Below are 230,686 nucleotides of genomic sequence, written 5' to 3'. Positions count from 1 at the left end.
CGCCCGGCTTGTCGATGAACAGACGCACCAAGCCGCCCCGGCCAAACTCGAGATCGACTAGCTCATACCCTAATCCGGGCAGGGTGCTTTCTATCAGTCGCTGCAAATCCATCACCTCGTCGCAGAAATAAAAAATGGGCTATGAAGCCCATCCTAGAATCTAGAATTTGAAATCACATTGATTTTAGCAACTTATGAGCAGAAACGGAATGGTTATCGCATTTGCGATTTCGCCACTATTTAACCAAGCATGCGCTTGACCGGCTTGGCGATGACCATATGCTTCGAGTACAGTTGAAGTTTGAACCATGCAAATATGTCCGTTTTACCCCGACCGGGGCGACGAGCGGTTTGCATCACACCCCCTAAACAAAGCAATATCTGCATACATTGCAGCTATGAATGCGGGCTCCGCACTCCCCTGATGCGCGAAGTCCCCTGACGTAAGGCGGGGCACCCCGACCCCTTGGAGACACGAGATGGAAAGAATCTGGCTGAAGCAGTATCAGGAAGGCGTCCCACATGATGTCGACCTCAATGAGTATCAATCCGTCGCCGATGTTTTCATTCAGGCGGCAGCAAAATTTGCATCACGTCCGGCCTTTACCAATATGGGGAAGGTGCTGAGCTATGCTGAAGTCGATCGTCTTTCCATCCAGTTTGCTGCGTTTCTGCAACACGATCTGGGATTGAAAAAGGGTGATCGTGTCGCGGTGATGATGCCTAATCTGCTGCAATATCCCATTGCGATCTTCGGGATTTTGCGCGCAGGACTGGTGGTCGTGAATACCAATCCACTTTACACCCCGCGCGAACTTGAACACCAACTGAAGGATTCCGGCGCATCGGCCATCCTGATTCTGGCCAATTTTGCCCATGTCCTGCAGGAAGTGATCGGCAAGACGCCGGTCAAGCACGTGATTACCACCGAGATTGGCGATCTGCTCGGTTTCCCCAAGCGCCTGATCGTCAATTCGGTTGTGAAATACGTGAAGAAGATGGTGCCCGCGTATTCGCTGCCCGGCGCAATCAGCTTTAACGATGCGTTATCACGTGGCACAAGCAAGAAGGTCACGCCTGTCACACTGGGTCACGACGATATTGCTTTCCTGCAATATACCGGCGGCACTACAGGCGTCTCCAAAGGTGCAATGCTGACCCATCGCAACATTATTGCCAACATGCAGCAGGCACATGCCTGGCTGAAGCCGCTGGTACGCGAAGGCGAAGAAATCATCGTCACCGCCCTGCCGCTGTATCACATCTTCTGCCTGACCGCGAACTGCATGGTCTTCAGCAAGATTGGCGGCCTGAACGTGCTCATAACCAATCCGCGCGACATTCCGGGGTTTGTGAAGGAACTGTCTCAGCACCGCATTACCTGTATGACCGGCGTTAACACGTTGTTCAATGCCCTGAATAACAATGCCGACTTCGCCAAGCTGGATTTCAGCACCTGGAAGCTGGCACTGGGCGGTGGCATGGCCGTGCAGAAGGCCGTGGCCGACAAGTGGAAAGACATCACCAGAGCGCCACTGATCGAAGCATACGGCCTCACTGAAACCTCTCCGGCCGTCTGTATCAATCCGATGTCGCTGACCGAATATAATGGCGCCATTGGTCTCCCCATCCCCTCGACAGACATTCAGATTCGCGATAGCGAAGGTAATGAAGTCGGCATCGATCAACCGGGTGAATTGTGGGTGAAAGGCCCGCAGGTCATGGCTGGCTACTGGCAGCGCCCAGAAGAAACCGCCAAGGTCATCGACAAGGATGGATGGCTGGCCACGGGCGACATGGCCATCATCCATCCCGATGGCTATGTGAAGCTGGTGGACCGCAAAAAGGACATGGTGCTGGTATCGGGCTTCAATGTGTACCCGAACGAAGTGGAAGATGTGGTCGCAATGCATGCCTCCGTCCTGGAAGTGGCATGTATCGGCGTACCGGATGACAAGTCCGGTGAAGCTGTGAAGATTTTTGTGGTCGCCAAGCCCGGCAAGGAAATCAGCAAGGATGAACTGCTGGAGCACTGCCGCAAGAATCTGACCGCGTACAAGGTGCCGCGCCACGTCGAATTCCGCACCGAACTGCCGAAGACCAATGTAGGCAAGATCCTGCGCCGTGCCCTGCGTGACGAGACGGTCAGCAAGCAGCCCGCCTGATCGATCCAAACCCGATGACCCGCCCACTGGGCGGGTTTTTTATTACGCCAGCATGTTAGACTTGGCGCACTCTCATTTGCAGCATCTGACGACCATGTTTCTTCTGCCTTTTTTCAAACTGATGGCCGAGCGTCGCGCCAGTGATCTGTTTATCACCGCCGGCGCCCCTATTCAGATCAAGATCGAAGGGGTGCTACATCCCATCAATCGCCAGGTACTGACCCCGGAGCATGTCGACAAACTGGCAGATGAGCTGATGTCACCCGAACAGAAGCGCACCTTCCAGAGCGAATGGGAGATGAACTTCGGGATTCCGATTGCCGATGTGGGTAATTTCCGGGTCAATATCTTCAGGCAACGCGGTCAGACCGCCATGGTCGTGCGCTATATCCGTTCGGTTTCTCCGGGTATCGAGGCGTTACGCCTGCCACCGGCACTGAGCCAGCTGATCATGGAAAAGCGCGGCCTGATTTTTATTGTCGGCGCAACGGGTTCTGGCAAGTCATCCACCATGACGGCCATGCTGGAGCATCGAAATAGCACGGCTTCCGGCCATATTCTGACCATCGAAGATCCGGTTGAATACGTCTTTCCGCATCGCAAGTGCATTGTCAGTCAGCGTGAAGTCGGCATTGATACGCACAGCTTTTCCGATGCCCTAAAGAACGCCATGCGTGAAGCACCCGATGTGCTGATGATTGGCGAAATCCGCGACAAGATGACCATGCAGCATGCGCTGACCTATGCGCAGGCTGGTCACCTGTGCATTTCGACACTCCATGCGAACAACAGCTATCACATGCTGAATCGCATCATTAATTTCTTCCCGCATGAAGCGCGCGAAAGCCTGCTGGCTGACTTGGCTGCTGCGCTGAAAGCCGTCATTTCGCAGCGACTGGTACGTAACAGCCAGGGCAATCTAGTGCCCGCAGTTGAGGTGCTGGTGAATTCAACGCGGATTGCCGAACTCATTCGCTCCGGCAAGATCGAAGATATCCGTGAGGCCATGGAGCAAAGTCTGAGCACAGGCTCGCAAACCTTCGAACAATCGCTGTACCGCCTCTATCGCGCTGGTGAAATTACCTACGAGGAAGCCCTAGCAAACGCGGATTCATCCTCCAACTTTGCGTGGCTGGTGAACAATGCGCAAACACTGGAAGAACAGGAAGCGGCCAAGCTGGCACAGCGCCAGCAGGTAGCATCCCCCGCTCCTTCAGTAAATGGCCCTGACACCGTATTTAACTTCATACTCGACGTGGAATAACGAGCAACACATGATTACGCTGTACGGCATACCCAACTGTGACACCGTCAAAAAAGCCCGCACCTGGCTCAGCGAACAGCAAATTGACTTTGTCTTTCACGATTTCAAGAAGCAGGGACTGCCGCAAGACGCTGCTCGACTCTGGCTAGACACGCTGGGACGTGATGTGGTCATCAATCGTCAGGGTACGACGTGGCGCAAGCTGACTGCGGAGCAACAGGCTGCGATCACCTCGGATGAGGCCGCGCTGGCCTTGATCACCGAGTTGCCTTCGCTGATTAAGCGTCCCGTGCTGTCGGCTGGTGAATTGCTGCTGATTGGCTTCAAGCCGGAACACTACGCCCAGCATCTTCCCGCCTTGCAGCAGGCAGCCACACGCTGATCCGGATTTACACAGGAAATAACTATGTCACGCATCATTCTGGTCACCGGAGCCAGCTCCGGATTTGGTCTGGCGATTGCCAGACGTAGCGCACAGGATGGCCACCGCGTCATCGCAGCGGCACGTCGTCTAGATCGACTAGAGACGCTTGCAGCTGAATTCCCCGGCCAGATTCTGTCGCGCGAGCTCGATGTACGCGATCGCGTCTCGATCAATGCATTGCTCGCAGACTTGCCTGAAGGCTGGTCAGACATTGATGTGCTGGTAAACAATGCCGGTCTGGCTCTGGGTCTGGAGCCTGCACATGCTGCGCATCTGGCTGACTGGGATCAGATGATCGAGACCAACTGCACCGGCCTTGTGTCCATGACCCGTGCGGTATTGCCGGGCATGGTTGATCGCAATCGCGGGCATGTGATCAATATCGGCTCGATTGCGGGTAGCTATCCCTATCCGGGCGGCAATGTGTACGGCGCCACCAAGGCCTTTGTGCAGCAATTTACGCTGAATCTGAAAGCTGATTTGCTGGGCACTGCCGTGCGGGTGAGTAATATCGAACCGGGCCTGTGCGGCGGCAGCGAATTCTCCAATGTGCGCTTCAAGGGTGATGACGCCAAGGCAGCATCGGTCTACACCGGTACCGAGCCACTGATGCCGGAAGACATTGCCGACACGGTAGCCTGGCTGATCAGTCGCCCTGCTCATGTGAATATCAACACCATCGAACTGATGCCGACCTGTCAGGCGCCGGGGCCGCTGGCAATCAAGCGTCAGGGATGACCCCTACACAAGAAAAAAACGCCAGCATTCAAGCGCTGGCGTTTTTTGTTGCTCCTCGCATTAAGCAACCGTCGCAATCACAGGGGCGTGATCGCTCGGTCGCTCGTTCTTGCGCGGGCCTTTATCAATTTCACAGGCAGAGCACGTATCTGCAAGCGGCTTGCTCAAGAGCACATGATCGATACGTAATCCCGCATTGCGCCGGAAGCCTGCCGCACGATAATCCCACCAGCTGAATGCAGCAGCTTCCTGCTCGAACAGGCGAAAGCTGTCTGTCAGACCCAGATCAAGCAACTGCTGGAAGCGTGCGCGCTCGGGGCCGCTGACCAGTACTGTATCCTGCCATTTTACCGGGTCGTGCACGTCGCGATCATCTGGGGCGATATTGAAGTCGCCAACCAGTGCCAGTTTGGGGTGTCGCGTCAGCTCGTCGCGCACAAAGGCAATCAGGGCATCCAGCCAGGCCAGCTTATAGGGGTATTTTTCCGAGTCGAGCGCTTCACCGTTTACCACATAGGCACCGATCACGCGGACGCCATCCACCGTCGCGGTAATCACACGGCGCTGCGGGTCTTCGAAGCCCGGAATATTGAATACCACATCGGAAATGGGCGCACGCGACACCATGGCTACGCCGTTGTAAGTTTTCTGTCCGGTGAATGCCACATGGAATCCTGCCGCTTCAATATCAGCCTTGGGGAAGACATGGTCTTCCATTTTAGTTTCCTGAATGGCCAGTACTGTCAACTCGGGACGGGAGTCCAGCCATTCCAATACCTGTGGAAGGCGTACCTTGAGCGAGTTGACGTTCCATGTTGCAATTTGCATTCACAATTACCTATGAGGGTGAGCTTATACGCTTGAGCGATTAAGTGCGGGCTATTGCCCCTGACCTTTTTTGGCTTGTCCGGATGCAGGCGCAACAGCTGCTGGCCCTGCCTTGATGGTTGGGTCAACCGTGTGCGGATAGCCTGCTTGATCAAGCGTTGCTCGCCACTGATCAGGATCGAATCCGCGCAAAACAGTACTGCCAACCTGCAGCACCGGCACAACGCGATCCGGCACTACCTGTGCAAACGCAGTCTGATCAGCCTGGCTAGCCTGCGGATTGCGGAAAGCGTACTGAATGCCATTCTTCAGCAGGAACGCTTTACCGCTCTCACACAACGGCCCGCAATCCGGCGTAGCCCACATAACTACCGGATGTTTACGCATTGCCTCTCGAACCAGAAAATTACCGCCACTGGTGTCGATCACATTCTGTTTGATATCGGTACGCTTGGCTGCGCCAGGCGGTGGTCGATCGGTATATACCTTACTGCCATTGGCATCGGTGTATTGGTAAATCTCCCCAGCAAGGGCTGGCATTACAAGCAGTAACAATGCGATGTGGCGCATTAAGCTGGCTCCAAAATATTCCGATGTCATTTAATCGCACGCAGGCGGGTTTGTCCATTATACGTTTTTTAGCTGATCAACAAGCAAACACGCGCAATCCGCGCGCCATGCGATAATGTGCGCCATGTCACTACCGCGCTTTCACCTCATTGGTCCGGGCCGACTCGGACAAACGCTCACCCGACTGCTACATGCACGCGGACTGGTTGAGATATACGGCATTGCCGGCCGCACACCTACGGCTGCGGAGACAGCCATACATTGGATTGGTGCCGGACACGCAGCCACAATCTCTGCGCTCCCGCCTGCCAATCTCGTATTACTGGCCACTCAGGATGACAAACTGGTGGATGCATGCACCGCGCTGGCCTGCAGTGCAGCCATTCAGCCCGGCACGGTTGTCTTTCACGCCAGCGGATCTGCATCCTCCGATCTGCTCGCGCCACTACGCGCTAAAGGCGCACTTATTGCAAGCGCACATCCGCTCATGAGCTTTACTACGCCGGAAGTGGCCATTCAGCAGTTTTCGGGCTGCTATTGCGCACTTGAGGGCGATGAAGCCGCATTATCCGTACTTGAACCGCTCCTGACTGCGCTCGGCGCACACTGCTTCCGCATACGCAGCGAGGACAAGCTGCTTTATCACGGCGCAGCTGTTCTGGCATGCAATCATCTCGTGTCGTTGATGGAAACCGCCCTGCAAACGATGTCTGCGGCTGGCGTGCCACGCGATCAGGCATGGCCGGCTCTGCGACCGCTCATTCAGGCCACGCTCGACAATATTGACCGCCATGCGCCGGTTCAATCCACGCTCGCCCCCGCGCTTACCGGCCCGATTGCGCGCGGTGATGCGGCACTGGTGCAGCGTCAGTATCGCGCCATTGTCCATCAATCACCTGATGCCGGACGGGTGTATGCAGCCCTTGGGATGATAGGCACAACGCTCTCAGGTGCGCCGGCAACCGCACTCGACAGCATCCGTCAGACCCTTGCTCCGCCGGAGTGGGGCATGCATACGCTCGGCTATGTGGAAAGCTGCTTCAAGGAGAAGTTCGCGATTCCGCGCCAGCCCGGACTCACGCCCTCGGCAACCGCAGTGCTACGGCTGAAAGCGCCGTTTGATACGCCCGATGCCGTGCGTGGTCTGGAGCAATTCAGTCATTTGTGGGTGATGTTTGCATTTCATGCCACGGCGGATGCCGGCTGGCGGCCAACCGTGCGGCCACCCAAGCTGGGCGGCAATACGCGCGTGGGCGTGTTTGCCACCCGCGCCACACATCGCCCCAATCCGATGGGCATGTCGGTGGTCAAACTGGTGAAAGTGGACACCCGCAATGGTGTGGCTATCCATATCGAAGGCGGCGATTTGCTGGATGGCACGCCCATTCTCGATATCAAACCGTATCTAGGCTATGCCGATGCAATTGCCGACGCACGCGATGGTTATGCGGATCGCGGCGAGACGCCCATGGCAGTCGAATTTGCGCCCGATGCCGAATCTGCCCTTGCCACGCATGCCCGCAAGTATCCGAAGCTACGCCAGCTGATCATCGAAGTGCTGGCGCAAGATCCTCGCCCCGGCTACGCCGACGATACTGATCGGCTCTATGGCATGGTGCTCTATCAGCTGAATATCCGCTGGCAATGCCGGGATGGGATAGCGCTTGTCACCGAGGTGAGCCCGGCATGAACTTCGAGCGCATCCCAAAATCCCGCCGCGATCAACTCGCCAAGCTGCACATTCACAGTGGTTTCGATCTGGTGCTTCATCTTCCCCTGCGTTACGAGGACGAAACACGGCTCTACCCCATTGCAGAGGCGCCAATGGGCATACCGGTGCAGGTGGAAGGCACAGTCACCAGCTCGGAGGTGACGTTCCGCCCGCGCAAGCAGCTGGTGGCGCGCATTCAGGAAGCCAATGACGAGTTAATTGTCCGCCTGCTGAATTTCTATCCCAGCCAGCAACAGCAGCTGGCAACGGGCAAGCGCGTGCGCCTGCTGGGTGAAATCAGACGGGGTTTTCTTGGCGATGAGATGGTGCACCCCAAGATCCGGGTCGTCACCGATACCAGTTCGCTGTCGGAAACCCTAACACCCGTATATGGCGTGGTGAATGGGCTCAATCAGGCCACTATTCGCCGTCTGGTCATGAATGCGCTGGAACAATGTCCGCTCACCGATACCCTGCCGCAGGGCATCCTTGACCATCACAATCTGATGGGCTTTGCCGATGCGGTGAAATGTCTTCATGCGCCACCGCCGGATGTGCGCTTATCCGCCTTATCCGACCGAACCCATCCTGCATGGGAACGCATGAAATTTGATGAGCTATTGGCACAGCAGCTCTCCATGCGTCTGGCCTACCAGCGTCGTCGAGAGCACCAGGCGCCCGTGATTCAGGCCACCGGCAAGCTGGCCGAACCCTTGCTGGCACGCCTGCCCTTCAAGCTGACAGGCGCTCAGAGCAAGGTACTCAAGCAGATACGCAGCGATCTGGCCTCCAGTCATCCCATGCAGCGTCTTCTGCAGGGTGACGTGGGTAGTGGCAAGACCATTGTGTCGGCGCTCGCCGCACTCGATGCAATCGAGGCCGGCTATCAGGTTGCCTTGATGGCGCCGACTGAAATTCTGGCGGAACAGCACTGGAAAAAGTTCAGCGAATGGCTGTCTCCCCTTGGTCTGGAAATTGTCTGGCTGGCCGGCTCGCTCAAAGCCAAGGACAAGGCGCATGCCGTCGAACGTGTTGCCGGGGGCCATGCCGCCATTGCGGTGGGTACGCATGCTTTGTTCCAGGAAACGGTACAGTTCGAGCGCCTGGGTCTGGTTATCGTGGACGAGCAACACCGCTTTGGCGTGCACCAGCGTCTGGCGCTACGCAGCAAGGGCGCATCGCCGCATCTATTGATGATGTCGGCCACGCCGATCCCGCGCACGCTCGCCATGAGCTATTACGCTGATCTGGATGTCAGCGTGATTGACGAACTGCCACCCGGCCGTACACCCATCCGCACGCATCTGATCAATGATGCACGTCGCGATGAGATGGTGGCGCGCGTTAAACATGTAGTGGAGAGCGGCAGACAGGCTTACTGGGTGTGCCCGCTGATTGAGGAATCAGAAACCCTTCAGCTTCAGACGGCGGTGGATACATGGGAGCAGCTCTCGGGCATGTTGGCGCCGATTCCGGTGGGACTGGTGCACGGACGCCTGAAACCTGCCGAGAAGGCCGCGGTGATGGCCGCATTCGCATCGGGCGAACTATCGGTGCTAGTGGCCACCACGGTGATTGAAGTCGGTGTGGATGTCCCCAATGCGACCCTGATGGTGATCGAGCATGCCGAGCGCATGGGGCTGGCACAATTGCATCAGTTACGCGGACGCGTGGGGCGCGGTGGTGGCGAATCGCATTGTGTCCTGCTGTTCACCACGCCACTGGGCGAGGTAGCCAAGGCACGGCTAAAGGTGATCTACGAATCCACTGATGGCTTTGTGATTGCGAGAGAAGACTTGCGTATCCGTGGCCCGGGGGAGTTTCTGGGCGCGCGGCAGTCGGGCGTCCCGATGCTGCGATTTGCCGATCTGGAGCAGGACGTGGATTTGCTGGATGCGGCACGCGATCTGGCTGAAGAACTGATCCGCAATGCCCCCGGCGTCGCCGACCAGCATCTGAATCGCTGGCTTGCAGGTCGTGAGGCGCTGCTCAGGAGTTAAGCTCAGAAATCGAGCGCACCCTGCTCGGCCGCCTTGTCGATACGCGCAGCGATGTCACCATCCGCCATGCGCAACGAAATAGCATCACCGGATTTCAGATCAGACACGCCCCGAATCACCTTGCCCTTGCGATCGTGGATAATGGCATAGCCGCGCTGCAGGACAGCATCTGGATTCAATCCAGCCAGCCGGCTTTCGGCGTGGGTCACCCGCGTATTCAGGCGTGCCAGCATGTGCGCGTGCGCCCGTATCAGGCGCTGCTGCATTTGCGTCAGCATGGGCAGGCTATCCGCCGGATGCGGCCTGCACGCTTGATGCCGATATTTAAGCGACGCAAACCGCCAGCGCTGCTGTTCCAGCGTCACCATCATGCGCCGCTCCAGTCTCGCCTGCGCCCCCTTCAATCGCTCCCGCTGCAGCATCAGCCGCTGCCGTGGTGAAATCAGCCGGCGCGCCAGCCCATCCACGCGTTGCATGCGCTCGCCCAATCTACGGCTCATGGCAATGCTCATGCGTCGCTTGAGCGCATCCAGTTGCGATTGCAGCTGCAGCTGAGCGGGTGCCACCAGTGTTGCGGCTGCGGTTGGCGTTGGCGCACGTACATCCGCTACGAAATCGGTGATGGTCGTATCCGTTTCGTGCCCGACACCAGATACGACGGGTATCGAACAGCGAGCAATGGCACGCGCCACGATTTCCTCATTGAACGACCATAAATCCTCAATGCTGCCGCCACCGCGCACAACTAACAGCACATCAACTTCTGCCCGACTAGCCGCGCAATCAATCATGGCTGCGATCTTCTCAGCCGCCCCAGCACCCTGTACCGGCACCGGATACAGAACCACCCGAACATAAGGCGCACGCGCACGCAGCACACTCAGCACATCCTGCAGCGCCGCAGCCTGTGGACTGGTCACGATGCCAATGGTCCGCGACATTCCCGGCAGCGGCCGCTTGCGCGCAGCATCGAACAAGCCTTCCTGCGCTAACGCCAATCGCAGCTTTTCATAGGCTTCAAACAATGCGCCCACTCCGGCAGGACGCATCGCTTCGATGAGCAGCTGATAATCACCGCGTGCTTCGTACAAACTAATTTGCGCACGCGCCTCTACTTTCAACCCCTCTTTGGGGCGAAATGGCAACAGTGCGGCTCGCGTCCGAAACATCACTGAACGCACCTGTGCCTGCGCATCCTTGAGCGTGAAGTACAAGTGTCCACTTGCTGCAACGGTTAGATTGGAAATTTCCCCGCCTATCCACATTTGCGGCAGCGAAGATTCGAGCAACAGCCTCGCTTGTCGATTTAATTCGGAAACCGAAACCACACGGTCAAGGCTTGACAAAGTCATAACAATTCTCTCCGACCGCATTTCATCCACATCCGCAAGAATATATCCAAATCGGCCGCAAACTACCATGCCTGCCACACAAGAAAATGCTTATGTATATGTTTTTAAACATCTTTTTTGGCATGCGTAAAAAAACAGCAACTCAACAGAAATCCAGTCATATCGGGGGTTTGGCGTGTTTACACACCGTTGCCCACAAAGTTATCCACAACTTCGGTGAACAAGTCCACAAACCCTCGTAGCGCAAGGATTTTGTAAATCAAGTGAACTTTGATGAAAGGTCAATTGTCTGCTTGCAGGTCCCGTCTCGCACGGGCTAAAGTTACGCGAAATTTGAACCCTTTCAGCAGGAACACTTATCCATGCTCGCCATTCTCCAAGCCGCAGGCTGGCCAATTTATGCCATTCTCATCGCATCCATTCTTGCAGTTGCCGTCATCATCGAGCGTATTTTCAGCCTTCGCCGCTCGCAAGTCATGCCTGATGGGCTCCTCGCAGTTGCGGTTCAGGAATACAAGCAAAGCGGTGTGACTGCCGATATGCTGTCCCGCCTGCAGTCCAACTCCCCGCTTGGCCGTGTTCTGGCTGCCGGCCTGAAAAACGTGAAGAGCTCCCGCGAAATCATGAAAGAGTCGATCGAGGAATCGGGTCGTCAGGTGGCGCATGATCTAGAGCGTTTCATGACTACGCTGGGCACGCTGGCCACCTCTGCACCGCTGCTGGGTCTCTTAGGTACGGTGATCGGGATGATCGAAATTTTCGGTTCACAATCGGCCACAGGCTCTAACCCCGCAGCACTGGCACATGGTATTTCGGTTGCGCTGTACAACACCGCCTTCGGCATTATCGTGGCCATTCCTTCACACATTTTCTACCGTCACTTCCGCGGCCTGGTGGACGGCTATCTAGTGGAGATGGAGCAGCAGGCCATCAAGCTGGTTGAAGTGGTTCACGGCGATCGTACCTGAGGAGCACCACATGAACTTTCGCCGCGGACGCCACCGTGAAGAACCGGAAATGAACCTTATCCCGTTGATTGACGTGATGCTGGTGATTCTGATCTTTCTGATGGCAACAACCACTTACTCGAAGTTTGCCGATCTCAAGATCAATCTGCCTACTGCCAATGCTGAAAAAGACAAACAGCAAAAAACGCAGCAGATCGATATTGCCGTTACCGCGTCCGGTCAGTATGCCATCAACAACAAACGCATCAGCTTTGGCGGCGTTGAGGCGCTGGCAAACGAGCTTCGTACTGCAGCTCAGGGAATCGATAACCCGCTGATCGTGATTAATGCCGATGGCTCGTCCAGCCACCAGTCGGTCGTCAACATCATGGAAGCGGCACGACTGGCAGGTTACGCCCGCCTCACCTTTACGACGCAAACCCCGCAATAATGCGCATTGAGTCTCACTGGCAGCGGCACACTCTGTGGCCGCTGCTGCCTTTTTCAGCATTGTTCGCGTTGCTTTCGGGCGTCCGCCGTTTTGGATTTCGCCTCGGATGGCTCAAGTCGACCCGGCTCCCTGTTCCAGTCATCGTTGTCGGCAACATTACCGCAGGTGGCGCAGGCAAGACCCCTGCTACCCTCTGGCTGGCCGCCATACTCAAGGCGCGAGGATGCCGTCCGGGCATCATTAGCCGTGGCTACGGTGGCAGTGAGGCAGGTCCGATTGCCGTCCCGACACACGCAGATCCCGCACGATTTGGGGATGAACCGAGCCTGATTGCCGCGCGCAGCATTTGCCCGATCTGGATTGGACGCAGGCGTGCCGACGCCGGCCATGCATTGCTGGCGGCACACCCTGATGTAAATGTATTGATCTGCGACGACGGCTTGCAGCATTACGCACTCGACCGCGACATTGAAGTACTGGTCATTGATGGCCAGCGCGGGTTTGGCAATGGCTGGCGATTGCCTGCAGGGCCGCTCAGAGAGTCCGTCTCACGCGGCGCCCGTTGCGATGTATGGATTGTAAATGGTTCGGATCAAACCGGCCTGCCTGCCCATCCATATACCTATTCGATGCATCTTGCACCGCAGCATGTTTATCGTTTGGGTCAACCTGATGACAGCCGCCCGTTGAGCGAATTTGCCGGGCAGCAGGTACACGCCGTTGCTGGCATCGGGCATCCGCCGCGCTTTTTTACGACACTTGTACACGCTGGCCTGAGCGTCATCGAACACCCCTTCCCTGACCACCACGCCTATACGCCGCAGGATATTGCTGCACTGACGGATGCACCGGTATTAGTGACCGAGAAAGATGCCGTCAAGCTAGCCGGACTGAATCTGCCTGCAGGTGTTAGAATATGGGTGGTGCCGGTGGATGCTCACATCGATCCGGCACTTGCCGATCTGATTGATCATCGGCTCAGGTAATTCCTCTGCTCAACGTCACGAGATGTCCATGGACGCCAAACTGCTTGAAATTCTTGTCTGCCCCATTTGCAAGGGCCCGCTCCATCATCATCGCGCCAGCAATGAACTGATCTGCAAGGGTGACCGAGTCGCCTTCCCGGTTCGTGATGGTATTCCAGTTATGCTGGAAAACGAAGCCCGCGAACTCGGCCCAGAAGAAGCGTTTCCGGCGTGAGTGCGCCCTATATTGCCCTGATTCCGGCACGTCTGGCCTCCAGCCGTTTTCCGGAAAAGATGCTGGCCGATCTTGCAGGCAAGCCTCTGATCGTCCGTACGGCCGAACGCGCCAGCCTCAGTCAGGCCTGTGCCGTTTACGTGGCCGCCGATGATTCGCGTATTGCTGCTCCGGTAGAAGCGCACGGATTCAAGGTTCTGATGACCCGCGTCGACCATCAATCCGGCACCGAGCGTCTGGCCGAAGCAGCCGATCTGCTGGGTCTGCCGGATGAAGCCGTGATCGTGAATGTTCAGGGAGATGAACCGCTGATTGATCCTGCCCTGATCGATGCTGTTGCACAAATGTTGCAGTGCAACGAAAATCTGGTCATGGCCAGTGCCTGCCATGCGATTTCTACCACGGATGACCTGTTTAATCCCAATGTCGTCAAGGTTGTGCTTGACCACGCCGCCAACGCGCTCTACTTTAGTCGTGCACCCATTCCATGGGCGCGGGATGCGTTTGCCGGACAAGACAGTCCTCCGCCGCAAAGCGCATTACCGGCAGCACTCCCCGTGATGCGCCATATTGGTATTTATGGCTACCGGGCCGGATTTCTCAGGCAATACCAGCGTCTGTCCCCCTGCGCCATGGAGCAGTTTGAAGCACTGGAACAACTACGCGTGCTCTGGCACGGTTACAAGATCGGCATGGCTGTTGTCGAACACGCTCCCGAAGCGGGCGTGGACACCCCGGCCGATCTGGATCGCACCCGCGCACGCTGGCAAGCCCTGTACGGTTGAGGCATACGTCTCCCGCAGGGCTACACAACACTCAACCTTAAAGTGAAAGATCCCCGATGCGATTGATTCTTCTGGGCGCTCCCGGCGCAGGCAAAGGCACTCAGGCCAACTTCATCAAAGAAAAGTTCGGCATTCCGCAGATTTCCACTGGCGACATGCTGCGCGCAGCCGTCAAGGCAGGCACCCCGCTGGGTCTCGAAGCCAAGGCCATCATGGATGCCGGCGGTCTGGTCCGTGACGACATCATCATCGGACTGGTGAAGGAACGCATCGCTGAAGCTGATTGCAAAAACGGCTTCCTGTTTGATGGTTTCCCGCGCACGATCCCGCAAGCTGAAGCCATGCGCGAAGCTGGTGTCACCATCGACTATGTGGTCGAAATTGACGTACCGGACGAAGTCATTCTGGAACGCATGGCCGGTCGCCGCTTCCATATTGCATCTGGCCGCAGCTACCACGTGAAGTACAATCCGCCGAAGGTGGAGGGCAAGGATGACCAGACCGGCGAAGATCTGGTTCAGCGCGACGATGACCGCGAAGAAACCGTGAAGAAGCGCCTGCAGGTATATCACGAACAAACCGAAGTACTGGTGGGCTACTACTCCAAGCAAGCAGCCTCTGGCGATGCTACTGCCCCGAAGTATGTGAAGGTGGCTGGCGTTGGCGAGATGGATGCCATCCGCAGTGAAGTCTTCAAGGCGCTGGATGCCTGATCAGGATTGATCGCAACGCAATCGGCCGTACCCATCAAGGGCGGCCGATTTTTTTTGGCCATTCATCCAGTTAAAGTATCCTGTTTTACGTCGTGTGAAGACCGCACTCACCCACGTAAGTACGGCCATTTCACGCGAATCAATCAGGCCGGTTTAGGATCATTAATTGCCAGACTTACTGCTATCTGCGCAATCACCAATATACCGGTCTATAAAAGACTGGAAACGCGCCGCCCAATCCAAGCGATTTTCAAGCTTAGACCATCCGTGTCCTTCACCGGCATACACTTTCCACTCAACCGTATTGCCTTTTTTCTGAAGTAGATCGCGAATACGCTGACCATGAATCAGCGGCACCCGAATATCATCAGAACCATACGCCATGAGTACGGGGGCTTTGATTTTATCTGCATTTTCAAGCACGGAAGCTTTCCGCATGTAATCCTGATCCTTATCGGGATCGCCATGCATATCTTTCAGGCTATATTTTGCAAATGCACTGCCCGCGGTATCGCCCCACGTAACGGAGTACAACAGGCTGATATCGGTCACGCCGACAAAGTTCACCGCGCATTTATACAGATCCGGCGTCTTGGCGACACCATACATTGCCGCATAGCCACCATAGCTGGCACCCATGATGCAGATACGCGCCGGATCGACAATGCCATCATCAACCAATTGCTGGATGCCATCGGTAATATCATCCTGCATCGTCAATCCCCATTGTTTCCAGCCAGAACGGAATAGCTTCCAGCCAAAACCGGTACTCATCCGGAACTGGGGTTGAAAGACGGCATATCCTGCAGTTGCAAGTTGCTGAACGATTGGATCATATCCCCAGGTATCTCTGACATCTGGGCCGCCATGAATATAGGCCACGAGCGGCAGCTTCTTCGCCCCACCGGGTGGGAGTGTGAGATACGCCGGAATATCCAATCCATCTCTGGCCTTGTAGGCGTATGCACGCGCATGCCCCATGGCGTCGGGATGAATATCGGGGCTTGAGTCAAAAAGCTGCTCCAGCCGCAGCTTTTCGACATCCATAAAATAGACTCTGCCCATATCAGTTTCAGCCTGGCTGTAAACAATTGCGCGTTTGCCAGCGACCTGAATATAATTAATTCGTCCGGGTAGGACAGCATCAATTTGCGCCTGCAAATTTGCCCGTTCCTCATCGAAATAATACATCTCGGGCATCAGCGCATTCACCAGCACGGCAATGACTTTGCCTTGCTGATCGGTAATCAAGCCGCCCTCGACATCCGCTTGAGGATGTGCAATTAACAGCTCCCCCGGCTTTCCATGCTCAAAATCCCATTTATAAATGGCATTTTTATCTTCGTCGGTTCGACCGGTTACGTAGAGTGTTTGATTATCAGCATCAAATCTTAGCGGAGAAAATCCAGCCTCTCCATAAAGATAAGATGTCATCACACGCCATTTTGCATCATTATGTTCACGATAATAGACGGTGGTACGAACCTGCTTGGCGGCATCGTCATTATCGAATGACACCGCAACCCGCACCTGATTATTTCCATCCACAATCCAGCCTTGAACGTGGCCGGGACTGACAAAGGACAGCAATTTTTTCCGACCGTTGGTGGTATCCAGCAGATAAACATCCGTCCCACCAAACCCATCATCGCTATTTCGTTCGTTATATTCGACCAGGATATCATTCGATCCATCGCCCACCCGCCTAAGCAAAGTCATCGGCCGATAGATCGCATTTTCTGCAATCGCTTGCTGTACCGTCATGCCTAATCTGCGGAATCCTGTCCCATCGGCATTCACCGCAAATAATCCGCCACCATGATTTTCCGACCATACAACTTTGGTATCGGAAATGGAGAATACCAGCCGGTTGTTATTGATCCAGTAAGGATCGACGATATCCCACTCCTTACTGGCAGAGGCGATTTTGACTGATTTGTGATCGAGATCGAGCACCACCAGTGCCATGCGACCATCTATGCGTTTAAGGATCGCCAGTTTGCTGCCATCCGGTGACAAAACAGGGGACTGATAGGCTGGAGCAGCATAGAGTGTTTCCAAGGTCGGTGGGGACAGTTTCTCATTTGCACTGGCTCCCCATAGAGTCATGGGAAGCAAAAGCAAAACGGCAAAGCATCCACACAAGGCAGTGACGAGACGATTTGTCCTCAATTTATTCTCCTTCGCAATACGAGGATGAGTGCGCACTTGCACGGGTCATCCCCTTTGAGATCACAGCGCAATGCATGGCTTACATTACCTGCCCGGGAATGCATCCATCACGCGCTGGCTCGCGTCTGGTAACAGGGAGTCTACTGTAATTAGGTCTGTCATTCCCCGCATCCAGGTTAATTGACGCTTGGCGAGCTGACGTGTGGCATAAATGCCCTGATCACGCATGTCCTGATAACTCAGATCGCCATCCAGATACTGCCAGGTCTGGCGATAACCCACACAGCGCATGGAGGGCAGATTGAGATCCAGCGCGTATTGCCTGCGCAGCGATTCGACTTCATCCAGTAGTCCATGTGACAACATCTGATCGAACCGTTTCTCAATTCGTCCGTGTAGCACTGCACGATCGGAAGGCACCAGTGCGATTTTGTGCAACTGCCAGGGAAATTCGTGCGGCTTTTGTTCGGCCAGCCAGGCAGACATGGGTTTGCCGGTTGCCAGCACGATCTCCAGCGCACGCTGTACCCGCTGCGAATCGCCGGGTTGCAGGCGCGCAGCCGTTGGGGGGTCAAGCTCGGCTAAACGGGCATGCATCGCGGGCCAGCCCAGTTCAGCGGCTTCGGCATCGAGCTTTGCGCGCAATACCGGATCGGCCTGCGGCAGATCATGCAATCCATGCTGTAGGGCATTGAAATAGAGCATGGTGCCACCGACCAGTAACGGAATCTTATCGCGTGCATGACAGTCTCGGATCAGCCGCTCGGCATCACTGGCGAACTGCGCCGCCGAATAGGCCTCGGTCGGGTCGATGATATCGATGAGGTGATGCGGTGCGCGCGCAAGGGTCTCGGCATCCGGTTTGGCTGTGCCGATATTCATATCGCGGAAAACGAGAGCAGAATCGACCGAAATCAGCTCGACCGGAAAGCGTTCAAGCAATTCGATGGCCAGATCGGTTTTACCGCTGGCGGTCGGCCCCATGAGAAAGACAACAGGCAGGCTCGACATCTTACTGGCCTCTCATGAACATTTTGTCGAGATCATTCATCCCGAGGCGGAACCACGTGGGGCGGCCATGATTGCATTGCCCACTGCGCTCGGTGACTTCCATTTCACGTAACAGTGCATTCATTTCCGGCAGGGTGAGTGTACGATTGGCGCGTACGGCACCATGACAAGCCATAGTTGCCAGCAGGCTGTCGCGGTGATCGGTGAGCACTCGGCTGGCGCCCACTTCGCGGATATCCAGCAACACTGCGCGCGCTAATCCAACCGGATCGGCATCTTTCAGCATTAGAGGAAGTGCCCGAATGGCCAGCTGGTTGGGTCCCATCGCCGCCAGTTCAAACCCGATCTTTGCCAGCAGCTCACCCGACTGCTCTACCGTTGCCACATCCAGTGTATCTGCCGGAAAGGCCAGCGGCAGCAGCAAAGGCTGAACGGGCATGGCTTCGCCATCCAGTGCCAGCTTGAGCCTTTCGTAGACGATGCGTTCGTGCGCCGCATGCATATCGACCACAATCAGGCCGTCGCGCGCCTGCGACAGTACGTATACGCCGTGCAGCTGCGCCAGCGCAAAACCCAGCGGCGGGAAGCCGTCTTCATCGGCCACCATGACGGCTGCCGTGTTACTAGGCATAACAGCTTGAAAGACAGGTACAGATTCCGCAACGATGCCTGCACTTGCCGGTTCACGCTTGATATCGCCGAACAGTCGCTCGTAAAACTGCCCGCTACTTGATGGCGCGACTGCAGGCGATGCAAAGTTCATGCGGGTTTGCTGAAAAGCAGGTGGCTGAGGGCGGGCAAATGCTGGCTGCTCACCGCCTGAGGCAGGTATCACGCCCTCGGATTCGATTGCGTGGGCGTCCTGTTCACGCCCCGCACGTGTCGAGGCGAGGGTTTTGTGCAATGCATGGAACATGAAACGATGCACTGCCTGCGATTCGCGGAAGCGCACTTCGATCTTGGTGGGGTGCACGTTGACATCCACCATCTCGGGCGGCATCTCCAGCGATATCACATAGCAAGGATGACGTTCAAGATGCAGCACGTCGCGATAGGCTTCGCGCACGGCATGTACCACCACCTTGTCGCGCACAAAGCGGCCATTGATAAAGCAGAATTGCGCATCGCGACCGGCGCGCGACACGGTGGGCGACCCGGCAAACCCCTGTACACGCAACGGCCCGGCAGTTTCGTCAATCGTCAGCATGGATGCTGAAAAATCATCGCCCAGCAATTGGGTCACTCGCTCCCCCAGATCGCCAGCCCGCAAGCGCCAGATGACGCGTCCATTGTGGGTCAGCGTCATGCTCACATCGGGGCGCGATAGTGCCATGCGCCGGAAGACATCTTCACAATGCCCGTATTCCGTAGTCGCTGACTTCAGGAATTTTCGACGGGCGGGTACGTTGAAATACAGATCCCGCACTTCTACCACCGTCCCCGCCATTAGCGCCGCGGGCTCAGCCTCGCCAATGCGGCCGTTATCGGCCTCTACCCGCCAGGCCTTGTCAGCGCCGCGCACCCGACTACTGAGAATCAGCTGGGAGACAGACGCAATACTGGCCAGCCCTTCACCACGGAATCCCAGTGAACGGACTTGTTCGAGATCCTGTAAAGACGCGATTTTGCTTGTGGCATGCCGGGACAGCGCCAGCACCAGATCGCTTTTATCGATGCCGCCACCGTCATCACTCACCCGGATGAGTTTGCTTCCCCCTTCGGCGAGGTCTACGCTAATGGTACTGGCGCCCGCATCCAGGCTGTTCTCCATCATTTCCTTGAGCGCAGACGCAGGGCGCTCGACCACTTCACCAGCGGCAATCTGGTTGATCAGGTGATCGGGCAATAACTGGATAGCAGGCATGGACGCAATCGGGGAAAGTCGGCAAGCCAGCAGTATATCAGCTGGCACTTCGCCATCAGCACAGCAGTGCTGTACAAATCAGTCGACCGCGACCGGATGGAAACACACGCATGGCACTGAATGGCAAAATCACTTTTGTGGTGATTGACGATGACAAGCTCATTCGCACGCTTGTGCAGGGCATTCTGAAGGATATGGGCATCGACATGCTCGCATCCTGCGAAACGGCCGAAGCAGGCTTACATGACGTTCGCACACGTGAGCCGGATCTGGTCATTCTGGATATCAATCTGCCCGGTGCCGATGGCCTGAGCGTATTGAAAGAGTTGAAATCGGGCAGTCGGCCACCCAAGGTCATCATGATGACGGCTGAAGCAACCATCAGCCGTGTACAGGAAGCCCTCAAACATCAGGCTGACGGCTTTATCGTCAAACCCTTTACCGCCGGCAAACTCGAGAGCGTGATTGCCGCGGCTGTACGCTCGCTCAATACCGACTGAACATAACCTAGCGAAACGCTTGCTGCATCAGGATGCGTTTAACTGGAGCCACACGGTTGGTGAGGCTCAGACCAACATTGCGCAGCTTGCCCACAAATGCATGCTGATGCCCGAACAGTTTCTGCAAGCCATCGCACACAGACTGCATTAGCAGCACGTCTTCCTTGCGCTCGCGCGCAAAACGCGCCAGTGCCATACGGTCACCCGGATCACGTCCGGGCAATCTACCCAGCACATCAGCCAGCACGCGTGCATCGCCAAAGCCCAGATTCACACCCTGCCCTGCCAGCGGGTGTATGGTATGCGCCGCATCGCCAATCAGTACCATACGGTCGTCAAACACCTTCTCTGCGCGCCCCAGAGCCAGTGGGAATGCCGCTGCAGTCGTCAGCGTACGGAAGGCGCCGAGGCTATTGCCGCCAGCACGCGCGACCTTATCCGCCAGCGCCTCGGGCGACAGAGCCAGCAGCTCATCCTTGAGCGCATCACCACATGACCACACGATCGAAATACGATTGCCCGGCAAGGGCAGCCACGCGAGAATGCCATCTTCACGGAACCACTGACGGGCGATGCCTTGATGCGGTTGTGCACATTCAAAGTTCGCCACCACACCATTCTGATGATAAGGCCAGCGCTTGAAACCGATACCCGCCGTTTCCCGCACCCAGGAACGTGCTCCATCAGCGCCCACCAGTAATTTGCTACGCAGCGTACGGCCATCCGCCAGCGCCACGTCCACGCCATGCTGATCGACGGTATAACTGGCAACTGTCGTGCCGGTCAGGCAAGTGACGCGCTCCTGAATCGCCGACCAGATCGACCATTGCAGGCTGCGGTTTTCACACAGTACGGCCAGTTCATCCTTGCCGATTTCTGCTGCATCGAAGCGGATACGTCCACCGGCATCGCCCCGCACGTCCATCGCCCGGATCGGCCCGGCACGATCTGCGCCCAGTGACCAGCCACCGTTTGACTCGATGAACGCACGGCTACCGGGGCTGATCGCATACACACGCGGATCCCATTCATCGGCAGCAGTCGACGGCGCTTCCGGCACCTGACGTTCCAGCAAGGCCACACGCCAGCGCTGACTCAGGGCAAGCGCCGCACTGGCACCCACCAGTCCGCCGCCGATCACGATGATGTCGAATTCTGTTTGATGAGTCATATGCGCTTCAGTCTGCAGGCGTGCGGTCAAAATAATGAATGCGGAAATGAATCTGCCTAGATGGAACCAAAGACCATGCGGCCGGCAAAGGCACGGCGCAATGGCTTGACGTTATCCAGCGCGACAAATCCGAGCGCGCGGGCATGACGCAATGGCGCGCTATCCAGCCCGAACAGCCGGATCAGGTTATCGGTAAAGCCAATAGTCATCATGCTGTCGCGTTTGCGCAAGCGGGCGTATTCGGCCAGCATGGCAGACTGCCCCAGCTGATCGGGACGGGTGGTACGGATCACGCGGGCCAGTGTCTGCGCATCACGTAATCCCAGATTCAGACCCTGCCCCGCCACCGGATGCAGGGTTTGCGAAGCATTGCCTACCACGGCCACACGCCGCGCTGTAACCTGTTCGGCCCAGCGCAGCTTGAGCGGAAACTGTGCACGCTCGCCAACCGACTCAATGCGGCCAATCCGATCGCCAATACGCGCTTGCAGCGCTGCGATGAAATCCGCATCCGGCAGATTGAATACATCCAGCTCATCCTCGGCCGGACGGGTCCACACCACTGCGTATTGTCCGTCGCGGCTGCTGCCACGCGGCAAAAAGGCAATCGGGCCATCATGCGCAAAGCGTTCCCATGCCACATAGCCATGGGGCTGCGAGGTGGTGATATCGGCCAGCACGGCGGTCTGATGGTAGTCCTCGACACGCTGCTGAATCCCCAGCCCGGCGAGCAGATTGCCGCCTTCTGCCAGCACAGCCATCCCGGCGGTGACCGTATGATTTGACTCGCCTCGCTGGATTGACGCGACAGCGTAACCATCCAGACTCTGCAAGGCCTCGACTTTTGCACCGGTCAGATAGTGAATAGACGTCTGCACGCGCAGGCGCTGGTCAATCGCCGTCGCCAGCACGCCATAGGGCATCACTTCGCCCAGCTCAGGCAGTTCCAGCTCGCTGCAATCCAGCTTCACGCGGCCAAAGGCCTGCTCTTGCGAGACATGCACAGTGCGGATCGCAGTTCCAGCGTCGCCCAGTTGTACACCCAGTTGGTCGTAACACTGGCGGGTGGCATAGGCAATCGCCAGTGCACGCGGATCACGAGCCGGCTCGGCGCGCGCTTCCACTACGGCGATCGACAAACCGGCATCCGCCAGCAGCAAGGCCAGGGCGCCGCCTACCGGGCCACCACCTACGATCAACAGATCAACATGCGAGGGAAGTTCGGATACCAGCATGCTTGCCATTCATTTCAATCAGGTTATCAGTGCGTTGCCGGCTATTTCACCGCAACAGCTTTGTATATTGCGACTTTACAGCGGTCCCAACGCCATCAGCGCTTCAATCTCATCCACCGCCTTGGGCACACCCTCGGTCAGGTTGATATAGCCGCCGTCGGTGACCACCAGATCGTCTTCGATACGGATGCCGATGTCGACAAAGTGGGCGGGGACATTGTCCGCCGGACGGAAATACAGGCCCGGTTCCACCGTCAGCGCCATGCCCGGACGCAGGATAACGGACTCACCTTGCTCGGTATATTCACCGGCATCATGTACATCCAGCCCCAGCCAGTGGCCGGTGCCGTGCATGTAAAACTGACGGAATGCCTTTTGCTCGATCAGGCCATCCACCTCGCCCTTGAGCACGCCCAGATCCACCAACCCTTGTGTCAGTACACGCACGGCAGCGTCATGGTAGGCGATTCGCCGCGCACCGGGTTTGATCTGTGTAAAACTTGCCTGCATCGCTGTCAGCACTAGTTGATATACATCGCGCTGCGGGCCAGTGAATTTGCCGTTGACCGGAAAGGTACGGGTAATGTCGGCCGCGTAGCCCTGTAACTCGCACCCTGCATCGATTAGCAGCAACTCACCATCGTTCAGACGCTGATCATTGGCGCCGTAGTGCAGGCAGGTGGCGTTCTTGCCGCCCGCCACAATCGAATTGTATGCGGGAGCTCGACTACCATGGCGATAGAAGTGATACAGCAGCTCCGCTTCGACCTCGTACTCCATCATGCCCGGGCGCGTATTTCGCATCGCCCGGATATGCGCATCAGCAGAAATACGGCCAGCTTCACGCATGATGGCGATTTCGTGCTCGTCCTTGATCAGGCGCATGGCCGCAGTCAGGGTGCGCACATCGACAAACACGCTGGCCAGTGCATCGGAGCGCGCCTGCTGACGGGCAGTGGCCACAGCCTTATATATCCGCTGATCAAAGCCAGCGTCTGCCCCTACCGGAAAAAACACCTGTGGCCGTCCAGCCAGCAGTGCGGGCAAGTCCCGATCGAAATCACTGATCAAGCGCGCTTCATCGACACCAAAGACCTCTCGCGCAGCATCCGGGCCGTAAATGAAGCCTTCCCAGATTTCCATCTCGACATTTTTAGCCTGACAAAACAGGATGCTGCGTGGCGTATCACCACCCACCATCACCAGAATGGCATTTGGCTCGGGGAATCCGCACAGATAGTGGAAATCCGAATCAAAGCGATAGGCATAGTCTGCATCCCCATTGCGAACCTTGGTGCTGGCTGTGGGCACAATGGCAAAGCCATCGCCCAGCTGGCTGATCAGGCGGGCGCGACGGGCTGCATAGCGGGTGGTGTCGATGAGGTTCATGATTTCACTCAGGTCACAGGCGATGATCAGGAGCCGAATGGCTCCGGATGCGTATCCTTGAAATCACGCAATTCCATCCGGGCACGGTCAAGGTTGTCTTCCAGCTCGTAAAGGCTGCGCGCAGCATCATCGCGGTCACGACGGATGCGCTTGCGATCTTCTTCCTTATCGGCCTTGACGATCAGGTCATCCAGACGGCGAATTTCGGCACGACGACTATGCAATATTTCTTCTGCTCGGGAGACCTTGTTTTCGAGACTGCGGCGTTCGCGACCAATGTTGTACTGTTCGACAAAGGACTGGTTTACGCTGGCCGGACAGACATTCTCATACTCGCGACCGGCGCGGCCTTCACGATAGCCATTGGCGGGCGTGCAGTAAGATTGCAGGCCATGCTGACGACCAGCGAAATACACCTGCGCGTTCGGCACAACGCCATACTTGCTGCAAGCTTCGGTGTGTTGCTGGATGCGCTCCGGCTCGCCATTGCGGCCATCTGCATCGCCAATACCGTACCAGTCACCATTTTTGCACTGGCCTTCGCTCAGACTGGCGCAGCCGCTCATCAGGGCAGCTGCAAGGGTCAGCATCAGATATTTTTTCATGTTTGCCTCCATTTAATTCTTATCAATCAATTGACTGGATGATCTCATCATCCTGCTACCACCTGAATCGGTACTGAATCACCGATATATGCACCGCTTATACTTGAAAGCGAAAACACTGGTGGATCTTGCGATTGCGGAAATCGTCCGGTACGGATTGTGCACTGATGTCCTTGCACTTGGGTACCAGCTTATCATCCAGCTTGAAGCCGCGCAGATTATTGGAGAAATACAGCACGCCGCCCGGCGACAGAATTTCCAGACACTGATTCACCAGTTTCACATGATCACGCTGCACATCGAGAATATCCTGCATCTTTGCCGAATTGGAGAAGCTCGGCGGGTCCATCACGATGAGATCAAATCGCTCGTATGTGCGCACGGCATCGGCCAGATAGCGGAACACATCTGCCCGCACACGGGTATGCTTGGCCTCGGCCATGCCATTCAACTCGAAATTGCGCTTGGCCCAATCGAGGTAGGTATTAGAGAGATCCACTGTGACGGTTTCATCTGCGCCGCCCGTGGCCGCATAGACGCTAAAGCTGCCGGTATAGGAAAACAGGTTCAGCACACGCTTGCCTGCCGCCTCTTCGCCCACGCGTTTACGGGTATTACGATGATCGAGAAAGAGGCCAGTATCGAGATAGGCGTGCAAGTTCACCCAGAAGCGGCGGCCGTTTTCCTCGACGACAAAATCGTTTCCCGTTTCGCCGGTCTTTTCATACTGCGATTCGCCTCGCTGACGGCGACGCATCTTGAAGGCGAAATCGGCGGGTTCATGTCCGAGCACATCGGTGATGACCGCACGTACATCCGCCGCCCATGCGGCATGTTCTTCATCGGTTTGCTGCCAGCCTGTCTCGAACTCGGCTACGTGCACGCGATCGCCGTACAGATCAATGGCGACAGGATATTGCAGCACATCGCGATCGTAGATGCGGAAACAGGTAATGCCCTGCTTGCGCGCCCATTTGGCGGTGTGTTTGTAGGACTTGGCAAGCCGGTTGCGGAATTCTTCGATGGCAGACATGCGGTATTCAATCGGGGCGGAATACCGCATTTTAGCTGAAGGCGGGGTGATTCGGCTGAATCAATCCTGCTTCAGCGTCATCTCGATAAACCGGCGATGCACCGGTGCGGGCACATAGTTGCGCAGCACGGCTTCCCAGCCCTGCGGCCCGACCAAGCCCTTGACCATGGTGGAGCTGACTTCGGCGAATTCGCGCGGCGGCATCAGGAAAACGGTGTCGATGGAGGTGACGAGGTCGGCGTTGATGTAGCGCATGGTACGCTCGTATTCATAATCGCTGGCGGTACGGATGCCGCGTAGGATGTAGTTCGCGCCTACCGACTGGGCGTAGTGCACGAGGAATTGGTGCTCGAAGCTGGCCAGCTTGAGATTGGGCAGATGCTGGGTACACTCCTTCAGCATCTCGATGCGTTCTTCCACGCTGAAGGTGCAACGCTTGTCCGGATTCACGCCAATCGCCACGATGATCTCGTCAAACAGGCGATAGCCCTGCTCGATCATCCACAGGTGACCATTGGTCAGCGGATCAAAACTCCCCGCATAGACAACACGCTTCATGCACCCTCTCCCCTTCAAATAGTAGAGGCATTGTAACAGCGATGGCGCACCGCACCATCACAGTGCGATGACAGCCATCCGTGCACCGCGATTATTTGGCGATTTGCCACACCAGACGCGCAGCCAGTTTCGCTGTGCGGGAATCGATGTCCATATCAGGGTTCAGCTCGGCGATATCAGCCAGCTTCAGTTTGCCGGTAGCCTTGATGGTCTGGATCAATGACTCCACAACAGTTGGCTCCACGCCCAGCGCAGCCGGTGCCGATACACCCGGCGCCCAGGCGCCCGGAAGCACATCAAGGCACACCGTCAGATACAGCCAATCGACCTTGCTGGCAAATTGTTCGACAGCCGATTGCAGATCACTCAGACGATCGCGGGTACATTCATTGTCCAGATGCCATTCCACCCCCAGCTCACGCGCACGATGAAACAGTGCTTCGGTGTTCCCGGTTTCGGCAATGCCGAACACCAGATAGTGGAAGGGATTACCATCGGCCTGAGTGGCTTCGGCGATCTGGCGGAAGGGTGTACCCGATGAAGGCAGGATGGAGCCGCGCAGATCAAAGTGCGCATCGAAGTTTATGATGCCGATGCGCGGTTCGCGACCAAACAGATTCACGTGCTGCGCCGCAAATGCGGCCAGACCCTGGTGGCTGCCAAAAGCAATCTCATGCCCGCCGCCCAGCACGATGGGGAAATGTCCGGCATCCAGCAAACCGGCCACACGCGCCGACAGTTCGGCCTGAGCCGCTTCCAGCGCATCGCCTTCGCACACCACATCGCCCGCTTCCCATGCTGGCTGGCTGTGATGCCATGCCAGACCAGCCAGTGCCTTGCGAATCGCTGTCGGGCCATGTTTGGCACCGGGGCGACCCTGATTGCGCTGCACGCCCGCATCGCAGGCAAAGCCCAGAATCGCCACGCCGGGTGCGGCTTCCGGGTGGATGGCACTGATGCGCTCGTGCCAGCGACGTGCCAGCGCGCCTTCATCAGCGTCGATCCGGCCGGTCCAGAGGGACATGTTGATGGGGTGGTTCATGATCGCTCCTGATTTATTGGTTGCCACTCTGCCAGCTGCGCACCAGCGGCGCCGCCCCCAGCCAGTAGCACAGCTCGGCTGGACGACTAATCTGCCACAGGGCGAGGTCAGCACGCTTGCCGACTTCGAGGGAACCGGTTTGATCAGCTATACCCAGCGCCTTGGCCGCATTCAAAGTTACGCCCTTGAGCGCTTCCTGCGGCGTGAGGCGGAACAGGGTGCAGGCCATGTTCAGCGTGGCCAGCAGCGAGGTCACTGGCGCAGTACCGGGATTGCAGTCGGTTGAAACGGCCATCGGCACACCGGCTGCGCGCAGTGCGGCGATCGGCGGGACCTTTGTTTCGCGCAGGCAATAAAAGGCAGCAGGCAGGAGGACGGCAACCGTGCCCGAGGCTTTCATGGCTGCGATGTCGGTTTCATTCAGCCATTCGATGTGGTCAGCTGACAAGCCGCCAAATCGCGCCACGAGGCCGCTACCGCCCTGATCGCTCAGTTGTTCGGCATGCAGTTTCACCGGCAGGCCCAGAGACTTGGCGGCAGTGAACAGCTTTTCGGTTTGCGCGGGGCTGAAGCCGATGGTTTCGCAGAACGCATCCACGGCATCGATCAGCCCTTCGCTGTTCAGTACCCCCATCCATTCGATGCAGGCGTCGATATAGGCATCGGCCCGGCCATCGAATTCCGGCGGCAATGCGTGCGCAGCCAGATAGGTGGTGCGCACGGTGATGCCACGCGCCAACGCCAGTCGGCGTGCCACGCGCAGCATCTTGCGCTCATTCTCCAGATCGAGCCCGTAACCGGACTTGATCTCAACCGTTGTGACGCCATCGGCCAGCAGTCGATCTAGCCGGCCAAGCGCACTGATAAACAGCTGATCCTCGCTGGCCTCGCGGGTTGCACGCACTGTCGAGCGAATGCCTCCGCCCATGCGGGCGATGTCCTCGTAGGTCGCACCGTTGAGGCGCATCTCCCACTCATGCGCACGATTACCGCCAAACACCAGATGGGTATGGCAATCAATCAGCCCGGGCGTGAGCCAGCCGCCCCTGCCATCGATCCGTTCAACCGGACCGATGTCGGCAGGCAGATCGACCTGCGGCCCGAGCCAGGCAATGCGCCCGGCACGGACCAGCAGGGCCGCATCCATGATCTCGCCGTAGCCTTCGCCTGTCATGGTGGCGAGGTGGATGTTGTGGATCAGGCTGTCCATCGCTTACTTCACCATCGGCAGGTTGAGGCCCTTATCCTTGGCATGCTGGATGGCGATATCGTATCCAGCATCGGCATGACGCATCACGCCAGTACCCGGATCGTTCCACAGCACGCGCTCCAGACGCTTGGCGGCGGCATCGGTACCATCACAGACGATCACCACGCCGCTATGCTGGCTGTAGCCCATGCCTACACCACCACCGTGGTGCAGCGAGACCCAGGTCGCGCCACCAGCCGTATTCAGCAAGGCATTGAGCAGCGGCCAGTCGGAGACGGCATCCGAGCCATCCTGCATCGATTCGGTTTCGCGATTCGGCGAAGCCACCGAGCCAGAATCGAGATGGTCGCGACCGATGACGATCGGCGCCTTCAGCTCGCCGTTCTTCACCATTTCGTTGAAAGCCAGCGCCAGACGATGGCGATCACCCAGACCGACCCAGCAAATACGCGCCGGCAGACCCTGGAAGGCAATGCGTTCGCGGGCCATATCCAGCCAGTTGTGCAGGTGCGGATCGTCCGGAATCAGTTCCTTCACCTTCTGGTCGGTCTTGTAGATGTCTTCCGGATCACCCGAGAGCGCCACCCAGCGGAACGGGCCGATGCCCTTGCAGAACAGCGGGCGGATATAGGCCGGCACAAAGCCCGGGAAATCGAATGCGTTCTGTACGCCCTGATCGAAGGCGACCTGGCGGATGTTGTTGCCGTAATCCAGTGTGGCAGCACCACGCGCCTGCAGATCGAGCATGGCTTGTACATGCACGGCCATGGAAGGCTTGGACGCAGCGGAAACGGATTCCGGATTGCTCTTCTGTGCTTCACGCCATTGCGCCACGGTCCAGCCTTGCGGCAGGTAGCCGTGCACCGGATCATGTGCGGAGGTTTGATCGGTCACCACGTCCGGGGTGATATTGCGCTTCACCAGTTCCGGGAAGATGTCGGCCGCGTTGCCCAGCAGGCCAATGGACACTGGCTTACCCGCAGCTTTGGCTTCTTCCAGCATCGCCAGTGCTTCGTCCAGCGTGTAGGCCTTCTTGTCGACATAGCGGGTACGCAGGCGGAAATCGATACGGGTTTCGTCACATTCCACGGCGATCATCGAGAATCCGGCCATGGTCGCAGCCAGCGGCTGTGCGCCACCCATCCCACCCAGACCACCGGTCAGAATCCAGCGGCCACCAGGCTTGCCATCGAAATGCTGATTGGCGACTGCGTAGAAGGTCTCATAGGTACCTTGCACAATGCCTTGCGTGCCGATGTAAATCCACGAGCCAGCCGTCATCTGGCCGTACATCATCAGGCCCTTTTTATCGAGCTCGTTGAAGTGTTCCCAGTTCGCCCAAGCCGGTACCAGATTGGAATTGGCCAGCAACACGCGCGGTGCATCAGCATGCGTGCGGAACACGCCCACCGGCTTGCCCGACTGAATCAGCAGGGTCTCGTCGTCGTTCAGGGTTTTCAGGGTATCAAGAATCTTGTCGTAACATTCCCAATTACGCGCTGCGCGGCCAATACCGCCATACACCACCAGCGATTGCGGATGCTCGGCCACTTCGGCGTCCAGATTGTTCTGGATCATGCGGTAGGCGGCTTCGGTCAGCCAGCTCTTGCAGGTGAGTTCGGTGCCACGCGGGGCGCGGATGACGCGGCTGGCGTCGAAACGGGGGTCGGTCATGTTGAAATTCCTTTGATTGTCTTTTACATGCTGCCGGCAAACTGGTAGCGCTGAGCCGGGTGATACAGCACGGCTACCGTGGCCACTTTTCCGGCTGAAAACGTGCGCCGGCTGAGTATCAAACAGGGTTCGTTCTTATCCATCTGCAGGCGGGCGCGAATCACGCGGTCCGGCATGCGGGCCTCGATGCGGTATTCCGCTGCGGAAAGCGGCGCCACGCGTACGAGGTATTCATTCGGCGTCAGGCGGGCAAAATTTTGCGCAAGATAATCCGGCGCGACATCCGGGCGCACCCAACGTTCTTCCAGCTGGATGGGCTGGCCGTTTTCCAGATGCAGGATGACAGAGTGGAAAACCTTGGTTCGCTCTTCCACCTGCATCTCGCGGGCAATCACGGCATCGGCTTTGACTTCGCCAAGCGACAGCACCTGCGCTTCGTGATCATTGCCACGGGCGCGGATTTCGTCGGCGATGCTGCGGATTTCCACCAACGTGGATGCATGCTTGGTTGCGGACACGTAGGTACCGGAACCTTGCGTACGTGTCAGCACGCCTTCGGCGGCCAGTTCGCGGATGGCGCGATTCACCGTCATCCGCGCCACATCAAAGCGGCGGGCCAGCTCGTTTTCCGAAGGCACCAGATCACCCGCACGCAGGCGACCGGACTCGATCTCCTCCAGTACGTAGCGCTTGATTTCCAGATAAGCTGGCATGCTCATGCGTGTGTTTCCTCTTGCCTGTGATTGCTTGCCCGATGCCCGCGCTTACGCGACTTGCGACGCGAAACGGAATGGTGCCAGTGCCGAGAAGCGGCCTGCACGCACGCGATCGGCTACCGCCACGATATCCGGAGCAAAGTAACGATCTTCGGCGTAGTACGGTACCTCTTCGCGGATGATGGCGAAGGCTTGTTCCAGCGTGGTGCTCGACTTCAGCGGACGGCGGAAATCCACGCCTTGCGCAGCAGCCAGCAATTCAATCGCCAGAATATTGCAGACGTTTTCGGCGATGTCGCCCAGCTTGCGTGCGGCAAAGGTCGCCATGGAGACATGGTCTTCCTGATTGGCAGACGTTGGCAGGCTATCGACCGAGGCCGGATGTGCGTAGGTCTTGTTTTCGCTGGCCAGCGCAGCGGCGGTGACGTGAGCGATCATGAAACCGGAATTCACACCGCCGTTGTTGACGAGGAACGCAGGCAGGCCATTGGACAGCGTCGCATCAATCAAGAGACCCACGCGGCGCTCGGAAATGGCACCGATTTCGCTGGCGGCAATCGCCAGCAAGTCAGCGGCCATGGCCACCGGTTCGGCGTGGAAATTACCGCCCGACAGCACTTCCTGCGTATCGGAAAACACCAGCGGATTGTCGCTCACGCCATTGGATTCGGTCAGCAGCACGCTGGCGGCGTGACGGATATTATCGAGGCTGGCGCCCATGACTTGCGGCTGGCAGCGCAGGCAGTACGGATCCTGCACCTTGGCGCAGTTGGTATGCGAATTGCGGATATCGCTGCCATCCAGCAGGGTACGCACAGCAGCCGCAGCATCGATCTGACCGGCATGACCGCGCAGAGCATGAATACGATGATCAAACGGCGTACTGGAGCCAGCAGCAGCATCCACCGACAGCGCACCGGATACCAGCGCGGTGTTGTACAGGTCTTCAATCTTGAACAGATTGTGCAGCGCCAGCGCGGTGGAGGCTTGCGTGCCATTCAACAGCGCAAGCCCTTCCTTGGCGGCCAGCTTGAGCGGTGCTACACCAGCATGCGCCAGACCTTCAGCGGCGGGTGCACGTCGACCATCGATAAATACATCGCCCACACCCAGCAGCACAGCCGCCATATGCGACAGCGGTGCCAGATCGCCCGAGGCGCCGACCGAACCCTTGACAGGAATCACCGGCAGGACATTGGCATTGAACAGGGTCACCATATTATCGATGACCACCTTGCGCACGCCGGAAAAGCCACGGCCCAGACTGGACAGCTTCAGTACCATCAGGAGGCGCACAACCGGCGCACTCATTGGCTCGCCCACGCCTACGGCATGGCTCAGCACCAGATTGGTTTGCAGCTGTTCGAGCTGATCGTTAGGAATGCGGGTATGGGCCAGCAGGCCAAAACCGGTGTTGATACCATAGGCGGCCTTGTCGCGTGCCACAATAGCTTCGATGGTTTTGGCGCTGGCCTCGATCGCCGGGAAGGCGGCTGGATCAAGGACTAGCTTGATCTCACCCGCATCCACGCGGCGCAGTTGTGCGAGCGTCAGTGCGCCCGGTGTCAGTGTCAGGGTATTGTTGTTCAGGCTGCTCATGGGGTCTCCGATATTGCTTGGGTACTTGGCAATAAAGTTGACTATACAAGCAACAACCTGTCTAGACAAGATGAGCGTGACGGATGGACTATTTCTTGGTTGTCGGTGCCGCCAATTTGGCCTTGATGGCCGTGGTATCCACGCCAATGGATGGCGACGCCAGTGCACCTCTGAAGCTGATCGGAATCAGTGTTCCCTTGAGCGCATCCAGCTTGGCGACACCGCTGCCGCCAGCAGGCGATACATTCAACAGGTAATCCACCTCACCCTTGGCCAGATCCAGCTGACCGGAACCATCCACCGTCAGCAAGGGGGCGGTCATGCGCAAATTGGTGGTATTAGCGATACCATCCTTGATGTTGAATGCTGCATTCAGCTCGGAAAATTTGGTGCGCCGACCGACATCGGCCTTGATTGGTTCGCCCGTCAGCTTGGCCAGATTGAGACTGACGCCACGCAGGAAGTCGGTGATGTCAAAACCGGTAAAGGTGCCATGACTCAACTTAAACGTCGCATTACCTGCCAGTTTGCGTCGCGCCTCGTTGAGGCTGCCCGCTGCGGTATTCAGTTCGATATCGATATCGCCACGTCCCGCCACGCCATTCAGTCCAACGGTGTCGCTGAGCAATGCCTCCACTTCCATACCACTCAGTTTCTGTTTGAGCATGGCTCGGGATTCGCCACCGCCTGAATCTACAACCAGACGCCCCCCCATGCGTCCGCCATAGATATCGGCGGCAAGCGGGTCGAGCGTCAGCTTGCGGTCGCTGGCTTCGAAATGCGTATTGAGATTGAACATGCGGAAGCGGCCGACATCCAGTTCGTCGAGGCGCACATCGCCTCGGGCATGCAGCTTATCCAGCCAGCGCCAGTCAATCGGCTTGCTGGCAAGATCCGTCATGACCGCAGGCGAAACGGCAGGCACTGGCGCGCCGGGTGTGGCCGGTGCAGCTTGCAGATAGGGTGTCAGATCCAATCTAGCCAGACTGATGCCCAGCGCATAGCGCGTATCGACAAAATTCTCCAGCGATACCTTGGCTGTCAAAGGCGACTGATCCAGCGTGCCCGAACTATCGAAATCCACGCGTTCGCGATCCAGATCAATGGCAAGACGGCCATTCAGCCCTACCTTGATCGCCCCGCCAGGCAGATTGACATGACGATAGCTACCACCCAGCGTAAAGCCCTCCAGCGTCGCTTTGTGCCAGCTATCGAGGCGCAATGGGGATTGCACGTCCAGCGTGGCATTTTGCAGGTTATCCATCAGGCGCAGTTTGATCGCTGCCCGATCTGCCACCAGATTGCCCGAACCTGCCTCAGCGGCAAGCTTTTCAACATCCAGATCCGCCGCCATTTCGCGATCGGTTCCCTTGATGGAAATCTGTCCTTGCAACACGCCAGTAGACAGGCCGGTGACAGCCGCCAGCATTTCCGGTGTCGTAAATCCCGCTCGCCAAAGTTGATCACCGTGTTTGACGTTGAACTGAGCCTTCACATCGTGCAGCGCTGTTCTGATCGGCGCGACGGCCGTCGCGGTCAGATTGCCCTTCAAGTCCAGATGCGCATCGCGCCATTCAGGGGTATTGGCGTTGATCGACAGCCCGAATCCCTTCATGTCTGCAGTAAGACGGCTGCGATTAAAGCGTAATCCGCTCTGCACTTTCAGCGCCCCGGCCCAGCCCGGCGCTTCAACTCTGCCCTCAATATCTACCCGGCCATCGTCGCTTTCCGGCTGAATGACATGCATCTCGACGCGTGTGAAATGCATGGGTTGCAGGCCTTGATCATGCCAGTCGAGTGCAGAATCCACGAGATCAATCCGGTTGAGCTGCCAAACTAGGCGATCGGTTTGCGGTTGATGAGTCAGCAAGTCTTCGAAGCTAAGCCGACCATCAGGCATGACCGCAACGGTGGCCTTCAACCCTTCGACGCGCGCATCAACCGGTTTCACACGGCCTTCCAGCAATGCCGCCCAGTCCAGCGAGAAGCGAGCTGAACGGAACCGTGCAAATTCCCGTTTGCCATCTGCTTCCAGCATATGCACCTCTTCCAGTGTCACCGCCGGGCGAGGCAATAAGGCTAGCCGCACCGCCCCGATCTCCAGTTTGCGTCCTAGCGAATCGGCTGTATCTCGCTCAATGCGGTCGCATAGCATGGAAAAATTGAACAGGGGCAAAGCCGCCACCAGTGCAAGACTGGTTGCGACTCCATATACGGTGCGCCTGACGCGCGTGGGCAGTTCCTTGATCGGCATGGCGGCGATTATTGCAGATGCGGACGGAATGCCCAATAGGAGACAGTTCTTATATACAAAGCAGACGCTCGTTTCATACCAGTTACACAACAGGCTATCATGATGGACATCCGAACAAGGAGCCTTACATGTCTGACTCAAGCACCCTGCTGCCCGCCGATCTGCACCACACCCTGATCAAGGTGCGCGGCTACCATCTTGACCTTTACGGCCACGTCAACAACGCGCGCTATCTGGAGTTTCTGGAAGAGGCTCGCTGGGGATTTACCGAAGCGGGTGGGCAGCTTGAATGGTTTGCCAAAAGCGGTCTGGCCTTTGTGATCGTCAACATCAACATCAACTACCGCCGCTCCGCAGTGATGAACGACGAACTCGATATCGCCACCGCCATGTATAAGGCAGGCCGTCGCAGTGCCGTGATTCGCCAGCGCATTTTCCTGAAAGGGACGGATACGGTGGTGGCGGATGCCGATGTCACCTTCGTGGTTTTTGATCCCAAAGCCAATACTGCTGTCGCCATGGAAGGTGAATTGCTGGACATGTTCCGCAAGCTACCGCACTGGCCGGAAGAGACACCCGCAGCCTGATCAACGCGGGCGGGACGGACGCAGCGACACACGCCGCCAGGCCCGGTACGCCTGTTTCAGCACCTTCACATGCTGGCTGGACACGGGTGCATACCGCGCCGCCAGCCATGCATGGATCAAGGCAGCGTGAGCTGCCTGTGCCGCAGGATTTATCTCATTGAGCATCGCCAGCACGCTCAGCGGAGCCGTGGCCTCAGAGACAGTCATACCCGCTCGGCGCATCCGGCGCCTGACCTTGACCCAGATTTTGTCAGCGGAATCGAGCGACTTACCGCTGCGCGGCCACATGATCCAGCCCGCAACAATGCCCATGACGGTAAATCCGCCAATGACCAGATTGCGCAACACATCATCTACCCCACTACCCAGCCCGAGTTTCTCCAGCACAGCACGCTGTCGTGCCTGATCAAATCCGACAATCCATTCGCTCCAGCTTCGATTCAGTGTCGCGATGCCATTACCGATACTACGCAGCCAGGCAGCCTGATCGCGCAGCATAAAAGGCAATTCGGATTGGGGTACGGCGGCCTGCAAGCCACGCTGAATACGTGCCGGGGCAACCGTAAAAGTTGGATCGACACGTCGCCAGCCTTCACCCTCCAGCCAGACTTCCGCCCAGGCATGCGCATCGGACTGGCGCACCACCACAGCATGCCCTTCAACCTGCCCGCCCTGATAACCGCCCACCACACGTGCAGGCACACCCGCTGCGCGCATCAGCCACACATAGGCACCGGCAAAGTGTTCACAAAAGCCTGCCTTGCCGTCAAACAGAAAGGCATCCACCGCTGAAGATGGGTAAAGCGGCGGTTCCAGCGTGTAACGCAGTCCTTGCAGAGCCAGCAAGCGAAGTCCTTCGTCAACACGGGATGTATCAGGAAGATTCTTCAGACGCATGGCAAGCGCATTGGTGCGGGGATTCAAGCCTTGCGGCAGACGCAAATTATTGGCGCGAACCTGCGGAACGATACGCGTGGCACGATAGTTCAGCGCAGCATCCAGCTCATAGCGAATGGCCGTATTGACCGGCACACTCTGCCGTAATTGCCACAGCGGAGTTAGCGTCGTACCTGCTGGCACGCTACTTGGCGCATCCAGCGCAGGCACCCAGCCGCTACTACCGGGTTCAAGCCGCATTGTGTAATGCTGCGTTTGTCCGATTGCCTCTGGTAGCGCCGGTGATTCGTGCTCATGTGCTTCGCGAAACCAGGTAGTGCCGTCATAAAACTCCAGAACCGGCCCGCGCCAATACAGCATGCTCTCATCAGGCACCTTGCCCTGAAAGTCGCTTCGAAAGGCCACAGATGTATCCTGAACCATACTGGAAAAGCTACCCGGCGACATCTGGTCCCCTAGCCCGCTGCGCGATTGATGTCGATCTGCGGGCAGTTTCCACAACGGACCATCCAGACGGGGAAAGACCAGATACAGAAGCACAAGCAAGGGGGCGCCCTGCAGCGCCATCGTCAGAATGGTTTTAAGTAACGGCCCCAGCTGCATTTGCCAGTTACCGCGGCTATCCTGCTGATGCCAGGCCAGTTGCAGCACCATCAGCAGCAATACGACGGCAAACAGCACTACCGCCGGAACGAAGCCGGTTTCGTAGAGCAAATGCGTGGCGACTAGAAAATAGCCGAGAAAAATCAGCAGCAGTACATCGCGCCGACCACGCGCCTCCATGGCTTTGATCGCACTGAGTCCGCACAGCAAGGCCACACAGCCATCGCGCCCCGGTACCCCGCGCGCGCTGGCAAACACGCCCCCCAGCAACACCACGCCAATCGAGATCAGCAACCAGCGCGGGGGCGCCCACCTGCCGCTTTTTACCATCCAGCCGCGCCACGCAAATAGCGCCAGCGCGGTAAACATGGGCCACTCGGGTAACCGGATAACATGCCATAGCACCAGCCCAGCCAGCACCAGCAACAAGGCGGGAAAGCGTGGGCGATCCAGCTCCAGTGAGCCGCTCATTCAGCCGACTCCCCATTCAGTCCGAACAGAGCCAGCTGGCGCAAGCAGGCATCGACATGATGCGGCCCTGCATCGGGTAGCATGGGTTGAGCATTGAGATTCAGGGCAAATCGCCGTCCACTGGCGGCTGCCTGCAACACCCAGGCACACAGGCGAGATAATGCGGCCTCGCCACTCAAGCCGGTTTGATCAGACGAAAAGATGCTGACACCGGCTGATTCGCCTTCAAAGCACTTCACCAGCAGCGCCTCACCACTGGCAGATGCACGCCACGCAACATGTCGCGGCGAATCACCCCGTGCAAATGTCCGCAAGCCAGCAAAGTCATCCTGCCCCCAGCCACTGGCCAGACCGCCACCTTGCGCATCGGGCAATCGTGCCGGCAATGCAGGCGCGGGGCGCTCAGGTGCGGGCCACACTAGCGCGGTCACGGCAAAGCGGGCATAGCTCCACGCCCGGCACAGCCCCAGCGGCCAGACGCTATCCAGCATCAGGCGAGGCATGGACATCGGGCCACGGTGGGTCGCCGGAATATCAAAACTCACCTGCACACGGCCATTGGCTGGCACGTCCACATAATGCGTCACCGACTCCATCACCAGCCGCACCTGCCTGCGTGCAACAGGAAGATGATTCACCAGCACAACCGAAAATCCGACCGTCTCGCCGGCAAAGCCATCACGATGCGGACCCGCCACCAGCTCCAGCCCCAGCAGTACGCGCACCGTATGAAAGGTGGACACCAGCGACACGGACGCCAGTAGAAACACCAGCGCATACACCAGCGACAGTCCGTAATTGCCCGCACATACAAACAGCACCAGCAACAACACCAGCCAGCCGAGCCCCAATTTGTTGGCAAAGAAATAGAGATGATGAACATCGACTCGGACACTGGTTTGCGAGGCGGGATGCTGCTTGGCCAGCCAGCGCGCCCAGCGTGCCCGGACCCGCGAAGTCAGCCAGCGCATCACGGAATGGCGACCTCGGCCAGCAGTCTGGCCACCTGTGCCACATCCTGCCGACCGGCACTGGATGACTGCAATCGATGCGATGCGACTGCCACAAAAACGGCCTGCACATCATCAGGTGCGGCAAAGGTGCGGCCGCTCACCAGTGCATGTGCTCTGGCCGCCTGAATCAAACCCAGTGCCGCGCGCGGCGACAATCCGTTCACCCAGTCGGCGCGCTCTCGTGTGGCTTGCACCAGTGCCTGTACATAGTCCACCAGCGCGATAGATACATGGACCGCCTTCACCGCCTGACGCAACTCGCGCATCGCTTCATCCGATACCGCAGCCTGCATACGCGCCAGCATGTCGCGGCGGCTTTCGCCCATCAGCATGGCGCGTTCCGCCACCGGATCGGGGTAGCCCAGCGACAGTCGCATCAGAAAGCGATCCAGCTGACTTTCGGGCAAGGCAAATGTGCCGGTTTGCTGCATGGGATTCTGTGTGGCGATTACGAAGAACGGTTCGGGTAGCACGTATGTTTCGCCATCCAGCGTCACTTGTCCCTCTTCCATCGCTTCGAGCAAGGCTGACTGCGTGCGCGGGGTAGCCCGGTTGATTTCATCTGCCAGCACAATCTGACTGAATACCGGGCCGGGATGAAAGCGGAATTCGCCGCGCTCGCGCTCGTAGATGGACACGCCAATCAAATCTGCCGGCAACATATCGCTGGTAAATTGAATACGCTGGAATCGCAGCCCCAGACTAGTGGCCAGCGCATGCGCCAATGTGGTTTTCCCGACACCGGGCACATCTTCAAGCAAGAGGTGGCCATCAGCCAGCAAACAACACACCGCCAGCCTGATCGTATCGGTTTTTCCGAGTATGACCTGATCGAGCTGATTCAGTAGAGAAGCAATCAAGGAACGGGTTTCAGACATCTGTTTGTCATCTGTACGGTTGCGCAAAATCAATACGGCCTACGGCCCCCGTTCCCATAATGACCCGACAGCACTACACTTGTCACCAAGGCTGTGTACCCGTACAAAAATAGTGCGCCCTGACGGCGCCGACGGAAGGAGCAACATTGCTGGGCTGGATCACACGCAAGGTGCGTCAAAGCACCGCCACGGCTTACCTTACCCATCCGGATTGCGCCCTGCATGATATGGGCAGCCATCATCCGGAGGCACCCGCCCGGCTGGCCGCCATTCAGGATAGGCTGATGTCGGCCGGGGTATGGGATTTTCTCGATCATCACGAAGCCCCGCTGGCAACGCCGGAACAGCTGGCCCGCGTACATGCGCCCAGCTATATCGAGCATCTGGAAAACACCTCGCCCGCACACGGCATTGCCCACGTCGACCCCGATACCGCGATGACGCCACATACGCTACGAGCCGCCCTGCGCGGTGCCGGTGCGGTGTGCAAGGCGGTCGAGCTGGTGATGGATGGACAGGCCCGCAATGCGTTCTGCGCCACACGTCCGCCCGGCCATCACGCCGAGTCCAAGCGTGCGATGGGCTTCTGCTTTTTCAATAATGTCGCCGTGGGTGCAGCTTGGGCACTGAAGCTCGGTGCGCAGCGCGTGGCAATTGCCGATTTCGACGTCCATCATGGCAATGGCACCGAAGAGATTTTCCACGATAACGACCGCGTGCTGATGGTGTCCACCTTCCAGCATCCCTTCTACCCCTATAGCGGCGACGTGCCGATGGGGCCGAATATGGTGAACGTGCCGCTCAAGCGCGCCTGCCGCAGCGAGGGATTCCGCAATGCGGTCACCGAACAGTGGATACCGGCGCTGGATGCATTCAAGCCCGATCTGATTCTGATTTCGGCAGGCTTCGACGCGCATATCGAAGACGATATGGGCTCGATCGGGCTGGTCGAGGATGATTACGCGTGGGTCACCCGACAGCTGATGGACGTGGCTGACCGCCATGGCAATGGCCGCGTGGTGTCGACGCTGGAGGGCGGGTACGACCTTTCATCGCTCTCGCGCAGCGTGACGGCGCACATCAAGGAGCTGTCCGGACTCTAAGTCGATTTGGCTCCGCCAAGGTCTTGCGCTAGCCTGTAATCATGCCATTCATGCAAGATCATCATGCGCCGTCTGCTGTTCCTGCTGCCATTTTTCTGTGCGATACCTGCGCAGGCCGTATCGTCCCATTTCGTTGATGTGGTCGAGCAGGGATTGCTGTGCCATTCGGAATGGTCGACCGAATACTGGATCAGCTATATGAACCAGAACCTGAATGCCCCGTTGCGTGACTGGGGACAGGCACGCTGGTGGCAAAGTGGCGGCGCCACATTAGGCGGTGTGCCGTCAATCGAGGTATTTGTAAACCGGCCGGACGCCAAGGCCTATATGATTGGCGCTCTGTTCTCGCAGGAACTGAAGCAGGTCAAAGACACCATCGAGAAAAACCAGAAAATCCGCTTTAAGGAAGTAAAAGGCGTGGATGGCGTACGCTGGATTACGCCCGAGGCCAGCGTACTGGTGGCCGTCGCCAGCCCCACCCCGCAGACCAAATGGTATTGTGCGCGGTGGATGCTGGGAAATCGGCCTTAATTGATCCCCAGCCGCTCCATCCGGTAGCGCAATGAACGGAAGGTTACACCCAGCACTTTGGCCGCCTGGGTGCGATTAAACCGAGTACGCTCCAGCGCCTGCAGAATTGCATCCTTTTCTACAGCATCGAGGTATTCCTGCAGCGGAACCTGACCACCCGCAGCGCTCTCGATTCCCAGCTCTGTTGCATCGACATTGCGCAGCTGCAAATCATCCGGCTGGATGCTCTTGCCATCACAGAGTGCCAGCGCCCGCTCCAGAATATTTTCCAGTTCGCGTACATTGCCCGGAAAATCGTAAGCATCAAGCGCCCGTCGGGCAGCTTCGCTGAATTGCGGTGTAGCCATGCCATTCTGTGCCGCCAACCGCGCCAGCAACGCCACTGCAATCGGCTGGATATCTTCACGGCGCTCGCGCAGGGCGGGCATGTGCAGCTCGATCACATTCAGACGGTAATATAAATCCTGACGGAAGCGCCCTTCCTCCACACAGCGCCCCAGATTCTGGTGCGTGGCACAGATGATGCGCACATCCACCGGAATTTCCTTGGTATCCCCTACGCGGCGCACGCGTTTTTCCTGAATCACGCGCAGCAGCTTGACCTGCATGGGCAGCGGCAAATCTGCCACCTCATCGAGAAACAGGGTGCCACCATCCGCCGCTTGAAAGAAGCCGTCGCGATCCGCATCCGCGCCAGTAAACGCGCCTTTGCGGTAGCCAAAGAATTCGCTTTCCATCAGATTTTCGGGAATCGCGCCGCAGTTCACCGGCACAAAAGGCTTGTCTGTCCGGTTGGATTTTTCGTGGATCAAGCGGGCTGCCCGTTCCTTGCCCGAGCCCGACTCACCCGTCACATAGACGGGTGCCTGGCTGCGTGCCAGCCGCTCGATCAAGTCCAGTGCGGCCTGCATGGCGCTCGATTCACCCAGGAAAGGACGATCACCAGCCTCGGGCACATGGACAGGTACCGCATCGGTTCGCAAGGCTGAGCGCACCAGGGTGCGCAACTGATCGAGCGATACCGGCTTGGTGAGGTAGTCAAACGCCCCGGCCTTCAGCACTTCAACCGCATTGTCGAGACTGCCAAACGCAGTAATGACGGCAACCGGCACATCCAGCCCGCTGCGCTGGATATGCTGAACCACGTCAAGCCCATTGCCGTTACCCAGCTTCATATCTGTCAGACACAGATCAATGCCGCCCTCATCCAGACGGATCATGGCCGAGGGGGCATCCAGCGCACTCTCGACATCCAAGCCCATTTTCAGGATGGTCAGCTCCATCAGCTCGCGCAGATCGGGCTCATCGTCCACAATCAGGACGCGCGGAACGGTTCGGATTCGTTTACTCATGAATAGTCAGTACCAAAATGAATTCGGAAACAGGCGCCACTACTTTGCGGCACATATTCCAATGTAGCTTCGTTTGCCGCACACAGCTCCCGCGCAATATACAGCCCCAGTCCGGTACCCTTGGCATCGGTGGTGAAAAACGGCTCGAACAATTGCGGAATCAGGTCGGATGGCACACCGGCGCCATCGTCGATCACATCCAGCATCCAACCCGATTCGGACGACGTCACCACGATGCGCACGCTACCCTCAAGGCGATGCGAATAACGCCAGGCATTGCGACAGAGATTCCACATCACCTGCTGCAATTGCTGAGGATCAAAAGACATTTGTGCCAGCACGGGACATTCAAGCGCAATCGACACGTCGATATGTTCAAATTCGCGAAACTCAGCCAGAAAGCGTTCCAGCCAGTCATGCAGAATCACACGCACTGGCGTACGGCGATCGCGGCGACTGAGATCGAGTACAGAACGCACCAGCCCATCCAGTCGTGCCACGTTTTCCTGAATGATGCGCGTCAGTCTGCGCGTAGCGGCGTCGGCATCATCTTCGCCCAGCAACTGCGCCGCGTGACTAATCGCGCTGAGCGGATTGCGGATTTCATGCGCGATATTGGCCGTCAGGCGCCCCATGGCCGCTAATTTGATCTGCTCCGCTTCGCGGTGAATTTTGCCGATATCTTCCAGAAATACGATCAGTCCGGCGCCTTGCCCCACCGGCACAAAACGCGGTCGAACGGTTTGTCGAGTGGAAGGCACGGGCGTGATGGCCAGGGTGGAATCACCACGCTGCCATCCTTCAAGTGCCTCAATGACGGTGGGTGCAACGCGTCTGAGTGGAATGCCATTTGCCAGCATGCCGGGGCCGAGTAAGCGTTCAGCCTGCTGATTAAACTGGCGAATGACATGTTCGCTATCCACCACCAACACACCATCCGACACATCCTGAATCACAAATTGGTTAATTTCGGCCAGATTAGCGAGATCATGTCCGCGCTTTTCGGCGAGTATCTGCGACTCGGTTGCATACTGGGCAAGGCGATAAGCCAGTGTGGCCATAGCCATACATGCCAGCGCCAGCATCCCCACCTGAAAGAAATCGCTGCTTGGCGCATCTTGAAATATCACCCGGTAGCCCTGCTCAAGCAGTAAGGCAATGGCCGCCACGGATGCATTGAAAACAGCCGTTCGCCCTCGACTAATGATGGCTGCAGCTGCCAGCAAGGGCGGTAACAGCAGGCCGATCCCGGTATGGATGCCACCTGCCAGATGCATCAGCATGACGACAAACAGCGTATCTACGCTCATCTGGACGGTCAGCAACAGCTGGAACTGCACCATGCGTCGCCTTAAAGTAGCGGCCGCCATGACAGAAAACACAAGGTAAAGGATGCAGATGCTGGTAAACGTCCGTTCCAGATGCAGATTGCGCAGCACTTCCTTACTGACAAACAAGGAAGTAAACAGTAATCCGAGCCCCAGCAAAATCCGGAATACGTTTAATAATGCGGCCGAACGCCAGAATGAATCGGCAGCGGCACTGCGAGATTGCTCGCGAGTTTCCAGAAAATTCATGCGCGATCAAATAAGCCCGAATCAGGTAAAGCAGCAACTTTAACAGTTTGCCACCATGTTATGCTCACACCATGAATCAAATCCTGCTCCCGCTTTGCCTCGCTGCCACATGGCTGATTTGGGGCTCGACTTATCTAGGCATTCGTTTTGCACTGGAAAGCTTTCCGCCGTTTATGCTGTCTGGCATCCGTCACGTGATTGCGGGTGTCCTCATGCTGCTATTCATGCGCATGCGCAACATCCCGTTTCCAAACTGGAAGCAAACAGTCAATGCAGCCTTCATCGGCCTGTTGATGCTGACCGTGGGCAATGCGCTGGTGTGCGTCGCGGAAAAGAAAGTGGCATCGGGAGCGGCCGCGCTGATTGTGGCCGCGACGCCGATTCTAACCGTCATCGTGAATCTGTTTTTCCAGGTGCGCGCCAAAAGGCTCGAATGGATGGGGCTGATTGTGGGACTTGGCGGCCTGATTCTGATCAATTACGACCAGAGCCTGCAGGCCGAACCCTTTGCCACGATGCTGATATTTATCGCCTGCCTATCATGGGCGCTTGCAGGTGCCTTGATGCCTAGGCTGGATATGCCCTCGGGCGTAGCCAGCTCGACCGTACAAATGCTGGCCGGCGGCTTGAGTGCGCTGATCATCAGCGGGATACAGGGCGAACAGATTGGCACCGTGACGACTGCCGCCATCGGCGCGCTGGCCTGGCTAACCATCTGTGGCTCCATGGTCGCGTATAGCGCCTATGTCTGGCTGCTGAAACATGCTCGACCGGCACTGGCGACCAGTTGCTGCTATGTCAATCCGGTCGTTGCACTCCTACTTGGCAATCTGCTTGCTCAGGAAGTGCTCACCCCACAGCTCATCGGCGGGGCGGGCATCACGCTAGCCGGCGTGGCGCTGATGGGGCTGGCGGCGCGCCGGGGCAGTTAACATGGATTGCCCAAGCGATCAGAACTTGATCTCCAGCCGTGCCGTCCAGGACGCATAAGACCGCGCACGTGTCTTCGCTGTCTGTTGCGCAACCTGATTGCTAGTCAGATAGTCCTGCCCTAGCAAATTGGCACCGGAGACATGCAACTGTACCGATGGACTCATGCGCCACAGTGCATACAGATCGAATACCCGCTTGGCACTCTGGGTATAAACCTGTTGATCGGTCTGATTCACACTAAAGTCGGGTGTCCAGTTGTAATTGCCGCCCAGCGTAATGGGCAGGCTGCGCAAGCGGTAATCCAGTCCGAGATTCGCCGTGGCGGATGGTTGCTGGTCGATCCGGTTGTACGGCCCGCTTACCCCTTCCACGCTCGACTGAAACAGGCTCACATTGCTGCGCACATCCAGCGGGATCGCCGTCTCCAGTATCTCTTCGAGACGGAATTTAGCCTCTAGCTCGATGCCGCGCGTCACCGCCGTGCCGACATTCTGCTTCTGGTTCACCCAGCGCCATGCGGGATCGCCCGGAATGTCCTGCTGCAGGCTGCGCACACTGCGCATCAAGTTCTGGATGGTGCGATTAAACACGCTGATGCTCAGCAATCCGCCGGTATCGAAATAGTGCTCGAAGGCAACATCGACACCTGTCGCTAACTCTGGCTTGAGATCGGGATTACCCATTGAGTCAGGCGAGGTGGGCGAATTATTGAGGCTATACGATGGCCTGGCGATCAAGTCTGCCAGCGCCGGTGATCGATAGCTGCGGGTCAGGCTGGCACGCACCTGATCCTTGGGATGTCCCGGGATACGCCATACCGCATGCAACAGGGGACTCCACACACTGCTCTGATTGCTGACCTGTGTGCCGTTACGATCACTTTCAGTCTGGATACCTTCCCAGCGCAATCCGGCGTAGGCCGACCACTGCGGATTGATATTCCATTCATCCTGCGCAAACAGGGCCACACGGCTGGTGCGTGCGTCAAGATTGTCGCCAGAATCAGGAAACAGTGTCTGGCCATCCACCACTTGATGGCGTGTTTGCTCACGCCGGGCAAACTCCAGATCCCAGCCCGCAGCCAGCTGATGCGATTCACCCAGTGGCTGCGTATATTTTCCACCCGTACTCAGGCTGGTTTCCCGCGTATCGCTATGATCGCTTTGCGTTCGCAAGGGCGTACCGTGCAGATCGAACTGACTGCGGAAGCTGTCACTGCCCATGTCGCTCAGCCCTACACTCAGACGTACCTGCAACTTGGCATCGTCTGCCATTTTGTGTTGCCATGTCGTAAAGGTACGCGCCATCGTCGTCCGGCTAACCGTTTGCGATTCGGCACGCGCAAAGGCATTTGGCTGCACAGGGCCGTATAGTCCGGTTTCATCGCCCTGCCCGATATGATCGACATGATTACTCATGAAGAAAGGCTGAATGTTCAGGGTATCTCCCCCCTCCAGCTTCCAGGTCAGTCGCGGGGTGAAATGAATGCCTTCGCTGCGTCCGCGCGGTTCATCGTGCTGTTGATAGGCAAACGGTTCACCCGTCAGTCGGTCGACACCCTGTGTTGTGACCAAGGTGTCATTGGCCTGATTGTTCCGCATGATGGTGGCCGACAGGCTATAGCTGAATGCGCCGTGGTGATCATCCTTCTGAATGACGGCATTCGACGACATATGACCCAGTTCTGCGGTAGCCGAAAGCTTGATCGAACTGTCCGACTTACGAAAATCTTCTCGCAGAATGATGTTGATGCTGCCAGCAATCGCACGGGTGCTGTGTTCGGCTACGGGTGCGCGATATACCTCGATCCGTTCGATCTGATCGGGGGACAGCGAATCCATTGAAAAGCCACGCGGCGCCGGTTCGCCATTGATCATGATATGGGTATAGCCATTGCCCATCCCGCGCATGCGAATATCGCCACCGCGACCGGGGCGGCCGGATACTGTTACGCCGGGCAGACGCTTGAGCATCTCGCCTACACTGTTATCGCCGTAACGATCCAGCTCCTCGCGGCTAAACACCAGTTTGGAAGCGGTCGCACTGCGGCGCTCATCAGTATCGCGATTGCGGCTGCCATCAATCCGGATGGCATCGACTCGTCTGGAAGCACTCTCTCTATCTGCGGCCTGCTTCGGGCGATCAGACGAGGCACCTACCTCGTCGCTTTGAGTCGGCGAGTCTTCTGCGGACGCAGACGCCAGCGCCGCGAGCAATAGGGCGATTGAATAGCAGGGAACGGCGGACAGACGCATGATGTATCAGGGTTGAGGGCAGGATACGCGCCAGTATTTCATGTTATCGAAACACGAGTATGTCGTGACTTGTAAACAACCTTTACAGCCTACGTCTCGCCTCATGTCTGAAGACCGCATGAAAAAAAGCAGGGTGGCAATTGCCACCCTGCTTTATCCGCTCAAGCTCGCCGGGAATCCCCTGATACTCGTCGGCACTGTTATATGCCGGAACGGTCTTGCCTCTATGGGCAACGCATTCCGACATCCTCCTCGCTCATTTCGTCAGCAGGCTGTTCGCTTGCTGACGGGGAACATCATGTCACACTGATTTACTAATACGAAACACTTTGCGACGAAATGCGACCTTGAAGGACAAGTGACGAAACGAGTGGAACAGGCGTCTAAGCGCCTTGGTTTTCCTCAGAATTTATACTCAAACGTGACCCGTGCACCTGCTGTAGTGGCATTTTTCGACGACAGGAATTCATCATACCCATTGCCCAAATAATGGGACTGGCTATTGTATTGCTGATGCAGCACATTGCTCAGTGCCAGCCTCACCTGCGCCTGCGCGGAGACCTTGTACAGTCCATACACATCCAGCGTGCGTTTGACCGATGACTCACTACGCTGCTGGCTTGACACTTGTATTGGCCCCGCCCCTTGCAGCGACAGGCTTGCGCCCCATGTCACCGGCACGGTCGCCAGCTTCCAGTCAAAGCCGATATTTGCACTATACGGCGTCTGGGAATCCAGACGATTATCCGGCCCCGGGATATAGTCGACATGCGACCAGTAACGCGACGCGCTCACGCGCAGATCGACAGCCGGTGCATCATCCATAAACTCGGCCAGTCGAGACTTCAGTTCCAGTTCAATGCCACGTACCTGGGCCTTACCTACATTTTCCGGACGATTCACCCAGCGGCCATCTACCTTGGAAGTGAGATTGCGCATCAGATCATCCACATTGCGGGCAAACACGCTCACCGACATCATGCCACCCTGACTCAGGTAATGCTCGTAGGCTACATCCAGACCCCAGGCAAGCTCGGGTTGCAATTGCGGGTTACCAGCTGAATCGGGCGTCAGCGGTGTGTTTTCCAGCGCCAGCTGCGGACGCGCCATCAACGATGAGGTTTGCGGAGCGCGGTAGGTTCGCGAAATGCCCACACGCACCTGATCACGGCTTTCGCCCTCCCCCAGACGCCACATTGACTGAAGCAAGGGGCTTAAAACATTTGCGCGATTATCGACATTGGCCTGAGCATTGCTGCCACTCTTGGTATTCAGTGTTTCCCAGCGCAGCCCGCCATAGATTGACCACTTCTTGCTGATCTCCCACTCATCCTGGGCAAACAGCGCCAAACGAGAGACATCTGCGGTGAAACCGGTTCCCAAATTGGCGTTTTGCAGTACACCATTGTCGACAGTCGTTGCATCCTGCACACGACGACTCCATGCACCATCCCAACCAATCGCCAGAGCATGGGCTTCACGCCAAGGGGTGGAATACTTGCCACCTGCGGTAAAGCCATAATCTTCAGCCGTGCTGCGAGTCAGACGATCCAGCGCAGGATGACTACCGCGTCCATCGGTTTCCAGCTCGGTTTTGGCGTAATTTCGGTTGTAGTTCACACCAAATTTGGCATCAATCTTGGCACCATCATCAAATCGGCGAACCCAGTTCAGATTGCTGCGCACCATTGACGAACCACCGGTATTGGCACTTTCGCTGTCCAGATAGGCTGGCAGTGGCCCAGACATCACATGTGTCTGGCTGTCGGAATCATTCTTCGAATGACTCAGATTCACAAATGATTGCCATGTCAGATTATTGGCGTTACCCAGACGCCAGTTGAGGCGTGGTGCAATATTGAACCCGACACCATCGCCATAGCTGTGCGATTCGGCCTCGCGGTTCACCCGGCCTGCCGGTTCCAGCCCCTGTACGGCGCTTGTCCCGTCCCAGCGATAGCTATAGCGATAGAAGCCTGAATTGACCGCATAGGAAAACGGGCCATCCTGATCGGACAATTGCAGGTTCAAACCGCCATTGTATTTGCCGTTGTCCTCGCCTACGCCAGCCTTGATTTCATGCTGGGCACGCTTGATTTTCTCTTTCAGGACAATATTGATGCCGCCAGCAATGGCCTGGGTGCTGAACTCGGCAGTGGGCGAACGCATGATTTCGATGCGTTCCACCATCTCGGGCGAAAGCGAATCCAGCGAGAACCCGGGGGGCGCCGGTTCGCCATTGATCATGATCTGGGTGTAGCCACTGCCCAGCCCGCGCATGCGAATTTCACCGCCACGACCCGGTGTGCCGCCAAGGGTGACTCCCGGAAGACGCTTGAGTACATCACCCAGATTGCTATCGCCATACTTTACTACTTCATCGTGATTCACCACGATTTTCGATGCGGTGGACTGACGACGTTCGTCTACATTGCTCGCACCTTTGATCTCGATGGCATCCACCTTGCCGGCGGCCTTCGCTCTGGCGGCATCCTCGACCTTAAGCGATGGCTTCTTCACATCGGCGGATGGCACCGACTGTCCCTCTGCGGGCGCATCTGCAGCCACTGCATTCAGCGCAGAGGCAACAGCCCATGACAACAGGGCGAATCGTGGAAGTGGCAAAAAACGGACTGCGGCGTACATCTTCGACATGGCAAACAATCGCTAGATCAGATCAAAAGAGACTGCTAGCTTGCCATGCTTATATGAAAATTCCGACATCCGTGCGATAAGCTGCCTTTTCTCTTGATCAAACCCTTATTTAATCGAATGGATGGAAACCGGGTTTACACCTGTTGTCCTTGCCAGGCGACTTCAACGATTAAGGTCTGCACACGATTCCGGCCATGCAACTTGGCCTGGTACAGTGCCTGATCGGCCAGCTCGATCAGCTGTGGTAGTTCGATGTCGTGCCCGGGCTGCCATACAGCCACACCAATACTCGCGGTAACTACTTTAAACGGGGAAGCGGCATGCGGATGAGCTTGGCGTTGCAACTCATTGCACATGGTCTCTGCACGTGCCAGCGCAGCATCCAGATTCATACCCGGTGCGATCAGGGCAAACTCCTCGCCACCATATCGGGCAACCAGGTCTTCCGGACGCCGCATCCAGCTCATCAGCACACCGGCAACACGCTTCAGACAGACATCGCCTGCGGGATGGCCGTAATGATCGTTATACAGCTTGAAGAAATCGACATCGACCAGAGCAACGGCAAGCGGCTTCTGATCGCGGTGGGCGCGAAGCCACTCCTCCTGCATCACTTCGTCAAAATGACGGCGATTCGCGAGTCCCGTCATACTGTCGGTGATACTGAGTACCGAGAGCTTGTCATTCACTTCTTCAAGCTCGCGTGTTCGTTCGCGCACCTTGCTCTCAAGCCGGTTATTCAGTGCACGCTGATCACTGATCAGAATGGCGAACCCCATGCCGATGATGCTTAAGGTCAGAATAAATTCCTGTGTACGCAGCATCTCAACATGGGCATTTTCATCGCCAAAGGGCTTATGCCCGGTTGTTTGTGCCCATGCAGTCGCAATAGAGATGATGGCGACTGCAAGCGATGTCCACTTGCGATCGAAGCGAGCCGCCATCCACAGGATACTTGGCAATAGCAGGTTAGGCGTCAGCAAGGCACCAAACCGCGCCAGTCCTGCTCCAGAGAAGATCAGCACGCCAAGCAAGATACTCAGCACAAGCACTACTTGGTCGATCCAGGTTGTGCGCGGTTTTTCATCTGTGGGTTTAAACAGCAGAAGCAGCATTGGGGTATAGATCAGCAATCCCAATCCGTTGCCGTACCACCAGAGTTGCACCAGCGTGAGGTAAGGCGTGGTCACACCGGGCTGCAAACTCAAGCCAAACCCGGCCACGACACTATTGCAGAGCGCCCCCAGAAACGGCCCGACTACGACAAATTTTCCGAAATCCTGGATTCGTTCAAGACGCGTGGACACGCCAGCGCGTTGAAGCAGGACATAGCTCAGACCCACTTCGAAGAGATTGCAGGCCGCTAAGGAAAAAGCGAGACCCACGGGAAAGACAGACAACTTGCCCAGCACATCGGAGGCAAAGGTCAGTAAAGCCAGCCCCCAGCGATGCGGCCCTTCATATAACAGCAAGGCAGCCAGCAAGACTGCATTGGGCAACCAGACAACTACTTCCTTTTCTGGTGTCAGGGCGCACATAAACGTGGCCTGAGTGCTCAGTAGATGCAGGACGGCCACACCAACACACAGTAGACGGCCCGACTGACTACCCATTCCCCTCAACGCATTCATGCCCAACATCATCCGGCAATCGACAGTCGCGTCATTGTAATCGTCAACGATTGTGCATCCACGATAAATTTGATCCAATCAGCCGGATCACGGCTGGTTCGTTGGCATCCACACCACACATCAAAATCATCAGGACAAAAGTGCAATTAAGTCATTCAAATGAATGACTTAATCAAGTACACGTTACTGACCTATTAGCGCTTCTTGCTGACGCGCCCATTAATAATCGGCTGGCGCGCCTTTTTCACCGGTGGCCGTGCCTGTGTAGTGGCACGACCATTGCCGCCCTGACGCCCCATCACATTGCCCGGCGGAATCAGATGATGCGGACCAGTACCGATCAGATCGCCACGTCCCATGTCGAGCAAAGCCTGACGCAGCAGCGGATGATTGTGCGGATCGTGATAACGCAGGAAAGCCTTGTGCAGCTTCCGCGTCGCCAGATCACGCACCACTTCTACCTTTTCCGAGCTGCGGCTGAGCTTACGCAGCGGATTGCGGCGGGTGTGCCACATGGTGGTCGCCAGCGCCATCGGTGTCGGGGTAAAGGTCTGCACCTGATCCGGGCGGAACTTATTCTTCTTCAGCCACAGCGCCAGATTCAGCATATCTTCCAGCGTGGTACCCGGATGCGCGGCGATAAAGTACGGGATCAGATACTGCTCTTTACCCGCTTCCTTGGAGAACTTGTCGAACAGCTTGCGGAATTTCTCGAAGGTGCCGATACCCGGCTTCATCATCTTGCTGAGGGTGTTTTCCTCGGTGTGCTCCGGCGCAATCTTTAGGTAGCCGGACACATGATGCGTCACCAGCTCCTTCACGTATTCCGGCGATTCGGCCGCCAGATCGTAGCGCACGCCCGAACCGATGGTGATGCGCTTCACGCCCTTGATCGCACGCGCCTTGCGGTACAGCTCGATCAGCGAGCTGTGGTCGGTATTTAGATTTTCGCAGATGTCCGGATACACACAGGACAGCTTGCGGCAGGCCTGTTCAATCTTCTTGTCCTTGCAGGACAGGCGATACATATTAGCGGTCGGCCCACCCAGATCGGTAATGTGGCCGGTAAAGCCCGGCGTTTTATCGCGGATTTCCTCGATTTCGCGCAGGATGCTTTCGTGCGAGCGGCTCTGGATGATGCGACCTTCGTGCTCGGTAATCGAACAGAAGGTACATCCGCCAAAGCAGCCACGCATGATGTTCACAGAGTGCTTGATCATCTCCCAGGCCGGAATATGCGCCTTGCCATAGGCTGGATGCGGGTTGCGCTCGTAATGCAGGCCGAAGATATAGTCCATTTCCGGTGTTTCCAACGGAATGGGAGGCGGGGTCATCCACACATCACGGTCGCCATGCAGCTGAACCATGGCGCGGGCGTTGCCCGGATTCGACTCTAGATGCAGTACGCGGCTGGCATGGGCATATAGCACCGGATCATGGGCGACGGCTTCATACGCCGGAATCCGCACCACGCACTTTTGCTTGGCATCGAGCTTGGCGCGCATGCGCTCGGCCTTGGAAATGATACGGACAGGTTGTGCACCGTCAGGCAGTTCAGCTGCTTTTTCGACGGCGGGTTCCATGGCATAGGGATCGATATGCGCGTCGATGCGGCCCGGCACGTCGACGGTTGTCGAATCTTCTTCGCTCCAGCTTTCATCCGGACGCCAGCCATGTGGCACCATGAAAGCCGTACCACGTACATTGCGAATCTCGGACAGCTTTTCGCCATTGGCAGCGCGGCGGGCAATCTCGACTAGCGCGCGTTCGGCATTACCAAACAGCAGAATATCAGCCTTGCTGGTGACCAGTACCGAGGCGCGCACCTTTTCGCTCCAGTAATCAAACTGGGCGATGCGGCGCAGACTGGCCTCAATGCCACCGGCCATCACCTGTACGCCCGGGTAAGCTTCACGCACCTTCTGGCAGTACACCGACAGCGCGCGATCCGGACGCTTGTCTGCTTCGGCATTCGGCGTATAAGCATCGTCCGAACGCGGTTTGCGGTCCGCCGTGTAACGGTTGACCATGGAATCCATATTGCCGGCCGTCACGCCAAAAAACAGGCGCGGCTTGCCCAGTACCTTGAAGGCACTGGTATCGCGCCAGTCCGGCTGGGCAATAATGCCCACACGCAGGCCCTGCGCTTCCAGCAGTCGCCCGATCAGCGCCATGCCAAATGAAGGATGATCGATATAGGCGTCACCCGTCACCAGAATCACATCGCATTCATCCCAGCCCAGTTTGTCCATTTCTTTGCGGGACATCGGCAGGAAAGGTGCGGGCGTCAAGGGCTGAACGCCTTCTGGCAGGGAGTAAATCGGGGTCACGGACATGGATCAAGCTTCATTTGGGGCCAAGCCTGCCATTTTCGCATGCATTTCTGTTTTAATCCAAGTAAATTCCCTTCGGATTCATACCCTTACCGATAAAAGGGTTGATCAATCAGGGAGATGCACCGCACATGGCGATCACTCACGGTAAAATGCTGCCCATCACACCCCCACTGGATCGATCCATGTCCATCACGCTCTACCACAATCCGCGCTGCTCCAAATCCCGCGAAGCCTGTACCTTATTGAACGAACGCGGCATCACCTACACCACCGTCCACTATCTGGACACCCCGCCTGATGCGGCCACGCTGGCCACCCTGCTCGATCAACTAGGTCTCAGCGATCCGCGTGAGATGATGCGCAAGAAGGAGGCCGAATACGCCGAGCTTGGGCTTGATCGCGCCGAGCTGACACGTGACGATCTGATTCAGGCCATGGTCAGCCATCCGCGCCTGATCGAACGGCCGATTCTGGTAAAGGATGGCCGCGCCGTGATTGCGCGGCCGCAGGAGAAGGTGTTTGAGTTGCTGGATTAAGCGCGCCGCAGCGGTTGTTTTCTCGCACAGCTGCGCGCGTCCGCTCACCATGCGGCGCGCAGCTGCCCTATCATGACGCGCATGACACCGCACCTCTCCCTCCAGTCCGTCCGCACCCTGCACCTTGCTGCGCAAGGCCTGCTTACCCCCGCTCGCAGAAAAGCCACCAAGGCCGATGTGTTAGCTAGCATCCGCCGCATGTCCGCGCTGCAGATCGATACGATTAGCGTGGTAGCGCGCAGCCCGTGGCTGGTCTTGTTCAGTCGCTTGGGTGCATTCGAGCCAGACTGGCTGCCGGAACTACTGGCGGAGGGCAAGCTCTTCGAATACTGGTCGCACGAGGCCTGCTTTCTGCCGATCGAGGACTACGGCCTGTACCGCCACCGCATGATCGACCCAGGTTCGATGGGCTGGAAATACTCGCACAGCTTTCGCGAACAGCATGCGGACGTGGTGGCGCGGGTACTCGACCATATTCGCGTGCATGGACCGGCCAAATCCTCGCACTTCGAGCGAGCGGATGATCGTAAATCCAATGGCTGGTGGGACTGGAAACCGGAAAAGCGTGCACTGGAAATTCTCTACACTGCAGGCGACCTGATGGTGCGCCGCCGTGAAAGTTTCCAGCGCGTATATGACCTGCGCGAGCGGGTGTTGCCGGACTGGGACGACGCACGGGATTTGCAGGACAACCCAACGGTGGACGCCGAACTGGTGCGACTGTCGCTGAAAGCGCTGGGCGCCGCCAAATCGGAATGGATTGCCGATTATTTCCGCATGAAGCGCCTGAAGCCCGCGCCCATCCTGCATGCGCTGGTGGAATCCGGAGAGGCTGTGAAATGCTGGTGCCCCGAGTTGCATGCACATGTGTATGTCCATGCCGATGTCGCGCCTTTGATTGCGGAGGCGGAATCAGGTGCCGTGCAATCCACCGTCACGGCGCTGCTCTCGCCCTTTGATCCCGTGGTATGGGATCGCAAGCGGGCGCTCGAGCTCTTCGGATTTGATTACCGCATCGAGTGCTACACCCCTGCCCCCAAGCGGCAATATGGCTACTTTGTGCTACCCATCCTGCATCGAGGGAAGTTAATCGGGCGATTGGATGCCAAGGCACATCGCAAGGAAGGGATCTTCGAGGTGAAGGCTTTCTACCTTGAGGATGGCATGAAGATGGGGAAAGGCATGCAGGCCGATATCGAGAAGGCATTGCAGCGGATGGCGGACTGGCATGGGACGCCGGTGTTGCGGTGGACATCCGCATTTTTACGGTCTTTTAGCTGAGCTTTTGATGCAACATATGTAAATATTATTTGGTGATATTGTTTCTAGTTGTGTAAAGTTGCGCCCCTTGCACGGTTCTATGCAACCGGCATGTCGAGCACAGCTCGAAATCACATGACACAAAATTCGATAATAATCGAGGAATATAGAATGAAACTGGCAAGCACACTGGCACTGGCAGCTGTTATTGGTCTGAGCGGTTGCGCGACGATCCTGAACGAACCGACTCAAACTGTGAACGTGTCCAGCTCGACCGGTTCCCCGATCAAGGGCTCCATCGATGGTACCCCGTTTACCGCTCCTGGCCCGGTTCAAGTGAAGCGCGCCAACGCCAACAAGGTTGTGATCGTTGAAACCGACGGCTGCGCACAGCAAACCGTGATGGAAAAGAGCGTGGATACCAAGTTCTTCATCAACATCCTGTCCGGCGGCGCATTCGGTTCGACTACCGACTACACCACCGAAAAGATGTGGAAGTACAACGATAGCGTTGTTGTATCGTGCAGCAAGTAAGCAATTTGCTGAACATTGCAAAGAAAAGCGGCTTGATTGCCGCTTTTTTTTGCCTGATTTCGTCATTCTGCCATGCACAATCCCCAGCCAATTCAGATTGGATTGGGCGCATGGATGCATTGCATCTGGATCAGCATCCTCGCTGGCATGCGCTGCTGCATTATGATGGCCAGAAGCTCAATATCCGCGACCCGGCCTTCCTGTTAAGCGGCGTCGATGGCACACCGCGTGCAGAATTGCTTGCGACAGTTCAGGCACTCTATGGCAATGACCCCAATATGGTCTGCCGTTTCCCTGCGCGCTACGAATGGCTCCGCAGCCAGTTTGACTTGCCCGAACTTCCCCTGCAGGCCTGCACTGAGATTCAAGAGTTTGAACAGCGCGCACCATCGGATCGAATCGTACTCGTATTTGCCAGTGAAAATGTGGTGCAACCGTCCAGCATGATGGGCCACGCATTCCTGAAGCTGGAGCATGTCAATCCGGATCTCACCACCAACAGCCACGGCATCTCCTTCTTTACCGAGGCCCAGACGCTAAATTTTCCGAAACTGATGTTCGACAGTACAGTGACTGGCAAACCGGGCTTTTTCCAGCTCGGACCGTATCAGGCCATGCTCGCGAACTATCTGAACCATGAACAGCGTACCATCTGGGAATTCCCGATCAAGCTGTCTGCAGCTGACTTGCATCTGCTACGTATGCATCTGATTGAGCTAAAGCATGCCAAGCTGACCTATTTTTTTCAGGATTACAATTGCGCCACAGTGGTCAATTTCATCCTGGCAGTTGGCAATCCGGCGATCGATACGCATGCGGCATGGCTAGCCCCCGTTGATGTGGTCAAACGCGTACAGACAGCGAACGCAGCCGATGATGCAATCGTTGTCCCACCACCAAGAACCGCCGTACGAGTACTTGGCAGCCAGCTTGATGCTGCAATGCTGTCCAGCCTCCATCTGACAATACGTGGTCAGCGCAATCTGCCCGAACAGTTATCTGACGACACCGATCAGGCATTTATTGCCGCGCGTTTCGCTCAGGTTTACAACGATTATCTGCTCGATCGTGGCGACATCAGCACGGAGCAGCATCACGCGACCGCAGCACAGCTCAAGCCGATCCTGAACGGCGTTCATGCGGATCGCACCTTGAATCTAACCGATGAAGGTAATCCCGCTGCCACACCGGGCAAATCGCAGATTCGCTCAGGCTTCATTCGCGATGCAGGAGCATCGCAATGGACATTGGGCATGATGCCGACTTCGCATCAGTTATCGGATGATAATCGCCGGTATGGCGCGGAAAACGCACTGTCGCTATTCGATACACAGCTCAAGTACATACCGGATCGCCATCTGCTGACACTGGATTATCTGACGATTTATGGCGCACGTTCGCATATTCCCTACGATACCTTAGCAGGCGGTATGTCGGGCGAGTTCCGTATGGCGATTGAAGACACGTTCAACGGCCAGCTTGAAGCACGGAGAATGTTCAATCTGGGCGGGGGGATCGGCCTCAGCACACGCGTCGGGCGCGATATGGACCTGTATATGCTGAGCGGTGGAAAACTGGCGATGCAGCCTCGTTATCTCGCGCCACAAGTGTCGCTCGAAGCCGGGCTGATTCTGCGCGAAGTGTTCAATATGAAAAGTATTGTTTCTATCCGGCGTACGCATGGCTGGCATGTGCTGGCGGGCGACTACAGCGAGGCGACCTGGACGCAATCGACCTATTTAAGCAAGCAGTGGTCGCTTCAAGCAACCGTCGGGATACGTCAACATGCTGACCAGGGAGCATGGCGAAGCGGGATTGAGCTGAAGCGACTGTTTTGATGTCGTTAGATAAAACAAGATAAATGCATAAAACAAAGCCAGCAACATCGCTGGCTTTGTTCCCACTTACGAAGATATGCAAATTAACCGGATTATGCCCACCCCATTACGAGGGATGAATGAGGCAGGCCAATCAGTTTATTTCAATGCCTGAACAGTGGCAGCATCCAGATTGCCGGAAGCCGGAATGCCGCGTGCTTGCTGGAATGCCTTGAGTTGGGTAATCATCTTCTTGCCCATCTTGCCGTCAGGTGTGCCAACCGGGAATCCGAGATCATTCAGTCGTCCCTGAGCCTCTTTGACAGTCATCGATTGGGATGCTGCGGGTTTGGATGATGCTGCTTGTCCAGCAGGCTGGTTCGCACCCTGCACGGCCAGGTTGCCACCTGTTCCCAACCCACCCTGAACATGCTGCGCCTTATAGTTTTTCACTGATGTCACGATGCCGTTGTATGCATCCATGAAGGCAGCCACTACCACCTTACCTTCAGCGGTGTTCGCATACCCGCCGCCAATCGCGCCGAACCCGCCCCCCAGCAGACCACCCAGGCCGCCAAAGTCCCAATTCTTGGCACTGCCTTCACTGGCTGCCAATTGCACACCAGAGCGATTGTCGACCAGCGTCAGAAGCGTACTGGCTTCCTTGGATTTCATGCTGCCAGCAGCCAGCGCACCGACCGGGCCCAGCAAACCACCAATCATGGCACCCGCGCCACCTGCATTATTGTTCGAAAAAGTAATGGTTGGGCTCAGCGAGTAGTCGGCAGAAACCATCTGGCCTTTGCCGAAATTAGATTCGTTACGCAGCTCACCGGATTGATTGAGCTGACGTTCTTGCATCATATTACCCATGGCTGCACCGCGATCCACGATCACGAAGCAGTTGGATTGCTGAATCATCAGCTTCAAAACAGGCGTGGTCGGGCCCAGTTTGTACATGGCCAAGGACTGGAACCAGGGTGCAGTTTTGTCTTCCACAACAGCCAAGGTGCCCAGCGACGTATCACAATGTGCCAGCTTCGAATTGGCGCCCTGGCTGTTTGCGCCTCCAGCCGAACCAGTTGCCTCTGTTTTCGCATCGGCATTACCCATTTGCATATTGGCACAGCCGCTCAGTACCAGCGCCGCCGACAGTACCCCGAATGACAAACCCTTGCGCAGCGTATTCAATTTTCACTCCCGGAATTATCGATATGTCCATTAAATATCATTCAGATGCCCGATAAGCGCTTGACCGATCGAAGCAAATGCCAAATGAATACCAGAACACCAATATATCCATGCCACAATGATTTCGTCATCGCAGGGAGGCAAGAATTAGGGTAAAACGATACACCTGTTCAAATATAAGGAAATGGCTATTGACAATGCCATTATGATTATGCCGGCAAATAGAACCGTGTCTTAAGTGACGCCAGCCCGAACTCATCCAGAATCGCCTTGAGTCGATCAGCAGGCGCGCGACGTTTCTGCCCGGTATGCGTAGCAATAATCAGTTCGTTCTTCATCGAGTGCTCCCAGCCGACCAGCTCTGTCACATTCAGCTTGTAACCATGTGCTTCGAGCTGCAGACAGCGCAGCACATTGGTGAGGTGACTGCCAAATTCGCGCGTGTGGATCGGGTGGCGCCAGATCTCGGTAAGCGGCGAAGCCAGCTGCGTGCCTTTGTGCTTGCGCAAAGCCGCAGCCACTTCCGCCTGGCAGCAGGGCACAAGCACAATATGCTTAGCCTGTTTGGCCAAGGCAAACGCAATGGCATCGTCGGTGGCCGTATTACAGGCGTGCAACGCGGTCACCACATCCACGGTGTCTGGCAATGCAGTTGACTGCGTGGACTCGGCGACCGACAGATTCAAAAAGGACATCCCTTTGAACCCCAGGCGTGTGGCCAGTTCGGTGGAGCGCGTCACCAGTTCGTCTCGCGTTTCGATGCCGTAGATTTGGCCCTCGGGTGCCTGCTCTTTAAAGAACAGATCGTACAGAATGAAGCCGAGATAGGATTTACCCGCGCCATGATCGACCAGCGTGACACCCGGATGCCGCGATAACACTTCCTTCAGCAGCGGCTCGATAAACTGGAACAAGTGATACACCTGCTTGAGCTTGCGGCGGCTATCCTGATTCATTTTGCCGTCGCGCGTCAGGATGTGCAGTTCTTTCAGCAGTTCGATGGACTGGCCGGGGCGGACTTCGTACTTGTCGGTCATGGGTGTGCTCTCGGGATCAACCTGTCATTTTACCCGTAGTTGCACACTTTCCAATGCATCCTCTCGTCAAATCATGCAGACACATTCTATGCGCACCCTGTTATAGTCCGCCCGACGACGAAGGAAGCAACATGAACGAACCAAGCACAGACGACCGAATCACCGAACTCGAAATCCGCCTGGCCCTGCAAGATGATCTGGTCGATGAGCTTAATCGGATGGTCGCCACACAGCAGCGCCAGCTCGAATGGCTGTATCAGGAAATGAAACGTCTGCAGGATATGCAACGCGCCAATCCGGGACAAAGCGGCATCTCGTTGCGTGACGAGATCCCACCCCACTACTAATGATCAATCTCATCTAGCAATTGATCGAGCTTAACCGGGTCTGGCCACCCATCTGGCAGCACCAAACCACGGGCAAGCTCGCAGCCGCCAGCATCAGGTGGCGCATACTCCGCAAGCATGATGGGGCGCTGTAATTGACATGACTGCACGCGTTTCTGCACTGTTGCCAAGACTTCCGCTACATCCGTGCCAGTACGTGGCGCCATCCATTCATGCCTTGCCAGAATCCGCCAACGGGAATCTATAGAATGAGAAGGCCATGGCTCACCCGCATGCCGCCACCAGCCCTTCAGGTGAGCCGGATTCAACAGGCAGCTAACAGGTATCTCTGACGGATTGCGATAGAAAATCCATCCTTTTATCCACGCCAGACTATCAGCCGCGTGATCTATCCCCAGCATGGACTGAACGTCCTCGCGCTGGGTTAATTGCAATTGGTGCCTTTGCAATTTTCGCAGCTTCAGTATCAGGGCATCGCGCAGGCCGGGGCCAATGTAGTCCACTCGGTGTTTTTGCTCAAACGCAATGTAGATCTTAACGGAGAGCTCGATATGCAGCAGTTGCGCATCCGGCCATCTGATCAAGAAATCAAGCTCGCCTAAAGTCCGACCGTTCTGCTTGAGGGTGTGCTGAGCTGCCAACACCTTGAGATCGGGTAGCCGCGCTAGATGATGCTGCATTAAGTGCTCTGCATATCGCCCAAGGCGCGGGGGGATGTCTTCCGCTACAGCGAACGGAGGGGGATACGCCAGATCAAACCCGCGGAGCAACGTCTCTCCAATCTGCCTACACCGCTCGGCATCCAGTGTGACTAACTGGGGGGATGTGAGGAGCCAGCGCGTATCATCCAAAAACATACTGAAAAGAATGCCTTTTAAGTCATTGATTTTACGTCCATCACTAAAATGAACACATTCGCTGCTCAAATCCTGCAGTTCATCGCAGCCCCATCGCGTTCACGCAGGACATCCCCTTAAATAGGCATACATTGATCAACCCAATGGATACTTAATTAGGAGGATGTATGAAGCACGCACTTATCGCATCAGCCCTGCTCTTGGCTCTGGGCGCGGAAGCACAGGCAAGCTATTCAGTGAAGCATAATAGCGCCGTTACAGGCTCCAATGTGACCAAACATTTTGCACTATCCGATATCCCATTTGATGGACAATTCAAGGTGTGGGATCAGCAAGCACAATCCAACTTACTCCAAAAGTATCCAGGCACACATGCTGATTTCACACCGCCGCTGCCGGTCGATAGCTTCCGAGTGCCTTTGCAGGAATTGGATAGCCAACTGCAATCAGCTGCGCTGGATGTAACTGGTCGATTGCGCATTCGCTACTCAGTCAATGCATCTGGCCAGACTGAACGTGTTGAACTGCTTGATGCCCCGACTCAGGAAACAGCAGCTTTTGCACTGAAAACACTCTCCAAAATCAAATTTACGCCTGCGAAATGCGGTTCAGATGCGTGCGCCAGCTTTTATGAGCTGGATGTGGAATTACGCTGACCCGCGTGATGCGAAAGGTGACAGCTGGCCGCGCACACGCTAGGCTTGCGCACTTCAGGTTATTTCCCTGGCTGTCACCATGCGCTGGTCACCCTTTCTGTTCAAATGGCATCGCCGACTCGGCTATATCGTTGCCATTCAAGTATTTCTCTGGTTGCTAGGCGGAACCTTATTCGCGCTGATGCCCTTTGCAGATTGGGTTAAAGCAGAAGCCAGCGTACGTAAGCCCGTACTGCACGTCACTGCGCCACCCGCCGCTTTGCCGGCTCTTCCAGACGGTATGCAGCAGATTCAAGCGGTTCAGACTGCCACAGGCGCCGCATGGAAAGTTAAAGCACCTCACTCGGTTCAGATGCTTGACTGGCACACCGGACAGCCCCTGCCCGCCGCCCCCGACGAGTCGGCCATTCGCCGTTTTGCGCAATCCCTGTATCTTGGCAGCAGCGCGATTGAGCAGAGCACACGGCTCGATACCCTCCCGGTTCGACTCGGCATGGTGCAGGAAATCCGCGCCAAGCCACCCGTCTGGCAGGTACGTTTTGATGATGCGCTCAAAACGCGAATGTACTTTGATGCGCGCACGGGCGAATTCATCGGTGCACGCAACAATGCATGGGTGCTCTACGACTTTTTCTGGCGGCTACACGTAATGGACTATAGCGAAGGCGAAGACTTCAACAACCCGCTCCTGCGCGTGGCCTCCGTGCTGGGCTTGCTGCTGTGTATCAGCGGGATGGGGATGCTGGGACTTTCGATGGCGAGAATGTGGCGGCGGAAGCACCACTAACCATCTCCCGCGCCAAAGCCTTGGCGCGGGGTGAAGTGACAATTCAAAAACGGCTTACGCCAGATTCGGCGCCAGATCGCGTTCAGCCTGCTCGATGCTGACCCCACGACGGCGCGCGTAATCGCCGAGCTGATCGCGGTCGATCTTGCCCACCGCAAAATACTGCGACTGCGGATGGCTGAAGTAGAGACCGCTCACCGCGGCGGTTGGCAGCATGGCGTAGCCTTCGGTCAGCGTCATGCCGATGGATGGCGCATCCAGCACCTTGAACAGATCCACCTTGGTGGTGTGATCCGGGCAGGCAGGATAGCCCGGCGCCGGACGAATGCCCTGATAGCGCTCGTCGATCAGCGCGTCGTTGTCGAGTGTTTCATCGGCAGCATAGCCCCACAGTTCGCGGCGAATCTTCGTATGCATCAGTTCGGCAAAGGCCTCGGCCAGACGATCCGCCAGCGCCTTCACCATGATGGCGCTGTAATCGTCGCCTGCCGCTTCGAAGCGCGTCACATGCGGCTCGATATTGAGCCCGGCGGTGACTGCAAACAAGCCCACGTAATCATTCGTTGGCGCCACAAAGTCGGCCAGACACCAGTTCGGCTTGCCTTCGGCTTTCTTGTTCTGCTGGCGCAGGGCATGCATGCGCATTTGCTCAGTTTGGCCATCTTCGCTCAGGATCACGATATCGTCGCGCTCGCGCTGCGCCGGGAAGATGCCGATCAGGCCATTGGCCTGCACCCAGTTTTCGGCAATCATCTGCTTCAGCATGGCCTGACCTTCGGCGAACAGTTCGCGTGCCTGCGGCCCGACCACCTCGTCATCCAGAATGCGCGGGTATTTGCCAAACAGCTCCCATGCATTGAAGAAGGGGCTCCAGTCGATGTAGTCGGCGATTTCGGCCAGCGGATAAGCTTCGAAGCGTGTGATGCCGATCTTGTTCGGCTTGGGCGGCTGATAGCCCGCCCAGTCGAACTTGAAGCCATTGGCGCGCGCGGCTTCAATCGGCAGCAAATCAGCCTTGCCCTTGTTGGCATGGATGGTACGGATATTGTCGTACTCGGCCTGCACACCTGCCACGAACTCGTCGCGCAAGGTATCGGAGAGCAAATTCGAACACACCCCCACCGCACGCGAGGCATCCGGCACATACACCACCGGCCCCTGATAATTCGGGGAGATTTTCACCGCAGTGTGCACCTTGGACGTCGTCGCACCACCAATCAGCAGCGGAATATCAAAGCCCTGACGCTGCATTTCCTTGGCCACGTGGGCCATTTCTTCCAGCGACGGCGTGATCAGACCGGAGAGCCCGATGATGTCGGCCTTGTGTTCGCGGGCGGCATCGAGAATCGTCTGGCACGGCACCATCACGCCTAGATCGATCACCTTGTAGTTATTACAGCGCAGCACCACGCCAACAATATTCTTGCCGATATCGTGCACGTCGCCCTTGACGGTCGCCATGATGATCACGCCCTTGGCAGGCGCATCGGCCAGCCCCAGACGGATTTTTTCTTCCTCGATAAAGGGCTCCAGATGCGCGACGGCTGCCTTCATCACACGGGCGGATTTCACCACCTGCGGCAGGAACATCTTGCCTGCGCCAAACAGATCGCCCACCACATTCATACCATCCATCAGCGGGCCTTCGATCACATGGATCGGACGCTCGGATTTGAGGCGGACTTCTTCGGTATCTTCGACGATATAGGTGGTAATGCCCTTGATCAGCGCATGCTCGAGACGCTTCTCCACGGGGAGCTGACGCCAGCTCAGGTCTTCGCCCTGCTTCTGCGCAATATCGCCCTTGAAGCGTTCGGCAATCGCGATCAGATGCTCGGTCGCATCGCCGCCATCGCGGGGCGCACGCATCAGCACCACATCTTCGATGCGCTCGCGCAGCTCGGCGTCGACCTCTTCGTACACTTCCAGCGCACCGGCATTCACAATGCCCATGCTCATGCCGCGCTGGATGGCGTGGTACAGGAACACAGCGTGGATCGCCTCGCGCACCTTGTTATTGCCACGGAAGGAGAACGAGACATTGGACACACCGCCGGAAATCTTGGCGTGCGGCAGGTTCTGCTTGATCCAGCCAGTGGCTTCAATGAAGTCCAGACCGTAGCGGGCGTGTTCTTCAATGCCGGTCGCCACGGCAAAGATATTCGGATCGAAGATGATGTCTTCCGGTGGGAAGCCCACCACTTCGGTCAGCAATTGATAGGATCGCTGGCAAATCTCCACTTTGCGCGCAAAGGTATCCGCCTGCCCCACCGTATCGAAGGCCATGACGATCACGGCGGCGCCATAGGCACGCACCTTGCGGGCGTGCTCCAGGAAGATGTCTTCGCCTTCCTTCATGGAGATGGAATTGACGATGCCCTTGCCCTGAATGCATTTCAGACCCGCCTCGATCACTTCCCATTTGGACGAGTCGATCATGATGGGCACGCGGGCGATATCCGGCTCAGCCGCAATCAGATTCAGGAAACGCACCATGGCCGCGTGAGCGTCCAGCATGCCCTCGTCCATATTGATGTCGATCACTTGGGCGCCGTTTTCCACCTGCTGGCGCGCCACATCCAGCGCCGTGGCGTAGTCGCCTGCCAGAATCAGCTTGGCAAAGGCGCGCGAGCCGGTGACATTGGTGCGTTCGCCGACATTCACAAATAGGTCTTTATCGCCGATATTGAACGGCTCCAGACCGGACAGGCGCAGTTTCGGTTCGATGCTTGGGCGCACACGCGGCGAGATGCCATGGACGGCTTGCGCGATGGCAGCAATATGATCCGGCGTGGTGCCACAGCAGCCGCCGACAATATTGATCAGGCCGGATTCTGCCCATTCGCGCACCTGCACGCCCATGACTTCGGGCGAGAGATCATAGCCGCCAAATTCATTGGGCAGACCCGCATTGGCATGTACCGACACAAAGCTGGCCGATACCCGCGACATTTCTTCGACATAGGGGCGCAGCAAATCCGGCCCAAGCGCGCAATTCAGGCCAAAGCTCAGCGCATCGGCATGTGACAGCGAGTTGTAGAAGGCTTCGGTGGTCTGACCCGTCAGCGTACGGCCGGATTGATCGGTAATCGTGCCGGAAATCATCACCGGCAGCGGTTCGATATCTGGGTGGTCGGCAAAGAATTGCTTGATGGCGAACACCGCCGCCTTGGCGTTCAGCGTGTCGAAAATCGTTTCGACCAGCAGCAGGTCGGCGCCGCCATCCACGAGCCCCTGAATGGCTTCGGTATAGGCCACCACCAGTTCGTCAAAGCTGACATTGCGGTAGCCGGGGTCATTCACATCCGGGCTAATCGAGCAGGTGCGATTGGTCGGGCCCAAGACGCCCGCACAAAAGCGCGGTTTGTTTGGCGTTTTCGCCGTTTGCGCCACGCACAGGTCTTTGACCAGTCTCGCTGACGCGACATTCAGCTCGTAGGCCAGCGATTCCATACCATAATCGGCCATGGCGATACTGGTGGCGTTGAAGCTGTTGGTTTCGATGATGTCGGCGCCTGCATCGAGATAGGCCTGATGAATGCCGCCAATCACATCCGGACGAGTAATCACCAGCAGATCATTATTGCCTTTCAGATCGCTTGGCCAATCCTTGAACCGTTCGCCGCGATAGTCGGCCTCTTCGAGCCGGTGCCGCTGGATCATCGTCCCCATCCCGCCATCAAGAATCAGGATGCGTTGTTGCAAAAGGGCGGAAAGGGTAGCGAATCGGCTCATAGCGAAAACTTTGGACGAAATACGGAACATTTCAGTGTATCACCACCGTTTGCGCAAGCTGGTGAATGATTTCTACTGACTACATGAATTTGATTCATGACAGTCTGCTCGCCCTAGGCTGACATATCTACTGTTGCATGCAACACGACATGACAGTCCGGCTCAATACCTCAATCATCGAACAACATTCCCTTTACATTCAGCCTCTTGAGTAATCACACGCATGACTCACCACAAAATTTACCAATCGTCATATAAATTTAATTAGTCATTCGTTGACGTTTAGTCATTTTATATCCACCATAGTCGGCGCAGACCTGATCGCATCCGCCAAAAAATGACGCAAGTACGCGGATAGCGTCAGGCAGATGCCACCTATTTGCATGGCCCAAGCGCCAGCCCACCAGAGTCAGCATGAGCAAGAGAGGAAATCATGCAAGCGTTACCGGAAGTGTCGCAGATGACCGAATTGCCCACCGTACGCAGAAGCTGCACGATCGAGGGCGTACAGCTGGCGGAATGGATGCACAGCCCGGCCATGCAGACGCCGATGCGTCCGTGGTTCCTGCGCATGGTGGAACAATCGCGCATCAACGGCATCCGACCCCACTACATCGACTTCATGGATGAGGAACAATGGCTGGGTTGCGCAAATCTGTTCGTGTCCAGCACCGATTTCTCTACATTTGACTCGAAACTGCCCGAGCACGCACGCAAGACAGTGAAATCCTGGTTCCCGGATTTCATGAAATTCGATGTCGTGGAATGCGGCTTCTTCACCATGATCGGAGAAGCACTTCATGTGCGGCAACCGGCAGACTTCGCCCCCTGCCTTGAACAGCTGCAACGGGAAATGAGTCGCATCGCAACCGAAACGGGGGCGACACTGCAACTCATTCGTGATGTGCCGCTCGAAGATTTCGACACCTGGCAACGCGTCTTGCGCCCCGCAGGTTTCTATCCTGTTCTGGGTTTCCCGGACAGTCGACTGGATATTCAATGGTCGTCCATCGAGGAGTATCTCGGTGCGCTGAACGCCAAAACCCGGCTCAAATTCAGGAACAGCTTGCGACTCGACGAACGCTTTGATGTCGAGGTGGCATGGTGCAGCGATTTTGCACCGCTGGCATCCGATCTTTCCCGCCTGTGGCGCAACGTCAACCAGCAAGCGGGTGAATACAGCCGCGAGCAGCTTGATGAGGCGTTCTTTCGCTGCTGCGCGGAACACCCGGGTGATCACTGCGAAGTCCTTCTGTTCCGCCACAAGGGCGACATTATCGCCTTCATGCTGAACATGAAGGGCGAGCACGACTATATCGTCCTCGACTGGGGCGTGGACTACAGCTTCGAGCACTACCGCGAAGCCAACCTGTATCGCGCAGCGACGCTGCTGTCGCTCGAGCGGGCCATCAACACGGGCAAAAAGCGGCTCGACCTCGGCATCACCAACTACACCCCCAAGATGACGCTGGGCGCAGCCGTCAAACCCTTGGTGTACTTCGTCAGGCACACCGAATCACCCAGACTGTCGCGCGCCTTTGCACGCATGCTGGCCGATACCATTGCCCAGCCGGACAATACCCTGCACGACACCATCAAGCGTTTTAACGAGGATCTGGTGGACATCCCGGCGGCAGAAGCACGTGTCAAGCAGGAGCAAGACGACTATCACCACGAAGATTTGTTCAACCGCGTAGGCCGCTACTTCCGGGCGGATTCCATGCGGATTGGCGGGATTTATGGCCTGTATCCGGAATTCAATTGCGCGCAGGACTCCAGCATCACGTTTACCGACGAGCGTGAACGCGTTCTACTCGGTACTAACTCTTACCTTGGCGCGGCGAGCCACCCCTCGGTGGTGGAAGCGGCGCTGAAAGCCATCCAGCACTATGGCAGTGGCTGCTCCGGCTCGCCACTCCTGAACGGTACGCTGGATATCCACAACAAGCTCGAACGCGAGCTCGCCGACTTTCTCGGCAGCGAAGCCGTCGCGCTGTGCAGCACCGGTTACCAGACTAATCTTGCGGGCCTGTCTGCCCTGCTTCATCCGAATGATGTCGCCATCATGGATGCACGCAACCACCGCAGTCTGTTTGATGGCGTGAAGCTGTCCGGCGCGGACTGCCTGATCCACCGTCACGCCGATCTGGATCATATGGAAAAGCTGCTGGCCCGCACCAAGGGGCGTCGCCGGATGATCATCACGGATTCGCTCTTCAGCATGGAGGGCACCATTGCTGATGTCCGCCGCATTTGCGATCTGGCCGAAACATACGGCGCACGCGTGTTTGTGGACGAATCCCACGCGCTGGGCGTACTGGGTGAACATGGCCGGGGCGTATGCGAACTGCAGGGTGTCTCCGACCGGGTCGACGTCATCATGGGAACATTCAGCAAGTCATTTGCTGCGCTGGGCGGATTCCTTGCCGGGCAGGATGATGTCATTGACTACATCAAGCACAACGCAGGAGGGCACATTTTCTCGGCCAGCCTGCCCGCATCCATCATCGAAACCGTCCGAGCCGTTCTCAGACTGATACACGATGAGCCCGAACGCAGACATGGCATTCTCGAACGCGCACGCTATATGGCCACTCACCTGCAGGACATGGGCTACAACGCCCCGTGGTACGGCTCGCAAATCGTCCCTGTCATTTTCGGCAACTACACCCTAGCACTCGCGGCCTACAAGCGATTCATGGATTACGGCGTCTATGTCAATCCCGTCGGCCCGCCTGCAGTACCCGAAGCGTATGCGGGATTCCGTACAAGCTATATCGCCACGCACCGCTGGGAAGACCTCGACCGGGCACTGGATATTTTCCGGATGCACCGCAAGGACTTCGGCTACTGCTGAACACAGGCATGCATCGCATACGACATCACACAGGAGAATGCACATGGAAGCGGTCCAGAATACAGTGAATGAACTGCTCACCGACATCGGCGGTAAGCGTAAAACCATCGCCCCCGGCAAATTACTGGTCGAAGATCTCGGCTTCGACTCGCTCAAGATGGTGGAATTGATGCTGGCCATCGAAGATCGGTTCGATGTTGCCATTCCGGTTGCTGACGCTACACGCATCCAGACGGTGGCCGACCTCTATCAGGCCGTCTCGCGCCTTGCCGCTGATGTTGTTCCTGCCTGAGGCCAATATGGGTGATCGTTATCTTCAGCGTGTACGTCATATGGATCAGGTCTGGGATGCGCTGGCGACCTGCACGGAGCGCGGTATTCATGTCTACGACGACGCCACTTCCACCATGACCTGGCAGAGCTATGCCGATCTGGTCAATGGTGCCGGGCGGTTGGCCTCCGTGTTGTTACAACATGGCATCCAAAAGGGCGAGCGCGTATTGCTGTGCGCCGAGACGACGCCCAATTTCCCCGTGTTATGGCTTGCCCTGATCTGGGTAGGCGCCACGCCGGTACCCATGCCACCCAGATATGCCCTCACCGGCCAGTACACATTCCGCGAACGGATTGGCAGCCTGCTCAGGCATTTCCGCTTTTATTGCTGCCACCCCGACGAGGAGGCCGATATACAGGGCATCGCAGCAGAACAGACACTCGACATCAGGACACTGAGTCTGCCCGCGCTGTATGCCGAGACGAACAAACAGACCGCGCCGGTGCCGCCACGCGCAGTGCTCGATGCATCCGACCATGCCTTCATCCAGTTCACCTCCGGCAGCACCAAGACGCCGAAAGGCATCCTGATCACCTGGGCCAATCTGTTTGCAAACACCGCTGCCATGTGGGAGCGCGTCGAAGTCGACCCGCTGATGCATCGCTGGATCAGCTGGCTACCGCTTTATCACGATATGGGACTGGTCGGCATGTTTCTGGCATCCGTCATCGCGCAGAACAATCTGATCCTGATCTCGCCCGCATGCTTTGCCCGGCGGCCACTGCAGTTTCTGGAAACCGCACACCGATACGACGCCCACTACTGCAGCATGCCGAATTTTGCATATGAATGGATCCTCAAGCGCATGCAGGGCAGCCGCATCCCCGATCTATCGCTGACTCAATTTCGCTGGATGGGCACAGGTGCCGAACCTGTCAGTCCGCGCACGATGGCAGCCTTCATCGAGCGCATGCAGCCTTTCGGCCTGAAACCGGGCGTGGTGTCTCCTTGCTATGGTCTCGCCGAAGCCACACTGGCGGCCACGCTGGCTCCGCCGGGTGAAGGGTTCATGCTGTCATCCGACGGCAACCAGACCCATGTCACCTGCGGAGAGCCCGTCTCCGGGATGGAGTTCAACCTGAAGGACGGCAGGATCAGGATGCGTGGCGAATCCGTCGCCACCCATGCCCTGATTGATGGACAGATCGAATGCATCGCCGATCCGGACGGCTTTTACGATACGCGTGATCGCGGCTATTTCCACGAGGGCCGTCTGGTGGTGCAGGGGCGCGCGGACGAAATGTTCGTCATCAACGGGGAAAACTATTTCCCGTATGACATCGAATGCGCAGCGCGTGGTGTCGAGGGTGTATTGAAGCGGCGTGCAGTCTGCTTCCAGCTCCCGGCCAGAGATGGTGCGCGAGGTGAGACTGTCCTGCTGTTTGAACGCCTGTCGGAGTCGACAGAACAGGATGCCATGATCGAAGAGGCCATCCGCGCGCAAGTACTCTGCCATGCCGGACTGAATCTCGACATCGTCAGAGGCGTAGCCCCTCGCGCGATTCCCGTTACCCCCAGTGGCAAATTGCAGCGGCTGCGGGCACGAACCCTCTACCTGACCGGACATTTCGAGCACGAGGCTATTCCTTCCGTCTGTACAGAGGAGGCCGGTTGAATGAGCACCTCGCAGCCAACAGTACATCACAGGAGAGACACCATGCATGCACCTCATACCCGCCATCCGGCAGGCCTGTCGCGACGATTCGCGCTCAAGTCCCTGCTGACCGCTGTTGCAGCCCTCGCCTCGCTGCCCGTGCTCTCGCTTTCCCGGTTCACTGCCGGTAAACGGATCCAGCCTCAGATCAGATCGTTGTCGGCAACGTTCGCACCCATGGCCGCCAGCGTGTTTACATCCGACGAGGCCGCCATCGTCACCCGACTGGTCACCCTGATCCTGCCGACGGATGGCACAGCGGGCGCAGCTGAAACCGGCACACCGGCCGCGGTCATCAGCTCGCTGTCCCGTCAGGATAGCCATACCGTGGCGGGCATGAAGCAAGCCATTGCTGCCATTGACGGCATCGCTCGCCAACAGTTCGGCCAAACATTTACCGGACTCCCTGATGCGGCAGCAAACACACTCACAGCCCTGATCGCCACGAATACGCAACTGGCGCCTTTCTGGGCTGCAGTGCGCAGTCTGGCGGTATTGCACTTTTATGCACAGCCTGCCGGATATCAACCCCTTGGCATGCCCGGCCCCAATCTCGACAAGGGCGGATTTCCCGCAGGACATCCCATCACCAGTCATCTGTGCCAGCGCACGATTTGAATGTCCGATTCAGCGGCCACCGGAGCAGGTTTGGAGTGGCCAACAGAACACAATAGGGGCGACGAAACATGAACGCGGTATTTGAAGCGCGCAATACAGACAAACAGACCGGTAAACCGGAATGGGATGCCATCATCATCGGCGCCGGTGCTGCCGGAGCCGTGTTTGCCAACGAACTGACCACCGCCGGACTCAAGGTGCTGATGCTGGAAATGGGTCCACGTTACAGCAATCATCGGAGCGACTTTGCCGAGAACGAAATGGCCATGTGGGAGCGTGTGTGGGACAACGGTGCGTATCGCGTCACCGGCGATGGTTTCAGTGGTGCACCCAACCTTGGGTTCGGCGTAGGTGGCGGTACCCTTGTCTGGACTGCGGTGGCATTGCGGATGTTCGAGCACGACTTCAAGGCCCGTACAACTTACGGGCAACCCGCTGGCAGCTCGCTTGAAGACTGGCCGCTGACCCTGCGTGAGCTGGAGCCATTTTACGAGGAAGCCGAACGCCAGATGGGCGTGGCCGGCACGATTGCGCCCTGGGATCCCGCCAGTCGTTGCGCGCCCCCTAACCCAGCGCATCCCTTATTCAAGGGCAGTCAGCTGCTGCAACAAGGCATGAAGAAGCTGGGCATCCGCAGCGCACCGGGGCCGGTTGCCATTGCTTCACGCAACTGGCGTCGTCAGTCTGCCTGCCTGAACTGCGGATTTTGTCGATCCGGCTGCAGGATAGATGCCAAGTACCAGTCCGATCACGCGCTGATAGATGTCGCACAGGCAACCGGTCGACTGAAACTCGTCACGGGGGTGGTTGTTACCCGCATCGTGCAGGATAGTGCCAAACATGTCAGTGGCGTCAACTATGTTGATATCGCCACCCGAACCACCTTGAATGCGCGCGCACGGGTTGTCATTGCCTGCAATAATCCGCTCGAACTGCCCAGACTGTTCCTCAACTCCGCCAATCCATACTCGCCTGCTGGCCTCGGAAACCAGTACGACACCGTTGGCAGGCATTTCTTCTCCCATCTGGGCACAATCGGAGCAGGTCTGACGCCGCAGTGTCTTGACGCATCGGTCGGATTTAATATGGGCAATCTGATCACGCTGGACTATGCACGTGCCAGAAAAGGAGCTGGATACGCCGGCGGATTCGCCATCGAGTCACTCAATGGCGCGGGCGCAGGTGTCATGGCGGTTGATCCCTATCGTAACCTGTGGGGCAGTCAGCTCAAACAAGCCATGCAGGGCTTCAATCAGAGCATCTTTACGGTCACCTTCTGTGAAGGCATCCCGGTACGGGACAACCGAATTACCGTCGATGCGGACCGAGTAGATGCATGGGGCCTGCCCAATGCCCACATTCACTATCAGCTGCATGCCAATGATCACACTGTGTTTACCGATGCACTCAATACAACCCGCTCCATTCTGAGTGCAGCCGGAGCAACCTCGGTGGCCATGACCGACTCACCGTTCGATGCGCACCCGGCAGGCACCATGCGCATGGGACATGACCCGAAAACGTCGGTCGTCAACCCGTATGGCAAAGTGCATGGGCTCGACAATGTCTACATTGGCGGCTCGGCGCAATTCGTCACCGGGAGTTCCGTCAATCCGACCCTGACCCTGCATGCACTAGCCATCCGGTCGGCACGTCACATCGTTCGTGAATTTGCCCATAACGGATTCGCCGTCGCCTGAGGAGACCTGCCATGAACACCCTCGCATCGCCCGAATCCAGTTTGCCGTACTTTGATGCCATCATCGTAGGGGCGGGGCTGGGCGGCCTGAGCACCGGCCTGCACCTGAAAAAGCGCGGCATGCGTGTCGCCCTCCTCGAACAGGCATCACGGGTTGGCGGCCTGTGCGGCACCTGCCAGTTCGAGGGACGCGAATACGTGATTGCGTGCAATGATTTCGGCAAAGCCATGCCAGAGTGGCTTGCCAGTGTCGGCGTTCGTCAGACATTCACCCGTCACAGCACGCACATTCATTACGAGGGTCGCCGCTTCAGCCTGCCGCCAGACCTTCGCAGCATCATCCATCTGCTGCCCCATGGTGCAGACCTGATCCGGTATGCAAAAGGTCAAAAGGCCTCACGAGCGAGCGGATTCAGTCTTTATCCGACGGTGGGTGCGCTTGTAAATGCGACAGTCCGCCATCCCATGGTGGCAGACATCCTGAAGATTCCCGCTTACCTCATGGGCGTTTCTCCCGATACCCTGCGGCTGGATTCCCTGGATGACGAGTTCCGCTTCGCTTACGGCTACACGCAGCCAACCACGCCCGATGGCGGCCCTCAGGCCATGGCGGATGCCATGGCGGAGTGCGTCCGCGAGACCGGCGAGATCTTTCTGGGCACCCGCTACCTCGCCCATCAGGCGGAATCAGACGGCATCAAACTGGTGAACACGGATCGAGGTCAATTCCGCTGCCGCCACCTGATCGATGCAACCGCACGTGAATCGGCCATTGCGCCGGATGCCCGTCGTGGCCTGCCACTGGCCATGTTCTGGCTCGCGGTAGACAGGCAATATAACTGGCCGCGCGGCGTGCATACCAACATCCATTATCCTGCAGGGGTGTCGTCCTGGTTCGGCGCACTGGAACGGGGCGAGCTGCCGCCGACCTTTGGCTTTCATGTTTTCAAAAGCGATCTGGCGACACAGGGCGATTGCAATACCCTCAATGTCTACTTCTATTTACCCAAGGGGCAGGAACACCCCGATGCAGATCTTCAGTCCAAGGTTCACCGCTATGTTTTCAGCCGGATCGAATCCATGCTGCCCGGACTGAATCGCGCCATTGTCGAGCAGCACTTTATCTCGCCGACGCGCTTCACTACCCTGCATGGTATGTCCAGCCGCGTGCTCCCGGTCATTACCGCTGCGGGAGAACCCAAACCTGACAACTACGATGCGGATCGGGATATCTGGTATGCGGGTGCAGCCAGCTTCCCGCCCGGCGATCATGGCAGCGCCGCTGTATTGTCCGGCAAGATCGTCGCCGATCGCATTGCAGGCGCAAGCGCCGACAAACGCGCGCGCTCACATACCGAAGGAGTACCCGCATGAAGCTGGCCGGACGAAAAGTATTGGTCACCGGCGGTACGGCCGGCATAGGCGAAGCACTCACCACCGCGCTGCTGGCGCGGGGTTGTAAAGTCATTATTTGCGGCAGACAGCAGGATGCACTCGACCGGGCAGGCGCCACGTCGGGCGTGTTTCCGATGAAGTGCGATCTCTCCTCGGCAGACGAGGTCATCACACTGGCAACCCGTATTGCAGCAGAGCACGGTGATTTATCGCTCATCATCAACAATGCAGGCGTGCAGCACGAGTTTGACATCATGAGTACAGCGGCTGATCGCGTACAGTTCATTGCCGAGCTTGAAACCCGCGTCAATTTCCTGGCACCGGTGCTCATCAACAAACTGCTGATCGACGTACTGGCCACCCAGGAAAGTGCTGCCATCGTCAATGTCACCACGCCACTTGCACTGTCGCCCAAAAAGTCATCCCCGCTGTACTGCGCCAGTAAGGCGGCTTTGCGATCGTACACCAAAGCGCTTCGCTATCAGCTTGCAGCGTCCTGCCCGGGCATTCGCGTCGTCGAAGTTCAGCCACCGCTCGTGGATACCGCCATGACACGTGGCAGGGGACAAGGAAAAATCAGCCCCCATGCAGCCGCAGCCGAACTGCTTGAGCGACTCGAAGCGGGTCAGCACGATATCTACATCGGCAAAGCCAGATGGATGAAGCACATTCATCGCTGGCTGCCAGGTGTGGCCGAAAGCATCACGAAACGATGGTAAAACCCTGTATCGGATGTCAAACCGACGCCACTGTGATTTAATCGTCAAAATTTTACAGATAGTCAATGTTTGACCATGAAAAGCATGTGAACGAAACCATGATCCTCGAATATCGGGGTCGATCACATCGTACAAAGACCAATATTGTCGCCTCGGCAGGCGACGCCGGTCGCAACACGTCAGGCACTGCCCGGCGGCAGCCAGACACGCACCACGCTGGAAAGCACACACTATGAGTACTGCAGAACGCAAACAACGTGAACTGGCGCAGCGCGACGATATGCTGCTCGAACAGGCCCAGACGCTGCTTGAAGAAGTCGGCTTCGCCAATCTGACGCTGGAAAAGCTGGCCACGCGTACCGAGTTTTCCAAAGGCACGATTTACAACCACTTCACCAGCAAGGAAGATTTACTGACGGCACTGTGTGTGTGCGGCCTGCAGAAACAGCTCGACATGTATCTGAAGGTACTCGAATTTCCGGGAAACCCGAGAGAACGCATTATCGGCCTTCACTATGCGTACAACCTGTACGCCCGCCGTTATCCAACCTTGTTCATGTGCATTCTGAGCGGACTGGCACCGCATGTCATCGAAAAGACATCCGTCAAGCGCATGGAAGACCGGCGGATACTTGAAATGAAGGTCACTCAGGTACTCGACCGTGTCGTGCAGGAGGGCTTCGATAAGGGCGATATCCGCTCCTCACTTGCCAATGCGACAGCAGCTGTTACCTTCGCCAACTGGGCAATGTGCTTCGGCAGCACGGCCTTGCTGCAATCTGCGCGGCGAGCCACCTCCATCGAACGACTGGATTTCCGAACCGTTCTGCAGCAGAACGTGTCCATCGTACTGGATGGCCTGCAATGGCATCCCTTGTCCAGCGAATGGGACTATGACGATACATGGGCACGCCTGACAGCCTGGTTTTCGGAATATGAGCAGCAGATTGAAGCAAACGAGGTAGCGGAGCCAGCCTGACCTCGGCTCGGCCGGTCCACTGACCGGCCATCATTGCGGAAAAAATTTTTAGTTACTCTTGACTAAACGTCATTTTTTGACAAAACGTACACAGACAGAATCAGCAGAAACCTTTGAAATGACTACACAACAGCCTCATGACGATAACCGCCCGAACATGTCACCGAACCGAATCAGCGGCTCCAGAGTGATGTATCTGCTATCAGGACTGCTGATGAGCGGTATCGGGCTGCTAGTAAGCACCTTTTCTGCTGATGGCGAAACTGTCAGAAATCCGCGCCCCCCCCATCATGGGCTGGATGGGTTCCGCAATATTTACGGTACCCCCAGGCCGCATCAAGGCCTCTGGCCTTACCTGCGCATGCGTTTGTTTGAAGAGCGCTTTCCCTCGCCAGCAGTAGGCAGCGGTCCCCACCCGGTCGAACCCGATCTCGCATGTATTGAACGACCCACTTCGGATCTGCAGCTCACGTGGATCGGCCACGCTTCGGCATTAGTACAGATCAGCGGGCGCAACATCCTCACCGACCCCGTCTTTGCGGATCGAGCCTCGCCAGTCCGTCTGTTCGGCAACAAGCGCTACAGTCCCCCGGGGCTTAAGCGATCCGAGTTACCGCGTATCGATGCAGTGGTTATTTCCCACAATCACTATGACCACCTTGAACGATCCACCGTCGAGTACTTCGGCAACAGTGTCCAGTGGCTCGTTCCCCTGGGACTCAAGGCATGGTTCGCCAGCCTGGGCGTGACCCGCGTCACTGAACTCGACTGGTGGGAACATACCGATATCGATGGCATGCGCTTCACGCTCACCCCAACCCAGCACTGGTCGCGCAGAGGCCTGAACGACACCAACCAGACACTGTGGGGCAGCTGGGCAATGACCTTTGCCGGACGCAAAGTCTGGTTTGGCGGCGATACCGGCTATTCCCGCCCGCTATTCAGAGAAATCGGGCAGCGCCTGGGCCCGTTCGACCTCGCACTGATCCCCGTTGGCGGCTATGCCCCCCGTTCGTTTATGAGGGAAAAACATGTTGATCCCTTTGAAGCCGTACAGATTCATCGCGATATCGGCGCGAGGCAGTCTGTCGCGATTCACTGGGGCACGTTTGTCCTTACCTCCGAACCCGTGGATGAGCCACCAACGCTCCTGCATGCAGCCTTGATGGCAGCAGGGTTGAACGAGCAGACATTTCGCGTTCTACAGCCCGGAGAAACACTGGTGCCCCCCATCGGACAACACCTCGCGACAGACGCATCAGAACACCCGGATTCAGGCCAAAACCCGCAGCACAGGGTTCAGCCATGCAATGCGCAGGCCGCACAAGCCGCGACGACATCTATTCATAGTTGAAGACCAGGAGGCAACATGCAGATCAGAGTCGTACGACCAGACACTCACGATTGGTCGAAATCCATTGCGCTCGTCCGCGAGAAATATCGCAGAACATTCAAGGCAGAAGTGAATCCGAACCCCGACTGCTTTGTAGCATGCATGCAGCAAGATGAAAGCGGCGAGCGTACACCGCTGGCAGTTGCAGGCATCACATTCACCGAATCCAGAAAGCTGTTTTCCGAGCAATACCTGAACGCACCGGTAGAACAGCTCATTAGTCGCATGGAAGGGCGGGTGGTGCCACGGGAGGCCGTTGTGGAAGTGGGCTCGCTGGCTTCCAGCCGCTTTCAGTCCGGCACCGAACTGGTTCGATCATTGCCCATTATGTGCTGGTGCATGGGCAAGCGTTACATCCTGTTTACGGCAACCAAGCAACTGCGGAATCTGCTCGACAAGCTTGAGTACGAATTCAATCCCCTGCACGTCGCCGATGCGGACACCCTGGACGAAAGCACACTCAAACGCTGGGGCAACTACTACGAGCACATGCCCGTGACCGGTTACCTCTGCCTGACCCGGACGGCCAGCGACTTTGCCAGCCAGACCGGCCGCTACCGATTTGACAATCTTGTCGTCAATCTCAACAAGCAGGCGGAGGAAGAACCCTATGCCATGGCTTGATCACCTCATCGACGGCATGAAGCAATTGCCGGACAGCATCATGCTGGAAGTACTGGGCGGCAGTGGACCGGCAAGGCAATACAGCCGGGGTCAGGTACTGCATGCATCGGGCGTGCTAGCCAAGGCATTGCTCGATCTACCCCGCACAGATGCCCGTCCCCTGAAGATCGGCATCGTGATGCAAAACAGCCCCGAGTGGATTGTCGCGGATCTCGCTCTACTGTGCTCAGGCGCTGTCGAGGTACCGGTTCCTCTGGCATTTTCCGCTGACCAGGCCATGCATCTTCTGGACGAAGTCGAGCTCTGCCTGGTGGATGAACGCGGTGCCGCCCGTATGCAGCAATGGCAGACTGACCTATCCTGGCCGGCGCCCCCCATGACGAGTGTGACGGTAGACGCCCTGCTCCGTGCGCCTCGCGTAGAGCCGGTCATTCAAGCTCGCCCGGCTGACGATGTCGTCAAAGTCATCCACACCTCGGGCACCACCAGCCGTCCCAAGGGCGTCCGCATCCGCCATGCCGGACTGGATGCGCTACTGAGCGGGCTGCGCACACGCATACCTGCAGGTACGTACACCCGCTATCTGTCACTCGTACCACTCAGCCTGCTGATCGAGCAAGTCACAGCCGCATACCTGACCTTTATGGAGGGCGGCACGCTGATTTTCACGCCTGCCGATCTCCCCTTGCTAGGTGAACACGGCGGCACCACCGCCGCCATGCTCACGCTGCTGCCCGAAGCACGTCCGGCTGCGCTTACATTACCTCCATCCATGGTTGAAGCCATGCTGGCAGCGTGCCGCATGCAGCCGGAAGAGCCAACCGGGGTACGCTGCATGCGCATTTTCGGATGCCCGACACCGGCCTTTATTGCATGTGGCGGCGCGCCTACTGCGCCCGCAGTGATTGACGCACTGGCGGGCTTCGGCATACCGGTATACGAAGGCTATGGCCTGAGCGAAAACAGTTCGGTTGTGGCATGGAATGCACCGGGCATCTGCAAAGCCGGCACAGTGGGCAAACCGCTCGACCACGTACAGGTGCGTCTGGCGACTGATGGCGAATTGCTCGTCAAAAGCAGCTCGCTATTTGCCGGATATGCTGGATCAGACCCCTCCAGTTGCGAGGTCGATGCAGACGGCTGGCTGCATACGGGCGATCTGGCCGAGATCGATCCTAAGGGCTACCTACGCATCTTTGGGCGCAAAAAGAACCTGATCATCACCGCCAATGGACGCAACGTATCGCCCGAGTGGGTCGAGTCCCGTTACAAATCACTGGATTGCGTCGAGCAAGCTGTTCTGTTTGGCGATGGGCTCGACCAGCTCACAGCCTTTCTGGTGCTTGCACCGGGCTACTCGAACAGCGCCGCACTAGCCGACATCCGCGCGTTTGCCGACCGTCACCTCTCCAGCGTCGAGCGCGCGGATCGGGTTGTCACAGTCAGCAGTCGCCGTGAAATCTATGCCGAATTCTTTACGGTCACCGGCCGCCCGCGCCGCGAGCAAATCTGGGCATTGATCCAGCACAACACCACACACCCATCGCAGGAGGAAACATGTCTCGCCCTTTAACCAGCATCGAGCCATATGGCAGCGGAAATGGCATCATCATCCGCGCACAGACAGTCCTTTCACCGGATACGCTCGACAAGGATGTACTCCTCAAACAGCTGTCGGAAACCGGATTCATCCTGTTCCGCGGATTTGATGTCAACCTCGATGGCTTCTCCAGACTTGTCCAGAAACTCAGCACGCGCGTGACACTCGATCCCGCCCGCACCTTTCATGGCCAAGGCGATGTTGCCCAGAAAGTCGATGCGGGTGTCGATCCGGTCGGCTTGCATTGCGAAAACGGCAATAGCCCCTTCATGCCGCATCTGTGCTGGTTCTACTGCCAGCAAGCGGCTGCACACGGCTCACAAACAACGGTATGTGACGGCTATCGCGCCTGGGACGCGCTCAGCGAATCCACCCAACAAACGTTTCTCGCTCAGGACATTGTCTATACCCGCCATGTCGAGGAGGACAAATGGAAGCGCTTTGTCGCCCGCATGCAGCACGATAGCAAGCCGCTGGACACCATCACCATCGATGATCTTCGCCAATTGGCCAATGATCCCGTCAACACCACGATCACCCAAAGCGAAGATGGCGCCATTCGCTACGCATTTCGAGTTGCGGCCGTCCATCCCACGCTGTTTGGCAGCCGTCTCGCGTTTGCACACAGCATCCTGGGGCCTTCATACAACTACGAAAAGCCGGTGATCACCTTTGCCGATGGCACCCCGCTGAGCCCGGCATTGCTCAGGGAAATCGACGATGCCTGCGAGCAGGTCACTGAAAACATCGAGTGGCAACAAGGTGACATCGTACTAATCGACAACACCCGTGTCATGCACGGCCGCCGCGCGATCCAGGATCCCGAGCGCACCATTTTCAACGCACTGAGCTACATCCACTGACCATGAAATACACCATTGTCATCACCTACAGCTTCAGTACGGACTGGCTGAAAAAGAGCTGGGAAGCGCGCAGCGAATACGAGAAGCGCCACGTCCGTCCGATCTTCGCCGAATACGCAGGCAAAGTCAGCGCACGCTTTTTCGATGCTGAAGCATTCAGCGCAACGCATTCGGATTTCATGATTCTCGAAACCGAAGATCTGCGCTGGTACTACTACCTCATCGAAGGTCTGCGCGAAAGTCAGCTCATCAAAGACGAACTGGTCGAGTTCAAAGATTTCATCATCGGGATCGAGGACGGATTCCGTGAATATGAACGCGATGTCATCCATGCAAATGCCCCCCACACCGAGGAGACCGAACAATGATTCGCAAGCAATTACACCAGATCAACGCAGCTGCCCACGCCCATACTTTTCACCCCGCCGCACTGGACTGGCCGGAAACATTTGACGCGCAGGAACTCGATTTCCTGTCACGCGTAGCATTTGACGAGTCCGGTCACGAGCAGGCCGCCATTGCCTACGTCACCAAAGAACTCGCCCAACTGGCCGAAATCGAACGACATGTATCAGCCGTCCTGACGATCATCCTCGCCGAACTGCAAGGGCACGACACCGAACTCGACAAAGGCTTCGAGCTGCACGACGCCCTCACCTGCTTCGCAGCCGAAGAACTACAGCACGCCAATCTGTTTTATCGCTACATCCGCATTCTCGCAGGTCGTGATTTCAAGTATAGCGACAATCTGTTCGATGCCCGCGTGGCGCTCTACCAAGGCTCTGATTCACCCTATATCAAACTGGCGGCACTGTGCTGCTCGGCCTATATCGGCGAATCGGTGATCACGGTGTACGAACGCCGCGCCCGCGCCATGGATCCGGACATGCAGTACTTTTTCACCCGACTCCTGTATCTCCATGGTCTGGATGAATCCCGCCATATTCAAACCGACCACTTTGTGTTCGATTATGTGATTCCCTCATTCAGCGATGCCGAGAAGCGCCGCATGCGCCAGATACTTGATGGAACCGAGGCACTGAATACCGAGCTGGCAATGCGTTTCGAGGCCTTCGCCAAGTCGACCTTTGGCATGGACTACACCCTCAATAATCCTGGCCATGCCACTCAACTGAAGTTGACGCTGACCTTCCGCGATCTGGTGTTTGGCGAGCCCATCATTCGCAAGGTGGACGAGGCCCTCAGCGACGAACATCGCGGGCTGATCGAACAGTTCGCGCACGCACGCCATATTCACGCCTGAGGATCGCACCATGAGTCATTCGACAAGCGGCACACTCAACTCACCCTCAGTCACCTATACACGCCCGCTGCTCACGGCTCTCGCCATGTTTTCGCTGTTTCTGGCGGCAATGGACAGCACTGCAGTTGGCACCTTGCTGCCTTACATCAAGGGACAGCTGCACGATGATGCCCTGTATCCCTGGCTGATGTCCGGCTTTATTCTGGCCAGTGTGCTGGCAACACCGCTGGCAGGTCGCCTGTCGGATGCCATCGGCGAGAAGCGCGCCATGATCGCGGCACTCACCCTGTTCATGGCGGGCTCCCTCTGCATCTGGCGGGCACCGGATATGATTTCACTGGTGTGGTCGCGCGCACTGCAAGGCGTCGGAGCGGGTGCCATTACGGTCACAACTTACGTCATCATCGGTCGGCTCTACAGCGATCAGGAACGCGGAAAGATGCAGGGCATGCTGAGTCTGGTATGGGGTCTGGCTGCGATTGCCGGTCCACTCGCCGGCGCCTTGATTCACCAGTATGCCGGCTGGCGGATGGTCTTCTTCCTGAATATGCCGCTGTGCATCCTGATCATGGCGCTGATTTCGCTGATGTATCCAGCCCATCACCCACGTGCAGCCAATCCGTCCGGCAAGCTGGATCTGCTATCACTCATCAGCTTTGGCGGCTTGCTCGCAGGCACGCTGCTGCTGATCATGGCGCCATCGCTACAGCTGGCCGACGCAAGCCGAAACGGACTCATTGGCGCTACCGTGATCTGCCTGGGGATGCAGATTTGGCGGATACACGGCGACGCAGACAGAAGCATGTTACCGATGCCGTTTTTGTGCCAGCGCCGTTATCTGGCGCCTGCCCTGCTTACCTTACTCGCCAGTACCATCCTGTACGCATCCGTCACCTTGCTGCCGCTATACCTCAATGGCAATCAACAGACCGGCTCCATCCAGGGTGGCTTGCTGGTCATGGCAGCAGCCTTGGGCTGGGTGGCCGGATCGGCCGTGTGTGGCGGCATGACAGCCAGACGCGGCTTCCGAATGACGGGCATAATAGGCGCCTGCCTGTTGCTCGGAGGGACTGTCGTGCTCAATCTACTCCCCACACAGGTCAATAGCTGGACGTATGCCCTCCCGCAAATTCTGATCGGACTCGGCATCGGCTTCGCGGCCACCACCACACTGGTGCTGGTACAGGGTCAGGCGCCTTTCACTCGCATTGGCAGCTACACGTCAGCAGTACAACTGTGCCGCAATATCGGCGCGGCGCTGGGTATCAATACCGTAGCGGCACTCCAGATTATGGCCTGTCGCCAGCTAGGAGGAACTCAGCAGCCCACAGCGTGGGCCCAGTCGTTCTCCCACAGCTTCTTGCTGCTGGCCGGACTGGCAGCACTGGCGCTCATCTGCACGTGGCTGATGCCCAACCGTGCGACACGGCAATCCTAATTGACCCGGACGCCGCGCCTTCCCGGCCTGCGATATCAAGGCAGGCCAGAAGGGACGCTTCACGTCTGATGCACCCGCACACTTATGTCGTGATCTCGCACACAAGCGGCGCCCATCAGCATATCCGCGAGATCCACACTCAAGGAGACACCACCCATGATTCCAGACGACATTCTGGCGTCTTATCACCGTCATGCCTCACCTGCACAGCTCGAACATTTTTGCGATTTTGTCGTCGAGCGCGCGCACCATGCAACGTTGTATTGCACCAGTGGCCGCGAGCTGATTGACTTTGCATCAGGCGGATTTGGATATGCCCATCCAGCCGTCCAGACCGCCGTCATCGAGCAGATCAAGCGCGCGCCCTTATCCAGTCGCATCCTGATCAATCGCGGCCACGCCGAACTTGCCAAAACGCTGGCTAGCTGGGCACCAGGTGACCTTGAAGTCTCCTACATCTGCAACTCCGGCGAAGAAGCGATCGACTCCGCACTCAAGCTGGCCAAGGGCTACTGGCCCCGCCGCCGTGAAGTGGTCGTCGCACGCGGTGCGGATTATGGCACGCTGAGTCATGGCACCTACTTTGCAGGCATAGGGAGTGCCTACCTTCGCAGCCTGCCCTTCCAGCCACACGCCATCCATCTGGGCGATACGCCCGCCCTTGCTGCAGCCATCGGATCCAACACAGCCGCAGTATTGCTTGAGCCACTGGCCTTTCAGGGCAAGGACATGCAGGCCAGTCAGGCCTTCTGGCAAGCCGTTCGCACACGATGCGATGAAACAGGCGCACTCATGATCATCAATGAATTGCGCACGGGGCTTGGCCGCACCGGCAAACGCTGGGCGATCGAGCACACAGGCGTGACGCCTGATGTGCTGATCACGGGTGAAGCACTCGGAGGCGGCCACATTTCTGTCGGCGCTTACCTCACCCGTCAATCCATTCATAACAAAGTATATGACCGCCGCAATCCCACCTTGCACGGCAGTACCACAGGTGCCAATCCCGCCGCCTGCGCGGCAGCCAGCAGTGTTTTGCGCGTGATGGATCAAGAAAACTTGGTGGCCTATCACACCCAGGCTGGCGGCCAGATCGTAGAAGCGCTCCGGGATCAACCAGGCATCACTCGAATCCAGTCATTGGGATCGCTGGTCATGATTGACTTCGACACCCCCCGGCGCGCCTTCGAGCTTCAACGCCAGGCGCTTGCCCAAGGAGTATTGCTGCGACAAGCGGATGGCCCGCGCATGAGGTTGAATATCCCGCTAATCATCCAGCCGCACGAGCTTGAAGCAGGCGTGCAGCGTCTGATCGCAGCACTGCAGCACTGTGCCTCATTGACCCAGCAAACACATTTGGAGGAGACACTAGCATGATGAACCGCCTGGAAGTCATCGAAGCATCAGGCCGTTACTGGAACCCTACCGCAGCCACACTCTATCGCGTCGCGCATCGTTCCATCGAAAGCCACGCAGAGGGCGCGATCGTCACCGATGAAGACGGACGGCAATTTCTCGATTTTGCCTGTAGTTACGGTGTATTCATCGTTGGGCACTGCAATCCCTATGTTCAGGCACGCGTACTGCAGCAGATTCACACACTGGCGGCTACCCCCTACGGCAGTGCCAATGCTGTGACCGCTGAATTCATGGATACCCTGACCAGCATGCTGCCGGGCGATCTGACACGAGTATTCTTCGCCAATTCCGGTGCCGAAATCTCTGAACTGGCAATGCGTGCGGTACTAGCCGCACGCGCACCGCACCACAAAATCGTGGTAATCCGCAATTCCTATCACGGCAAGACCCTGGGCGCACTCAATCTGCTCGGACAGCAAAATCATCGCAAGCCCTTCCTGCCACTCAGCCCCGATGTCAGTTTTGTGCCCTACGGTGACATTGAGGCCATGCGTCGCGAAGTGGGCAACGGAGCCGCTGCCGTTTTCCTTGAGCCGGTTCTCGGCGGCTGCTATCTACAAACGCCGCCCAAAGACTATGTGCGTCAAGTCGCAGACCTGTGCAGGCAAACAGGCACACTCTTTGTGGCAGATGAAATCCAGACCGCCTTTGGCCGATGCGGTCGCATGTTTGCATTTGATGAGGATCCAAACGTTCAGCCTGACATTGTCCTGCTTTCCAAGGGGATTACCGGTGGTCATAGCTCGATCGCCGTGGCGGTGTTACGCGAATCACTTGTCGAGCGTATTCAATCCATCCCTGATCTGCCGCCCCGTTATCTAGCCAGCGATAGCGGTGGCTCGCCTTATGCCTGCGCAGCTGCACTTGCCTCCATCGAGTTCATCCGCGAACAGCATCTGCCGCAACGTGCCATGCAATTAGGTGCACGACTGCTGGCAGGATTGCGTAGCGCTGCCCGGCATTATCCCAGGCTCATTCTCGATGCGCCGGGGATCGGCCTCATGACTGGCCTGAAAATGCGTAATCCCGCCGTTGAAACCGCACTGACCATTGCGTTGGGTAAGCGCGGTGTGCACGTTGGCCATTCCATGAATGAATCATGCGAACATCCGGTTTTACGCTTCTACCCGCCGCTTACCGTCACCGAAGCACAAATTGATCAAGCGCTAGCCGCACTCGATGATGCGCTGCAAGAACTCGGCAAAAAGCCCGTCTTTGTGTTCGATCTGATGAATCAGATCATCAAACGCCAATATCGCCTACCCCGCAGTGTGCTGTTTAAATTAGGCGGCGTAAAAGACGGACACTGATCCTGACCCTGCCTGTGAAGGCTGTCGCAGCCAACAAGCCAAGCAGACCCTGATAAAATGCAGAGCACATTCAGGGTCAGCAATCGGTTTGGTTGCAGACCAGACAAAGGCATTCGACACATGACCCAGCCCTACATCCTCTATCTGCACGGTTTCATCAGCAGCCCCAAGTCCATCAAGGCCACGCAGACCAAGGCATTTCTGGAAGCGCGCGGCGAAGGCGAGCGGTTTGTCTGCCCCGAACTCCCCTACTCGCCTGCGCGTGCACAAGCTCTCATCGAGCAAACGATCACAGGCTTCAAAGGCCATCCCTTCATGCTAATTGGCAGCTCGCTGGGCGGGTTTTACTCGACCTGGGCAGCGGAAACCTTTGATGCGCGTGCGGTGCTCGTGAACCCGGCAGTACGGCCATGGACGCACCCCCAATTGCTTGGTCCACAAACCAATATGTACACCGGCGAACAGTTTGTGCTCACGCAGGCGCATCTGGATGAACTACTGCCGATGGTGCCGCCCGTCCTCACGCCATCGCGATACTGGCTGCTGGTGGAAACAGGTGATGAAACGCTGGATTACCGGCACGCAGTCGAACACTATGCCGGAAGCCGGCAGACCGTGATCGAGGGTGGGAATCATAGCTTTCAGCAGTGGGTGCCGATGCTGGGGGGGGTGATTGCGTGGGCGGACAGCTAACTGATCTGAATCATCGGATCGCCCCGATTTCTCGAGGCGATCTCCACATGAAACGTACTAGTGCTTTACTTGCGAGGCTAGAGTTTCCGGTGTATTGCGTGCACTGGGATTGAATCTGGCAAGAAAGTCTAACACTGCGCCATAATACTTTTCCTGATTTTCCGGCTTGAAATAACCATGCCCCTCATCAGGAATCACCAGCCATTCAAAATATTTACCTTCCGCTTTCAGTGCGTCGCGCATTTTCTCTGCATGAATAATGGGTACACGCCGATCAATCGCGCCATGGGCAATCAATACAGGCGATTTGAATCTGGCCGCATTGCGCGCAGGAGAAGTTGCAATAAGCTGCTCCTTATCCTTCTCCAAATCACCAATCATATGCATCATTCTTCCCGAATTTACATAATCGGAATTACTATAGTCAGACCATGTAACCGAGTATTTGAGCAGAATGTCCGAAACAGCAGCTGATGCAATCCCGCATTTATACAAATCGGGATCCTTTACCAAACCTTCCAGTGCTGCATAACCGCCATAACTTGCGCCCATGATGCAAACCCGCTTAGGGTCAACCAATCCTTTTCCGACTAACCAGTTAACGCCATCAGTCAGATCATCCTGCATGGACAACCCCCATTTCCGATAACCTGTTACTTCAAAGCGAAAACCATAGCCTGACGAACCACGATAGTTGGGTTGCAATACCGCATAACCTCGGCTAGCAAGCAATTGAACTTCGTTGTCAAACCCAAATTCATCGCGCACGCCATAAGGGCCGCCATGCACCAGGACCACAAGAGGTAATTGCTTTGCATCCAAACCCACCGGCAGGGTTAAGTATGCGGGAATATTCAGTCCATCTCGTGCTTTGTATACAACTGCAGACATTTCGGACAGCTGATATTGATTGAGATCTGGCGATGAATCTGCAATGAGTTCCGCACTGGATGCATCTGCATTGAGTAGATAATACTTTCCAAGATCTCTAGCTGACTGGCTATACACTACCGTGGGTTTACCCGGATGACCGTGAATGAAATTCAGTCTGCCCTTGAACGTCGCATCGACACGCGATGCCAGATCGCGATATCGCTCATCGATCCAGTAGGTTTCCGGTTCATGTGCATGAAAAGTGAAACCGACCACTTTCTTTTTTTCATCACGAATTAGATTCAGGCTATTACCTCCGCCCACATCTGCCAGCGGATGCTCAAGTAAGGTCTCCCCCCATTGTCCAGTCTCAATGTCAAATGTGTACAGACCCAGGCGAGGCGTTTTCCGTGTACTCGTCACAAATAATGTGTGATTATCGTTTTCAAATCCAACAGGGTTGATCGATACGCCTTCTTCTTCGTCCATCGAGGACAGTTTCCGCCATTCTGCATCATTATTATCACGCACATAAATCGTCGTAATTGGCTTGGCTTTTTTTGTATCAACAGAAATCGCCACCCGAATCACACCATTGTGATCAACCACATAGCGACTCACCCTGCCTGGATTCTGAAAGGTCACCAGTCGTCTTTCACCAGTCCGGACATTTACGCGATAAACATCATCATTCTCTTTTGATCGATCATCGCTCTCGATAAATACCTCATCAGCACTATCCGGTACCCGACCAATTATGTGCCCCGACTTGAATCGCCTACCGGGATCTTCATTCGCAATAAAATTGACGCCACTCATCACAAGCTGACGATTTCCCTTTCCGTCGCGGCCGATGACAAATGTTCCACCATATACCTGATCTTCACTATTGCCCGCCCGCTGATCCCAGATACCATATTGCAAACGATCATTACCGATCCAAGATGTCCTGTTTACATCGACATGACCAAATGCGGTCACCACATTTGCTTTTCGGGTTTCCAGATCTATGACAGCAATATTCTTCCGGCCGTTTATGGGAGAAACAACCGCAAGGTATTTTCCATTAGGCGATACCTGTACAGATGAATATTGAGCAGGTTTAAACAGGGTTGCGATTGGCGGCATCAACGTCGGATCGACAACACCAGCATCTGCGAATACGCCATTGCAAAGAAATATCGCAGCGAGCAACGCGCTGATTCGAATACCCAACTTCATTTCCTACCTCCACACCATCCTGAAAAACTACGCTTATACGTCCGCGGTTCAAGTAGCGGACTCTTTTACGACGCAATGTGATTTGAACAAACCTAACACCTGCCGAGCATTAGGCTTGTTCATTTAGCATCCAGGCATACCGCGCCGAGTTTTACCGGCGCACCCTGAATGCTACTTTACCGCACCCTCAGTTTTCTTCGCTGCACCTGCAAAGTCACCCGCATAGACATGCAGGAAGTGCTGCGGATCCAGATACTTCCTGATCACCGCATTTACATCCGCCACGCTCAGCGCTTTCAGGCGCGCTTCCTGAGCGGCACTGACTGCCATCGTGCGATTGCGATGCAACTGGGACACCAGTGCCCCCGCAAGCGAACCATCTTCCGTGCGCGCTAGTTTCGATGTTTGCAGGATGCCGCTCTTGGCCTCTTCCAGCTCCTGCTCGGTGATACCTTCGCTAACGAAACGCGCCAGCTCTTCTTTCACGCTGGTTTGCAGCACACCCAGATTCTGCGGCGCATAGATCGCGTACATCCCCAGACTGCTGGAAGGCTCATCGCTATCGAGACTCAGGAATGAACCAGCACCGTAGCTGATGCCTTCTTTCTGGCGCAGGCGGTCAGCCAGACGGCTCTTCAGGGCACCGCCGCCCAGTACACGATTGGCGATCTTGAGTGCAGGCGCATCCGCATGGTCATCGCGAACCTGCAGCGGGCTATAGGCAATGTAGAACGCCTGCGCCTTATCCGGGCTTTCCAGTGTCAGCGCTTCACCCTTGATCGGCTCGAATGGGGTCGGGATGTAGGCGTAAGCCTGTTTCGCTTTCCAGTCGCCCGCTACCGCCTTCAGCGACTGTTTGACTTCATGACTGTCAAAATCACCCACGAGTGCGATATCGGCATGATTTGCACCATAGAATTGCTGATGGAAAGCCTTCACGTCTGCCAGCTTGAGTGACTTGATGGCAGCAACCTGCTCATCAAAGGATTCCACGTAGCGAACGTCGCCCTTCTTGTAGCGGGTACCGGCCGCATGACGACTCATGGCATTGCTGGCCATTGCTTGTGGCTGATGGCGATTGGCATCAATCGCAGCCAGTTGACCGGTTTTGTACTCATCCAGCTCCGCCTCGGGGAAGGTAGGCGCACGCAGGACATCTTTCAATAGCGCCAGCACTGCCCCCAGCTTGTCACGCTTGGTTTCAAAGGAAACGAGTACCCCGCCCGCCCCCGATGGGCTGATATTCAGCGTGGCTTTCAGCTCATCCAGTTTGTCGGCGATTTGCTGGCGGCTCAGTTTGCCTGCGCCATGGGTCAGCAATGAAGCAGTGGCTTGTGCCGTATAGCCCTTGCCAAACAAACTCTTCTCATCACCCATATGCAGTGCAATCGAACCACTCACGGTATTGCCGCGCGTTTTCTTGGCCAGTAGCGCAACCTTGGCGCCGCTCTCCAGCGTAAAACGCTCGGTACGTGCATCGATATTGGCGTGACTTGGATCGAAGTCTTCACCGGCTGCGACAGCCGCTTTACCTGTGTAGCCTTCCACCATCTTGGCTACATCCTTGCGAGCAGGAATCTCGGCACGCACAGGTTTGTCTGTTGGTACAAACTGGCCAAAGGTGCGATTGCTTTCAACCAGATAGGTTTCAGCAGCACGCTGCACATCTGCCACGGTGACAGCAGCAATGCGGTCACGATCAAGGAACAGCAGACGCCAGTCACCCAGTGCGATTTTTTCCGACAATTCGATCCCGAACTGAGCCGGATCATCCATCAGCTTTTCATAACCGTTGAGGACAGCGGTCTTGGCACGATTCAGTTCGGCTTCAGTGACTGGCTCCTTCCTGAAGCCTTCCAGCACATTCAGCATCTGCTTACGTGCATCGTCATTGCTCTGCCCCTTGGCCAGCTGCGCAAACGCCAGCAAATAACCTGGATCATGCAGGGCAAAGTCGCCCGCGCCTGCGGCTGCAGCTTTCTTGGACTTCACCAGACCTTTGTACAATCGACCGTTCGGTGTGTCGCCCAGAATATTGGCCAGCAAGGTGACAGCCGCATAGGCAGGATCGCTACCGGCAGGCGTATGGTAAATCGCGCCCACAATACCGGTATCGCCTACGCGCTTCACCGTCACTTCACGCGGGCCATCCTGGGTCGGCTCTACAGTCCACTCGGGCTCCAGCGCGCGTGCCGGGCGCGCAATACTGCCGAAATAACGCCCCACCTGATCCAGAACCCTAGCTTCGTCAAACTTGCCGGTCACAATCAGCACCGCATTGTCCGGCTGATAGAAATTGCGGTAGAACGCCTGCAGATGCTCGATATTGACGTTTTCCACGTCGGAGCGTGCGCCAATCGTCGACTTGCCATAGTTGTGCCACTGGAAGGCAGCAGCAGTCGTCTTTTGCATGAACATGCGCATCGGGCTATTTTCACCGCCCTCCATCTCATTGCGCACCACAGTCATTTCGGAATCCAGATCCGAACGCCAGATATTGGAATTGACCATGCGGTCCGCTTCCATTTTCAGCGCCCAGTCGAGGTTCTCGTCATTCGCTGCAAATACTTCGAAATAGTTGGTACGGTCGTAGTAAGTTGTCCCGTTAAATTCCATACCGCGCTTGGCAAATTCCTGCACAATCGTCTTGCCGGGCAGATTGGGTGTCCCCTTGAATACCAGATGCTCCAGCAAGTGCGCCATGCCGGTTTCGCCGTATTTCTCGTGGCGATTGCCTACCAGATACGTCACGTTGACCGTGGTCGTCGGTTTCGACGCATCAGGTGCAAGCAAGACGCGCAGGCCATTGGCCAGACGATACTCGGTGATGCCCTCAACAGAGCTTGCCTTAACCGGCGCAGCTGATTGCGGCGCCACCACAGGCGCAGGGGTCGATGTTGCAGGCATATCGGCCGCGTGCGCGACCATGAAATTCATTGCAGCCAGCACCAAGAGTGCAGCGGGCTTCAAACGCATAGTTAATACCTCCGGACACTTCATTTTTTATCGATTCGACGATATATTCTTTCCGCCGAACACCCATCCTACCCCGATTCAGCGCTGCATTGCAGGCACGTCGTGCAGTCGTAGGAAATTGGCAACGTGATCGGACATCACGCTGGAAACAGGTACAAAAAACCCGGATGTCGCCACCCGGGTTTGAGACTGCATGCGAACAAACAAGTGTGCTCGCTTACTTCTTATCCGCCGCTTCAGCCTTCTTGGCCGCATTGGCAAAATCACCTGCCACCACTTGCACCAGCGCTTCCGGCTTGAAGTACTTGCGGATCACGGCATTGACCTGCTCAACCGTCACGGCCTTCAGCTTGTCTTCCTGATCGGCGGTGTACTGCATCGTGCGACCGACATAGAGCTGGTTAGCCAGTGCTGCAGCCAGCGATGCATCCTGAGTACGGCCGATCTGCGCACTTTGCAGCAGACCACTCTTGGATTCAGCCAGTTCTTGCTCGGTGATACCGTCCTTGATCAGACGATCCAGCTCTTCCTTCACACCCGCCTGCAGCTTCGGCAGGTTTTGCGGTGCAAAAATGGCATACATGAACAGGACAGCATTGGCATCATGCGGATTCAGGCTCAGCCCGGAACCGGAGCCATAGCTGATCCCCTCCTTCTGACGCAGACGATCAGCCAGACGGCTCTTCAGTCCGCCACCGCCAAATACGCGGTTCGCAATCTGCAGTGCCGGTGTTTCCGGCGAATCGTCGCGCAGCGGAATGGTGAGTGCAGCCAGGAAGTTGGCATTGGCCTTGTCTGGCGTCTCGTACTTCAGCTCCTTGGCTTTGGTCGCCACAAACGGATCGGCCACGCGCGTAAACTTGGACTTGGCCTTCCAGTCGCCAAAGGCTGCCTTCAGGTCATCACGCACGGATTGCGCATCAAAGTCACCCGACAGGGCGATTTGCGCACTCGCAGCGCCATAGAACTGCTGATAGAAGGCCTTGATATCGGCTACCTTGATCGCTTTGATGGCGGCAATCTGATCATCAAACGAATCGGTAAAGCGGATATCGCCCTTCTTCCAGATTTGAGTAGAACGACCCAGTTCGTTATTGGCAATCGCATCCGGCTGGCGACGCTGCTCTTCGATGGTAGTTATCCACTCTGTTTTCAGACGATCCAGTTCGGCTTCCGGGAAGCTCGGTGCACGCAGAATGTCCTTCAGCAATGCAATCAGTTCCGGCAACTGGGCACGGCGGGTATCGAATCCGACGATCACGGCACTGCCGAGGCGATCGGCTACAGCAACCTTGGCCTTCAGCTCATCCAGCTTATCGGCGATTTCCTGACGGCTCATCTTGCCGGCACCGCGCTTCAGCATGGAGGCAGTCGCTTCTGCGACATACTTCTTGCCGAACAGCCCCTTTTCGTCGCCAATCCGCAGCACGATCTGGCCGTTCACGGTATTACCACGGGTCTGCTTGGTCAGGAATGCAACTTTGGCACCATTCGGCAGATCAAAACGGACAGTACGCTTTTCGATATTCAGCGGGGACGGGTCAAAGGCTTCACCAGCGCTCTGCTCTGCCTTACCCTTATAGTCTTTCACCAGCGCCGCGACATCAGGCGCTGCCGCAAACTGGGCACGAACCGGCTTTTCGGTCGGGATAAACTGACCAAAAGTACGATTGGATTCAATGAGATAATTTTCTGCAGCGCGCTGTACATCTGCTGCAGTCAGCGCCTCAATGCGATCACGCTCAACAAAGAACAAACGCCAGTCACCCTGCGCAATCGCTTCGGAGAGCGACACGCCAAAGCGCACCGGATCACTCAGTGTTTTGTCGAGTTGATTCAGCAAAGCCGTTTTCGCACGCTTCACTTCTGCTTCGGTAATGGGCTGCTTTTTGATCCCTTCGACCACATCAAGCAGAATCCTGCGGGCCTCATCACGTGATTGACCCTTGCCCAGCTGTGCAAACAGCACCATAAAGCCCGGATCATGCAGCGCCAGCGCCTCACCTTCTACGCCTGCAGCCTTCTTCTTCTCGACCAGTGCCTTGTACAAACGGCCATTTGGCGTATCGCCCAAAATCTGGCTCAGCGCCGATACGGCAGCAAAATCAGCCGCTGAACCCTGCGGTACATGGTAAAGCGCACCGATCAGCGAGGCATCGCCCACGCGGGCAATATTGATCTCGCGAGCACCATCCTGAACCGGATCGAGCGTCCAAAGCTTTTCGATTGTACGAGCTGGCTTGGCAATGCTGCCAAAGTACTCGTTGATACGTGCCAGCGTCTTGGCTTCATCAAATTTGCCGGTCACGATCAACACAGCATTATCCGGCTGATAATACTTGCGATAAAACGCCTGCAGATGATCGATATTGACGTTTTCCACGTCAGTACGGGCACCGATGGTGGACTTGCCGTAGTTGTGCCACTGATAGGCGGCGGCAGTCATCTTTTCAAACAGAATGCGGCCAGGATTGTTCTCGCCCATTTCCATTTCGTTGCGCACCACCGTCATTTCGGTATCCAGATCGCTGCGCCAGACATTGGAATTGACCATGCGGTCTGCTTCCATCTTCAGCGCCCAGTCGAGGTTGTCGTCACTGGCTGCGAAGGTCTCGAAATAGTTGGTACGATCAAAAAAAGTGGTGCCGTTATAGCGCATGCCACGCTTGGCGAATTCCTGAACAATCGTCTTACCCGGCAAGCTCGGTGTGCCCTTGAACACCAGATGTTCAAGCAAGTGAGCCATACCCGTCTCGCCATAGCTTTCGTGACGGCTTCCCACCATATAGGTCACGTTTACGGTGGTCGTCGGCTTGGATGCATCCGGTGCCAGCAACACGCGCAGGCCATTGGACAAACGGAATTCGTTGATGCCTTCGACTCGAGTCACCTGAACAGGTGCGGCTGCGACGTTGGTAGCAACCGGTGCGGAAGGTGCAGGGACGGCAGCGTCCGCAGCTTGAACATTCATCAGCATCTGCATGGCCGCCAGGACCATGAGTGCGGCAGGTTTCATGCGCATGACTTTACTCTCCGGAAATATGATTGTTTTTTCGTTACACACGGTACGATGTCAGGTTGCATCCTAATCACCGGCAGGTGCAAGCGCACCTGCCATGTGACGAGCTATCCTGAAAGGCCGATGAACCGGCGGAAGGCGGGACGAAATACGAGGCTCAGATCAATCGTTTGCGGCCATCGCACGCAGACTCTCGCCGGTCGCCCGGCAGATGCGCCAGTCCGGCATGATGCTTGCACCGAGCTTGCGATAGAAATTCAGTGCGGGCTTATTCCAGTCGAGTACCGCCCATTCAAAACGCCCGCAGCCCCGCTCGATGGCACGGCTCGCCAACTCACGAAACAGGCGCTCGCCAATTCCGTTTCGACGGTATTCGGGTAGCACAAAAAGGTCTTCCAGGAACAAACCCGGTTTGGCCAGAAACGTAGAGTAATTGTGATAATACAGCGCAAAGGCCACGGGATATGGCTCGCCACCGCGATCCACTTCGGCAATCATTGCTTCAATAAAGGGGCGCTCGCCAAACAAATGCTCATTCAGTCGCTCGACGGTTCCCGTACAGATATGCGCTAGATTTTCGTAGTCGGCCAGTTCGCGAACAAGTCGGTGAATAGCAGGTGCATCACCGGCCACCGCATCGCGGATCGTGAATTCAATCTTCATGGTCCATTCCTGGTCGATGTTTCAGACAAGAGGCTACTCAGGTCAATCCCGCCTAGGTTAACGATTTCATTCGCTGACGAAAAGCAGAAACCACCCTTCAGGGATAAAAAATCGTAAAAAAGTGCTTAAATACTCTTTGGTCACTTTGATATAATAGTGGGTTTGTGCGTTCAAAATGTGTCAGTCCGGAATGTCCGGCACGAATGCCCACTTCACCAATCAATTATTTGCGGATTTGTATCCGTCGCTCGACTAAGGAATAAGGCGCATGGCCACCCTGATTTGCGGCTCCGTTGCATTCGACACCATCATGGTGTTCCCGGATCATTTCAAAAACCACATCCTGCCGGAAAAAGTCCACATGCTGTCGGTCTCATTTCTGGTGCCGGAAATGCGCCGCGAGTATGGCGGATGTGCGGGCAATATCGCCTACAGCCTGAAATTGCTGGGCGGCAATCCGATCGTGATGGCCACTGTGGGTCACGATTTTGGCGACTATCGTGCGCGCCTTGAGAGCAAGGGTGTGCGCATGGATTGCGTGCGCGAACTGGCTGATCACTACACACCGCAGTGTTTTATCACCACCGATATCTCCGACAATCAAATTACGGCATTCCATCCGGGTGCAATGGACAAGTCAGGCGAGAACAGCTTTGCGCATGTTCAATCCGAGCTGACACTGGGCCATGTGGGGCCGGATTCACTGACCGCCATGGTGCAACGTAGCCGTGATCTCAAGGCAGCAGGTATCCCGTTCGTGTTCGATCCGGGCCAGGGCACGCCACTACTTTCTGGCGCTGATCTGATCGAATGTATCGATGCTGCTGATTACGTGACCTTCAACGATTACGAAGCAGAACTGGTCCGCGTCAAAACAGGCCAGACCATTGAGGATATCGCCGGTCGTTGCAAGGCACTGATCGTCACACTGGGGTCGCAGGGTTCGCTGATTTATACCAATGGCGAAAAAATCGAAATCGCCCCGGTTGTACCGAAGCAGGTGGTCGACCCAACGGGCTGCGGCGATGCCTACCGCGCAGGTCTGCTCTATGGTATCGAGCAGGGCTGGGATTGGAAGACGACCGGCCAGCTGGCCAGCCTGATCGGTTCGATCAAGGTCGCCAACCGTGGCGCCCAGAACCATCACTTCGATCAGGTTTCAATCGCCCGTGATTACGAAGCCGCATTTGGTGAAAAGCTGGTGTTCTAATCAAACCACTCCATGCCTTCATACGGTACTTGGCGGGTCGCTAACAGGCGGCTCGCCATATTGCCAACATGCAATTCGAGCTTATTGAAATCTGGGTCATGAATATAGAGTGAGGCACCCTCGCTGCGATTGTCCTTCCAGATCGCACCGGGATACCCTCCAATGATCCGAGCTTCCAGTACAGCAAAATCTTCCGCCGCAATATCAAACGCGATATGCGTGTAATCGTGAGCCAGCGATTGCTTCGCCGCAGCATCCACAGACAGGCATATCCATACTCCGCCCAGCACTAGATAGGCACCTTGTCGCCATTTTGCAGTCAACTTTGCACCAAGCACATCGCAATAAAACGCGATCGCTCGATTCAAATTAGAGACTGCAAACGTAATATGATTGACGCCACGAATCATGATCCATCCCATCTTCAATGGATGGCAGTATAAATGGATGCAGTGAGTGAAGTGCCCTCTTTAATTGGCGCTTGGCTTATCCTTCCTGAATTCTCGCCTGCAATGTCTCCAGATGCTGCTGCATTTGCAGGGATTGCGTCAGCAATTCGCCAATCCGGTATGCAGTCCCCCCGAGTAAGCGGGACACGAGGTCTTCCTGACGGACAGACAACCCCAATCCTGCCAGTGCAACTTCCACATCCGAAATCAGCACGTCCAGCATGACAGCCGTTTCCCGACGGGTATGTTCCTGCTGCTCCGAGATTTCCTTCAGGACGCGCACCGCCTCGTCGTACAGCGCACGATGCCGGCTCATCAGCTCGCGATTCACTGCGTCGGCAACCAGCCTCTGCCGCCGCTCCTGGCCGGCCTCGGCCAGAATGGCCAGATGATCGCGCAGCCGCCCCATCTTGCCCTCGTCGTCTACGGGCATATTGCGAATCAACAATGTCAATCCGTCGTAATTGAATGCCGCCTGCTTGCCGAAGGAAAATATCCGGTCACCCTGCGCCAGACGATCCAGAATCCCCGCTTCAACCGGGGTCGCCGCACCCTGTGCATTCTGATACAACACCCGATCAGCCAGTACAACGCGTACACAGGCATCCAGACCGTATTCGCCACAGGTGCTAATCAGCGCATTCGCCAGTGCCACCACGTGAGGTGCACACAAGCACTGCCGTAAACCCGCCATTACGATGCCGGTTTCGCTGGCAGATGTCATCGCAGTCATGGCCACATCGAAGGCACTTCTGGCCTGCTCCGCAAGCTGACTGCGTTCAGCATGCACCTTTAGCAGCGATTGCAGCTTGGCTTTGAGTTCTTCCGCCACGGGTGGCTTGGTGACAAAATCGTCACCGCCAGCCTCGTAGGCTCGCAAACGATCCTCAAGGGCAAGCTCTCCGGACAAAAATATCACAGGCAGGGTCACGTCCTGACCGGACTGACGAATCGTCCTACAGGCGTCATAGCCACTCATGCCGGGCAGAACAATATCCAGAATCACCAGATTGACAGGCTCTCTGTCCAATACCGCGAGCGCTGTCTCGCCCGAGTCAGCCTCCAGTACGGTGTACTGATCGCTCAGCTCGTTCCTCAACAGCAACGACACCATAGGATCATCGTCCACAATCAAAATGACGGGTAAGGTCATTCACGCCCTCCTACTGGCCTGATCAGTCAAGGTGCCAATCAATGCTTTTATGCCTCATCTGCCTGATGATCGCCACGCAATTTAGCCACCAACACCTCCATACAGTTGTACAGGTCAGTGATGGCATCTGCATCCGGGGTGCCAGCTTTGGCAGACATTTCTACGCGCTCCGCCAGTTCTGCGAGAGAACGCATGGACAGCATGCGCGCGCTTCCTTTTAAGGTATGGGCCAAACGGATAAAATCGGCTAGCTGACCTGATGCAAGGTGCACAGCCATGGCACCGGGTAAACTCGCGTGGTGCGAGATAAAAAGTGACAGCATCTGTTCAAGCGTATCAGGTCGGCCGCCTGCCAGCTTCAGTGCCTGCGCAACATCCACGCCCTCAATCGCAGCAAGTCGTTGCGCCAGTGGCCCCATCCCCCCCACATCCGGACCGGGAGCAGTCTCGGAAAACCTCACTTGACCATTCAGATAACGGCCTAATATCTCTTCCATTAGGACGGAATCAATTGGTTTGGCAAGAAATCCGACCATCCCGGCGGCTTTACACGCCACCTGATCTTCCGCAAATACATTGGCAGTCATCGCAACAATAGGCACATGGGCGGTTGCTGGCTGCGCCAATATCGTCCGTGCGGCAGTGATCCCATCCATCAACGGCATCTGGATATCCATCAGCACCAGATCAAATGCCTCGCGCGCACAGGCCTCGACGGCCGCCTGACCATTATCGGCAAGGGTGAACTGTACGCCGAGATCGCTCAGCATGGCCTCAATCAAGGCTTGATTCATTGGATTATCTTCTGCGATCAGCACACGTCCCGATAAGGGTGTCGCAGCCCGCACGACAGCCTCTATCGAGCGGTCACGCTCCCCTCCAGACTGATTATGTGCCGGAAGCGCCAGAGGGATACTGAGCCAGAACTCGCTCCCCATCCCCATTTCACTGGTGACGCCAACATCGCCGCCCATCATCCGAGCCAGACTCCGGCTGATCGCCAAGCCAAGCCCTGTTCCACCAAACCGTCTGGTAATCGAGGCATCCGCCTGACTAAACGGCTTGAACAGCATATCCATCTGTGCCGATGTCATCCCGAGACCGGTGTCGCGTATCGCAAATCGCAAGCTCGGCTGAGATCCCCCCTTCACCACTTCCAGCTTAAACTGGATGCGTCCGGCATCCGTGAACTTAGCAGCATTACTGGCAAAATTACCCAGGATTTGCTGGATGCGCAGACGGTCTGCCCATACTTGAGCAGGGACATCATCCGCAACGTCCATGCTCACATGAATGGGTTTATTCCCCAGCCTCGGCCCCATTAAATCCCGGGCATACCGCAACGCTGCTTCTGGAGAACATGCCTCAGGGCAAATTTCCAGCTTGCCCGCATCCAGCTTGGAAAAGTCGAGGATATCGTCAATTACGCCCAGCAGATGCTGGCCCGCGACCTCAATTTTATCGACATACTCGCGTAGCGCCGGGTCACCCAGCTTTCTGCGCAAAATATGCGAGAAGCCCAGCACGGCATTCAGCGGTGTTCGGATTTCATGGCTCATATTGGCCAGAAAGGCACTTTTGGCCTCAACAGCAGCCTCTGCAGCCTGCTTGGCAAAAATAAGCTCATGCGTACGCTCGGTCACCAAATCTTCGAGGTGATGCCGGTATGAATGCAACTCCACCTCCGCACGCTGCTGCACGCCGACATCTTCCAGCTCTACCGCCATTTTCGAGAACTTGCCATCCCCATCCGTAATAGGGAATTGCTTGTAACTGATAAATGCCTGGGCACCATTCTCATCCGGCCATTTCAGTAAGCCTTCCCAGGCCCGACCGCCAAACAGGGCACCGTAAATGGCATCCTGCATGGCCTCATCGAGTTTTCCCGATAGCAGGCCTTCAAGACTTTGATCCTGCCAGCCATCACGATCCAGATCTAACAGCTGGCAAAATGCAGCATTGGCGTCCTGAACCACTCCCATCGCATCCACCAGGGCGAAACCAAATGGCGATTGCTCAAGGGCCTGCGTCATTTCCTGCTGAGCCTGCTCGGCGGCCAATCGCTCGGTCACATCACGCCCGATACCCAGAAAACGTGTTTCACCCCTGACGAAATATCGCGCAATGGTGATGTCCATCGGAAAAACACTGCCATCCTTACGTTGACCGAAGACTCGCTTTCGCCGTCCCATCAGACGTTTAGTCACATCTGATGAGGCGAAATCGCGCATATACCCGTCATGAACAGCATGCAGATCCTGCGGAAGTAAAATGGACAGCGGTGCACCATCCAGCTCTGCACGGGTGTAGCCAAACATCGTCAGCGCACTATCATTGACTGACTCGATGCGATGCTGCATATCCAAGGTAATAATGGCGTCAGGCGCAGCATCAATCAGTTGGGCGTATTCCTTGTAAGCCGATTCCAGTGCAAACATGAGCTCGTGCTGATCGGTGACATCGGTAAAGGTCGTCACCACCTGTGTACCCTGGTCATCACGCAGCGAATAGGGGCGCGAATTGATCTTGATCCAGCGCGAATGACCATCCGGTGTTTGCACATTCATCATGACGTGATCCACCGGTTTGCCCGTTGCCAGTGCTACCATTGCCGGATGCTCTTCGCCCGGAAACGGTGCGCCATCCCCCTTTGTTGATCGCCAGCGCGGATCGGTTGAGGTCCGGCCCATCATCTGATCCTGAGTGAGGCCTAAAATCGATTCGGCCTGACGATTACAGCGCACAATGCTGCCATCTTGCGCCTGCACTACCAGCCCCTCGCCCATAGCCGCAAAAATTGCCTCATTCTGCGCATTGAGTTCGTCCACCTCAGCCATTCTGCGCCGCATGGCATGCTGGATAACCTGATTGCGTGAAAACAGATATGCAGAGGCCAGCAAAAGCGCCACTGAAATGGCAATCGACGAAAAAATAAAGGCCCAGATTGGCCCGCTCATCCCGCGAAATGGCACCTTAACCATGACGCAAAAGGGTGATTGACCCACCTGCGCCACTGACGCCAGAACAGGAAACAATCCCGATTCCAGAACCACCACTTCGGTTTTCTGCCCACCAAGGGCTTTCAACAACTGCATCCGCTCAGCAAGCGGAATATCAAGCGAATGATCGGCTGGATACGAATAGGCTGCTGCACCAGTCTGCCGATCTACCAGCATGACCGACATGCCCTGCCACATCGACAGCGACTGCATCATCCGTTCAATCTGTTCCATCCTGAACAGGGTGCCGACCATTGCCTGCATGGAGCCATCGGCCCGGCGAATCGGCATGCCCATCGCAAGGGTACGCACGCCATCAATCCGGCTCCGAATCTCGCCTGCAAATGCCACATCCAGAGTTGGCTGGTGAAGCAAAGCCTGAAAATGCGGCCGATCAGCCACATTGATAGCCTTGTGAGTCGCTTCGTTACTGACCAGCACATTCCCTGCCGCATCAAACAGCCAAAAGGCTTGCACCTCCTGAATCTGGTCAGCCGTATCCTTCATCACATGCTCAATAGCCGCGCCCGGCACACCACCAGTCTGGCCAGGTATGCCCGAAACCAGCACCTCACCACGGACATATTTCACGCCGGCGAGCGCACGCTGAATGGACTGCTCCCAGGTTCCGGACATAACCAGCACCAGATTAGATAAATTCTGCCGTCCCGCATCCTGTAACCGATGCCGAGCGGCCAGCAAGCCGCCAATCTGCACCACGCCGATACACAGCGAAAGCAGCACAAACCACGCAATAGGCGGGACAGCGGCAGCACGGAATTTCATAAGCGGCTCTCCCGGGAGATGGGGCAGATGATCAGATAGCCTAATCATTCAGCTTAGTCTACCGACGTCTCGCCAGCACGGAGCCACATCAAACGAAGATGGCGTATGGGTGTAAATCCATGGATTCACCTTGCCCCGCAGCAAGGCATTGCTGCGGGAAGGGGCGGATGCACGCACTGCGGCGGCAATCCACACACCATCTGATCCTGCTGTGGCATAGTCGCACCACCCCTGACAGGCAGGCAGCTCATTGCACTGCAATATGCTAGCCTGCTCCCGCATGCTGAAAACGTGTCGGAGAAGCCGCACGGAGCAATGCAGTACATCCAATAGGGGGAATCAATGATTCAGAACATCCGCCAGATCATGGGCGCGCTGCTACTCGTGTTTGTTGCCGCCATCATCATTTCCATGGCTGGCACCATTCAAACGGGCAATGTCGGCATCCGCACCACGCTCGGCATTATTTCGAAGGAAGAGATCGGTCCGGGCGTGTATCTGAAGTGGCCCGCCATTTCCACCGTACAGGAGTTTTCCGCCAAGGACATCGTGATCGACATTTCCGATCTGACCCCCAAGGCCAAGGACAATCTATCTCTGCGTGATATGGATGTATCGGTGTATTACCACGCCAATCCCGGTGCAATCGCGGAACTTTCCGCCAAATACGCTTCGCAAACCAAGCGCCACGAAGAAGGCTATTTCATGCCAGCCTACGAGCTGGTGTGGCGAATCGCCCGTAATGCCTGCTACGAAGAAATCGCCAAGCTCGAATCGCTGGTCATCCACACCCAGCGTGAACAACTGGGCGCAGCCATTGCCAGAAAACTGCAAGAGGAATTAGATCGCACCGACAAAGGCGTCTTCACAATTTCCCGCGTGGTGATCCGCTCCGTTCAGACAGATCCGTCAATCGAGCAATCTATCCAGCAGGCCGTCGCCAACCAGAAAAAGCTGGAGGCCATGCAGGTGCAAACCGAAATTGCCAAGCGCGAAGCCGATATCAAGGTAACCGAGGCACATGGCATTGCCGAAGCCAACCGCATCATTTCCGGCTCGCTCACCCGCGAATACCTGCAGCATGAAGCCAATATGGCGCTACAGAAATTCGCCGATAAGGGCAATTCCAATACGGTCATCGTGCCGTCAGGGATGACGGTGACGCCGTTGATTAATACCGGCAAATCAGAGAAATAGGCTGATACAGGGCGTTCAAAGGAACGCCCTACCAGTCCGGCACTCATCAAACTGGCGTACTGAAATGCAAAAAACCCGCTCTTACGAACGGGTTCTTTACTTGTTCTGACTGGGGTGGCTGATGGGACTCGAACCCACGACAACAGGAATCACAATCCTGGACTCTACCAACTGAGCTACAACCACCACCGAAACCTGCATGGTCACAGTCTAATGTTAGACTGTACCTGAGTAGTTTGGCGCACCCGACAGGAATCGAACCTGTAACCTACGGCTTAGAAGGCCGTTGCTCTATCCAGTTGAGCTACGGGCGCATCCGGAGATACGAGACCCAAGTCAGGTGAACTACAATAAATTTGGTCGGGGCGGTGGGATTCGAACTCACGACCACCTGGTCCCAAACCAGGTGCGCTACCAGGCTGCGCTACGCCCCGAAGAGGGGCGAACTATACTGGTACCTAGAACGGGCGTCAAGCATTTCTTGGGATTTTTTTTAAATGATGAGAAAATCCCGCCTTTGTTAGCACTACGGAGATCAAGGCCATGACAGCACAACTATTGGACGGCAAAGCCATTTCTGAATCCATCATCGGAAATGTCCGTGCAGCGGTAGAAGCGCGCGTGGCCTCGGGCAAGCGTGCGCCAGCACTCGCCGTGATTCTGGTTGGCAGTGATCCGGCATCTGCCGTATATGTGCGCAACAAGAAGCTCGCCTGCGAGCGCGCGGGTTTCAAATCGCTGTCCTATGAGTTCGATGCCTCACTGACCGAAACCGAATTGCTGGCACTGGTCGAAAAGCTGAATAACGATCCGGAAGTAGACGGCATTCTGGTGCAGCTGCCGCTCCCCAAGCATCTCAATGCCGACCGCATCATCGAAACCATCAATCCGCACAAGGATGTCGATGGCTTCCACCCGTACAACTTTGGCCGTCTGGCACTCAAGATGCCGCTGCTGCGCCCATGTACGCCGCGCGGCGCGATGACCCTGCTCGAGCGCACCGGTGTTGATCTGGTCGGCAAGGATGCAGTTGTGATTGGCGCATCCAATATCGTCGGCCGTCCGATGGCACTGGAACTGCTGATGGCACGCGCAACCGTCACCGTCTGCCATAGTAAAACCCGCGATCTGGCCGAAAAAGTTCGCGCAGCCGATATCGTCGTGGCGGGTGTGGGCATCCCGAATTTTGTGAAGGGTGACTGGATCAAGCCGGGTGCCGTGGTGATCGATGTAGGTATTAACCGTCTGGAGAGCGGCAAACTGTGTGGTGACGTCGAGTTCGATGTCGCCAAGGAACACGCCAGCTGGATTACCCCTGTACCGGGCGGCGTCGGTCCGATGACCATCGCCACATTGATGCAGAACACACTGGATGCCAACCGCCTGCTGCATCCTTGATTGCATCGCTGCATACTGACCGAACCGAATAACGAAATACTGCCTACGAGCTGACCCATCATCATGGTTTACCCGCTACTGCGCCCTCTCCTGTTTACGCTGGATGCTGAAACAGCCCACAACCTGACACTCAAGTCACTGGATCTGGTGCACGAACTGGGCTTTGCCCGCGTGTTCGGCACGCAGGAAAGCGCGCAGCCTGTCGAGCTGATGGGCCTGACCTTCCCCAATCGTGTGGGACTGGCCGCAGGTCTCGACAAGAATGGTGACCATATCGATGCGCTGGGTGAGCTCGGGTTCGGTTTTATCGAAATTGGAACGGTCACCCCGCGTCCACAGCCGGGCAATCCAAAACCGCGCCTGTTCCGCCTGCCTTCCGCCGAAGCCATCATCAACCGGATGGGCTTTAACAACCAAGGGCTGGATGTGCTGGTGAAAAATGTCGAGAAGTCGCAATATCGCGGCATTCTCGGCATCAATATCGGCAAGAATTTCGACACACCGATTGAAGAGGCAGCCAGCGACTATCTGACCTGCCTGACCCGCGTCTACCCGCTGGCGAGTTACATTACGGTGAATATCTCTTCGCCAAACACCAAGAATCTGCGCCAGCTGCAAGGCGCCGATGAACTGGAGCGCCTGCTGTCCGCGCTGAAGGATGAGCAATCCAAGCTCACGGTGAAGCACAGCCGCTATGTGCCGATGGTACTCAAGATTGCACCGGATCTCGAACCGGATCAGATTGGCGAAATTGCACGTCTGCTGCTGGAATATCGCTTCGATGGCGTCATCGCCACCAATACAACACTGGGCCGTGCGGGTGTCGAACACCTCAAGCATGGCAATGAAACTGGTGGCCTGTCTGGCACGCCGGTGCGCGCCCGCTCGACCAGCGTGATTCGCCAGCTGTCGCAGGTACTGGGCGGCAAGGTACCGATTATTGGCGTAGGCGGGATTCTCGAAGGCCATCATGCTACCGAGAAGCTGGAAGCAGGCGCCAATCTGGTGCAGCTGTATAGCGGCCTGATCTATCGCGGCCCGGGACTGGTCGGCGAGTGTGTGCGCGCCACCCGCTCGGCGCGCTGAGCAGGACACCCATGACTGCATTGCTCATTGCCTTTCCACTGGTCGGCCTGGTCGTGCTCGACGCACTTGCCGTGCGCCTGTACCGTGCGCACCCTGCCCGCCGTTATGGTCAGTTCTACCAATCCAGCCTGTTTGCCGCCGTTGCAGTATCAGTCTGCGGTTTAATCAGCCTGGGAATGGACACCCTGTTCCCGAGCCAGACCAAGGATTCCGGTGTATTGTCCGCTATGGTCTTGCTGCTGGTTGGCACAGGGTTTGTGTCCTACACCTGGCCGAAATGGAAGATTACTGCCCGCGCAGTGGCGATTGCCACGGCGCTGTCACTGGCGCCCTTGCATGATCCGGGGCTCGCGCTGGTCTGGCACCAGAAAATCCTGCTGATTGTCGGCATGGCCGCAGCCCTGCCTCTGATCGCCCGCCAGTTCGTACGCATCGGCATGCGCCTCGATACCCGTCTGCCCGAAGGCACAGGTTGGCGCGATGTCAAACGCACCTTTGTGCTGGCTGCCATGCTCGGCCTTGTTCTGTATCACCTGTCGAGACACCTGCATTAAGCAGGATTCGTCATTTTCCGAGTCATCATGAGCTGGATCATTCTCCTCATCGCCCTGATCGTGCCCGTGCTACTGCTGATGCAGGCCATGCGTGGCGTGCGTGCACAGGTGCAGCGCGAATCCACGGTGCCACTGGCCGACCGCATCGATGCGCTACTGCCGCAAACCCAGTGCGGGCAATGCACCTACACCGGTTGCCGCCCCTATGCAGAAGCCATTGCGGAAGGCAAAGCCGATATCAATCAATGTCCGCCCGGCGGCGAATTGGGTGTACGCAAGCTGGCCGCACTGCTCGAACGCCCCTACAAACCACTCGATCCGGCATTCGGCACCACCCTGCCCTTTGCGGTTGCACGCATTGACGAAGACACATGCATCGGCTGCACGCTGTGTATCCAGGCCTGTCCGGTGGATGCCATTATTGGTGCCAGCAAGCAAATGCATAGCATTATCGAAGATGCCTGCACCGGTTGCGAACTGTGTATCGCCCCCTGTCCGGTCGACTGCATCAGCATGGTCGAGCCCGGCAGTCCGCGTGCACCGAAAAAGAAAGCCTATCCAGTCTTCAAGATGAAGGTCAGCAAATGAGCGTGGCGCTGGATACCTGCAGCCGCTGCGGCGATTGCCTGAGCGCCTGCAAGGAAAAGCTCTCGCCGATTACGCTGGCAGAACTCATTGTAGCGGGTCAGGATGGCCAAGCCCTGCAGTACGGACTGGACCACTGCACCGGCTGCGGCGATTGCCAGGTGGCCTGCCCGAGTGAATTGCCACTGGCGACCCTGCTGATAGACTCACTCAACGCACACGAACAAGCACGCTGGCAGGCACTGAACGCCAATACGTGGCGGGAGCGCCATCAGTGGCGCGAGGCGCGACTCATTCGCGCCAAGCAGGATCGTGCCGAGCGCCTCGCGGCCAAAGCGGTGAACAAGCTCGACGACCCGCATTTCGCCGCGCCGGACAAACAGGCCCGCATCGAAGCAGCGATCTCCCGCGCAGCCGAACAAACCCCCTCACTGACCGCTACTGACGATAGCCAGCACAGCAGCGACGCGCTCGATCAAGCCAAACGTGCGCGTATCCACGCTATCATGGCCAAGGCACAAGCCAAACGTGAAGGCACGCCAGCAACAGCCGTCAGCGAACCGGCCGAGCCCGCGCACCCCGTCACACCCGCGATCAATGCCAAACATGCCAAGATCGCCGAAGCCATGGCAAAGGCCGCCGCCCTGCGCGCCGAGCAAAACAAACCAACATGATGCCCGCCCTTACTACCACCCGCCGCCAGTGGCTATTCAGCCTGTCCCTCCTGCCCGTCATGGCCATGCAGATTATCGCCAGCGGCCAAGTGCTGTGGATGGCTATCACCGCCATCGGTCTGACGGTCGCGACACGCACTGCATTCAAACTATCCAGCCTGCACGTCCCGGCGGACATGTCCGCCGACCTGGGGAGCGCACTGCTCGCCGTGCTGCTATGGCCGCATCCGTCCATTCTGGCGGGACTGGTCGTCGCGCAAGCTGCACTGCGCGGTCTATCCGGACGACAAGCGCCGTTTTCGACTGCTGCATTTGCAGTTTTGCTGGCGGCCCTCTGGCCCTTGCACACCACGACACTCCCTGTTCCGACCAGCATCGCCCCCGCAATCATTGCCGCAGCGTGTGCTACCCCGTTGCTGATCCTGCGTGCGACACCATGGACACTGGTTGTACCTGCATGGCTGATCCTGATCGGGGGCACCTACACGCTGGCTCATGCACTACCCGTGCCGCTTGCTGTCATCACCGGCGCATGGATGCTCGGTGACACCCGCGGCGCGCCGATGATGGCCCGGCCGCTCTGGGTAATTGCAACCTCGTCACTTGCCCTGGGACTTACTCAGTTCCTGCAGCCTGCTCTGGCGTTATCCATTGCCATGCTGGCGGGCAATCTGGCCTCATTGCAGCTGGAACCCGCGCTCTTGCAGCGTCGTCTGAAATCACGGCACACTGCGTAAATGAACAAGCTCACCCGCCAGATATTCTTCGAACGACTTGCAGCTGGCAATCCCAAGCCCACGACCGAACTCGAATACAGCACGCCGTTCGAGCTGCTGGTTGCGGTCGTCCTTTCGGCGCAGGCCACCGATGTAGGCGTCAACAAGGCTACGCGACGCCTTTTCCCGATCGCCAATACACCGGACAGGATGCTGGCACTAGGCCAGGAGACGCTGGAGGACTATATTGCTACCATCGGCCTCTATCGCAGTAAGGCAAAGCATGTGATCGAACTCTGCCGCATGCTGATCGACCTGCATGGCGGCGAAGTACCGGATAATCGCGAGGCGCTGGAAGCCTTGCCCGGCGTGGGTCGTAAAACCGCCAATGTGGTATTGAACACGGCCTTCGGGCATCCGACGATTGCCGTCGACACCCATATTTTCCGGGTATCGAACCGAACCGGACTGGCACCGGGCAAGGACGTACGGGCAGTGGAGGATAAGCTGCTCAAGGTCGTACCATCCGAGTTCAGGCTGGATGCGCACCACTGGCTGATTTTGCATGGCCGCTATATCTGCAAGGCACGTAAACCAGATTGCCCCTTGTGCATCGTGCGTGATGTGTGTGATTACAAGGCAAAAACAGCGTAAGGAAATGAGATGAACATCGCGGCAGACGGCTGGTTGCAGAATGTACGCAGACTTGTCTCTCCGCACGCCGATGCGCGCCCCAGTGGCGTTGCCATCGACATGATTGTCATTCACTGCATTTCCCTGCCCGCAGGAGAATTTGGCGGCGACGCCATTCTTGACCTCTTCAGCAACACAATGGACGCCCATCGCTACCCGTCCTTACATGAGCTAGTCGGACTCAAGGTCTCCGCCCACTTCCTCATCAGACGCGACGGTGAAATTATCCAGTTTGTGCCTACCTCAGCACGTGCATGGCATGCCGGTCAATCGCTCTGGAAAGGCCGCGACCGCTGCAATGACTTCTCGGTAGGAATTGAGCTGGAAGGCACGGACGACTCGGCCTATACAGATGATCAGTATGGCTCACTGAATGAATTACTTGATGCGGTGTGTCAACGCTATCCTGTGCAGCACGTTGTAGGGCATGAAGATATTGCACCAAACAGAAAAACAGACCCCGGACGTGGGTTTGAATGGAATCGGATTGGCGAACGACCCGGTTTGCCAGATCGTGTACGCACCTGAATGCCACAGGATGCTGCAGTGCAACGCACAACAGTATTCAGCAATCAAACAGCGGCCTATAATCCGCCTCCTTCGCATCAAGGACTGAACAGCGATGAGTGCTCATCAGCATGATCAAAAGAAACCCATGACCGGACTGGTTCTGGGTGCAATCGGTGTCGTATATGGCGACATCGGAACATCCCCGCTTTATACGATGCAGGAATGCTTCAAGCCCGAGTATCACGTCGGCGCAGGCCAAACAGGCATCTTCGGTATCATTTCGCTGATTTTCTGGGCGATGCTGATCGTGGTATCGCTCAAATACGTTTACGTCATCATGCGTGCTGATAACCGTGGCGAAGGCGGGATTCTGGCGCTGATGGCACTGGCCACTCGCACCCAACAGCGAAAGCGCGGCCAGTTCTCCTTCATGATTCTGTTTGGCATTTTTGGCGCATCACTCTTTTACGGTGATGGCATGATCACACCGGCCATTTCAGTGCTTTCTGCAGTAGAAGGCTTGAAAGTCGCCGCCCCCTCTCTGTCCCACTATGTGATCCCGATCTGTATCGTGGTTCTGATTCTGCTCTTTTCCATGCAGTCCCGTGGCACCAATACAGTCGGCAAGCTGTTTGGCCCAATTATGGTTGCATGGTTCATAGTCCTAGCATTGCTAGGCATCATTAATATTGTCAAAGCGCCCCAGGTACTGGCAGCACTTTCTCCTACCTACGCACTGGCTTTTCTTTATCAACATCCCGGCGTCGCCTTCATGGCACTAGGTGCAGTCGTGCTGGCGCTGACTGGAGCGGAAGCGATTTATGCCGACATGGGTCACTTTGGCATCAAGCCTATCCGTTATGGCTGGTTTGCATTTGTCTGGCCTGCGTTGATTCTCAACTACCTCGGCCAGGGCGCTCTCATACTGACCAATCCAGAAGCAGTGAGTAATCCCTTCTTCAATATGGCGCCTCAGTGGGCGTTGCTTCCATTGGTCGTCATGGCGACTGCCGCGACTGTGATCGCCTCTCAAGCGGTCATATCAGGTGCATATTCCATTACCTGGCAGGCGATTCAGCTTGGCTACATTCCCCGTATGTCCATTCAGCACACTTCCGAACATGAAATCGGACAGATTTACATTCCGGGTGTGAACTGGCCTCTGCTGGCCGCAGTGATTGTGCTCGTACTCGGATTCAAAGAGTCCGCCAATCTAGCGGCAGCATATGGAATTGCAGTGACGCTTACGATGGTGATCACTAGCATTCTGGCATTTGTGGTGCTGGGAAGAAGAGAAAGCGTCAGGCAATCTGCGGCTAAACGCTATGGCTTATATGCTTTGCTGACATGCTTTCTGCTGTTCGATCTGTCACTCTTCTCCTCCAATCTGATGAAGTTCCTTGATGGCGGCTGGGTACCACTTCTACTCGCTGCCATCGCGTTCTTTGTCATGAACACTTGGAAAAGTGGTCGTCGACATCTCTTTCACCGTCTGCATGATGGTGAATTGCCGCTCGATATCTTCGTAGAGTCGATTGAGTCACATCCGCCGACCCGCGTCGAGGGCACCTCTGTATTCATGACAGGCAGTGCCAACACCACGCCACATGCATTGCTGCACAATCTAAAACACAATAAAGTACTGCATGAACAAGTGATTCTTCTCACGATTCAATCAACTGATATTCCAGTGGTTGCAATTGAAGATCGATTGAAGGTTCAACGCCTGGGCAAATCATTCCTGCAAGTCATTGCGACATACGGTTTTAAAGAGGAGCCGTCGGTACCCGATATCATGTCCTTGCTCGAGCAGATGCATGAAATCGAACTGGACAGCATGAACACCAGCTTCTTCCTATCGAAGGAAACGCTGATCCGCGCACCTAAACCTGCCATGAGCTGGATTCGTACTTTTGTTTTCTCGATCATGCAGCGCAATGCCGCGCGCCCGACCGACTTCTTCCAGATTCCGCCCAACCGGGTGGTAGAGATGGGAACGCAGGTCGAGATTTGATATCAGCACAGCGTATAATGCTGACATGAAGTTGTAAGAGGCCCGTCATAATATCGGGCCTCTTGTTTTGGTGGTGATCTGCAATCACCCGCCCGGAGTAGCAAATATGTTTAAACGATATGGCCCCAGCAGCCCAATGGATGGCCTGCCCAATCGCTGGGACTGGGCACTGCTGCCCATGATTCTCGCGCTACTGGTCGCGGTGGGCTATGTCGCCATGCAGATGAGCCGTCCCTTCTCCATCGGACAGGAACTGCCGATTTCGCTCGACCCGCTGTACCTGCCTTACTATCTGCTGCGCACCATCATGCGGATGTTTATCGCCTTGTTCTTCTCATTGCTGTTTGCAGTAGCGTTTGCATCCATTGCCGCGCGCTCAAAAACGGCAGAGAAAATCATGATTCCGGCCATCGACATTTTACAGTCGATCCCAGTACTGGGCTTTCAAGCCATTGCCGTCGCTCCTTTTATTGCCTTGTTTCCCGGTAATTTGCTTGGTGCTGAGTGCGCTGCCATTTTCGCGATTTTCACGGCTCAAGCCTGGAATATGGCGCTAAGCCTGTATCAGTCCTTTAAAACAGTTCCGCCAGAACTCAACGAGGCCTCGCGTATCTTCCGCCTGTCGCCATGGCAGCGATTCTGGCGACTGGATCTGCCATTTGGCACGCCCGGACTCCTGTGGAACATGATGATGTCCATGTCGGGTGGCTGGTTCATGCTGGTATTCTCCGAAGCGATTCTGGTGGCGGGACAGGATATCCGCCTGCCCGGCATTGGCTCCTATGTCAAAACCGCCATCGATGCCCGCGATCTGGGTGCGATTGGCTGGGCGATTTCAGCCATGCTGATCGGTATCTTGCTGTACGATCAGCTGTTCTTCCGCCCTCTACTGGCCTGGGCAGACAAGTTCAAGTTTGAAGAGTCTCAAGGTGAACAGGCACAGCAATCGTGGTTATTAGACTGGATGCGCCGCAGCAAAATCACCCTCGCTCTCACCGAAAAATTCTGGAACAAAATGTCCGGGGCGCTGGGTTGGTTCAAACTGCATTACGATGGCACGTCGATTCGCTCGCGCCAGCGGCCGATTGATCCGCGCTGGGAGCGCGCCACGGATGCCTTGTTTACCGCACTTGCCCTCATCGCCTGCTGGAAAATGTTCGTCTTTGTTCACTCGGAAATTGGCTGGGCAGAGGTCGGGCATGTCTTCAAACTGGGCCTGCTAACACTGACACGCGTGATGGTCATGATTGCCCTGGCGTCCATCGTGTGGGTGCCCATTTCGGTCTGGCTGGGTTTGCGCCCGGTGTACTCGCAGAAAATTCAGGCGATTGCCCAGTTTCTGGCGGCATTCCCGGTGAACCTGATGTTTCCGCTCGTGGTGTTTGTACTGGTCACCTTCAAGATCAACCCCAATATCGGCCTCACCCCGCTCATGGTGTTTGGCACCCAGTGGTACATCCTGTTCAATGTGGTGGCAGGCGCATCCACCATTCCGAACGAATTGCGGCTGGCGGCCGACAATCTCGGTTTGAAGGGCTGGCTCAAATGGAAGCGCGTGTACCTGCCCGCAGTCTTCCCGAGCTTTGTGACCGGTGCGATTACCGCAAGCGGTGGCTCCTGGAATGCCAGCATCGCCGTGGAATATGTGACCTGGGGCGACGTGAAACTCAAAGCCGACGGGCTGGGTAGCTATATTGCGATGATGACCGAATCCGGTGATTTCCATCGCAATGCACTCGGCATGATCGTGATGTGCATTTTCGTTCTCTGTCTGAATCGCTTTTTCTGGCGCAAGCTGTACCTGCTTGCAGAAGACAGAAGTAGGTAGGAATCAAGAATATGACCCAACAAAACGACAGCCTGATTGATCTCGGCGGCGTCAATAAATCCTTTCGCACCGCAGACGGGGCGGAGCGTCTGGTACTGGGCGATGTCGACTTTACTTTGCATTCAGGCGAGATCGTTGCCTTGCTGGGCAAATCAGGCTCGGGCAAATCTACCCTGCTACGCATCATCGCAGGCCTGATCTCGGCAGATAAAGGCAATGTCCTATATCGTGGTCGCCCGATTTACGGGCCCGCCGCTGGCATCGCCATGGTATTTCAGTCTTTCGCGCTGTTTCCGTGGCTTACGGTTCAGCAAAATGTAGAGCTGGGACTGGAAGCACAGGGCGTTCCACCGGATGAGCGTGAAAAACGTGCGGATGCGGTGCTGGAACTGATTGGTCTGGCAGGCTTTGGCGGCGCACTGCCGCGCGAATTGTCAGGCGGGATGCGCCAGCGCGTGGGAATTGCCCGTGCGCTGGTCACCAATCCCGACATTCTGCTGATGGACGAAGCTTTTTCGGCACTCGATGTACTTACAGGCGAAACCCTGCGCGACGACATGCTGGAACTGTGGGACAACGACAAGATCCCAACCAAGGGCATTCTGATCGTGTCGCACAATATCGAAGAAGCAGTGATGATGGCTGACCGCATCATCATTCTGTCGAGCGATCCGGGTCGCATCCGGAATCAGATAGACATCCACCTGCCCCGCCCTAGAAATGTAGATTCACCCGAAGTACGAGGCCTGATCGATGAGGTGTATGCCTTGATGACCATGCGTCCGGTGCAAGAAACGGCGAAAGGCGCAAAAGCTGCCGCACAGGTCGATTACCGCCTGCCGGATACCGACGTCAGCCGCATGGAAGCCGTGCTGGACATGCTGGCGGACGCGCCCTTCAATGGTCGCGCCGATTTGCCGAAGCTGGCCGAAGAATCAGAGTTGTCAGACGAAGAGTTGTTCCCGACCTACGAAGGCCTCAGCTTGCTCGGTCTGGCTCAGATCGAAACCGGCGATTTGCAGATTACACCGCTTGGTGTCCGCTATGTCGCGGCCGATCAGGCCGAGAAGCAGGAAATCTTTGGTCAGCAACTGCTTTCCAATGTCCCGCTTGCAGCCCATATCCGCCACAGTCTCGAACAGGAACCTGCAGGCGAGTTGCCAGAGAAACGATTCATCGAACTCCTGGAAGAATTCCTCAAGGAAGAAGAAGCCGAGCGCGTACTGCAAGTGGCTGTCGAGTGGGGTCGCTATGGCGAGGTATATGAATACGACTTCCACACAGGTCGCCTGCAATTGCCTGAAAGCCCGCAAGAAGAGAAAGAAGACGCATGATCCGTATGATTCGCCCAGCCGCCCTCATCCTGTCTACACTCGTACTGCTTGCCGGTTGCGCCGAAAAGCCCGATCCCGGTTCACCTGTGGATTTGCGCCAGCAGACGTTCAAAAAGATGGTGAAGGTGTTCGAGGTCAACAATGGCATGGCACGCGAACGCCTGCCCTGGAATGACAAACAGTTTCTTGATGCAGCATTCGAACTGAAACGCATATCTGACGAGCCTTGGGCACATTTTGCCAACCCGGAGCCCAGGAAGGGTAGTCACGCCAGTGATGCCATCTGGCAAAAGCCAAGTGAATTCAAAGTCGCACAACAGCGATTCGCTCAAAGTGTCGATGGCTTATTGCTTGCAGCGAATCAGCACGATCCTAAACAAGCCATGCCGGCCGTGGAAGCCGTCGAGCAAGCCTGCGCGGCCTGTCATCGCACTTTCCGGAACAAGTAACGCTCCGGCATCCGGCAAAAAGGCCGATGTATACACATCGGCCTTTTCTATTTTATGCCTGTTCATCAACCCGCAATTAGATGAACAGCCAAGCCGCCAAAGACTGTTCCAACAATCCATCGCTGCCACTTTCCGCTTTTCCCCCCACCCACTTTCCTCGCGACACGATCGGCGGTAAAGGCATAGAACACATCAAAGCATAGCCCTGTCATCACAAAAATGGCACCTAACGCAACGAATTGCGCCCACAAAGGGCCATTTTCGCCGTGAACAAACTGAGGCAAAAACATACCGCAGAAGATGACAGCTTTGGGGTTCAGCAAGTTGGTTAGAAAACCCCGCCTGAAGGCTGTCGATGCATCAGTCTGTTCAATCAGCGTCGCACTGCCCTTGCTGCGCAAAATACCCCATGCCAGCCAAGCCAGATAGCCGGCACCTGCATAACGTATCACCATGGCAAACATCGGATAGCGCACCATCAGCGCAGCCAATCCCATCCCGGACAAAATGGCATGCAGGAAGCGCGCGCAGGCGACACCCAGTGCCGTCCGAATGCCTATTCGTGCGCCCTGTGCCGCACTACTACTGAGAATCAGTGCCATATCCGGCCCGGGCACCACATATACCGCGACAAGTGCCACCATAAACAGTGGCAGTTGATTGAGATCCAGCATGAAAACCACCAAAAAGCACATCAAGAATCAGAGGCAATTGTGCACGTCTTTGCAGGCAAATTCCTTGCCATTCACTATCAAAAATCGTCTAAAATTGAACGAATCTTTCAGTTTTAATGATAAATAGAAATGAATGACTCACTCGATCTGCTGGATCGCAAAATACTTGCTGCACTGCAATCCGATGGACGCCTAAGCAATGCCAGACTGGCAGAACAACTTGGCATGAGCGAAACGCCGTGCTGGCGGCGTTTGCGCCGACTGGAGCAGGATGGATATATCCGGGGCTATCAGGCGCGACTGGATCGCAAACGTCTGGGACTGGGTGTGATTGCGTTTGTGCAGATTAGCCTGGCCAGTCATAGCACAAACGATATTCCCGCATTTGAAGCGGCTGTTCAGGGCATCGACGAAATTGTGGCCTGCCACAATATTGCCGGTGAATCAGACTACATACTGGAAGTGATGTGCGCCGATCTGGATGCGTATGGCGACTTTGTGCGGGATGTATTGCGAAGCTTGCCCGGCGTCAGCGCCATCCGCTCGAGTCTAGCGCTGCGAGAGGTCAAGTCGTCGGGCGCGCTCCCCATCCGGGCAGCGCGCTGACTCACAGGCCGATCACGCCAGCAAAGCGAGTAACTTGTCGAAGGCCTCGTCAAACAGCTTCAATCCTTCAGACTGAAGTTCGACACCGATATCATCCATCTTGATACCGAGTTCAGCCAGCCTGTCCAGGACTGCACATGCGTCGTCTACCTGTGCCACCAGTGCGGCAGACGCATGGCCATGATCACGGAAGGCAGCCAGCGTTGCATCTGGCAATGTATTCACCGTATCCGGACCAATCAGCGAGTCAACGTAAAGCACATCCGAATACGCAGTATTCTTGGTGCCCGTACTGGCCCACAGCAGACGCTGAATATTTGCACCAGCCGCACGCAGATCGGCACACTCCTCACCTTGCCAGCGACTCATCCAGCGCGCATAGGCTGCTTTTGCCATCGACACCGCGACTTTGCCACGCAATGCAAGTGCATCACCACCCAGTGCATCCAGCTTGGGATCGATTTTGCTATCCACGCGAGACAGGAAAACACTGGCCACCGACTGGATGTGATTCACCGCACCACCTGCAGCGATGCGTGTGCGCAAACCAGCCACGTATGCATCAAAGACCTGATCGCAATGCTGCTGGCCAAACATCAATGTCACGTTGACATTGATTCCGTCTGCAATTGCGCCAGTAAACGCAGCCAGACTTTCCGGCGTCGCCGGAATCTTGATCATGGCATTGGGACGATTGATATCAGCCCACAGACGGCGTGCAGCGGCCAGTGTCCCCGCGCCCTCGCGCGCAAGGCGTGGCGACACTTCCAGACTGACATATCCATCCAGTCCTGCACTTTGCTGGTAGATACTGGCAAATTGATCGCAAGCTGCCTGTACATCCGGCACGGCCAGTGCCTCAAAACGGGCTTCAGCATCCATCGCCTGCGTCTTCAGGCGTGCCAGATCATCAGCATAACCCGCGCCCGAAGAGATCGATTTCTGAAAAATCGCCGGATTGGACGTTACGCCAGATAGTCCATCCTCGGCAATCAGCTTGCCCAGAGGGCCTGCCAGCAGTTCACGTGAAAGATTGTCCAGCCAGATGCGCTGGCCAAGTGGTTTGACAGCAAGCAAAGGATTCATAAGTAAACGATCGTAGTGATATTTCAGGATGATGTTAAAGGCAGTTGCCCTGCAATGCCAGACATACTCATAAAAAACGGCAGATTGTCTATCTGCCGTTCAGGGATGCTTACAAAGATGCGGATTGCAATTCGTCGGGACTCAGTGTTCGATTAGCGGGAAAGCGTAAGGAAAAGCAACTTCCCTTGCCCATTTCCGACGTCACCTCCAGGCGACCCTGATGGCGCTGCAAGATATGCTTGACGATCGCCAGCCCCAGCCCCGTTCCACCCGTTGCTCGCGAGCGTCCACGATCAACCCGGTAAAAGCGCTCGGTGAGACGGGGAATATGCTGTGGCTCGATCCCGATGCCTGTATCTTTAACCGAAAATACACCGCCCATATCATCTGCGCGCCACGACAATCGAATCTCTCCGCCCTCCGGGGTGTAACGCACAGCATTGCTGACAAGATTACCCAGCGCGGAATGCAGCTCATCATAATTGCCACGCAAGCCCACCTGATCACACTGCTCTACCGTGACGGTATGGCGTCCCTGTGAAATGCCATCCGCCTCGGAAGCAACCAGCTGAATCAGCGAGGCGACATCCACGCGATCCTCGCGCATTTCGCCGCCGTTTTCGAGCTTGGACAGAGCCAGCAAGTCCTCCACCAGTCGCTGCATGCGCTGAGTCTGTTCGTACATCATGCGCATCTGCGATTCGCGAGTGGCCTGATCCAGATGCGGCATGTCGATCAATGTCTCGAGAAAGCCCCCTACCACGGTCAGCGGCGTACGCAATTCGTGCGACACATTGGCGACGAAGTCCCGGTGCACCGTTTGTACGCGCTCAAGCTGGGTAATATCGCGACTCAGCAATAGCTTGCGGGTACTGTCAAATGGCACCAGTTGAATCGACAGTACCAGCTCGCCTAGACGCAGGATCACAGGGTGCGAATAGTCCTGCTCGCTCAGATAACGCTGGAACACCGGCTGGCGCACCAGATAGGCAATGTGTTGCCCAAGGTCTTTTTTGCGATCCAGTCCCAAGTGCTGCATCGAGCGCGGATTACACCATTCGATCCGGTCGCTGGTATCCAGTACGACCACCCCCTCGGGCATTGCTTCCCCCGCGGAAATAAACCGGTCCAGCGCCTGCGAAAGCATGCGCTGATTTTTGCCCTGCACTCTCACCAGGCGGTACAGGCGATTGAACACATTGTCCCATACCCCCATCGATGCAGGCACATTGCCAACCTGGGGATCATCGAGCCAACGAGCCAGTCTGGACAGATTCCCCAGATGGTAGCCGAGCCAGATCAACAGACCCGCAATCAATAGACCTTCAGCCCATGCAAAGCCCAGCATTAAATAAAACAACCAGGCAGCAAACAGCGCGCTGGAAAAAATGATCAGAGTACGCCACCAGAACATCATCGGCCTTCAGGAGAAAGACACACACGTGCAGCCCAGGTTGGACTGCACGCAACAGCAAATTGTATGGCGATTATTGACCGGAGAAGCGATAGCCGGTGCCACGCACCGTCTGGATCAACTCATCATGCTGTGTCGCTTCGAGCGCCGAACGCAACCGCCGGATGTGTACATCGACTGTACGCTCTTCAACAAACACGTGATCACCCCAGACATGATCCAGTAACTGTGCACGCGAATGCACTCGCTCCGGATGTGTCATAAAGAAGTGTAGCAGCCTGAACTCCGTTGGGCCGAGGTCGATATTATTTGCATGACCGGACACACGATGCGTAGCCGGATCAAGACGTAATCCACGAATCTCGACTACATCGTCGGTCATTTGCGGTGCGCGGCGGCGCAGCACCGCCTTGATACGCGCCTGCAATTCGCGCGGGCTGAATGGCTTGGTGATGTAGTCATCCGCACCACTTTCCAGCCCGCTGATCTTGTCTCCCTCATCGGAGCGAGCCGTCAGCATGATCAGCGGAATGGGACGTGTCCGTTCGTCTGCGCGAATCTTTTTGGCGAACTCGATGCCGGACATACCGGGCAACATCCAGTCCAGCAAAATCAGGTCCGGTAGCGCATTACGCACCATGGCCAAGCCAGACTCAGCCGAATCGGCACGAATCACCAGATGCCCTGCCTGCTGCAAATTGAAGGCAATCAGCTCCTGAATCGCTGGTTCGTCTTCTACCAACAGAATGTTTGCGGCCATGAACGCGGTTTCCCAGAAATAATGTTCGGATAGGTATCCGGCAGCACATGGAGATCATCGTGCCGGTACAGCAATATTGCGAGCTTAAGACGTCAATGTGATGGAAATATTACAAGTACGCAGACAGACCTCAAGCAGACCACTTGATTGCCACTCTGAGTGCCATATGTATATTTCCGTTATCCCCTGCCACAAATCTGTGACAGCCGTCTATAATCAGGCTTTTGGCCGGATATCAATCTGTTATGGCAGGTCTGGATTCATCCACACCGCATCCTGTTTCGCTGACGCTCAGGCAAGCATCCCGGGTGCTGGATATCGCCTTCGACAATGGCGAGTCTTTCTCGCTTCCGTGCGAATATTTGCGGGTGTTCAGTCCGTCAGCAGAAATACGGGGTCATGGCGGCGGTCCGCATCTGACCATCGGTGGCAAAATCGACGTCAATATTGTCGCGATCGAGCCTGTTGGTCATTATGCAGTGCGCCTGCAGTTTGATGATGGGCATAATAGCGGCATTTATAGCTGGTCCGAATTACGCGAGCTGGGCATAAATCAATCTGCCAACTGGCAGGATTATTTATCGCGGCTTGAACACGCAAAGTTAAGGCGCACCGCCTGACCGAACACCAAGACTTGCCTCTAAATGGCTTGCGTTTCTATCGGACATTGATTGCGTTTTGGCAGAAAAGTATCTTGAGATGAGCGATAAAACTACCCACTTTGGATTTCAGACCGTTGCAGAATCAGAAAAGGCTGCAAAGGTTGCAGGTGTTTTTCACTCCGTCGCTCGCAAATATGACGTCATGAACGATGTCATGTCTGCAGGCCTGCATCGCCTGTGGAAAATATTTGCTATCGAACAAAGCGGGGTACGCACTGGCCATCGCGTTCTGGATATTGCGGGCGGGACGGGCGATCTGTCACTTGCCTTCACCAAACGGGTGGGGAAAACGGGTCAAGTCTGGCTGACCGACATCAACAGTTCCATGCTCACCGTTGGTCGTGATCGCCTGCTGGACAAGGGCGTAATGCTTCCTGTCGCTCAGTGCGATGCCGAGAAACTGCCTTTTCCGGACAACTACTTTGATTGCGTCACCGTGGCATTCGGTTTGCGCAATATGACGCATAAAGACGATGCGTTGAGAGAAATGTACCGAGTGATCAAGCCGGGTGGGCGTTTACTGGTACTGGAATTCTCACAGGTGTGCAAACCTCTTGCACCATTGTACGATCTGTACTCATTCAAGCTTTTGCCTAAAATGGGTGAAATGATTGCGGGCGATTCGGAGAGTTATCGCTACCTGGCTGAATCTATCCGTAAACACCCGGGCCAGGAAGAACTTGCACAAATGATGCGTGATGCTGGCTTCCCTCGTGTCGATTATCACAATATGACAGGTGGCATCGTCGCTCTGCACAAAGGTTTCAAGCTGTAAGGTTAGCCGTACCTGTCCGGTGCAACACAGACAGGGATAATGATGACTCGCAGTACGCATTTGATTGATGTATCACTATTCACGCTATTTATTAAGGACATTTGAACGTGCCTATCGGTTTGTTTATTGATGGTGCTTACGCTTACAAGGCATTTGGTCGGGAAAAGATCAATTACCTTGAGTTGCGCAAGCTGGTTGAAGAGCTTCTGGGCGATCGGGTTGACGAGGGTTACTTCTTCAACGCCGACGACAATCAGACTATGGCGTCGAAGTTGCATAACGCGCTTTCCTTTCCTTACCCGAAAGGGCCGGGTCTGCGAGTCAAGAATTACTGGCTGCAGAAAAAGCAGCTGTACTGGCCAACTCACCTTGGCGGCGGTCCGGTAACCCACCCGTCGATGCCTGATATCAACTATGAAATCACCACGCAGAAGGCAGTGGATGTGGGTCTGGTTTATCACATGACCCGCTCCTTCCATAAGCGCAAGTGGGATAAACTCGCCCTGTTCGCCGGCGATGCGGATTTCCATGAGCCGGTGCAGAATCTGGTCGAAAACGAAAATGTCGATCTGTATCTGATCGGTTCACTTGGTAGCATCGCAGATGCACTGCGTCCGTATGCGCGTCGCGTGATTGAAGTGGATTCACCAGAAATCAAGAGCCGCCTGCGCTTTACCGATCGCTTTAACGACCGCTGGCCGCAACAGCGGAGCGATGATACTGCCAATGCAGCACCGGATGTGTCTGACAGTTCGCAGGACGACACCGAAGAAGCATGATCCGGCTTGCTCCGCTCAATCACCTCCTGGCACAGCGCTCAGATCTACGGGCGCTGTTGTCACGTCATGCGGGGCAATCTGCTCGTATTCAAGTAGGGCTCATTTCACTGTCGTTTTCGATCGATGGCGACGGCTACCTGTGTGATACGGCGCGCGCACCGGACGCCATCGTCCAGATTTCACCGCTGCTCCTGCCCAGACTTGCACTGGGCGACCTTCAGGCTGCGCAGTCCGTCAGAATGGAGGGCGATCCTGCTCTCGCCGCAGATCTTGCCCGTGTCCTGCAGCAACTGGACTGGGATGCAGAGGCCGATCTTGCCCGCCTAACCGGTGATGTCACCGCCAACCGGATCGTCAACAGCCTGAAGCACTGGTTCGATTCCCCAGGCAAGATGGCAGGCCATTTCGCAGAAGCGAGTGCCGAATACCTGCAGAACGAAGCAGCCATACTCGCGTCTGGCGCGGCTCAGCACGCCTTCGCGGGCGATGTCGATATGCTTCGCGATGATCTTGCCCGCATTGAGCAACGCCTGAAAAACCTGGAAGACGGATCGGTGCATCAAGCATGAACCATGCAATATCCCTCCCGCTTTCCCGCCCTCTGTATTGCATCTAATCATGTTTTTACTGCGACTTCTGCGCATTTTGCTCACCGTCTTCCGTTTTGGTCTCGACGAATTCATCCTTGGTCATGAGCGCGTGCGCGGGCTGGAAGCGCTGGTTCGCATCATCCTATTCTGGCGCAGGCTCGATCAGCCTCGTGGCGTGCGCTTGCGGCTGGCACTGGAATCACTGGGGCCCATCTTCATCAAGTTCGGACAGGTACTGTCTACCCGCCCGGATCTGGTACCGCATGATCTGACTGTCGAGCTTGCACAACTACAGGATCGCGTTCCGCCATTTGCGCCTGAACAGGCACGGCACATCATCGAAACCAGTCTCGGCAAACCCGTCGAACAGCTGTTTGCCAGTTTTGATGCCGAGCCCATTGCCTCCGCCTCGGTTGCGCAAGTTCATCGCGCCACCCTGCCGAATGGCAAGCGGGTAGCAGTAAAAGTGCTGCGCCCCGGCATTCTGACTGTGATCGAGCAGGATCTGGCGTTGCTGCGCGTGATGGCATGGCTGGTAGAAAAGCTGTTTGCCGATGGAAAGCGCCTCAAACCACGCGAGGTCGTCGCAGAATTCGACATCTATCTGCATGATGAGTTGGATCTGCAACGCGAAGCGGCTAACGCCAGTCAGCTTCGCCGCAACTTTGCCAATAGCGACCAGCTCATCGTCCCGGAAGTGTACTGGGACTACATTTGCCGTGACGTGATGGTCATGGAATGGATGGACGGCACACCGGTTTCGCGCATCGATGAACTGCGGGCGGCCGGTATCGACCTCAAAAAGCTCGGCCGATACGGCGTGGAAATTTTCTTTGCGCAGGTGTTCCGCGACGGCTTTTTCCATGCTGATATGCATCCGGGTAACATTCTGGTCGCCGCAGACAATCGCTACATTGCACTGGATTTTGGTATTGTCGGCACCCTGTCGGAATACGATAAACGCTATCTAGCCATCAATTTCCTGGCCTTCTTCAGCCGCGATTACAAGCGGGTCGCCACCGCGCACATCGAATCGGGCTGGGTACCGGAAGGCACCAGCGCCGAGGCACTGGAAGGTGCAATCCGCACGGTGTGCGAGCCCATTTTCGACAAGCCGATTTCACAGATTTCCCTGGGCCAGATTCTGCTGCGCCTGTTTGAAACCTCGCGCCGCTTCAATGTTTCGATTCAGCCGCAACTCGTTTTGCTGCAGAAAACCTTGCTGAATATCGAAGGTCTGGGCCGCGAACTTGATCCCGAACTGGACCTATGGGATACGGCCATGCCCTATCTGCAGCGCTGGATGAACGAGCAGGTGGGCTGGCGCGGACTGCTGCGTACCATTAAACATGAAGCACCTTACTGGGCGGAAACGCTGCCCAAACTGCCGCGGGCAATTGTTGCGCTGTCAGATCAAGGGCTGCAGCGCCAGCAACTGGCACTGCAGCAATCCATGCTGGAAGCTGCCCGTCAGCGCAATCGCTGGCTGGTGTTGCTGACGCTGGTCGGCATCGGCCTTCTGTTGAATGTTGCATTGCGGTAACGTTTCGGCAATATATCGATTACGTAGTAAAATTACATTTCACTACCCCGACAATTTGCCATAGTCTGTAGGCTTTCACCGTTGCAGCTGAAAGCCTCCCATGTCCCTGTACGACAATGCCGCCGCCAAGGATCTGCCGCTCGAGCAGGATCTCGCCCTACTCGCCCGTTTGCTTGCCGACACCATTCGCACCCAGTCGGGTGATGAAACGCTGAAGCATATCGAATCCATTCGCGAGCTGGCGGTGCGTTTCGTCTGGGAAGCCGATACCGAAGCAGTCAATGGTCTCACCGCGATGCTGACCACACTCGGCCATGACAATACCGTGGCACTGGCGCGTGCTTTCAGCTACTTCTCGCATCTGTCCAATATTGCCGAAGACCTGCACCATAATCGCCGCCGTCGTTGGCACCAGATTCAGGGTAGCCATGCGCAGCGTGGCGGCGTAGCGCATGCCCTGCAGGCACTGAACGAGGCGGGCGTGCGCATGGAGTCGGTACGCGATCTGCTGAATCAGACACTGATTGTGCCAGTGCTGACTGCGCATCCCACCGAAGTCCAGCGCAAAACCTTGCTCGATAGCGAACGCGCCATCGCCGGATTACTGAATGCACGCGATCGTTCGGCCCTGACACCCGAAGAGCTGGAAGACAATGAGCGCGCCCTTCGCCGAGTATTGCTGACGCTGTGGCAAACACGCGAAATCCGCTCATTCAAGCTGACCGTACGCGATGAAATCGAGAATGGTCTGTCCTATTTCCGTGCCACCTTCCTTCGCCAGCTTCCACGCCTGTGCCTGGACCTCGAAGATCGATTGAAGGCAGCAGGCGATGAACGCGGCGAGCTCCCGCCTTTCATGCATGTAGGTTGCTGGATCGGTGGTGATCGCGACGGCAATCCCTTTGTTACGCCAGATGTGACACGACACGCGGTCGGACGTCAGGCTGCCATCGCCATCGACTTTTACTACGAGCAGGCCGGCAAGCTGGAGGAGGAATTGTCGGTCTCGTCCCGTCTGGTCGGGGTCGATCCTGCCGTTCTGACGCTTGCCACCGGTGCACCCGAGCAACCGCAAAGCCGCACCGAAGAGCCCTATCGCCTTGCCATGGCGGCCATTCGCCAGCGCATTCTGGCCACCGCCCACACGCTGGGTCGCTTCCGCGGCAACATCATGCCGGCGGAAGGCGTACAACCCTATGCACGCCCGGAAGACCTGAGTGCAGATCTGCGCATGCTGGCGACCTCGCTCCATGCCCACGGTTCTTCACTTCTGGCGGATGGCCGTCTGCGCCGCCTGATTCGTGCGGTGGATATCTTTGGCTTTCATCTGGCGCCACTGGATATGCGCCAGCACAGCGGTGTGCACGAAAAGGTGATGAGTGAACTGTTTGCCGGTGCAGGTCTGGAAGAGTATGCCGCACTCAATGAATCATCCCGCTGCAAAGTCCTGCTGCGCGAACTAGCCAGCAGCCGCATGTTGAAGACGCCGCTGGCAGCCTATAGCGAAGAGGTGCAGAAGGAGCTGGCCATTGTCGCCATGGCCGCCGACATCCATGCTACTTACGGCGCAGCCGCACTGCCCAACTACATTATTTCCAACGCGCAAAGTGTGTCCGATCTGCTGGAAGTGGCTGTCATTCTGAAGGAGGCCGGGCTGGTCGCACTCAACCCCACCTGTCGCGCGCACGTCAATATCATCCCGCTGTTTGAAACCATCCCCGACTTGCGTGGATGCGATGCCATTGTCCGGGAACTGCTTGCCCTGCCTGCATGGCGTGAACTTGTCGCGGAACGCGGCGGGGTACAGGAAATCATGCTGGGCTACTCAGACAGCAACAAGGACGGGGGCTATCTCACCTCCAACTGGGAGCTGTATAAGGCAGAGGTCAAGCTGGTCGACGTCTTCCGTGAGGCAGGTGTACGCATGCGCCTGTTCCACGGACGCGGCGGTTCGGTCGGTCGCGGCGGTGGCCCGAGCTTCGAGGCCATTCTGGCGCAACCTGCCGGTACGGTTGCTGGTCAGATTCGCGTCACCGAACAAGGGGAAGTGATCGCCGCAAAATATGCCGATCCGGAAATCGGCCGCCGTAATCTGGAAACACTGGTCGCCGCAACGCTGATGGCCAGCTTTCCCGAAACCATTTCCAGTGCTCAGGATACGCCGGAGCATTTCGAGCTGATGGAAACGCTCTCCGCGCTGGCTTACAAGGAATACCGGGATCTGGTGTACGCCACGCCGGAATTCATCACGTATTTCCGCGAAGCCACGCCGATCTCCGAAATTGCCAAGCTCAATATCGGCAGCCGACCGACAGCCCGCAAACCCAGCAACAGCATCGCCGACCTGCGGGCGATTCCGTGGGTGTTTTCGTGGGCGCAATCGCGCCTGATGCTGCCGGGCTGGTATGGGTTCGGCACGGCGATCGAGCAATACCGCAAGGAGGCAGGCGAGGCCGCAATTGACGAGCTGGCAGCACTTTACCGCGACTGGCCTTTCTTCCGAGCCGTCATCAGCAATATGGAAATGGTGTTATCCAAGAGTGATATTCATCTGGCGGGACGCTATGCCTCCCTAGTGCAGGATCAGGGCATATCCAGCCGGGTATTCGGACGCATCCGGGCCGAATGGCGTCGGTCCATTGAAGCCGTATTGCTGATTACCGGCCACAAGGAATTGCTTGCCGATAATCCGCCACTGGCGCGCAGCCTGAAAAATCGCCTCCCGTATCTCGATCCGCTGAATCACCTGCAGGTCGATCTACTGCGCCGCTTCCGGGGTGGAGAGGAAAGCGAGGATGTCCTCTATGCGATTCATCTGACCATTAACGGGATTGCGGCAGGTTTGCGCAACAGCGGGTAACCCTCACTGGCGGATTGCTGCGCCTTACCCTATTCTCATGCCCGATAGCCGCCCGGCGCCGGGCATTTCTACTTGCATAACCGGCATCCCCTCATTTGGAGAAAGACATGAGCACTGAGGCAGTCGATACTACCCGCCGCAACTTGATCACTGGTGCCCTCGCGAGCGGATTCGCGCTTGCGGTTCAACCACTCGCTGATGCTGCCACGATTACGACCTCCACAGACCATCTCGTCGCGGGCGAAGTCAGCATTCCCGTGGGTGACAAACACATGCCGGGTTACCGCGCGATGCCAGAAGGCGACGGCCCATTCCCGGTGGTGCTAGTCGTGCAGGAAATCTTTGGCGTACACGAGCATATCCGTGATGTCTGTCGCCGGTTTGCCCGTCAAGGCTACCTGGCAGTGGCACCAGAGCTCTATTTCCGTCAGGGCTCGGTGGCCAATCTGCCGTCCATTGATGACATCATGAAAATCGTCCGCGAAGTGCCGGACGCACAAGTCATGGGCGATCTCGATGCGACAGTTGCCTGGGCCAAAGCGAGCAGCAAGGGCGATACCGGCAAACTCGCCGTCACCGGCTTCTGCTGGGGTGGCCGTATCACCTGGTTGTATACCGCACATAATCCGGGCATCAAGGCGGGCGTGGCCTGGTATGGCCGGCTTGTCGGTCAGCCCTCTGCCAACAATCCCAAGCATCCGGCAGACCTGGCTGCGCAATTGCATGCGCCTGTTCTGGGGCTTTACGGTGGCGACGACAAGGGCATCCCGCAGGAGTCGGTCGACACCATGCGTGCCGCCATCAAAGCAGCCAATAAGCCGTCTGAAATCATCGTGTATCCCAATATGCCGCATGGCTTCCATGCAGACTATCGCGAGACCTATCGCGAGGAAGCAGCGAAAGACGGATGGAAACGCCTGCTGGCGTGGTTTGCTGCGAATGGTGTGAAGTAACCACAGTCCGGGCACCGTTTATCAGCATTCCCGAACTTTAAACATTCCCGTCATCTTCACCCGCCATGCTGTGCTCCCGACGACATTCTGCGTAGGGAGCACATCATGAGCAAAGCCGAACACCATTACCGTGCCATCTGGATTTCCGATGTTCATCTGGGTACCAGTGGCTGTCAGGCTGATTATCTGCTCGATTTCCTGAAGCACAACGAATCCGAATACCTCTATCTTGTCGGCGACATCATCGATGGCTGGGCACTCAAGCGCGGCTGGTACTGGCAGCAAAGTCATAACGACGTCGTGCAGAAAATCCTGCGCAAAGCGCGCAAAGGCACCAAGGTCACCTATATCGCCGGCAATCATGATGAGGTGATGCGCCAGTTTCTCGGGCTGGCCTTTGGCGGCATCGACATCTGCGACGAGGCTGTACACACCACGCTGGATGGACGCAAACTACTGGTGCTGCATGGTGATCTATTCGATGCAGTGATCCAGTGCGCGCGCTGGCTGGCGGTTGTCGGTGATCATGCCTATACCGTCACACTCAAACTCAATCGCTGGTTCAATCACATCCGTGCACGCCTCGGGATGGAATACTGGTCCCTATCGCAATATCTAAAACATCGCGTCAAGAAGGCGGTGAGTTTTGTCTCGCAATTCGAGGAGGCGGTAGCCAGGGAAGCACGCGCCCGAGGCATGGACGGCGTGGTATGCGGCCATATCCACAAAGCGGAAATGCGCGAGATTGATGGTGTACTGTACTGCAATGACGGAGATTGGGTAGAAAGCTTGAGTGCCTTGGTCGAGACGATGGAAGGCGAACTGAAAATCGTGACCTGGCAGGCACTTAAGTCGCCAGAAGGCCAGCGGCATCTGCCTGCAGAGCAGTTGGAGCCAGAATCGGTTTCACTCGCGTAAGGCATTGCCTCTTGCAATTGGCGTAGTCAGCTTCACCTATCGGATATTCAGGGTAATCCCTTATTTCCGGAGGCGCCATGCTGGCCGCACTCACCTCAATGATCAAAGCCTGGATCAAACCTGCAGATCCATTAGATACACCCGTCTGGCAACAAATTCGCAGCAGAGTGCCCCAGTTAGCAATGCTGGATGAACCCACCCGAACAGGGCTTGAGAAGCAGATGCGACGCTTCCTGCGCAGCAAATCCATCAGCGGCGCCGAAGACCTGACCATTACACCCGCCATGCGGCTGCTGATTGCTGCCTTTGCCTGCCTGCCAGTCGCAGCACTGGATACCAAGCCCTATCGCGACTGGCATGAAGTGATTGTGTATCCGTCAGCCTTTCTGAGCCAGGAACGCTGGCAGGATGCAGCCGGCCTCACCCATGAATCGCAGCGGCCGCTGGATGGCATGGCTCGGGGAGATGGACCGGTATTGCTGTCCTGGCCTGCAGTGCTTGGGAGCCTTCAGCGAGATGGGGGCAATGTGGTGATACATGAGATCGCCCACAAGCTCGATATGATGCGGGGGGGAGAAGCCAATGGGGCACCGCCCCTGCATGCTGGCATGTCCTACCAGGATTGGAAATCTGCTTTCACCTATGCCTGGCAAGATACGCAAGCAAAAGTGGCATGGGGCGAACCCTCTGTCATCGGCGCGTATGGCGCCACATCACCCGCCGAGTTTTTTGCTGTGAGCTCAGAACGCTTCTTCGAAGCACCGCAGGCGCTCGCACAGGCTTATCCGGGGGTATATGCACAATTACGAGCCTTTTACAGACAGGATCCGCTCAGCCGTTATCACACGACGCAGTCCGTTTATGAAACATCTACCCCGCATCACGACACTAGCTCAATGATGCCGGCCAGAATGCCGCGCCTCCACTGAGCTGCCAGACATTGCGCCAGCCGAGCCGGCGCAAGCACTGCACTACCTGAGCGCTGCGATTACCGCTGCGGCAGAATACCAGTATGGGTCGATTGGGATTGAGTAAACCGCCTGCCAGTGCATTCACAATTCGCCCCAGTGGTACCGAAAGCATACTGCAGCCGTGAGGAGCAAGAGGTGTCCCGGCCAGATGCTCCGCCTGCTCGCGAACATCCAGCAATAAGGTATCCGGATTGACCTCTACAAAGCGCGCAACTTCTGCTGCAGGAATGCTAATTCCCGCAATCGAGGGAACCGCCTCACGCGTGCCACATAAAATCGTCGTGCCCGTTGGCTCCGGCAGCCCTTGATCCAGTCGCATCTTGCGTTCGGAAAAATGCGCCTCACTGCTGAGCCCTGCCAGCACGGCCTGAATCAGCGGCTGAATTTCACCCTCTGTCGCCAGTGTGGTAACCAGCAAATTATCGTAATCATGGGTCGGGCACAGAATAGTATTCGGCTCAGCGACACGCCCCAGCATTTGAAGCGAGGCATAGAGGTCGGCCGTTGAGCTGCTGGCAAAATCAGTGCGCCCCATTCCCCCAGTCAGAATCATGTCGCCGCAAAATGCCGCCTGGGCAATAAAGGCATCGGCGGATTCACCAAGGAGATAGGTCACGCTATCAGCGGTATGCCCAGGCGTTGCAAGTCGCGCCAGATATTTCCGGCCCAATTTAATGGCGGGCAACGTCATGCCCTGCTTGTGCGTGACCTGAATGCCAGTGGAAGGCCAACCTAAAATATCGCGACTCTCATGCAGGAATCCGGGTGCCAACAGCGAACTGAAATGGGTGGCCGCACTATGATGATCCGCATGACCATGAGTATCCAGTACAGCCAGCACTGACAGGTGCGCTGCCTGAATGACTTGTGTAAGCTTGGGCACTAACGATGCCACGGGATCGATCACCACACAGCAAGCTGACTGCCGATCAGCAATCAGCCAGCTACATACGCCATCAGCACGGAACTGCGAAATTCCATCAATATCTGATGAATGTGCAGCATCTGCAATCATGCCGCTTTCGCGCATCGCATTGCCGCAGCGCTTGATGAGCAAACAGGCCTCATCGATAAAGACCTGGTCGGTCGCCGGGCCAAAGGACATACGCACGGCGGAAGCAGCCTGCCAGTCCGGCACGCCCATTGCCTGAAGGACGTAGCTAGGCAAGGCTTTACTGGCACCACACGCCGACCCCGCACTGACCCGGATACCCGCAGCATCGAATACATCCATGATGTCTTTGCTAGAAAGTCCGGGCACCGAAAAATTCACTGTTGTTGGTAAACTGCCCGCCAATGGCGCATTGAGCACCAACCCTGGAAATGACTGATACAGCGCATCCAGCAACTGCTGACGATAGCTCTGCAGTACATCATGCTCTTTAAATACCAGCCCGCTTTCCAGCGCCTCAAACACCGCCCCAAGTGCAGCAATGCCGCTCATATTTTCAGTGCCCGATCGAGCTCCCGACTCTTGTCCGCCACCTACGATCAGGGGGGTAAATGGAGCGCCAGCACGCACATACAGCATACCGATGCCTTTTGGTGCATACAGCTTGTGGCCTGAAAACGGCGCATAATCAATGCGCGTCTGATCCAGTTTGAGCGGCAGCTTACCCAAAGCCTGCACACCATCTACCATCCATAGTGCCGACGATCCTGAGAGAGCAGCCTCGATCCCTTTTAGATCCGAGATCACGCCCGTCTCATTATTGCCCGCCATCGTGCACACCAAACCGGCATCACGGGCGTGGGTACGAATGAAGTCGAGGTCGTGCAGACCATTTTGATTCACAGGAATGGAACGAACATCCAGATTGAGTCCGAGCAACTGATTCCAGTGATTCAATGCTTCCGGTACAGCCTTATGCTCGGTCGCACCATATAACAGTAAAGACGGAATCACCTGCCCGTCCGCACGGCGCGCACGTAAATTGGTCAGCGCAGATAGCACTGCCGTCTGAATCCCTTCTGTCGCACCGCTTGTAAACAAGATTCGGCCTTTGCTCGCACCCAGCCAACGCGAAGCCTGTTGACGTACCTTGTCCATCATCGCCTTTGCAGGCAATCCTCGGGAATGTACGCTACTGGGATTACCGAACTCTGCCAGCATGGCTTGATACGCCGCATTCGCAACAGCAGGCAATACCGGCGTAGTCGCATTGGCATCCAGGTAGATTTCGCGAGGAGCGACAGACATTTTTAATCTTTCAAGTTATTTAAAGTCGCGCAATCATTCCATATGCGCATAATAAATATTCTAGCAGTATGCAGCATCAGCTGTACCGGTACAGTTAAAGCAACTCTCGCCGATAATGTTCAGGTTATGCAATGCGCACATAAAGCACAAAGATTACCCGGCCGATCATTCAGACACAGCGGCATCCGAACAAAACAAAACCCGCCACAAGGACGGGTCGTTGAAACACAAAAACCTGAGCAAAGCTAATCAATCGCAACGGGCTGATTCTGGATCACCACCAGCTGCTTGCGATATTCAAGTCCACGGTCCGGCCAATCTGCCGCGTACTGCTTGAGCACTTCCGCTGCCTCAGGAAAGTCGACACCATTAATCCGGCAATCCGCTGAAATTTCGCCATGTGCATCACGCGCCGCAAATAGACGAATCGCATGAAATCCATCGTCCGCTAACTGATCTTCCAGCACTTCCATGCAGCGGGTCACCATACAGCACGGACAAAATGGGTGATGTTCACCGGATTGGGATGCTGGAAGCGGGACATCGCTACTGGTCACAAAATGCACAGGCTCACCCAGCAGCACGCGACGGTGCGCCGGTACAGACACCTGCTGAACTTGCGCAAGCGGCTTGAGCAAGGCAGAAGCTTTCGGCGTGTGCAATAAAGAATCCGCCAACACCAGCAAATCCACTTTCACCCATGAGCGGAAACCGTTTTCGATCGCATCATCCACGTCTTTGCCAAGGGCATGCTGGAATTCGGAAATTCCGTCGGGAAAGCGCTGCGGATGAATCATCCGGATACAAGTGACAACACGAACCGCACCACTTTCGAGGGCTCGAGACTTGGTCAGCTTGGCCTCAAGCGCAATGCCATTCGCCAGCACAATGGCTTCCGGATTTGCCGTAAACGCGATCTCGAATTCACGCAATACGCTTGCAAGCAAATCGGACACAGGCGTCACCAGCGGTACGGCGATGGGCGATGGCGTGGCCATGACGGTGGTCGCCAATGCTTCGCGGGAAGGCTTGCCACCCTTGGTCAGGCGCGTCCAGATGGAAGTAAACAGCTTCATGAAGATTCGATCGCCCGCGGCTCGCAAAATGAGCCTCATTGTCTCAGGTTCCCTGCACAATTTCGAGTATAAATCAGTTAAATTTGAGGCATTTCAATACACTTCGGCCAAGTGGCTCAATCCAGTCCTCCCGACTCCCCTGCCTTGAGATCATGGTGAAGAGCCGCCTCATCCAGGCGGATCGCTTTGCGGTGCTTTGCCTCCTGATTACGGCGGCGATCTGTTTCGCTCTCACATACCAGCGACGGGACAGCAACAGGCCTGCCTCCTTCCCCCACCGCGACCATCGTGAAATAACAACTATTGGTATGCCGCACCACGCCGGATGCAACATTTTCCGCAATGACCTTGATCCCGACCTCCATGGAACTGGTGCCGGTATGGTTCACGGTTGCCAGAAACGTCACCAGCTCGCCCACATGAATCGGCTGTTTGAATGTCACCTGATCCACAGACAGGGTGACCACATAACTTCCCGCATAGCGGCTAGCGCACGCATAGGCCGCCTGATCCAGTAACTTGAGAATCGTGCCGCCATGAACATTGCCCGAAAAATTAGCCATATCCGGTGTCATCAGCACCGTCATTTCCAGGGTTTTGCGACCTGATTGCATATTTGCCTCCTGCACGACACAATAATTAAAGTCAGCACGTCTTAAAATAATCCTATCTTTACTGTAATCCGTGCCGAGGCTTGTCACCAGCTCACCACTCAACGTCGAGGAAACTGTCCGTGAACATTCGTATTTCTCTATTGATCGCATCCGCCATTGCGGCAGTATCCACACTGGCTCAGGCCGATGCACTGGCCGATCGCAAAGAAGCATTTAAAGCCATCAAGGAACCCTTCAAGGTGGCACGCGGTGTGGCCGAAGGCAAAGTAGCCTATGACAAAGCGGCTTTCGAAAAGACAGCTGCCGAGCTCGTTGAGGCCGGTAAAAAGCCATGGGCTTTATTCCCGGCAGGCTCGGGCGGAGGAAAAAGCGAAGCCCGTCCTGAAGTGTGGAGTAAACCCGCGGAATTCAAAGCCGCTGCAGACAAATTCCAGGACGCCACATTGAAGCTGGCCGATTCAGCAAAAGCGGGCGAACTGGACAAGATCAAACTGGCTATCGCAGCCGTCGGTGAGACATGCAAGGCTTGCCATAAAGACTTCAAGAAGGACTAAGCTTCGGCGTCTAACTTGAAGCCATAAAACAAAAAGGGGCAATCATTGCCCCTTCTCTCATTTCCACCACGCAATCAAAGCACAACTGCCTCTGTCCGCCTCAGCAGCCATGCCAGCGCTGCACCGGACACATGCGGAGCCAGGCGAGTGCGCACTGTCGTATGGTAATCATTCAGCCAGGCAATTTCATCCCCACGCATTAATGTGAGATCCAGACAGCGTGTATCAATCGGGCACAAGGTCAGCGCTTCGAAGCGCAGGAAGGTGCCGAATTCGGTGGCCGGCTCCTCGACAGTCAGCACCAGATTCTCGATCCGCACGCCATGACGACCCGGCTTGTAAATACCCGGTTCGATGGAGGTAATCATGCCCGCCAGCATCGCGGTGTGCGCTTCAGGCATGGCATGCGGCGAGATGGTTTGCGGGCCTTCATGTACATTCAGGAAATAACCTACGCCATGCCCGGTGCCGTGGCCGTAGTCTACGCCTGCCTCCCAGATCGGCGCACGCGCCAGCGCATCCAGCATCGGCCCTTTGGTACCCACCGGGAAGCGCGCACGGGACAGATTCATCATGCCCTTCAGCACCAGCGTAAAGTCGCGCTTTTGCTCTGCGCTCGGCGTACCTACCGGCACAACACGGGTAATATCGGTGGTACCGCCATGATACTGACCACCTGAATCGATCAGCAGCAGACCATCGCCACGAATCACCGCATGCGATGCCTCGGTTGCGCGGTAGTGTGGCAGCGCGCCGTTGGCATTAAATCCGGCAATGGTCGCGAAACTCGGGCAGGTAAAGCCGGGGCGGCGTGCACGGGCAGCCGTAATCTGCTCGTCGATGGTCAGTTCGGTGATGGTGTCACCTGAAGCAAACGCCCCTTCCAGCCAGCTAAAAAATTCTGCCAGAGCCGCGCCATCCTGCTCCATGGCTGACCGCACATGCGCCACTTCTGCAGCGGATTTACGCGACTTGGCAAAGGTAGAGGGATTGATGGCTTCAACGATTGGCACCTCTGCCGGAATTGCCTCGCGGAAGCCAAACGTAATACGGCGCGGATCAATCAGAATGATCTCAGTCGCGGCAAGCGCGCCAAGCGCAGCCTTTGCCTCGGCATAATCACGCACGTGCACATTGTCTGCCGTCAGACGTGCTGCCAAGTCCGGCGAGACCTTGCCTGCCCCCACAAACAGTGTCGCACCATTCAGATCGATGAGCGCATGCGCCAGAAACACCGGGTTGAAATTTACATCCGAACCGCGCAGATTGAAGATCCAGCACAGATCATCCAGTGTTGAAACGAAATGCTGAGTTGCCCCGCTCTCGCGCATGGCTGAGCGCACGGCAGCAAGGCGATCTGCACGGGTTTGCGTTGCGTATGGTGCAAGATGTTCGTAAACAGGCGGTTCTGGCAGACTCGGACGATCTGCCCACGCTGCTCCGGGCACATCCAGATCGGTGCGCAGGGTAACGCCCGTGCCAGCCAGCACAGCACGCAGCGCACGTTCCCCCGCCAGAGCCAGCATGTCGCCATGAACAGCAATTGTCTGACCCGATTTCAGATTGGCAGCCACCCAGTCCAGATGCATCGCACTGGCTGCTGACGGGATTTTCATCAGCTGCACGCCAGTCCCGGCCAGTTCGGCCTCGCCTTGCACCCAGTAACGACCATCCGCCCAGACGCCAGCAAAATCCAGCGTCACCACCAGCGTACCCATGGAACCGGTAAAGCCGGAAAAGTACTCACGCGACTTAAAGCGCTCGGGCAGGTATTCGGATAGATGCGGATCACTGGAAGGAACCAGCACTGCATGGACGCCGGCTTCGTGCATCGCAGCGCGCAGCCGTTCGAGTCGGGCAGGAACAGGAGAGGAAATGGCGGTCATGATGGCGTCCGGAAAATGGATCATGACCGCATTGTGCGACAGCCCCAGGCTGCCGCATAGATACAGGCGTCTGCCTAAAGAATGATGCCACCGCCCAGACAGGCAGCACCATCGTAAATCACCACGGATTGCCCTGGCGTCACCGCCCATTGTGGCTCATCGAACACCACATGCATCTCGCCATCTGCAATCGAAACAATCTCGCAGGCAGCATCCTGCTGACGATAGCGGGTTTTAGCCGTATAGCGTCCCAGTGCAGGGGGCTCATCGGCTACCCAGCTCAATTGCCCCGCCCGTAATTCGGGATACAGCAAAGCCGGATGGTTATGCCCTTGCACCACGATCAGTTCATTGCGCTGCAGATCCTTGCCGGCAACAAACCACGGCTCGCCCGGCCCGCCAATACCCAGTCCCTGACGCTGGCCAATGGTGTAGTACATCAGCCCCATGTGCTCGCCAACCTGCTTGCCTTCTGGTGTCTTCATCACGCCCGGCTGACGGGGCAGGTAGCGATTGAGGAAGTCGCGGAACGGGCGCTCGCCAATGAAGCAAATACCGGTCGAGTCCTTTTTGGCATAATTATGCAGACCTGCCGACTCGGCAATACGGCGAACCTCAGTCTTTTCCAGCTTGCCCAGCGGAAACATGGCGCGGGAAATCTGCGACTGGTTCAGGCGGTACAGGAAATAGCTCTGGTCCTTAGCTGCATCCGCACCGCGCAACAGGCGCGTTTTGCCATTGGCGTCGATATCGGTATCCGCATAATGGCCGGTCGCGATCTTTTCTGCACCCAACTCGATGGCGTAATCCAGAAAGGCCTTGAACTTGATTTCGGCATTGCAGAGCACATCCGGATTCGGCGTACGCCCAGCCTGATACTCGCTCAGAAAATAACTGAATACGCGATCCTTGTACTGAGCTGCAAAGTTCACAAGTTCGATATCAATCCCGACCACATCGGCGACCGCGATCGCATCACGCGAGTCTTCCTTGATTGAGCAATACTCGTCATTGTTATCGTCTTCCCAGTTCTGCATAAATACGCCGATCACGTCATAGCCTTGCTGTTTCAACAGCCAGGCTGTCGCGGACGAATCCACACCACCGGACAAACCAACCACAATGCGGGGGGCTTTACTCATGACTTCTTTCAAACGAACAATTCTAACGACACAATCCGACAGGCAATCAAGCTGCCAGCGTGCTCAAGGGATAATGACGGATCAGATCCAAGGAAAAACGTCGCCCGGCAATCCAGTCATCAATGCATTGCATGATGAGCGGGCTGCGGTGACGTTCGCGACACGCAAACGCTTCGTCTCTTGTCATCCACACCGCACGCACAATACCTTCATCCAACGGTGCGGACTGCATTTTACCCGATAGATGTACATCGCCGGCACTTAGCATACCAGCGGCATTGATGACATCGACACCCGGCAGCAGCGCACACGACTGCAACTGCCCGGAAAACGCAAAACGCAAATAGGTAAGCTGCCCCTGTCCCACCGGCGACCATTGATAAATACCCACCAGATGTTCCGGCATAAAGCGGAACCCTGTTTCCTCGAATGCCTCACGCGCGCACGCATCTGCAATTGACTCGCCAAAGTCGATATGACCGGCAGGTTGATTGAAACGCAGCCCATCATCCGTCATTTCTTCCACAAGCAAGAATCGCCCATTGAACTCAATGACCGCAGCCACGGTAGCATTCGGTTTCCAGCGCATATCCGACATAGCAGCACACAAATTTTTGATAGATTGACAAACAAATTGGGATTGATCCGAATTTGACAAGCCACTGATCCGTCTCGATATGCAGCAAACGCTTGTCGCTCACCTACAACAAGCGTTGCAATTGCCCACGCAAATTGCAAATTTCCAATACCACCGCTTGACACAATGCCATAGTGGTATCATATTTGTATTGTCTTAGATTGGTATCAAAACCACTATCAGCATACCCAGATATGAGCAAAACACAACATTCCGGATATCTTATTGGCGTCGACGGCGGCGGCACTGGCACACGTGTATTAATCCGTGGAGCCGACGGCTTTGAAGCCCGCGCTCAAGGTGGCCCATCCGGACTCGGTCTGGGAATTAACAATGCCTGGTGCGCCATTCTAGATAGCATTCGCGCGGCCTTCTCGCAAAGCGGAACCAGTGTACCAGATTGGTCTAGTTGCCGCATTGGCCTTGGTCTGGCAGGCGTACACAATCCAGCATGGGCACGAGAGTTTACCGAGTCCGCCCCTAACTTTGCTGCCGTGCGTCTCGAAACCGACGGGTTTACCACGCTCATGGGCGCACACAGCGGTCAGCCAGGCGCCATTATCGCCGTGGGCACGGGCGTTGTCGGCGAAGCCTGGTTTAATAATCGCTCACACAAGTGCGTCTCCGGCTGGGGATTTCCAAGCGGAGATGAAGGGTCTGGTGCCTGGCTTGGCCTACGCGCGGCATCGCTGGCTCAAAAAGCGCTTGACGGCAGGGTGCCGCATGATGCACTTAGTCAGGCCGTCATTGCGGAAATGGGCGGGAATATAGAAGCGGTATTTAACTGGTTAGGTAGTGCGAGCCAGACCCGATTTGCCTCCCTTGCGCCACTGGTATTGCAATTTGCCGATACCGATCCGGCAGCAGCCCAATTGCTCACACTCGCAGGCATCGAACTCGCCCAAATTGCACAGGCACTCGATCCCGAGCAGCAGCTTCCGCTGGCGTTATGCGGAGGACTTGGCCGGGCGCTGGATCGCTGGCTCCCGCCAGACCTTCAAACCAGAACACGCGCACCACTCGGCGATTCCGTCGATGGCGCTATCTTTCTTGTTGAAGGAGCCCTGAGTGAATAAGGGTCGACTTGATGCCCTTCTGGCACTGAAGCCAGATGCGGACAGTAACACACCACTGTATATGCAGATGGCAAACAAGCTATCAGCAGCCATTACCGCAGGCACATGGCAAGCAGACGAAGCACTTCCGTCCGAGCGCACGCTCTGCGAGCTACTCGGCATCTCACGCGTCACCGCCCGAAAAGCAATCGATGTGCTCTTCGAACAAGGCTTAATTGTCCGTCGTCAAGGCTCGGGTACCTATATTGCGCCGAAGCTGGTGCAACCGTTGTCCCGTCTGGTGAGCTTCTCCGAGGAAATCCGCAATCGCGGCTTTAACCCTGCGTCCACATGGCTCAGTCGAGAACTCGGCCATGCCACGCAAGAAGAAGTCTTGCGTCTGGGTCTGTCGCCCGCGTCGCCAGTGGCGCGACTGAAGCGCCTGCGTACCGCCGATGGTGTCGCCATGGCATATGAAGTCTCAACTTTGCCCGTGAGCTATCTACCCGATCCGCGCAAAATTGAAGACTCCTTGTATAAGTATCTCGACAGCAACCAAACGCCCGTCGTTCGCGCACTGCAGCACATCAAGGCCGTCAACGCCAGCGATGAAATTGCCAAGTTACTGGATGTGGCGACCGGCACAGCCCTTCTGATCATTACCCGTGTGGGTTATCTCGAAAGCGGTCTACCCGTCGAGCTCACCTACTCTTGGTGCCGTAACGATTATTACGATTTCGTCGCAGAACTGCGACGCTGAAAGAAACCTTCACGCTCATGAACACACTGTCCGGAAACGTGCTGACCCCCGATGGCTGGTATGCAGGCTCGGTACATTTTACCGATCGCATCAGCGCAATCGAGGGCTCGCCGGGTACGACTGCAGGGGAAGCCGACTGTTACATTCTGCCGGGCTTCATCGACCTGCACGTACATGGCGGTGGCGGTCGCGATGTCATGGAGGGCGGTGATGCCCTGCAAACGATTGCCCGCCAGCATGCGCGCCACGGCACAACCAGTCTGCTCGCCACGACAATGACGGCTCCGCGCTCGGACATTGAGCTCGCACTGGAGGGTATTGGTCAGGTAATGACAACGCGCCCTTCAGGCACGTCGCGCGTTCTGGGCGTACACCTCGAAGGACCGTTTATCAATCCCGGCAAACTTGGCGCACAGCCCAATTTTGCTCGCGATGGCATGCTCGAGGAAATCGAGGCATTCAATGCCATTGCACCCATCCGCACATTGACCATGGCCCCGGAAATCAAGGGGCATCAGGATCTGATCCGTTATCTCGCTCACCGCGGCATTCGAATCCAGCTTGGCCATACGCTGGGCAGCTACGAAGACGGCGTTGCCGCCATGAAACTTGGTGCAACCAGCTTCACCCATCTGTTCAACGCCATGACTGGCCTGCATCACCGCGAACCCGGCATTACCGGTGCGGCACTGGCACATGCAGAATTTGCAGAGCTGATTCCCGACTTGCTGCATGTACATCCGGGCGCCATTCATACTGCCCTGCGTGCTATTCCAAAGCTGTATTGCGTGACGGACTCCACCGCAGCAGCAGGGATGCCCGATGGCCAGTACAAGCTTGGCAGTCATACCGTGACCAAGTGCTTGGGTGGCGTGCGCCTACCCGATGGCACGCTGGCAGGCTCAACACTGACAATGGATGAAGCATTGCGCAATCTCGTGTCAATTGGCCTGGAAATAGATGACGCCTCACGTCGTCTGTCCACCTATGCCGCTGATTATCTCGGCTTGGCTGAACGCGGCAGATTGTGCGCAGGCGCGTGGGCGGACATGGTTGTACTTGATCGCAATTTGCGCATCAAGGAAGTGTGGATTGAAGGAGAACGGCTTGAACACATTGATGCGCCTTGAAGCATTTGAGGCATCCGAAGCGATTGCACGCCAGGCAGCAGCACAGAACGCTCGCTTCGCCGAACTGGGCGCAGCTCTGCGTCTTACACCGCCCACAGCGCTGGTCACCGTTGCGCGCGGTAGCTCTGACCATGCATCCAGTTATCTGGCATACCTGACCATGGCACGACTCGGTAAGTTGGCCACATCGCTGCCAATGTCCCTGGTTACACTCTACGATGCGCCATTGGATGTCAAGGGTGCATTGGCGGTAGCCGTGTCCCAATCCGGCCGCAGCCCAGACGTTGTAGAACCCATCAGCCGTTTCCGCAAGGGTGGCGCAACTACGGTCGCACTCGTCAACGTGACCGACTCCCCGCTCGGTGAAGCGGCAGAGTGGACATTAGGCCTGGAAGCTGGCCCGGAAAAAGCGGTCGCAGCCACCAAAAGCTACATTACCTCGCTATCTGCTGGCGCACGCCTTGTTGCACACTGGCAGAACGATCCCGAATTACTCGCAGCGCTTGCAGATTTGCCGGGTGCCGTCGAACAAGCAGTTCACTCAGATTGGACTGCAGCGATCGAACCGCTGAGCAAAGCCGAGCGTATCATGATCGCGGGCCGCGGACCGGGCTTGGCAGTCGCACTTGAAGCCGCACTGAAGTGCAAGGAAACATCCACCATTCAGGCCGAAGCGTTCTCAGGCGCAGAAATCAAGCACGGCCCGATGGCACTGGTAGATGACGGTTATCCTCTACTGATTTTTGCACCTCGTGGACCGGCACAGGCAGGCCTGATTCATCTGGCTGATGACATGCGTGGCCGCGGTGCGCGTGTACTGCTGGCCGCCCCAGCAGATGTGCCATCACGTGATCTCACCTTGCCAGTTGCCCCGCATCCGGATCTTGACCCGATTTGCGCGGTATCGGCCTTCTATCCGCTGATTGAAGCTGTTGCCAGAGCACGTGGCTACAACCCGGACGAGCCGCGACATCTGAACAAAGTAACGCTCACTCGGTAAAGTCTGATTGCAGATGATGCCCGCCTACCTGACGGGCATATTTTTTGATTCGAATATCCGCCCTCACCTGCCGGACACGCGCCATGACACACGCAGCCCTCCTCCGCGTCCTGTTTATCGCCCTATCGCTAAGCTTGTCGCAAGCGGTCGAAGCCGCAAAACAGCGTATCGATGTTTGGACAATGAGCTTGTCACCCAAATTTGATGGCTACTTCAAATCACTGGTAAGCACCTACAACGCGCAACACCCCAATGTTGAAGTCGTATGGACTGACTACCCCTGGGACGCCATCCAGACAAAATTCACCGCAGCTGTTGCATCGGGTCACCCGCCAGCGCTGATCAATTTAAACGTACCATGGACCTGGGATTATCAGCGTGCCGGCCTTTTACAGCCCGTAGATGCCCTGATGGACAAAACCCAGTACCTCCCGGGCGCACAGGCAGACATCAGTATTGACGGAAAAGTCTATGGCTTTCCCTATTACAATGCAGCCAACATCACAGTATTCAATGGCGAATTGTTCCGCAAAGCAGGTCTAGATATTCAGAAGCCCCCCCGCAATCTGGACGAGGTCTTAAGTTACGCCAACCAAATTAAAGCCAGGACGGGTGTAGCAGGCATTGCGCCTGCCCTGGGCCCCACCAAAATCGAAGGATTTTTCCTGGAGCAAGGATTGCCCATCGTGAAAGATGGCAAGGCAGTCTTCAATTCACCTGCTCATGTCATCCTGGTACGTAAGCTTGCTGCGGCCTGGCAAACCGGCGCGCTATCAAGAGACAATCTGTTTCCACGCGACAACTTTCAAAAACAGCTGGATGCTTACGCACGTGGCCAAATCGCGATGCTGGTCACATCACCCACCTCCCTAGCTCGCATACGAGACGATGCACCAACCGTCTATAAGGTCACAGAGGTCGCAGCTGCGCCAGCAGGCCCCACTGGGGTGATTCCTGGCGGCTGGATGCTTAGTTTCGCGATTGCACGAAATGTTGACGCTGCACTTTTACCGGAAGCTGGACGATTTGCCTCCTGGCTGACAAATGCCGAAAACCAACTGCTTTTCGCCAAGCAGTCAGGGACACTCCCGACTGCACGCAAAGCCGTTGAGGATGCATCCTTTTCGGCTATTCCAGCGAATGCAGATCCGATGCGCAAAGCAATTGCCGTGGCAGCGCGTAATCTGGACAAGGTTCGCACGCAGTTCATGGGTGGCATCAAAGACAGTGAGTCGCTGTCCGCACGCTTATCCGGAGCAGTAGAACAAGCCGTGACAGGCCGGAAAGAACCACAAGCTGCATTAGATGAAGCGGCCGCCTTTTGGAATCGCAAGCTCGCCACCGGAAGATAACATGCGCAAGCAGACACTAATCGCATGGGCCTTTCTGACACCGGCATTGATTTTGCTCGCGGCCTTTTCGTTTTGGCCCGTATTGTTTGGAAGCTACCTGGCTTTCACGGAATACAATCTGCTTGATGCACCACGCTGGGTAGGTCTAGATAATTTCCGCGACCTATTTGCAGACGAGCTGTTCTGGTCTGCCATGAAAAATTCTGCGCTCTATTTGCTGGTTGTTCCACTCATTCAGTTACCTGCCATCTTGGCTGCCGTACTGGTCAACAACCAACTACCGGGCATGCGATGGTACCGCGCTGCATTCTATCTTCCGGTCGTCACTACTGTGTCCGTGGTGGGTGTGATTTGGAACTTCATGTATGCCGACACGGGTCTGCTGAACACGCTGCTCAACTGGTTGCATGTCATTAACCAGCCAGTGGGCTGGCTATCTGATGATCGTATTGCACTACTATCCGTCATGTTCGTGACCATTTGGCGAGGATTCGGATGGTATATGGTGCTCTACTTAGCCGGACTGCAATCGATACCTGCAGACATCCATCAGGCCGCCATGCTGGATGGAGCCAGTGTCTGGCAACGATTCAGGCACCTGACGCTCCCATTGCTCATGCCAACCATCCTGCTCTGTTCATTGATGTCGATGCTGGCTGCGCTCAAGGCTTTTGAAGAAATACAGATCATGACGCAGGGCGGTCCGTTCGAGTCCACCTATACCGCGCTGTACTACAGCTATCAATTCGGAATTAAGTCGCTCAACTTTGGTCGTGCGCTCGCAGCCAGTTTAGTCATGTCCGTATTTTGCATCGTGCTCGCATGGCTCAATTTCCGCTACCTGCAACCCAGGGAGAGTCATGCATGATTCTCTCTCGCGCACACCGAAATCTTCGCCGAACCATTCACCGCGCACTGCACTACCTTGTCCTCTCTGCCGTTGCACTCGTCACCATCTATCCATTCTGGTGGACAGTCGTGACAGCGTTTTCACAGGGTGGAGACATCAACAGCATGCCACCACCAATATGGCCAACCGATCCGGGCCTTGATAATTTTCGAGAAGTATTCAGCAGCATAAACGTGGGTGGCTTTTATTGGAATTCGATCCTGATATCAGGATTAACCGTGACTGGTACGCTTCTCGTCTGCAGTCTGGCTGCCTACCCACTTGCACGTATGCGCTTTCCAGGCAGAAACTTTATATTCGGGGCAATCGTTGCCACCATGATTCTGCCTTCGGAGATGAACTTTCTGGTGAATTTCATCACCGTCGCTCGCTTGAATTTAAATGACACACTGGCGGGTGTGGTTCTGCCGGGATTGGCGGGTGCCGTCGGCATCTTTCTAATGAAGCAGGCGTTTGAAACTGTCCCTCATGATCTGGTAAAAGCAGCACGCATGGATGGTGCAAATGAATGGCAGATTTTCTGGCATGTCATGCTCCCCCTTGCCAAGCCCGCTCTGGGTGCATTAACCATTCTGACGCTAGTAGCATCGTGGAATCAGTACATCTGGCCATCCATCGTACTCTCTTCACCTGAAGCATTTCCCATTAGCGTCGGCGTGTTGTACCTATCCGGTACATTCAGCTTCAAGACAAGGGTAGTTGCCGCAGGCGCCGTCCTAACAGTCATTCCAGTGCTGATCGTCTTTTTACTGACGCAGCGCTATTTCATGCGTGGATTCGATGGTGCCGTGAAATAGTACGCTACGTCTGGCACAATAAAAAAGGACACCCGAGGGTGTCCTTTTCATGCCGAAAAGCAAGCTTACTTGGCAGCAGCCACAGTAGCCTTGCGTTGCGGCAGCTTTTCCTTGATACGTGCGGACTTGCCCGAACGCTCGCGGAGGTAGTACAGCTTGGCGCGACGAACATCACCGCGTCGCTTGATTTCGATCGAAGCAACGAGCGGGGAGTAAGTCTGGAATGTACGCTCAACGCCTTCGCCGGAAGAAATCTTGCGGACGATGAAGGAGCTGTTCAGACCGCGGTTACGCTTGGCGATCACGACACCTTCGTAAGCCTGCAGACGCTCACGGTTACCTTCCTTCACCTTCACTTGGACGACAACAGTGTCACCCACGCAGAAGTCAGGAACAGTCTTACCCAGACGGGCGATTTCTTCATTTTCCAGGATCTGAATCAGATTCATGGTTACAACTCCAGTTGTGAAGCTTGTTCCTTCTGGTCAGCTTGGGCGTATTCAGCCTGAAATTCTGCCAGAAGCCGAGCTTCCTCTTTTGTCAGCTGACGATCCGCAATCAACTCGGGCCGACGCAACCACGTCCGCCCCAGCGACTGCTTCAAACGCCAGCGCCTGATCAAGGCATGATTACCGGACATCAAGACATCCGGCACCGCCATGCCGCGGTATATCTCTGGGCGAGTGTAATGCGGACAATCCAGCAAGCCATCCGCAAAACTGTCCTCCTCAGCCGATGCCGCCGTGTTCAGCACACCGGGCAACAGCCTGAGCACTGCATCCATCAGTACCATCGCGGGCAATTCGCCACCCGACAGTACATAGTCGCCAATCGAGATTTCCTCATCGACCTGACGCTGGATCAGCCGCTCATCCACACCTTCGTATCGACCGGCCAGCAGAATCACACCCGCTGCTTTTGATAATCGCTGCGCAATCGCGTGAGTCAGTGGTGCGCCCTGAGGGGACATATACACCACGGTGCTACGCGCCACACCCGCTTCACGCTGAGTTGCACGTGCAGCTTCGATTGCATCCTCAAGTGGCTCGGGCAGCATGACCATGCCAGGCCCGCCACCGTAGGGGCGATCATCTACCGTTCGATAATTATTGGTCACAAAATCACGCGGATTCTGCGTACCAAATGCAAAAATGCCCTGTTCCAGTGCCCGACGGGTCACGCCATTACGCGTCAACGCATCGAACATTTCCGGAAACAGGGTAACGACGTCGAATCGCACTGAATACCGCTTTCACTCTGCTTCACTTGCCAGCACCGGCCTTCACCCGCGCCAACAACCAAGATCAGTAATCGAGGCCCCAGTCCACCCGAATCGTCCGGGATTCCAGTTCCACCTGAGTGACAACCGACTTCACAAACGGAATCAGTCGCTCCTGCTTTTCATCCCTGACAACCAGTACATCATTTGCACCAGTAGACAACAGATGATCAACAGTACCCATGGATTCACCCTGAAGATTCACCACCTGCAGACCCATCAGATCCGACCAGTAGTATTCACCTTCTTCAGGAACGGGCATCAGAGAACGTGGAACAGCAACCTTGCAGCCTTTCAGTGCAAATGCCACATCACGATCGTTAATGCCTTCCAACTGGGCATTCAGGTTCTTAGGCTGGATGTTGCTGTCTACTACCGTATACGGCTTGTAGTCGCCATCGCGCCCCAGCCACCAGACTTCATAGTCCAGCAGACTGTCGGCGTATTGCGTATCCGCAACAACTTTTACCCAGCCACGAACGCCAAAGACGCCGGACACATACCCCATATCGACTAAATCGTCGGGGAATGTACCTGCGCCTTGTCCTACTTTATCAACCAAGGTCATTCAACCTGAGTCTGATTAGGCAGCTTGTTGCTTCAGCAGCTTCTTGACGCTGTCTGCAACTTGAGCGCCAGTGCCAATCCAGTAGTTCACGCGGTCCATAGCCAGACGCAGGCCTTCGGTGCCTTCCTTGGCTTGCGGGTTGAAGAAGCCAACGCGCTCGATGAAGCGACCATCACGACGGCTGCGCTTGTCGGTAACGACGACGTTGTAGAACGGACGATCCTTGGCACCGCCGCGAGCAAGACGAATCACGACCATTATGGTGTTTCCTATTTATGAATGCTGTTACGCGAAAAGGCGACGATTTTACAAGACTATCAAACTGCATTGCAAGCAATACTTGCAAGCCAATCAAATAGATGCGCACATCACCCTGATCGAAACGATTGATTTTACATGCCCGGCATCATGCCGCGCATACCCTTCATCAGCTTGAACATGTTCTTGCCACTGAATTGTTTCATCATTTTCTGCATGTCTTCGAACTGCTTCAGCAGGCGATTCACCTCCTGAACCGTTACACCGGACCCCGCAGCAATGCGACGCTTACGACTTGCCTTGATCAGTTCCGGCTTGCGGCGCTCATCAGGCGTCATCGAATTAATAATCCCTTCAATCCGACGCATGGCCTTATCAGCCTCGGGCCCCTGCATGGCCTGACTCATCTGCCCCATACCCGGCAGCTTGTCGATCAAACCACCCATACCGCCCATGCGCTTCATCTGCTGAATCTGCGACTTGAAATCCTCCAGATCGAAGCCCTTGCCGGACTTCATTTTCTGGGCGAGCTTCTGCGCCTCTTCAGCATCGACGCCCTTCTGGACCTCCTCGATCAGCGACAGGACATCGCCCATCCCCAGAATACGTGACGCCATCCGCTCGGGATGGAAAGGCTCAAGGCCGCCGACCTTTTCGCCCACACCCACAAACTTGATCGGCTTGCCGGTGACATGGCGCACGCTGAGCGCCGCGCCACCACGTGCATCACCATCCAGTTTGGTCAGAATCACACCGGTCAGCGGCAGTGCCTCACTAAAGGCTCGCGCTGTATTGACCGCATCCTGACCCTGCATGGCATCGACCACAAACAGGGTTTCGACAGGATTGACTGCCGCATGAAGCGCCTTGATTTCCGCCATCATGGCTTCATCAATCGCCAGACGACCGGCCGTATCCACAATCAGCACATCAAAGAAATGGCGCTTGGCGTAGTCAAGTGCTGCCAGCGCAATATCAACCGGCTTTTGCGTCGCTTCCGACGGGAAAAGCTCAACCTCAACCTGAGCAGCAAGCATTTTCAACTGCTCAATAGCAGCCGGACGATAAACGTCGGCACTGACCACCAGTACTTTTTTGCGCTCCTGCTCTTTCAGTCGCTTGGCCAGTTTGCCGGTGGTTGTCGTTTTACCCGCCCCTTGCAGACCAGCCATTAACACCACAGCAGGTGGAACGGCTGCAAGATTCAGTGCGTCATTGTGATTACCCATGAGCTTCTTCAGCTCATCATGCACCACACCAATGACCGCCTGACCCGGCGTGAGGCTACCCAATACCTCTTCACCTACTGCGCGCGCTTTGACGTCCTGCACGAAGGCCTTGACCACGGGCAAGGCCACGTCAGCTTCCAGTAACGCCATCCGGACTTCACGCATGGCGTCACTAATATTATCCTCGGTCAGCCGTGCATGGCCGCGAAGGGTTTTGACGACGGAACTGAGTCGCGAAGTCAGGTTATCAAACATGTGCGCAACACCTTTTGTTGAAATGCATCATCACAATGCTACGTGCAAAGTCGATGCTCTGGTACACTCGAATTTCCGATAGTTTACCTGAGAATCAAGGTGAATCCCTTTGCGCCTGAGCATCAGATGCTCTACGGCATACTGGTGAGTCTTGTTTTCGCCATACTTGGCATTCGTTTTGTGGCAGACCGCCGCAATCGTGACCACAACCAGGCCACCCAGACCCGACTTGAACACGCCCTGCTCGGAATGGCACTGCTATTCTCTGCACCCATGGCGCTGACGCCACTGATGGGCTCCCAACCCCATTTCGGCGCTCGCGAGGCACTTGTCCTGCTCACCTGGATTGCCACACTGATTTACTGGTCAGCTGCATTTGCAATCCGGCTGGAGGGCTTGCAAATCATTCTGGTTCCCGTGGCTGCGGTGACGCTCACGCTTAGCCAGATGCTACCTGCAGGCATACACAGTCCGGCATTATCATCACCCTTGCTACGAGGACATTTGATCGTAGCCATGCTGGCTTACGGATGCATTGCCTTCGCTGCAGGCCTGGCCGCGCTTATGCACTGGGCAGATGCCAGCATGCACTCCCCCAAACTTAGTCTAAGCAGGATGCTGCCGCCATTACTTGCCTTGGAGAGATTGCTGTTTTCTACGCTCTGGGCAGGATTCTGGCTCCTGAGCGCAACCGTTTTGAGTGGCACCTTGTTCTCAGAGCAACTCTTCGGCAAGCCACTTACATTCAATCACAAAACGGTGTTCTCGCTTGCCGCATGGCTCACCTTTGCAACCCTGCTGTGGGGACATAAAGTACGTGGCTGGCGAGGAAAAACTGCCATTCGCTGGACACTCTGGGGTTTTGCACTGCTATTCCTGGCCTATATTGGCAGTCATTTCGTCCTGGAGGTCCTCCTCCATCGTCAAGCCTGATCGAGACACTCTGATATACCGTGGAAGATATCCCCATATCCTGGCTCTTTGCCGCACTGATCGCCTGCCTGTTTCTATCCGCCTTTTTTTCGGCCTCGGAAACAGCCATGATGTCCCTGAATCGCTACAAGCTTAACAGCCACGCTCGGTCGGGCAATCGCATGGCGATGCGTACCCGAAAGCTGATCCAGCAAACCGACCGCTTACTGGGTGTGTTACTGCTAGGCAACACACTGTTCAACACACTGTCTGCCACGCTCTCCACCTTACTCTCAGCAAGGCTGTTTGCTGGCAATGAGCTGGCACTGGCCATCGCCACCCTGATCGTAGGTTTTGCGATCCTGGTCGTCGCAGAAGCCGCACCGAAGGTCATCGCAGCAGCGCATGCGCAGCGCTTTTCCTACATTGCAAGCTACCCACTCAGCCTGATCCTCACGATTACCTATCCTGCCGTCTGGTTCGTCAACCTGTTCGTCCAGGGCATTTTACGGGCATTTCGCATCAAGACCAGTAAAGAAGGCGAGCACCTGACGCTTTCGAGAGAAGAATTGCGCATGCTTGTACTGGATGCGGGCGGCATGATGCCGCAAAAGAACCATAGCGTGCTCGTAAACACCTTCGAGCTCGATCAGTTCACAGTAGAAGATGTAATGACGCCTCGTAACTTAATTGAGGCCATTGATCTATCATCCCCCATTGAGACAATCCGCGACCAGCTCACGAGTTGCCACCATACCCGCCTCCCCGTCTATCGTGACAATACCGACACCATCATCGGCATTCTGCATGTCAAACGCTTATTGCATCACGGAATCGAGACCTTAAGCCACGAGTCGTTTCCTGATTTACTGAGAGAGCCCTATTTCGTACCTGCCGGAACACCACTATTCACCCAGCTTCAGGCATTCCAGGAAAGCCAGCGACGCCTGGCTCTGGTTGTCGATGAGTACGGCGACCTGATCGGTCTCCTGACCCTTGAGGACATTCTGGAGCAACTCGTAGGCGAGTTCACCAGCACTACGCCCATGCACAAACAGATGGCACAGGCACAATCTGATGGCAGCACGATCATTGATGGTCAGATTAATCTTCGCGATCTCAATCGCAAACTGGGCACACAATTTCCGCTAGATGGTCCCAAAACACTCAATGGCTTGATTCTCGAGTATCTTGAATCCATACCCGAAAGTGCCACCTGCATTCAGGCATATGGTCAGCGGATGGAAATCATGCAAACACATGACCGCCAGATTCGCAGCGTGCGGCTCTATGCATGAATTACAACCGGATCTCATGACATTGGCAATTTGCTTTACAATGCGAGCAGCGTAAAGGCATCATGCTTTACCCAACCTCGGTAGCTCGTCGGTTGCAAATTAGTTTATTGGTAACGCTCAACTGCGGCAGGTCTTAGTATGTCTCAAGCACCCCGATCCGGTATGGCTCGCGCACTCATTCAACAGGAATTGTTGAGTGAGCCCGAAGTCGAGGCAATTCAGAATAAAGCACAGACAGAAAATCTAGGCTTCGCTCAAGCAGTCATTGCATCCAAAAAACTATCCAGCAACCAGCTTGCCGAGTTCGCATCTACGACGTTTGGCTATCCACTACTGGATCTCGATCGCTTCGAAACGTCCTACGTTCCTAAGAATGTACTGAATTCGAAGATCATACAAAGCCGGCGTATTGCTCCCCTTTTCAAGCGGGGCACCAAGCTTTTTGTCGCCTCATCCGATCCAACCGACCTCCAGGCCATTGAAGAAGCCAAATTCCAGACCGGCATGATGATCGACATCGTGGTTGTCGACGATGCCAAGCTGGGCAAATTCATCGAAAAGCTGGGTAATGACTCCGTTGAGAAAATCAACGAGCTTTCGGTGGATCAGGATGATCTCGCTCTGGATATGGACGGCGGGGAGACTGAAGCAGAGGTCACCACGGTCGAAGTGGATGATGCCCCTGTTGTTCGTTACATCCAGAAAATTCTGATGGATGCGATCAACGGCGGAGCCTCTGATATCCACTTTGAACCCTACGAAAAATTCTACCGTATACGCTACCGTATTGACGGCGTATTGCGTGAAGTAGCTCAACCGCCTCTGGCAATCAAAGAGAAAATCGCGTCACGGATCAAAGTGATTTCCAAACTGGACATTTCCGAACGACGCGTCCCTCAGGATGGTCGGATGAAGCTGGTGCTGTCAAAGACCCGCGCAATCGATTTCCGCGTATCAACCCTGCCGACGCTGTTTGGTGAAAAAATCTGTATGCGGATTCTCGACCCAAGCTCCGCCACGCTGGGTATTGATGCGCTTGGCTATGAGCCTGAACAGAAAAAAGCGCTGCTTGATGCGATTCACCGGCCTTACGGCATGGTGCTGGTGACGGGACCGACAGGCTCGGGCAAAACCGTGTCCCTGTACACCTGCCTGAACATTCTAAATGAACCTGGCATTAACATTTCTACCGCAGAAGATCCTGCAGAAATCAACTTGCCGGGCATTAACCAGGTGAACGTGAATGACAAGGCAGGGTTGACCTTCGCCGCCGCCCTGAAGTCATTCCTGCGTCAGGATCCCGACATCATCATGGTGGGTGAAATCCGGGATCTGGAAACTGCAGATATCTCGATCAAAGCCGCACAAACCGGCCACATGGTGTTTTCCACATTGCACACAAACGATGCACCGGCCACGCTGTCGCGCATGCTGAATATGGGGATTGCACCATTCAATATCGCTTCATCTGTTATTCTGATTACAGGACAGCGCCTCGCCAGACGCTTATGCAGCCACTGCAAACGCCCGGTCAACATTCCCCGGGAAGCGCTGCTGAAGGCAGGCTTTCTGGAGCACGAGCTTGATGGCAGCTGGCAGCCTTACGGTCCGCACACAGATGGCTGCGATACCTGCAAGGGCACGGGATATAAAGGGCGTGTCGGTATTTATCAGGTCATGCCGATTAGCGAGGAAATGCAGCGAATTATTATGCGTCAAGGCACATCCATTGATATCGCCGACCAAGCAAAACGCGAAGGCATCAAGGACCTTCGGCAATCCGGTTTGCTTAAGGTCAAACAAGGCATGACCTCATTGGAAGAAGTAGAAGCCGTCACCAACGAATAAGGACAGGCGAGTTCCCGCCAAACTCGTCAGGAGCAATTAAGCACATGGCAGCTGAAAAGAAAGTTAAAGTCAAAGAATACACCTTCAGCTGGGAAGGTCGTGACCGAGCCGGTAAAACGGTGAAGGGAGAAATGCGCAGCACTGGGGACGCGGTTGTTAAAGCCACGTTGCGTCGCCAGGGTATCACGGTTACCAAAACCAAACGGCAATCTATCTCCACCAGCCGAAAGGTAACAGAAAAAGATTTGGCACTCTTTACGCGCCAGCTTGCCACCATGATGCGATCAGGTGTCCCCTTATTGCAGGCATTTGATATCGTTGCAAAAGGCCATGCCAACCCAGCCGTAAGCAAACTTTTGCAGGAAATTAAGAGTGATGTTGAAACCGGCTCAAGCCTCACTCAGGCCTTCCGCCGCCACCCCATGTATTTTGATCAGCTGTATTGCAACCTGGTACAAGCCGGGGAGCAAGCGGGTATTCTGGATACACTGCTTGACCGCCTGGCGAGCTACAAGGAAAAAATCCTCGCCATTAAGGGGAAGATTAAGTCCGCATTGTTTTATCCAACTGCAATCATCGTGGCGGCAGCGGTTGTTGTGTCAATCATTCTGATTTTTGTGATCCCGACATTCAAGGAGCTCTTTGCTGGATTCGGTGCAGCCCTGCCGGGACCAACCCAGTTGGTGATCGATTTGTCAGACCTTCTGATTGCCTACTGGTGGTTGATCTTTGGCAGTCTGGGGGGGGCAATCTACGCCTTCATTCAGGCAAAGAAGCGCTCCAAGCCCTTTCAAATTGCGCTTGATCGGACCGCGCTTAAGGTGCCAGTGATTGGCCCTATCCTGCAAAAAGCCACCATTGCACGCTGGACACGCACGATGTCGACCATGTTTGCAGCAGGCGTCCCACTCGTAGAAGCACTTGACTCAGTCGCCGGTGCCGCCGGCAATGTGATTTACTTCGATGCTACCCGCAAGATCCAGCAAGAAGTATCAACGGGTACGAGCCTGACGATTTCAATGCAATCATCGGACGTATTCCCAAACATGGTGATTCAGATGGTGTCTATTGGCGAGGAATCCGGCTCGCTTGATTCCATGCTCAGCAAAATCGCCGACTTCTACGAGCAGGAAGTGGACGATGCAGTTGACGCCATGACGTCTTTGATGGAGCCCTTGATCATGATGGTTCTGGGTCCGATTATTGGTGGTTTGATTGTTGCCATGTACCTGCCTATCTTCAAGATGGGCGCCGCAATTGGGGGTTGATGTGCTGCCGGATTTTTACTCAATGCAGCTTGCTGCAACGCTGCATCCGGTGGCATTCATCGGTTTTATCTTTGTACTCGGCCTGGTGGTCGGCAGCTTTCTAAACGTGGTGATCTATCGATTACCCAAAATGATTGAAACCGGCTTTCGCTATGAATGCGCGTATATGGATGATGAAAATACGCCCGCACCACCTCGTTTTAATTTAGCCAAGCCCGATTCAACCTGTCCTTGTTGCGGCACGCTTATTCGCGGATACGACAATATTCCTGTTCTGTCATGGGTGATATTGGGTGGCAAGTGCCGGGCATGCAAAGCCCCGATTTCCATACGCTATCCTGCTATCGAATGCATGACGGGCGTATTGAGCGCTTTAATTGCATGGCGCTATGGATTTTCTGCGCAAACGCTAGGCGGGCTTCTATTGATGTGGCCTTTAATGGCGCTCTTCTGGATCGACGCCGATACTCAGCTGCTGCCAGACGACATCACCCTCCCACTGGTCTGGCTTGGACTTATTTTCAATATCAATGGCACATTTACGTCACTCACGCATGCGGTCATTGGCGCAATTGCCGGTTACATGACATTGTGGACAGTGTATTGGGTTCACCATTTACTGACGGGGCGCGAGGGGATGGGCTATGGCGACTTCAAGCTCTTGGCCGCTATTGGCGCTTGGTTTGGCTGGATGGCTCTACCACAGGTGATTCTGCTCTCGTCAGTGACAGGCGCCATACTGGGCATTATCTTAATGCTTGGCGAGAAGCTTGGATGGCAAACGCGATTACCTTTCGGCCCCTACCTCGCACTCGCTGCAATCTGCACCCTATTTGAACCACATCTTCCTCTGATTCCGAGCGCATACGCATGAAGTCGCCACTTGTGATTGGACTGACAGGCGGCATTGGCTCGGGCAAGACCCAGGTATCCAATCAACTTGCGGCACTTGGTGCACATATTGTGGATACAGATGTCATTTCACACACCTTATGTGCTCCCGACCAACCAGGCAACACTGCCATTCGTCAAGCTTTTGGATCCGAGTATTTCCATGCCGATGGCACGCTTGATAGGGATCGTTTGCGCGAACTGGTTTTTAAGCACCCCGATAAACGGAAGATACTCGAAGCAGCCCTGCACCCGCTCATTAGAGATGAGGCTGCAGCGCAACTACTGCAGCCCCCCGCAGACGCACCATACAGTGTGCTTGTCGTTCCGCTCATGAACCAGGCCACACAGCTGCGTGAAATGTGCAATCGAATCCTTGTGGTGGATTGCGATGAAGAAACGCAAATCCAACGCGTGCAAAAGCGCAGTCACCTGTCTCGCCAACAGGTTGAGTCGATTCTCGCCACACAGGCAAAACGTCACGAGCGACTCGCCATTGCGGATGACATCATCAGCAATGATGGCGAAATGGCAGCACTAATTACCCAAATTGTCACGCTTCATCAGTATTTTGTGGCAATCAGTGCAGCAAAGCAGCAAATTTAGCGAATCATCAATTGTCAAAGCTGGTCGAATCCGCGAAAATTGGGAGATTAGGCAAATCAGGCCACCGCCATCGTGACCAGCTACGAATTTCCGATCACCGAACGCATCCGTACTCTGTTGCGTCTAGAAGACCTTTATGATCGGGTCGGCTATTTCTTGGATAGCGATGTTGCGCTTGATCATCAGGCTGCGTTGCTTATCATGTTTGAAATCATGGAAGTTGCCGGGCGCGCAGATCTAAAAAGCGATTTGATCCAGGAACTGGAGCGACAGCGCGTCACGCTGGAAGCGCTCCGCGATAACCCTCAAATTTCTGAAGATGCCTTGAACAAGGTGTTAGGTGATATAGAGTTCACTCATGCCAGTTTGCTGGAAAGCACAGGCAAATTTGCGCACCACCTGCGCGAAAATGAATGGTTAATGGCCATCAAGCAACGTGCAGGCATCCCTGGCGGCATTTGTGAATTTGACCTGCCTTCCTATCACTACTGGCTCAAGCAACCGTCAGAAGTGCGCTTACATTCATTACACGCATGGCTTGAGCCCATGCAGCCTATCCGTCATGGCGTTGAAATTGTTCTGCGCATTTTGCGTGATAGCGCAAAATCATATAACTACACTGCCAAGGCCGGGATGTTTCAGCAAATGTCTGGTGGTAAGCAGGTTCAACTATTACGCGTTTCACTCTCCAGCGATCTAAACTGCGTACCCGAGTTATCCGCTAATAAATATGCGATTAATGTGCGTTTCGTTTACCCGGTACAGGGTAGCGAGCGCCCTCGACAATGCGAACGAGATATCGAATTCTCGCTCGCGTACTGCACGTTGTAATCAAGCAGTGTCCATCATGCGCACCATTCCCTGCCCGCATTGCAAAAAGGAGACACCTTTCTCTCCTAGCAATCCATATCGGCCATTTTGCTCCCCACAGTGCAAAACACATGATCTAGCAGCATGGGCTACCGATCAATACGTGGTTAGCACGCCAGTTCATGATGAGCAGCTTCTTCCACTTGCGGATGATCCTTCGTCCGATCGTCACTGAATCGTAAAATCTTCACCGTGATGTAACCGCACTGTCACTTCAAATGTCTAACGTGTGATCAGATATAAACACGTGGAGACACACTGATGCTGCACAGCGAAGCTCGCCTGAATTCAGCCACCCGACGCGCATTATCGGTCTGCTTGGCCGCCAATCAAGAGCAGGTACGCGCAGCGCAGGCATTACGCTACCGCGTGTTTGCTGAGGAAATGGGGGCACATCTCAATGGCGAACCAGGCCTCGATCAGGACGAGTTCGATCCCTGGTGTGATCACCTACTGGTGATAGACGATGAAACCGGGGAGGTTGTCGGCACCTATCGCATTTTAACGCCACACAATGCGGCTCACACTGGTGGTCTCTACTCCGAAACCGAATTCGATTTGACACGTTTACATCATTTACGCAACCAGACGATCGAAGTTGGTCGTTCATGCGTTCATCCCGACTATCGCACCGGCGCAACCATTGCACTTCTATGGAATGGACTCGCCGAATACATGATCCGCGGGGGGTATGAATATCTGATTGGCTGCGCCAGTATTAGCATGAGCGACGGTGGTCATATGGCCGCAAGCATTTTCCGGGATCTCGCCCAGACCTATCTGGCACCCGCTGAATGGCGTGTCTTTCCCAAATGCCCATTGCCATTAGAAGCACTCGATAGCACCCGCACTGCGGAGGTACCACCTCTCATTCGCGGCTATATCCGAGCAGGAGCCTATATATGCGGCGATCCCGCATGGGATCCTGACTTCAATACGGCAGACTTATTTATCATGATGCCGATGTCCCGCATTCATCCTCGATTCTATAGGCACTTTGTAAAGGACATCGCAGCCTGATGATTCCGCACGATGTATATGCAGACGTATCGGCAGAGGCACAATCCGAGCTAAAATCACCCTTTGCTCCTGCCGATTTACCCATGAATGCCAACTGGTTCACGCAGACTGTGCGTCTGCTCAGGCTCACATTTCATTTAGTTAGCGGACTACTTCAAGTGAGCCTTCTGTTTCCGCGGTATGACAGCGTGAAACGCATGAATGCTGTACGGAAATGGTCGCTGAATCTTTTGAAGATTAATGGCATTCATGTCAATGTTCGGGGCGCCACGCCTCAGGCCCGAAGCTCAGGCATTCTACTTGTGGCCAATCACATATCATGGATTGATATTTTCGTTATGAATGCCGCATATCCTTCGCGCTTCGTAGCGAAGTCTGACGTTCGTCACTGGCCACTCATCGGATGGTTAAGCGCACATACAGGCACTTTGTTTATCAAACGCGAAAAGCGATCTGATACCGCCCGAGTCAATCAACAAATCGCAGAAGCATTAACAATCGGGGATTGCATTTCCATTTTTCCCGAAGGCAGCACCAGCGACGGCCGCAATCTGCTCACGTTTAATAGCAGTCTGTTCCAACCGGCCATTGATGCCGAAACGCTCATCGTGCCCGTATCCATCTCATACAAATACAGCGATGGGCGGCATGGAGACCATGTCGCATATATCGGCGACATGACCCTCATTGAATCCATTCTGAATATTGTGTCTACCAAACATACAGTAGCCGTTGTGGAATTTGGAGAGCCCGTGCCAACCGACCGGCGCCCGCGTCGAGAGATCGCAAAAATACTAGAGCAAACAGTAAGGGCACAACTTATTCGAAACCAGGGGGCATAGTTGAGTCTACACTCACAATTTCACCCGTCTCAACGCACCACCCGGTCAATGCCCTCCCCCACACACACCCTGTGTCTAGTGAAACGATGTCTTGTCGCATTTGCAACCCCAATGCAGACCAATGCCCAAACACCACCCTCCGGTTTAATGGCGTTTCGCGCGGAAAATCGAACCACGGGATGGCACCATCAGGGACATCGTTAGTCACACCCTTGTAGTCCATATTCAGTCGGCCATCAGGGCTCAGTACGCGCATACGGGTAAATACGTTTGTGACAAACCTAGATCGACGCTCACCCTCGAGTGTGTCGCACCAAATATCAGGTTCGTTGCCGTAAAGACTGTTCAGAAAGGAACGTGGATCGCTGGATGCAAGATGGTGCTCCAGTTCACCGGACAATCGCTTTGCCGTTTCCAGCGCCCATCCAGGCCATATACCCGCATGTACATACACATGCTGTCCATCATCAATCAATAGTGACTGATTCCGCAGCCAATGCAAAATCGTGGAATCTTTACCCTGCGAAATCACATCCGCAAAGGTATCCTTCCGCTTACTATCCACCACACCGAACGCAACCGCCAGCATATGCAGATCATGATTGCCAAGCACTACTCTCACGCAGTCTTCAAGCTTGCGCGCCCAATTAAGCACACGCAGTGAGTCAGGACCGCGATTCACCAGGTCGCCTAATAAAATGGCAGTATCGCGCCCCGGTTCAAATCCAATCTTGGACAACAGACTAGAAAGTTCGACAAAGCACCCCTGCACATCACCAATGGCATACGTAGCCATTCATACCTCGACTTGAAACAGATGAACTATCGCAAATAGCACAATCAACTATGCTGAACACAGGAGGCTTAGCATGATTGAAGAACCACTCAATGGACTCAACGCCTGGGTATCCTATTTATCAGTATGCGATATTCCAATGCTGCAATACACGCAAATAGAACTCAGCCGTTGTCAGAGTGAAATAGATGAGATCAGTATTGATAATATCTCAGATATTCTCTACCACGATGCACTGGCAATTTTACGTCTGAGTCGCCATGCGCAACACATTACCCCTCGCCATTTACAAAATGAAGTGACCACCGTTTCCAAATGCTTAATGATATCGGGATTGTTACCCTCGATCCGTATACTTACCAAATCGACATCCTTGGATCAACATTATCTGAAGAATTCATTTAGCACCACACATGCAAATGAACTGCTACAGAGAGCCTATCTCGCAGGTAGTTGTGCACAAGCATTGGCGGATAGACGGAATGATATCGACTCGCACGAAGTAAGAACAGCAGCTGTCCTGCATGACGTCGCAGAACTACTGATTGCCTGTTACGCCCCCAAAGTACTACATCGGGTTCATGAACTTCAAACAAATGATCGGATGTTACGCAGCAAAGTTGCGCAGAAGCGTGTTTTTGGCATCACATTTCAAGAACTCGAAATGGCACTCATCGAAGAATGGCGCCTACCCCGAATTCTCCAGCAGCTAATAGATTCCAGCAACGAAGCCAATCCCAGAGTCAGGACAGTCCGCTGGGCGACGAACGCTGCTAGACATTTAAGCACCGCCTGGAATGATGCAGCCCTGCCAGATGACTATAAGGAAGGAGCAGACATCGCCAACATATCGCCGGAGTCATGTGCTGACATGACTCGACACACCGCACTTCAAACAGCAAAAGACTGGCGCTGGTATAACGTCAGACCACCAGCAAGCACCCTACTTCAATATCCCGCATAACCTTGCTCATAACGCACAAATAATGCAAAAAGCCGACCCTAGGGTCGGCCTTTTAAAGCAATACTGCTTATTCGTCGGAAACTGCTACTGCGTCTTCCGGACGATCCACCAGTTCAACGTACGCCATTGGCGCATTGTCACCCTGACGGAAACCACATTTCAGAATGCGGATATAACCACCGTTACGCGCAGCGTAACGTGGGCCCAGCACGTCGAACAGCTTCAGCGTCAGTTCGCGATCACGAGTGCGGGAAAAGGCCAGACGCAGGTTTGCAACGCTACGCTCACGCTTTCCCAGCGTGATCAGAGGCTCTGCAACCTTACGCAGTTCTTTAGCCTTAGGCAGTGTGGTCTTGATGACTTCGTGCTTCAGCAGTGCGTTCGACAGATTTCTCAACATCGCAAGACGATGGCTCGTCGTACGATTGAGTTTGCGATTACCTTGACGGTGACGCATGATTTAGTCCTTTCGTTCAGGCCTGGATCACGGCTTTTCCAGACCAACCGGCGGCCAGTTTTCCAGCTTCATGCCGAGGGTCAGACCCTTAGAGGCCAGCACTTCCTTGATTTCATTCAAGGACTTGCGACCCAGATTAGGAGTCTTCAACAGCTCGGTCTCGGTACGCTGGATCAGGTCACCGATGTAGTAGATGTTTTCAGCCTTCAGACAGTTCGCAGAACGAACTGTCAGCTCCAGATCGTCGACCGGACGCAGCAGGATCGGATCAACCTGAGGCGCACGAGGTGCCTCTGGCTCAACCGTTGTACCCTTCAGATCCGCGAACACCGCCAGCTGTTCAACCAGTACACGCGCGGCATAACGAACGGCTTCTTCCGGATCGATCGAGCCATTGCTCTCAATATCGATAACCAGCTTATCCAGATCGGTACGCTGCTCAACACGCGCACTCTCCACTGCATAACTCACGCGACGAATCGGGCTGAAGGACGCATCCAGCATAATGCTGCCAATGGTACGTCCTTCTTCCTTGTTCACGCGGGAAACCGCCGGTTGGTAACCACGACCAGTGCCAACCTTGATTTCCATGGCGAGCTTACCGCCGGCGGACAGATTAGCAATGATGTGATCCGGGTTGACGATTTCTACGTCATGCGGGAGTTCGATATCACTCGCACGAACCGGGCCTTCACCAGCCTTGGTCAAAGCCAGTGTAGCCTCTTCACGACCGTGAAGCTTGAGCACAACACCCTTGAGGTTCAAAAGAATGTCAACGACATCCTCTTGAACACCGTCAAGTGCCGAGTACTCATGCAACACGCCTTCGATCTGCACTTCGGTCGGTGCGAAGCCAGGCATCGACGACAGCAAAATGCGGCGCAATGCGTTACCAAGCGTATGTCCGAAACCACGCTCGAACGGCTCCATCACGACACGTGCCTGCGTCGCGGACGACGCTTGAACATCAATGATTCGCGGTTTCAGCAAGTCATTAGCGTTGCTTTGCATAAATAATCGATCCCTTTATCGAAACAAGCGGCAATAGACGACGACGCAAACTATCCAAATTACTTGGAATAGAATTCAACGACGAGCTGCTCGTTCATGTCGCTGGACAGGTCGCTCCGTTCCGGAGTCGACTTGAAGGTGCCTTCCATTTTCTTGGAGTCAACACCAACCCAGCTCGGGAAGCCGATTTGCTCGGCGAGAGCCAGTGCTTCCGCAACGCGAACTTGCTTCTTAGACTTTTCACGAATAGCGACGATGTCACCCACCTTCACTTGGAAGGAAGGAATATTCACCACATTGCCATTCACCGTGATCGCCTTGTGGCTAACCAACTGACGTGCTTCCGCACGTGTGGAGCCAAAGCCCATACGGTATACGACGTTATCCAGACGCGACTCCAGCAGCTTCAACAGGTTTTCACCAGTCGAACCCTTGCGGCGAGCAGCTTCTTCAAAATAACGACGGAACTGACGCTCAAGCACGCCGTAAATACGGCGAATCTTTTGCTTTTCACGCAGTTGAACACCGTAGCCGGACAGACGGGGTGTCTTAGCACCGTGCTGACCAGGAGCAGTATCCAGTTTGCACTTGCTGTCCAAAGAACGACGGGCGCTCTTCAGGAACAGGTCAGTGCCCTCGCGACGTGCGAGTTTACATTTCGGTCCGATGTAACGTGCCATCTCGGGTCTCCGGAATTAAATACGACGCTTTTTAGGCGGACGACAACCGTTGTGCGGAACGGGGGTAACGTCGGCAATGCTGGTAATTTTGAAACCCAGCGCATTCAACGCACGCACAGCGGATTCCCGGCCTGGGCCCGGACCCTTGATTCGCACTTCGAGATTCTTTACACCGTATTCTTGGGCAACTTTACCAGCGTGCTCCGCAGCAACCTGTGCCGCGAATGGTGTACTCTTACGAGAGCCCTTGAAACCAGCACCGCCCGAGGTAGCCCAAGAAAGTGCATTCCCTTGGCGATCGGTGATGGTCACGATTGTGTTGTTAAAGGAAGCGTGAACATGCACGATACCTTCAGACACAACCTTTTTGACTTTCTTCCGTACACGCACTGTGTTTGCTTTAGCCATTATCAGTCCTTAGTAATACTTACTTCTTCGTACTAACCGACTTCTTCGGACCCTTGCGAGTACGAGCGTTAGTACGGGTACGCTGACCGCGTACCGGCAGTCCGCGGCGATGACGCAAGCCACGGTAGCAGCCAAGATCCATCAAGCGCTTGATATTCATGGTCACTTCGCGGCGGAGGTCACCCTCAACCGTGAATTTACCCACTTCTTCACGCAGCTTGTCCAGTTCAGTATCCGTGAGATCCTTGAACTTGCGATCTTCAGGAATACCAGCCGCAACACAGATGCTCTTTGCACGTGTACGACCGATACCAAAAATCGCTTGAAGACCAATCACGGCATGCTGATGATTGGGGATATTCACCCCAGCAATACGAGCCATGTCGTTACCCCAGTTTCTAAAAAGTGGCGGATTTTAACAGCAAGATTGAAAAACGGCAATGCCGTTTATCAACCTTGACGTTGCTTGTGCCGCGGGTCGGTACAGATCACGCGCAACACGCGGTTGCGGCGGATGATCTTGCAGTTGCGGCAGATTTTTTTGACCGAAGCTTGTACTCGCATCGCTCATATCCTTTCAAAAAACAGCATCACTTGGCGCGGAAGACAATTCGTGCCCGCGACAGGTCATAGGGAGTCATCTCGACTGTTACCTTGTCGCCAGGCAGAATCTTGATGTAGTGCATACGCATCTTTCCGGAAATGTGTCCCAAAACAATGTGACCATTTTCCAGTTTGACGCGAAATGTCGCGTTAGGAAGATTCTCAAGAACCTCCCCCAGCATTTGAATGACGTCTTCCTTTGCCATGTCTTTTCGTTCGTTTTAACTTGTCGGACGGAAGTATCAGCCCTTGAAGTTAGCTTTCTTCAGAAGGCTCTCATACTGATGCGAGAGCAGATATGACTGCACTTGCGCCATGAAATCCATGGTCACAACCACCACAATCAGTATGGACGTTCCACCAAAATTACCGATCGAGCTCCATTTGAGCAACAACAATTCAGGTATTAAACATACACCTGTAATGTAGAGTGCTCCAATCAGCGTCAAACGCAGGATGACACGCTCGATATACTTTGCTGTTTGCTCACCCGGACGAATGCCCGGAATGAACGCACCACTCTTTTTCAGGTTATCCGCTGTTTCCTTTGGATTAAAAACCAGTGCCGTATAGAAATAGCAGAAAAAGATAATGGCTGCTGCATACAACAAGATATACAAGGGCTCACCCGGGTGCAGCTTGTCACCGATTGCCTTGAGCCACGACAACTTGTCGGAGTTACCACCCCACGACAACACAGTTGCCGGGAATAGAATGATGCTCGAAGCAAAAATCGGAGGAATAACACCCGACATGTTCAACTTTAACGGCAGATGCGTTGCTTGACCTTGCATAATGCGATTGCCAACTTGGCGTTTTGCATAGTTCACCAGAACTTTGCGCTGACCGCGTTCGACAAAGACCACAGCAGCAATCAGCAAAACCGCGCCAACCGCCAGCCCAATTAGCAAGAGCGGCGACACTGCACCTGTGCTCTCAAGCTGCAACATGTTTGCAATCGACCCTGGCATACCGGAAGCAATCCCGGCATAAATCAGAATCGAAATGCCGTTACCCAACCCACGCTCAGTGATCTGCTCACCTAGCCACATCAAGAACATAGTGCCTGTCACGAGTGACACAATAGCAGTGAAGAAAAACTCCGCCTGCGGCACCAATACGAGATTGGGCTGATGATACAACATTGCAGCAACACCAAAGCTTTGCACTGTCGCAAGCGCGACGGTTGCATAGCGCGTGTATTGCGTAATCTTGCGCCGACCGGCTTCACCTTCTTTTTTCAGCTCTTTAAGAAATGGCAACATTTCTGAGGCCAATTGCAAAATAATAGAAGCTGAAATGTAAGGTGTGATACCGATTGCAAAGATCGACAATCGTTTTAGTGCACCACCCGAGAACATGTTAATCATGTTCACGAGGCCCGCCCCGGTCTTTTGACTATCAAAAAACCGGGCCAGTTCGTCCAGGTTCACACCAGGAACCGGGATATGCGCGCCAATACGATAAACGATCAGGGCACCGATCAGGAACCAGATACGCTTTTTAAGATCCGCAAACTTTGTTGCGGTACTAGCCATTGCTGGATTCGCCACAGTTGCGCCTTATCGCAATCGTTTTAGTCGGCCAGGCTGCCACCGGCTGCCTCGAGTGCAGCACGTGCACCCTTGGTCGCCAGTACGCCACGGAGTTTGACTGCCTTAGTCAGCTCGCCGGCCAGGATCAGCTTCACTGCCTTGGCAGTTTGCGGAACCAAACCAACTTGCTTCAGTACCAGCACGTCAGCTTCGTCTACCGGCAGTGCATTCAGATCACCGACGCGCAGTTCAACAGTGTTGCCTGCAGTCAGAGATTTGAAGCCACGCTTCGGAAGGCGGCGTTGTAAAGGCATTTGACCGCCTTCGAAACCAACCTTGTGGAAGCCACCTGCACGGGACTTTTGACCTTTGTGACCACGGCCACAGGTCTTGCCCAGACCGGAACCGATGCCGCGACCTACGCGCTTGGATGCATGCTTAGCACCTGCTGCAGGCTTAATGGTATTGAGTTCCATGATTACCCCTCAACTTTAACCAGGTAGTTGATCGCATTGATCATGCCACGGTTTGCAGGCGTATCCAGCACTTCAACGGTCTGGTTGATGCGCTTCAGGCCCAGGCCGCTTGCGCAGGCCTTATGAGCTTCGATACGACCGATCAGGCTCTTGACGAGCGTTACCTTGATACGTGCATCAGCCATTTGCCTCTACCCCCAGAATCTCTTCCACGGTCTTGCCGCGCTTGGCAGCAATCTCGGAGGCAGTGCGAAGCTTGGACAGACCGTCCAGTGTTGCACGCACAATGTTGTACGGATTGGTAGAGCCGTGGCACTTTGCCGAGATGTTGTGAACACCCATCACCTCGAACACTGCGCGCATCGGACCGCCTGCCTTGATACCAGTACCTTCAGGAGCCGGTTGCATCAAAACAGTTGTCGCGCCGTGCTTGCCCATCACTTTGTGCTGCACGGTACCATTACGCAGATGGATCTTGACCATCTTGCGACGGGCTTCTTCCATTGCTTTCTGTACGGCTACAGGCACTTCCTTGGACTTGCCCTTACCCATACCAACACCACCGTCACCATCACCAACTACGGTCAGTGCAGCGAAGCCGAGAATACGACCACCCTTCACAACCTTCGTTACGCGGTTGACGCTGATCATCTTCTCCCGCAGGCCATCGCCGCGATCTTCGATATCAGTCTTCGCCATTATTCAGACTCCAATTAGAACTCGAGGCCGTTTTCGCGGGCAGCTTCTGCCAGGGCCTGGATACGACCGTGGTAGTGGAAGCCGGAGCGGTCGAATGCTACTTGCTTAACGCCAGCAGCAACGGCCTTCTCAGCGATACGCTTGCCGATAATCGCAGCAGCAGCTTTATTGCCACCGTTAGCCAGTTCCTTGCGGACCTCAGGCTCCAGAGTCGACGCAAATGCCAGAACCTTGCTGGCAGTTTCGTCGATGATCTGGGCGTAGATATGGCTGTTGGAACGATGCACACTGAGGCGCACCATGTTCAGCGCCGCGATGCGAGCACGAGTTTTGCGGGCCCGGCGCAGGCGGATTTCCTTCTTGTCCATGATATTCAGCCTCGATTACTTCTTCTTGGTTTCCTTCAGGACCACAACCTCATCCGCATAACGGACACCCTTGCCCTTGTAAGGCTCTGGTGCACGGTAAGCGCGGATTTCGGCAGCAACCTGACCGATAACCTGCTTGTCAATTCCCTTCAGGATGATTTCGGTTTGGGACGGAGTCTCAACCTTAACACCTGCGGGCATCTTGTGGGCTACAGGATGGGAAAAACCAAGGGTCAGATTCAGCATCTCACCTGCAGCTTGAGCACGATAGCCCACGCCAACCAGGGTCAACTTGCGCTGGAAACCAACCGAAACACCAGTAACCATGTTATTCAGCAGAGCGCGCATCGTGCCGGACATGGCACGAGCGTGTTTGCTGGAGTCCTTGGCAGCGAAAACCAGGGCGTTGTTTTCAACCTTGATTTCAACTGCGCTATTCAGCGGACGCGATGCGGTGCCTTGTGGACCCTTGACGATGATTTCGTCAGCGGTCATTTTCACTTCAACACCAGCAGGAATCGCAACCGGATTCTTTGCTACGCGGGACATTGCTATATCTCCTTAGGCCACGAAGCAGATGACTTCGCCGCCAATGCCGCTTGCGCGAGCCTTGCGATCGGTCATCACGCCCTTAGACGTGGAAACGATGGAGATACCCAGGCCATTCATAACCTGAGGGATATCACCCACACCCTTGTAGATACGCAGACCAGGCTTCGACACGCGTTCAATGCGCTCGATAACCGGACGACCGGCGTAGTATTTCAATTCGATATCCAGCTGCGGCTTCTTGTCCGAACCAGTAACCGAAAATTGCTCGATATAACCTTCGTCCTTCAACACTTGGGCGATGGAAACCTTCAGCTTCGACGACGGCATCGAAACTGTAGGCTTATCAGCGCGTTGGGCGTTGCGGATACGTGTCAGCATATCGGCGATAGGATCATGCATGCTCATTCCTGATCTCCTTACCAGCTGGCCTTGACGACGCCCGGGATTTCGCCACGCAGAGCGATTTCACGGAGCTTGTTACGGCCAAGACCGAACTTGCGGAACACGCCACGCGGACGACCGGTGATCGAACAACGATTACGCTGACGAGTCGGGTTGGCGTTACGCGGCAGGGCTTGCAGCTTCAGACGGGCTGCAAAACGCTCTTCTTCGCTCAGATTCTGGTCATTGATGATTGCCACCAGAGCTGCACGCTTGGCAGCATACTTGGCAACCAGCTTTGCACGCTTTTCTTCGCGATTAATCAATGCGAGTTTTGCCATGGCAACCTCAATTCTTGAACGGGAACTTGAACGCGGCGAGCAGCGCACGGGCTTCTTCGTCGGTCTTCGCGGTGGTGGTGATGGTAATGTTCATACCACGCAGTGCGTCGATCTTATCGTATTCAATTTCCGGGAAAATGATCTGTTCTTTGATACCCATGTTGTAGTTACCACGGCCATCAAAGGACTTACCGGAAACGCCACGGAAGTCGCGAACGCGCGGCAGCGCAATCGTAACCAGACGATCCAGGAATTCGAACATACGTTCGCGACGCAGTGTCACCTTGCAACCAACCGGATAGCCATCACGAATCTTGAAGCCAGCAATGGACTTCTTCGACAGCGTAACAACAGGCTTTTGACCGGCGATCTTGGTCAGGTCGCCAACGGCGTGTTCCATGACCTTCTTGTCAGCAACCGCTTCACCAACACCCATGTTGATGGTGATCTTTTCGATGCGCGGAACTTCCATCACCGACTTGTAGCCAAACTTTTCAGTCAGCTGCGGGACAACTGTTTCTTTGTAGAAATCTTGCAGACGTGCCATTTTCTACCCCTTAGCCCCCAACCACTTCGCCGTTCGACTTGAACACGCGAACCTTCTTGCCATCGTCAAGCAACTTGAAGCCGACACGGTCAGCCTTCTGAGTAGCCGGATTAAAGAGGGCAATGTTGGAAACGTGGATCGGCATGGTCTTGTCAACGATACCACCAGCAACACCACGAACCGGATTCGGCTTTTGGTGCTTCTTGGCAACATTCACGCCTTCGACCACAACTTTGTCATTTGTCAGGACCTGCAGCACGGTACCGCGCTTGCCAGCATCCTTACCGGTGATGACGACAACCTCATCGCCTTTACGGATCTTGTTCATGCAGGGCTCCTTACAGCACTTCCGGTGCCAAAGACACGATCTTCATGAAGCGCTCGGTACGCAATTCACGCGTAACCGGCCCGAAGATACGGGTACCAATTGGCTCGAGCTTGTTGTTGAGCAACACAGCTGCGTTACCGTCGAACTTGACCAGCGAACCATCCGGACGACGAACTCCCTTGGCGGTGCGAACGACGACGGCATTGTAGACGTCACCCTTCTTCACACGACCGCGTGGCGCGGCTTCCTTGATGCTGACCTTGATGATGTCGCCAACCGAGGCATAGCGACGCTTGGAGCCACCGAGAACCTTGATGCACATAACCGACTTTGCACCAGTGTTATCAGCAACCTCAAGCTTAGATTGCATTTGAATCATTGAAGATACTCCAACTTAACCCGTATCCCCGCATCTCTGCGGTGCCGCAGCAAAGCGGCTCAACGGCCAGTTTTGGACCCCGAGGGGGATAAAAACACCCACAACTTGACCCCCGAAGGACCCAAGGTAAGGATGAAAAAAAAGCATTCTACGCAGGGCAGAATGCTTTTGCAACTTCTTTTTGAAAAAATCGAGTTAAATTCAATAGTTAGAAGTCAACCCGACTTTTCAAACTTAGGCTGTGCGTGCCTTTTCGATCAGTGCAGTTACAGTCCAGGACTTGGTCTTGGACAGCGGACGGCACTCTTCGATGGTCACAACATCGCCTTCGCCGTAGGCGTTAGCTTCGTCGTGCGCATGATACTTCTTGGACAGACGGATGATCTTGCCGTAGAGCGGATGCTTAACCTTACGCTCGACCAGCACGGTCACAGTCTTGTCCATCTTGTTGCTGACCACGCGACCGGTCAGCGTACGCTTCAGTTTGGTTTCGGTCATGATTACGCTGCCTTCTGAGCGATGATGGTCCGAACGCGCGCGATATCGCGGCGAACGCGCTTGATTTCACTGGTATTGCCCAGTTGCTGGGTAGCCAGTTGCATGCGCAGACCAAATTGAGCCTTCAGCAGCGAGAGCAGCTCAGCATTGAGCTCCTCAACCGATTTGTTACGCAGATCGCTTGCCTTCATGTTACTGCCCCACATGTCGAGTCACGAAAGTCGTCGCCAGCGGCAGCTTAGCTGCAGCCAGACGGAACGCTTCGCGAGCGATGGTTTCGTCCACGCCATCCATCTCGTACAGGACCTTGCCTGGCTGGATTTCGGCGACGTAGTAGTCCGGACTACCCTTACCGTTACCCATACGGACTTCGGCAGGCTTGGAGGAGATCGGCTTGTCCGGGAACACGCGAATCCACACGCGACCACCACGCTTGATATAGCGGGTCATTGCGCGACGGGCAGCTTCGATTTGACGAGCGGTCAAACGGCCACGGCCAATGGCCTTCAGACCCCACTCACCAAAGCTCACCTTGTTACCGCGAGTAGCGATACCGGTGTTACGGCCCTTCTGCTGTTTGCGATACTTGAGTCTAGTTGGCTGCAGCATTTCGAGCCCCCTTTCGCGGCTTGCGTTCGGTTTGTTCCGGCACGACAGCAGCTTGCTCGCCAGCCTTCACTTCACCCTTGTACACCCACACCTTGATACCGATGATACCGTATGTGGTTTCGGCTTCGGATGTTGCGTAGTCGATGTCAGCACGCAGGGTGTGCAGCGGCACACGGCCTTCGCGGTACCATTCGGTACGTGCAATTTCGATACCATTCAGACGGCCGGAAGCCATAATCTTGATACCTTGCGCGCCCAGACGCATCGCGTTTTGCATGGCGCGCTTCATGGCACGACGGAACATCACGCGCTTTTCCAGCTGAGCAGCGATGGAATCACCGATCACCTTGGCATCGATTTCCGGCTTGCGGATTTCTTCGATGTTGATGTGCACAGGCACACCCAGCATCTTCACGAGCTGCTGTTTCAGCAGTTCGATATCCTCACCCTTCTTGCCAATCACAACGCCCGGACGAGCACTGTGAATGGTGATGCGAGCGTTCTTTGCCGGACGCTCGATCACGATGCGACCAACGGAGGCATGCGCCAACTTTTTACTCAGAAACTCACGGACTTTGATGTCTTCCGACAGCATAGTCGCAAAATTGCGGCTGCTGGCGTACCACTTCGAAGCCCAGTTCTTGTTCACTGCAAGACGGAATCCCGTCGGATGAATTTTCTGGCCCATATTATCCTCACTCGCCCACGGTCAGGGTGATGTGGCAGGTTTGCTTCTCGATGCGATTGCCGCGGCCCTTGGCACGTGCGGAGAAACGCTTCAGGGAAGTACCCTTGTCCACATAAATGGTCGTCACCTTGAGGGCGTCGATATCGGCGCCATCGTTGTGCTCAGCATTGGCAATTGCCGACAGCAGAAGCTTCTTGATGATGACCGCGCCCTTTTTGGGGCTGAAGGTCAGGATGTTCACGGCTTGCTCGACCGGCTTGCCACGCACGAGGTCTGCAACCAGACGTGCCTTTTGAGCCGAAATACGAGCGCCATTCAGAATTGCGGATGTTTGCATCGCGAATTACCTCTTGGCTTTCTTGTCGGCAGCGTGACCCTTGAACGTACGGGTCAGCGAGAATTCGCCGAGCTTGTGACCAACCATGTTCTCGTTAACGTAGACGGGAACATGCTGCTTGCCGTTATGCACAGCAATGGTAAGACCCACGAAATCCGGCAGAACTGTCGAACGACGCGACCAGGTCTTGATCGGACGCTTGTCATTGGTAGCGCGCACTGTCTCAATCTTTTTGAGCAGGTGAGCGTCGACAAACGGGCCTTTTTTAATGGAACGAGCCATGTCTAATTACCCCTTATTCGAGAAGCGACGACGCACGATCATGTTGCTGGTGCGCTTGTTGCTACGCGTACGGTAACCCTTAGTCGGGGTACCCCACGGGCTCACCGGCACACGACCTTCACCAGTCTTACCTTCACCACCACCATGCGGGTGATCGATCGGGTTCATGGCAGTACCGCGGACGGTCGGACGAATACCACGCCAGCGGTTGGCACCGGCCTTACCGATCTTGCGCAGATTGTGCTCTTCGTTACCGACTTCACCGATAGTGGCGCGGCAATCAACGTGAACCTTGCGGATTTCACCAGAGCGCAGACGCAGCTGAGCATATGCACCTTCACGAGCGAGCAACTGAACGGAAGCACCAGCGGAACGAGCCAGCTGAGCACCCTTACCAGGCTTCATCTCGATACAGTGGATGGTGGAACCAACCGGAATGTTGCGCAGCGGCAGGGCGTTACCAGCCTTGATCGGCGCTTCGGAACCGCTCACCACTTGCGCGCCGACCTTCAGGCCACGCGGAGCGATGATGTAGCGACGTTCGCCATCTGCATAAACCAGCAGAGCGATGTGTGCAGTACGGTTCGGGTCGTACTCGATGCGTTCCACGGTGGCGGTGATGCCATCCTTGTTACGCAGGAAATCTACGACACGGTAGTGTTGCTTGTGGCCACCGCCCTTATGACGGGTAGTGATCACACCGCGGTTGTTACGACCAGCGGTTTTGCTTTGCGCTTCGACCAGCGGAGCGTACGGACGGCCCTTGTACAGGTCAGGGTTTACAACCTTGACCAGACCACGACGGCCTGCAGAAGTTGGTTTGACTTTTACCAGCATCGTCGTTCCCCTTAGTTGCCAGCCTGGAGGTCAATTTCTTGACCCGGCTTGAGAGCGATGTAAGCCTTCTTCCAGCCCTTGCGCCAACCGGTAGAACGACCGAAACGCTTTTGTTTCGGCTTCACGTTGGTCACTTGAACGGAATCAACCTGCACCTTGAAGAGCAGCTCGACCGCAGCCTTGATTTCTGCCTTGGTGGCATCAGTCACGACGCGGAACACCACTTGCTCGTTCTTGTCGGCAACGAAGGTGCTCTTTTCCGAAATAACGGGCGCCAGGATAACCTGGAGCAAACGTTCCTGATTCACTTGATTCATGCCAGCAACTCCTCGATCTGCTTCAGCGCTTCACGGGTCACGAGCACTTTATTGAAGCGCACCAGCGACACCGGATCAGCCTGGGACGGCTCGAGCACGAGCACGTTAGGCAGGTTACGGGAAGCCAGGTAGAGATTTTCGTCCAGCTTGTCGGTCACGATCAGCGTACGACCTGCGAAACCGAAACCAGCCAGTTGCTGAGCAAAAGCCTTGGTCTTCGGGGTTTCAACAGTGAAGCTATCCACAACCAGCAGACGCTCTTCACGAACCAGCTTGGACAGAATGGTTGCCACGCCAGCACGGTACATCTTGCGATTGACCTTGTGGCTGAAGTTTTCGTCCGGGCTGCTCGGGAAAATCTTACCACCGCCACGACGGATCGGATTAGCGATGGAACCCGAACGCGCATTACCGGTGCCCTTTTGGCGGTACAGCTTGCGTGTTGAGTGCTTCACATCACCGCGATCCTTCTGGGCGCGATTGCCGCTACGGGCATTCGCCAGATAGGCGGTAACAACTTGATGAACCAGTGCTTCGTTGTATTCGCGACCGAACAGTGCGTCGGATGCGGTCACACTGGCAGCGGCCTGACCGCTTGCATTGATGACTTTAAGTTCCATTACGCACCTGCCTTCACTGCGGGACGAACCACCACGTCATTGCCCTTGGAGCCAGGAACGGCACCCTTGACCAACAACAGACCACGCTCAGCATCAACACGAACCACTTCCAGATTCTGGGTGGTGCGCTTGACGTTACCGAGCTGACCGGCCATGCGCTTACCCGGGAAAACACGACCCGGATCTTGTGCCATACCGATAGAACCCGGAGCGTTGTGCGACACGGAGTTACCGTGGGAGGCGCGCTGCGAGGAGAAGTTGTGACGCTTGATCGCACCGGAGAAACCCTTACCTTGGGAGGTACCGGTCACATCGACCAGTTGACCCACGGTGAAGATCTCAACAGAGATCGATGCGCCCGGCTGGAACTTGGCCAGCTCTTCAGCAGTCAATGCGAACTCATGCAGACCACGACCGGCTTCAACGCCAGCCTTGGAGAAATGTCCAGCCTCAGCCTTGTTCACGCGGCTTGCACGGCGATCGCCGTAAGTCACTTGAACGGCAGTATAGCCATCGACATCTTGAGTCTTGATTTGCGTAACGCGGTTAGCAGACAGATCCAGCACGGTCACAGGGATGGAAGCACCATCTTCTGCGAAAACGCGGGTCATGCCTACCTTGCGTCCGACAAGTCCTAAGCTCATCGTTCTTTCCTTTCAAAGGGCCGGCTACGATTGGCCGGCATACCTGAATACGCCACCTGCGAACGCTCAAAAGCGCTTACAGACGCGATTTCGAGGCACACAAAGTAAAACGCGGGCTACGCCAATAACAGCGTAGCCCGCGAGTATAACGCAACGTATTGAATTACTGCAAGAAAATTATTGCAGCTTGATCTCTACGTCAACGCCAGCCGGCAGATCCAGCTTCATCAGTGCATCAACGGTCTTGTCGGTAGGATCGACAATGTCCATCAGACGCAGATGGGTACGGATTTCCAGCTGATCGCGAGAAGTCTTGTTCACGTGCGGCGAACGCAGAATGTCAAAGCGTTCGATCTTGGTCGGAAGCGGAACCGGACCCTTCACCACAGCGCCAGTGCGCTTGGCGGTATCAACGATTTCTTGTGCCGAACGGTCGATCAGGGCGTAATCATAAGCCTTGAGGCGGATACGGATCTTTTGGTTTTGCATGATGCTTCCTTGAAAGAGCAAGGCAGATTGACTCTGCCGAGGTTAAAGAGCAAAAACTGGTCGGGCATTATACCCGACCAGCTTTAAATCACCAATTACTCGATGACCTTGGCAACCACACCGGCGCCAACAGTACGACCACCTTCGCGGATAGCGAAGCGCAGACCTTGTTCCATAGCGATCGGAGCGATCAGGGAAACAACCACTTCAACGTTGTCGCCTGGCATCACCATTTCGGTGCCGGCCGGCAGTTCAACTGCACCAGTCACGTCAGTGGTACGGAAGTAGAACTGCGGACGATAGCCGTTGAAGAACGGGGTGTGACGACCACCTTCATCCTTGCTCAGCACGTACACGGAACCAGCAAACTTGGTGTGCGGTGTGATCGAACCCGGCTTGGCCAGAACTTGACCACGCTCAACGTCTTCACGCTTTGTACCGCGCAGCAGCGCGCCGATGTTGTCACCAGCTTGACCTTGATCCAGCAGCTTGCGGAACATTTCCACACCGGTACAAGTGGTCTTGACGGTCGGCTTGATACCAACGATTTCAATTTCTTCGCCGACCTTGACGATACCGCGCTCAACGCGACCGGTCACCACGGTGCCACGACCAGAGATCGAGAATACGTCTTCAACCGGCATCAGGAACGCGCCATCAACAGCACGCTCCGGTGTCGGGATGTAGCTGTCCAGTGCTTCCGCCAGACGGAAGATAGCCGGTTCGCCGATTTCGGACTGGTCGCCTTCCAGGGCCTTCAGTGCGGAACCCTTGATGATCGGCAGGTCGTCACCCGGGAAGTCGTACTTGGACAGAAGTTCGCGAACTTCCATTTCCACCAGTTCGAGCAACTCGGCATCATCAACCATGTCAGCCTTGTTCATGAACACGATGATGTAAGGCACGCCAACCTGACGAGCCAACAGGATGTGTTCACGTGTTTGCGGCATAGGACCGTCAGCGGAGGACACAACCAGGATCGCGCCATCCATCTGGGCTGCACCGGTAATCATGTTCTTCACGTAGTCAGCGTGACCTGGGCAGTCAACGTGAGCGTAGTGACGGTTTTCGGTTTCGTATTCAACGTGAGCGGTATTAATGGTAATACCACGAGCCTTTTCTTCAGGCGCGCTGTCGATCTGGTCGTAACCCTTGGCTTCGCCACCGAACTTCTTGGACAGAATGGTAGTGATAGCTGCGGTCAGAGTGGTCTTACCGTGGTCAACGTGGCCAATGGTACCAACGTTTACGTGCGGCTTTGTCCGTTCGAACTTTTCTTTTGCCATGTTTGCAAATTCCTAAGTTAACAGTGTTTGTCTGAATTCAAGTAATGGCCGGACATGCCGTCCGGCCACTAAAATTACTTCTTGTTGATGATCGCATCAGCAACGTTGCGCGGCGCTTCGGAATAGTGCTTGAACTCCATGGAGTACGTAGCACGACCTTGCGACATCGAACGCAGCGTAGTCGAATAACCGAACATTTCCGACAGCGGAACTTCGGCCTTGATCATCTTGCCGCCAGCAGGGTTGTCATCCATCCCTTGCAACATACCGCGACGGGACGAAATATCGCCCATGATGTCGCCCATATAGTCTTCCGGCGTTTCGATTTCCACAGCCATCATCGGTTCCAGAATCACCGGACCTGCACGACGCATCGCTTCCTTGAATGCCAGCGAGCCAGCCAATTCAAACGCGATTTGCGACGAGTCAACGTCATGGTAGGAACCGAAGGTCAGGTGAACGGTCACATCCACCACCGGGAAGCCAGCCAGCACACCAGCCTTCAGTGTGTTCTGGATACCCTTGTCCACCGACGGGATGAATTCACGCGGAATGGTACCGCCCTTGATTTCATCCAGGAACTTGTAGCCCTTGCCTTCGCCGGACGGTTCGAGCGTGATCACGCAGTGACCGTACTGACCCTTACCACCAGACTGCTTGGCATGCTTACCTTCCACATCGGCAGCAACCTTGGTAATGGTTTCGCGGTATGCCACTTGCGGGGCGCCCACGTTCGCTTCCACGCCAAATTCGCGCTTCATGCGATCAACCAGAATTTCCAGGTGCAACTCACCCATGCCGGACATAATTGTCTGGCCGGTTTCTTCGTCGGTACGTACGCGGAAGGACGGATCTTCCTTGGCCAGACGGCCCAGAGCGATACCCATCTTTTCCTGGTCGGCCTTGGTCTTCGGCTCAACAGCAACCGAAATCACCGGCTCAGGGAACACCATGCGCTCCAGAATCACAACATTGTCTGGCGAGCACAGGGTTTCACCGGTGGTGACATCCTTCAGACCGATACCTGCAGCGATATCGCCTGCGCGCACTTCGTCAATTTCTTGACGATCGTTTGCGTGCATCTGAACGATACGGCCCATACGCTCCTTCTTACCCTTCACCGCATTCATCACGGTGTCGCCGGAATTCACGACGCCAGAGTAAACACGGAAGAAGGTCAGCTGACCGACATACGGGTCATTCATCAGCTTAAAGGCCAGAGCGGAGAACGGTGCGGTATCCGATGCTTCACGGGTAACCGGCTGCTCGCGATCATCCACACCCTTGACTGGCGGAATGTCCACTGGCGAAGGCAGGAAGTCGATCACGGCGTCGAGCATACGCTGAACACCCTTGTTCTTGAACGCAGTACCACACAGCATCGGCTGAATTTCACAGGCGATGGTGCGCTGGCGCAGGGCATTCACGATCTCAGCTTCGCTCAGATCACCCTCTTCCAGGTACTTGTTCATCAGGTCTTCAGACGATTCGGCAGCAGCCTCAACCATCTTTTCACGCCACTCAGTAGCGACAGCCTGCAGTTCAGCCGGGATTTCGCGGTATTCGAACTTCATACCTTGCGAAGCTTCATCCCAGAAGATAGCCTGCATCTTCAACAGATCGACCACGCCTTCGAAGCCATCTTCTGCACCGATAGGAATCACCACCGGAACAGGATTAGCCTTCAGGCGCGTACGCAGTTGCTCGACCACGCGGAAGAAGTTGGCACCGGTACGGTCCATCTTATTCACGAAAGCGAGACGCGGCACTTGATACTTGTTGGCTTGGCGCCATACGGTTTCCGACTGGGGCTGAACACCACCCACAGCGCAGTAAACCATACATGCACCATCCAATACGCGCATCGAACGTTCCACTTCAATGGTGAAGTCAACGTGACCCGGGGTATCGATGATGTTGAAACGGTGCTGCTCGTACTGGTTGGCCATCCCTCTCCAGAACGTGGTGGTTGCAGCGGAGGTAATGGTAATACCACGCTCCTGCTCTTGCTCCATCCAGTCCATGGTGGCGGCGCCGTCGTGAACTTCACCAATCTTGTGATTCACACCAGTGTAAAAAAGGATACGCTCGGTCGTCGTGGTTTTACCCGCGTCGATGTGCGCACTGATACCGATATTCCGGTAGCGTTCAATGGGTGTTATGCGAGCCACAGCCAATACCTTTGATAAAGGAATGTATTAGAAGCGGTAGTGAGCAAATGCACGGTTGGCTTCAGCCATACGATGCACTTCATCACGCTTCTTCATCGCGCCGCCACGGCCTTCAGCCGCATCCAGCAATTCGCCAGCCAGACGCTGACCCATGGACTTCTCGCCACGCTTGCGAGCTGCTTCACGCAACCAGCGCATAGCCAGTGCCACACGGCGGGACTGACGGACTTCAACCGGCACCTGGTAGTTTGCACCACCGACGCGACGGCTCTTCACTTCAACGACTGGCTTCACGTTGTTGAGGGCTTGGGAGAACACCTCAAGGGGGGTCTTGCCAGTCTTCTTCTCGATGATTTCGAGAGCGCCGTACACGATGCGTTCTGCAACAGACTTCTTACCGTCTTGCATCACGACGTTCATGAACTTGGACAGCTCTTCGCTGTGAAACTTTGGATCCGGAAGCACTTCACGCTTCGGTACTTCTCTGCGTCTTGGCATTGCTCATACCTCTGATTCAGTTGAGTAGTGTATGCACAAATTGTTACACCACTCGCGACCGCCCATCTGGACGATCACTTACTCGACGATTACGCACACGTTTTGCGTGCTCAATCGCCTCGTCGCGACTCGGGGCGCGCGACCCAAACCCGGGCCAGTAAATTAGGCCTTCGGACGCTTTGCGCCGTACTTCGAACGTGCTTGCTTGCGGTCCTTGACACCTGCGGTATCCAGGGAACCACGCACAGTGTGGTAACGCACACCCGGCAAATCCTTTACACGACCGCCACGGATCAGCACAACGCTGTGTTCCTGGAGGTTGTGGCCTTCACCGCCGATATACGAAATAACTTCGAAACCGTTGGTCAGGCGGACCTTACACACCTTACGAAGCGCGGAGTTCGGCTTCTTCGGAGTGGTGGTGTAAACGCGAGTGCACACACCGCGCTTTTGCGGGCAAGCCTCGAGCGCAGGAACCTTGCTCTTGGATGTGACCGCAACACGTCCTTTACGGACGAGCTGGTTGATGGTTGGCATTATTCAACTTTCCCAAATAAAAAAATTGGCCTTTCGTACGGATACGAAATGCCGCCCCCACTAAAGAGCGCGAGATTATAGGTAAATCAAGCGCTTAATGTCAACGCCCCAAAAAGACGCGCCGACGGATAGCCGGCGCATCATTGAGGAGCGTCAATCTGCCGGAAGTTACCCTCCGGCGAATCTCATCAGGCTTCTGACTGCGCTGTTGGTTCAGCGGCTGTCACGAAACTGCTTTCGGCTGCAGCAAACGGATCTGCATTGCGTTGACGACGACGGTTGGTATGGTAAGCCAGACCCGTACCTGCCGGAATCAGACGACCCACAATCACGTTTTCCTTCAGACCACGCAGATCGTCGCGCTTGCCCATGATGGCTGCTTCGGTCAGAACACGTGTCGTTTCCTGGAACGATGCTGCGGAAATGAACGAGTCTGTCGACAGGGACGCCTTGGTGATACCCAGCAGCACGTTTTCGTACTGAGCAGGCATCTTGTTGTCTCTGTTGAGGCGATCGTTCGCTTCCAGCACTTCGGCGCGTTCAACCTGTTCACCCTGGATGAAGTCGGAATCACCCGCATCACTGATGACCACACGACGCAGCATCTGACGAACGATCACTTCGATGTGCTTGTCGTTAATCTTCACGCCCTGCAGACGGTAAACTTCCTGGACTTCCTGTACAACGTAGGTTGCCAGCGCTTCGATACCTTGCAGACGCAGGATATCGTGCGGATCGACCGGACCATCCACAATGGTTTCACCACGATTGACCACCTGACCGTCGTGGACCAGCACGTGCTTGTCCTTCGGAATCAGGTATTCGTGCGGCGTGCCATCCAGATCGGTCAGGATCAGACGCTGCTTACCCTTGGTATCCTTACCGAACGACACCGTACCGGTGATTTCGGCCAGCATACCGGCATCCTTCGGCGAACGCGCTTCGAACAGCTCGGCCACACGCGGCAGACCCCCGGTAATATCGCGAGTCTTGGCGGACTCTTGCGGGATACGGGCCAGCACTTCACCTACGCCCACCAGCTGTCCATCCTTCACCGTAATAATGGCGCCGACCTGGAAGGTAATGTTTACCGCAGCCTCAGAGCCTGCCAGCTTCACTTCTACGCCATTTTCGTCAAGCAGCTTAATCTGTGGCTTAACGCTCTTGCTGACACCGGCCTTACTCTTCGGATTGATCGCAACCAGCGTAGACAGACCAGTCACTTCATCGATCTGCTTGGCAACAGTGACGCCGTCTTCGACATTCTCGAAACGCACCGTACCGGCGTATTCGGTAATGATCGGACGAGTGTGCGGATCCCATGTAGCCAGCACGGTACCGGCCTTGATGCCTTGACCATCGGTCACCATCAGGGTCGCGCCGTATGGCACCTTGTGACGCTCGCGCTCACGGCCTGCATCGTCAAACACCACCACTTCGCCCGAACGGGTAATGACGATCTGTTCGCCCTTGGTGTTGGTGACATAACGCATATTGCCGCCGAAACCGATGTTACCGTTCGATTTGGCTTCGATCTGGCTGGCAGCTGCTGCTCGCGACGCCGCACCACCGATGTGGAACGTACGCATGGTCAGCTGGGTACCCGGTTCACCGATCGACTGCGCAGCGATAACGCCCACTGCTTCACCGACGTTCACACGGTTACCACGACCCAGATCACGACCGTAACACTGTGCACACAGGCCGTAGCGTGTTTCACAAGTCAGCGGTGTACGAACCTTCACTTCATCGATACCGATGGCTTCGATGCGGTCAACGATGTCTTCGCTCAGCAGTGTACCCGCTTCGAAGACAGTTTCCTGTGTCGACGGATCGATAATGTCCGCAGCTGCGACACGACCCAGAATACGGTCACGCAATGCTTCAATGACATCACCACCTTGCAGAACGGCCTTCATGTTCACGCCATTCTTGGTGCCACAGTCGTCGCCAACCACAACCAGATCCTGTGTCACGTCGACCAGACGACGTGTCAGGTAACCGGAGTTCGCTGTCTTCAGCGCCGTATCTGCCAGACCCTTACGTGCACCGTGGGTGGAGATAAAGTACTGCAGAACCGTCAGACCTTCACGGAAGTTGGTGGTAATCGGCGTCTCGATAATGGAGCCATCCGGCTTGGCCATCAGACCACGCATACCGGCCAGCTGACGGATCTGAGCCACGGAACCCCGGGCGCCGGAGTCGGCCATCATGTAAATCGAGTTAAACGATTCCTGATCGACTTCGTTGCCATCACGGTCGATCGTCTTTTCCTTACCGAGGTGAGCCATCATGGTCTTGGCAACCTGGTCACCGCAACGGCCCCAGATATCCACTACCTTGTTGTAACGCTCACCCTGGGTCACCAGACCGGAGGTGTATTGCGATTCAATTTCCTTGACCTCGCGCTCGGCATCAGCCAGCAACTTGACCTTCTCGGCCGGCACCAGCATGTCATCGATACCGATGGAAATACCAGCACGTGTCGAGTAAGTGAAACCGGTGTACATCAGCTTATCGGCCAGAATCACGGTCTCACGCAGGCCAACGCGACGGAACGACACGTTGATCAGCTTGGAAATTTCTTTCTTCTTCAGCGCCTTGTTGATGTTCTCAAACGGCAGGCCCTTCGGCAGAATTTCGGACAGGATGGCGCGACCGACGGTCGTCTCGCGACGAACCATCTTGTATTGCCATTCACCCGCCTCGTCCTTGTACCAATCCTTCAGACGCACCGACACCTTGGCATTCAGCTCGGCCATACGGGTATCGTAAGCGCGCACCAGCTCGGCGATGTCGGCAAAACGCATACCTTCGCCCTTGCCGTTGATACGTTCGCGGGTCATGAAGTACAGACCCAGCACGATATCCTGGGACGGCACAATGATCGGCTCACCGTGCGCAGGAGACAGCACATTATTGGATGCCAGCATCAGCGTGCGGGCTTCCATCTGAGCTTCCAGCGACAGCGGCACGTGAACGGCCATCTGGTCACCGTCAAAGTCGGCGTTAAACGCAGTACAGACCAGCGGGTGCAGCTGGATAGCCTTGCCTTCGATCAGGACAGGCTCGAATGCCTGAATACCCAGACGGTGCAGCGTCGGCGCACGGTTCAGCAGAACCGGATGCTCGCGAATCACTTCTTCCAGAATATCCCAGACTTCCGGCACTTCCTGCTCGACCAGCTTCTTGGCAGCCTTGATGGTGGTGGCCAGGCCCAGTGTTTCCAGCTTGTGGAAAATGAAGGGCTTGAACAGCTCCAGTGCCATCTTCTTCGGCAAACCGCACTGATGCAGCTTGAGGGTCGGACCCACCACGATCACGGAACGGCCGGAGTAGTCAACGCGCTTACCCAGCAAGTTCTGACGGAAACGACCGCCCTTACCCTTGATCATGTCAGCCAGTGACTTCAGCGGGCGCTTGTTGGCGCCTGTCATAGCCTTACCGCGACGACCGTTATCCAGCAGCGAATCAACAGCTTCCTGCAGCATACGCTTTTCGTTGCGCACGATGATTTCCGGTGCCTTCAGCTCGAGCAGACGCTTCAAACGATTGTTCCGGTTGATCACGCGACGATAGAGATCGTTCAGGTCAGAGGTCGCAAAACGACCACCGTCCAGCGGCACCAGCGGGCGCAGCTCTGGCGGCAGCACTGGCAGCACGTCCATCACCATCCACTCAGGACGGATGCCGGACTTATGGAATGCTTCCAGTACCTTCAGACGTTTGGCGATCTTCTTGATCTTGGCTTCGGAACCTGTAGCTTCCAGCTCAGCGCGCAGGTTTTCCATTTCCTGGTTCTGATCCATGGTGCGCAGCAGTTCGCGAACGGCTTCCGCACCCATCAGTGCCACGAATTCGTCACCGTACTCTTCCACCTTGTTCAGGTAGTCGTCTTCGGTCAGCAACTGTGCGCGATTCAGCGGGGTCATGCCCGGCTCGATCACCACGAATGCTTCGAAATACAAGACGCGTTCGATATCGCGCAGGGTCATGTCCAGCACCATACCGAGACGGCTCGGCAGGGACTTCAGGAACCAGATGTGCGCAATCGGCGAAGCCAGTTCAATGTGGCCCATGCGCTCGCGACGAACCTTGGACAAGGTGACTTCAACGCCACACTTCTCACAGATCACACCACGATGCTTCAGGCGCTTGTACTTGCCGCACAGACACTCGTAATCCTTGATCGGGCCGAAGATGCGGGCACAGAACAGGCCATCGCGCTCAGGCTTGAAGGTACGATAGTTGATGGTTTCGGGCTTCTTGACTTCACCGAATGACCAGGAGCGGATTTTTTCCGGCGAGGCGAGGCCGATGCGAATGGCATCAAATTCCTCTTCCTGGGTCACCTGCTTGAACAAGTCGAGCAAAGCTTTCATGTATTCATTCCTCGTTTGACGAGTGAGGCCCTGCCATACCAGCGCCGTTCGGGGTGCGGCCTCACTGCCTCACCCCGGGCGCCTTCCGGCTTAGTTACGTTCCAGATCGATATCAATACCGAGCGAACGGATTTCCTTGACCAGCACGTTGAACGATTCCGGCATGCCGGCGTCGATCTTGTGATCGCCCTTGACGATGTTTTCGTACATCTTCGTACGACCATTCACGTCATCGGACTTCACAGTCAGCATTTCCTGCAGCGTATAGGACGCGCCGTATGCTTCCAGCGCCCACACTTCCATTTCACCGAAGCGCTGACCACCGAACTGGGCTTTACCACCCAGCGGCTGTTGCGTCACCAGCGAGTACGGACCAGTTGAACGAGCGTGCATCTTGTCATCAACCAAGTGGTGCAGCTTCAGCACGTGCATGTAACCCACTGTTACACGACGATCGAAGGCTTCACCTGTGCGGCCGTCATACAGGGTGACCTGTGTCTTGGATGCATTGAAGCCGAGCTTCTTGGTGTGCTCATCCTCTGAAGGATAGGCCAGATGCAGCATCGCACGCAGGTCTTCTTCCTTGGCGCCATCGAACACGGGCGTCGCAAATGGCACGCCATCGCGCAGATTGTTTGCCAGAGAGATGATTTCCTCATCGCTCATGCTATCCAGATCTTCCGGCTTGCCGCGCGAGTTGTAGATCTCGGCCAGGAACGTACGCAGCTCTGCAGCCTTACGTTGCTGTTCCAGCATCGCATTGATGCGATGACCCAGACCCTTGGCAGCCCAACCCAGGTGAACCTCGAGAATCTGACCCACGTTCATCCGTGACGGCACGCCCAGCGGGTTCAATACGATGTCGACCGGTTGACCATCGGCCATGTACGGCAGATCTTCAATCGGCAGAATCTTGGAGACCACACCCTTGTTACCGTGACGACCGGCCATCTTGTCACCAGGTTGCAGACGACGCTTCACGGCCACATAGACCTTGACCATCTTCTGGACGCCCGGTGGCAGCTCATCACCTTGAGTCAGCTTACGCTTCTTGTCTTCGAAACGCTGATCGAACTCTTCACGCTTCTGGGCAAGGTTTTCCTTCACCAGTTCGAGCTGCTTGGCGACATCTTCGTCAGCCAGACGGATATCGAACCAATCCGGACGGGTTAGACCCGACAGGTATTCCTTGTCGATATCGGTACCCTTGGCGATACGCTTCGGACCACCGTTGACCTTTTTGCCAACCAGCAGACGTTCCAGACGTTCGAACGCATCATTTTCCAGAATACGCATCTGGTCGTTCAGATCGAGACGGAAGCGCTTCAGCTCATCATCAATGATGGACTGGGCACGCTTATCGCGCTCGATGCCTTCACGGGTAAAGACCTGCACGTCGATGACGGTACCGCTCATGCCGGACGGCACGCGCAGCGAGGTATCCTTCACATCGGATGCCTTCTCACCGAAGATGGCACGCAGCAGCTTTTCTTCCGGTGTCAGCTGGGTTTCACCCTTCGGTGTCACCTTACCAACCAGCACATCACCCGGCTCGACTTCAGCGCCGATGTACACGATACCAGACTCATCCAGACGGCCCAGCATACGCTCGGACAGATTGGAGATATCGCGGGTAATTTCTTCCGCACCGAGCTTGGTGTCACGTGCATTCACGGACAACTCTTCGATATGGATGGTGGTGTAACGGTCTTCCGCCACCACGCGTTCGCTGATCAGGATCGAATCTTCATAGTTGAAGCCGTTCCATGGCATAAATGCCACCAGCAGATTCTGACCCAGTGCCAACTCGCCCAAATCGGTCGAGGCACCGTCAGCAATCACGTCATTACGCGCAATCAGATCACCAACTTCCACGATCGGACGCTGGTTGATATTGGTGTTCTGGTTGGAACGGGTGTACTTCACCAGATTGTAAATATCGACACCAACTTCGCCTGCTCGCGTTTCATCATCGTTCACGCGAATCACGATACGGTTTGCATCGACGTAATCCACACGACCGCCACGCGTTGCCTTGACAGCAGTACCCGAGTCAACCGCACAGGTACGTTCGATACCGGTACCTACGAGCGGCTTCTGTGCACGAACACACGGCACAGCCTGACGCTGCATGTTGGCGCCCATCAAGGCACGGTTCGCATCATCGTGTTCAAGGAACGGAATCAGCGAAGCAGCAACGGATACGATCTGGCTTGGTGCCACGTCCATGTACTGGACACGCTCCGGACGCGCAACGATGGTTTCGCCATGTTCACGACAGGTGACCAGCTCATCGATCAGGGTATTCGCTTCGTCCAGCTTGGCGTTTGCCTGAGCGATAACGTACTTACCTTCTTCAATGGCCGACAGATATTCGATCTCGTCAGTCACCTTCTGATCGATCACCTTACGGTACGGTGTTTCCAGGAAACCGTATTCATTGGTCTTGGCATACACAGCCAGCGAGTTGATCAGACCAATGTTCGGACCTTCCGGCGTTTCGATCGGACACACACGACCGTAGTGGGTCGGATGCACGTCACGTACTTCAAAGCCTGCACGCTCGCGTGTCAGACCGCCCGGGCCGAGCGCCGATACACGGCGCTTGTGGGTGATTTCCGACAACGGATTGGTCTGATCCATAAACTGGGACAACTGCGAGGAACCAAAGAATTCCTTGATGGCTGCACTGACCGGCTTGGCATTGATCAGGTCGTGCGGCATGAGGTTTTCACTCTCAGCCTGCGACAGACGCTCTTTCACTGCACGCTCGACACGCACCAGACCTGCGCGGAATTGGTTCTCAGCCAACTCACCCACCGAACGCACGCGACGGTTACCCAGGTGATCGATATCGTCCACCTCACCGCGACCATTGCGCAGCTCGAGCAGAATGCCGATCACAGCAATAATGTCTTCGGTATTCAGTACGCCCGCACCCAACACGCCTTGCGGACCGACGCGCTCGTAGAAACGACGCTGCCAACCCGGTGCCTTTTCATCCAGACGATCCGGATAAGCACGACGATTGAACTTCATACGGCCAACAGCAGACAGGTCGTAACGCTCTTCAGCGAAGAACAGGCCTTGGAACAGTGCCTCAACGGCTTCTTCCGTAGGCGGCTCACCAGGACGCATCATGCGATAGATGGCGATACGTGCCGCGTTCTGATCCGGCGTTTCATCCAGACGCATGGTCGACGAAATATAGGAACCTTGATCCAGATCGTTGATGTAAAGCACGGTGAGCGTCGTCACCCCACCTGCATCCATCTTGACCAGCAGATCTTCAGTGATTTCTTCGTTTGCACGGGCAATGACTTCGCCAGTATCAGGACTGACCACATTGGAAGCCAGCATACGGCCCAATAGGAAGTCTGTTGGAACTTCAAGTTCCGAGATACCGGCCGTTTGCATATCACGGATATGCTTAGCGGTAATACGCTTGTCCTTTTGGACAATGACCTTGCCATCTGCAGCGACGATATCCATCTTCGCAACCTCGCCCTTCAGGCGTTCGGCTACGACATTCATGAATACACCATCACGACCCAAACGGAACTGATCAAAGTCGAAGAACTCGGACAGAATCTGTTCGTTGTTGTAACCCAGTGCGCGCAGCAGAATGGTTACAGGCATCTTGCGGCGACGGTCAATACGGAAATACAGCTGATCCTTCGGATCAAACTCGAAATCCAGCCAAGAACCGCGATATGGAATCACACGTGCGGAGAACAGGAGCTTGCCGGAGCTATGCGTCTTACCCTTATCGTGCTCAAAGAACACGCCAGGGGAGCGATGCAGCTGCGATACGATGACACGCTCTGTACCGTTGATGATGAAGGAACCGTTATTGGTCATGAGCGGAATTTCGCCCATGTAGACTTCTTGTTCCTTGGCTTCCTTCACGACAGGCTTGGAAGACTCACGGTCAAAAATGGTCAAGCGGACGCGCGCGCGCAGCGGGGCTGCGTACGTAATACCGCGTTGCTGACATTCCACCATATCAAATGGCGGCTCGCCGAGATGGTAGCTGACGAAGTCCAGACGTGCGAAGCCGTTATGGCTGACAATCGGGAAAATCGAGCTAAAGGCCGCTTGCAGGCCTTTATTCTGGCGGTCTTCTACAGACACACCCAGCTGGAGAAACTCGGTGTAGGAGTCGATCTGTGTGGCAAGCAGGTAGGGTACATCGAGGACGCTCGCCCGCTTCGCAAAGCTTTTACGAATGCGTTTCTTCTCAGTAAATGAGTAACTCATAGAGTCTCCGATCGAGTTTGGGCGCAAGAACAAACCGCAAGGCCCGAAGATTCAGGTATTCCGGTTTATCGGTCGCAGCCGGCTAATATGCCAGATATATCGTCAAGATAAACACAAACGCAACAAGGCCGGCGGCAAAAAGCCACCAGCCTCGCAACACACCCGAAGGTGATTACTTCATCTCAGCTGCTGCGCCAGCTTCGACCAACTTCTTGACCATAGCTTCTGCATCGGCCTTCGGAGCGCCTTCCTTGACAGTCTTCGGAGCGCCGTCGACCAGGTCCTTGGCTTCCTTCAGACCCAGACCGGTCAGTTCGCGAACAACCTTGATCACGCCAACCTTGTTTGCGCCAGCGCTGGTCAGGATAACGTCGAAATCGGTCTTTTCTTCAACTGCAGCAGCAGCTGCAGCCGGGCCAGCAACTGCAACAGCAGCAGCGGACACGCCGAACTTCTCTTCGAATGCCTTCACCAGGTCATTCAGTTCCATAACGGTCAAAGCGCCAACGGCTTCGAGGATGTCTTCTTTGGTCAGTGCCATGTTTGATAACTCCTGAATACAGATAAGTCAGTAATTCTGCAAAAAAGCTTAAGCGGCTTCGGCTTGCTTCTTCTCGGCCAGCGCGGCAAGGCCACGGGCGAGACCCGCCAGCGGTGCCTGCATAACGTAGAGCAGCTTGGACAGCAGCTCTTCGCGGCTCGGGATCGAAGCGAGCTGACTCACTTCAGCGGCGTTCAGTACCTTGCCGTCGTACGAACCTGCCTTGATAACGATCTTGTCGTTACCTTTGGCAAAGTCATTCAGCACCTTGGCTGCAGCGACCGGGTCGGCAGAAATGCCGTACACCAGCGGGCCAACCATTTGGTCAGCCAGACCTGCAAACGGAGTGCCTTCAACAGCGCGGCGAGCCAGCGTGTTCTTCAGCACGCGCAGGTACACGCCCTGCTTGCGAGCATCAGCACGCAGCTTGGTCATTGCACTGACCTGAATGCCGCGGTACTCGGCCACAACGATGGTCTGAGCTTGTGCAACTTCTGCACTGATCTCAGCCACTACGGCCTTTTTGTCGTCGAGATTGAGACTCAAGGTCTACCCTCCTGGAAAACCACCAGTTCAACTGGCGGAGCCTAAAAGAATGGCGACCAATGATCAGGAGAAACGATACAGACTAACTGCACGATACAACCTGTTCCTTGGGTACACCATCTGCGTAGGGCGGTCTGACGCGGAAAGATGTGCAAGCACACAAACCCGTATCAATCCCCGATTAAGCAGATTGTACTAATACGCACTGCCCCTACGGTCTTGGACAATCCGCCCTCGCCATGAATGGCAAGGAGCGGCCCAAAGTATTACGCGTTGCCCAGAGCCGAAGCCGGTTCAACACGTACGCCAATGCCCATAGTGGAGGACACAGCAATCTTCTTGAAGTACACGCCCTTGGACGATGCTGGCTTGGCCTTTTGCAGGGCATCAACCAGCGCATCCAGGTTAGCCTTCAGATCAGCCACTTCGAACGAAGCGCGACCCAGGGTGGCGTGGATGATACCGTTCTTGTCGGTACGATACTGAACTTGACCGGCCTTAGCATTCTTCACAGCTTCAGCAACGTTCGGAGTCACGGTGCCAACCTTCGGGTTTGGCATCAGACCGCGCGGACCAAGGATGGTACCCAGCTGACCGACGATACGCATGGCGTCCGGCGAAGCGATGACCACGTCGAAGTCCATCATACCGCCCTTGATTTGCTCGGCCAGATCGTCGAAACCAACGATATCAGCACCAGCAGCCTTGGCAGCCTCAACGTTTGCGCCCTGTGTAAACACAGCCACGCGAACGGACTTGCCAGTACCCTTCGGCAGAACCACGGAACCACGCACAACCTGGTCGGACTTACGTGCATCCACACCCAGATTGATTGCGACGTCAATGGACTCACCGAACTTGGCAGTGGCGCATTCCTTAGCCAGAGTGATGGCGGAGGTCACATCGTACAGCTTGTTACGATCAACCTTGGCCTTCAGAGCGGCCATACGCTTGGAAATCTTTGCCATGTTACACACCCTCCACATTCAGACCCATGGAACGAGCCGAACCAGCGATGGTGCGAACAGCAGCATCCAGGTCAGCAGCAGTCAGGTCAGGTGACTTGGTTTTGGCGATTTCTTCCAACTGGGCACGAGTGATCTTGCCAACCTTATCCAGGTGTGGCTTCGAGCTACCCTTGGTGATACCAGCAGCCTTCTTGATCAGGATTGTTGCCGGCGGGGTCTTCATCACAAATGTGAAGGACTTGTCCGCGTAAGCAGTAATCACAACAGGAATTGGCAGACCCGGCTCAACGCCTTGGGTGGCTGCATTGAATTCCTTACAGAATTGCATGATATTCAGACCGCGCTGACCCAGTGCCGGACCAATGGGCGGCGATGGATTTGCTTTACCAGCGGGCACTTGCAGCTTTACGTAGCCTACAACTTTCTTTGCCATAATGAATACTCAATGAGTGGGTATAACGCGAACAGAGTCCGCTCCCCGTTACAACACCATGCACAACCGCGCATGGCACATTACCCGAACGCATTCAGGCAGACATCAGGACGAAGTCCCTCAGATCTTTTCCACCTGCGAGAAATCAACCTCAACAGGGGTTGCACGACCAAAGATCAACACTGAAACCTTCAGCTTGCTCTTGTCGTAATTTACTTCTTCCACCGATGCATTGAAGTCCGCAAAAGGACCTTCAGTTACACGGAGCGTCTGCCCCACTTCGAACTGGATCTTCGGCTTCGGCTTCTCGACACCCTCTTGCATCTGATGCAGGAGTGCATCCACTTCCTTCTGGGTGATCGGTGTCGGACGCATGCCTGTACCACCAACAAACCCAGTCACCCGCGGCGTATTTTTAACCAAATGCCACGTCTCATCGGTCATGTCCATTTCAACAAGGACATAGCCCGGAAAAAACTTACGCTCGGTCAGTGCCTTCTGACCATTGCGCACTTCCATCACTTCCTCGACCGGCACCAAAACCTGGCCAAACATATGCGCCATTTCGGAGCGTTCAATACGCTCCTTCAGCGCCTTCTGGACACTTTTCTCAAAGCCAGAATAGGCATGTACCACATACCATCGCATTGCCATGTGTCGTTTCTCCGCTTATCGTCCAAACAGTTTGGGCAACAGATCGTAAAGCAACCATTGCAGGCCAAAATCTACGACCCACATAAACAGCGCCAACACAAATGCAAACAGGAATACAACCCCAGTCACTTGCCAGGTCTCCCGCTTACTCGGCCACACAACCTTTTCCGCTTCCTTGATCGAGTCGCGCGCATAATCCACGAACCCACGACCAGGTGCAGAGAACCACACCACTACCGCAGCCAGAATCACTCCCAGCAACACAACCAGCATGCGCAACACACCCTGATCGGACGGCAGCAGATAATATGCAGTGACACCGGCAAGCACCAACAGCAAGGCACCACCAATTTTAAGTTTATCTACGCTTTCCATGCCGGCCCTATATGGCAACAAATGCATCCGACAATAAAAGACAGCCGCTTCCCGATCAAGGGAAACGGCCATCATACTATACCCACCACACCAATTCAACACAATCAGATGAATGGTGCAGGCGAGGAGGGTCTCGAACCCCCAACCCCCGGTTTTGGAGACCGGTGCTCTGCCAATTGAGCTACTCGCCTTTAAATCTTGCGAGGCGGCTGTATTGCAACCTCGACTTTAAATCACCAATTACTCGATGACCTTGGCAACCACACCGGCGCCAACAGTACGACCACCTTCGCGGATAGCGAAGCGCAGACCTTGTTCCATAGCGATCGGAGCGATCAGGGAAACAACCACTTCAACGTTGTCGCCTGGCATCACCATTTCGGTGCCGGCCGGCAGTTCAACTGCGCCAGTCACGTCAGTGGTACGGAAGTAGAACTGCGGACGATAGCCGTTGAAGAACGGGGTGTGACGACCACCTTCATCCTTGCTCAGCACGTACACGGAACCAGCAAACTTGGTGTGCGGTGTGATCGAACCCGGCTTGGCCAGAACTTGACCACGCTCAACGTCTTCACGCTTGGTACCGCGCAGCAGCGCGCCAATGTTGTCACCAGCTTGACCTTGATCCAGCAGCTTGCGGAACATTTCCACACCGGTACAGGTGGTCTTGACGGTCGGCTTGATACCAACGATTTCGATTTCTTCGCCGACCTTGACGATACCGCGCTCAACGCGACCGGTCACCACGGTGCCACGACCAGAGATCGAGAACACGTCTTCAACCGGCATCAGGAACGCGCCATCAACAGCACGCTCTGGTGTCGGGATGTAGCTGTCCAGTGCTTCTGCCAGACGGAAGATAGCCGGTTCGCCGATTTCGGACTGGTCGCCTTCCAGGGCCTTCAGTGCGGAACCCTTGATGATCGGCAGGTCGTCACCCGGGAAGTCGTACTTGGACAGAAGTTCGCGAACTTCCATTTCCACCAGTTCGAGCAACTCGGCATCATCAACCATGTCAGCCTTGTTCATGAACACGATGATGTAAGGCACGCCAACCTGACGAGCCAACAGGATGTGTTCACGTGTTTGCGGCATAGGACCGTCAGCGGAGGACACAACCAGGATCGCGCCGTCCATCTGGGCTGCACCGGTAATCATGTTCTTCACGTAGTCAGCGTGACCTGGGCAGTCAACGTGAGCGTAGTGACGGTTTTCGGTTTCGTATTCAACGTGAGCGGTATTAATCGTAATACCACGAGCCTTTTCTTCAGGCGCGCTGTCGATCTGGTCGTAACCCTTGGCTTCACCACCGAACTTCTTGGACAGAATGGTAGTGATAGCTGCGGTCAGAGTGGTCTTACCGTGGTCAACGTGACCAATGGTACCAACGTTTACGTGCGGCTTTGTCCGTTCGAACTTTTCTTTTGCCATGATTGAATTCCCTGAATTCTTGTATCCGGAAAAATCAAATAAGTGATGGTGCTCATGGGCGGAATTGAACCGCCGACCTCTCCCTTACCAAGGGAGTGCTCTACCCCTGAGCTACATGAGCTTCCCAAACTGACTGGAGCGGGTGAAGGGAATCGAACCCTCGTCGTAAGCTTGGAAGGCTTCTGCTCTACCATTGAGCTACACCCGCACGACGCGATCTTAATTACACCTACTACCGCAAGCAGCACGAATGCGCTGCTTCCAAAATCTGGTGGAGGGGGAAGGATTCGAACCTTCGAAGGCTGAGCCGTCAGATTTACAGTCTGATCCCTTTGACCGCTCGGGAACCCCTCCGTGAAGAGCTGCGCATTTTAGAGATAAGTCCACACCATGTCAACACCCTTTTTTAATTTTTTTAACTCAAATCGCACAACTCTTTGTTTATAAAGTACATAAATTTTTTAAAAATTTGATTAACACCTGAAATCGCCTCATTTTTCGGGCCTGCAAATTGCTTATTTCCAGCTTTTAATTCTTGAGTTCAAACCCATGCATCGTCAAAAAGGGCATGTTTTCCTCATTTTTTTACTACTACTCGGCTCGACCAGCCTTTTCATCGCACATTTTTCTCATGTTCAATCCATTGCGCCTGTACCCACGGATGCTCAGCGGCGGAATACAGCATTACATGCACTGCTTGGCTGGGCGCTGGCCACACCCGACACCCCCTTACCCGATACCCCTAACCCGCCGCCAGGCTTACTCCCCTGGCCTGATCGCGCGGGTGATGGGAATTTTGACGGGCTTTCCGACTGCCCCAATTTTGGCAATGATCTATCCAACAGCCGCTTACGCCTGGGGCGCATCCCCTTCCGGGGGCAACGGCTCGGCACCACACCAGACACATGCTGGAGCCCCCAGCACACCAGCATTGGCGGCATGCTTCAATTAGAGGTCTCACCACAGCCGTCATCCCCACTGTGGTATGCAGCCTCAATTAATTTGCTTGATAACGCCGATATAGACTCCTACCCCGGCCATCTATCTCCCGAGAAGCTGTTATCGCTTAGATCCGGATGGATCACCATTTGCAGTGCCTCAGGCGAAGTACTTTCCAGTACCGCAGCGCTAGTCGTTCTTTCCGGGGGGGCGCCTCTTGCGAATCAATCAAGGCAAGCGCCAGAAACCTTGAGTGCCAGCGCACGCGACCAAATTGCTGCGAACTATCTCGAACCCATACGTATTCCCTCAGGTATTGCCCCTTGCAGGGGATTGATTCAACCTGTATCCAATCCCACCATCTTCGTGGTTGCCCCCGCCAGCGATACGTTCAACGACCAACTGACCTGGATCGATCAGGCTGAATTCGTAGAAAAGCTCGCTGACCGCTGGATGACAACCGTGCTCTCCCTGATTCGTCAGCATGCATTAAGACACTCAGCATTACCCGATCTGATCGATTCAATTGAAGGATTCCCTCAATGGATGCACCCCGATTGGCTATCTGCTATCCGTTACCAGAAAATTGATGCCTTGCATGCGAGTATCACCATTTCCGGCACACGAACCCGCTGCATCTCGCTTTCCGGGGTCGAGATTGAGGAGGCGAGTGCATGCGCACACTAAACCCGATGTCAGGATTCACCCTGCTGGAGTTAGCAATCGTACTCACCATACTTGCCCTCTTTTCAGCTGGTGGCCTCCCGCTAGCAGCAAAACTCCATCAAATACAAAGCAGGCAGCAAATAGAACAAACCCTGAATCAGGGTATTGAGGCATTAATCGGCTTTGCGGCAAATCATCCACTGGACAGCGGGAGAGGCGCCTGGCTTCCCTGTCCTGCGATATACGTAAATGGAGCCGAGGGTGGTCGCAATCCTGATGGATCTTGCGTGCGCGAGGAAGGCTATTTGCCCAGCCGGGATCTTGGCCTCAACCCGACGAATGCCATCGTACATTATCGGGTAGACGCACGGTTCGCCAATCGCAGCTCGGGCATTCAGCTGGGCGGGCAAGGACGGCTGCAAATATGCGCCGACCCGGCCTGTGCGATCCGCCTTGGAGACAATGTAGGCGCCCTCCTTTGGGTAAAAGGAGAGACGAGTGACCCCTCAGGCAGGGACAGCCGCGCCAATGATGATGGAATGGATACCGCCACAGGGCAGGCATTACCGTGCAATTCGGGAGGTCCTCCATTTGCCCCTGCCTGTGTCTTTGTCGCACATGAAGCAAGGTCAGACGGTGCAGTGGGCGGTGCATTTCAGGATCAGGTGCGCTGGATGTCCAGCAGCCTGTTGATGTACCAGCTGATTCAGACAAGCAGATTGCCCTGATGAGGTGTCGACTTTTTGACGCTACCGTCAAAAAACTGACACCTACCTAGTCCGCCTGACTGCATGTTCGGCTTTACACCCTATAACGACGCTCGCTGCCCCATGGCATACAACTTGCAGTTTGTATGCCTCCAGACCGGTATTAGCTGGGTCATTCGTTTAATTCAATTTGAAAGGCTTACATAAGATGCGCAAGCAACACGGCTTTACACTCATTGAAATGGCACTGGTTCTCGTTGTGATCGGTTTATTGCTGGGCGGCGTCCTGAAAGGACAAACCATGATCGAGAATGCCCGCACAAAGAACCTGATCAAAGACAGCAATGCTTATTTGGCGGCTGTTCATACCTACCGAGATCAATACCATCAACTTCCCGGTGATGACAAAGGCGCATCCATCCGAGGCAACGCATGGAAGAACACCGCAGATGGTGATGGAAATGGCCGGATCGACGGCGATACCGAAGCACTGCAATTCTGGAATCACTTACGTGCAGCCGGTCTGGTGACTGGCGAAATCAAGGACAAGGGTAACGAACCCGAAACCGCGTTCAATGGGAAGGCTGAAGTGAAATCTGCCGTTGCCGGCTTTTCAACATCAAGCATCTGCTATAGCAACACGCTTGGGCGTGCAGCTTCAGCAATGGACGCAGAACAAGATGATGGCAACCCTGCCACAGGGTCGATTCGCGCCCTGGAAACGACAAGTTCCGGCGCATCCGCAACACCTGCGACGAGTTACTCGGAAGACGATCGCTATGTCGTTTGTCGTCAGATCTAATCTGGAGCACCCACTGCACCGTTGAAAGTTGATGTCACCTGCCCGCCCATCAGCAGGTGACGTTCAAAGCGATCAATCACTGCCGACTCACCACAAATGACAAGCACATCACCGGGTTCAAGACAGAGGTCATGACCTCGCTCACTAAGGAGTGCCCCCTGCCTTCGCAAGGTGCGCAACTCGATTTCAGGGAAATCCGACGCCAGCTTGGTAACGGACATCCCCACCCCTCGAGCCTTAGGGGGCAACATGATGGTATGCAATCGGGGGTGTTGATCCCCATCGGTGTCAGCTTCATCCCCTACCCCTCTGAAGAAGCCTCGGAAAAGGGCGTATCGCTGCTCGCGAACCGTTCTTACACTGCGCAATACCCGATTCAATGGCACGCCTAGCAATAACATGGTATGAGTCGCCAGCATCAAACTACCTTCCATCATTTCGGCCACCACCTCATCAGCTCCAGCTTCGCGGAGCTGATCGATGCCATGCTCATCCCCGGTACGCACCACCACGGGTAAATCAGGACGTTCAGTGCGAACCACCTCAATGACACGCCTAGCAGACGATGGATCATCGTATGTCACCACCAGAGCCCGCGCACGTGACAGGCCAGCAGATAGCAACACCTCCAGTTTGGATGCGTCGCCATATGCCACATTTTCTCCGGCAGCCGAGGCTTCACTGACGCGATCCGGATCCAGATCGAGCGCATACCATGGCACTTCCTCGCCTTCCAATAAGCGAACCAGCGCCTGTCCGCTCCGTCCGTACCCACATACAATCACATGGTTGCTCGTCGCCATCGTTCGGGCGGCCAGCTGCGTGAGCCGCATGGCTTGCAACATCCAGTCGGACGCAATAAAGCGACGGACAAGCGCCTCGGATTGCTGGATAAAAAATGGCGCAATGATCATGGACAGGAGAATGGCAGCAAGCGTTGCCTGTTCGATGTGCTCCGACAAAATATGGATTTCACTGATTTGCGCCAGCATCACGAACCCAAACTCGCCCCCCTGAGCCAGTAAAATGGCGGTACGCATCGCAGTGCCGGGGCTTCTGCCAATGCCACGTAACAGTAAGCCCACTGCGAGCGCTTTCAACAGAAGCAATGCAGCCAGTATCCCTAATACCCAGGCAATGGCGTGCCAGCCTGCTATCACATCCAGTCGCATCCCTACAGTGATAAAAAACAGACCCAGCAAGAGATCACGGAAGGGTCGAATATCATCTTCAACCTGATGTCGATATTGGGTTTCAGCAAGCAACATTCCGGCGATAAATGCGCCAAGTGCCATCGACAGCCCAGCCATCGATGTCATCCAGCCCACGCCAAGCGTGACCAATAGTACATTCAGCACAAATAATTCATTCGAACGCTGTTTCGCCACGATATGCAGCAAGGGGCGCAGCAAGCGAGGTCCCAGATACAGCAGGACTGCGAGCGTCAGGACAATCTTAAATGCCGCCCAAGTAAGCGCGGGCCCCATATCGCCGGCATTTCCGCCCAAGACGGGCGTAATGATCAGCAACGGCACAACCGCCAAATCCTGAAATAGCAATACGCCAATGGCGTACTCACCATGCGGCGTTGCGAGCTCGACCTTTTCAGTGAGCATCCGGCTCACAATTGCCGTAGACGACATTGCAAGTGTCGCGCCGAGAAGAAATGCGCCATAGGGATGCATACCGCACGCCCAGCCAATGAGTCCCGCAGGCACCGCAGTCAGCAACATCTGCGCGCCCCCCACACCGAACACTCTGGATTTCATGGCAACCAGTTTGGGTAAACTGAACTCCAGACCCAGACTGAACATCATGAATACCACACCGTATTCACCCAGCTCTTCTGCTTCCGCACCAGACGGAATCAGCCCCGCGGCATGCGGGCCCGCGATTACGCCGATCAGCAAGTAACCGAGCAATGGCGGCAGCTGAGCACGGCGGCACAGAATCACCGCAGCCACTGCAGCGGCCAGTAAGATCAGCATGGATCCCAGCAATGTATGCATTCAGAAATAATCCAGAGGAACGAATTAATACGCAGATCAACTAAACAGTACCAGATTGATTATAACCACGTCATTCGAGGTTCAACCTGAGGATCGTCCCTCTTTGGTATACTGCCGCACATGACACAGCAAACTCTCGCTCATCCAAACGACTTCATCGCCCTTGCTCGTGACGTACTGGAAACTGAAATGGCTGGTATCCGCCACATTTCCAGCAAGCTTGATGGCGACTTTATGACTGCTCACGCCATGATGCTCGGCTGTAAGGGACGCATCGTGGTGACCGGCATTGGAAAATCCGGACACATCGGCCGCAAAATTGCTGCGACGCTTGCCAGTACGGGCACCCCTGCATTTTTCATGCACCCCGGTGAAGCTGCCCATGGTGATCTGGGTATGATCACAGGGGACGATGTTGTGCTCGCCATGTCGAATTCAGGCGAAAGCGACGAACTGATCTCGATTCTGCCTGCCATCAAGCGACGGGGAGCGCGCATCATCGCGATGAGCGGAAATCCGCAATCTACGTTGGCGAAAGCGGCTAGCGCCCATCTCGACGCAGGCGTCGAGCGCGAAGCCTGCCCCATCAATCTTGCGCCGACAGCCAGTACCACCGCTGCACTCGCACTCGGCGACGCACTCGCGGTTTGTCTGATGCACGCACGTGGTTTTGACCGCGATGATTACGCACTTTCACATCCCGGCGGTAGTCTGGGTAGACGCCTGCTGATGCATGTCAGCGATGTCATGCACACCGGTGATGACATGCCTGTGGTGCAGATCAATGCCAGTATTCGTGATGCGCTGCTGGAAATATCCCGCAAGGGGTTCGGACTGACTGCAGTACTGGATGGAGATGTGTTGGTAGGCGTATTTACCGATGGCGATCTTGCTCGCACGCTGGATCGTGGCGTCGAGATTGGCAGCACGCGCATTGATACCGTCATGACCCGCACGCCGAAGTGCATCCGCGAAGATCAATTGGCCGTTGAAGCTGTTCAGCAAATGGAACTGCACAAAGTGTATGTATTGCTGGTCACAGATGGCAGCGTACTGAAGGGTGTCATCAAGATGCATGATCTGATGAAAGCGGGTGTGGTCTGACATGGTGCTTGATCGCCTTGCACGGGCTTTCCCCCTACTCTTGTTGACTGCTCTGGCCGCACTGGCGGCCTGGCTCAACAATGCGACGGAAATTGAAGCATTAATGCCGCCGCGCGCGCACGATCGTCCGGATACGATTCTGCAGGATGCGCATTCCGTGATGTATGCCCCGGATGGCACCAAACTCTACGAAATTCAGTCTGCTGAAATGCAGCATATTCCTGAAGGAGATATCACGCTGCTTAAGGAAGTGCGCATCGATCAAACACCGTCCGGCAAGCCGATATTGCATATCAAGGGTGACACTGCAAAACTCTGGGATCGCGGTCATCAGGTTGAATTGAATGGACAAGTCACGCTCAGACGGGATGACTATCCGGGTATCGAACCCCTTGAGGTGGCAACCAGTAACCTGCAATTGGATACGCTGACAAGCAAAGCCAACACCAGTCAACCCATCAGGGCGCGTACGCCCTCTCGCGATATCAGCTCTGTCGGCATGGATTACGATCACGAGCACTCGCAACTTGTTCTGAAGTCGAAAGTACAGATTACGTATGAACCTGCTCACTAACAGCCTTGTAATCCTGATGATCCTTCCTATGGCGGTGCATGCCGAAAAAGCGGATCGTGAAAAAGATATCACCATCGGCTCCGTCAAGGATTGTCTTGTCCGGCCGATTGATAAGAAAACACCTGATCTGAAGCAGTACAGCTGCGAAAAGGATGTGTCGATTCAGCAAGGCACCATGGAAGCGCATGGCGATAAACTGGTCGCCGAACAACAAGCAGAGGGCCAGCAACGCATTTCACTCGATGGCGTACCAGTATCATTCAAGCAAAAGCTGGATGATGATCGCGGCTGGATCAATGCGAAGGGTAGCAAGCTGGTGTTTGAAACGGATAGCCATACTGCACATATTGCGGGCGGTGCCTGGATCAAAACGGATTCTCACGAAATTACAGCATCCCGGGTGAGCTATAACAGCGAAACAGAAGAAGTGCACGCTGTGGGCGAAACCGCAGACAATCCGCGTGGCCGGGTACATATCGAAATTAAACCCCGAGCAACACAAGTCAGCAAATGATCAGAAAACACCAAGCGATTTGTCAGCTGGCTACACTGACAGGCCTTCTGCTGATGGGTCAATCGTGCCTCGCAGAAGCAGGCGATCGAAGACAACCCATGCGCATGAATGCCGAAAACTGTCTGGTTGATCAGAAGGCCAGGCAACATCAGCTTACGGTGTGCAACCATGGCGTTCTGATTACCCAGGGTACGTTGCAGATCAAGGCAGATAAAGTCACGATTGTCAGTGATGCAGCCGGGCAGCAGGTATTTACGCTGGATGGCAGCCCCGTCGAGTTCCGACAAAAACTGGATGGCACAAAAGGCTGGGTGATTGGCAAGGGCAAACAAGCCGTCATGAAAACAGCTAGCAATGAAGCGAATCTGACCGGAGAGGCCAGCATTCAGACGCCTGACAGCGAAGTAACCGGTGCCAGTATCCAATACAACATGAGTAGTGGTGAAACACGTGTCATTCCCGTTGCAAGCGAGCAAGGGAAGAGTACCGTCCGACTCACATTCAAACCCAAAACACGTTCCGAAAAAGCCCCCACACCATGAGCCGACTGACCGCCAGCCATTTACAGAAACGCTATAAGGCTCGCCTGGCCGTACGTGATGTCAGCATGCACGTGGACAGTGGCGAAGTTGTGGGTCTGCTTGGGCCTAATGGTGCAGGTAAAACAACCAGCTTTTATATGATTGTGGGGTTGGTTGCCGTCAACGGCGGCAGTATTCATCTGGATGATACCGATCTGACACATATGGCCGTTCACCAGCGGGCGCAGCTGGGTCTGGGCTACCTGCCACAGGAAATGTCCATTTTTCGCAAACTGGATGTGGCCGACAATATCCGTTCCATCCTTGAACTTCACTATCCTGACGAAGCATCGGTACAACAGCGACTGGAAGAATTGCTGCATGAATTGCACATTTCACACCTGCGTGAATCGCCTGCGTTATCCTTGTCCGGTGGAGAACGTCGCCGCGTGGAAATCGCCCGGGCATTGGCTGCCAATCCGCGATTTATTTTGCTAGACGAACCGTTCGCAGGTGTCGACCCTATTGCTGTAATGGATATTCAGAAAATTATCCGCTTCCTGAAAGATCGCGGCATTGGCGTACTGATCACCGATCATAATGTTAGAGAAACACTCGGCATCTGTGATCGTGCATACATCATCAATGAAGGTGCCGTCCTTGCCGACGGCGCACCCGAGGAGATCGTGCGCAACGATAGTGTGCGCAAGGTGTACCTCGGTGAACATTTCCGACTGTAGACGGTCATGAAACAATCCCTGCAACTCAAGCTCTCTCAACAGCTTTCGCTCACGCCTCAGCTTCAGCAGGCAATCCGCCTGCTTCAGCTATCGACACTGGATCTGAATCAGGAAATCGAGCAGTTTCTGACGGACAACCCGATGCTCGAGCGGGGCGATGAACCGGCTGGTGACAATGATGCAGCGGATGAAACACCCCTCTCCGGCGAAGATACAACTGAGCGCGACTTTGACGCAGATACCGATGAGAACTGGTGGCAGGAAAGCAGCGGCTCCAGTAGAAACGACGACGATCAGGACTTTGATCCGCGTACCAATATCTCCCGCCTGCCGACCTTACGCGAACATCTGATGGCGCAACTCGGCGAGCTCCCCATTTCTGACCGAGACCATGCATTGGCAGAAATGATTGTTGATGCACTAGACGAAGATGGCTATCTCACGACGCCCTTACAGGAAATTCTAGAGCTTCTACCTGCGGACTTTCGCGAGGAACAGGAAATCGAGATTGATGACCTGAGCTATGGCTGGAAACTGGTACGGCAGCTTGATCCATGCGGTGTCGGCGCGGTTGATCTGGAGGACTGCATCCGTCAGCAACTGACTGCGCTTGAGTCGGATCAAACCGGTCGTAAGCTCGCCCTCGAAATCACCAAGGGACATCTCGATTTATTGGCAGCGAAGGAGTACAGTAAGCTTAAGAAAACGCTGAAATGCGACGACCAGCAACTGAAGGAAGCTCAGGAACTGATCAGGCGCATGAACCCGCGACCGGGGGCTGCGTTCGGTGAAAGCGAAACAAGGTACGTGATTGCCGACGTGGTCGTGAAAAAGACGCGACAGGGATGGCTGGCACAGTTAAATGGTGCCGCCGTACCAAAACTCAGGATCAACCAGTTGTACGCGAATATCCTGCGACAGAACAAGGAAGGCGGATCCAGTCTGGCCGGGCAGCTTCAGGAGGCCCGCTGGCTGATCAAGAACGTTCAGCAGCGATTTGACACGATCCTGCGGGTGGCGCAGGCTATAGTTGAAAAGCAGCAGCGTTTTCTGGAGCACGGCGAAGTCGCCATGCGGCCACTTGTCCTGAGGGATATTGCGGATGAACTGGGTCTGCACGAATCCACGGTTTCTCGCGTTACCACGCAAAAGTTCATGCTCACGCCGCGCGGCGTCTTCGAGTTCAAGTATTTCTTTGGCAGCCATGTCGATACTGACTCTGGCGGTGAATGCTCTGCTACCGCCATCAAGGCTCTTATCAAACAGCTGGTTCAGAATGAGGACAAGAACAAACCCCTGAGCGACAGCGCGTTAACCGACTCACTGTGTGCACAGGGGATCAAGGTAGCCAGAAGAACGGTTGCCAAATATCGGGAGGCGCTAAATATCCCGCCCGTTAATCTGCGGAAGTCCCTCTAGCTGTCCACGCAAGTGGCAGCACCTTTGCAAGGAGCGTTGTATGAACCTGACCATCAGCGGACATCATCTCGACATCACCCCGGCAATCCGGGAATATGTTACGACCAAGCTTGAACGTGTAACGCGCCACTTCGATCACGTGATCGACATGAACGTGACACTTTCCGTAGACAAGCTGAATCACAAGGTCGAAGTTAACGTCCATCTGCGTGGCAAGGACATTCATGTCGAAAGCATCGAACAGGACATGTATGCAGCCATTGACCTGCTTGCCGACAAGCTGGACCGCCAGGTCATCAAGCACAAGGAAAAACTGCACGGCGATCGCCACAATCCGATCAAGTTTCAGGAGATTCAACAACCTGCAGCCTGACAATTTATTCGTCACTCAGGGCCTGTCACCCACGTAAACGGTGCCAGTGTGCAACACCCGAAAACGGGAGCGGTCTAGGGACTCCGCTCCCGTTTTTTATTGGCTCGCAGGCACGGCCTGACTATCCGGCCATACAGCTGAACACTTCGGATCATAACTGGATGTTGCTGTTCGGAGCTGTAGGCGTACAATGCAGCCTTTCCCATCGTACTGCGCCCGGCCAATGAGCCTGATTACCGACATCCTGCCGATCAGCAATATCTTCCTCGATCAGGAAATCACCAGCAAAAAGCGCCTGTTTGAACAAGCCGGCCTGCATTTTGAAAACACCAAAGGCATTGCCCGCAGTGCAACCTTCGACGCACTCATTGCACGCGAGCGCATGGGGTCGACTGCACTGGGACAAAGCGTGGCGATTCCACATGGCCGGGTAGCAGGGCTCAAAACTGCGGTTGCCTGCCTATTTCGCATGGCGCAGCCGATTCCATTTGAAGCCCCGGATGGCAAACCTGTTGCGCTTGCTGTGGTATTGCTGGTGCCCGAACAGGCGAATGAGCTACATTTACGCATATTGAGCGAGCTTGCCCAACGCTTCAGCGATCGCAAGATCCGCGAAGGATTGTTGGCTGCGACAGATTCGGCTGCACTGCACGCATTGCTGGATTAGGCGCCGTCAACCGTTTCGGGCAGGTTTTCGGGTCAGCCGCATGCTGACCAGCCATTTCGTGTAGCCGAGTCCACACATGCCGCAAATTACGGTTAGACAACTGTTCATCGACAATGCCGAAAAGCTTCGCCTGATCTGGCTGGCTGGGCAAAGTGGTGCCAATAACCTGCTGTCCAACGATGCCGACCAGAAAAAGCTGTCACTGGCGTTGGTGGGGCATCTGAACTTTGTTCATCCAAACCGTATCCAGGTGCTTGGCCTGGCAGAAATTGAATACCTGCACAGCCTCGACCCCGCTGCCATGCGCAAATCAATTGAGCATGTATTTGGCAATGAAATGGCAGCGATGATTGTTGCCAACGGTCAGCAGGTCCCCGATTTATTGCGCGAAGCATGCGAACGCGCACATGTCCCACTGCTCACCTCCCCGGAACAGTCTCCATACCTGATGGACGTATTGCGCTTCTATCTGGCAAAGGCGCTGGCGGTCTCTACCAATCTTCATGGCGTGTTTCTGGATGTACTTGAAGTCGGGGTGATGATTACCGGCGAAAGCGCCATGGGTAAGAGTGAACTGGCGCTAGAACTGGTTTCGCGTGGTCACGGCTTGGTGGCAGATGATGTGGTCGAATTCTACCGAATTGCACCTGATACGCTCGAAGGGCGCTGCCCCCCCTTGTTACGCGACTTCCTGGAAGTGCGCGGATTGGGCGTACTCAATATTCGCACTATTTTCGGTGAGACGGCCGTCCGGCCACGCAAAAACCTCAAACTCATCATTCACCTGACCAAGATGGCCGAATCGGTATCTCCGCTGGATCGACTGCAGATGCAGGCGGCCACGCAGGAAATTCTCGGTATCGACATCCGCAAAGTCGTGCTCCCTGTGGCGGCGGGTCGTAACCTCGCGGTTCTGGTGGAGGCCGCGGTGCGTAACTACATTCTGCAATTACGCGGCATTGACTCGACACGCGAGTTTATTGAACGGCATCAACGCTTCATGGAGGCGGGCGAATGAGCGCCAGTTGTGCTCAGGTTATTCTGATCAGCGGATTATCAGGATCCGGAAAGAGTATTGCGCTGCGATTGCTCGAAGACCTCGGCTTTTTCTGCCTCGACAACCTCCCTGCCACCTTGCTGGATGCCACGCTGGATGAACTGCAGGGAGATGGTATTCGTCAGGTGGCCATTAGTGTCGATATTCGTAGCGCACAAACGCTGCCTGTCATCCCCAGCGTAGTACGCATGCTGCGTGACAAAGGGGTCGATGTCCGTTTCCTGTTTCTGGAAGCCAAAGACGAAGTTCTGTTAATGCGCTACTCGGAGACACGACGTCGCCATCCGCTCACCAATCAATCGCCGGAACTCACCGTTGCCGAATGTATTCGCCTTGAACGCGAAATGATGTCGCCGATTCTGGAAATGACACACAGGATTGATACCAGCGACCTCAAGGCGAACGATCTGCGACAGTGGCTGAAGCAATGGCTGGGGCTCGATCAGGCACGCCTGACCTTGATTTTTGAGTCATTCGGATTCAAACACGGCCTGCCACTCGATGCCGACTATGTGTTTGATGTACGCTGCCTGCCCAATCCGTACTACACACCTGCTTTGCGACCGATGACAGGTCTGGATTTGCCTGTCGCTGACTTCTTGCGTGCAGAGGCCTCCGTAGGCGCCATGCAGGCGCAGATAGCGGGATTTCTTGCCACATGGCTGCCCGCATTCGATCAGGACAACCGAAGTTACGTCACCGTGGCGATTGGTTGCACAGGTGGCCAGCATCGTTCGGTCTATCTGGCCGAGCAACTCGCCGCCGCCTTTGCAAGCGACCGGCAGGTATTGGTCCGCCATCGTCAATTGACAGGAGATGCGCGCGGATGAAAACAGTCATTCTGGCACTGACCGGCGCCTCGGGCATGCCTTTTGGACTGAGAACGCTTGAATGCCTGCTATCTGCAGGCATTCGTGTGTATGTGCTGTATTCGCAGGCAGCGCAGATTGTTGCGAGCCAGGAACTCAACGAACGCTGGCCCGGTCGCGCATCGGAGCTGGAACAGGCTTTCCATGGGCGATTTGGCGTGGATGCCACCCAATTAAGGGTATTTGGTCGCGAGGAGTGGTTTGCACCGGTTGCATCGGGTTCCAACCCCGCTGATGCCATGGTGGTATGTCCTTGCACCATGGGAACGCTTGCTGCAATTGCGCATGGCATGAGCGACAATTTGATCGAGCGCGCAGCGGATGTCTGCATTAAGGAAAATCGCAAGCTGGTACTGGTGCCGCGCGAAACGCCCTATTCAGCGATTCATCTGGAGAACATGCTGAAACTTTCGCGACTGGGCGTCTGCATACTCCCCCCGAATCCGGGCTTTTACCACCACCCGCAACGTATCGAAGATTTAGTGGATTTTGTGGTGGCCCGCATTCTGGATCAGCTCGGCGTGCCACACACGTTGATGCAACGATGGGGAGATGCCCCCAACCCAGCTGTCGAATAATAAAAAACCCGCGATCATCGCGGGTTTTTTATGCCATTTCGCGCTTACTTCTTGTGCGATTCAGCCTGACGGGCAAACGCTACCAGCTCGCTCAATTTGGCAAACATCTCTTCATGCGATTGGGCTTCACCGGGAATCAGTCGATACTTCCCCGCAACAACGAAGGTGGGAGTCTTGCCGATGTTGTTGTCCATGCAGATATGCTGCAATTCACTCAACTGCGCACCGACACTGAAGCCCTTGTAGTAATTCATAAACTGGTCAACCGGAATGCCCTGATCGACAAGCCATTTGACCAGGACTTCCTCACGTCTAAGTTCTACATGCTGCTCGTTGATGGCTGCAAAGACACGATCCTGCATCTGATCAAGCTTGCCCATGCCCTTGAGTGCCAGATAAAGGCGGGCGTGGCCTTCAAGGTCAGAACGGCCACCATACATCACATGCATTGGACGGAAAGCGACATCCTTGGGCTGGCTGGCACGCCATTTATTCAACGGCTGCTGGGTGTTATAGCAATGTCCGCACATGTACCAGAACAGCTCGACAACCTCGATCTTCCCCGGCGACTCGCTGGTAATCGGGCGCGGCAACACATCGTAATCCACACCGACCTTCAAGGCTGCATGGGCATTGAGTCCAAGCAGCAGCATCAGGGTAAACAGGACATGCTTCGCGCCACGAATCATTTGCCAGCCCCTTGCTTTCTGGCAAATGCGACCAGCTCAGTCAACTTGGTGAATTCGTCTGCCAGCGACTTGCCGGCCGTCGGAATCAGCTTGTACTTGCCCGCCACGATAAAGGTAGGTGTGCCATCAATCCCGGAATCGGAGGTGAGTTTTTGCAGCTGGGCAAGCTTGGCATTGACACCGAAACTCTTCATGGCGCCGAGTACCTTATTGGCATCGACCTGCTGAGTAGTCAGCCATTTACCCAGTACATCTTCACGACGCAACTCGAGCTCTTGACGGAATGTTGCATCGAATACCTTGGCATGTACCTTGGATAAGGTACCGGTTTCCTTCAATGCGAGATACAAGCGAGCGTGTCCTTCCATATCGGTGCGACCAGGCCACATCACATGGATCGGGCGCAATACGACATCTTTGGGCGCCGATGCAGCCCACTGATCAAGCAGTGGTTGTGCTTCAAAACAGTGTGAGCAGCGATACCAGAAAAACTCCTGCACTTCGATCTTGCCCGGATTTTCCGACGCAATGGGTTTCGGAATAATGGTGTAATCCACACCTTGCTTTAATTCAGCCAGCGCGAATAAAGAAGTGAATGCAAGCAATCCCAGCACAAAAGTACGACGCAGTTTTTTCATGGTTTCTTTTCCGTAATCAGCAATTTGTTTTGGCGTTTGACTCCCCATGCGGGGAGAGACGTCGAAAAATCAGGAAAGTTCAGCGCTTCTAATTCACGAATTAATTTTTGACCAGTGCCGATTCGATGCCATTGCTTTTTAACAGGGCACGTGTGCCATCAATATCGGCTTGACTGGTCATGGGACCTACACGGACGCGATGTAGAACGCCCTGAGTGCCACTTGTTGTTTCCAGATTGGCTTCTACGCCCAGTAAAGCCAGACGAGCCTTGAGGTTGTTGGCTTCACTTTCGTTCTGGAACGCGCCGACTTGAAGATAGGTGCCCTTTGGCAGTTGGACTTTAGCGGGCACTTGATCTGCCGCGCGTGGCTCCTGCGTGGACTTGTGCTCGCCGTTGTCGGCTAGCATTTCGTAGAATCCGAAACGATCCTTTTGGCTACCCGCTGCATCTGGGGGCTTGGCAGTACTCTCGGCCGCTTTGCCTTCTGCAGGTGGCGTATCCTGCTTAGGAACGGGCAAGGAACCCGTTGCGCCTTGCGGCGTCAGTGTCTCAACGGGAGGAGCCACGTCTTTGGCTGACGATTTGGTTTGCTCCTGACCTGCAGGCACAGGCTGCCCCTTATTGAACAAACCGCCATGTTTGTCCATATACCAGACGACGCCACCTGTTGCGGCAACGCCGATGAACAAGCCAATCAACAAGCCTGCCGCAATGGTGCTTCCTCCGCCATTACCTGCGCTCTGTTTCTTGCCTGTCGATTTGTAATCCTTGCTCATTGTCACTGCTCATTCAATGTAGATTGCCGTATTTGCAAGGGCCAACTGATGCTGATTGAAGCACGCCATCCAGTTCTGCCTTCACAAGGTTCGCGGCATTATAACCACGCCAGCGTCACTCGTTGTCCATCAAACACGATTTATGCAACGCAAATGCCAAAAAACGCACGCAACTCCCATATAATGCCGACTACAGCTTTTTTGAATATTTTCCGCGGAATCTAGCGATGTCGTCTGACAACTCCAAGGCCTGGTCTGGCCGTTTTTCCGAGCCAGTTGCCGAACTGGTCAAGCGTTATACTGCCTCCGTGACATTTGATCACCGACTGGCGGAGTTCGACATTCAGGGCTCGCTGGCGCATGCACGTATGCTGAATCGCGTCGGGGTACTGTCGTCAGACGACCTGATCGCGATCGAAGGCGGCATGTCCGACATCCTCGCCAGTATCCGCGCGGGCACCTTCGAATGGTCGATTGACCTCGAAGATGTACACATGAATATCGAAAAGCGTCTGACTGACCGCATTGGCGATGCGGGCAAGCGCCTGCATACCGGCCGTAGCCGTAATGATCAGGTGGCCACCGATATTCGCCTGTGGCTACGCGCCAACATCGATGATCTTGTCACTCTGCTGCGCGAACTTCAGGTCAGCATGATTGATCTGGCTGAAACCAATGCCGAAACCGTTATGCCCGGCTTTACACACCTGCAGGTGGCCCAGCCGATTACATTCGGCCATCACCTGATGGCTTACGTGGAGATGCTGGCACGCGATGAAGAACGCCTGCGCGATGCACGCAAGCGCGTGAATCGCCTGCCGCTGGGCTCCGCCGCACTGGCGGGCACCAGCTACCCGATCGACCGCGAGTGGGTGGCACAGCAACTCGGCTTCGAGGATGTATGCCGCAATTCGCTGGATGCCGTGTCCGACCGCGATTTCGCAATTGAATTCCAGTCCGCCGCTGCGCTGATCATGGTGCATCTGTCGCGACTCTCGGAAGAGCTGATTCTGTGGATGAATCCGCGCTTTGGCTTTATTGATCTGGCCGACCGCTATTGCACCGGCTCGAGCATCATGCCGCAAAAGAAAAACCCCGACATTCCCGAACTGGTGCGCGGCAAGACCGGTCGAGTGAACGGCAATCTCATTTCCCTGCTGACGCTGATGAAAGGCCAGCCGCTGGCCTACAACAAGGACAATCAGGAAGATAAAGAACCGCTGTTCGACACCGCAGACACACTGCTGGCGACCCTGCGCGTGGTGGCCGACATGATGCGTGGCGTGGTAGTCAAGCCGGAAGCCATGCGTCGAGCAGTGCGCCAGGGCTATGCAACCGCAACGGATCTGGCCGACTACCTGGTGAAGAAGGGACTGCCCTTCCGTGATGCGCACGAAGCCGTGGCACTCGCTGTGCGCTATGCATCGGAAGCGGGTAAGGATCTGGCTGATCTGGCATTGGTGGAGTTACGCAGCTTCTCGCCGCTGATCGGCCAGGATGTGTTTGACGTTCTGACGCCTGAAGGCTCGCTGGCCAGCCGTAACCATGTAGGTGGCACTGCGCCGCAACAGGTACGTGCGGCCATTGCCTATGCGCGCGGGCGTCTGGGCAAATAATGCTGAACTGGCGCTGGGCGACACTCACTGAATTCACTGCCAATGAATGGCACGACATCGGCGTGCTGCGGCAGGCGGTGTTTATTGTCGAACAGCGCTGTCCCTACCCTGATCTGGACGAACTCGACCCTGACTGCCTGCATCTGGTCGGGTACGATGATCAGGCTCGCCCCGCTGCCTACTTGCGCCTGGTACCGCCCGGAATGAAGTTTGCAGAAGCATCGTTCGGGCGCGTACTCGTCGCACCAGCCATGCGCGGCAAGGGACTTGCGCGCGAACTGATTCTACGCGCGCAACAACAGCATGCGATCACCTACGCGGGCCAACCCAATCGCATCGGCGCTCAAGTCTACTTGACTGATTTCTACCAGTCTCTCGGCTTCGTGGCACAGGGCGACATCTACCTTGAAGATGAAATTCCGCATCAGGACATGATCTGGGATGGTCAGATCACTGCTACATCCTAAAAACTTTACACTGATCAAACCGGGTTCTGAGCAATCGGTCTAGAATGGCGACGTTCACACGTTCAGGATCTGCCACATGATCAACGCCAATCGCAGCTTCCCCTCCTTCCGCCCCCGCCGGATGCGCCATGATGACTTTTCCCGGCGCATGATGCGCGAAAATCATCTGAGCGCCCATAATCTGATCTGGCCGGTATTTGTACTCGAAGGCAATGATCGCCGCGAAGAAGCCGTTGCCTCCATGCCGGGCGTCTTGCGCATGACGCTGGAACGCCTGCTGCCAGAAGCCGAGCGTACATTGGAACTGGGCATTCCACTGATGGCTCTCTTCCCGAATATCCGCAGTCAGAAAACCCTGCTGGCCGAAGCGGCCTATCACCCTGAAGGATTGGTGCCGACGGTGGTTCGTGCGCTGAAGGCACGCTTCCCGGAATTGGGCATCATGACCGATATCGCACTGGACCCCTACACCAGCCACGGCCAGGATGGCCTGATTGATGAACAGGGCTATGTGCTGAATGATGAGACCGTCTCCGTACTGGTCAAGCAGGCACTGTGCCACGCAGAAGCAGGTGTGGATGTGGTCGCGCCATCTGACATGATGGATGGCCGCATCGGTGCGATCCGCAATGCACTCGACAGTGCGGGTCATATTCATACCCGCATCATGGCTTACTCTGCCAAATACGCATCGAACTATTATGGTCCTTTCCGTGATGCAGTGGGCTCTGCGGGGAATCTGGGCAAGGGCAACAAATATACCTACCAGATGGATCCGGCCAATGGCGACGAAGCACTTCATGAGGTCGCGCTGGACCTGCAAGAAGGCGCTGATATGGTCATGGTCAAGCCAGGCTTGCCGTATCTGGATATCGTGCGCCGAGTGAAAGAGACGTTTGCGGTGCCGACCTACGCCTATCAGGTATCCGGCGAATATGCCCAGCTGAAGGCTGCGGCAGCAAATGGCTGGCTAAATGAAGAAGCCGTGGTACTGGAAACGCTGATGTCATTCCGCCGTGCCGGCGCAGACGGGATTCTCAGCTATTTTGCGCCACAGGCTGCGCAGTGGCTGAAGGATATGCAGCGATAATCTGCATCAATCAAAGAAAAACGGGCGCTTTGAGCGCCCTTTTTTATTTTTTCAGTATACGCGCAGGTCACACGCCATGGTAATCGCGATACCACGCCACAAACCGAGACAAACCGTCTTCGAGCTGAACGGATGGGCAAAAGCCGGTGACAGCCGTCAGCGCCGTGCAGTCCGCGCAGGTTGATGGCACATCGCCGGGTTGCATATCGACAGATTCGGTGATGGCCGACTTGCCAAGTACACGCTCCAGCGTGGCAATAAAGTCGGGAATGGCCACCGGCTGGTGATTGCCGATATTGAATACCCTATACGGATCGCCCTGACTGGCATCAGGTGGCAAATGAATCAGGCGCGACATCGATTCAACGATATCGCTCACATAGGTGAAATCGCGCTGCAGCTTGCCATGCCCGAACACTTTGATTGGCCTGTTATGCAAGATGGCATCGGTAAACAGCCAAGGCGCCATATCGGGTCGTCCCCACGGACCATAAACCGTAAAAAATCGCAGGCCGGTCATGGGAATACCGTACAGATGCGCATAGCTGTAGGCCATGACTTCGTTGGCCTTTTTGGTGGCCGCATAAAAGCTAAGCGGCGCATCCGTGGCTTCGGATTCATGCAGGGGGACAGTGAGATTGCTACCGTAGACACTCGATGTACTGGCAAAGATCAAGTGCCTGACCGGGTATAGCCTGCACGCTTCCAGTAACTCGGTGAACCCGATCAAGTTGCTGCGCGTGTAGGCTAGCGGGTTTTCCTGCGAATAGCGCACGCCCGGCTGCGCAGCCAGATGAATAACCACATCTGGTCGATGGCAGGCCATGAGCTGGCTGAGTGCATCTGGCTCGGCAATATCGAGATGTTGAAACGAGAAACCTGCATGGGACTGCAACTGCACCAGACGTTGCTGCTTCAGACTTGCGGGGTAGTAATCATTTAAATCATCTATGCCGATCACCTGATGTCCTTGCTGGCACAAGGCGGTCGACATATGCATACCGATGAATCCTGCTGCACCGGTGACCAAAATTTTCATGTGTGAGACTCAGTTCGCCAGTGCTCGCGCAACTTGGCATATTTTACAAAGGCAAAGAAACTACCAATCAGAATATGCGTGAGGCCGGCAACACCATCCAGCATGCCTAATCTGAAGAAATAGAAACGAATAAATCGCGCCGCAGGTGAAAGACACATCTTTGCGATACTGGCACGCTTTCCTGCAGCAAACAGCATGGCTGCCTGAGTCGTGGTGTACCGATTTTGCTTATCGATATAATGACCCAGGTTCATGGCAGAATCATGAAGCAAATCTCCTGCAACCCGACCCACTGGGTGCGAGGTCAGCACCTTTTCATGTACTGCATCTTCCGACCAGTTGGCGAACCGACGATCAAACAGACGGAGACATGGATCAGGATAGGCCTCGCCATGACGCAGATAACGACCAAAAAACAGATTGCGACGCGTCAATATGTAGGCTGAATACTGACCGGGCACACCTGTGCGGATGCCCTCCCGCAACTCGGGTGTCAAACGCTCGTCAGCATCGAGACACAGTACCCAGTCATGCAGAGCAAGGGACACAGCAAGTCGCTTTTGCGGCCCAAAGCCCATGAATGGCGCGGATACCACACGTGCGCCAAGCTGTTCGGCCAGTTCGATCGTGCCATCCTCACTCCCGGAATCCACCACCACGATTTCTGCTGCAATGTCGCGAGCGGACTCAATACAAGCCTGTAACTGGCTTGCAGCGTTTCGGGTGATGATCAGAAGGGAAATAGGGGTCATATCGGGGCTTTCGTGCGGCACAGGCGCTAGTGTATTGTCATACGTGACGTTTGTCTTGCCAGTCGCCCCACTTGCGTCTGGCAGTTATAATCGCAGGATGCCGAAAATCCTGATTGTTCGCCTAAGTTCGATGGGCGATGTAATTCACAATTTCCCCGCAATTACCGATCTTGCAAACGCTTACCCCAACGCCGACATTCATTGGGCGGTAGAGGAAGGCTTTGCCGATTTGCCACGCCTGCATCCTGCCGTGACCAAGGTGATTCCATTTGCCTTGCGTCGCTGGCGAAAAAATATGCTGAGCCGCAAAACCTGGTCTGAAATCAGTGCCTTTAGGCATACGCTCGCATCCGAACAGTATGACCTGATTATTGACTCTCAAGGCTTGGTCAAGAGTGCGATCGTCAGCAGCTTCGGACATGCGCCGACGGCTGGTTACGACCGTCGCAGCATCCGCGAACCATTGGCCAGCCTCCTGTACGACAGACGCTTTGCTGTTTCGCGTGACCTGCATGCTGTGATCCGTAATCGCCTGATCACGGCTGCCCCCCTAGGCTACACACCCGATGAGCGAGTGAATTACGGTATTACTGCACCCGATCTGCCTCAAATGTGGCGCGGAGCACAGCCCTATGTGGTATGCCTGACGGCCACTAGCCGCGATGACAAACTCTGGGCCAATGAAAACTGGATTGAGCTGGGAACTCAGCTTGCGGCTCAAGGTCTACGTATCATTCTGCCATGGGGCAGCCCCCGCGAAGCGCAGCGTGCACAGGAGATTGCCGCACAGATCACCGATGCCGTTGTTGCCCCCAAACTGACACTGCCTGAAGGCGCGCGGCTATTGCAGGACGCCCGCGCAGTCGTGGGTGTAGACACAGGGCTAGTGCATCTGGCCGCAGCAGTGGGGACGCCCGTCGTTGCCCTGTATTGCGCCAGTAACCCCGGCCTGACCGGCGTACTGGCTGGTGGATTTTATGAAAACCTCGGTGAATATGGCGCCCCGCCCCGCTGCGTTGACGTCATGGCCGCCACGCAGCGCGCACTGGAGGCCCGCACATGCTAAGACGCCTGTACAGCCTGGCCTGGTATCTGGCCACGCCGCTGATCATGCTTTATCTGTGGCGTCGCAGCAGACAGATCGCAGGCTATGCCGATCACTGGGGCGAGCGCTTCGGTTACTATCCTGCGATCGAAGCCAAACCTATTTTATGGGTACACTCCGTTTCGGTGGGTGAAACTCGCGCGGCAGCCCCGCTGATCCGGGCGCTGCAGCAGCATTATCCCCATCATCAGATTTTGATGACCGGCATGACACCAACCGGCCGCGACACGGCTCGCAAGCTGTTTGGTGACGGGATCCTGCAAGCCTATCTGCCCTACGACCAGCCAGGCGCCGTCAAACGCTTCCTGCGCCATTACCGGCCTGACGTTGGACTGATTCTGGAAACGGAACTGTGGCCCAATCTGTTCCATTTTGCCAAGCAGCTGGGTGTGCCAGTGTATGTAGTCAACGCACGCTTATCAGACAAATCGCTTGCCGGTTATATGCGTATCCGCCATCTGATTGCACCGGCGCTCGGGGAGCTGAGCGGCATCGCAGCGCAAAGCGATGAGGCAGCGCGCAAATTGCGCGAACTGGCTGGCTCGTTTGCGCCTGCCATTCAGGTCAGCGGCAATCTGAAGTTTGATTTCCACCCCGGGCAACGACTGATCGATCAGGGGCGGCAATGGCGTAAAACGATTGGCAAACAACCTACATGGCTGGCAGCGAGTACCCGCGAAGGGGAAGAGGCGCTGATTCTGGCGCAACTGGCCTGTTCTCCCTGGGCTGCGCATGCATTGCTCATTCTGGTACCACGCCACCCCGAACGCTTTGATGAGGTTGCCGATCTACTGGATCAGCATGCCCTCACCTATGTCAGGCGCAGTCAGTGGGATGGAACATCGCCCCTGCCTGCGGGCACGCAGGTGATTCTGGGTGATTCGATGGGCGAGATGACGGCCTGGTTGTCAGCAGTGGATGTCGCATTTGTTGGCGGTAGCCTGCTGGCGTTTGGCTGTCACAATGTGATCGAGCCATGTGCCTTGGGTTGTCCTGTGGTATTTGGCCCATCGACATTCAATTTCCCCGAAGCAACCGCTGAAGCACTGGCTGCGGGTGCGGCTCGTCAGGTTCAGGATGCCAGCGAATTGATTGATACGGTATCCCGCTTACTGGACGATCCGTCTACCCGCAATGAGATGCGGATTGCAGGGCGCGCGTTGGTGAACAAACATAAAGGAGCAGTCGAACGCGTGATTGCGATGCTGCCAGCCAAAACGCAGCTTACCAACGTATCGGCTCCGGATTAAGGCTCACGCCGAAACGGGTCAGCACGTCGGCACGCACGGCAGCACAAACTGCTGCAATATCTGCACTCACGGCGCCGCCATGATTAACCAGTACCAGCGCCTGCTTGTCAAACATGCCTGCGTGCCCCAGCGTTCGTCCTTTCCAGCCGCACTGCTCGATCAGCCAACCAGCTGCAAGTTTCACCCGGCCATCCGCTTGCGGGTAAACCGGAAGTGCTGGGTAACGGGATTTAAGTGCTGCAGCCACCTCCTGCTCCACCACCGGATTGTGGAAAAAACTGCCTGCGTTCGGGATCACGGCTGGATCAGGTAGCTTACTGCGACGAATTGCCATAACAGCATCTGCTACCTCGACGGGCGTGGGTATACCACTGGCCAAGCGAGCGGCAAGATCGCCGTAGCCCAGCACAGGCGTCCAGACGCGCGGCAAACGAAATGTCACTGCGGTAATCAGCCAGCGGCCGGCGTCTGGCCGTTTGAAGATGCTGTGACGATATGCAAATTGACACATGTCCGCCGTAAAGATGTGCAGCTGGCCATCGTCCAGATTCACAGCTGTCAGCGAGTGAAAGCGATCTGCAATTTCGACCCCGTATGCGCCGACATTTTGTACCGGCGCCGCGCCGACTGTCCCCGGAATAAGCGAGAGATTTTCCAAGCCGCCCCAGCCCTGCGCCAGCGTCCACAGAACCAGATCGTGCCAGTTTTCGCCTGCCGATGCGGTAATGTAGCGATGATCGGCGTCTTCCCGGGTCAGGGTCTTGCCTTTGAGTGCAACCTGAAGCACCAGTCCCCTCACTCGCTCGGGTAACCAGAGATTTGAGCCGCCGCCCAGCACATGAATCTGCTCCGCAGAAAACTGCGCACGAATCTCATCCAGCAGGGACAGTTCGTCCAGCACGGCAAAGTGCTCAGCCCGGGCAGGCAAGGCAAGCGTATTGTGTGCCTGCAGATCAACATCTTGAAGAATTGCACCCATCGGGCTGGCTTTCCGCGAATTTCAGGCTGATGATTATAACCATGACAGCGCCGATCCCGTCGGCGAATAAAACAAGATATGCAGGGAGCACACCATGCGCGTCGCCGTATTTGATACCCACGCCTATGATCGCGAGTCCTTTGAACGGGCCAATCGCCAGTTCGGCCACGAATTGCAATTTTACGAACCACGATTGCATCTGGACACAGCCGTGCTCGCACGCGGCTTTCCGGTGGTTTGCCCATTTGTAAATTGCCGCATTGATGCCCCTACGCTGGCACAACTCAGTGCGGGCGGAACACGATTGATTGCCTTGCGCGCGGCAGGCTACAACGGCATTGATCTGACAACAGCACGTGCACTCGGGATCAGCATCGTCCGCGTACCTGCATACTCTCCCCATGCGGTTGCCGAACATGCATTTGCATTACTGCTCTGCCTGGTTCGGAAAATTCACCGCGCGCATGATCGTATTCGCGATGCCAACTTCTCACTGGAGGGACTCGTCGGGTTCGATTTGTTTGGAAAAACGTTCGGAATTGTCGGAACTGGAAAAATCGGCAAGGTCGCTGCACGCATTGCTCGCGGCTTTGGTTGTCGCGTTTTGCTGTACGACATTGCGCCAGATGACGCATTTGCCGCGACGACGGGCACCGAATATGTGGCCTTGGATGATTTGCTTGAAACAGCCGATATCGTGTCACTGCACCTCCCGCTCACCTCGGAAAGCCACCATCTGATCAATGCGCATGCCCTTCGCCTGATGAAGGAAAGTGCCATCCTGGTGAACACCAGTCGGGGAGGCATTGTTGATACCGCAGCCTTGCTGGATGCGGTGAAGCAGCATCGGCTTGGAGGGGTGGCACTGGATGTGTACGAGCTTGAAGAAGGCGTGTTTTTCGAGAACCTATCCGACACCGGACTGAATGATGATGTCCTTGCACGCCTGATTACATTCCCGAATGTGCTCGTTACTTCGCATCAGGGTTTTCTAACACAGGAGGCACTCGCCAATATTGCGGACACGACACTCGACAATATTCGTGTATTCGAGTCCGGCGAGCCACTTCATAATCAAGTCCCCTGATCACACCACCAAAGCACTTCCACCGTGCGCACTTCGTGTTACAATTCGCCCCCTCGCCCGGATGGTGAAATTGGTAGACACAAGGGACTTAAAATCCCTCGGCGCAAGCTGTACCGGTTCGATTCCGGTTCCGGGCACCAGACACAAGGCCTCACTTCGGTGGGGCCTTTTGCTTGATACCTGCTCGCAGTCCTGCTTGCCTGACCGGTGCTTCGCGAATTGAATCAAATGTTTGTGTTTCTCACATGCAGTTGATCAACGGTTTGATGTTGATCATGCCAAGTAGAGTTTAAATGCGTATAATTCTCATCTATGAATACGCATCGTGACACACCGCTTACGCTCTCCAGCCTGCAACCGGGGCAATCTGCAAGTATTGACGGCTATCTGATCGGGCCATCCCCTCTGCGCAGGCGCTTGCTTGCGCTGGGTCTGACGCCCGGTGCCATGCTTGAAGTCCTACGACGCGCACCATTAGGTGACCCGATCGAAATTCAGGTGCGCGGCGCTAACTTTGCGTTGCGTCGCTTTGAAGCTGATGCACTGGCCATTACACCGGTGGGGGCAGCATGAGCGTCATTCGTCAGCTTGCCCTGATTGGTAATCCGAACTGCGGCAAAACTACGCTATTTAACCAGCTCACGGGCAGCCGGCAAGTTGTCGGTAACTGGCCGGGTGTGACAGTCGAACGTAAAACCGGTGAATTCACACTGGATGGCGAGTCGGTGACCATTGTTGACTTGCCCGGCCTCTACAGCCTGACCGAAGGGGGGGGTGTCGATGAAGCAGTTGCTCGCGACTACCTGAGCGGACATGCGTCGGGACTCATCCTGAATCTGCTTGATGCACGCCAGCTGGAACGTCAGCTATTTCTTACATTGCAGCTGATCGAACTTGGTCATCCCATGCTGGTGCTGCTGGGCATGAGCGATCTTGCACGCAAGCAAGGATTGATCGTCGATGCGTCGGCACTCTCCGCAGCACTTGGCGTGCCGGTGATTGAAGTCGTATCGACCAACGACGAGGGCATTGCACCGCTGCGCGCGCAACTGAGACAGCCCCTTCCGGCAGCGCCCGCACTCATCGCGTATGGGGATGCCATTGAAACAGCTGTCAGTCGCCTTTCCACACGTGGGTTGAATCGTGCCGATGCGCTGGCCGCGCTGGAAGGTTGCGACATTGAAGTTGACGCCGATGCCCTCGCGTCGGTATCTGCAGAACTAGCCGATGCATATGGTGACGATGCCGATATTGCCATTGCCGATGCGCGATTTAGCGCGATTGTCCGCATTCGCGACCAAGCCGTCCGTGCCGTTCCCAAAGAGCCCGATCTCAATGATCGTCGTATTGACCGGATTGCACTTGGCCGCTGGACAGGTATCCCGCTCTTCGGTTTCGTGATGTACCTGCTGTTTGCTTGGGCCATTCAGTTCGGTGGCACCATGATCGATGCATTTAATGGCGTGGCAGAGGCACTCTTTGTGCAATTGCCTAATGATATTGTGAGCTGGGCTGGTTTACCCAACTGGCTGGGCTTTGTGCTTGGTAACGGCATTGGCGAAGGCATCAAGACTGTCTCGGGCTTTATTCCGACGATCGCCTGTCTCTACTTGGGTCTGGGCATTCTGGAAGACTGCGGCTATCTGGCGCGTGCCGCCTTTGTGATCGACCGCTTAATGCGTGCGATGGGACTGCCGGGCAGGGCGTTTGTGCCAATGATCGTGGGATTTGGCTGTAACGTCCCAGCGGTGATGGCTACTCGGACGCTGGAAAGCCGATCGAGCCGCATTCTGTCATCGATGATGATTCCCTTTATTTCCTGCGGCGCGCGTCTGCCCGTCTACGCACTGTTTGCGGCGGTATTCTTCCCCAATAGTGGTGGTCTGGTGGTGATGTCGCTCTACCTTGCCGGTCTGACCGTTGCACTTGCAACCGGCTTGCTGCTGCATAGTACCCTGCTAGCCGCAGATAAGACTCCCAGCGTGATGGAACTCCCGGCTTGGCATTGGCCCAATATGCGCAATGTATTCAGGCAGGCCTGGATGCGACTCACCGGATTTATTACCGGTGCCGGCTCTATGATTGTGCCAATGGTGCTGGTCATTAATCTGCTGTCTGCCATTCAAACCGAAGGCGCACATTTCAATCCTGATGCGCCGGATACTTCGGTTCTGGCAGATGTTTCCCGCGCGATTACGCCCGCCCTGCATCCAATGGGGATCAATCCGGACAACTGGCCTGCCACCGTGGGTGTTGTGACAGGGGTGCTGGCCAAGGAAGTCGTAGCAGGTACGCTCGTGGCCAGCTATCAGCGTCTTGCCGGTGGCGAGGTTGAAGCAGAAGAAGCGGGCACGGTCACAGACCGTCTGCTGAACGCACTCTCTACGATTCCTGAAAACATGGGCAAGCTGGCTACCCGCCTCACAGATCCAATCAATATGGGCGACGCTCAGGAAAAAGCCGCGCATAGCCAGGAAACCGCCTCTCGCGGCATGGATGCCATTCATGCGCGCTTCGGTAATCTGCGCGCAGCCTATGCCTATATGCTGTTTGTGCTGCTGTATACCCCTTGTGTGGCGGTGCTATCTGCCATGCGCAAGGAAATCGGCTTGAAATGGACCGTGTTCAGCGCCATCTGGACACTGAGTCTGGCCTGGCTGATTGCGGTGACCTACTACCAACTGGGCAGCGCCAGCCATCCGATTCCATTGCTACCGATTGGCATTGTCATGTCGATTCTGGTGGCGACGGGTCTATGGCAAAGCAGCAGTCGCCGCACGCGCCTTAAAGGAAAGTGATCCCCATGATTCTGGCTCAAATCCGCAATCAGCTTGAGTCTCGCAAGAGTATGCTACTGGCCGATCTGGCGGCCACCGTGGGACTCAACAGCGAACAGGTGCAACTCGCGCTGGCACCGCTGGCCGCCCGGGGTCGCCTGCGTATCGAGCAAGCGGAAACATCCGGGTGCGCCAAGGGGTGCGGCGGATGTGCAAGCGCGTGCGCACCCGATCTGCGCCGGGTGATCTGGATCGGCAAAAGCTAAGCATTTGCCGTGTCATACGGATCACTCAGGCCTGAACCGCCAGCCCGCGCCGGTGCGACATACGCTCACCAATGCGAGTGAGCGTGTGCGCATCTAGCCGGCTCGCATGCGGAAACACTTCCCGCTCCTCACGATCCGCATGTGCCGGATAACGCAGGACAAACTCATCAAGCATTCGCTTTGGCACACTGTCTGCCACACCATCGGCCACCTGACGCAACCATGCGTAGACGGGAATCCAGAGCTGTTCGAGCGCCAGATGCTCGACTTCCAATTCAACCAGCAATGCACTGAGTGACGGGTCGTCCAAGGCACGTAAGGCCGGGAACAAATCATCCTCTTCATCCTGATGATGCTGTTTGGCGGCAACGGCAAAATACCGGATCACCCGCTCTGCAGCTTCGGTTGCTTCGTCACCGCAGCCATTCTCATCAACATATTCGGCCAGACGTGCCGTCAAAGTGGCGTAACGGCGTAAATTACCGTGACAAACCGTCAGAATGGCCATGGGATCATCAAACGTGGCCAGATCACCGGTGGGCAGCATGATGTGCTCCTTTCTTCAATCGGCACATTATGCACCCAAGTGGTATTAACGAGCACCGCGAGACCGTGATCCCAATGGATTTTGTGCAATGGTTTGAGGCAAATCATATTTGATGCACCCAAGGGTCATTAATATGGCGGCTTCATTTAAAGGATTGCGCTCATGAATCGCTGCCTCTTACAAGGTTTGATCGCCAGTTTATTGCTGTTCTCTGCCCTGTTTGCAGCCGCAGATGCCGACCTGGACAAACTGAAGACATTTGATGCTACCGCCGCGTCACGTGCGTCCGCGCTTAAGTCCGGCGAAAAGGTTGCATCGTTTTGCGCCAATTGCCACGGTAGCGACGGCAATAGCCGAATTGGCGAGGTGCCCAACCTGGCAGGTCAGCATCCTGCCTATTTGCTGACGCAGATTCGTAAATTCGCCAATGGACAACGCAAAAATGAATTTATGGAAGGCCTGGTGAAAGCACTGAGCGAAGATGAAAAACTCAAAATCGTCTACTACTTCTCAAATGCAGTCCCGATGCCTGCAGGCGGAAAAGGCAATATTGCGCGAGGACAGGAGGTCTTTCGGCAAAATTGCGCCATGTGTCATGGCCCGGAAGCGCGTGGCGCAGAAACCTTTCCGCGTTTAGCCGGACAGCAATCTGATTACCTGAGAATCTCGCTGGAACGCTATCGCACGCGTAGTGGCGAACGCATCTTCGCACCGATGTCGGCAGTGGTAGGCTCGCTTAAACCTGAAGATGTAGATGCTGTTGTCGCTTATCTGTCGAATTTGCGATAAACGTTATCTCGCGATACGCGCCTCGACTTCACCGCATGGAATCAGGATAGTGGCCTGAAATCCATGCGGTTCAACCTCTTGTAGCTCCAGCGATGCTGCGTCGCCAAATAATAGCGCCAGCCGTTCACGAATATTGTCGAGCCCCACTCCACTGCCGGGCATTTCACTCATACCGACACCGGTATCCGAGACAGTGAGCGCAATCTGGTTGCCCATCTCATATACAGTGACTGCGATCGATCCACCTTCCCGACTCGGTTCGATACCGTGTTTGATGGCATTTTCAGCCAACGTCAGCAACATAGCCGATGGAATCCGGTGCTGTAACCACTGCGGTGCAATGTCGAACTCGAGTATCAATCGATCTCGCATGCGATGCTGCATGATCGATAGATAGCTCCGTACCATGTTGATTTCATCTGCGATGCAGGCATATTCGCCACGAAGATGATTCATGCAGTGGCGCAGAAAAGTTTCCAGCTCGGTCGCCAGACTTGCCGCTTCGGGTGATCCAGCCTTAGCGCGTGCGGCAATGTCCTTCAAAACCGAATACAGTAAATCGGTATCCATGCGAGCCTGAAGCTGGAGCAGACGTGATTCGTCCAGCTTTTGCCGAAGCCGGGCAGTATCCAGCTCGGCCTCGCGCCGACGGATTTCACCCGCGAGCATCATTTTGCGCACACGCACAACCAGATTCGTGACCCCGCCCTGCACCAGCAAAATCAGCAGGATCATGATATGCGACGCAGGTACAAACCCGGCCATTTCAAATCTGGGTAAAACACCCAGTGCTTTCGCCGCGCCAATCGTTAAAAAGGCCGCCACCTCAAGCGCCACAATCAAACCGAGCAATAGCATTGCATCGCGGGCAGATCCCGCACGTTTGCGCGCAAATGGACGGGCATTGAGCATGAACTTCAGGTAGCCGTTATGGTATTTGTGATGGCCGATCCACAAGTCAGATACCAGCCAGGGTACGGCTGGCATGGCCACGATGCAGACAATCCCCGCCACAGGAACCAGCGAAGGTGCGCTTGTCTGTATCCAGGGAATGGGAATCAAAAGTGCGACTTCGGCGACCCCAGCCACCAGCAGCATGATCAATACATTCACGATCACCGCACCCGCCCAGATCTTGCGGAAGCCATGCGCGTGCATAAGCCAGTACTCGAAACGATCAACGTCTTCCTGCAGGATGTGGGAAGTACAGTTCCAGAGCCACGAAAAGCCGCGGTCCAGCCTAATCAGTACATTCACTACGCGCGATTGCCCGCGAACGTCCTGAGCGAGGGATTCAGTCACCATCATGATGTCCTGCAATGGGCGTGGTGATCAGCAGCAGCGTATCGTCAGCATGCTGCTTCAGCTGTCGAATATGCGCGTACGGGAATCGCTGATTCAGACGGTGTGGCAATTCACGCTGCCAATCAGAATCTGAAGACGTTTCCGTGTGTCCCTGAGCTGCAATATGCAGCGATATCAGCACAGTATGCCCTTCAGTGCGAATATGCATCTCCAGCGTGCCGCTCGACGGTATTCCACCATGCTTGCGCACATCTTCCAGCAAAAAGATGAGCAGTGCAGGGCTGATCTCCAGCTCTTCCATGCCCGCTTCAAAATGAATTCGTCCACTGAACTGGCCTGAGCTCAACGACACCATCAAGTCGAGATAGTGCTGTGCGATCTGGACTTCTGTTGCAACGGTTGCCTTACCCGATCTCAGTTGCTGCGTTGTCAGACGGAGAAAAGTGATGAGCTTTGCCGTCAGGATGGATGCATCCGGTGCGTGGATACGTGCAAGCTCCTGCACAGCACCCAGTGAGTTGAACAGAAAGTGGGGTTCAATCTGTGCCTGCAATGCGCTGAGCTGGGCCTCACTGAGCCGCTGTGACAGATTCACCGCCGTCACGCGTGCCTCATTGGCTTGCCGTTCGATCTGAATAATGCGGGTACGCACTGAAAGTAGCGCTTTACTGCACAGCTCCACCCAGCACTCCCCTGTCCACCAGACAATGGCCACGCCCAGAACATGGTTCCTCAGGGTATCCATCTTCAGCCCCGCTTCACTCAATCCCAGCAGGGCCCACAACACCGGCCAGATCAGCCAAATCACCCAGATCACGGCAACGGGCATCAGCATGCGAACATACCGCAGCACTTCGGGGAGATTTGCCACACACCCGAATCGCCACCTTGCAAACCGGCTAGCGTATTTCTCGTGTGATATCAGTAAGCGCGCAATCAACCATGGCGATAGTACCCAGATGAAGCCCGCCTCAATCCAGGCAGCTTGTTGCACCGACCGCATCAAAGGCCAGTCACCCAGCCCCACCCACCGTCCGCCAAGATGCATGATGCCTTGCACAATTAGCACATACATCAGGTCACATAAGCCGCCGTATGTGAATAGCCGGCGCACACCCTGCTTGCTAATCAGCCACTGATCCAGACTCAAAAGGGCGGGTTGCTGAATATCGCGCAAGGAGGCTTTGCCCCACGTGAGATGATCACGGTGTTCAGCCAATGCCATGCTGATAAGTTGCCGGGAAAGCCAATGCCGGACGTCAGGTCTGCCTTCATCCTTCACCATGCGCTCCTACGTATTTTCATGAAGACAGTTTGACGGGAATCATCCTTCCGCGCAGTCAGCAGGTGACCACTGCCGGAAAAACGGGCATGAGTAAGCGATTCGGGGAGATAAAATCTAGTCGCGAAATAAGTGAGCAAATGCACGGCTGACTGGCAGACGTTCCGAACAGCCGTCCAGCACAATTTCCAGACGCTCGCCATCCAGTCGATCAATCGCTTTGATAAAGCCAACTTGAACAACTGTGCCACGATGAACCTGCCAGAACTCATCCGGATCAAGGCGCGCCAGCAATTCTTTCAGCGGGGTGCGGATAAATGCTTCGCTGTCTTTGGTCACCACACGGGTGTACTTGGTGTCTGACTGCAGAAATAGAATCTCTTCGACACGCAGCAGGCGAATCTGCCGGCCAACAGTCGCTTTGATCCATTTCAGGCGCTCTGTTTCAGGTGCAATTTTGGCCTGCAACTCTTTCAGAACAACCGATAAATCGGATGGCGCTGAAGCCAACTTGTCTTTCAGCCGGGCAACCGCACGCTGCAAGCGCTCCTCATCAATCGGCTTGAGCAAATAATCCACAGCCCCCGTATCAAATGCAGCAACGGCATATTGATCATAGGCCGTCACAAACACGATATGCGCATGCGGCATCATTCTCCGCGCCAGATCCAATCCACTCATACCCGGCATCCGGATATCGAGAAAGGCCACATCGGGGTCGTGCGCCACAAACGCCTCCCACGCCAGAATGCCATCTCGGCAGGCCGCAACAATTTCAGCCTCCGGCCAGCACAGCGCCAGCAATGATTGAAGCCGCTCCATCATCAGCGGTTCGTCTTCGGCAATCAGGATTTTCATGGTCGATTCTGTGGGGGTGGAATACAGATTCTGTCTGGCAATCAATCAGCCTATGATTGCCGCTCGCGGCTGATACTAATGCACCTTTTCATCGCGCTCACGCCAATTGATACGCGGCGAAGCAGGTCTGCCAGATGCATCAAAGAAACGGATCAATGCATCATTTGACCAATTACGTTTATGCATGGGCAAATGCATGTAATGAATACCATTGTTTTCCGTGTAAATCGCTTCGTGAGGGATGCTTTCATCCCACGTGCCATCCGTAATCACTGCCCGATCTACTTTATCGGCAACTGACCAACCGTAATCTTTGGGGTAATCCGGATCTCGGTCGCCTACCCTTCGTTCAGCCAGTAATGCATTGACCTGAAACCGGATATAGCGATTAACCAGGTATTGCAAACGCAAATCTCCCATGCGCATAGCGTTGTCCGGCAAATCATAGGACATGACACGCGCCCACCATTCGTACTGACGATCCGTGCGATTGATATAGATGCGGGCATCTTCCTTTTCACAAACAGGATCGATCGGTGAAATGAAATAGCCCTGATCATCGACCGGAATATCCATCGAACAATTCTGGGTACCGATCACACTGACGATGAGCGGCTCACGGCCAATGCCCGGCGTTTGTGCGCTCACAAAGAATCTAAGCGTGGAATTTGGCGCCAGCGACCGGTTGGCGCGGTAGGCACTGATCCCGCCAAGGAGTTGGCGGTAGGATTTACTCATGAGTGATAGCGATCCCCGCACCACAATTGAATGAGCCTCATCCAGATCACCCTTCGACGATGAATCATCTATCAGGGAACGCGCGAGTTCTATGGTTTGGCGTGCAGCAGACTCCCCCACTTTTTCGATCGCCGTCCCCGCGGTTTTACCTGCCTGGGTAATGACGCCTGATACTGCATTTCCAGGAGGCGTGGGTTCCGGCTTTTTCTCATCGCCATACACCACGTTTCCGGTAAAGCAGACCATTAGGCACGCCATCATCGGCCAACGCCATTCCTCACTACGCCTCATGAAGCAATATGCCCCTTTCCAAACGAACCTTGCACAACTGCAAGGTCATATATGCCTGATGCCTATTCGCGAAACAAATGGGTAAAGGCTCGACTCACAACGAGCTTCTCGAGGCTTCCCTTCATCCGCACTTCCATTCGCTCCGCATCAATTCGCTCGGCAGAGGCGATCGATTTTACCTGTACTACCGTCCCGCGATGAATCTGCCAGAATTGCTCAGGATCCAGGCCTGCAAGTAACTCTTTGAGGGGCGTGCGAATAAACGCCTCCTCATCACGCGTCACCACCCGGGTGTATTTGCTATCCGACTGAAAAAACAACACATCATTTACGTGAATCAGTCGAATCTGACGCCCTACCGTTGCCTTGATCCACTGCAATTTCGTAGATGCCAGCTCGATTGGTTGAGGCATGACTGATCGCAGCGTGGCCAGTAAGGGGCTCAAATCGGCGGGTGGCTGATGCAATTTGCGGCGAACACGCTCGATTGCCCGTTCAAGCCTTTCTTCTTCAACCGGTTTGAGCAGGTAATCTACCGCACCTGCATCAAATGCTTCCACTGCATACTGGTTATATGCTGTGACGAAGATGATATGTGCACCCGCACCGATCCGTCGCGCCAGATCAATTCCATTCATACCCGGCATGCGGATATCAAGGAAGACAATATCCGGTTCGTGATCGATAAATGCCTGCAGCGCACTCAGACCATCTTCCGCCAGCGCGACGACTGTCGCGTCCGGCCAACATCGGGCGAGCTGCTGCTGGAGACGCTCCCGCATCAGGGGTTCGTCTTCGGCAATCATGATCGACACCTGACTCATTCAATGCTCCGTATTATTTTGGCTGATTCATCCTGGATGGGTTCGCTGCGCTACCCCGCGCGCAACTGAGCGACGGGAATGTCCAGGCTGGCAATAAATCCTTCGGGTTCGTTCGCCCCCAGAATCAGGCGGGCGTTACCGCCATAACGCAAATGCAGTCGTTCACGGATATTGGCCAGCCCAACCCCCTGATGGCTGGAAGATGCACCCAGCCCGACACCGGTATCGGCGACCTCTATCACGAGACGATCTTCATGGATTCTGGCTGAAACAGCAACAACCGAAGCACCGACTTTAGGTTCAACACCATGTTTAATGGCATTTTCGACCAGCGTCAGCAACATTAACGGAGGCACTTCGATATCCGCCACGTCGGCGGCCAGATTCAGTTCGAACGCAAGGCGATCGCCCATGCGTAACTTCATCACCCCCAGATAGTCGCGAACAATGCCGAACTCTTCCGACAACGGCATCAAGGGGCGGCGAATGCTATCCATGCTGCCCCGAAGAAATCGGATCAGCTGTCCGGCCAATAAAGCAGCATCAGGCGCACGTTCTTCCGCCTGCTGCCGTAATGCACCCAGTGTATTAAACAGAAAATGCGGTTCGATCTGTGCCTGCAGAACCTTGAGCTCGGCCTCCGCAGCCGTTCTCGCTTCGCGCTCACGCAGATTATCCGCTTCGAGACGCGCAATTTCCAGCTGATCGTCGCGATTTCTGAGACGTGCGGAGGACGACACGGCAATCACGGATACCCAGGTAAACGCGATACCATAGATCAGCGATTCCAGGGTGCTGACGCCATTCTCTGCCGCACGCGCATCAAAACCGACGTTATACGACAAAATATGAATTGCCCACGCATTAAACAGGCGTGTTGCAGCCAATAGCGCAAGGAACAGCAAGGCGCCCCAGTAATTGCGATATTGTTCGCGCCATCGATAAGCCCACCAGAATGCCGTGGCAAATACAATCCCGGTTGCCCACAGTGCATTCGCCCACAGCGCAATCCACATGACTGCTGCGGGGAATTTTTCGTGTGAAAACGATGCAGCATCACCGGTCATGGTATGGATGGCAATGGCCACCGTCAGCATGATCACGGTGACATTCCAGCCCAGCAAAATGGCGAGTCTGACGAGGCGCCGCCACCATGCATCCCGCACGGTCCGACTGCGCAGCATCGCGAGATCGTAGGCCACCATCGTACCGAGCAGGACCGAACAAAATCCCAGACTCGCCGTTTTGGCTGCGGCATGAATCGGCCAGAGTGGAATGACGACTTTCAGTGCAAAAATCAAGGCCAGCAGTGCAAGCACATAGCGCACACTCACGAACAGGATACGCGTACGCCGACTCATGTGAATGCGCGTATCCCATGCCATCCTGAACAGCGCGGCAAGCAGGATAAAACTGCTTGCACTGATACAGAGCTGAACAACCATGCTCGCAGTCACCGCAAGCGCAGGTGAGGCATGTTCCCCCTGATCGGGCGTGGAAAACCCCAGCACAAAGCCCTCAAGAAACATGACGATTGCCACGATCATCGGCAGATACGCAAGCATGCGCATCAGGTGACGCAAAATCGATTGCCCCTCTGATGGCAGTGCAGACTCCGCACTTTGTTGACCCACACCCACGTTTACATGCTCCAGATTCGTGACATTGCGCATGATGCGCACTGGTATAGACAGATTGTCATCATGCCGCAAGGTGAATCGTTCGACGAGCAAATTGAGACCAAGTACGACTACGCTGATCTCAATGACGAGATGCTCAAACCTTTGACTCAGCGCAAACCTCCCGTCACTCGCCCTCTTGAAATCCGCCCTGTCCCCACTCAGATAGGGGGTATACAGGCAGTCAATCTGCCAGCCACGATTTCAGGAGAGAGCCATGCGCTTTGACAAACTGACCACCAAGTTCCAGCAAGCCTTCGCCGACGCCCAGAGTCTGGCGCTGGCGCACGACAACCCCTACATCGAGCCACAGCACCTGCTGCTGGCTTTGATTAACGACAGCGAATCCGGCACGTCTTCGCTGCTGGCGCGCGCGGGTGTAAACGTCACGCCGCTGCGCAGCGCGCTGGAGTCCGCCATCAAACGCCTGCCGCAGGTGAGCGGCAACGGCGGCGAAATCACGATTTCCAAAGACCTGAATAATGTACTGAATCTGACCGATAAGGCAGCGACCAAGCGCAATGATCAGTTCATTTCCAGCGATCTGTTTCTGCTGGCCTTGACCGAGGATAAGGGTGAAACCGGCAAGCTGATCAAGGAATATGGCGGTAAAAAGGAAGCCGTTGAGGCCGCGATTGATGCGGTGCGCGGCGGACAGAGCGTTGACTCCGCCGATGCGGAGCAAAAGCGTGAGGCGCTGAGCAAATATTGTCTGGATCTGACCGAACGCGCCAAACAAGGCAAGCTCGACCCGGTGATTGGCCGAGATGATGAAATCCGTCGCGCCATTCAGGTCCTGCAACGCCGCACCAAGAACAATCCGGTGCTGATTGGCGAGCCGGGCGTGGGCAAGACAGCGATTGTGGAAGGTCTGGCGCAGCGCATTGTGAATGGCGAAGTGCCGGAAACGCTGAAAAACAAGAAGCTGCTCGTCCTTGATCTGGCAGCCCTACTGGCCGGTGCCAAGTATCGCGGCGAATTCGAAGAGCGCCTGAAAGCCGTCCTGAACGAACTCGCCAAGGATGCCGGCAGCACCATCATCTTCATCGACGAAATCCACACCCTGGTCGGCGCGGGCAAGGCCGAAGGCGCGATGGATGCGGGCAATATGCTGAAGCCTGCACTGGCTCGCGGCGAACTGCATTGCCTGGGTGCCACCACCCTGGACGAATATCGTAAATACATCGAAAAAGACGCTGCTCTGGAGCGCCGCTTCCAGAAAGTGCTGGTGGATGAGCCGAGTGTGGAAGATACCGTCGCGATTCTGCGCGGTCTCAAGGAACGCTACGAAATCCACCACGGCGTGGACATCACCGATCCGGCGATTGTGGCGGCGGCTGAACTGAGCAATCGCTACATCACCGACCGTTTCCTGCCGGACAAGGCCATCGATCTGATCGACGAAGCGGCTTCACGCATCAAGATGGAGATCGACTCTAAGCCGGAAAGCATGGACAAGCTGGAGCGTCGCCTGATCCAGCTGAAGATCGAGCGCGAAGCCGTGAAAAAGGAAAAGGAC

The 230,686-nt window shown here is 55.6% G+C and carries 222 protein-coding genes and 8 tRNA genes (2 of these 230 only partly in view); 112 read left to right on the top strand and 118 right to left on the bottom strand.

Translation table 11 applies throughout. The features are described 5' to 3' along the window. A protein-coding gene (gene rimP, locus KSF73_04795) for a ribosome maturation factor RimP (GenBank protein MBV1775028.1) crosses the window boundary here: on the bottom strand, window positions 1-112 show its 5' portion. It extends 317 nt beyond the left edge of the window; 112 of the gene's 429 nt are visible here — the first part of the coding sequence; its start codon is at window positions 110-112; its stop codon lies beyond the left edge, outside the window. A gap of 367 nt (window positions 113-479) precedes the next feature. On the opposite strand from rimP, the gene fadD reads away from it, so the two are divergent. The 4 genes from fadD (at window position 480) to KSF73_04775 (ending at window position 4,591) form a co-directional block, all read left to right on the top strand. Then, window positions 480-2,165: a long-chain-fatty-acid--CoA ligase FadD gene (fadD, locus tag KSF73_04790; protein MBV1775027.1), complete on the top strand. Its 1,686-nt coding sequence runs from the start codon at window positions 480-482 to the stop codon at window positions 2,163-2,165. Between the two features lie 94 nt (window positions 2,166-2,259). Further along, window positions 2,260-3,429 (top strand): PilT/PilU family type 4a pilus ATPase, encoded by a 1,170-nt coding sequence (locus tag KSF73_04785; GenBank protein MBV1775026.1) that lies wholly within the window; start codon window positions 2,260-2,262, stop codon window positions 3,427-3,429. Between the two features lie 10 nt (window positions 3,430-3,439). Further along, window positions 3,440-3,811, top strand: coding sequence for an ArsC family reductase (locus KSF73_04780; GenBank protein MBV1775025.1), 372 nt, complete (start codon window positions 3,440-3,442; stop codon window positions 3,809-3,811). Between the two features lie 24 nt (window positions 3,812-3,835). Beyond that, entirely contained in the window at window positions 3,836-4,591 is a 756-nt protein-coding gene (locus KSF73_04775) for an SDR family oxidoreductase (protein ID MBV1775024.1), read from the top strand. A 60-nt stretch (window positions 4,592-4,651) separates the two neighbouring features. On the opposite strand, the gene xth is transcribed toward KSF73_04775, so the two are convergent. Together xth and KSF73_04765 are read right to left on the bottom strand one after the other, a co-directional pair. Continuing rightward, window positions 4,652-5,419, bottom strand: coding sequence for an exodeoxyribonuclease III (gene xth, locus KSF73_04770; protein ID MBV1775023.1), 768 nt, complete (start codon window positions 5,417-5,419; stop codon window positions 4,652-4,654). 51 nt (window positions 5,420-5,470) lie between these two features. Continuing rightward, the gene (locus tag KSF73_04765) at window positions 5,471-5,989 is read right to left on the bottom strand and encodes a glutaredoxin family protein (GenBank protein ID MBV1775022.1); all 519 of its coding nucleotides are present in this window, start codon (window positions 5,987-5,989) and stop codon (window positions 5,471-5,473) included. A gap of 124 nt (window positions 5,990-6,113) precedes the next feature. Here KSF73_04765 and tsaA point away from each other — a divergent pair, with 124 nt between their 5' ends. Together tsaA and recG are read left to right on the top strand one after the other, a co-directional pair. After that, a complete protein-coding gene (tsaA, locus tag KSF73_04760) occupies window positions 6,114-7,679 on the top strand; it encodes a tRNA (N6-threonylcarbamoyladenosine(37)-N6)-methyltransferase TrmO (GenBank protein ID MBV1775021.1) in 1,566 nt (521 codons plus the stop codon). Then, on the top strand, window positions 7,634-9,700 hold the full coding sequence (gene recG / locus KSF73_04755) for an ATP-dependent DNA helicase RecG (protein ID MBV1775020.1): 2,067 nt from the start codon (window positions 7,634-7,636) through the stop codon (window positions 9,698-9,700). Before tsaA ends, recG begins: the two co-directional genes overlap by 46 nt. Window positions 9,701-9,702: 2 nt before the next feature. On the opposite strand, the gene xseA is transcribed toward recG, so the two are convergent. Further along, on the bottom strand, window positions 9,703-11,073 hold the full coding sequence (xseA, locus tag KSF73_04750) for an exodeoxyribonuclease VII large subunit (GenBank protein ID MBV1775019.1): 1,371 nt from the start codon (window positions 11,071-11,073) through the stop codon (window positions 9,703-9,705). Window positions 11,074-11,414: 341 nt separating this feature from the next. Here xseA and KSF73_04745 point away from each other — a divergent pair, with 341 nt between their 5' ends. From KSF73_04745 to adk, 6 genes are read left to right on the top strand one after another with little or no spacing between them, the layout of a single operon-like run. Next, on the top strand, window positions 11,415-12,020 hold the full coding sequence (locus tag KSF73_04745) for a MotA/TolQ/ExbB proton channel family protein (protein MBV1775018.1): 606 nt from the start codon (window positions 11,415-11,417) through the stop codon (window positions 12,018-12,020). A gap of 10 nt (window positions 12,021-12,030) precedes the next feature. Further along, entirely contained in the window at window positions 12,031-12,450 is a 420-nt protein-coding gene (locus tag KSF73_04740) for a biopolymer transporter ExbD (GenBank protein ID MBV1775017.1), read from the top strand. Beyond that, on the top strand, window positions 12,450-13,436 hold the full coding sequence (gene lpxK, locus KSF73_04735; protein ID MBV1775016.1) for a tetraacyldisaccharide 4'-kinase: 987 nt from the start codon (window positions 12,450-12,452) through the stop codon (window positions 13,434-13,436). The genes KSF73_04740 and lpxK overlap by 1 nt, the downstream gene beginning before the upstream one ends. A 28-nt stretch (window positions 13,437-13,464) precedes the next feature. Next, window positions 13,465-13,650: a Trm112 family protein gene (locus tag KSF73_04730; GenBank protein MBV1775015.1), complete on the top strand. Its 186-nt coding sequence runs from the start codon at window positions 13,465-13,467 to the stop codon at window positions 13,648-13,650. Next, window positions 13,647-14,435: a 3-deoxy-manno-octulosonate cytidylyltransferase gene (gene kdsB / locus KSF73_04725; GenBank protein ID MBV1775014.1), complete on the top strand. Its 789-nt coding sequence runs from the start codon at window positions 13,647-13,649 to the stop codon at window positions 14,433-14,435. The genes KSF73_04730 and kdsB overlap by 4 nt, the downstream gene beginning before the upstream one ends. 56 nt (window positions 14,436-14,491) lie before the next feature. Next, the gene (gene adk / locus KSF73_04720; protein MBV1775013.1) at window positions 14,492-15,148 is read left to right on the top strand and encodes an adenylate kinase; all 657 of its coding nucleotides are present in this window, start codon (window positions 14,492-14,494) and stop codon (window positions 15,146-15,148) included. Window positions 15,149-15,310: 162 nt separating this feature from the next. Here adk and KSF73_04715 read toward each other — a convergent pair whose 3' ends face one another. Genes KSF73_04715 through mutL form a run of 3 tightly spaced genes read right to left on the bottom strand, consistent with a single transcriptional unit; the run spans window position 15,311 to window position 20,195 of the window. After that, window positions 15,311-17,362 (bottom strand): S9 family peptidase, encoded by a 2,052-nt coding sequence (locus KSF73_04715; protein MBV1775012.1) that lies wholly within the window; start codon window positions 17,360-17,362, stop codon window positions 15,311-15,313. A gap of 42 nt (window positions 17,363-17,404) precedes the next feature. Next, window positions 17,405-18,331: a tRNA (adenosine(37)-N6)-dimethylallyltransferase MiaA gene (miaA, locus tag KSF73_04710; protein ID MBV1775011.1), complete on the bottom strand. Its 927-nt coding sequence runs from the start codon at window positions 18,329-18,331 to the stop codon at window positions 17,405-17,407. Window position 18,332: 1 nt separating this feature from the next. Then, a complete protein-coding gene (gene mutL / locus KSF73_04705) occupies window positions 18,333-20,195 on the bottom strand; it encodes a DNA mismatch repair endonuclease MutL (GenBank protein MBV1775010.1) in 1,863 nt (620 codons plus the stop codon). Window positions 20,196-20,305: 110 nt separating this feature from the next. On the opposite strand from mutL, the gene KSF73_04700 reads away from it, so the two are divergent. After that, window positions 20,306-20,695, top strand: coding sequence for a response regulator (locus KSF73_04700; protein MBV1775009.1), 390 nt, complete (start codon window positions 20,306-20,308; stop codon window positions 20,693-20,695). A 7-nt stretch (window positions 20,696-20,702) separates the two neighbouring features. Here KSF73_04700 and KSF73_04695 read toward each other — a convergent pair whose 3' ends face one another. The 12 genes from KSF73_04695 to KSF73_04640 form a co-directional block, all read right to left on the bottom strand. Further along, window positions 20,703-21,866 (bottom strand): UbiH/UbiF family hydroxylase, encoded by a 1,164-nt coding sequence (locus tag KSF73_04695; GenBank protein ID MBV1775008.1) that lies wholly within the window; start codon window positions 21,864-21,866, stop codon window positions 20,703-20,705. 56 nt (window positions 21,867-21,922) lie between these two features. Further along, on the bottom strand, window positions 21,923-23,101 hold the full coding sequence (locus KSF73_04690; protein MBV1775007.1) for an FAD-dependent monooxygenase: 1,179 nt from the start codon (window positions 23,099-23,101) through the stop codon (window positions 21,923-21,925). 75 nt (window positions 23,102-23,176) lie between these two features. Next, a complete protein-coding gene (pepP, locus tag KSF73_04685; GenBank protein ID MBV1775006.1) occupies window positions 23,177-24,490 on the bottom strand; it encodes a Xaa-Pro aminopeptidase in 1,314 nt (437 codons plus the stop codon). Between the two features lie 26 nt (window positions 24,491-24,516). After that, entirely contained in the window at window positions 24,517-25,095 is a 579-nt protein-coding gene (locus tag KSF73_04680; protein ID MBV1775005.1) for a DUF2799 domain-containing protein, read from the bottom strand. A gap of 97 nt (window positions 25,096-25,192) precedes the next feature. Beyond that, window positions 25,193-26,158: a class I SAM-dependent methyltransferase gene (locus tag KSF73_04675; GenBank protein MBV1775004.1), complete on the bottom strand. Its 966-nt coding sequence runs from the start codon at window positions 26,156-26,158 to the stop codon at window positions 25,193-25,195. Window positions 26,159-26,188: 30 nt separating this feature from the next. After that, window positions 26,189-26,686: a pantetheine-phosphate adenylyltransferase gene (coaD, locus tag KSF73_04670; protein ID MBV1775003.1), complete on the bottom strand. Its 498-nt coding sequence runs from the start codon at window positions 26,684-26,686 to the stop codon at window positions 26,189-26,191. Window positions 26,687-26,777: 91 nt separating this feature from the next. Continuing rightward, window positions 26,778-27,728, bottom strand: coding sequence for a formimidoylglutamase (gene hutG / locus KSF73_04665; protein ID MBV1775002.1), 951 nt, complete (start codon window positions 27,726-27,728; stop codon window positions 26,778-26,780). A 13-nt stretch (window positions 27,729-27,741) separates the two neighbouring features. Next, the gene (gene hutI / locus KSF73_04660) at window positions 27,742-28,938 is read right to left on the bottom strand and encodes an imidazolonepropionase (GenBank protein MBV1775001.1); all 1,197 of its coding nucleotides are present in this window, start codon (window positions 28,936-28,938) and stop codon (window positions 27,742-27,744) included. Between the two features lie 3 nt (window positions 28,939-28,941). Then, window positions 28,942-30,612 carry a urocanate hydratase gene (locus tag KSF73_04655; GenBank protein ID MBV1775000.1) on the bottom strand — a complete coding sequence of 557 codons (1,671 nt, stop codon included), beginning with the start codon at window positions 30,610-30,612 and terminating at the stop codon, window positions 28,942-28,944. A gap of 23 nt (window positions 30,613-30,635) precedes the next feature. After that, the gene (hutC, locus tag KSF73_04650) at window positions 30,636-31,331 is read right to left on the bottom strand and encodes a histidine utilization repressor (GenBank protein ID MBV1774999.1); all 696 of its coding nucleotides are present in this window, start codon (window positions 31,329-31,331) and stop codon (window positions 30,636-30,638) included. A gap of 45 nt (window positions 31,332-31,376) precedes the next feature. Continuing rightward, a complete protein-coding gene (gene hutH / locus KSF73_04645) occupies window positions 31,377-32,927 on the bottom strand; it encodes a histidine ammonia-lyase (GenBank protein ID MBV1774998.1) in 1,551 nt (516 codons plus the stop codon). A gap of 88 nt (window positions 32,928-33,015) precedes the next feature. Beyond that, on the bottom strand, window positions 33,016-35,181 hold the full coding sequence (locus tag KSF73_04640) for an AsmA family protein (GenBank protein MBV1774997.1): 2,166 nt from the start codon (window positions 35,179-35,181) through the stop codon (window positions 33,016-33,018). 128 nt (window positions 35,182-35,309) lie between these two features. Between KSF73_04640 and KSF73_04635 the strand changes: the two genes are divergently transcribed. After that, window positions 35,310-35,768: an acyl-CoA thioesterase gene (locus KSF73_04635; protein MBV1774996.1), complete on the top strand. Its 459-nt coding sequence runs from the start codon at window positions 35,310-35,312 to the stop codon at window positions 35,766-35,768. Here KSF73_04635 and KSF73_04630 read toward each other — a convergent pair whose 3' ends face one another. The 3 genes from KSF73_04630 to KSF73_04620 are packed head-to-tail and all read right to left on the bottom strand — an operon-like array spanning window position 35,769 to window position 39,630. After that, window positions 35,769-37,739, bottom strand: a complete 1,971-nt coding sequence (locus KSF73_04630) for a DUF3488 and transglutaminase-like domain-containing protein (protein ID MBV1774995.1) — start codon at window positions 37,737-37,739, stop codon at window positions 35,769-35,771. Then, a complete protein-coding gene (locus tag KSF73_04625) occupies window positions 37,736-38,710 on the bottom strand; it encodes a DUF58 domain-containing protein (GenBank protein MBV1774994.1) in 975 nt (324 codons plus the stop codon). The genes KSF73_04630 and KSF73_04625 overlap by 4 nt, the downstream gene beginning before the upstream one ends. Continuing rightward, complete coding sequence (locus tag KSF73_04620; protein ID MBV1774993.1) at window positions 38,710-39,630, bottom strand: MoxR family ATPase; 921 nt, start codon at window positions 39,628-39,630, stop codon at window positions 38,710-38,712. The genes KSF73_04625 and KSF73_04620 overlap by 1 nt, the downstream gene beginning before the upstream one ends. 227 nt (window positions 39,631-39,857) lie before the next feature. On the opposite strand from KSF73_04620, the gene KSF73_04615 reads away from it, so the two are divergent. Both KSF73_04615 and KSF73_04610 read left to right on the top strand, forming a co-directional pair. After that, on the top strand, window positions 39,858-40,733 hold the full coding sequence (locus KSF73_04615) for a histone deacetylase family protein (GenBank protein ID MBV1774992.1): 876 nt from the start codon (window positions 39,858-39,860) through the stop codon (window positions 40,731-40,733). 63 nt (window positions 40,734-40,796) lie between these two features. Continuing rightward, complete coding sequence (locus tag KSF73_04610; protein MBV1774991.1) at window positions 40,797-41,264, top strand: hypothetical protein; 468 nt, start codon at window positions 40,797-40,799, stop codon at window positions 41,262-41,264. On the opposite strand, the gene KSF73_04605 is transcribed toward KSF73_04610, so the two are convergent. Beyond that, window positions 41,261-42,616 carry a sigma-54 dependent transcriptional regulator gene (locus KSF73_04605; protein ID MBV1774990.1) on the bottom strand — a complete coding sequence of 452 codons (1,356 nt, stop codon included), beginning with the start codon at window positions 42,614-42,616 and terminating at the stop codon, window positions 41,261-41,263. The two genes, KSF73_04610 and KSF73_04605, sit on opposite strands and share 4 nt — an antisense overlap. Further along, the gene (locus KSF73_04600) at window positions 42,613-44,193 is read right to left on the bottom strand and encodes a PAS domain-containing protein (protein MBV1774989.1); all 1,581 of its coding nucleotides are present in this window, start codon (window positions 44,191-44,193) and stop codon (window positions 42,613-42,615) included. Before KSF73_04600 ends, KSF73_04605 begins: the two co-directional genes overlap by 4 nt. A 71-nt stretch (window positions 44,194-44,264) precedes the next feature. Between KSF73_04600 and yedA the strand changes: the two genes are divergently transcribed. Then, a complete protein-coding gene (gene yedA / locus KSF73_04595) occupies window positions 44,265-45,125 on the top strand; it encodes a drug/metabolite exporter YedA (protein ID MBV1774988.1) in 861 nt (286 codons plus the stop codon). An 18-nt stretch (window positions 45,126-45,143) separates the two neighbouring features. Here yedA and KSF73_04590 read toward each other — a convergent pair whose 3' ends face one another. The 4 genes from KSF73_04590 to KSF73_04575 all read right to left on the bottom strand — a co-directional run bounded on the left by KSF73_04590 (window position 45,144) and on the right by KSF73_04575 (window position 53,934). Next, the gene (locus KSF73_04590) at window positions 45,144-47,381 is read right to left on the bottom strand and encodes a TonB-dependent receptor (GenBank protein ID MBV1774987.1); all 2,238 of its coding nucleotides are present in this window, start codon (window positions 47,379-47,381) and stop codon (window positions 45,144-45,146) included. Window positions 47,382-47,783: 402 nt separating this feature from the next. Continuing rightward, window positions 47,784-50,036: a TonB-dependent receptor gene (locus KSF73_04585; GenBank protein ID MBV1774986.1), complete on the bottom strand. Its 2,253-nt coding sequence runs from the start codon at window positions 50,034-50,036 to the stop codon at window positions 47,784-47,786. Between the two features lie 134 nt (window positions 50,037-50,170). Next, window positions 50,171-51,667 carry a diguanylate cyclase gene (locus KSF73_04580; GenBank protein ID MBV1774985.1) on the bottom strand — a complete coding sequence of 499 codons (1,497 nt, stop codon included), beginning with the start codon at window positions 51,665-51,667 and terminating at the stop codon, window positions 50,171-50,173. Between the two features lie 194 nt (window positions 51,668-51,861). Beyond that, window positions 51,862-53,934 (bottom strand): YgiQ family radical SAM protein, encoded by a 2,073-nt coding sequence (locus KSF73_04575; protein MBV1774984.1) that lies wholly within the window; start codon window positions 53,932-53,934, stop codon window positions 51,862-51,864. Window positions 53,935-54,185: 251 nt separating this feature from the next. On the opposite strand from KSF73_04575, the gene arsC reads away from it, so the two are divergent. The 4 genes from arsC to KSF73_04555 all read left to right on the top strand — a co-directional run bounded on the left by arsC (window position 54,186) and on the right by KSF73_04555 (window position 58,171). Beyond that, window positions 54,186-54,539, top strand: coding sequence for an arsenate reductase (glutaredoxin) (gene arsC, locus KSF73_04570; GenBank protein ID MBV1774983.1), 354 nt, complete (start codon window positions 54,186-54,188; stop codon window positions 54,537-54,539). A gap of 81 nt (window positions 54,540-54,620) precedes the next feature. After that, a complete protein-coding gene (locus tag KSF73_04565) occupies window positions 54,621-55,820 on the top strand; it encodes a winged helix DNA-binding domain-containing protein (protein ID MBV1774982.1) in 1,200 nt (399 codons plus the stop codon). Window positions 55,821-55,970: 150 nt separating this feature from the next. Next, window positions 55,971-56,333: a hypothetical protein gene (locus tag KSF73_04560; GenBank protein MBV1774981.1), complete on the top strand. Its 363-nt coding sequence runs from the start codon at window positions 55,971-55,973 to the stop codon at window positions 56,331-56,333. A 110-nt stretch (window positions 56,334-56,443) separates the two neighbouring features. Next, window positions 56,444-58,171, top strand: coding sequence for a DUF4105 domain-containing protein (locus tag KSF73_04555; GenBank protein ID MBV1774980.1), 1,728 nt, complete (start codon window positions 56,444-56,446; stop codon window positions 58,169-58,171). A 138-nt stretch (window positions 58,172-58,309) separates the two neighbouring features. On the opposite strand, the gene KSF73_04550 is transcribed toward KSF73_04555, so the two are convergent. After that, window positions 58,310-59,269, bottom strand: coding sequence for a peptidoglycan-binding protein (locus tag KSF73_04550; GenBank protein ID MBV1774979.1), 960 nt, complete (start codon window positions 59,267-59,269; stop codon window positions 58,310-58,312). Between the two features lie 281 nt (window positions 59,270-59,550). After that, on the bottom strand, window positions 59,551-60,378 hold the full coding sequence (locus KSF73_04545; GenBank protein ID MBV1774978.1) for an SAM-dependent methyltransferase: 828 nt from the start codon (window positions 60,376-60,378) through the stop codon (window positions 59,551-59,553). A gap of 131 nt (window positions 60,379-60,509) precedes the next feature. Between KSF73_04545 and KSF73_04540 the strand changes: the two genes are divergently transcribed. Then, window positions 60,510-60,725 carry a SlyX family protein gene (locus tag KSF73_04540; GenBank protein MBV1774977.1) on the top strand — a complete coding sequence of 72 codons (216 nt, stop codon included), beginning with the start codon at window positions 60,510-60,512 and terminating at the stop codon, window positions 60,723-60,725. On the opposite strand, the gene KSF73_04535 is transcribed toward KSF73_04540, so the two are convergent. Continuing rightward, entirely contained in the window at window positions 60,722-61,651 is a 930-nt protein-coding gene (locus tag KSF73_04535; protein ID MBV1774976.1) for a DUF1853 family protein, read from the bottom strand. The genes KSF73_04540 and KSF73_04535 overlap by 4 nt on opposite strands. A gap of 98 nt (window positions 61,652-61,749) precedes the next feature. Here KSF73_04535 and KSF73_04530 point away from each other — a divergent pair, with 98 nt between their 5' ends. Then, window positions 61,750-62,238, top strand: coding sequence for an energy transducer TonB (locus KSF73_04530; protein ID MBV1774975.1), 489 nt, complete (start codon window positions 61,750-61,752; stop codon window positions 62,236-62,238). A gap of 79 nt (window positions 62,239-62,317) precedes the next feature. Next, window positions 62,318-63,025, top strand: coding sequence for a PepSY domain-containing protein (locus tag KSF73_04525; GenBank protein MBV1774974.1), 708 nt, complete (start codon window positions 62,318-62,320; stop codon window positions 63,023-63,025). 54 nt (window positions 63,026-63,079) lie between these two features. On the opposite strand, the gene metH is transcribed toward KSF73_04525, so the two are convergent. Continuing rightward, complete coding sequence (gene metH, locus KSF73_04520; protein MBV1774973.1) at window positions 63,080-66,760, bottom strand: methionine synthase; 3,681 nt, start codon at window positions 66,758-66,760, stop codon at window positions 63,080-63,082. 433 nt (window positions 66,761-67,193) lie between these two features. On the opposite strand from metH, the gene KSF73_04515 reads away from it, so the two are divergent. The 18 genes from KSF73_04515 (at window position 67,194) to KSF73_04430 (ending at window position 87,619) form a co-directional block, all read left to right on the top strand. Then, on the top strand, window positions 67,194-69,617 hold the full coding sequence (locus KSF73_04515; protein ID MBV1774972.1) for an aminotransferase class I/II-fold pyridoxal phosphate-dependent enzyme: 2,424 nt from the start codon (window positions 67,194-67,196) through the stop codon (window positions 69,615-69,617). A 43-nt stretch (window positions 69,618-69,660) separates the two neighbouring features. Then, a complete protein-coding gene (locus KSF73_04510; protein ID MBV1774971.1) occupies window positions 69,661-69,909 on the top strand; it encodes an acyl carrier protein in 249 nt (82 codons plus the stop codon). After that, a complete protein-coding gene (locus tag KSF73_04505; GenBank protein ID MBV1774970.1) occupies window positions 69,893-71,566 on the top strand; it encodes an AMP-binding protein in 1,674 nt (557 codons plus the stop codon). Before KSF73_04510 ends, KSF73_04505 begins: the two co-directional genes overlap by 17 nt. A gap of 42 nt (window positions 71,567-71,608) precedes the next feature. Next, window positions 71,609-72,223: a gluconate 2-dehydrogenase subunit 3 family protein gene (locus KSF73_04500; GenBank protein MBV1774969.1), complete on the top strand. Its 615-nt coding sequence runs from the start codon at window positions 71,609-71,611 to the stop codon at window positions 72,221-72,223. A gap of 68 nt (window positions 72,224-72,291) precedes the next feature. Next, window positions 72,292-73,923, top strand: a complete 1,632-nt coding sequence (locus KSF73_04495; GenBank protein ID MBV1774968.1) for a GMC family oxidoreductase — start codon at window positions 72,292-72,294, stop codon at window positions 73,921-73,923. Window positions 73,924-73,934: 11 nt separating this feature from the next. Further along, window positions 73,935-75,296, top strand: a complete 1,362-nt coding sequence (locus tag KSF73_04490) for an NAD(P)-binding protein (protein ID MBV1774967.1) — start codon at window positions 73,935-73,937, stop codon at window positions 75,294-75,296. Next, window positions 75,293-76,036, top strand: coding sequence for an SDR family NAD(P)-dependent oxidoreductase (locus tag KSF73_04485; protein MBV1774966.1), 744 nt, complete (start codon window positions 75,293-75,295; stop codon window positions 76,034-76,036). The genes KSF73_04490 and KSF73_04485 overlap by 4 nt, the downstream gene beginning before the upstream one ends. 232 nt (window positions 76,037-76,268) lie before the next feature. After that, window positions 76,269-77,015, top strand: coding sequence for a TetR/AcrR family transcriptional regulator (locus KSF73_04480; GenBank protein MBV1774965.1), 747 nt, complete (start codon window positions 76,269-76,271; stop codon window positions 77,013-77,015). Between the two features lie 157 nt (window positions 77,016-77,172). Continuing rightward, the gene (locus KSF73_04475; GenBank protein MBV1774964.1) at window positions 77,173-78,369 is read left to right on the top strand and encodes an MBL fold metallo-hydrolase; all 1,197 of its coding nucleotides are present in this window, start codon (window positions 77,173-77,175) and stop codon (window positions 78,367-78,369) included. Between the two features lie 15 nt (window positions 78,370-78,384). After that, entirely contained in the window at window positions 78,385-79,032 is a 648-nt protein-coding gene (locus KSF73_04470; GenBank protein ID MBV1774963.1) for a thermostable hemolysin, read from the top strand. Then, the gene (locus KSF73_04465) at window positions 79,019-80,605 is read left to right on the top strand and encodes an AMP-binding protein (protein ID MBV1774962.1); all 1,587 of its coding nucleotides are present in this window, start codon (window positions 79,019-79,021) and stop codon (window positions 80,603-80,605) included. The genes KSF73_04470 and KSF73_04465 overlap by 14 nt, the downstream gene beginning before the upstream one ends. Next, a complete protein-coding gene (locus tag KSF73_04460) occupies window positions 80,590-81,495 on the top strand; it encodes a TauD/TfdA family dioxygenase (GenBank protein ID MBV1774961.1) in 906 nt (301 codons plus the stop codon). Before KSF73_04465 ends, KSF73_04460 begins: the two co-directional genes overlap by 16 nt. A gap of 2 nt (window positions 81,496-81,497) precedes the next feature. Then, entirely contained in the window at window positions 81,498-81,863 is a 366-nt protein-coding gene (locus KSF73_04455) for a hypothetical protein (protein ID MBV1774960.1), read from the top strand. Then, complete coding sequence (locus tag KSF73_04450; GenBank protein MBV1774959.1) at window positions 81,860-82,759, top strand: diiron oxygenase; 900 nt, start codon at window positions 81,860-81,862, stop codon at window positions 82,757-82,759. Before KSF73_04455 ends, KSF73_04450 begins: the two co-directional genes overlap by 4 nt. Window positions 82,760-82,769: 10 nt before the next feature. Further along, window positions 82,770-84,197 carry an MFS transporter gene (locus KSF73_04445; protein ID MBV1774958.1) on the top strand — a complete coding sequence of 476 codons (1,428 nt, stop codon included), beginning with the start codon at window positions 82,770-82,772 and terminating at the stop codon, window positions 84,195-84,197. Between the two features lie 156 nt (window positions 84,198-84,353). Continuing rightward, window positions 84,354-85,574 (top strand): aminotransferase class III-fold pyridoxal phosphate-dependent enzyme, encoded by a 1,221-nt coding sequence (locus tag KSF73_04440; protein ID MBV1774957.1) that lies wholly within the window; start codon window positions 84,354-84,356, stop codon window positions 85,572-85,574. Beyond that, complete coding sequence (locus tag KSF73_04435; GenBank protein ID MBV1774956.1) at window positions 85,571-86,926, top strand: aspartate aminotransferase family protein; 1,356 nt, start codon at window positions 85,571-85,573, stop codon at window positions 86,924-86,926. The genes KSF73_04440 and KSF73_04435 overlap by 4 nt, the downstream gene beginning before the upstream one ends. A gap of 120 nt (window positions 86,927-87,046) precedes the next feature. After that, window positions 87,047-87,619 carry an esterase gene (locus KSF73_04430; protein ID MBV1774955.1) on the top strand — a complete coding sequence of 191 codons (573 nt, stop codon included), beginning with the start codon at window positions 87,047-87,049 and terminating at the stop codon, window positions 87,617-87,619. A 57-nt stretch (window positions 87,620-87,676) separates the two neighbouring features. Here the strand turns inward: KSF73_04430 and KSF73_04425 are convergent, their stop codons facing one another. From KSF73_04425 to KSF73_04410, 4 genes are all read right to left on the bottom strand, one after another. Next, on the bottom strand, window positions 87,677-89,713 hold the full coding sequence (locus tag KSF73_04425; protein ID MBV1774954.1) for a S9 family peptidase: 2,037 nt from the start codon (window positions 89,711-89,713) through the stop codon (window positions 87,677-87,679). Window positions 89,714-89,884: 171 nt separating this feature from the next. After that, window positions 89,885-92,689 (bottom strand): insulinase family protein, encoded by a 2,805-nt coding sequence (locus KSF73_04420; protein MBV1774953.1) that lies wholly within the window; start codon window positions 92,687-92,689, stop codon window positions 89,885-89,887. Between the two features lie 217 nt (window positions 92,690-92,906). Further along, a complete protein-coding gene (locus KSF73_04415) occupies window positions 92,907-95,711 on the bottom strand; it encodes an insulinase family protein (GenBank protein ID MBV1774952.1) in 2,805 nt (934 codons plus the stop codon). Between the two features lie 159 nt (window positions 95,712-95,870). Then, the gene (locus KSF73_04410; GenBank protein ID MBV1774951.1) at window positions 95,871-96,371 is read right to left on the bottom strand and encodes a GNAT family N-acetyltransferase; all 501 of its coding nucleotides are present in this window, start codon (window positions 96,369-96,371) and stop codon (window positions 95,871-95,873) included. Window positions 96,372-96,639: 268 nt separating this feature from the next. Here KSF73_04410 and KSF73_04405 point away from each other — a divergent pair, with 268 nt between their 5' ends. Beyond that, window positions 96,640-97,581, top strand: coding sequence for a carbohydrate kinase family protein (locus KSF73_04405; protein MBV1774950.1), 942 nt, complete (start codon window positions 96,640-96,642; stop codon window positions 97,579-97,581). On the opposite strand, the gene KSF73_04400 is transcribed toward KSF73_04405, so the two are convergent. The 3 genes from KSF73_04400 to KSF73_04390 all read right to left on the bottom strand — a co-directional run bounded on the left by KSF73_04400 (window position 97,578) and on the right by KSF73_04390 (window position 102,968). Continuing rightward, window positions 97,578-97,991 (bottom strand): VOC family protein, encoded by a 414-nt coding sequence (locus KSF73_04400; GenBank protein MBV1774949.1) that lies wholly within the window; start codon window positions 97,989-97,991, stop codon window positions 97,578-97,580. The two genes, KSF73_04405 and KSF73_04400, sit on opposite strands and share 4 nt — an antisense overlap. Window positions 97,992-98,067: 76 nt before the next feature. Beyond that, window positions 98,068-99,183, bottom strand: a complete 1,116-nt coding sequence (locus KSF73_04395) for a response regulator (protein MBV1774948.1) — start codon at window positions 99,181-99,183, stop codon at window positions 98,068-98,070. 47 nt (window positions 99,184-99,230) lie between these two features. Beyond that, on the bottom strand, window positions 99,231-102,968 hold the full coding sequence (locus KSF73_04390; protein MBV1774947.1) for a PAS domain S-box protein: 3,738 nt from the start codon (window positions 102,966-102,968) through the stop codon (window positions 99,231-99,233). A gap of 342 nt (window positions 102,969-103,310) precedes the next feature. Between KSF73_04390 and KSF73_04385 the strand changes: the two genes are divergently transcribed. Continuing rightward, complete coding sequence (locus KSF73_04385; GenBank protein MBV1774946.1) at window positions 103,311-104,165, top strand: hypothetical protein; 855 nt, start codon at window positions 103,311-103,313, stop codon at window positions 104,163-104,165. 110 nt (window positions 104,166-104,275) lie between these two features. Here KSF73_04385 and KSF73_04380 read toward each other — a convergent pair. The 3 genes from KSF73_04380 to KSF73_04370 all read right to left on the bottom strand — a co-directional run bounded on the left by KSF73_04380 (window position 104,276) and on the right by KSF73_04370 (window position 104,599). Then, window positions 104,276-104,351: transfer RNA gene (locus KSF73_04380), tRNA-His, on the bottom strand. A gap of 51 nt (window positions 104,352-104,402) precedes the next feature. Then, window positions 104,403-104,479: transfer RNA gene (locus tag KSF73_04375), tRNA-Arg, on the bottom strand. Window positions 104,480-104,522: 43 nt separating this feature from the next. Further along, window positions 104,523-104,599, bottom strand: a tRNA-Pro gene (locus tag KSF73_04370). A gap of 109 nt (window positions 104,600-104,708) precedes the next feature. Between KSF73_04370 and folD the strand changes: the two genes are divergently transcribed. The 12 genes from folD to KSF73_04310 all read left to right on the top strand — a co-directional run bounded on the left by folD (window position 104,709) and on the right by KSF73_04310 (window position 116,006). Then, window positions 104,709-105,563: a bifunctional methylenetetrahydrofolate dehydrogenase/methenyltetrahydrofolate cyclohydrolase FolD gene (gene folD / locus KSF73_04365; protein ID MBV1774945.1), complete on the top strand. Its 855-nt coding sequence runs from the start codon at window positions 104,709-104,711 to the stop codon at window positions 105,561-105,563. Between the two features lie 63 nt (window positions 105,564-105,626). Then, window positions 105,627-106,649 carry a quinone-dependent dihydroorotate dehydrogenase gene (locus tag KSF73_04360; protein ID MBV1774944.1) on the top strand — a complete coding sequence of 341 codons (1,023 nt, stop codon included), beginning with the start codon at window positions 105,627-105,629 and terminating at the stop codon, window positions 106,647-106,649. An 11-nt stretch (window positions 106,650-106,660) separates the two neighbouring features. After that, window positions 106,661-107,203, top strand: coding sequence for a hypothetical protein (locus KSF73_04355; GenBank protein MBV1774943.1), 543 nt, complete (start codon window positions 106,661-106,663; stop codon window positions 107,201-107,203). 27 nt (window positions 107,204-107,230) lie between these two features. Next, window positions 107,231-107,791: an electron transport complex subunit RsxB gene (gene rsxB / locus KSF73_04350; protein MBV1774942.1), complete on the top strand. Its 561-nt coding sequence runs from the start codon at window positions 107,231-107,233 to the stop codon at window positions 107,789-107,791. Then, the gene (locus KSF73_04345) at window positions 107,788-108,462 is read left to right on the top strand and encodes a 4Fe-4S dicluster domain-containing protein (GenBank protein MBV1774941.1); all 675 of its coding nucleotides are present in this window, start codon (window positions 107,788-107,790) and stop codon (window positions 108,460-108,462) included. The genes rsxB and KSF73_04345 overlap by 4 nt, the downstream gene beginning before the upstream one ends. Beyond that, window positions 108,459-109,199 (top strand): hypothetical protein, encoded by a 741-nt coding sequence (locus KSF73_04340; protein MBV1774940.1) that lies wholly within the window; start codon window positions 108,459-108,461, stop codon window positions 109,197-109,199. The genes KSF73_04345 and KSF73_04340 overlap by 4 nt, the downstream gene beginning before the upstream one ends. Further along, a complete protein-coding gene (gene nth / locus KSF73_04335) occupies window positions 109,200-109,832 on the top strand; it encodes an endonuclease III (GenBank protein MBV1774939.1) in 633 nt (210 codons plus the stop codon). Window positions 109,833-109,841: 9 nt separating this feature from the next. Continuing rightward, window positions 109,842-110,399, top strand: coding sequence for a 1,6-anhydro-N-acetylmuramyl-L-alanine amidase AmpD (gene ampD / locus KSF73_04330; GenBank protein MBV1774938.1), 558 nt, complete (start codon window positions 109,842-109,844; stop codon window positions 110,397-110,399). A gap of 127 nt (window positions 110,400-110,526) precedes the next feature. Next, window positions 110,527-112,395 carry a potassium transporter Kup gene (locus KSF73_04325; GenBank protein MBV1774937.1) on the top strand — a complete coding sequence of 623 codons (1,869 nt, stop codon included), beginning with the start codon at window positions 110,527-110,529 and terminating at the stop codon, window positions 112,393-112,395. A 106-nt stretch (window positions 112,396-112,501) separates the two neighbouring features. Beyond that, window positions 112,502-114,223: an ABC transporter permease subunit gene (locus tag KSF73_04320; protein MBV1774936.1), complete on the top strand. Its 1,722-nt coding sequence runs from the start codon at window positions 112,502-112,504 to the stop codon at window positions 114,221-114,223. 11 nt (window positions 114,224-114,234) lie between these two features. Beyond that, window positions 114,235-115,557, top strand: coding sequence for an AAA-associated domain-containing protein (locus KSF73_04315; GenBank protein ID MBV1774935.1), 1,323 nt, complete (start codon window positions 114,235-114,237; stop codon window positions 115,555-115,557). After that, on the top strand, window positions 115,554-116,006 hold the full coding sequence (locus KSF73_04310) for a cytochrome c (GenBank protein MBV1774934.1): 453 nt from the start codon (window positions 115,554-115,556) through the stop codon (window positions 116,004-116,006). The genes KSF73_04315 and KSF73_04310 overlap by 4 nt, the downstream gene beginning before the upstream one ends. Before the next feature lie 65 nt (window positions 116,007-116,071). On the opposite strand, the gene KSF73_04305 is transcribed toward KSF73_04310, so the two are convergent. After that, the gene (locus tag KSF73_04305) at window positions 116,072-116,680 is read right to left on the bottom strand and encodes a LysE family translocator (protein ID MBV1774933.1); all 609 of its coding nucleotides are present in this window, start codon (window positions 116,678-116,680) and stop codon (window positions 116,072-116,074) included. A 129-nt stretch (window positions 116,681-116,809) separates the two neighbouring features. On the opposite strand from KSF73_04305, the gene KSF73_04300 reads away from it, so the two are divergent. Beyond that, a complete protein-coding gene (locus KSF73_04300; protein MBV1774932.1) occupies window positions 116,810-117,286 on the top strand; it encodes an Lrp/AsnC family transcriptional regulator in 477 nt (158 codons plus the stop codon). Between the two features lie 12 nt (window positions 117,287-117,298). On the opposite strand, the gene tal is transcribed toward KSF73_04300, so the two are convergent. From tal to phoB, 3 genes are all read right to left on the bottom strand, one after another. Continuing rightward, entirely contained in the window at window positions 117,299-118,372 is a 1,074-nt protein-coding gene (gene tal / locus KSF73_04295) for a transaldolase (GenBank protein ID MBV1774931.1), read from the bottom strand. A gap of 109 nt (window positions 118,373-118,481) precedes the next feature. Beyond that, a complete protein-coding gene (phoR, locus tag KSF73_04290) occupies window positions 118,482-119,789 on the bottom strand; it encodes a phosphate regulon sensor histidine kinase PhoR (GenBank protein MBV1774930.1) in 1,308 nt (435 codons plus the stop codon). Between the two features lie 70 nt (window positions 119,790-119,859). Continuing rightward, a complete protein-coding gene (gene phoB, locus KSF73_04285) occupies window positions 119,860-120,546 on the bottom strand; it encodes a phosphate regulon transcriptional regulator PhoB (GenBank protein MBV1774929.1) in 687 nt (228 codons plus the stop codon). Between the two features lie 245 nt (window positions 120,547-120,791). Between phoB and KSF73_04280 the strand changes: the two genes are divergently transcribed. The 9 genes from KSF73_04280 to KSF73_04240 all read left to right on the top strand — a co-directional run bounded on the left by KSF73_04280 (window position 120,792) and on the right by KSF73_04240 (window position 130,555). Further along, complete coding sequence (locus KSF73_04280) at window positions 120,792-121,166, top strand: DUF971 domain-containing protein (GenBank protein ID MBV1774928.1); 375 nt, start codon at window positions 120,792-120,794, stop codon at window positions 121,164-121,166. 79 nt (window positions 121,167-121,245) lie between these two features. Beyond that, on the top strand, window positions 121,246-121,983 hold the full coding sequence (gene ubiE / locus KSF73_04275) for a bifunctional demethylmenaquinone methyltransferase/2-methoxy-6-polyprenyl-1,4-benzoquinol methylase UbiE (protein ID MBV1774927.1): 738 nt from the start codon (window positions 121,246-121,248) through the stop codon (window positions 121,981-121,983). A 107-nt stretch (window positions 121,984-122,090) separates the two neighbouring features. Further along, on the top strand, window positions 122,091-122,762 hold the full coding sequence (locus KSF73_04270) for an NYN domain-containing protein (protein MBV1774926.1): 672 nt from the start codon (window positions 122,091-122,093) through the stop codon (window positions 122,760-122,762). Then, window positions 122,759-123,331: a hypothetical protein gene (locus KSF73_04265; GenBank protein ID MBV1774925.1), complete on the top strand. Its 573-nt coding sequence runs from the start codon at window positions 122,759-122,761 to the stop codon at window positions 123,329-123,331. Before KSF73_04270 ends, KSF73_04265 begins: the two co-directional genes overlap by 4 nt. 49 nt (window positions 123,332-123,380) lie before the next feature. Continuing rightward, window positions 123,381-124,895, top strand: a complete 1,515-nt coding sequence (ubiB, locus tag KSF73_04260) for a ubiquinone biosynthesis regulatory protein kinase UbiB (protein MBV1774924.1) — start codon at window positions 123,381-123,383, stop codon at window positions 124,893-124,895. 100 nt (window positions 124,896-124,995) lie between these two features. Continuing rightward, window positions 124,996-127,755 (top strand): phosphoenolpyruvate carboxylase, encoded by a 2,760-nt coding sequence (ppc, locus tag KSF73_04255; GenBank protein ID MBV1774923.1) that lies wholly within the window; start codon window positions 124,996-124,998, stop codon window positions 127,753-127,755. Between the two features lie 107 nt (window positions 127,756-127,862). After that, entirely contained in the window at window positions 127,863-128,708 is an 846-nt protein-coding gene (locus KSF73_04250; GenBank protein MBV1774922.1) for a dienelactone hydrolase family protein, read from the top strand. Window positions 128,709-128,813: 105 nt separating this feature from the next. Then, window positions 128,814-129,626, top strand: a complete 813-nt coding sequence (locus KSF73_04245) for a UDP-2,3-diacylglucosamine diphosphatase (protein ID MBV1774921.1) — start codon at window positions 128,814-128,816, stop codon at window positions 129,624-129,626. Between the two features lie 77 nt (window positions 129,627-129,703). After that, window positions 129,704-130,555 carry a zinc-dependent peptidase gene (locus KSF73_04240; protein MBV1774920.1) on the top strand — a complete coding sequence of 284 codons (852 nt, stop codon included), beginning with the start codon at window positions 129,704-129,706 and terminating at the stop codon, window positions 130,553-130,555. On the opposite strand, the gene KSF73_04235 is transcribed toward KSF73_04240, so the two are convergent. The 3 genes from KSF73_04235 to KSF73_04225 all read right to left on the bottom strand — a co-directional run bounded on the left by KSF73_04235 (window position 130,515) and on the right by KSF73_04225 (window position 134,487). Further along, window positions 130,515-132,797: an aminotransferase class V-fold PLP-dependent enzyme gene (locus KSF73_04235; GenBank protein ID MBV1774919.1), complete on the bottom strand. Its 2,283-nt coding sequence runs from the start codon at window positions 132,795-132,797 to the stop codon at window positions 130,515-130,517. The genes KSF73_04240 and KSF73_04235 overlap by 41 nt on opposite strands. 245 nt (window positions 132,798-133,042) lie before the next feature. Next, on the bottom strand, window positions 133,043-133,873 hold the full coding sequence (locus tag KSF73_04230; protein MBV1774918.1) for a hypothetical protein: 831 nt from the start codon (window positions 133,871-133,873) through the stop codon (window positions 133,043-133,045). Window positions 133,874-133,989: 116 nt separating this feature from the next. After that, a complete protein-coding gene (locus tag KSF73_04225; protein MBV1774917.1) occupies window positions 133,990-134,487 on the bottom strand; it encodes an acyl-CoA thioesterase in 498 nt (165 codons plus the stop codon). Window positions 134,488-134,606: 119 nt separating this feature from the next. Between KSF73_04225 and KSF73_04220 the strand changes: the two genes are divergently transcribed. Then, a complete protein-coding gene (locus tag KSF73_04220) occupies window positions 134,607-135,041 on the top strand; it encodes a cytochrome c (GenBank protein ID MBV1774916.1) in 435 nt (144 codons plus the stop codon). A 74-nt stretch (window positions 135,042-135,115) separates the two neighbouring features. On the opposite strand, the gene KSF73_04215 is transcribed toward KSF73_04220, so the two are convergent. From KSF73_04215 to KSF73_04205, 3 genes are all read right to left on the bottom strand, one after another. Next, on the bottom strand, window positions 135,116-136,927 hold the full coding sequence (locus tag KSF73_04215; protein ID MBV1774915.1) for an aminopeptidase P family protein: 1,812 nt from the start codon (window positions 136,925-136,927) through the stop codon (window positions 135,116-135,118). A 74-nt stretch (window positions 136,928-137,001) separates the two neighbouring features. Continuing rightward, window positions 137,002-138,069, bottom strand: coding sequence for a tRNA 2-thiouridine(34) synthase MnmA (mnmA, locus tag KSF73_04210; protein MBV1774914.1), 1,068 nt, complete (start codon window positions 138,067-138,069; stop codon window positions 137,002-137,004). A 46-nt stretch (window positions 138,070-138,115) separates the two neighbouring features. Further along, window positions 138,116-138,667 (bottom strand): NUDIX hydrolase, encoded by a 552-nt coding sequence (locus tag KSF73_04205; GenBank protein ID MBV1774913.1) that lies wholly within the window; start codon window positions 138,665-138,667, stop codon window positions 138,116-138,118. Window positions 138,668-138,900: 233 nt separating this feature from the next. Between KSF73_04205 and KSF73_04200 the strand changes: the two genes are divergently transcribed. From KSF73_04200 to KSF73_04170, 7 genes are all read left to right on the top strand, one after another. Then, window positions 138,901-139,782 (top strand): ATPase, encoded by an 882-nt coding sequence (locus KSF73_04200; protein ID MBV1774912.1) that lies wholly within the window; start codon window positions 138,901-138,903, stop codon window positions 139,780-139,782. Window positions 139,783-139,843: 61 nt separating this feature from the next. Next, window positions 139,844-140,521 (top strand): GntR family transcriptional regulator, encoded by a 678-nt coding sequence (locus KSF73_04195; GenBank protein MBV1774911.1) that lies wholly within the window; start codon window positions 139,844-139,846, stop codon window positions 140,519-140,521. A 17-nt stretch (window positions 140,522-140,538) separates the two neighbouring features. Then, window positions 140,539-141,651, top strand: coding sequence for an N-acetylglucosamine-6-phosphate deacetylase (gene nagA / locus KSF73_04190; GenBank protein ID MBV1774910.1), 1,113 nt, complete (start codon window positions 140,539-140,541; stop codon window positions 141,649-141,651). Beyond that, window positions 141,641-142,651, top strand: a complete 1,011-nt coding sequence (locus KSF73_04185) for an SIS domain-containing protein (GenBank protein ID MBV1774909.1) — start codon at window positions 141,641-141,643, stop codon at window positions 142,649-142,651. Before nagA ends, KSF73_04185 begins: the two co-directional genes overlap by 11 nt. A gap of 83 nt (window positions 142,652-142,734) precedes the next feature. After that, window positions 142,735-144,003, top strand: coding sequence for an extracellular solute-binding protein (locus KSF73_04180; protein MBV1774908.1), 1,269 nt, complete (start codon window positions 142,735-142,737; stop codon window positions 144,001-144,003). A gap of 1 nt (window position 144,004) precedes the next feature. Further along, window positions 144,005-144,871: a sugar ABC transporter permease gene (locus KSF73_04175; protein MBV1774907.1), complete on the top strand. Its 867-nt coding sequence runs from the start codon at window positions 144,005-144,007 to the stop codon at window positions 144,869-144,871. Then, window positions 144,868-145,710 carry a carbohydrate ABC transporter permease gene (locus tag KSF73_04170; GenBank protein ID MBV1774906.1) on the top strand — a complete coding sequence of 281 codons (843 nt, stop codon included), beginning with the start codon at window positions 144,868-144,870 and terminating at the stop codon, window positions 145,708-145,710. Before KSF73_04175 ends, KSF73_04170 begins: the two co-directional genes overlap by 4 nt. A 65-nt stretch (window positions 145,711-145,775) precedes the next feature. On the opposite strand, the gene rplS is transcribed toward KSF73_04170, so the two are convergent. The 5 genes from rplS to ffh form a co-directional block, all read right to left on the bottom strand. Further along, the gene (rplS, locus tag KSF73_04165; protein MBV1774905.1) at window positions 145,776-146,159 is read right to left on the bottom strand and encodes a 50S ribosomal protein L19; all 384 of its coding nucleotides are present in this window, start codon (window positions 146,157-146,159) and stop codon (window positions 145,776-145,778) included. Between the two features lie 2 nt (window positions 146,160-146,161). Continuing rightward, window positions 146,162-146,950 carry a tRNA (guanosine(37)-N1)-methyltransferase TrmD gene (gene trmD / locus KSF73_04160; protein MBV1774904.1) on the bottom strand — a complete coding sequence of 263 codons (789 nt, stop codon included), beginning with the start codon at window positions 146,948-146,950 and terminating at the stop codon, window positions 146,162-146,164. A gap of 64 nt (window positions 146,951-147,014) precedes the next feature. Further along, window positions 147,015-147,551: a ribosome maturation factor RimM gene (gene rimM, locus KSF73_04155; protein ID MBV1774903.1), complete on the bottom strand. Its 537-nt coding sequence runs from the start codon at window positions 147,549-147,551 to the stop codon at window positions 147,015-147,017. Window positions 147,552-147,572: 21 nt separating this feature from the next. Further along, window positions 147,573-147,815, bottom strand: a complete 243-nt coding sequence (gene rpsP, locus KSF73_04150; protein MBV1774902.1) for a 30S ribosomal protein S16 — start codon at window positions 147,813-147,815, stop codon at window positions 147,573-147,575. Between the two features lie 134 nt (window positions 147,816-147,949). Further along, complete coding sequence (ffh, locus tag KSF73_04145; protein MBV1774901.1) at window positions 147,950-149,299, bottom strand: signal recognition particle protein; 1,350 nt, start codon at window positions 149,297-149,299, stop codon at window positions 147,950-147,952. 99 nt (window positions 149,300-149,398) lie between these two features. Here ffh and ccsA point away from each other — a divergent pair, with 99 nt between their 5' ends. The 10 genes from ccsA (at window position 149,399) to KSF73_04095 (ending at window position 158,854) form a co-directional block, all read left to right on the top strand. Further along, entirely contained in the window at window positions 149,399-150,232 is an 834-nt protein-coding gene (gene ccsA, locus KSF73_04140) for a cytochrome c biogenesis protein CcsA (GenBank protein ID MBV1774900.1), read from the top strand. Between the two features lie 20 nt (window positions 150,233-150,252). Next, on the top strand, window positions 150,253-151,509 hold the full coding sequence (locus KSF73_04135) for an HlyC/CorC family transporter (protein ID MBV1774899.1): 1,257 nt from the start codon (window positions 150,253-150,255) through the stop codon (window positions 151,507-151,509). A 162-nt stretch (window positions 151,510-151,671) separates the two neighbouring features. Then, window positions 151,672-153,357 (top strand): type IV-A pilus assembly ATPase PilB, encoded by a 1,686-nt coding sequence (gene pilB, locus KSF73_04130; GenBank protein ID MBV1774898.1) that lies wholly within the window; start codon window positions 151,672-151,674, stop codon window positions 153,355-153,357. Between the two features lie 44 nt (window positions 153,358-153,401). After that, the gene (locus tag KSF73_04125; GenBank protein ID MBV1774897.1) at window positions 153,402-154,625 is read left to right on the top strand and encodes a type II secretion system F family protein; all 1,224 of its coding nucleotides are present in this window, start codon (window positions 153,402-153,404) and stop codon (window positions 154,623-154,625) included. A gap of 22 nt (window positions 154,626-154,647) precedes the next feature. Then, the gene (locus KSF73_04120; protein ID MBV1774896.1) at window positions 154,648-155,499 is read left to right on the top strand and encodes an A24 family peptidase; all 852 of its coding nucleotides are present in this window, start codon (window positions 154,648-154,650) and stop codon (window positions 155,497-155,499) included. Then, a complete protein-coding gene (gene coaE / locus KSF73_04115; protein MBV1774895.1) occupies window positions 155,496-156,122 on the top strand; it encodes a dephospho-CoA kinase in 627 nt (208 codons plus the stop codon). The genes KSF73_04120 and coaE overlap by 4 nt, the downstream gene beginning before the upstream one ends. Window positions 156,123-156,194: 72 nt before the next feature. Further along, complete coding sequence (gene zapD / locus KSF73_04110) at window positions 156,195-156,953, top strand: cell division protein ZapD (GenBank protein MBV1774894.1); 759 nt, start codon at window positions 156,195-156,197, stop codon at window positions 156,951-156,953. Window positions 156,954-156,969: 16 nt separating this feature from the next. After that, window positions 156,970-157,167: a DNA gyrase inhibitor YacG gene (locus KSF73_04105; GenBank protein MBV1774893.1), complete on the top strand. Its 198-nt coding sequence runs from the start codon at window positions 156,970-156,972 to the stop codon at window positions 157,165-157,167. A gap of 86 nt (window positions 157,168-157,253) precedes the next feature. Further along, window positions 157,254-158,012, top strand: coding sequence for a GNAT family N-acetyltransferase (locus KSF73_04100; protein MBV1774892.1), 759 nt, complete (start codon window positions 157,254-157,256; stop codon window positions 158,010-158,012). Then, a complete protein-coding gene (locus tag KSF73_04095; GenBank protein MBV1774891.1) occupies window positions 158,012-158,854 on the top strand; it encodes a 1-acyl-sn-glycerol-3-phosphate acyltransferase in 843 nt (280 codons plus the stop codon). The genes KSF73_04100 and KSF73_04095 overlap by 1 nt, the downstream gene beginning before the upstream one ends. Here the strand turns inward: KSF73_04095 and KSF73_04090 are convergent. Continuing rightward, window positions 158,832-159,650, bottom strand: a complete 819-nt coding sequence (locus KSF73_04090; protein MBV1774890.1) for a symmetrical bis(5'-nucleosyl)-tetraphosphatase — start codon at window positions 159,648-159,650, stop codon at window positions 158,832-158,834. The two genes, KSF73_04095 and KSF73_04090, sit on opposite strands and share 23 nt — an antisense overlap. Window positions 159,651-159,723: 73 nt before the next feature. Here KSF73_04090 and KSF73_04085 point away from each other — a divergent pair, with 73 nt between their 5' ends. Beyond that, window positions 159,724-160,614 carry an HDOD domain-containing protein gene (locus KSF73_04085; protein ID MBV1774889.1) on the top strand — a complete coding sequence of 297 codons (891 nt, stop codon included), beginning with the start codon at window positions 159,724-159,726 and terminating at the stop codon, window positions 160,612-160,614. Between the two features lie 67 nt (window positions 160,615-160,681). On the opposite strand, the gene rplQ is transcribed toward KSF73_04085, so the two are convergent. From rplQ to KSF73_03855, 46 genes are all read right to left on the bottom strand, one after another. Then, entirely contained in the window at window positions 160,682-161,071 is a 390-nt protein-coding gene (gene rplQ / locus KSF73_04080) for a 50S ribosomal protein L17 (protein ID MBV1774888.1), read from the bottom strand. Window positions 161,072-161,098: 27 nt separating this feature from the next. After that, window positions 161,099-162,082: a DNA-directed RNA polymerase subunit alpha gene (gene rpoA / locus KSF73_04075; protein ID MBV1774887.1), complete on the bottom strand. Its 984-nt coding sequence runs from the start codon at window positions 162,080-162,082 to the stop codon at window positions 161,099-161,101. Window positions 162,083-162,141: 59 nt separating this feature from the next. Beyond that, window positions 162,142-162,762, bottom strand: coding sequence for a 30S ribosomal protein S4 (gene rpsD, locus KSF73_04070; protein MBV1774886.1), 621 nt, complete (start codon window positions 162,760-162,762; stop codon window positions 162,142-162,144). Between the two features lie 15 nt (window positions 162,763-162,777). Then, the gene (gene rpsK, locus KSF73_04065) at window positions 162,778-163,170 is read right to left on the bottom strand and encodes a 30S ribosomal protein S11 (protein ID MBV1774885.1); all 393 of its coding nucleotides are present in this window, start codon (window positions 163,168-163,170) and stop codon (window positions 162,778-162,780) included. A gap of 19 nt (window positions 163,171-163,189) precedes the next feature. Beyond that, window positions 163,190-163,552 (bottom strand): 30S ribosomal protein S13, encoded by a 363-nt coding sequence (rpsM, locus tag KSF73_04060; GenBank protein ID MBV1774884.1) that lies wholly within the window; start codon window positions 163,550-163,552, stop codon window positions 163,190-163,192. A 68-nt stretch (window positions 163,553-163,620) separates the two neighbouring features. Continuing rightward, window positions 163,621-163,734 carry a 50S ribosomal protein L36 gene (rpmJ, locus tag KSF73_04055; GenBank protein MBV1774883.1) on the bottom strand — a complete coding sequence of 38 codons (114 nt, stop codon included), beginning with the start codon at window positions 163,732-163,734 and terminating at the stop codon, window positions 163,621-163,623. Between the two features lie 26 nt (window positions 163,735-163,760). Next, window positions 163,761-163,979, bottom strand: coding sequence for a translation initiation factor IF-1 (gene infA, locus KSF73_04050; GenBank protein MBV1774882.1), 219 nt, complete (start codon window positions 163,977-163,979; stop codon window positions 163,761-163,763). A 36-nt stretch (window positions 163,980-164,015) separates the two neighbouring features. Then, window positions 164,016-165,311: a preprotein translocase subunit SecY gene (gene secY / locus KSF73_04045; GenBank protein MBV1774881.1), complete on the bottom strand. Its 1,296-nt coding sequence runs from the start codon at window positions 165,309-165,311 to the stop codon at window positions 164,016-164,018. A gap of 38 nt (window positions 165,312-165,349) precedes the next feature. Continuing rightward, the gene (gene rplO, locus KSF73_04040) at window positions 165,350-165,784 is read right to left on the bottom strand and encodes a 50S ribosomal protein L15 (GenBank protein ID MBV1774880.1); all 435 of its coding nucleotides are present in this window, start codon (window positions 165,782-165,784) and stop codon (window positions 165,350-165,352) included. 2 nt (window positions 165,785-165,786) lie between these two features. After that, window positions 165,787-165,969 (bottom strand): 50S ribosomal protein L30, encoded by a 183-nt coding sequence (rpmD, locus tag KSF73_04035; protein MBV1774879.1) that lies wholly within the window; start codon window positions 165,967-165,969, stop codon window positions 165,787-165,789. Further along, entirely contained in the window at window positions 165,962-166,483 is a 522-nt protein-coding gene (gene rpsE, locus KSF73_04030; GenBank protein ID MBV1774878.1) for a 30S ribosomal protein S5, read from the bottom strand. The genes rpmD and rpsE overlap by 8 nt, the downstream gene beginning before the upstream one ends. Before the next feature lie 14 nt (window positions 166,484-166,497). Continuing rightward, window positions 166,498-166,851, bottom strand: a complete 354-nt coding sequence (rplR, locus tag KSF73_04025; GenBank protein ID MBV1774877.1) for a 50S ribosomal protein L18 — start codon at window positions 166,849-166,851, stop codon at window positions 166,498-166,500. Window positions 166,852-166,866: 15 nt separating this feature from the next. Beyond that, on the bottom strand, window positions 166,867-167,400 hold the full coding sequence (rplF, locus tag KSF73_04020) for a 50S ribosomal protein L6 (protein ID MBV1774876.1): 534 nt from the start codon (window positions 167,398-167,400) through the stop codon (window positions 166,867-166,869). A gap of 12 nt (window positions 167,401-167,412) precedes the next feature. Continuing rightward, window positions 167,413-167,808, bottom strand: coding sequence for a 30S ribosomal protein S8 (rpsH, locus tag KSF73_04015; protein ID MBV1774875.1), 396 nt, complete (start codon window positions 167,806-167,808; stop codon window positions 167,413-167,415). 11 nt (window positions 167,809-167,819) lie between these two features. After that, window positions 167,820-168,125, bottom strand: coding sequence for a 30S ribosomal protein S14 (gene rpsN / locus KSF73_04010; protein ID MBV1774874.1), 306 nt, complete (start codon window positions 168,123-168,125; stop codon window positions 167,820-167,822). Between the two features lie 7 nt (window positions 168,126-168,132). Continuing rightward, the gene (rplE, locus tag KSF73_04005; GenBank protein MBV1774873.1) at window positions 168,133-168,672 is read right to left on the bottom strand and encodes a 50S ribosomal protein L5; all 540 of its coding nucleotides are present in this window, start codon (window positions 168,670-168,672) and stop codon (window positions 168,133-168,135) included. A 10-nt stretch (window positions 168,673-168,682) separates the two neighbouring features. Further along, window positions 168,683-169,000 (bottom strand): 50S ribosomal protein L24, encoded by a 318-nt coding sequence (gene rplX / locus KSF73_04000; GenBank protein ID MBV1774872.1) that lies wholly within the window; start codon window positions 168,998-169,000, stop codon window positions 168,683-168,685. A 10-nt stretch (window positions 169,001-169,010) separates the two neighbouring features. Then, a complete protein-coding gene (gene rplN, locus KSF73_03995; GenBank protein MBV1774871.1) occupies window positions 169,011-169,379 on the bottom strand; it encodes a 50S ribosomal protein L14 in 369 nt (122 codons plus the stop codon). Between the two features lie 234 nt (window positions 169,380-169,613). Beyond that, window positions 169,614-169,877 (bottom strand): 30S ribosomal protein S17, encoded by a 264-nt coding sequence (rpsQ, locus tag KSF73_03990; protein ID MBV1774870.1) that lies wholly within the window; start codon window positions 169,875-169,877, stop codon window positions 169,614-169,616. 2 nt (window positions 169,878-169,879) lie between these two features. Then, the gene (rpmC, locus tag KSF73_03985; GenBank protein MBV1774869.1) at window positions 169,880-170,068 is read right to left on the bottom strand and encodes a 50S ribosomal protein L29; all 189 of its coding nucleotides are present in this window, start codon (window positions 170,066-170,068) and stop codon (window positions 169,880-169,882) included. 1 nt (window position 170,069) lies between these two features. Further along, on the bottom strand, window positions 170,070-170,486 hold the full coding sequence (gene rplP / locus KSF73_03980) for a 50S ribosomal protein L16 (GenBank protein ID MBV1774868.1): 417 nt from the start codon (window positions 170,484-170,486) through the stop codon (window positions 170,070-170,072). Further along, the gene (gene rpsC, locus KSF73_03975; protein ID MBV1774867.1) at window positions 170,470-171,174 is read right to left on the bottom strand and encodes a 30S ribosomal protein S3; all 705 of its coding nucleotides are present in this window, start codon (window positions 171,172-171,174) and stop codon (window positions 170,470-170,472) included. The genes rplP and rpsC overlap by 17 nt, the downstream gene beginning before the upstream one ends. A 7-nt stretch (window positions 171,175-171,181) precedes the next feature. Continuing rightward, on the bottom strand, window positions 171,182-171,511 hold the full coding sequence (gene rplV / locus KSF73_03970; GenBank protein MBV1774866.1) for a 50S ribosomal protein L22: 330 nt from the start codon (window positions 171,509-171,511) through the stop codon (window positions 171,182-171,184). Window positions 171,512-171,517: 6 nt separating this feature from the next. Next, window positions 171,518-171,793: a 30S ribosomal protein S19 gene (rpsS, locus tag KSF73_03965; protein MBV1774865.1), complete on the bottom strand. Its 276-nt coding sequence runs from the start codon at window positions 171,791-171,793 to the stop codon at window positions 171,518-171,520. Between the two features lie 6 nt (window positions 171,794-171,799). Further along, on the bottom strand, window positions 171,800-172,630 hold the full coding sequence (gene rplB, locus KSF73_03960; protein MBV1774864.1) for a 50S ribosomal protein L2: 831 nt from the start codon (window positions 172,628-172,630) through the stop codon (window positions 171,800-171,802). 11 nt (window positions 172,631-172,641) lie between these two features. Further along, the gene (gene rplW / locus KSF73_03955) at window positions 172,642-172,938 is read right to left on the bottom strand and encodes a 50S ribosomal protein L23 (GenBank protein MBV1774863.1); all 297 of its coding nucleotides are present in this window, start codon (window positions 172,936-172,938) and stop codon (window positions 172,642-172,644) included. Between the two features lie 5 nt (window positions 172,939-172,943). Continuing rightward, the gene (rplD, locus tag KSF73_03950; GenBank protein MBV1774862.1) at window positions 172,944-173,567 is read right to left on the bottom strand and encodes a 50S ribosomal protein L4; all 624 of its coding nucleotides are present in this window, start codon (window positions 173,565-173,567) and stop codon (window positions 172,944-172,946) included. Next, a complete protein-coding gene (gene rplC / locus KSF73_03945) occupies window positions 173,567-174,211 on the bottom strand; it encodes a 50S ribosomal protein L3 (GenBank protein ID MBV1774861.1) in 645 nt (214 codons plus the stop codon). Before rplC ends, rplD begins: the two co-directional genes overlap by 1 nt. 177 nt (window positions 174,212-174,388) lie before the next feature. After that, window positions 174,389-174,700, bottom strand: a complete 312-nt coding sequence (gene rpsJ, locus KSF73_03940) for a 30S ribosomal protein S10 (protein ID MBV1774860.1) — start codon at window positions 174,698-174,700, stop codon at window positions 174,389-174,391. Between the two features lie 95 nt (window positions 174,701-174,795). Next, entirely contained in the window at window positions 174,796-175,986 is a 1,191-nt protein-coding gene (gene tuf, locus KSF73_03935; protein ID MBV1774859.1) for an elongation factor Tu, read from the bottom strand. Between the two features lie 74 nt (window positions 175,987-176,060). Next, complete coding sequence (gene fusA, locus KSF73_03930; GenBank protein MBV1774858.1) at window positions 176,061-178,157, bottom strand: elongation factor G; 2,097 nt, start codon at window positions 178,155-178,157, stop codon at window positions 176,061-176,063. A 27-nt stretch (window positions 178,158-178,184) separates the two neighbouring features. Further along, the gene (rpsG, locus tag KSF73_03925) at window positions 178,185-178,655 is read right to left on the bottom strand and encodes a 30S ribosomal protein S7 (GenBank protein ID MBV1774857.1); all 471 of its coding nucleotides are present in this window, start codon (window positions 178,653-178,655) and stop codon (window positions 178,185-178,187) included. A 162-nt stretch (window positions 178,656-178,817) separates the two neighbouring features. Beyond that, the gene (gene rpsL, locus KSF73_03920) at window positions 178,818-179,192 is read right to left on the bottom strand and encodes a 30S ribosomal protein S12 (GenBank protein MBV1774856.1); all 375 of its coding nucleotides are present in this window, start codon (window positions 179,190-179,192) and stop codon (window positions 178,818-178,820) included. Window positions 179,193-179,380: 188 nt separating this feature from the next. Then, a complete protein-coding gene (gene rpoC / locus KSF73_03915; GenBank protein MBV1774855.1) occupies window positions 179,381-183,574 on the bottom strand; it encodes a DNA-directed RNA polymerase subunit beta' in 4,194 nt (1,397 codons plus the stop codon). Between the two features lie 90 nt (window positions 183,575-183,664). Then, the gene (gene rpoB, locus KSF73_03910) at window positions 183,665-187,834 is read right to left on the bottom strand and encodes a DNA-directed RNA polymerase subunit beta (GenBank protein MBV1774854.1); all 4,170 of its coding nucleotides are present in this window, start codon (window positions 187,832-187,834) and stop codon (window positions 183,665-183,667) included. 172 nt (window positions 187,835-188,006) lie between these two features. After that, window positions 188,007-188,375: a 50S ribosomal protein L7/L12 gene (gene rplL / locus KSF73_03905; protein ID MBV1774853.1), complete on the bottom strand. Its 369-nt coding sequence runs from the start codon at window positions 188,373-188,375 to the stop codon at window positions 188,007-188,009. Window positions 188,376-188,423: 48 nt separating this feature from the next. Then, window positions 188,424-188,921 carry a 50S ribosomal protein L10 gene (rplJ, locus tag KSF73_03900; GenBank protein ID MBV1774852.1) on the bottom strand — a complete coding sequence of 166 codons (498 nt, stop codon included), beginning with the start codon at window positions 188,919-188,921 and terminating at the stop codon, window positions 188,424-188,426. A gap of 266 nt (window positions 188,922-189,187) precedes the next feature. After that, window positions 189,188-189,889, bottom strand: a complete 702-nt coding sequence (gene rplA, locus KSF73_03895) for a 50S ribosomal protein L1 (protein ID MBV1774851.1) — start codon at window positions 189,887-189,889, stop codon at window positions 189,188-189,190. Between the two features lies 1 nt (window position 189,890). Beyond that, on the bottom strand, window positions 189,891-190,322 hold the full coding sequence (gene rplK / locus KSF73_03890) for a 50S ribosomal protein L11 (protein ID MBV1774850.1): 432 nt from the start codon (window positions 190,320-190,322) through the stop codon (window positions 189,891-189,893). A 120-nt stretch (window positions 190,323-190,442) separates the two neighbouring features. Beyond that, window positions 190,443-190,976, bottom strand: coding sequence for a transcription termination/antitermination protein NusG (nusG, locus tag KSF73_03885; protein MBV1774849.1), 534 nt, complete (start codon window positions 190,974-190,976; stop codon window positions 190,443-190,445). Between the two features lie 15 nt (window positions 190,977-190,991). Beyond that, the gene (gene secE / locus KSF73_03880) at window positions 190,992-191,378 is read right to left on the bottom strand and encodes a preprotein translocase subunit SecE (protein MBV1774848.1); all 387 of its coding nucleotides are present in this window, start codon (window positions 191,376-191,378) and stop codon (window positions 190,992-190,994) included. Window positions 191,379-191,469: 91 nt separating this feature from the next. Continuing rightward, a tRNA-Trp gene (locus KSF73_03875) sits at window positions 191,470-191,542 on the bottom strand. Window positions 191,543-191,591: 49 nt separating this feature from the next. Next, entirely contained in the window at window positions 191,592-192,782 is a 1,191-nt protein-coding gene (gene tuf / locus KSF73_03870) for an elongation factor Tu (GenBank protein ID MBV1774847.1), read from the bottom strand. Between the two features lie 46 nt (window positions 192,783-192,828). Further along, window positions 192,829-192,903 (bottom strand) — tRNA-Thr (locus KSF73_03865). Window positions 192,904-192,916: 13 nt separating this feature from the next. Continuing rightward, window positions 192,917-192,990 (bottom strand) — tRNA-Gly (locus KSF73_03860). Between the two features lie 61 nt (window positions 192,991-193,051). Beyond that, window positions 193,052-193,136: transfer RNA gene (locus KSF73_03855), tRNA-Tyr, on the bottom strand. Window positions 193,137-193,331: 195 nt separating this feature from the next. Between KSF73_03855 and KSF73_03850 the strand changes: the two genes are divergently transcribed. The 3 genes from KSF73_03850 (at window position 193,332) to KSF73_03840 (ending at window position 195,896) form a co-directional block, all read left to right on the top strand. Beyond that, window positions 193,332-194,408, top strand: coding sequence for a hypothetical protein (locus KSF73_03850; GenBank protein ID MBV1774846.1), 1,077 nt, complete (start codon window positions 193,332-193,334; stop codon window positions 194,406-194,408). Next, a complete protein-coding gene (locus KSF73_03845; GenBank protein ID MBV1774845.1) occupies window positions 194,396-195,115 on the top strand; it encodes a prepilin-type N-terminal cleavage/methylation domain-containing protein in 720 nt (239 codons plus the stop codon). Before KSF73_03850 ends, KSF73_03845 begins: the two co-directional genes overlap by 13 nt. 187 nt (window positions 195,116-195,302) lie before the next feature. Next, window positions 195,303-195,896 carry a prepilin-type N-terminal cleavage/methylation domain-containing protein gene (locus KSF73_03840; protein MBV1774844.1) on the top strand — a complete coding sequence of 198 codons (594 nt, stop codon included), beginning with the start codon at window positions 195,303-195,305 and terminating at the stop codon, window positions 195,894-195,896. On the opposite strand, the gene KSF73_03835 is transcribed toward KSF73_03840, so the two are convergent. Beyond that, window positions 195,893-197,905, bottom strand: a complete 2,013-nt coding sequence (locus tag KSF73_03835; protein ID MBV1774843.1) for a cation:proton antiporter — start codon at window positions 197,903-197,905, stop codon at window positions 195,893-195,895. The two genes, KSF73_03840 and KSF73_03835, sit on opposite strands and share 4 nt — an antisense overlap. 120 nt (window positions 197,906-198,025) lie before the next feature. Between KSF73_03835 and KSF73_03830 the strand changes: the two genes are divergently transcribed. The 11 genes from KSF73_03830 to KSF73_03780 all read left to right on the top strand — a co-directional run bounded on the left by KSF73_03830 (window position 198,026) and on the right by KSF73_03780 (window position 206,321). Then, complete coding sequence (locus KSF73_03830) at window positions 198,026-199,009, top strand: KpsF/GutQ family sugar-phosphate isomerase (GenBank protein MBV1774842.1); 984 nt, start codon at window positions 198,026-198,028, stop codon at window positions 199,007-199,009. Between the two features lies 1 nt (window position 199,010). Then, window positions 199,011-199,583 carry an LPS export ABC transporter periplasmic protein LptC gene (lptC, locus tag KSF73_03825; protein MBV1774841.1) on the top strand — a complete coding sequence of 191 codons (573 nt, stop codon included), beginning with the start codon at window positions 199,011-199,013 and terminating at the stop codon, window positions 199,581-199,583. Then, window positions 199,567-200,097, top strand: a complete 531-nt coding sequence (gene lptA, locus KSF73_03820) for a lipopolysaccharide transport periplasmic protein LptA (protein MBV1774840.1) — start codon at window positions 199,567-199,569, stop codon at window positions 200,095-200,097. Before lptC ends, lptA (KSF73_03820) begins: the two co-directional genes overlap by 17 nt. A 98-nt stretch (window positions 200,098-200,195) precedes the next feature. Next, on the top strand, window positions 200,196-200,639 hold the full coding sequence (gene lptA, locus KSF73_03815) for a lipopolysaccharide transport periplasmic protein LptA (protein MBV1774839.1): 444 nt from the start codon (window positions 200,196-200,198) through the stop codon (window positions 200,637-200,639). Then, window positions 200,636-201,358, top strand: a complete 723-nt coding sequence (gene lptB / locus KSF73_03810; protein ID MBV1774838.1) for an LPS export ABC transporter ATP-binding protein — start codon at window positions 200,636-200,638, stop codon at window positions 201,356-201,358. Before lptA (KSF73_03815) ends, lptB begins: the two co-directional genes overlap by 4 nt. A 6-nt stretch (window positions 201,359-201,364) precedes the next feature. Continuing rightward, on the top strand, window positions 201,365-202,777 hold the full coding sequence (locus tag KSF73_03805) for an RNA polymerase factor sigma-54 (GenBank protein ID MBV1774837.1): 1,413 nt from the start codon (window positions 201,365-201,367) through the stop codon (window positions 202,775-202,777). Window positions 202,778-202,817: 40 nt separating this feature from the next. Then, a complete protein-coding gene (gene raiA / locus KSF73_03800) occupies window positions 202,818-203,150 on the top strand; it encodes a ribosome-associated translation inhibitor RaiA (protein ID MBV1774836.1) in 333 nt (110 codons plus the stop codon). Window positions 203,151-203,373: 223 nt separating this feature from the next. Next, entirely contained in the window at window positions 203,374-203,817 is a 444-nt protein-coding gene (locus tag KSF73_03795) for a PTS sugar transporter subunit IIA (protein ID MBV1774835.1), read from the top strand. Between the two features lie 76 nt (window positions 203,818-203,893). Further along, complete coding sequence (hprK, locus tag KSF73_03790) at window positions 203,894-204,835, top strand: HPr(Ser) kinase/phosphatase (protein ID MBV1774834.1); 942 nt, start codon at window positions 203,894-203,896, stop codon at window positions 204,833-204,835. Continuing rightward, window positions 204,832-205,704, top strand: coding sequence for an RNase adapter RapZ (gene rapZ / locus KSF73_03785; protein ID MBV1774833.1), 873 nt, complete (start codon window positions 204,832-204,834; stop codon window positions 205,702-205,704). Before hprK ends, rapZ begins: the two co-directional genes overlap by 4 nt. Continuing rightward, window positions 205,701-206,321, top strand: a complete 621-nt coding sequence (locus tag KSF73_03780; protein ID MBV1774832.1) for a UbiX family flavin prenyltransferase — start codon at window positions 205,701-205,703, stop codon at window positions 206,319-206,321. Before rapZ ends, KSF73_03780 begins: the two co-directional genes overlap by 4 nt. A 44-nt stretch (window positions 206,322-206,365) precedes the next feature. On the opposite strand, the gene KSF73_03775 is transcribed toward KSF73_03780, so the two are convergent. From KSF73_03775 to KSF73_03765, 3 genes are all read right to left on the bottom strand, one after another. After that, window positions 206,366-207,010: a thiol:disulfide interchange protein DsbA/DsbL gene (locus tag KSF73_03775; GenBank protein MBV1774831.1), complete on the bottom strand. Its 645-nt coding sequence runs from the start codon at window positions 207,008-207,010 to the stop codon at window positions 206,366-206,368. After that, complete coding sequence (locus KSF73_03770) at window positions 207,007-207,648, bottom strand: thiol:disulfide interchange protein DsbA/DsbL (protein MBV1774830.1); 642 nt, start codon at window positions 207,646-207,648, stop codon at window positions 207,007-207,009. The genes KSF73_03775 and KSF73_03770 overlap by 4 nt, the downstream gene beginning before the upstream one ends. Before the next feature lie 100 nt (window positions 207,649-207,748). Continuing rightward, complete coding sequence (locus KSF73_03765) at window positions 207,749-208,426, bottom strand: SPOR domain-containing protein (protein ID MBV1774829.1); 678 nt, start codon at window positions 208,424-208,426, stop codon at window positions 207,749-207,751. A 227-nt stretch (window positions 208,427-208,653) separates the two neighbouring features. On the opposite strand from KSF73_03765, the gene argH reads away from it, so the two are divergent. The 3 genes from argH (at window position 208,654) to hemB (ending at window position 211,599) form a co-directional block, all read left to right on the top strand. Beyond that, window positions 208,654-210,042 (top strand): argininosuccinate lyase, encoded by a 1,389-nt coding sequence (gene argH, locus KSF73_03760; GenBank protein MBV1774828.1) that lies wholly within the window; start codon window positions 208,654-208,656, stop codon window positions 210,040-210,042. Beyond that, window positions 210,042-210,509 carry a GNAT family N-acetyltransferase gene (locus KSF73_03755; GenBank protein ID MBV1774827.1) on the top strand — a complete coding sequence of 156 codons (468 nt, stop codon included), beginning with the start codon at window positions 210,042-210,044 and terminating at the stop codon, window positions 210,507-210,509. The genes argH and KSF73_03755 overlap by 1 nt, the downstream gene beginning before the upstream one ends. Window positions 210,510-210,585: 76 nt before the next feature. Continuing rightward, window positions 210,586-211,599 (top strand): porphobilinogen synthase, encoded by a 1,014-nt coding sequence (gene hemB / locus KSF73_03750; protein MBV1774826.1) that lies wholly within the window; start codon window positions 210,586-210,588, stop codon window positions 211,597-211,599. Between the two features lie 67 nt (window positions 211,600-211,666). Here hemB and KSF73_03745 read toward each other — a convergent pair whose 3' ends face one another. Together KSF73_03745 and KSF73_03740 are read right to left on the bottom strand one after the other, a co-directional pair. After that, on the bottom strand, window positions 211,667-212,638 hold the full coding sequence (locus tag KSF73_03745) for an NAD-dependent epimerase/dehydratase family protein (GenBank protein MBV1774825.1): 972 nt from the start codon (window positions 212,636-212,638) through the stop codon (window positions 211,667-211,669). Then, window positions 212,635-213,390, bottom strand: a complete 756-nt coding sequence (locus KSF73_03740) for a glycosyltransferase family 2 protein (GenBank protein MBV1774824.1) — start codon at window positions 213,388-213,390, stop codon at window positions 212,635-212,637. Before KSF73_03740 ends, KSF73_03745 begins: the two co-directional genes overlap by 4 nt. A 97-nt stretch (window positions 213,391-213,487) precedes the next feature. Between KSF73_03740 and waaC the strand changes: the two genes are divergently transcribed. Continuing rightward, window positions 213,488-214,456, top strand: coding sequence for a lipopolysaccharide heptosyltransferase I (gene waaC, locus KSF73_03735; GenBank protein MBV1774823.1), 969 nt, complete (start codon window positions 213,488-213,490; stop codon window positions 214,454-214,456). Beyond that, window positions 214,450-215,745, top strand: a complete 1,296-nt coding sequence (gene waaA, locus KSF73_03730) for a lipid IV(A) 3-deoxy-D-manno-octulosonic acid transferase (protein MBV1774822.1) — start codon at window positions 214,450-214,452, stop codon at window positions 215,743-215,745. The genes waaC and waaA overlap by 7 nt, the downstream gene beginning before the upstream one ends. Here the strand turns inward: waaA and murB are convergent. Further along, window positions 215,720-216,724: a UDP-N-acetylmuramate dehydrogenase gene (gene murB / locus KSF73_03725; protein ID MBV1774821.1), complete on the bottom strand. Its 1,005-nt coding sequence runs from the start codon at window positions 216,722-216,724 to the stop codon at window positions 215,720-215,722. The two genes, waaA and murB, sit on opposite strands and share 26 nt — an antisense overlap. 94 nt (window positions 216,725-216,818) lie before the next feature. On the opposite strand from murB, the gene KSF73_03720 reads away from it, so the two are divergent. The 5 genes from KSF73_03720 (at window position 216,819) to KSF73_03700 (ending at window position 220,854) form a co-directional block, all read left to right on the top strand. After that, window positions 216,819-217,811, top strand: a complete 993-nt coding sequence (locus tag KSF73_03720) for a 2-hydroxyacid dehydrogenase (GenBank protein ID MBV1774820.1) — start codon at window positions 216,819-216,821, stop codon at window positions 217,809-217,811. A gap of 55 nt (window positions 217,812-217,866) precedes the next feature. After that, window positions 217,867-217,951: transfer RNA gene (locus tag KSF73_03715), tRNA-Leu, on the top strand. A gap of 172 nt (window positions 217,952-218,123) precedes the next feature. Then, window positions 218,124-218,384 carry a FeoA domain-containing protein gene (locus KSF73_03710; GenBank protein MBV1774819.1) on the top strand — a complete coding sequence of 87 codons (261 nt, stop codon included), beginning with the start codon at window positions 218,124-218,126 and terminating at the stop codon, window positions 218,382-218,384. Next, window positions 218,381-220,609 carry a ferrous iron transport protein B gene (gene feoB / locus KSF73_03705; GenBank protein MBV1774818.1) on the top strand — a complete coding sequence of 743 codons (2,229 nt, stop codon included), beginning with the start codon at window positions 218,381-218,383 and terminating at the stop codon, window positions 220,607-220,609. The genes KSF73_03710 and feoB overlap by 4 nt, the downstream gene beginning before the upstream one ends. Before the next feature lie 5 nt (window positions 220,610-220,614). Beyond that, entirely contained in the window at window positions 220,615-220,854 is a 240-nt protein-coding gene (locus tag KSF73_03700) for a FeoC-like transcriptional regulator (GenBank protein ID MBV1774817.1), read from the top strand. Window positions 220,855-220,879: 25 nt separating this feature from the next. Here the strand turns inward: KSF73_03700 and KSF73_03695 are convergent, their stop codons facing one another. Continuing rightward, the gene (locus tag KSF73_03695; protein MBV1774816.1) at window positions 220,880-221,401 is read right to left on the bottom strand and encodes a hemerythrin domain-containing protein; all 522 of its coding nucleotides are present in this window, start codon (window positions 221,399-221,401) and stop codon (window positions 220,880-220,882) included. 162 nt (window positions 221,402-221,563) lie between these two features. Between KSF73_03695 and KSF73_03690 the strand changes: the two genes are divergently transcribed. Beyond that, the gene (locus KSF73_03690) at window positions 221,564-222,190 is read left to right on the top strand and encodes a cytochrome c (protein ID MBV1774815.1); all 627 of its coding nucleotides are present in this window, start codon (window positions 221,564-221,566) and stop codon (window positions 222,188-222,190) included. Window positions 222,191-222,193: 3 nt separating this feature from the next. On the opposite strand, the gene KSF73_03685 is transcribed toward KSF73_03690, so the two are convergent. The 6 genes from KSF73_03685 to KSF73_03660 all read right to left on the bottom strand — a co-directional run bounded on the left by KSF73_03685 (window position 222,194) and on the right by KSF73_03660 (window position 229,161). Beyond that, window positions 222,194-223,495, bottom strand: coding sequence for a histidine kinase (locus tag KSF73_03685; protein MBV1774814.1), 1,302 nt, complete (start codon window positions 223,493-223,495; stop codon window positions 222,194-222,196). After that, the gene (locus KSF73_03680; GenBank protein MBV1774813.1) at window positions 223,485-224,720 is read right to left on the bottom strand and encodes a histidine kinase; all 1,236 of its coding nucleotides are present in this window, start codon (window positions 224,718-224,720) and stop codon (window positions 223,485-223,487) included. The genes KSF73_03685 and KSF73_03680 overlap by 11 nt, the downstream gene beginning before the upstream one ends. A 174-nt stretch (window positions 224,721-224,894) precedes the next feature. Further along, on the bottom strand, window positions 224,895-225,635 hold the full coding sequence (locus KSF73_03675) for a LytTR family DNA-binding domain-containing protein (protein ID MBV1774812.1): 741 nt from the start codon (window positions 225,633-225,635) through the stop codon (window positions 224,895-224,897). Window positions 225,636-225,710: 75 nt separating this feature from the next. Further along, a complete protein-coding gene (locus KSF73_03670; protein MBV1774811.1) occupies window positions 225,711-226,634 on the bottom strand; it encodes a hypothetical protein in 924 nt (307 codons plus the stop codon). Window positions 226,635-226,726: 92 nt separating this feature from the next. Beyond that, on the bottom strand, window positions 226,727-227,488 hold the full coding sequence (locus tag KSF73_03665) for a LytTR family DNA-binding domain-containing protein (GenBank protein ID MBV1774810.1): 762 nt from the start codon (window positions 227,486-227,488) through the stop codon (window positions 226,727-226,729). Window positions 227,489-227,538: 50 nt separating this feature from the next. Next, entirely contained in the window at window positions 227,539-229,161 is a 1,623-nt protein-coding gene (locus tag KSF73_03660; protein MBV1774809.1) for a histidine kinase, read from the bottom strand. Between KSF73_03660 and KSF73_03655 the strand changes: the two genes are divergently transcribed. After that, a complete protein-coding gene (locus KSF73_03655; GenBank protein MBV1774808.1) occupies window positions 229,135-229,395 on the top strand; it encodes a hypothetical protein in 261 nt (86 codons plus the stop codon). The two genes, KSF73_03660 and KSF73_03655, sit on opposite strands and share 27 nt — an antisense overlap. After that, on the top strand, window positions 229,385-230,686 hold the 5' portion of the coding sequence (gene clpB / locus KSF73_03650; protein ID MBV1774807.1) for an ATP-dependent chaperone ClpB. Its footprint extends 1,278 nt past the window's final position; the window shows 1,302 of its 2,580 coding nt (coding positions 1-1,302); its start codon is at window positions 229,385-229,387; its stop codon lies off the right edge, out of view. The genes KSF73_03655 and clpB overlap by 11 nt, the downstream gene beginning before the upstream one ends.

The sequence above is a fragment of the Burkholderiaceae bacterium DAT-1 genome (assembly GCA_019084025.1).
In the GTDB taxonomy this organism is placed as follows: domain Bacteria; phylum Pseudomonadota; class Gammaproteobacteria; order Burkholderiales; family Chitinimonadaceae; genus DAT-1.
This window is presented reverse-complemented; position numbering and strand designations above follow the sequence as displayed.

Excerpts from the sequence above, each read along its gene's own strand:
- KSF73_04780 (MBV1775025.1), top strand. The coding sequence starts at position 3,440 with ATGATTACGCTGTACGGCATACCCAACTGTGACACCGTCAAAAAAGCC.
- hutI (MBV1775001.1), bottom strand. The coding sequence starts at position 28,938 with ATGGACAGCCTGATCCACAACATCCACCTCGCCACCATGACAGGCGAA.
- rpoB (MBV1774854.1), bottom strand. The coding sequence starts at position 187,834 with ATGAGTTACTCATTTACTGAGAAGAAACGCATTCGTAAAAGCTTTGCG.
- hutG (MBV1775002.1), bottom strand. The coding sequence starts at position 27,728 with ATGAACCACCCCATCAACATGTCCCTCTGGACCGGCCGGATCGACGCT.
- rpsG (MBV1774857.1), bottom strand. The coding sequence starts at position 178,655 with ATGCCAAGACGCAGAGAAGTACCGAAGCGTGAAGTGCTTCCGGATCCA.
- rpmD (MBV1774879.1), bottom strand. The coding sequence starts at position 165,969 with ATGGCTGATGCACGTATCAAGGTAACGCTCGTCAAGAGCCTGATCGGT.
- KSF73_04430 (MBV1774955.1), top strand. The coding sequence starts at position 87,047 with ATGACCCAGCCCTACATCCTCTATCTGCACGGTTTCATCAGCAGCCCC.
- KSF73_04410 (MBV1774951.1), bottom strand. The coding sequence starts at position 96,371 with ATGAAGATTGAATTCACGATCCGCGATGCGGTGGCCGGTGATGCACCT.
- rpsK (MBV1774885.1), bottom strand. The coding sequence starts at position 163,170 with ATGGCTAAAGCAAACACAGTGCGTGTACGGAAGAAAGTCAAAAAGGTT.
- KSF73_04425 (MBV1774954.1), bottom strand. The coding sequence starts at position 89,713 with ATGAAGTTGGGTATTCGAATCAGCGCGTTGCTCGCTGCGATATTTCTT.
- KSF73_04125 (MBV1774897.1), top strand. The coding sequence starts at position 153,402 with ATGGCAGCTGAAAAGAAAGTTAAAGTCAAAGAATACACCTTCAGCTGG.
- rpsP (MBV1774902.1), bottom strand. The coding sequence starts at position 147,815 with ATGGTCGTGATTCGTCTTGCTCGCGGCGGTGCCAAGGATCGTCCGTTC.
- KSF73_04640 (MBV1774997.1), bottom strand. The coding sequence starts at position 35,181 with ATGCCGATCAAGGAACTGCCCACGCGCGTCAGGCGCACCGTATATGGA.
- KSF73_04450 (MBV1774959.1), top strand. The coding sequence starts at position 81,860 with ATGATTCGCAAGCAATTACACCAGATCAACGCAGCTGCCCACGCCCAT.
- KSF73_04240 (MBV1774920.1), top strand. The coding sequence starts at position 129,704 with ATGCTGGCCGCACTCACCTCAATGATCAAAGCCTGGATCAAACCTGCA.
- KSF73_04485 (MBV1774966.1), top strand. The coding sequence starts at position 75,293 with ATGAAGCTGGCCGGACGAAAAGTATTGGTCACCGGCGGTACGGCCGGC.
- KSF73_04590 (MBV1774987.1), bottom strand. The coding sequence starts at position 47,381 with ATGCGTCTGTCCGCCGTTCCCTGCTATTCAATCGCCCTATTGCTCGCG.
- rplR (MBV1774877.1), bottom strand. The coding sequence starts at position 166,851 with ATGGACAAGAAGGAAATCCGCCTGCGCCGGGCCCGCAAAACTCGTGCT.
- KSF73_03680 (MBV1774813.1), bottom strand. The coding sequence starts at position 224,720 with ATGGCATTGGCTGAACACCGTGATCATCTCACGTGGGGCAAAGCCTCC.
- secY (MBV1774881.1), bottom strand. The coding sequence starts at position 165,311 with ATGGCTAGTACCGCAACAAAGTTTGCGGATCTTAAAAAGCGTATCTGG.
- KSF73_04325 (MBV1774937.1), top strand. The coding sequence starts at position 110,527 with ATGACCGGACTGGTTCTGGGTGCAATCGGTGTCGTATATGGCGACATC.
- KSF73_03745 (MBV1774825.1), bottom strand. The coding sequence starts at position 212,638 with ATGAAAATTTTGGTCACCGGTGCAGCAGGATTCATCGGTATGCATATG.
- KSF73_03660 (MBV1774809.1), bottom strand. The coding sequence starts at position 229,161 with ATGCGCAATGTCACGAATCTGGAGCATGTAAACGTGGGTGTGGGTCAA.
- mutL (MBV1775010.1), bottom strand. The coding sequence starts at position 20,195 with ATGCCTGCTATCCAGTTATTGCCCGATCACCTGATCAACCAGATTGCC.
- secE (MBV1774848.1), bottom strand. The coding sequence starts at position 191,378 with ATGCATTTGTTGCCATATAGGGCCGGCATGGAAAGCGTAGATAAACTT.
- KSF73_04480 (MBV1774965.1), top strand. The coding sequence starts at position 76,269 with ATGAGTACTGCAGAACGCAAACAACGTGAACTGGCGCAGCGCGACGAT.
- KSF73_04215 (MBV1774915.1), bottom strand. The coding sequence starts at position 136,927 with ATGACCGCCATTTCCTCTCCTGTTCCTGCCCGACTCGAACGGCTGCGC.
- rpsL (MBV1774856.1), bottom strand. The coding sequence starts at position 179,192 with ATGCCAACCATCAACCAGCTCGTCCGTAAAGGACGTGTTGCGGTCACA.
- rplO (MBV1774880.1), bottom strand. The coding sequence starts at position 165,784 with ATGGAACTCAATACCATTAAGCCTGCAGCAGGTGCTAAGCATGCATCC.
- KSF73_04095 (MBV1774891.1), top strand. The coding sequence starts at position 158,012 with ATGATTCCGCACGATGTATATGCAGACGTATCGGCAGAGGCACAATCC.
- KSF73_04675 (MBV1775004.1), bottom strand. The coding sequence starts at position 26,158 with ATGCGGTATTCCGCCCCGATTGAATACCGCATGTCTGCCATCGAAGAA.
- adk (MBV1775013.1), top strand. The coding sequence starts at position 14,492 with ATGCGATTGATTCTTCTGGGCGCTCCCGGCGCAGGCAAAGGCACTCAG.
- KSF73_04555 (MBV1774980.1), top strand. The coding sequence starts at position 56,444 with ATGGATGCATTGCATCTGGATCAGCATCCTCGCTGGCATGCGCTGCTG.
- KSF73_04435 (MBV1774956.1), top strand. The coding sequence starts at position 85,571 with ATGATGAACCGCCTGGAAGTCATCGAAGCATCAGGCCGTTACTGGAAC.
- KSF73_04415 (MBV1774952.1), bottom strand. The coding sequence starts at position 95,711 with ATGCGCATGAAACCTGCCGCACTCATGGTCCTGGCGGCCATGCAGATG.
- KSF73_04320 (MBV1774936.1), top strand. The coding sequence starts at position 112,502 with ATGTTTAAACGATATGGCCCCAGCAGCCCAATGGATGGCCTGCCCAAT.
- KSF73_04465 (MBV1774962.1), top strand. The coding sequence starts at position 79,019 with ATGCCATGGCTTGATCACCTCATCGACGGCATGAAGCAATTGCCGGAC.
- rpmJ (MBV1774883.1), bottom strand. The coding sequence starts at position 163,734 with ATGCGAGTACAAGCTTCGGTCAAAAAAATCTGCCGCAACTGCAAGATC.
- rplF (MBV1774876.1), bottom strand. The coding sequence starts at position 167,400 with ATGTCCCGCGTAGCAAAGAATCCGGTTGCGATTCCTGCTGGTGTTGAA.
- KSF73_03670 (MBV1774811.1), bottom strand. The coding sequence starts at position 226,634 with ATGATGGCGTGCCTAATGGTCTGCTTTACCGGAAACGTGGTGTATGGC.
- KSF73_04310 (MBV1774934.1), top strand. The coding sequence starts at position 115,554 with ATGATCCGTATGATTCGCCCAGCCGCCCTCATCCTGTCTACACTCGTA.
- hemB (MBV1774826.1), top strand. The coding sequence starts at position 210,586 with ATGATCAACGCCAATCGCAGCTTCCCCTCCTTCCGCCCCCGCCGGATG.
- KSF73_04090 (MBV1774890.1), bottom strand. The coding sequence starts at position 159,650 with ATGGCTACGTATGCCATTGGTGATGTGCAGGGGTGCTTTGTCGAACTT.
- KSF73_04280 (MBV1774928.1), top strand. The coding sequence starts at position 120,792 with ATGGCAGGTCTGGATTCATCCACACCGCATCCTGTTTCGCTGACGCTC.
- KSF73_03835 (MBV1774843.1), bottom strand. The coding sequence starts at position 197,905 with ATGCATACATTGCTGGGATCCATGCTGATCTTACTGGCCGCTGCAGTG.
- rplD (MBV1774862.1), bottom strand. The coding sequence starts at position 173,567 with ATGGAACTTAAAGTCATCAATGCAAGCGGTCAGGCCGCTGCCAGTGTG.
- KSF73_04460 (MBV1774961.1), top strand. The coding sequence starts at position 80,590 with ATGTCTCGCCCTTTAACCAGCATCGAGCCATATGGCAGCGGAAATGGC.
- KSF73_03700 (MBV1774817.1), top strand. The coding sequence starts at position 220,615 with ATGATTCTGGCTCAAATCCGCAATCAGCTTGAGTCTCGCAAGAGTATG.
- KSF73_04305 (MBV1774933.1), bottom strand. The coding sequence starts at position 116,680 with ATGCTGGATCTCAATCAACTGCCACTGTTTATGGTGGCACTTGTCGCG.
- KSF73_04610 (MBV1774991.1), top strand. The coding sequence starts at position 40,797 with ATGCGCCGTCTGCTGTTCCTGCTGCCATTTTTCTGTGCGATACCTGCG.
- KSF73_03690 (MBV1774815.1), top strand. The coding sequence starts at position 221,564 with ATGAATCGCTGCCTCTTACAAGGTTTGATCGCCAGTTTATTGCTGTTC.
- KSF73_04625 (MBV1774994.1), bottom strand. The coding sequence starts at position 38,710 with ATGCGCTGGCTGACTTCGCGGGTCCGGGCACGCTGGGCGCGCTGGCTG.
- rplP (MBV1774868.1), bottom strand. The coding sequence starts at position 170,486 with ATGCTGCAGCCAACTAGACTCAAGTATCGCAAACAGCAGAAGGGCCGT.
- rpsH (MBV1774875.1), bottom strand. The coding sequence starts at position 167,808 with ATGAGCATGCATGATCCTATCGCCGATATGCTGACACGTATCCGCAAC.
- miaA (MBV1775011.1), bottom strand. The coding sequence starts at position 18,331 with ATGTCGAGCCTGCCTGTTGTCTTTCTCATGGGGCCGACCGCCAGCGGT.
- KSF73_04400 (MBV1774949.1), bottom strand. The coding sequence starts at position 97,991 with ATGATTCGTGGCGTCAATCATATTACGTTTGCAGTCTCTAATTTGAAT.
- fadD (MBV1775027.1), top strand. The coding sequence starts at position 480 with ATGGAAAGAATCTGGCTGAAGCAGTATCAGGAAGGCGTCCCACATGAT.
- lptA (MBV1774839.1), top strand. The coding sequence starts at position 200,196 with ATGCGCATGAATGCCGAAAACTGTCTGGTTGATCAGAAGGCCAGGCAA.
- rplN (MBV1774871.1), bottom strand. The coding sequence starts at position 169,379 with ATGATTCAAATGCAATCTAAGCTTGAGGTTGCTGATAACACTGGTGCA.
- KSF73_04565 (MBV1774982.1), top strand. The coding sequence starts at position 54,621 with ATGACACCGCACCTCTCCCTCCAGTCCGTCCGCACCCTGCACCTTGCT.
- KSF73_03665 (MBV1774810.1), bottom strand. The coding sequence starts at position 227,488 with ATGAGTCAGGTGTCGATCATGATTGCCGAAGACGAACCCCTGATGCGG.
- KSF73_04120 (MBV1774896.1), top strand. The coding sequence starts at position 154,648 with ATGCAGCTTGCTGCAACGCTGCATCCGGTGGCATTCATCGGTTTTATC.
- rpoC (MBV1774855.1), bottom strand. The coding sequence starts at position 183,574 with ATGAAAGCTTTGCTCGACTTGTTCAAGCAGGTGACCCAGGAAGAGGAA.
- KSF73_04420 (MBV1774953.1), bottom strand. The coding sequence starts at position 92,689 with ATGCGTTTGAAGCCCGCTGCACTCTTGGTGCTGGCTGCAATGAATTTC.
- KSF73_04655 (MBV1775000.1), bottom strand. The coding sequence starts at position 30,612 with ATGACCGACCCCCGTTTCGACGCCAGCCGCGTCATCCGCGCCCCGCGT.
- KSF73_04530 (MBV1774975.1), top strand. The coding sequence starts at position 61,750 with ATGAAGCACGCACTTATCGCATCAGCCCTGCTCTTGGCTCTGGGCGCG.
- rplB (MBV1774864.1), bottom strand. The coding sequence starts at position 172,630 with ATGCTGGTAAAAGTCAAACCAACTTCTGCAGGCCGTCGTGGTCTGGTC.
- KSF73_04515 (MBV1774972.1), top strand. The coding sequence starts at position 67,194 with ATGCAAGCGTTACCGGAAGTGTCGCAGATGACCGAATTGCCCACCGTA.
- KSF73_04360 (MBV1774944.1), top strand. The coding sequence starts at position 105,627 with ATGGTTTACCCGCTACTGCGCCCTCTCCTGTTTACGCTGGATGCTGAA.
- KSF73_03770 (MBV1774830.1), bottom strand. The coding sequence starts at position 207,648 with ATGAAAAAACTGCGTCGTACTTTTGTGCTGGGATTGCTTGCATTCACT.
- KSF73_04390 (MBV1774947.1), bottom strand. The coding sequence starts at position 102,968 with ATGAAATTCCGTGCTGCCGCTGTCCCGCCTATTGCGTGGTTTGTGCTG.
- KSF73_03850 (MBV1774846.1), top strand. The coding sequence starts at position 193,332 with ATGCATCGTCAAAAAGGGCATGTTTTCCTCATTTTTTTACTACTACTC.
- KSF73_04395 (MBV1774948.1), bottom strand. The coding sequence starts at position 99,183 with ATGACCTTACCCGTCATTTTGATTGTGGACGATGATCCTATGGTGTCG.
- lpxK (MBV1775016.1), top strand. The coding sequence starts at position 12,450 with ATGCGCATTGAGTCTCACTGGCAGCGGCACACTCTGTGGCCGCTGCTG.
- KSF73_04445 (MBV1774958.1), top strand. The coding sequence starts at position 82,770 with ATGAGTCATTCGACAAGCGGCACACTCAACTCACCCTCAGTCACCTAT.
- rpsQ (MBV1774870.1), bottom strand. The coding sequence starts at position 169,877 with ATGACCGAAACCAAACTGAAGCGTACGCTGACCGGTCGCGTGGTCAGC.
- KSF73_04620 (MBV1774993.1), bottom strand. The coding sequence starts at position 39,630 with ATGTCTGAAACCCGTTCCTTGATTGCTTCTCTACTGAATCAGCTCGAT.
- tal (MBV1774931.1), bottom strand. The coding sequence starts at position 118,372 with ATGAATCCTTTGCTTGCTGTCAAACCACTTGGCCAGCGCATCTGGCTG.
- KSF73_04175 (MBV1774907.1), top strand. The coding sequence starts at position 144,005 with ATGCGCAAGCAGACACTAATCGCATGGGCCTTTCTGACACCGGCATTG.
- KSF73_04680 (MBV1775005.1), bottom strand. The coding sequence starts at position 25,095 with ATGAAAAAATATCTGATGCTGACCCTTGCAGCTGCCCTGATGAGCGGC.
- KSF73_03845 (MBV1774845.1), top strand. The coding sequence starts at position 194,396 with ATGCGCACACTAAACCCGATGTCAGGATTCACCCTGCTGGAGTTAGCA.
- rplE (MBV1774873.1), bottom strand. The coding sequence starts at position 168,672 with ATGGCACGTCTGCAAGATTTCTACAAAGAAACAGTTGTCCCGCAGCTG.
- hprK (MBV1774834.1), top strand. The coding sequence starts at position 203,894 with ATGCCGCAAATTACGGTTAGACAACTGTTCATCGACAATGCCGAAAAG.
- KSF73_03840 (MBV1774844.1), top strand. The coding sequence starts at position 195,303 with ATGCGCAAGCAACACGGCTTTACACTCATTGAAATGGCACTGGTTCTC.
- pilB (MBV1774898.1), top strand. The coding sequence starts at position 151,672 with ATGGCTCGCGCACTCATTCAACAGGAATTGTTGAGTGAGCCCGAAGTC.
- mnmA (MBV1774914.1), bottom strand. The coding sequence starts at position 138,069 with ATGAGTAAAGCCCCCCGCATTGTGGTTGGTTTGTCCGGTGGTGTGGAT.
- rsxB (MBV1774942.1), top strand. The coding sequence starts at position 107,231 with ATGAGCTGGATCATTCTCCTCATCGCCCTGATCGTGCCCGTGCTACTG.
- rplK (MBV1774850.1), bottom strand. The coding sequence starts at position 190,322 with ATGGCAAAGAAAGTTGTAGGCTACGTAAAGCTGCAAGTGCCCGCTGGT.
- coaD (MBV1775003.1), bottom strand. The coding sequence starts at position 26,686 with ATGAAGCGTGTTGTCTATGCGGGGAGTTTTGATCCGCTGACCAATGGT.
- rpsS (MBV1774865.1), bottom strand. The coding sequence starts at position 171,793 with ATGGCTCGTTCCATTAAAAAAGGCCCGTTTGTCGACGCTCACCTGCTC.
- KSF73_03710 (MBV1774819.1), top strand. The coding sequence starts at position 218,124 with ATGAATACGCATCGTGACACACCGCTTACGCTCTCCAGCCTGCAACCG.
- rpsJ (MBV1774860.1), bottom strand. The coding sequence starts at position 174,700 with ATGCAAAACCAAAAGATCCGTATCCGCCTCAAGGCTTATGATTACGCC.
- KSF73_03775 (MBV1774831.1), bottom strand. The coding sequence starts at position 207,010 with ATGATTCGTGGCGCGAAGCATGTCCTGTTTACCCTGATGCTGCTGCTT.
- KSF73_04185 (MBV1774909.1), top strand. The coding sequence starts at position 141,641 with ATGCGCCTTGAAGCATTTGAGGCATCCGAAGCGATTGCACGCCAGGCA.
- hutH (MBV1774998.1), bottom strand. The coding sequence starts at position 32,927 with ATGAGCAGCCTGAACAACAATACCCTGACACTGACACCGGGCGCACTG.
- pepP (MBV1775006.1), bottom strand. The coding sequence starts at position 24,490 with ATGAACCTCATCGACACCACCCGCTATGCAGCCCGTCGCGCCCGCCTG.
- xth (MBV1775023.1), bottom strand. The coding sequence starts at position 5,419 with ATGCAAATTGCAACATGGAACGTCAACTCGCTCAAGGTACGCCTTCCA.
- KSF73_03795 (MBV1774835.1), top strand. The coding sequence starts at position 203,374 with ATGAGCCTGATTACCGACATCCTGCCGATCAGCAATATCTTCCTCGAT.
- tuf (MBV1774847.1), bottom strand. The coding sequence starts at position 192,782 with ATGGCAAAAGAAAAGTTCGAACGGACAAAGCCGCACGTAAACGTTGGT.
- nagA (MBV1774910.1), top strand. The coding sequence starts at position 140,539 with ATGAACACACTGTCCGGAAACGTGCTGACCCCCGATGGCTGGTATGCA.
- xseA (MBV1775019.1), bottom strand. The coding sequence starts at position 11,073 with ATGCGGTCGGAGAGAATTGTTATGACTTTGTCAAGCCTTGACCGTGTG.
- KSF73_04560 (MBV1774981.1), top strand. The coding sequence starts at position 55,971 with ATGAAACTGGCAAGCACACTGGCACTGGCAGCTGTTATTGGTCTGAGC.
- KSF73_04745 (MBV1775018.1), top strand. The coding sequence starts at position 11,415 with ATGCTCGCCATTCTCCAAGCCGCAGGCTGGCCAATTTATGCCATTCTC.
- KSF73_04525 (MBV1774974.1), top strand. The coding sequence starts at position 62,318 with ATGCGCTGGTCACCCTTTCTGTTCAAATGGCATCGCCGACTCGGCTAT.
- rpsC (MBV1774867.1), bottom strand. The coding sequence starts at position 171,174 with ATGGGCCAGAAAATTCATCCGACGGGATTCCGTCTTGCAGTGAACAAG.
- KSF73_04550 (MBV1774979.1), bottom strand. The coding sequence starts at position 59,269 with ATGCAAATGGGTAATGCCGATGCGAAAACAGAGGCAACTGGTTCGGCT.
- KSF73_04195 (MBV1774911.1), top strand. The coding sequence starts at position 139,844 with ATGCAGATGGCAAACAAGCTATCAGCAGCCATTACCGCAGGCACATGG.
- KSF73_04470 (MBV1774963.1), top strand. The coding sequence starts at position 78,385 with ATGCAGATCAGAGTCGTACGACCAGACACTCACGATTGGTCGAAATCC.
- KSF73_04300 (MBV1774932.1), top strand. The coding sequence starts at position 116,810 with ATGAATGACTCACTCGATCTGCTGGATCGCAAAATACTTGCTGCACTG.
- KSF73_03740 (MBV1774824.1), bottom strand. The coding sequence starts at position 213,390 with ATGACCCCTATTTCCCTTCTGATCATCACCCGAAACGCTGCAAGCCAG.
- KSF73_04635 (MBV1774996.1), top strand. The coding sequence starts at position 35,310 with ATGTCTGACTCAAGCACCCTGCTGCCCGCCGATCTGCACCACACCCTG.
- argH (MBV1774828.1), top strand. The coding sequence starts at position 208,654 with ATGTCGTCTGACAACTCCAAGGCCTGGTCTGGCCGTTTTTCCGAGCCA.
- murB (MBV1774821.1), bottom strand. The coding sequence starts at position 216,724 with ATGGGTGCAATTCTTCAAGATGTTGATCTGCAGGCACACAATACGCTT.
- folD (MBV1774945.1), top strand. The coding sequence starts at position 104,709 with ATGACAGCACAACTATTGGACGGCAAAGCCATTTCTGAATCCATCATC.
- KSF73_04315 (MBV1774935.1), top strand. The coding sequence starts at position 114,235 with ATGACCCAACAAAACGACAGCCTGATTGATCTCGGCGGCGTCAATAAA.
- KSF73_04740 (MBV1775017.1), top strand. The coding sequence starts at position 12,031 with ATGAACTTTCGCCGCGGACGCCACCGTGAAGAACCGGAAATGAACCTT.
- KSF73_04475 (MBV1774964.1), top strand. The coding sequence starts at position 77,173 with ATGTCACCGAACCGAATCAGCGGCTCCAGAGTGATGTATCTGCTATCA.
- tuf (MBV1774859.1), bottom strand. The coding sequence starts at position 175,986 with ATGGCAAAAGAAAAGTTCGAACGGACAAAGCCGCACGTAAACGTTGGT.
- KSF73_04235 (MBV1774919.1), bottom strand. The coding sequence starts at position 132,797 with ATGTCTGTCGCTCCTCGCGAAATCTACCTGGATGCCAATGCGACTACG.
- KSF73_04225 (MBV1774917.1), bottom strand. The coding sequence starts at position 134,487 with ATGCAATCAGGTCGCAAAACCCTGGAAATGACGGTGCTGATGACACCG.
- ppc (MBV1774923.1), top strand. The coding sequence starts at position 124,996 with ATGTCCCTGTACGACAATGCCGCCGCCAAGGATCTGCCGCTCGAGCAG.
- rplA (MBV1774851.1), bottom strand. The coding sequence starts at position 189,889 with ATGGCAAAGATTTCCAAGCGTATGGCCGCTCTGAAGGCCAAGGTTGAT.
- KSF73_04580 (MBV1774985.1), bottom strand. The coding sequence starts at position 51,667 with ATGAATGCGTTGAGGGGAATGGGTAGTCAGTCGGGCCGTCTACTGTGT.
- rpoA (MBV1774887.1), bottom strand. The coding sequence starts at position 162,082 with ATGCAAAGCAACGCTAATGACTTGCTGAAACCGCGAATCATTGATGTT.
- KSF73_04690 (MBV1775007.1), bottom strand. The coding sequence starts at position 23,101 with ATGCTGGTATCCGAACTTCCCTCGCATGTTGATCTGTTGATCGTAGGT.
- rapZ (MBV1774833.1), top strand. The coding sequence starts at position 204,832 with ATGAGCGCCAGTTGTGCTCAGGTTATTCTGATCAGCGGATTATCAGGA.
- rpsN (MBV1774874.1), bottom strand. The coding sequence starts at position 168,125 with ATGGCAAAACTCGCATTGATTAATCGCGAAGAAAAGCGTGCAAAGCTG.
- KSF73_04765 (MBV1775022.1), bottom strand. The coding sequence starts at position 5,989 with ATGCGCCACATCGCATTGTTACTGCTTGTAATGCCAGCCCTTGCTGGG.
- KSF73_03695 (MBV1774816.1), bottom strand. The coding sequence starts at position 221,401 with ATGCTGCCCACCGGTGATCTGGCCACGTTTGATGATCCCATGGCCATT.
- KSF73_04775 (MBV1775024.1), top strand. The coding sequence starts at position 3,836 with ATGTCACGCATCATTCTGGTCACCGGAGCCAGCTCCGGATTTGGTCTG.
- KSF73_03685 (MBV1774814.1), bottom strand. The coding sequence starts at position 223,495 with ATGGTGACTGAATCCCTCGCTCAGGACGTTCGCGGGCAATCGCGCGTA.
- phoB (MBV1774929.1), bottom strand. The coding sequence starts at position 120,546 with ATGGCCGCAAACATTCTGTTGGTAGAAGACGAACCAGCGATTCAGGAG.
- arsC (MBV1774983.1), top strand. The coding sequence starts at position 54,186 with ATGTCCATCACGCTCTACCACAATCCGCGCTGCTCCAAATCCCGCGAA.
- KSF73_04505 (MBV1774970.1), top strand. The coding sequence starts at position 69,893 with ATGTTGTTCCTGCCTGAGGCCAATATGGGTGATCGTTATCTTCAGCGT.
- KSF73_04440 (MBV1774957.1), top strand. The coding sequence starts at position 84,354 with ATGATTCCAGACGACATTCTGGCGTCTTATCACCGTCATGCCTCACCT.
- yedA (MBV1774988.1), top strand. The coding sequence starts at position 44,265 with ATGAATCAAATCCTGCTCCCGCTTTGCCTCGCTGCCACATGGCTGATT.
- rplS (MBV1774905.1), bottom strand. The coding sequence starts at position 146,159 with ATGAATCTGATTCAGATCCTGGAAAATGAAGAAATCGCCCGTCTGGGT.
- tsaA (MBV1775021.1), top strand. The coding sequence starts at position 6,114 with ATGTCACTACCGCGCTTTCACCTCATTGGTCCGGGCCGACTCGGACAA.
- lptA (MBV1774840.1), top strand. The coding sequence starts at position 199,567 with ATGAACCTGCTCACTAACAGCCTTGTAATCCTGATGATCCTTCCTATG.
- rplV (MBV1774866.1), bottom strand. The coding sequence starts at position 171,511 with ATGCAAACATCCGCAATTCTGAATGGCGCTCGTATTTCGGCTCAAAAG.
- KSF73_04170 (MBV1774906.1), top strand. The coding sequence starts at position 144,868 with ATGATTCTCTCTCGCGCACACCGAAATCTTCGCCGAACCATTCACCGC.
- KSF73_04345 (MBV1774941.1), top strand. The coding sequence starts at position 107,788 with ATGAGCGTGGCGCTGGATACCTGCAGCCGCTGCGGCGATTGCCTGAGC.
- rplC (MBV1774861.1), bottom strand. The coding sequence starts at position 174,211 with ATGAGCTTAGGACTTGTCGGACGCAAGGTAGGCATGACCCGCGTTTTC.
- feoB (MBV1774818.1), top strand. The coding sequence starts at position 218,381 with ATGAGCGTCATTCGTCAGCTTGCCCTGATTGGTAATCCGAACTGCGGC.
- KSF73_04510 (MBV1774971.1), top strand. The coding sequence starts at position 69,661 with ATGGAAGCGGTCCAGAATACAGTGAATGAACTGCTCACCGACATCGGC.
- KSF73_03765 (MBV1774829.1), bottom strand. The coding sequence starts at position 208,426 with ATGAGCAAGGATTACAAATCGACAGGCAAGAAACAGAGCGCAGGTAAT.
- KSF73_04200 (MBV1774912.1), top strand. The coding sequence starts at position 138,901 with ATGAGCAAAACACAACATTCCGGATATCTTATTGGCGTCGACGGCGGC.
- KSF73_04700 (MBV1775009.1), top strand. The coding sequence starts at position 20,306 with ATGGCACTGAATGGCAAAATCACTTTTGTGGTGATTGACGATGACAAG.
- KSF73_04695 (MBV1775008.1), bottom strand. The coding sequence starts at position 21,866 with ATGACTCATCAAACAGAATTCGACATCATCGTGATCGGCGGCGGACTG.
- lptC (MBV1774841.1), top strand. The coding sequence starts at position 199,011 with ATGGTGCTTGATCGCCTTGCACGGGCTTTCCCCCTACTCTTGTTGACT.
- KSF73_04205 (MBV1774913.1), bottom strand. The coding sequence starts at position 138,667 with ATGTCGGATATGCGCTGGAAACCGAATGCTACCGTGGCTGCGGTCATT.
- KSF73_04230 (MBV1774918.1), bottom strand. The coding sequence starts at position 133,873 with ATGAAGCTGTTTACTTCCATCTGGACGCGCCTGACCAAGGGTGGCAAG.
- KSF73_04250 (MBV1774922.1), top strand. The coding sequence starts at position 127,863 with ATGAGCACTGAGGCAGTCGATACTACCCGCCGCAACTTGATCACTGGT.
- KSF73_04630 (MBV1774995.1), bottom strand. The coding sequence starts at position 37,739 with ATGAGCGGCTCACTGGAGCTGGATCGCCCACGCTTTCCCGCCTTGTTG.
- KSF73_03720 (MBV1774820.1), top strand. The coding sequence starts at position 216,819 with ATGCGCGTCGCCGTATTTGATACCCACGCCTATGATCGCGAGTCCTTT.
- rplX (MBV1774872.1), bottom strand. The coding sequence starts at position 169,000 with ATGAACAAGATCCGTAAAGGCGATGAGGTTGTCGTCATCACCGGTAAG.
- KSF73_04340 (MBV1774940.1), top strand. The coding sequence starts at position 108,459 with ATGATGCCCGCCCTTACTACCACCCGCCGCCAGTGGCTATTCAGCCTG.
- KSF73_04730 (MBV1775015.1), top strand. The coding sequence starts at position 13,465 with ATGGACGCCAAACTGCTTGAAATTCTTGTCTGCCCCATTTGCAAGGGC.
- KSF73_04605 (MBV1774990.1), bottom strand. The coding sequence starts at position 42,616 with ATGAGTAAACGAATCCGAACCGTTCCGCGCGTCCTGATTGTGGACGAT.
- KSF73_04455 (MBV1774960.1), top strand. The coding sequence starts at position 81,498 with ATGAAATACACCATTGTCATCACCTACAGCTTCAGTACGGACTGGCTG.
- ffh (MBV1774901.1), bottom strand. The coding sequence starts at position 149,299 with ATGTTTGATAACCTGACTTCGCGACTCAGTTCCGTCGTCAAAACCCTT.
- KSF73_04575 (MBV1774984.1), bottom strand. The coding sequence starts at position 53,934 with ATGTCCCGCAAAGAAATGGACAAACTGGGCTGGGATGAATGCGATGTG.
- KSF73_03655 (MBV1774808.1), top strand. The coding sequence starts at position 229,135 with ATGCTCCAGATTCGTGACATTGCGCATGATGCGCACTGGTATAGACAG.
- hutC (MBV1774999.1), bottom strand. The coding sequence starts at position 31,331 with ATGAGCATGCCAGCTTATCTGGAAATCAAGCGCTACGTACTGGAGGAG.
- phoR (MBV1774930.1), bottom strand. The coding sequence starts at position 119,789 with ATGATGTTCTGGTGGCGTACTCTGATCATTTTTTCCAGCGCGCTGTTT.
- KSF73_04490 (MBV1774967.1), top strand. The coding sequence starts at position 73,935 with ATGAACACCCTCGCATCGCCCGAATCCAGTTTGCCGTACTTTGATGCC.
- ubiE (MBV1774927.1), top strand. The coding sequence starts at position 121,246 with ATGAGCGATAAAACTACCCACTTTGGATTTCAGACCGTTGCAGAATCA.
- KSF73_04585 (MBV1774986.1), bottom strand. The coding sequence starts at position 50,036 with ATGTCGAAGATGTACGCCGCAGTCCGTTTTTTGCCACTTCCACGATTC.
- KSF73_04615 (MBV1774992.1), top strand. The coding sequence starts at position 39,858 with ATGGGCAGCCATCATCCGGAGGCACCCGCCCGGCTGGCCGCCATTCAG.
- KSF73_03780 (MBV1774832.1), top strand. The coding sequence starts at position 205,701 with ATGAAAACAGTCATTCTGGCACTGACCGGCGCCTCGGGCATGCCTTTT.
- rpsE (MBV1774878.1), bottom strand. The coding sequence starts at position 166,483 with ATGGCGAAGACTGATATCGAAGATCGCGGCGATGGCCTGCGGGAGAAG.
- KSF73_04495 (MBV1774968.1), top strand. The coding sequence starts at position 72,292 with ATGAACGCGGTATTTGAAGCGCGCAATACAGACAAACAGACCGGTAAA.
- KSF73_03755 (MBV1774827.1), top strand. The coding sequence starts at position 210,042 with ATGCTGAACTGGCGCTGGGCGACACTCACTGAATTCACTGCCAATGAA.
- rpsM (MBV1774884.1), bottom strand. The coding sequence starts at position 163,552 with ATGGCTCGTATTGCTGGGGTGAATATCCCCAATCATCAGCATGCCGTG.
- KSF73_04600 (MBV1774989.1), bottom strand. The coding sequence starts at position 44,193 with ATGAATTTTCTGGAAACTCGCGAGCAATCTCGCAGTGCCGCTGCCGAT.
- KSF73_04385 (MBV1774946.1), top strand. The coding sequence starts at position 103,311 with ATGATTCAGAACATCCGCCAGATCATGGGCGCGCTGCTACTCGTGTTT.
- KSF73_04785 (MBV1775026.1), top strand. The coding sequence starts at position 2,260 with ATGTTTCTTCTGCCTTTTTTCAAACTGATGGCCGAGCGTCGCGCCAGT.
- waaC (MBV1774823.1), top strand. The coding sequence starts at position 213,488 with ATGCCGAAAATCCTGATTGTTCGCCTAAGTTCGATGGGCGATGTAATT.
- KSF73_03675 (MBV1774812.1), bottom strand. The coding sequence starts at position 225,635 with ATGAAAATCCTGATTGCCGAAGACGAACCGCTGATGATGGAGCGGCTT.
- KSF73_04405 (MBV1774950.1), top strand. The coding sequence starts at position 96,640 with ATGGCCACCCTGATTTGCGGCTCCGTTGCATTCGACACCATCATGGTG.
- KSF73_04180 (MBV1774908.1), top strand. The coding sequence starts at position 142,735 with ATGACACACGCAGCCCTCCTCCGCGTCCTGTTTATCGCCCTATCGCTA.
- metH (MBV1774973.1), bottom strand. The coding sequence starts at position 66,760 with ATGAGCCGATTCGCTACCCTTTCCGCCCTTTTGCAACAACGCATCCTG.
- ubiB (MBV1774924.1), top strand. The coding sequence starts at position 123,381 with ATGTTTTTACTGCGACTTCTGCGCATTTTGCTCACCGTCTTCCGTTTT.
- rplQ (MBV1774888.1), bottom strand. The coding sequence starts at position 161,071 with ATGCGTCACCGTCAAGGTAATCGCAAACTCAATCGTACGACGAGCCAT.
- recG (MBV1775020.1), top strand. The coding sequence starts at position 7,634 with ATGCCGGGATGGGATAGCGCTTGTCACCGAGGTGAGCCCGGCATGAAC.
- raiA (MBV1774836.1), top strand. The coding sequence starts at position 202,818 with ATGAACCTGACCATCAGCGGACATCATCTCGACATCACCCCGGCAATC.
- waaA (MBV1774822.1), top strand. The coding sequence starts at position 214,450 with ATGCTAAGACGCCTGTACAGCCTGGCCTGGTATCTGGCCACGCCGCTG.
- lptB (MBV1774838.1), top strand. The coding sequence starts at position 200,636 with ATGAGCCGACTGACCGCCAGCCATTTACAGAAACGCTATAAGGCTCGC.
- KSF73_03805 (MBV1774837.1), top strand. The coding sequence starts at position 201,365 with ATGAAACAATCCCTGCAACTCAAGCTCTCTCAACAGCTTTCGCTCACG.
- KSF73_04500 (MBV1774969.1), top strand. The coding sequence starts at position 71,609 with ATGCATGCACCTCATACCCGCCATCCGGCAGGCCTGTCGCGACGATTC.
- KSF73_04545 (MBV1774978.1), bottom strand. The coding sequence starts at position 60,378 with ATGACCGACAAGTACGAAGTCCGCCCCGGCCAGTCCATCGAACTGCTG.
- rplL (MBV1774853.1), bottom strand. The coding sequence starts at position 188,375 with ATGGCACTGACCAAAGAAGACATCCTCGAAGCCGTTGGCGCTTTGACC.
- ampD (MBV1774938.1), top strand. The coding sequence starts at position 109,842 with ATGAACATCGCGGCAGACGGCTGGTTGCAGAATGTACGCAGACTTGTC.
- nth (MBV1774939.1), top strand. The coding sequence starts at position 109,200 with ATGAACAAGCTCACCCGCCAGATATTCTTCGAACGACTTGCAGCTGGC.
- KSF73_04105 (MBV1774893.1), top strand. The coding sequence starts at position 156,970 with ATGCGCACCATTCCCTGCCCGCATTGCAAAAAGGAGACACCTTTCTCT.
- KSF73_04085 (MBV1774889.1), top strand. The coding sequence starts at position 159,724 with ATGATTGAAGAACCACTCAATGGACTCAACGCCTGGGTATCCTATTTA.
- KSF73_04265 (MBV1774925.1), top strand. The coding sequence starts at position 122,759 with ATGATCCGGCTTGCTCCGCTCAATCACCTCCTGGCACAGCGCTCAGAT.
- rpsD (MBV1774886.1), bottom strand. The coding sequence starts at position 162,762 with ATGGCACGTTACATCGGACCGAAATGTAAACTCGCACGTCGCGAGGGC.
- KSF73_04540 (MBV1774977.1), top strand. The coding sequence starts at position 60,510 with ATGAACGAACCAAGCACAGACGACCGAATCACCGAACTCGAAATCCGC.
- KSF73_03830 (MBV1774842.1), top strand. The coding sequence starts at position 198,026 with ATGACACAGCAAACTCTCGCTCATCCAAACGACTTCATCGCCCTTGCT.
- rpmC (MBV1774869.1), bottom strand. The coding sequence starts at position 170,068 with ATGAAGGCAAGCGATCTGCGTAACAAATCGGTTGAGGAGCTCAATGCT.
- nusG (MBV1774849.1), bottom strand. The coding sequence starts at position 190,976 with ATGGCAATGCGATGGTATGTGGTACATGCCTATTCTGGCTTTGAGAAA.
- coaE (MBV1774895.1), top strand. The coding sequence starts at position 155,496 with ATGAAGTCGCCACTTGTGATTGGACTGACAGGCGGCATTGGCTCGGGC.
- KSF73_04245 (MBV1774921.1), top strand. The coding sequence starts at position 128,814 with ATGAGCAAAGCCGAACACCATTACCGTGCCATCTGGATTTCCGATGTT.
- KSF73_04355 (MBV1774943.1), top strand. The coding sequence starts at position 106,661 with ATGACTGCATTGCTCATTGCCTTTCCACTGGTCGGCCTGGTCGTGCTC.
- infA (MBV1774882.1), bottom strand. The coding sequence starts at position 163,979 with ATGGCAAAGGAAGACGTCATTCAAATGCTGGGGGAGGTTCTTGAGAAT.
- KSF73_04100 (MBV1774892.1), top strand. The coding sequence starts at position 157,254 with ATGCTGCACAGCGAAGCTCGCCTGAATTCAGCCACCCGACGCGCATTA.